Source organism: Pseudomonas sp. PDNC002 (genome assembly GCF_016919445.1).
Taxonomy (GTDB): Bacteria; Pseudomonadota; Gammaproteobacteria; order Pseudomonadales; family Pseudomonadaceae; genus Pseudomonas.
This window is the reverse complement of the sequence record NZ_CP070356.1, coordinates 3,982,129-4,212,814: the sequence shown is the minus strand read 5'-3', so window position 1 is coordinate 4,212,814 and position 230,686 is coordinate 3,982,129. Positions and strand designations below refer to the sequence as shown.

Here is a 230,686-nt window from a genome sequence, read left to right as displayed (position 1 = left end):
CGCCCCATGGCGTGCAGGTAGTTGACGAAGCTGTAAGGGCTGGTGGGATTGCGCAGGGTCACCAGGTCCTTGAGGAAGGAAATCTGCAGTTCGCTCTGGGCGACCAGGGTATTGCCGTGCCAGCGATAGTCCGCCTGCTTATCGAGGAACAGTGCGTGGTAATGGCGGCCCTCGCGTCGCGCCTGCTCCTGCAGGGCGATCGCCAGCGCCAGGTTGGAGGGGCCGAAACCGATGCCGAGCACGTCGTAGGTCGGGGTGATCATCTGAGTCATGGTGCCAATGTCCTGTGTCGCGATGGCCGTGGGGCATGACGACGCGGGGGCCGGCGGCATACTGCGCCGCACTGCTGCCCTGGCACCCCGCCTGCGTGGCGGTGGGCACCCTTTCCTGCGTGTCGCCCGTGAGTTGCGCTATCTGAGCGCGTTCTCTGGAGAGACGAGACAGGCCTGGGGAAATTTAGAATGATTCTCACTAAGTCATGAAAATTTCAGAATGACGAGCAGGCAATCACGTGCAGGAAATCACGCGCGGGCCGCGGGGGACTAAATCCCCGGTGACCTGGCGCGTCTGTCTATGTAAATCAGGGCGCGATGCATCAGCGTAGGGGCAACTGTCTTCTTCAACGCGATGCATCCCCCTCACCCCAGCCCTCTCCCTCAGGGAGAGGGGGTAGTCCGAGCCAACTGACGCGATGGTTTCATCCTGCACTGGACGGTCTCCTCTCCCCCTGGGAGAGGGTTAGGGTGAGGGTCGCCCCAAGCACTGAGGCATTTCTTAGGAACGGACTCTGTCCGCAATGTGTTGGCCCTGCTCCCTGGTCGATCGGAGCGAAGGTAATTCCGCTCCCACGGGGGGCGTCTGCGGAATAGCGCCTAGCCCTGCCCGCCCCAAGCCTTGAGACGCAGCCGGCAATGCTTCATCGCATTGACGATGTGTTTTTCCACCATGTCGCGGGAAATCCCCATTCGTTCGGCGATCTCGACATGGCTGCAGCCGTCGACCTTGCGCAGCACGAACGCGCGGCGACAGGCGTCGGGCAGCTCCGCGAGGGCGCGCTGGAGCATCTGCAACTGTTGTTGCTGGCTGGCTTCTTCCTGGGGGCAGCGCTCGTCCAGCACGCCTTCACGGTCGAGGCTTTCCAGCTCTTCGGTGCGGCGCACGCGTCCGCGCCGGTGCAGGTCGATACTGAGGTTCACCGCCGTGCGGTAGAGAAACGCGCGCGGTTGTTCGATATGCTCGTCGCCCTTGCGGTCGAGCAGGCGCAGGAAAGCCTCCTGGGTGACATCGGCAGCCGCCTGGCGGTCGCCAAGGCTACGATTCAGGTACAGGACCAGTTCCTTGTAATAACGGATGAACGCGCTTTCCACCCCGTCGGGCATCCTATGAAAAACAGTCGAGGCTGTAGGCGCCTGCTGACAGTCCGAGTCAGGCTTATTTATAATCACTCGCATCAACGCGAAAAGAAAGTGTGATATTGGCCGCAACCGGGCCTAACCGAGATCCCTGATGACAACCTCCCCCGCTCCGCTCGACGATGACCGCATCTGCGCCGAAGCCGCGCACTGGTGCGCGCGTCTGCACGATGCCGAATGCAGCGACGCCGAGCGCGCCGCTTTCGCACAGTGGCGCGCAGCCGACCCGCGGCACGAGGAGGAGTACCAGGCGATGCTGGAGATCTGGCAACTCTCGGAACTCCTGCCGCCCACGCCGCACATCGAGCCTGGACTGATCATCGACCCCGTACCGATCCGCGGGCGACACCAGCGCCGTCCCCGCAGCATCAAGCGCCTCGCCGCCGTGGCCGCCGGAGTCCTGATGGCACTGGGCGCCGTGTGGTCGGCGGGCTGGTCCGCAGGCTTGCTGCCGTCGCGGGTCGGCTATTACGCCGCGCAGCCGACTCCGCGCGAAGTGCAACTGGCCGACGGCTCGAAGGTGGAGCTCAACAGCAACTCGCAGCTCGTCTTCGCCAACTTCCGCGAGCGCCGCAGCGCCTGGTTGAAAACCGGCGGCGAGGCCTACTTCCAGGTCGCCCACGACACACTGCAACCTTTCTCGGTCTTCACCGACAACGGCAGCGTGCGGGTGACCGGCACACGCTTCAACGTCTGGACCGACGCCAACCAGATGCTCGTCACCCTGCTCGAGGGCTCGGTGGTGGTCAGCCCGCCGGACAGCATCGACGGCAACAGCGCGCAGCTCACCCCCGGCATGCAGGCGCGCTACATCAAGGGCAGCGAACGCATCGAACTGGCTCAGGTCGCGCCGGCCGGCGCTATCGCCTGGACCGAAGGCAAGCTGGTGATCGACGACCTGACCCTGCAGGCCGCCATCCCGCTGATCAACCGATACCTCAAGCAACCGGTGTTCCTCGACGACGCCACCGCGGCCGCCATGCGCATCGGTGGCATCTACCGCACCGACGACCTGCAGGCCCTGGTGGATTCGCTACCCAAGGTGCTGCCGGTGGAGCTGCGCAAGGACAACCAGGGCCGTACGGTTCTTGCCAGCCGCTACGTTCAGCTCTAATTCTGCGCACGGGTCGACCCTCACCCTCTCCCAGGGGAGAGGGGACCGTTTGGTGCAGGATGAAACCTTGGCGTCAGACGGCTCGAACTGCCCCTCTCCCCTGGGAGAGGGTTGGGGTGAGGGAGATGCATCAGCACGAATTTCCAGAAGACAGTTGCCCCTACAGAAACCTCAGCATCTGTGCCGACTCATTTGCGATAAATTCGCAAATTCTCTTCAGTTTTCTCCTGGCTCATTCGTCTTGATAGGAACGATTCGGATTTGCCGATGATCTCCTGATTCGCGCGCCGTCTCGTCCCGTTGTGCGGCCTGCTCTCTGGTAGGCCGGGGCCAGGAAAAGACGATGCCAACTCCCGCTCCAAGCGCCTTGCGCGAAATGCTCAAACTGCTGCGGCCGCACTGGCTGCCGCTGACTGCGGCCACCCTGCTGGGGATTCTGGGCGGCTCGGCCATCACCGCACTGCTCGCCACCATCAACTACAGCCTGCACTCGCAGGGCGGCATGCCCGCCGGCCTGCTGTTGGGTTTCGCCGGGCTGTGCGTACTGGCGCTGCTGGGCTCGATCATTTCCGACATGGGCACCAACTACGTTGGCCAGCACGTGATCGCACGTCTGCGCAAGGACCTGGGCAGCAAGATCATTTCCGCTCCCATCGAGCAGATCGAGCGCTACCGCAGCCACCGGCTGATTCCGGTGCTGACCCACGACATCGACACCATCAGCGACTTCGCCTTCGCTTTCGCGCCGCTGGCCGTCGCCCTGACCACCACCCTCGGCTGCCTGGGCTACCTGGCCTGGCTGTCGCCGCCGATGTTCCTCGCCACCGCTATCGCCATCGTCGTCGGCAGCGCCGTGCAGTACGTCGCGCGGGCAAAGGGAATCAAGGGTTTCTTCGAGGCCAGGGACAAGGAAGACGAGCTGCAGAAGCACTACCGCGCCATCGCCGAGGGCGCCAAGGAGCTGCGCATCAGCCGACCGCGCCGCTTCCAGCACTACAGCGAGCGCCTGCAGGGCACCGCGGACGAAATCTGTGACATCCAGCTGCGCTCGATCAACCTGTTCAACGTCGCCAAGGGCTTTGGTTCCACGCTGTTCTTCATCGTCATCGGCGTGGCGCTGGCCTACCAGTCGCTGTGGCCGAGCACCGACCAGGCGACGCTGTCCGGCTTCATCCTCGTCCTGCTGTACATGAAGGGCCCACTGGAAGGACTGATCGGCCAGTTGCCGGTGGTGACCCGCGCCCAGGTCGCGTTCCGCCGGATCGCCGAGCTGTCGGTGCGCTTCTCCTCGCCAGAGCCGAACCTGCTACTGGCCGATGACGGTCGGAGGCCGCTGGACTTCCAGTCCATCGAATTGCGCGAGCTGGCCTACCACTACCCCACCGACGACGGCACCCGCGGCTTTGCCGTCGGCCCACTGAACCTGACGGTGAGTCGCGGGGAAATCCTCTTCATTGCCGGTGAGAACGGCTGCGGCAAGACGACCATGATCAAGCTGCTGCTCGGGCTCTACGCCCCGCGCGGCGGCGAGCTGCTGCTCAACGGCGAGCCGGTGACCGACCTCAATCGCGACGACTACCGCCAGCTGTTCACCACCATTTTCGCCGACTACTTCCTCTTCGAAGACCTGCTCAAGGGCAGCCAGGACATCCCCGCGGAAGCCGCGCGCTACCTGGAACGCCTGGAGATCGCCCACAAGGTCAGCCTGCAGGGCCAGGAGTTCTCGACCACCGACCTCTCCACCGGCCAGCGCAAGCGCCTGGCGCTGGTGCAGGCCTGGCTGGAGAAACGCCCGGTGCTGGTGTTCGACGAATGGGCAGCGGATCAGGACCCGGAATTCCGCCGCATCTTCTACACCGAACTGCTGCCCGAGCTGCGGGCACAGGGCAAGACGCTGATCGTGATTTCCCACGACGACCGCTATTTCGACGTCGCCGACCGCCTACTGCGCATGCGCGCCGGGCAGATCGTGGAGATCGAAGACCACCGCGCGAGGCAAGCCAAGGGCAGTCCCGGCGTGGCGATGCATTGACAGCGGCACGGCCACGGAGAGCCCGCCCGCCTCGCACCGAAAAGCACTCAGCAAAAAATAATCGAAAGAAGTTTTCCGGTTTTTTCCAACCGGTGCGTCACATAAAGCTGAATCATTCTTATTAGAAACTGCATTTAGAAAATCCCACTTACAAGATCATAGGAGTCGTCACGTGAGTCGCACCCGTTCTGCGCTGCAATCCCAGCACCCGGTGAAGCCCCTCGCCCGCCTGGTCCGCGCCACCGCCCTGGGGATGGTCCTGGCCGCCTCCGCCGTCGAGGCAGCTCCGGTCCGCATCGACATTCCGGCCCAGTCGCTGGCCTCCGCCCTGACCAGCCTCGGCACCCAGTCGAACCTGCAGATCGTCTTCAACCAGACCCAGGTGCAGAACCTGCGCGCGCCGACCGTACGCGGCCAGATGGAGCCCACCCAGGCGCTGGAACGCCTGCTGCAGGGCACCGGCATCAAGTACCAGGTCGAAGGCAGCCGCGTGACCCTGCTGGGCGCCGACGCCGCCAGCGGCGACACCCTGAACATGTCCGCCCAGGTCATCACCGGCGCCATCGAAGGTGAAGACAGCTACGTGCCGCGCACCTCCAACAGCGGCAGCAAGACCGACACCCCGCTGCTGGAAATCCCGCAGTCGATCTCCGTGATCACCCGCAAGCAGATGGACGCCCAGGGCGCCCAGACCGTGACCGAGGCGCTGCGCTATGTGCCCGGCGTGAAAGTGGAAGCCTACGGCCTCGACCCCAAGGGCTTCGACTGGCTGTACATCCGCGGCTTCAACGCCCAGGCCACCAGCGACTACCTCAACGGCCTGCGTCAGCAGAACAATAACTACGCCTTCTTTCGCAGCGAGCCCTATGCCTTCGAGCGCATCGACGTGGTCCGTGGCCCGTCTTCCAGCCTGTTCGGCATGGGCGACGCCGGCGGCATCGTCAACCGCGTGAGCAAGAAGCCCACCGCCAACCACATCAACGAAGTGGAACTGACCGGCGGCAACCATGACCGCAAGCAGGGCCAGTTCGACCTGGGCGGCGCGCTGGACGATCAGAACCAGTTCCTCTACCGCGTCGTCGGCCTCGCCCGCGACGCCAACACCCAGGCCGAATACGACGACGGCCACGAGGTCGAGGACGACCGCCTCTACATCGCCCCGTCCTTCACCTGGGCGCCGGACGACGACACCAGCCTGACCGTGCTCACCGACTTCCTGCGTGACCGCAACTCCGGCTCGATCTTCGACTACAGCGTCAACGGCCACACCACCGGCACTCTGCTGGGCGACCACAGCTACAACCACTTCAGCCAGGACCAGTACACCCTGGGCTACGAGTTCCGCCATCGCTTCGACGACGTCTGGGAATTTCGCCAGAACGCGCGCTACGGCCAGGTCGACCTGATCTTCAACAACCTGCTGCCGCAGGCCAAGGTCGGGCGCAACATCATCCGCACCGCGGACCGCTTCGACCAGCACCTGAATACCTTCAACCTGGACAACCAACTGCAGGCCAACTTCGACACCGGCCCGCTCAAGCACACCCTGCTGATGGGCGCCGACTATAGCTGGCAGGACGCCGACGTCGCCCGCTGGCGCACCCTCGGCCCGTCGCTGAACCTGGACAACCCGCAGTACGGCCAGAGCGTCCAGCGCCCGACCAAGGACACCACCCTCCCCGGCCAGGCGATCAACTACGACCAGACCATCCAGCAGGTGGGCGGCTACATCCAGGACCAGGTCAAGTTCGACGACCACTGGATCCTCACCGCCGGCGGCCGCTACGACTACGTGCGCAACGACCTCGACAGCCATACCTCCGCGCACACCATGCAGAAGGACAACGCCTTCACCGGTCGCGTCGGCCTGACCTATCTGACCGACTTCGGCCTGGCCCCCTACATCAGCTACTCCGAGTCCTTCGTGCCCAACTCGGGAATCGGCCCGGACGGCGGCGCCTTCAAGGCCAGCGAAGCCCACCAGTACGAAGCGGGCGTGAAGTTCCAGCCGGACGAAACCCTGCTGATCACCCTGGCCGCCTACGAGCTGACCAAAGAGAACATCCTGACCCCGCAGCTGAACGCCAACGGCGTTCCCACCGGCTTCAACGAGCCGACCGGCGAGCAGCGTTCCCGCGGCATCGAGGCCGAGTTGAAAGCCAAGCTGGACCAGAACTGGGACCTGCTGGCCTCCTACACCTACACCAAGGCCAAGATCACCGACAGCAACGACGGCAACCAGGGCAACCGCCCGGCCAACGTGCCCGAGCACATGGCCAACGGCTGGCTGAACTACACCTTCCACGAAGGCGCGGCCGACGGCCTCTCCATCGGCGGCGGCGTGCGCTACACCGGCTCGCTGTACGGCAACAACGCCAATACCTACCACGTCGACAACTACACCCTGTTCGACGCCGGCGTGAGCTACCCGCTGAACAAGAACGTGACCCTCTCGGTGAACGCGCAGAACCTGCTGGACGAGGAATACGCAGCCACCTGCGACAGCCCCATCTCCTGCTACCCGGGCCTGCGCCGCACCGTCATGACCAGTGTGAAGTACAGCTGGTAACCCCCGCGCTGGGGGTGGCTTCGGCCACTTCCAGCCGCTCCATCGGGCTCCCTGTTCGCAGGGAGCCCGTTGTCGTTTCAATGCAAGCGGAGAAGTTCGATGTCCCTCACCCGCCGTCATCTGCTGCACAGTCTCGCCATCGGTGGACTGGCCTGCGCCGCCGGGCTACCGGCCCGAGTCGTCCTCGCTGGAGAAGCCCTGACGCGCATCGTTGCCCTCAACTGGGTCGCCGCCGAGACGCTGCTGACCCTGGGCGTCGCGCCCCTGGCGATCTCCGACGACCGCTATTACCGGGTGCGCATGCCCACGATGGCGCTGCCGGACAGCGTGCGTGACGTGGGCCCGTATTGGGAACCGAACCTCGAACTGATCCAGCAGCTGCAACCGCAACTGATCCTCAGCGACCCGATGACGCCGACCTTGCAGCGTCGGCTCAACGGCATTGCGCCGACCGAAAAGGTGGCCATCTACCCGGCTCCCGAGGGCGCCTGGAAGGCCACTACCGACTTCATGAGCGACCTGGCCCGCCGCCTGGGCGTCGAGCAGGTCGCCGCCGACTACATTGGCGCCGGTGAGCAGCGCCTGGCCGAACTGCGCGCGAAGCTGGCGAGACGCCCGCAGCCACCGGTGTGCGTCGCGGTGCTCAACCAGGACGGCCGCCACGCGGCGGTCTACGGCAAGAACAGCATGGTGCAGGACGTGCTCGATCGCCTCGGCCTGGTGAATGCCTGGCAAGGCCCGGTCGGACCGGTCGGGCTGGCGATGGTCAGCATCGAACGCCTGGCCGAGCGCCCGGATGCGCACCTGGTCTACGTCGACATTCCCACCACCTCGGCGCGCCTGCAGAGCCTGCGGCAGCCCAACGACCTCTGGGCCAACCTGCCCGCCGTGCGCCAGGGCCACACACTGACCCTGCAGCGCTTCTATCCCTACGCCGGCGCCGCCTCGGTGCTGGACCTGGCCGAACGCATCGCCGCCTATCTGGACAGCGCCACGGAGGCCGCCCATGTCTGAATCGACCCTCGGATTCAGCGCGCCTCGCGGCGGCCTGCCGGTCGGCCCGGCGCTCTGCACGCTGGTTCTGGCGATCCTCGCGGCACTGCTGGTATTCCACGGCCTGCAAGACGCCCTGCCCCGCGAACTCTGGTGGCAAGCCTTGTGGTCGCCGGACCTGGACGATGTGCGTCAGGTCCTCATGCACTTCAGCTTCTTCCCGCGCCTGGCGGTGAGCTTGATGGCCGGTGCCGCGCTGGCCCTGGCCGGCACGCTGTTCCAGCAGATCCTGCGCAACCCGCTGGCGGAGCCGGTGACGCTGGGTGTATCCGCCGGTGCCAACCTGGCACTCTCGGCCGCCACCATCTTCGCCCCGACCTTGCTGGTCCACGGCCTGGAAGCCGTCACATTGACCGGCGCAGCGATCGCTACCGGCCTGCTGTTCGCCTTTGCCTGGGGCCGCACGCTGTCGCCGCTGCGCTTCATCCTCGCCGGCATGGTCATCAGCCTCTACTGCGTGTCGCTCAATGCGCTGCTGGTGCTGTTCAACCATGACTACCTGATCGACCTGCTGCTCTGGCAGGCCGGCTCACTCAACCAGAGTGGCTGGGACGGCGTGCTCTATCTCGCGCCGCGCCTGGCGGTGGCCATGGTCCTCGCGCTGTTGATGGTGCGGCCGCTGGCTGCCCTGGGGCTGGAAGACGAAGGCGCGGCGGCGGTGGGTGTCAACCTGCGCCGCACCCGCGTGCTCGGCCTCGCGGTGGCCGTGGCGCTCAGCGCCTTCGTCACCAGCGCGGTGGGCATGCTCGCCTTCGTCGGCCTCGCCGCGCCGGCCATTGCCCGGCTGTGCGGGGCCCGCACGCTGAAGCAGCGGTTGATCTGGGCACCCCTGCTGGGCGCCGCGCTGCTGTGCGTGGTGGACCAGATAGCCCGCGAACTGTCGCGCTTCGCCGGCGAAATCCCGGCCGGCATCCTCACCGGCATCTTCAGCGTGCCGCTGCTGCTGTGGCTGCTCAGCCGCCAGCGCAGTGGCGGGATCATTCCCCGACCGGCGCCCGCCAAACCGCAACGCGAACACCCGTGGCGACTGATCATCGCAATCGCCATCCTGCTGGCCTTGCTGACGCTGCCGGCCATTTACTTCGCGGTGGACGCCAACGGCTGGCACTGGGGCGACGCCGGCCTTGCCGATGCCATCGCGCAGTGGCGCCTGCCACGCGTGCTCGGCTCGCTGGCAGCCGGCGCGATGTTGGCCGTGGCCGGCCTGCTGGTGCAGCGCCTGACCGGCAACCCCATGGCCAGCCCGGAAGTCCTTGGCGCCACGTCCGGCGCGGCCATCGCCGTACTGGTGCTGTTCCTGGTGATGCCGCAGCCGCAGGCCTACATGGTCCCGGCAGCCAGCATCGGCGCCCTGCTGACGCTCGGCCTGCTGCTGTGGTTTGCCTGGCGCAAGACCTTCAACGCCGAGCGCCTGCTGCTCACCGGCGTCTGCCTGACGACCCTGCTGCATTCGTTCAGCACCTTGCTGCTGGCCAGCGGCGACCCGCGCATGACCGCGATGATGAGCTGGATGACCGGATCGACCTATCAGGTGGATATGACGTCCGCGAGCACCGGCCTGGTCGTCGGAGCGCTGATGATCGGCGTCAGCCTGCTGCTGGCTCGCCCGCTGGACCTGCTGACGCTGGGCAACGGCACCGCCACCGCGCTGGGCTTGCGATTGCGGGGGAGTCACCTGGCAATCCTGCTGACCGCTGCGGTGTTGACTGCCACCGCCACTATCATCGTCGGCCCACTGAGCTTCGTCGGCCTGATCGGTCCGCATATCGCCCGCCACCTGGGCGTGCGCCGCGCCGCTCCGCAATTGCTGCTGAGCGCCCTGGCCGGCGCCCTGATCATGGTGGTGGCGGACTGGCTGGGCCGAAATATCGCCTACCCGTGGCCGGTGTCCGCGGGGCTGCTGGCGGCGTTCATCGGTTGCCCGTACTTCCTCTGGCTGATGCACCGCGAGCGCCAAGGCTGATCCAAATAGCGAGGTAACCTACGCTCTCGTAGGAGCGGAGCTTCTCCGCGACCATCGCGACAGCGATGCAGTTCTTCCGCTGACGGCCTGCCGGCCGGATCGCGGATAAGATCCGCTCCTACAGGTTTGCCACGCCCGCGTGAGCATGTTCACGGCGACTAGCGCACCGCGAATGCCAAGGCTAATCCGCAGCCCGAGGGACCCTACGCTCTCGTAGGAGCGGAGCTTCTCCGCGACCATCGCGACAGCGATGCAGTTCTTCTACTGACGGCCTGCCGGCCGGATCGCGGATAAGATCCGCTCCTACAGGTTTGCCACGCCCGCGGGAGCATGTTCACGGCGACTAGCGCACTGCGAGCGACAAGGCCGATCCGCAGCGCGAAGGAGCCTACGCTTTCGTAGGAGCGGAGCTTCTCCGCGATCATCGCGACAGCGATGCAATTCTTCCGCTGACGGCCTGCCGGCCGGGTCGCGGATAAGATCCGCTCCTACGGGTTTGCCACGCCCGCGGGAGCATGTTCACGGCTACTAGCGCGCCGCGAACGCCGAGGCTAATCCGCAGCCCGAGGGAACCTACGCTTTTGTAGGAGCGGAGCTTCTCCGCGACCATCGCGGCAGCGATGCAATTCTTCCGCTGACGGCCTGCCGGCCGGATCGCGGATAAGATCCGCTCCTACAGGGCTGCAACGCCCGCAGGGGCATGTTCACGGCTACTAGCGCGCCGCGAACGCCGAGGCCGATCCGCAGCGCGAAGGAGCCTACGCTTTCGTAGGAGCGGAGCTTCTCCGCGATCATCGCGACAGCGATGCAATTCTTCCGCTGTCGGCCTGCCGGCCGGATCGCGGATAAGATCCGCTCCTACAGGATTGCCACGCCCGTTGGAGCATGAACTTGGCTACCACCGAGCCGCGAGGAACTCCGCTACCCGCCGGTAGTACCCTTCGACTTCCGGCACCAGGTTGCCCATGCGCAGAAAGTCGTGGGTCATGCCGCAGCAGCGTTCAGCCTCGACTTCCACACCCTGTTCCACCAGCGCCTTCGCGTAGCCCAGGCCCTCGTCCAGCAGCGGATCGAACTCCGCCGCGAACAGCAGTGCCGGGGCGCTGCCCTGCAGAGCCACACCCGCCCGGACCGGTGAGCAACGCCAATCGCTGCGCTGTGCAACCTCGGGCAGGTACTGGTCGTAGAACCAGTCCAGACTGGCCGTTTCCAGCAGATAGCCCTCGGCGAACAGCTCCTGGGATTCGCTGCGCCGACTGGCATCCGCCGCCGGGTAGAACAGCAGTTGGGCGCAGGGTTGCTCGGCGCCCTCGCCGGCCAGTTCGGCGCACAGCACCGTGGCCAGGGTAGCGCCGGCGCTATCGCCGCCCACTGCCAGACGGCGAGTGTTCAGGCCGAGGCTGGCAGCCGAGTTCAGCAGCCAGCTCCAGGCATCGCGCGCATCGAAGGTCGCGGCCGGAAACGGCGCTTGCGGAGCCAACCGGTAACCCACCGAAATCACCGCGCAATCGCAGTGCTTCGCCAGCAATCGGCACAGGCCGTCATGGGAATCCAGGCTGCCAACCGTGTATCCGCCGCCGTGGAAATACAGAATCGCCCCCTCGCCGGCTCCTGCCGGCCGGTACAGACGAACCGGCAGCTGCCGGCCCTCCCGCGCGGGAATGAGCAACTCCTCCACCGGCATCGACGGCGCTCCGGCCCTGAGCGATTCCGAGGCAGACTCGAAATCCAGCCGCGCCTGCTCCACTGGCAGTTCGTGCAACGCCGGCCGGCCACCGCGGCGGCCCTCGTCGACCATATCGAGAAACGCGGAAATCTCCGGGTGCAGCATGCCGACCTCTTTCAGAAATGCATTCATACCGTGGCCTGCTCCGAACGTGCGCCGGCTTCCACCTGGGAACAGCAATGGCCGATCACGCCATCCAGTTCTTCACGCAGCAGCGCCATCAGCGCCTCGATGCGTGACGGGCGGAACACCCGACGGCTGAACATGCAGCGCAGGGTCAGCTCGCCGTCGTAGACCTGGCCAACGATCTCCAGCCAGTTGTTCATCGGCGTACTGGCGGCGTAGGTGTCGCCGGGCTTCTCCTGCAAGGGCACGAACAGCGCCTTCTCATCGAAGCTCTGGTCGAACTGGCCGAGATAGTTGAAGGTGACGCGCGGATCGGCGCGGGCGGCCAGTTGGCGGCGCAGCGCGCTGTCACCCAGGTAGCGCAAGGCGCCGTAGCCAATGCCCTTGTCCGGCACCGCGCGCAGTTGCTGGCGGATCGCCGGGATGGCCTGGGCGTAACTGCCCTGCCCCGGCGTCAGGCGCAGCGGGAACAGGCTGGTGAACCAGCCGAGCGTGCGGCTGTGGTCGACGCTGTCGAGGATGTCTTCGCGGCCGTGACCTTCCAGGCCGATCAGCACCGACTCGCTGTCGCACCACTGGCACAGCGTGCGGCCCAGGGCGGTCAGCAGCAGGTCGTTGATCTGCGTGCGGTAGGCCTCGGGCGCGACCTTCAGCAGGCGCTGGGTCTGTTCGCGGTCCAGGCGCAGGAACGACTGTTCCAGGTGCGCCATGCGCTCGGCACCGCGCGGATTGTCGCGCTGCGGCTCGCCCAGGCCGGCGGTGTCGGTCTGCTCCAGCCAGTACGGTAGGTCGCCTTGCGCCAACTGGCTGTCGGCATACTCGCGCAGGCCTTCTGCCCAGGCGCGGTAGGCGCTGGTTCGCTCGAAGCGTGGCGCCGGCTCGCCGCTGACCTGCGTGGCGTAACGCTGTTGCAGTTCCTCCAGCAGGATGCGCCAGGACACGCCGTCCACGCCCAGGTGGTGGATCACCAGCAACAGGCGCTGGGTGCCGTCGGCCATGTCGGTCAGCACCCCGCGCAGCAGGCGACCTTCGGCAAGATCGAGACTGCGCTGCGCCTGGTTGGCGATCAGCAGCGCCTCCTCGGCGTTGGCCGCCTGGCGCTGCCAGAGCAGCGCGCCGGTGATCTCGCTGGCGTCGCGATAACGCTGACGCCACACGCCATCCGCGCCCCGGGCGAAGGACAGGCGCAGGCTGCCATGCTCGGCCAGCAAGCCTTGCAACGCCGCCTCCAGCGCATCGGCATCCAGACGCTGGCGGCACTCCAGCAACACCGCCTGGTTGAAGTGGTTCGGCTCCTCCAGCTGCTGCTCGAACATCCATTGCTGGATCGGCACCAGGCCGAAGGATTCGCCATCATCGGCAATTTCCACGGCCGTTATCGGCGCGGCCTCTGCCACGCTCTCGGCCCGCTCCAGCAGGCCGGCGATGGTCTGGTACTGCAGCAGGTCGCGCAGACGAATCTCCACGCCCTCGCCCAACGCCTGGCGGGCGCGGGAAACGATCTGCAGGCTGAGGATGGAGTCGCCGCCCAGATCGAAGAAGTTGTCGCGGATGCCGACGCGCTCCACTTGCAGCACGTCCTGCCAGATGTCGGCCAGGGCCTGCTCGCGCTCGTTGCGCGGCGCCTCGTAGGCCTCGCCCTGCCAGGTCGGCTCGGGCAGTGCCTTGCGGTCGATCTTGCCGTTGGGCGACAGCGGGAAGCGCGCAAGCTTGAGAATCTGCGCCGGTACCATGTAGTCCGGTACCTGCTCGCGGAGGAAGCTGCGCAGTGTGTCGCCGTCGACTTCACCGACCACGTAACCGACCAGTTGCTTGCCGCTGATACCGTCGCGAGCGACCACCAGCGCTTCGCTGACCTGCGGGTGATCCTGCAGCCGCGCCTCGATCTCGCCCAGTTCGATACGGAAGCCGCGAATCTTCACCTGGTGGTCAATCCGACCCACGTAGTCGATCACGCCATCGGCGCGGCCACGCACGAGGTCACCGGAGCGATACAGGCGGCCGCCCTTCATATCGAACGGATCGGCAACAAAACGCTCGGCAGTCAATCCGGCGCGCTCGTGGTAGCCGCGCGCCAGGCCGTCGCCGCCGATGTACAGCTCGCCCGCCACGCCCAGCGGAACCTGGCGCAGTTGTTCGTCGAGGATGTACAGCTTACGCGCGCCGACACCCTTACCGATGGGCGCGTAGGCGGCATCACAGGCAGTCGCGCGGTCGGCCTTCCACAGCAGCGGCGTGACCACGGTTTCCGTAGGGCCGTAGCCATTGATCAGGTGTTCGGCACGCAGAGCGCGCTTGGCCAGTTCGAAGCTGGCGTTGGGCACCGCGTCGCCGCCGAAGCAGTAGATGCGCACCGGCGGCGGGTTGCCGTCACGCAGGGCGTGCTCGGCCAACTGCTGCAGGTAGACCGGCGGGAAGGCCGCCACGCTCACCTGTTTGTCGTCCAGCACGCGATAGGTCTGTTCCGGCGTCCACAGCTCATCGCCGCGCAGCACCAGGCTGCCGCCGTGGAACAGGGTGGTCAGCCAGCGCTCGTGGGCGCCGTCGAAGGCGAACGACATGAAGTGCAGCTCGCGGGTCGCCGCGCCCATCTGGTACAGCTCGCCAATGGCCGCGCAGTGCATGGCCAGCGGGCCGTGGCTGACCGCCACGCCCTTGGGCTTGCCGGTGGAGCCGGAGGTGTAGATCAGGTAGGCGAGGTTTTCCGGCTCCAGCGCCACCACCGGCAGGTCGCTGTCTTCGCCAGAAAGATCGAGGCCGTCCAGCTCCAGGCACTTCACCCCTGCCGGCAGCGGCAGGCGCTCGCGCAGTCGGCTGTCGGTGATCAGCAGAGCAATGCCGGCATCGGCCATCTGGAATTCCAGGCGCTCGCGCGGGTACTCGGCGTCCAGCGGCACGTAGGCGCCACCAGCCTTGAGCACCGCCAGCAGCGCCAAGGGAATGCGCACGCTGCGCGGCAACGCCACGCCGACGCGAACTTCCGGGCCGACACCCAGCGCCATCAGCCGATGGGCCAGGCGGTTGGAGTCGCGCTCCAGCGCCGCGTAGTCGATCTCCTCGTCGCCACAGATCAGCGCCACGTCATCGCCGCGCAGAGCCGCCTGACGCGCGATGGCCAGATGCACCGGCTCGGCGTGCGGCAAGGACTGGTGCGGGCCACGGCAGGCTTCCAGCGCCGCGCGGTCATTGGCCGACAGGCATTGCAGCTCGCTCACGCGCTTGCCAGCGCCGTGCAGCAGGCTGTCCAGCACCTGCTCCAGGTTGCCGCGCAGGCGCGCCACGGCCGGTGCGCTGAAGTGCGCGCGCAGGTACTGGTATTCGATCTCCAGCCTGTCGCCGACCCGCACCGCCAGGTCCATCGGGATGCTGGTCTCGTCCTTGGATTTCAGCTCGCCGAAACGCGGGCCCTGGGCGCTGCGCAGCACCTCGTCCACCGGGTAGTTCTCGAACACGATGATGCTGTCGAACAGCGCCTGCCCGGCCTGGCCGGCCCAGCGCTGGATATCGTACAGCGGCGTGTGCTCGAACTCGCGCACGTCCAGGTTGTAGGCCTGCAGTTCGCGCAGCCAGTCGCCCAGATCGGCGTGTTCGGCCGGCGCCTGGACGATGGGCAGCGTGTTGATGAACAGGCCCAGCAGGCTGTCGGCGCCGGCCAGTTGCGCCGGGCGCCCTGCCACGGTGGCGCCAAAGGCCACGCGTTGCTGGCCGGTGTAGCGTTGCAGCAGGAGAATCCACGCCGCCTGCACCAGGGTATTGAGCGTCACCCGCTGGCTACGGGCGAAGGCCTTCAGGCGCTCGGTGGCCGCCGCGTCGTAGCGGCTGTATTCCAGGCCGTGGCCGCTGCCCTCGGCCGGGCGCGCCAGGCTGTCAGCCAGCACGGTGGGCTGGGCGAAGCCTTGCAGGCGCGCGCTCCAGAAGTCCTGCGCCTGCTGCTGATCCTGGGCTTGCAGCCAGTGGATGTAGTCGCGATAGCGGCCCTGCTCGGCGATGCTTTCGCCGTTGTAGCGGCGCAGGGCTTCGGCGAACAGTTGGGCGTTGCTCCAGCCGTCGAGCAGGATGTGATGGTGGGTGTAGACCAGTTGGTGGCTGTCCTCGCTGCTGCGCACGAGCACCAGACGCAGTAGCGGTGGACGCTCCAGGTCGAAGCTGCGGCCGCGTTCGGCGGCAGCCAGCTCGTCCAGTGCCGCATCCATGTCCTCGCGGCCACGCCAGTCCAGAACTTCCAGCGGCAGCTCGACACGTTTGTGCACGGCCTGAAGCGGTTTATCGAGGCCTTGCCAATGCACGCCTGCGCGCAGGTTGTCATGGGCATCCAGCGCTGCCTGCCAGGCGGCGCGAAAGCGCTCGACGTCCAACCCCTGCACTGCCACGCGCAGCTGGTTGACGTAGACACCGCCTTCGCTGCCATCCACGCCGTGGAACAGCATGCCCTGCTGCATGGGCGACAGCAGGTAGAGGTCTTCGATCTCGTCGGGGCTCAGACCGAGCGCGGCCAGTTGGGCATGATCTTGCGCTTCGATGGCAGCGTTGCTTGCCGGCGCTTCGACCACTACGAAATCACCTGCCACGCGGGCCAGCGCTTGCAGCGTCTGGTGCTGGAACAGGTCCTTCGGGCTCAGCTGCAGTCCCGCGGCGCGGGCGCGGCTGACCACCTGGATGGAAACGATGGAGTCACCGCCCAGCTCGAAGAAATTGTCGTCCAGGCCGACCCGTTCCAGGCCCAGCACGGCGCACCAGATGGCCGCGAGTGTCTGCTCACGCTCGCTCTCCGGCGCGCGGTAGCTTTTCTGCAACAGACTGAAGTCCGGCTCCGGCAGGGCCTTGCGGTCCAGCTTGCCGTTGGGCGTGAGCGGCATGCGCTCCAGCAGGACAATCTGCGCAGGCACCATGTAGTCCGGCAGCTCTTCCAGCAGCGCGGTGCGCAGGTCGGTATCGATCTGACCGGTCACGTAGCCCACCAGTTGCTTCACCTGCCCCGCATCGCGGGCGATCACCACTGCCTCGCGCACGCCGGGTTGGCCGAGCAGGCGTGACTCGATCTCGCCCAGTTCGATACGGAAGCCGCGAATCTTCACCTGGTGGTCGATGCGGCCGAGGTATTCCAGCACACCATCTGCCCGCCAGCGCGCAAGGTCGCCGGTGCGGTACATGCGTGCATTGGAATCCCTGCTGTAGGGATCGGCGACGAAGCGCTCGGCGGTCAGCTCGGGGCGTCCGTGGTAGCCACGCGCCAGGCCGTCGCCGGCGATGTACAGCTCGCCGGCCACGCCGATGGGCGCCGGTTGCAGCTCGCCATCGAGAATGTACAGCTGGGTGTTCGCGATGGGCTTGCCGAGCAGTGCGCGGGCGCCCTTGTCGATCTTCCAGGCCGCCGACCAGATGGTGGTTTCGGTGGGGCCGTAGAGGTTCCACAGGGCCTCGGTCTGCGTGGTGAGCTTGTCCGCCAGCTCGGCGGACAACGCCTCGCCGCCGCAGAAGAAGCGGCAGCCGGTCAGGCGCCGGAAGTCCTCGTGGCCACTGAGTAAGGTCCAGGTACTCGGCGTCGCCTGGATCACCGTCACGCCCTGCTCCAATGCCACGCCCAGCAGGCGCGTCGGGTCGCGGGCGACGTCGCGGTCCACCAGCACCACGCGGCCGCCGACCAGCAGCGGCAGGTATAGCTCCAACGCGGAAATATCGAAGGACAGCGAGGTCAGCGCGAGCACGCGGTCCCGCGCTTCCAGCCCCGGCTCACGGGCCATGCTGAGCATGAAGTTGATCACCCCGCCGTGGCGCACCGCGACACCCTTGGGCTTGCCGGTGGAGCCGGAGGTGTAGATGACGTAGGCGAGATCGTCCGGGCGCGCGAGGTTTTGCAGGTCGCTGTCGGCGTAGCCTTCCAGTTGTTCCCAGTCACGGTCCAGGCAGAACGCGCGGGCGCCTGTCTGCGGTAGTTCGCCGAGCAGGTGCTGCTGGGTCAGCAGCAGGCGCACGCCACCGTCTTCGAGCATGTGCGCCAGGCGTTCGCCGGGGAATTCCGGGTCCAGCGGCACGTAGGCGCCGCCGGCCTTGAGCACGGCGAGCAAAGCCACCGGCAGTTCGACGGAGCGTTCCAGCGCCACGCCGACGCGGCTGTCCGGGCCGACGCCCTGCTCGCGCAGCCAGTGCGCGAGGCGGTTGGCGCGGCTGTTCAGCTCGGTGTAGCTGAAGCTGCGCTGGCCATCGGTCAGCGCGATATCGTTCGGCGTGCGCGCCGCCTGCTGCTCGATCAACTGATGCAGGCAAGCGTCGCGCGGGTAATCGATGTCGGTGGCGTTCCAGCCGTAGAGCAATTGCTCGCGCTCGCGGCCATCGAGCAACGGCAGGCGCGCGACCGGGCATTGCGGATCGGCGACGATGCCGCGCAACAGGTTGAGGAAATGCCCGCAGAGGCGTGAGAGGGTCGCCGCGTCGAACTGGTCGGTGGCGTACATGAACTGCCCGCGCACCTGGCCGTCGCGGCTTTCCTCGGTGTTCAGGGTCAGGTCGAACTTGGCGATGCCGCTGTCCAGTTCCAGGCCTTCCAGCTGCAGGCCGCCGGGCAGCTCGCGCAGGGCATCGCGACGGCTCGGCTGGTGGTTGCAGGCCACCTGGAACAGCGGGTTGTAGCTCAGGCTGCGCTCGGGTTGCAGCGCATCCACCAGTTGTTCGAACGGCAGGTCCGGGTTGGCCTGGGCGCCGAGCACCGCTTCACGGGTGCGGGCCAGGAAGGCGTTGAAGGATTCGTCGCCATCGATACGCGCGGACAGCACCTGGGTGTTGACGAAGAAGCCGATCAGCCGCTCGCTCTCGGCACGGCCTCGGCCGGCGATGGGCACGCCGACGCGCAGCTCGCGCTGGCCGCTGTAGCGCGACAGCAGCAGTTGGTACGCAGCGAGGATCAGCATGAACAGCGTGGCGCCCTGCCCCCGCGCCAGTTCGCGCAGGGAGTCGCTCAGCCCGCGCGGCATCTCGAAGGCCAGGGTGGCGCCGCGGTAGCTCTGCACCAGCGGGCGCGGCCGGTCGCCCGGCAGGGTCAGCAGCAGCGATTCGTCGCCCAGTTGCTCCTGCCAGTAGGCCAGTTGCCGCTCGCCCTCGCCGGCCGCCAGCCACAGGCGCTGCCAGCGGGCGATGTCGCTGTACTGGATCGGCAAGGTCTCCAGCTCGGCCTGGGTGCCGTTTACTTCGGCTTTGTATAACTCCGAGAAGTCATCGATCAGCACACCGATGGACCAGCCGTCGGCGATGATGTGATGCAGGTTCACCAGCAGCAGCGCTTCACCTGGCAGCCGCGCCAGGTGCAGGCGCAGCAGCGGGCCTTCGGCGAGATCGAAAGAGCGCTGGGCGCATTCGTTGAGCCATTGCCGCGCCTCGGCTTCGCTACCGAAATCCTTCGCCTCCAGATGCGCCGGCCCAGGCGGCAGGATGCACTGCATGACTTCGTCATCGGGCACCTGTAGGGCGCATAACGCGCCAGCGTTATCCGCCGTCGCATCCTGCCCAGGTTTCGGCGGATGACGCTGCGCGTCATTCGCCCTACCAGAGCGATCCTCTACGTTGCGGAAGACTGTGCGCAGGCTTTCATGGCGTGCGATCAGGGCGGTGAAGGCACGTTCCAGTGCACCCTCGTCCAGCGTGCCGCGCAGGCGCACGGCGGCCGGGATGTTGTAGGCGGCGCTGTGCGGCTCCATCTGCCAGAGGAACCACAGGCGCGCCTGGGCCGCCGACAGCGGCGCGTATTCGCGCCCCTCACGGAGAATCGGCAGGCGCGACAGGCTCACGCCTTTCTCGCGGAGCTGGCGCAGGAAGATGATCTGCTTGTCCTCGGACAGTGCGCCAAGGCGCTCCGCGACCTGCTTCAGCTGGGCGTCCATCGGGTGGTTCATTACAGGTTCTCCAGCTCGCCGAGCAGTTCATCCATCAGGTCCAGTTCCTCTTCCGCGCTGGCGGAGCTTGCCCGCTGGCTTTCGATCCAGGCGGCCAGTGATGAGAGGTTGCTCAGCTCGAACAGGCGGTGCAGCGGCAACTCCAGCCCCAGGCGCTGACGCAGGGTCAAGCCGACCTGGGTGAGCAGCAGCGAGTGGCCGCCCAGCTCGAAGAAGTCGTCGTGCAGGCCGACGCGATCCACCTGCAATACGTGCTGCCAGATACCGGCCAACTCCACTTCCAGGTCGCTGCGCGGTGCCACGTACTCACGCTGGCTATCGCCCAGTTGCGGGTCCGGCAGGGCCTTGCGGTCCAGCTTGCCGTTGGGCGACAGCGGCATGGCATCAAGGACGATGATCCGCGACGGCACCATGTAGTCCGGCAGCTCACTTTGCAGTGCCTGGCGCAGCGCCTCGGGCTCGGCGCTGGCGACCACGTAGGCCAGCAGTACGCCGTCCTTCGCCACCACCACGGCCTCGCTGACTTCCGGCTGCGCTTGCAGGCGCGCCTCGATCTCGCCCAGTTCGATGCGCAGGCCACGGATCTTCACCTGGTGATCGAGGCGGCCCAGGTACTCGATGGCGCCGTCCTCGCGCTGGCGAGCCAGGTCGCCGGTGCGATAGAGACGTTCAGCGCTGCCGAAGGGATCGGCGACGAAGCGCTCCGCGGTCAGGCCGGGACGCGCGTGGTAGCCGCGCGCCAGGCCGACGCCGCCGATGTACAGCTCGCCAGCCACACCTTGCGGCACCGGCTCCAGGCGCTCGTCCAGCAGCACCAGGCGCAGGTTGTCGATGGGCCGGCCGATGGGCACGACCTGCCGCGCACTGTCCTCGTCGCAGGTCCAGAAACTGACGTCGATCGCCGCCTCGGTGGGGCCGTAGAGGTTGTGCAGCTTCGCGCTGCTGCGCTGGCGGAACTGCTGTTGCAGCTCGTAGGGCAGCGCCTCGCCGGAGCACATCACCTGCAGCAGCGACGTGCAGCGCTCCAGTTCGCCGGAAGCGACAAAGGCCTGCAGCATCGACGGCACGAAGTGCAGCGTGGTGACCTGCCCCGCCTCGATCACCTGACGCAATGCCGCCGGGTCGCGGTGCGCACCGGGCGCGGCGACCACCAGGGCAGCGCCGGTCATGAGCGGCCAGAAGAACTCCCACACCGACACGTCGAAGCTGAACGGAGTCTTCTGCAGCACGCGGTCGGAGGCATCCAGCGCATAGGCCTTCTGCATCCAGTGCAGGCGGTTGACCAGCGCGCGGTGGCTGTTGCCGGCGCCCTTGGGCTTGCCCGTGGAGCCGGAGGTATAGATCAGGTACGCGAGGTTCTGCGGGCTTCCCTCGATGGCCGGGTTCTGCTCGGAAGCCGTGGCGATTTCGCTCCACTGGCTGTCCAGGCACAGCGTTTTCGCAGCCGTCTGCGGCAGGCGTTCCAACAGGTGTTGCTGGGTCAGCAGCAGATTGACGCCGCTGTCGCCCAGCATGTGTTGCAGGCGATCCTGCGGGTAGTCCGGGTCCATCGGCACATAGGCGCCGCCGGCCTTGACGATACCCAGCAGGGCCACCACCAGCTCCACCGAACGCTCGGCAGCCACACCGACCAGCACATCCGGGCCGACACCCTGGCCGCGCAGCCAGTGCGCGAGCTGGTTGGCGCGGGCGTTGAGCTGGGCGTAGCTCAGGCGCTGCTCGCCGAATTGCAGGGCCAGCGCGGCCGGGGTCGCCGCAACCTGGCGCTCGATCAGACTTTGCAGTTGTACGTCTGCCGGGAAAGCGGCATCGGTGTCGTTGAAGCGTTGTAGCAGTGCATGGCGCTCGTCACCGCCCAGTTGGCTGACGCGGCCCAGCGGACGCTCGGCGTCTTCCACCAGAGCCAGCAGCAAGCGCTCGAAGTGGCCACGCAGCTGTTCGATCTGGCTCGCGCTGAAGCGGTCGGCACGGTAGGTGTAGCGCACGTCCAACTGCTCGCCGGCACTGGCCACCAGCGCCAGGGCGTAGTTGGTGCCGTCCACGGGACGATGGCCGAGGATGCGCAGCTCATCGTTCGCGGACGACGACAGCGCCGCATCCATGGGGAAGTTCTCGAACACGATGAGGCTGTCGAACATCGCCTGGCCGCCACGGCCGGCCCAGCGCTGGATGTCGTACAGCGGCGTGTGCTCGAACTCGCGCACGTCGAGATTGAAGGCCTGCAGCTCACGCAGCCAGTCGCCAACGCGCTGGGCGTCGTCCGGGGTCTGCAGGATCGGCAGCGTGTTGATGAACAGGCCGAGGCTCTCCTCTGCCCCCGGCAGGGTCGCCGGGCGACCGGCAACGGTGGCGCCGAAGGTCACGCTGCGCTGGCCGCAGTAGCGTTGCAGCAGCAGCGCCCAGGCGCCCTGCACCAGGGTGTTGAGGGTGATGCGCTGGGCCTGAGCGAAGCGTTGCAGCGGCGCCGTGTCGAGACGGCTGTGCAACTCGCGCAACGGTTCCTCGCGGAAGCTCGCGCTGCAGGCGGTGGCCAGCAGGGTCGGCTCGTCGAAGCCTTTCAGGCGCTCGCGCCAGAAGGTTTCACCGACGGTGCCGTCCTGGGCACGCAGCCAGCCGATGTAGTCGCCGTACTGCGCGATGGGCGCCGGCAGCGTCTCACCACGGTAGAGAACGAGCACTTCGCCGATCAGCCGCGCGCTGCTCCAGCCATCCAGCAGCAGGTGGTGGCAGGTCCAGATCAGGTGGTAGCGGCGCTCATCGAGGCGCACCAGCGCCAGGCGTTGCAGCGGCGGCTGGGCCAGGTCGAAGCCGAGGTTGCGCTGGGCGTCGGCGACGCTTTCCAGCTGCTGCTCGCTCACCTGCTGGTCGCGCCAGTCGAAGGACTGCACCGGCAACTGCACCTCACGCAGGACGAATTGCAACGGCGCCGAATCCGCACTGGCGAGGAAGCCGGTGCGCAGGTTGGCGTGGCGGGCAATGACCGCATGCCAGGCGTCGAGGAAGCGGGCTTCATCGAGGCCGTCCAGATCGACGCGCAGTTGGTTGACGTAGAGCGACGAGCCCGGCACGTCGAGGGCATGGAACAGCATGCCCTGCTGCATCGGCGACAGCGGATAGAGGTCATCGACTCCAGCCGGCAACGGCAGCGCATCGAGCTGGGCCTGATCCAGATCGACCAGCGGCAGCTCAGCGGCCTCCAGCTTGCGCGGCGTCGCCAAGCAGTACGCCACCAGCGCCTGCAATTCGGCGCGCAGCAGCGCTTGCAGCTCATCGACGTCGGCAGCGTCGAACATCGCGCTGCTGTAGGTGACTTCCAGGCTCAGCTCACCGCCCAGCACACGGCCGGCGTAGACCAGCGCATTGCCCAGCGCGGCATTCAGCGGCTGGCTGCGGCCGACGCCTTCGAAGGCCGGCAGGAAGTCGGCGTCGGCAAAAGCCTGGTCGAGCTGGCCAAGGTAGTTGAAGGTCACCTGCGGCGCCGGCAGGTCACGCAGGCTGGCCGCGTGCTCGCTGAGGTAACGCAGTTGGCCGTAACCCATGCCGGAGCGCGGCAGGTTTCGCAGGTGTTCGCGGGTGGCGCGCAGGTCCGCGCCCGGCTCGCCGCCGGCTTGCAGACGCAGCGGATACAGCGCAGTGAACCAGCCCACGGAACGGCTCAGGTCCAGCGCCGCTTCGCCATCGAAGGCATCCCGGCCATGGCCTTCCATTTCCACCAGTGCGGAGGACTCGCCGGTCCAGGCGCACAGCGCTCGGGCCAGTGCGGTCAGCAGAAGGTCGTTGATCTGCACGCGCTGCGCTTTCAGCGCAGGGCCGAGCAGTTGGCGGGTGGTTTCAGCGTCGAGGCTGAAGCGCGCATTGGCGGCTTCTTTCCAGGTGGCCGGAGCGTCGCTGCGGGCACGGTTGAGCGACGGAGCACCGCGCAGTTCGCCTTGCCAGTAAGCCAGCTCCGCAGCGACTTCGGCGCTGTTGGCGGCTGCCTGCTGGCGGGCGCTCCACGCCTGGTAGCTGTCGCTGCGTGGCAGCGCGGCGGGCGTGCGGCCGGCGCGCAGCTCGCGGTAGGCGTATTGCAGGTCCTCCAGCAGGATGCGCCAGGACACGCCGTCCACCGCAAGGTGGTGGATGACCAGCAGCAGGCGTTCGCCGCCGCTTTCCAGCGTGACGTGCATGGCGCGCAGCAGCGGGCCGTTGGCGATATCCAGGCTGGCCTGGGCGTCGTCGCACAGGCGCTCCAGGGTGCGTGCGTCGGCGGCGCGGCGACGCCACAACAGGGTCATATCGAGCGGGCCTTGTTCGGCATAACGCTGGCGGCTGCCGTCGAAACGCAGGCGCAGCGCGTCATGCTGGCCGACCAGCCAGTGCAGCGCGCGGGCCAGGATATCGCTGTCCAACGCTTCGCGCGGTTGCAGCAGCAGTGCCTGGTTCCAGTGATGGCGCTGGGCGCTCGGCACGCGTTCGAAGAAACGCGCCTGCACCGGCGACAAGGCGACTTCGCCGCTGACGGCGGCCACCGGAGCCGGTGCCGCAGCGGCAGCCGGCGCGCGGCTTTCCAGCCATTGCGCGAGTTGGCGGACGCTCTGGCGCTCGAACAGCTGTTTCGGGCTGAGCTTGTAACCCAGCTTTCGAATGCGCGCGATGATCTGCAGGCTGAGGATGGAGTCGCCGCCCAGCTCGAAGAAGTTGTCTTCGGCGCCGACGCGCTCGACTTTCAGCACGGCCTGCCAGATATCGGCGATGCGCTGTTCCAGTTCGCTCAGCGGCGTGCTGTCCACTGCCTTGGCGACCGACTCGGCACGCGGCAGGGCCTTGCGATCCACCTTGCCGTTGGCGTTCAGCGGCAGGCGTTCCAGCAGGATCAGCTGGGCCGGCAGCAGGTATTCCGGGACTTCGGCGGCCAGGGCTTCGCGCAGCGCTTCCACGCTCTGCCCCTCGGCAACGGCCCAGGCGAGAAGCTTCATCGGACCGTCGCCTTCGCGCTCGGCCAGCGCCACGGCATCGCGCACACCCGGCAGGCGCTTCAGCGCCTGCGCCAGTTCGCCCGGTTCGACGCGGTAGCCGCGGATTTTCACCTGGTCGTCGACGCGGCCGAGGAACTCCACGTCGCCGCGACGGTTCAGGCGCACACGGTCGCCACTGCGGTACAGGCGCTCCCCCTCGATCTCTACGAAGCGTTCGGCCGTCATTTCCGGCTGGCCGAGGTAATCCAGCGCCAAGCCCGCGCCACCGATGTACAACTCGCCCGGCACGCCGGGCAGCAGATCGCGACCGTTCTCGTCGAGAACGCGGACGGCGGTATTGACCAGCGGCGTACCGATGGGCAGGCTGCCCGCCGGCAGGTCGTCCAGCAGCGACCACTCGTGGGTCAGCACGCCCACGGTGGATTCGCTGGGGCCGTAGTGGTTGACGATGCGCAGCTTGGGTGCAAGCTCGCGCAGCGGTTGCAGCATCGCGCGGTCGCAGGCTTCACCGCCCACCACCAGCAGGCGGCGCGACAGCACGGCGGCAGCATTCGGCGCCGCCGCCAGCAAACCGGCAAGATGGCTGGGGACGATCTTCAGCACGTCCACCTCCTGCATGAACGCGGCGAAGCGCTCGGCATCGGCCACAGCCTGGGCATCCGCCAAGTGCAGGCGACCACCGCCGCACAGCGCGCCGAACAGCGTGGTGTGGCCAAGGTCGGCGGCCACCGAGGAGACCATGGCCATGCCCAGACCGTGGGCGCGGCCCTGGTCCAGTTGCAGGCGTTCCAGCACGGCCTGCACGTAGTTGGCCAGCGCCCCGTGGCTGACGCGCACGCCCTTGGGCTGGCCGGTGGAGCCGGAGGTGAAGATGACGTAGGCGGCTTGCTGCGGGTCGATGTTCCGCGCGGGCGCGGCATCAATGCCCTGCTCTGGGCCACCGGCCGGGATCAGCATGGCGGCTTCGCCGAAGGTCTCCACCAGCACCGCATCGCTGACCAGCACGCGACCGATGGCGTTGTCCTTGAGCAGTTGGCGCAGGCGCTCGGCGGGCTGCGCCGGGTCCAGCGGTACATAGGTGGCACCGGCCTTAAGCACGCCCAGCAGCAGGAGAACCCACTGCGCGCTGCGCTCCTGGCAGATTGCGACGCACTCGCCCTGCTCCACGCCGCTGTCGATCAGCGTGTTGGCCAGGCGATTGCTGCGCGCATCCAGTTCGGCATAGCTGTAGTGCACACCCTCATCCTGCACCGCAATGGCATCCGGTTGCGCGGCGGCTTGCGCGGCGAACAGAGCGAGCACGTCCTGCTGCGGCCACTGGCGCGCCTCGCCACGACGACGTGAAGCGACCGGGCGCGGCAGCTCGCCGAGAGCACGCTGCGGTTCGGCGCACAGCTGGCGAAGCAGCGCCTCGAACTGGCCGGCGATAGCGGCGACGCTGTCCTCGTCGAACAGGTCGCGGGCATAAACGAAGCTGCCGCGCAGTTCATCGCCCGGCGCGCCGCTGGCGTCCAGTGCCTCGGCCATGTCCAGGGCGAGGTCGAAGCGCGCGCCGTACTGTTCCTCGCTGAACAGCTCCAGCTTCAGCGCGCCGGCATCGGGCAGGCGGCTGACGTCGAAGCCGAAGTTGAACTTCACCTGCACCAGCGGGTTGTAGGCCAGGCTGCGCTCGGGTTGCAGCGCTTCCACCAGTTGTTCGAACGGCAGGTCCTGATTGGCTTGTGCCCCCAGTGCCAGCGGCTTGAGACGAGCGAGCAGCGCAGCGAAGGATTCGTCGTCAGCCAGTGCGCACGGCATGACCTGGGTGTTGACGAAGAAGCCGATCAGGCCTTCGGTTTCCAGTTGCTGTCGGTTGGCGATGGGCACGGCCACGCGCAGGTCGCGCTGGCCGCTGTAGCGCTGCATCAGCACCGCGTAGGCGCCGAGCAGCAGCATGAACAGGGTGACGTCCTGCTCGCGGGCCAGTTGCTTGAGACGACTACCCAGCCCAGCGTCCAGGCTGAAGCCGAGACTGCCGCCGCGGTAACTCTGCACAGCAGGACGCGGACGGTCGGCGGCCAGTTCCAGGACAGGTGTGTCCTGGCTGAGTTGTCCAGTCCACCAGTTCAGCTGACGCTGTCCCTCCTCGCCCGCCAGCAGCTCGCGCTGCCACTGGGCGTAGTCGGCGTACTGCACCGGCAGCGCCGGCAATTGCAGTTCCTCGCCAACGGCGAAGGCGCCGTAGAGGCGGCTGAACTCGTCCACCAGCACACGGATCGACCAGCCATCGGAGACGATGTGGTGCATCGTCAGCAGCAGCACGTGGTCGGCGTCGGCCACTTCTTTTGGAGACAATCGCATGAGGGTCAGGCGCAGCAGCGGGCCGTTGCGCAGGTCGAACGGACGCAGCGCCTCCTCCTCGGCCAGTCGGCGCGCGGCGCTTTCAGCGTCGACTTCGGCGGATAGATCGACACGCGCCAGGTCCAGCGGCTGCGCCGGCTGGATGCGCTGGAAGGCCTGGCCATCCACCTCGTCGAAGGTGGTGCGCAGGGTTTCGTGGCGCGCCACCAGGGCGTCGAAGGCACGGCGCAGGGCGTTTTCGTCCAGCTCACCGCGCAGGCGCAGCGCACCGGGAACGTTGTAGGCGGCGCTGGCCGGCTCCATCTGCCAGAAGAACCACAGGCGGCTCTGCGCGGCGGACAGCGGCAGGTCGCCGTCGCGGGCCATGGCACGCAACTGCGGGCGGGCGCTCGGACTCAGCGCACTGAGCCGGCCCGCAAACTCGTCCAGGCGGCTGGCCTCGAACACATCGCGTAGCGGGACTTCGCAGCCTAGGTCGCGGCGCAGGCGAGAGATCACCTGGGTTGCCAGCAGTGAGTGGCCGCCCAGCTCGAAGAAATCATCCTCGCGGCCGATAGCCGGCACGCCGAGCACTTCGGCCCAGACGGCGGCGACGCGGCTTTCCAGGCCGTCGCGCGGGGCTTCGGTAGCGCTCGCAGCGTCCTGTGGCTCAGGCAATGCCTTGCGGTCGATCTTGCCGTTGGCGTTGAGCGGCATTTCGCCAAGCACGAGGATGCGCGAAGGCACCATGTAGTCCGGCAGTTGCGCACGCAGTGCGGCTTTCAGGATGTCTTCGGCGACACTTTCACCCGTCACGTAGCCCAGCAGGCGCTTGCCGCGCTCGCTGTCGCGGGCGATCACCGCCGCTTCGCGCACTCCGGGCAACGCACGCAGGCGGGCTTCGATCTCGCCCGGCTCGATGCGGAAGCCGCGGATCTTCACCTGCTGGTCGACACGTCCGAGATAATCCAGCGCATCGTCTTCACGCCAGCGCACGCGGTCGCCGCTGCGGTAAAGGCGCAAGCCGTCCGCGTAGGGGTCGGCCACGAAACGTTCGGCGGTCATGCCGGCGCGCTGGTGGTAACCACGCGCCAGGCCGTAGCCGCCGATGTACAGCTCGCCGGCCACGCCGCGCGGCAGCGGTTGCAGGCGGTCGTCGAGGATATACAGGCTGCGTCCGCCGACGACTTCGCCGATGGGCGCATAAGCCGCACCGCACGTGGTGCGCGCGTCGGCCTTCCAGAGCATCGGGGTGACCACGGTTTCGGTGGGGCCGTAGCCATTGATCAGGTGTTCGGGCTTCAGTGCCTGGTGCGCCAACTGGTAGGCCGCTTCCGGTACCGCGTCACCGCCAAAGCAGTAGATGCGCATACTCGGCGCGTGACCGTGGATCATTGCCTGTTCAGCCAACTGTTGCAGATAGGCCGGCGGGAAGGCTGCCACCGTGACTTCGTGGCGGCGCAGTTGTTCCAGGGTCTGCTCGGCGGTCCACAGGGCGTCGTTGCGGATCAGCAGGCTGCCGCCGTGGGACAGCGCGGTGAGCCAGCGCTCATGGGCGCCGTCGAAGGCGAAAGACATGAAGATCAGCTCGCGGTCGGCGTCGCTCATGGCGTAGCGCTGGCCGATGGCGCGGCAGTGCGCGGCGATCTCGCCGTGGGCGACGGCAACGCCTTTGGGCTGGCCGGTGGAGCCGGAGGTGTAGATCAGGTAGGCGAGGTTCTGCGCCTGGATGCGCAGCAGCGGGCGCACGGCCAGGGCGTTGGCGAGGTCGGCTTCTTCCAGCACCAGGCGCTCGACGCCCTCGGGCAGCGGCAGGCGCTCGGCCAGCGCGGCATTGGTCAGCAGCAGGTCCACACCGGCGTCCTGCATCAGCCAGGCGAGGCGCTCCTCGGGGTAGTCGACGTCCAGCGGCAGGTAGGCGCCGCCGGCCTTCATGACGGCCAGCAGGGCCAGCGGGATATCCACGCCACGCGGCAGCGCCACGGCAACCCGGCGCTCCGGGCCGATGCCGCGCTGGATCAGGCGCTGCGCCAGGCGGTTGGAGCGGTCTTCCAGTTCCGCAAAGTTCATCTCGCGTTGATCGTCGATCAGCGCGATCTTTGCCGGATGGCGGCGAGCCTGGGCGGCGATGGTTTCGCTCAGCGCCTCGAAGGCCGGTGCCTCGCCGGCCACGGCGATGCTCCAGTCGCCGGCGGGCAGCCAGTCGCGGGCGTCGAGGACGGCATCGGCATTCATTTGCGGCAGTGCGCGCAACAGGTCGAGGAAGTGCCCGACGAGGCGCTGCATGCCAGCGGCGGCGTAACGCTCGCGGGCATAGCAGAAGCTCAGGCGCAGGGTCTGTTCGCCCTCGCGGACGCGCAGCACCAGGTCGAAGGGGGTTTCCAGGTCGAGCTGTTCCAGGGCTTCCACGGTCAGGCCCGGCAGGCCGTTGCCGGCGCGCGGTTGCCACTGGTGGTCGAAAGCGACCTGGCACAGCGGATGGCGGCCGTGGCCGCGCTCGGGTTGCAGCGCCTCCACCAGTTGCTCGAACGGCAGGCCCTGGTGTGCCTGGGCTTGCAGCAGGTCGTCGCGCAGTTGGCGGAGCACGCCGCGCAGGCTGGCACCTTCGGGCAGTTCGCTGCGCAGCACCAGCAGGTTGACGAAGAAGCCGACCAGTCGCTCGCTGTCGAGCAGTTCGCGGCCAGCCTGGGTCAGGCCGATGCGCAGGTCGTGCTGGCCGCTGTAGCGCTGCAGCAGCAGGTTGTAGGCGCTGAGCAGCAGCATCGGCAGGGTTGCGCCGTGAGCCTGGGCCAGCTGACGCAGTTTGCGAGTCAGCTCAGCGTCGACTTCTCGTTCGATCAGCTCGGCGCTCTGGCCTTTTTCACCGGTGGCGAACGGCAATTCCAGCGGCGAGTGCTGGTCGCCCAGGCGCTCGCTCCACCAGTCCAGCAGACGAGCGCCCTCGCCTGCTTCCAGCTTGCTCTGCTGGGCGGCGGCAAGGTCGAGGTACTGGCGCGACAGCGTCGGCAGCACCGGCTCGCGCTGCTCGACGATGGCGCGGTAGCACTCGGCGAATTCGTCCAGCAGCAGGTTCAGCGACCAGCCATCGGCGATGATGTGGTGCACGCAGAGCAGCAGCGCCTGGCGGCCGCCGCCGAGGTTCTGCAGGCGCAGACGCAGCAGCGGGCCGGCGGCCAGGTCGAAGGGTTCGGCAGCGAAGGCTTCCGCATCTTCGCGGGCGGCGATGTCGCGGCGGGCGTTGCCCAGGGAGCTGAAGTCGCTCTCGGTCAATTCCACTTGCGTGTCGTTGGAGAGACTCAGCAACACTTCGCCGTCCGACTGTTCGATAAAGCGGCTGCGCAAGGTTTCGTGGCGGCCCAGCAGCACGGCGAACGCTTGCTCCACAGCCGGCCGGCGCAGTTCGCCGCGCAGGTTCATACGCCCGGCGATATGGTAGACGGCGCTTTCCGCCTCCAGCTTCCAGAGGAACCACAGGCGGCGCTGGGCCGGCGACAGCGGCAGCAGGCCGTCACGCGGGACCTGCGGTACAGCCTCGACCTGAGTGGTCGGCAACGCGGCCAGCGCGACGGCGAAGGCGCCCAGCTCCGGGGCTTCGAACAGCAGGCGCAGCTCGACCGCGCGACCGAGACGCTCGCGCAGGCGCGCCATCAGTTGGGTGGCCTTGATCGAGTTGCCGCCCAGGGCGAAGAAGTTGTCGTCGCGGCGAATCGCCGGCAGCTCCAGCACTTCGCTCCACAGTGCGGCGATGGCTTGCTCCTCGGCGGTCAGTGCAGCAACCGGCTTGGCACTGGCGCCATCGCTGATCGGCTCGCCGGCACGCTGGATGGCGTAGGCCTGCAGGCTGCCATCGAGCAGCTGCGCGCGGCACGCCGAGCGCTGCAGCTTGCCGCTGGAGGTCTTGGGCAGTGCGCCCGGCTCCAGCAGCGCCACCACCAGCGGCGCCTCCTGGAAGGTTTCCGCCACGGCGGCGGAGATGGCCTTGGCCAGCGCCTCGGCGGAGATCAGTTTGCGCACGCTACGGCCGACTTCGGCGGCGATGCCGATGCCGTCGCGGCCCTGGTGTTCGATGGCGAAGGCGGAGACGCGGCCCTTGCGCACCAGGTCTACCTCTTCTTCCACGCAGCGTTCCAGGTCCTGCGGGTAGAGGTTCTGCCCGCGAACAATGAGCATGTCCTTGAGGCGGCCGGTGACGAAGAGTTCGCCGTTGTGCAGGAAGCCCAGGTCGCCTGTACGCAGCCAGGTGCGGCCGTCCTTCTCGACGAAGGTGCGCGCGCTGGCCTCCGGGTTGCGCCAGTAGCCCAGCGCCACGCTGGGGCCGCTGCTCCAGATTTCACCGACGCGGTCCGGGCCGAGGGTTTCGCCGCTCACCGGATCGACCAGTTGCACGTCGTGGTCCGGCTGGGTGCGGCCGCAGTTGATCAGCGAAGTGCCGCGGCCCGGGCGGGCGACGTTTTCGCCCAGGGCGTTGAGGTCCACTTCCAGCTGGCCGATGCCCTCGCCGCGCACGCCGCCGGTGACGAACAGAGTCGCTTCGGCGAGACCGTAGCAGGCGTAGAAGGACGAGGCGTCGAACTGCGCCGGGGCGAACCAGGCGGCGAAGCGTTCCAGGGTGTCCGGGCGGATCGGCTCGGAGCCGGAGAAGGCCACGCGCCATTTGCTCAGGTCCAGGCCTTCCAGCGCGGCCTCGTTGACCCGCTCGCAGCACAGCCGGTAGGCGAAGTCCGGCCCGCCGCTGACGGTGCCGCCGAAACGGGCGATGGCTTCCAGCCAGCGGCGCGGGCGTTCGAGGAAGTAGCGCGGCGACATCAGCACGCACTCGATGCCACTGTAGATCGGTTGCAGCAGCCCACCGATCAACCCCATGTCGTGGAACAGCGGCAGCCAGCTGACGATCACATCGTCGTCACCGATGCCGAAACCGTGACGGATCAGCCGCTCGTTGGCGACCAGGTTGCCATGGCTGACCTGCACGCCCTTGGGCGTCGAGGTGGAGCCGGAGGTGTACTGCAGGAAGGCGATGTCGTCATCGGCCAGCTCGGGCATTTGCCATTCGACGGCCAGCGCGGGGTCGGCCTGGTCCACCGCCAGCAGCAGCGGGCTCTCGCCGTTCTCGCGGGCGCAGGCCGGGCGCAGGGCTTCGATCAGTGTGGAGTCGGTGAGCACCAGGCTGGGCTCGGCGTCATCGAGGATCGAGCGCAGGCGCGCCAGGTGCTGCGGGCGCACCGACTCCGGCGGATAGGCCGGCACGGCGATGATGCCCGAGTAGAGGCAGGCGAAGAACGCCGTGACGTAGTCCGGGCCGCTGGGCAGCAGCAGTACGGCGCGGTCGCCGTGCCGGCCGTGGCGCAGCATCCAGGCGGCCATGGCGCGGGCGCGCTCGTCCAGCTCGCGGAAGCTGATGGGCTGTTCGACGTTCTCGGCGATGAATCGCAGGGCAGTCTTGCGCGGCATTTCGCAGGCGCGTTGCAGCAGGGCCTCGACCAGGTTTCCTGCGGCTTCGTAACGGTCGTTCATGACATCACCTGTGCTGTCGGCGGGCGGTGGGTGCTCGCCGGAGGGAATTCGTTGGGTTCAGCTGGTTGTTCGGAGTGCCGTGACCAATCACTCGCTCCGATCAGTCCCCTCTCCCCCTGGGAGAGGGTTAGGGTGAGGGGATTACCGGCGACTTCGGTGCCCGGCCATTTCCCTCACCCCCGCCCTCTCCCAGAGGGAGAGGGAGTAGTTCGTGCCATCCGAAAACTCAGGCATCCGCGCCATGCCCTTCCGCCATCGCCACCACTACCTTGCGCGGCCCGCTGAACGGCGAGCGCGCATGCGCCGCCAGCATGTTGTCGAGCATCAGCACGTCGCCGCTGTACCAGGGGAAACTCACCTTGGCCTCCTCCAGCACGCCGCGCACTTCGTCGAGTACCGAGGGCTCGATGGGGCTGCCATCGCCGTAGTAGACGTTGCGCGGCAGGTCTTCCTCGTCGACGATTTCCAGCAGGCTCTCGCGTACTTCCGGCGGCAGGTTGGAGACGTGGAACAGGTGTGCCTGGTTGAACCAGACCCAGTCGCGGGTGACCGGGTGTTGCGCGACGGCCTGGCAGACCTGGCGGGTGCGCAGCTCGCCGTCTTCCTTCCACTCCCAGCCGATCTTGTGGGTCTTGCAGTAGGCCTCGACCACGGCCGGGTCGTCGCTGTTGAACACCTGCTCCCAGGCCACGTCCAGGCCGTTGCCGAAGTTGCGCGTGTACATCAGCCCGCGTTCGGTAAAACGGCGGCGGATGCCTTCGTCCACCCGGCGGTAAATTTCACGGCTGTCGGCGATGGGGGTCTCGCCGCCGCTCTGCGCGGCCTGCACGCAGTAGAACCAGATCTTCATCGGCCACTCGCGGGTGTAGGCCTGCTCGTTGTGCAGCGGGATGTGCTGGTGCGGCGGGTATTCGGTGGAGGTGTACACGCCGCTGGTGACGTTGCTGCGCGGGGTGGAACCGAACTCGTAGTTGAGCAGCGGATGGCCGAAGCCGGCGGCGAACTCGCGGAAGCGTTCCGCCGCGCCGGCCTGGAAACCACGGAAGAGGATGCCGGCGCACACCGGCAGACGCTCTTCAACCAGCGGGCGCAGTTCGGCCAGGGCATCGAGCAGGTCGATACCCTCGCCGCGCGCCTGCACCAGCAACGGCAGGCCGCCACGCGCTTCAGCCAGGGGAGCGATATCGAACAGAGTGGACGTGGGCATCTGGATTCTCCGCGTGGGGCGCTCAGGCCAGCGCTGCGCTGGACGGCTGCCCCGGTTGCTGCAGGCGGCCGAGCATCAGCTCGAGCAGGCGCGCCTCGTCGGTGTTGATGAAGAAGTGGCCGCCTTCGAGCATCTCCAGGGAGAAGCCGGCGCAGGTTTCGTCCTGCCAGGTCGACAGCGACTCGACGGACAGCCGGTCACCCTTGCCGCCGAACACATGGATCGGGCACGATAACTGCGGACGGCGGCGATAGTCGTAGAGGCCGCAGAGCAGGAAGTCGGCACGCATCACCGGGAGGGTCAGGGCGAGCATCTCGGCATCGGCGAAGACGGCCGCGGAGGTGCCACCCAGGCGCTGCATGCGCTCGATCAGTTGCGCGTCGCTCTGCTCTTCCGCCAGCTCGCGGTGGCTGTCGCGGCGCGACGGCGCGGAGGCCGCCGAGGCGAACAGCGCCTTGGGCATGGGCAGGCCACGTTCGCGCAGGGCATGGGCCAGCTCGAAGATCAGCAGGCCGCCAAGGCTGTGGCCGAACAGCGCGTAGGGCTGATCCAGGCGTCCGGCGATCTCGTCGGCCAACTGGCCGGCCAAGGCCCGCAGGTCGGTCTGCAGGCTTTCAGCGAAACGCCGGCCACGGCCGGGCAACTCCACCGGGCAGACCTCGATCCATTCCGGCAATTGGCGCTTCCAGCGCGCATAGATCATGGCGCTGGCTCCGGAGTACGGCAGGCAGAACAGACGCAGCATGGGTCAGTGCCCCGCCGCCTGGCCGTCCATCTTCTGCCGCAGGCTCAGCGGGCGCATGTCGGTCCAGTTGGCCTCGACGAAAGCCAGGCATTCGGCCTTGCTCCCGCGTTGACCGGCTTCGCGCCAGCCGGCCGGGACTTCCTTGTAGTCAGGCCACAGCGAGTACTGCTCTTCGCCGTTGACCAGCACCTTGTAAACCGCGTCTTCGCGATCGAAAGCCATTGCTCTTCTCCTCTCTCCAAATGGCGATGCCGGCGCTGGGCCATTACCCAGTTTTTCCAGCTCTGCCATGAAGACGAGGGAGGCAATGAAATAGTTAGTGTTCTCGGATGCGATTAATTCTCATAAGATATGTGCCGGCGAAATTTCGTGGCTTGTCCTTCACCTGTAAGTCGAGAGTTCTGACGAATGGATGCGAATGAAAAAACTTCACACTTGTGTGGGAACCCTGTTCCAGAGCGATAGTCGGAGTCTTCCGAATAAATTGATAATAATTATCATTTGATCTAGATTGACCGCCTCAACCCATGTGGACGTCCCCGCCTCCGCCGCCGCATAGGAACACCTTGCATGTCCAAGCTAATGCCCGCCGAGTCGCGCCCTGCTCTCCACGAGCTGTTCGCCACCCACCGGCAGACCTTCATCAATGCGGCCGCACGCATCCTCGGCTGCCGCAGCCATGCCGAAGACGTGGTGCACGATGCGTACATCAAGCTCAATGCGAGCGACCTCACCCCCGGCATCCAGTCGCAGAGCGGCTACCTGATGCGCGTGGTGCGCAACCTGGCCATCGATCTCTATCGCCGCCAGGCGCTGGAGAAGCGCTACTCCGGTAGCGAGGAAGAAGGCATGCACGTCGCGACGGCGTCCGCGTCACCGGAAATGGAGCACGAGGACCGGCAGACCCTGGAGGCCATCTCCAGCGCCCTGCAGACGCTGCCCGAGCGCACCCGTTATGCCTTCGAGATGTACCGCCTGCACGGCCGCACGCAGAAGGAGATCGCCGAGGAACTGGGCGTCTCCCCGACGCTGGTGAACTTCATGGTGCGCGACGCGCTGATCCACTGCCGCAAGACCCTCAAGGGCCTGGAAGAAGGCCGCCGCTGAGCAGTTTCCTGGAAAGCCGCCTCAACCTTCCGCCGCCAGGGCGCGGAAGGTCGAGCGATACTGCTCCGGCGTAGTACCTGACAGCCGCCGGAACATCGCGATGAACGCCGAAGGGCTGCTGTAGCCCAGGTTAAAGGCGATCTGCTGTACCCCTTCCCCCGATGCCAGTGCCTCGATGGCGGCAAGAAACCGCAGGCGCTGGCGCCACTCGCCGAATGACATTCCCAACTCCCGCTGGCAGGCCCGCGCCAGGGTGCGCTCGGTGCTATGCACGCGTTCGGCCCATTGCGCGAGCGTGCGGTTGTCGCCGGGCTCGGCCTGCAGCGTGGCCAGCACTTCACCCAGCGCGCCGCCTCTGGCGTAAGGCAGGTAATCGTCGTGGGGCTGCGCGGCCTGCAACTGGTCCATCACCACTTCGGCCAGGCGCTGATCCGCCGCGCTCTGCGGGATGTTCACCTCTCGTGCGGCGAAGTCGGAAAGGATCGCCTTGAGGATGTCGCTGATCGCCAGGGTGCAGGGGTTCTGCGGCAGCTTGCGCGCCAGTTCGGCGGACACGTACAGCGAGCGGTAGACGATGGCCTGGCGGTTATAGCAACTGTGCTCGCGCCCCGGCGGCACCCACACGGCGTACTGCGGCGGCGAGAGGAAGCGCTGGCCGTCCACCTCCAGCTCCATCACACCGTGGGACGCATAGTTGAGCTGGCCCCAGGCGTGGCGATGGCTGGGCGAATGGGTGCCAGCGTCGAATTCGTCGTAGCGGAAGTAGAGGTCGGCGGGCAGCCGGTCAGTGTCGGGAAGCGGGAGCGGCAGTACGCGGGTCATGTCCGAAAGCCGGGGTGGATTGTCCGTTTTTCATTATACGTCTGGATTCGGACGAGGCGAAAATGGGTGCCATCTGTGGAGCACCCTCTCCCCAGCCCTGGCTACGCGCCCCGCTCCAAAGGAAGTCCCGAGTGGTCGAGTGGCTATATACCCAGCCAGCTGGCTCCGCAAAATAGCTGAGCGCCGAACGGCTCCCTCTCCCTTCAGGGAGAGGGCTGGGGAGAGGGGCAAAGCAACCACTCCGACGTCACTTTGAGACCCGCAAGAATCCCATGAATTACCTGTTCCCCCTGCTGGCCGTGGTCATCTGGTCCGGCAACACCGTCGTCAACAAGCTCGCCGTAGGGCAGATCGCCCCGGCGGAGATCGGCTTCTACCGCTGGCTGCTGGCCGGTGCGTTGCTGACTCCTTTCCTGCTGCGCGCCACCCTCGCCCATTGGCCGGTGATCCGCGCCAACCTGGGCAAGATCGTCACCCTCGGCCTGCTCGGCATGGCCGTCTATCAATGCCTGGCTTACTACGCCGCCGCGCTGACCTCGGCGACCAACATGGGCATCATCCTGTCGCTGATGCCGCTGATGTCCCTCGCGCTGGCGTCGGTACTGCTGCGCCACAAGCTGAGCCTCGCTGCGCTGCTGGGGGCGCTGGTCTCACTGGGCGGTGTGCTGCTGGTGATCACCCAGGGCAATCCGCAGCAACTGATCAGCCACGGTGTGAACCTGGGCGACGGCATGATGATCGTCGCCACGCTGGCCTACGGCGTGTATGGCGTACTGCTGAAGAAGTGGAACCTGCCACTGCCGCCGCTGCTGATGCTCTACCTGCAAGTGCTGGTGGCCATCCTCGCGCTGGCGCCGCTCTATATCGCCTCGCCGCATTACGGCCTGAGCGCTGCCAACCTGCCGCTGGTGCTCTACGCCGGGCTGCTGGCGTCCATCGTCGGCGCGCTGGCCTGGATGCAGGGCGTGGCGCGCATGGGCCCGAGCCGCATGGCACTGTTCTTCAACCTGCTGCCGGTGATCACCGCCGCCATCGCCGCCGTGGTGCTGGGCGAGCAGTTGACCAGCTACCACCTGATCGGCGGCGCGCTGATCCTGGGCGGCGTGCTGCTCGCCGAGCTGTGGCGTCCGCGGGAGAAGCCCGCCACCGCCATCAGTGCCCGTTGAGGCCGGTGCTCTTGTAGGGTGCGTAACGCGCCAGCGTTATCCACCGCGAGTTGGCCAACAGACGGGCGATTCACAAGAGAGATTCGCGGACAAGGTCCGCCTCTACGAGATAGCCCTGCGCTCGGCCTGCCCTCACCCTAGCCCTCTCCCAGGGGAGAGGGGACCGTTAGGCGCAGGATGAAACCTTGGCGTCAGTAGGCTAGGACTGCCCCCTCTCCCTTCGGGAGAGGGTTGGGGTGAGGGCATGGGTTGGTACGGCCTTCCGAGAAGGCAGTTGCTCCTACAGGTCTGCGCCGGTGCGGAACTCGGCCATGAGGGTCGCCACCAGCTCCGCCGCCGGCATCTCCCGCGACAACGGCGCGCCCTGCCCGGCCCATTGCACGGCGAAGTCCGTGTTGCCCTTGGCGGTCGCTGCCGCAGTCAGCGCTTTCGCCGCGTCATAGGTGATCGGATAGTCCGGCAGCGCCGGCGCATCGGCACTGCCGACATCGCTGAACAGCCGATTCACCATCCCGCGAGCCGCGCGGCCGGAAATCGCCGCCGTCACCTCGGTACGCTCTCCTCGCTCACCGCGCAGCGCCGCCTTGAATGCGGCGTTGGCCGAGGATTCGTCGGCAGAGATGAACGCCGTGCCCATCTGCACGGCTTGCGCGCCCAGTTCGAACACCGCACGCATGCCCTGCCCATCCATGACTCCGCCGGCCGCAATCACCGGCAGGCCGGTGCCTTTCACCAGCGTGCGGACCAGCGCGAAGGTGCCGATACGCGCGTCCTTCTCCGGCTCGAACACGCCCCGGTGACCACCGGCTTCATAGCCCTGAGCGACGATCGCGTCGATGCCCGCCGCCTCGATGGCACGGCCTTCCTCCAGGCAGGTGGCGGTGGCCAGCAGACGGATGCCGGCGGCTTTCAGGCGGTCGATCCAGCTCTGCGGCGGCAAGCCGAAGTGGAAGCTGACCACAGCTGGGCGCGCCTCGATGAGGAACTCCAGCATGTCCGGATCGGCCAGGAAGCTGCGGTAGATCTCGGTGATCTGCTGTGGCGGCTGCGCATCGAACTCGGCGAACAGTGGGCGCAGGTGCTCCAACCAGGCGGCTTCGCGCGCTGGATCGGCGATGGCCGGGCGGTGGCAGAACAGGTTGAGGTTGAGCGGCTTGTCGGTCAGTGCGCGGGTCTGCTCCAGCAGCGCCCTGGCCTGTGTCACGTTACTTGCGCCCAGGCCAATGGACCCCAGGCCACCGGCATTGGACACCGCCGCGGCCAGCGCCGGGGTGGACACGCCAACCATAGGCGCCTGGATGATGGGGTGCTGGATGCCGAGCAGTTCGGTGATGCGCATGACGGGGTCCTCGTCGTCTGGGCCGGCGAAATCGCCGCTTGGCCGCTATTGCTTGACTTAAAATCTCATAAAGAGAATATTCATCGCAACATATTCTCTCTTGAAGATACTTTATGGACCTCTCCAGCCTGGAAATCTTCCGCTGCGTGGCCGAGGAACAAAGCGTCACCCGTGCCGCCGCCCGTCTGCAACGCGTGCAATCCAACGTCACTACACGCATCCGCCAGCTCGAAGACGATCTTGGCGCGGCGCTTTTCCTGCGCGACGGCAAGCGCATGACGCTGACTGACCAGGGCCGGGAATTCCTCCGCTACGCCGAGCAATTGCTGGCCCTGGCCGGCGAGGCACGGCAGTCGCTGCACCCGGACAGCGCCACCGGCAGCCTGCGCCTGGGCAGCATGGAAGCCAGCGCCGCCAGCCGCCTGCCCGAACCGCTGGCGCGCTTCCACCGCGCCTACCCGGAGGTGGAACTGCATGTGAGCACCGGACACAGCCAGAGGCTGCTGGGCGAAGTGCTGAACCGCCAGTTGGACTGCGCGCTGATCGCCCATCCGGACATCCTCCACACCGAGCCCGGCTTCGAATCCAGGCTGGAACGCGGCCTGCGCGCCGAACCGGTATTCCGAGAAGAACTGCTGCTGGTGCTGCCGGGCAATCACGCGCCGGTGAACAAGCCTGAGGAGGTGACGATCCGCACCCTGGCCTGCTTCAGCCGTGGCTGTACCTACCGCCAGTTGGCCGAAAACTGGTTGAAAGGCGCCCCGCTGGCAGTGCAGGAAGTGGGCTCCTACCACGGCATCCTCGCGTGCGTGAACGCCGGATCGTGCATCGGCGTGCTGCCGCGCTCGGTGCTGGAACTGCAGCGGGAAATGCCGGACCTGCAAGTGGTGCCGCTGGTGGAAGTGGATACCCTGCTGATCTGGCGCGAAGGCTACGCCACCGGCGCCTTCCAGCGCTGGCGGGAAACCCTGGAGGCCCGCCCATGAACCACACGCGCCGTCTGCCTGCCGCCTTCTCGGCGGCCCTTATCCTGGCGGTAGGCATGGGCTTCGGCCGCTTCGCCTTCACCGGGCTCTATCCGCTGATGGTGCGCGATGGCGTGCTCAGCATTGCAGGCGGCTCCCTGGCTGCATCGGCGAACTACGCCGGCTACCTGCTCGGCGCCCTGCTATTGGCCCGCAGTCATGAGCGACATGCCGCGCGCATCTGCATAGTGGCGCTCGTCGGAACGCTGGTCACCTTGGCCGCCATGGCGATTCCGGCACCCGCCGGGTTCGCCATCGGCGTGCGCCTGCTCGCCGGCGTCCTCAGCGCCATGGCCCTGGTCGGCGCCGCACAATGGCTGTTGCAGAGCATGGGGGAAACCCACGGTGCGCCGATGATGTTCGCCGGCGTTGGCGTGGGCATCCTGCTCTCCGCCGAGCTGATCGCCGCCGGCAACACGTTCGGCCTGGGCAGCGCCGCGATCTGGTGCGTGCTGGCGCTGGCCGGACTGGTGCTGTCGCTGCTGGCCGCTCCGGCATTGCGCCGGCCGGAAGGCAAAACCACACCCTCGACGGAGCACAATCCAGCACAGGCACCGGCGCTGTCCGCGCAGATCATCCTGCTGGTCTACGGTCTGGCCGGGTTCGGCTACATCATCACCGCCACCTACCTGCCGCTGCTGATGAAGAGCGGCCTGGGCGCCATCGATCCGCTCCAGGTCTGGGCCGCGTTCGGTCTGGGCGCGGCGCCCTCGTGCTTCCTCTGGCACCGACTGCACCTGCGCCTGGGCAGCCGCGTGGCGCTGGCCCTCAACCTCTTCGTCCAGGCGGTGGGCGTGATGCTGCCGGCGCTGGGCGACTCCGCTTTCCTCTATCTGGGCAGCGCGGTGCTCGTCGGCGGCAGCTTCATGGGCACGGTGACTATCGCCATGCCCGCCGCTCGCGCAGTGGCCAGTCAGGTCCGTTTCAACATCCTCGCGGCCATGACGGCGCTCTACGGTGTCGGGCAGATCGTCGGCCCTCTGGCCGCCAGTGCCCTGCGCGGCATGACCGGCAGCTTCATACCTGCCCTCGCCGCCGCAGCCAGCGCGCTGCTGATGGGCGCACTGTTCTGCCTGCCACTACGTCGTGGTTCCTGTAGGAGCGAGCTTGCTCGCGAACAGCATCAACATAGTGGCTGCCGGTAAATCCGTTCGCGAGCAAGCTCGCTCCTACAAAAGATGACCGAACCAGTTACGCCGGCGGCTGCTGGCGGAAGGAAACGCCCAAACGGTTCCAGACATTGATCGCGCCAATGGCGACGGTCAGGTCCACCAGCTCGCGCTCGCTGAACTGCTCGCGGGCGAACTGGAAGACGTTCAGCGGCACCTTGGACTCGGACAACAGCGTCACCGCCTCGCACCAGGCCAGCGCCGCGCGCTCACGCTCGCTGAAGAATGGCGACTCGCGCCACACACTGACGGCGAACAACCGCCGCTCGGTCTCGCCATTGCGGCGCGCCTCCATCGCATGCATGTCCGCGCAGAAGGCGCAGTGGTTCACCTGGGAAACACGCAAGCGCACCAGTTCCAGCAGCGGCTTCTCGATGGACAGTTCGAAGATGGCGGCTTCCAGCGCCAACACCGCTTTCAGCGCTTCCGGCGAGGCGGTGTAGTAATCCAGGCGAGGCTCCATGGCGACGCTCCTGCAAAGGCTTCGCGCCATTGTGCGCGCCGGGATTGCGCCGCCGGGTGACCAATTCGGAATTTTTCCACCACGCAGCTTCACCGTCCCTTCGCCCTGGCGCTACGCTTGCCCATCAGTCCCGAGCCGCCGGAGCCTTTCCTTGGAGCTGCACCTGATCATCCATGGCCAGAAGGACCTGGCCGGTCAACTCTATCGCCAGTTGCGCGAAGCCATCGACACCGGTCGGCTCGCCCCCGGCACGCGCCTGCCGCCCAGCCGACTGCTGGCCGAGCAACTGGGCATCTCGCGCAAGACCATTTCCGACACCTACGCGCAGCTCACCTATGAAGGCGTGCTGGTCGGCAAGATCGGCAGCGGCACCTTCGTCAACACCCGCGCCGCGCGCCCGGACCGTCGCCGCGAGGGCGTACGGTTCGCCAGCCAGGACAACATCGAGCGCTGGGCCAACCTCAATACCCGCCTGAGCCATCCCGGCAACGAGGGCACGGCCCGCGCCGACTTCATTGGCGGTGCCTCCACCCAGCTGCAATTTCCCCAGGAGGAATGGCGCCGCTGCGTGAACCACGCGATGCGTCAGATGAGCGGCCACCGCGGGCATTACAGCCGCCCCGAAGGCATCACGCCGCTGCGCGATGGCATCGCCCGGCATATCGCCTACGCGCGTGGGGTCAACTGCACGCTGGACGACGTACTCGTCTGCAATGGCGCGCAACAGGCGCTCGACCTGCTCGCCCGGGTGATGCTCCGCCCCGGCGACCGGGTGGCCATGGAGGACCCCGGCTATACCCCCGCGCGCCTGCTGTTCCAGACCTTGGGCGCGGAAGTGGCCAGCGTGCCGGTGGACGCCGAGGGCATCCGCGTCGACCTGATTCCCGACGGTACGCGGATGATCTACACCACGCCCTCGCACCAGTTCCCGCTGGGCATGCCGATGAGTGCGGCACGCCGCGAGGCGCTGCTGGCGCGAGCGCTGGAGCTGGGAGCGCTGGTGATCGAGGACGACTACGACAGCGAGTTCCGCTACGAAGGCCGGCCCACCGATGCCCTGCAGAGCCTGGACCGCCACGGCGTGGTGGCCTACATCGGCACCTTCTCCAAGGTGCTGCTGCCGGAGCTGCGCCTGGGTTATCTGATCCCTCCACCGAACCTGCTCCCGGCGCTGGTACGCGCCAGGCAGATTTCCGACTGGCACAGCTCGACTCTGCCGCAATGGGCGCTTTCCAAGTTCATCGCCGAAGGCTACCTGCTCAAGCATATCCGCCGCTGCCACGGCATCTATGCCGGGCGCCGCGAACGAATCCTGGCGCGCCTGGAGGGCGATCTCGCGCCCTGGCTGGAGACCGTGCCCTCGGTGGCCGGGTTTCACCTCACCGCGCTGTGCCGCACGCCGGTCAGGGTGCCGCTGCTCGCGGAGCTGGCGCGCAAGGTCGACGTCGGCCTCTACGGGCTTGCCTCCTTCTATGACCACGTGCCGCCGCGCGAAGGCCTGATCCTGGGCTTCGGCGCCATCGACACGCTGGACATCGACCCGGCGCTGGACAAGGTGCGCGACCTGCTGCAGCAGTTGGGCTGAGCACCGCTGCGCAGCACCAGGGGGCGTAGGAGCAACCGTCTTTCTCGGGAAGCCCGTGCCGATGCTTTCCCCTCACCCCAGCCCTCTCCCCAGGGAGAGGGAGCTGATCGTGCCGGTTGACGCTGGAGTGTCATCCTGCACCGTACGGTCCCCTCTCTCTCTGAGCGGGGCGCGCAGCCAGGGTTAGGGGGAGGGCTGACCCAAGCACGGACCGATCAGGCAGGAGTGGGTAGGAATTGGCCAGCGAGTTTTCCCCGGAATTGGCGGTTCAAGCGCAGGCGGTGCGCCCTTAACCTTTCAGCATCGGTTTTGAAAGCTGGTTCCGGCCTTTACCGGATTGCACCGTCAGCGCCCAATGGCCCCTCATCCGGCCAGCAGAAAGGAGCCTCGCCATGTCCCCGTCCGCCATTGCCATCGTCCGCGTCCAGGCATTCCCCGGCCAGGCTACCGCGCTGGGTTCCTATCTGGGTGAGCTGCTGGAACAGGTACGTCGGCAGCCCGGCTGCCAGTCCGGCGAGCTGCGGGCGCTGGCCGCCGACCGCTGGCAGGTATCGACCCGCTGGGCCAGCGAGGCCGAGCTGGAGGCGCATCTATCCGGCGCCAAGGCACAACAGTGGCTGAGCCAGCTCGGATGTGGGGAGCTGGCGCTGGGGCTGGAGTTCGAGAGCCGCAGCGCCGACTGAATCAGAACGGCGAGCGCACCACGCCGCCGTCCACCCGCAGCGCCGCGCCATTGGTGGCGGAGGACGCTTCGGAACAGACGTAGACCACCAGGTTGGCCACCTCCTCCGGGCGCGCGAAGCGCTGCAGCAGTGAACTGGGCCGTGCGCTGCGGAAGAACTCCGCCTCGAACTCCTCGAACGGCTGGCCGCCGGACAGCTTGTCGACGAACTCACTGACGCCTTCGGACGCGGTCGGCCCCGGCAGTACCGCGTTCACCGTCACCCCGGTGCCGACGCAGGTTTCCGCCAGCCCGCGGGACAGGCTGAGCTGGGCCGTCTTGGTGACGCCGTAATGGATCATTTCCACGGGGATCACCAAGCCGCTTTCGCTGCTGATGAACACGACGCGCCCCCAGTTCTTCTGCTTCATGCCCGGCAGGTAGGCGCGGGACAGGCGTACTCCGGAAAGCAGGTTGACGTCGAGGAAACGCACCCAGTCTTCATCTGGGATGTCCTCGAAGGGCTTGGGATCGAAGATGCCCAGGTTGTTCACCAGCACGTCCACCGCCGGGAAACGCTGTACCAGCGCGGCGATCTGCTGCGGGTCCGACAGGTCACCGGCGAAGCCTTCCACCTTGGCGTCCGCCTGTCCCGCGCGCAGCCGGTTCAGTGCTTCGTCCACCGAGCCCTGGCTGCGGCCATTGATGATGACGTTTGCCCCTTCGCGGGCCAGGCCTTGGGCGATGGCGAAACCGATGCCCTTGGTCGAACCGCTGACCAGGGCGAGCTTGTCGGAAAGATGCAGGTTCATGCGTGTCTCCAGGGAAATGGCGAAGGGCGCGCGCGACGGGGTGCCGCAGCGGAAGTCGACGAATGAGGATAGGCCCGCCTGCCCCGACCGTGCCAGTCGACCCGCGATTCACCGTCGCCGGGGGCCGCACCGATCCCTGCTTGTCCCGCAGGCGATCCGGCCCCCGGCATGACGCATCCTGCCAGCAGGGGTGCCAAGCGTCTGAGCCGAGGCAGAAAGCCGGCCTGCCCAGCGATCTCAGCGCTCGCCGAGGAACCAGCGGTAGTAGGGATTTTCACCGTCTTCGCGGGCCACTTCGCGGGCGTTGCGCGCCCAGGCGTCGCGGTCGCCACGGTAGGCCGACAGGCTCAGTTCGTAGAAGCGGCGCAGGTGCAGCCACTCATCGTGTACCGCGCCACGCATCGACGCTTCCGCGTTCACCAGCGGGGGCTCGCTGCGCAGTGCCAGCAGCGTGGGCAATACGCGAATGATTTCCTTGCTGCGCACCCAGGGCGCGTATTCGATGCGTGGCTGATCATCGGTCACTGGCGCGACGTCACCGGCGAAACGCTCCAGGCCCTGCCGGTCGGTGACCCAGGTGGCCAGCAGCGCTTGTGTCGAGTCGATGCCCACTTCCGCCAGCGCCGCGCCGACCTGCGGCTGCGCCAGGCGCTCACGGATGCGCGGCACGTCCAGCTGGATCGGTTGCAACGATCCCACCAGCAGCATTTCGTGGAACTCGGTCGTCCACAGCGAGGCATGCGGGAATACGTCGATGAAGCTGCGCACCAGGGCCCGGCTGTCCTCCTCGTTCTGCGTCGGCAGCGGCAGCCATTGCGCGACGATGCCGCGGTCTTCCAGCCGGCTCGCGGCCAATTGGTAGAACTCGCGGGAGTAGAGGTTGACCACGCCGGCCGCGGACGGGGGCGGCGGCTCCAGGGTGATCATGTCGTAGCGCGCATCGCTGCGCAGCAGCTCGCGGCGGCCATCGCGCAGGCGGATATCCAGGCGCGGATCATGGATCGCGTCGAAGGTGCCCTTGAAGCGCGGCGCGGCGGCCAGCACTTCGGGCAACAGTTCGGCGACCACGGGGCGCTCCAGTGCGCCAACGCGCAGCATGGCTCCGGCGGTGATACCGGTGCCGAAGCCGATCACCAGCGCCGAACGCGGCTCGCCATTGTGGATCAGCAGCGGCAACAGTGCCTGCAAACGCATGTAGCGCAGCGAAGGCATCGCGTCTCCGGTGTTGGAGACGCCCTGGATATAGAGGCGGCTGAAGCGGTTCTGTCCCCTGCCCTGTTCCACGACCGCCACGGTGCCGCCACGCCCTTCCTGGTAGAAGGTGATCTCGCCATTGCGCGCCCCCGGCATCAGTTGGGCCAGGTGCCGCGGCGAGGTCAGCGCACCGCAGGTGATCGTCAGGCCGGCAATGGCCAGTATGCCCAGGCGCATCCCCTTGCCGACCCGCTCGCCGCGCCACGCGGCCAGAACACCGATGAAAGCGGCAAGCGCGGCAAGTACCGCCAGGGTGCGCACCAGACCGAGCATGGGGACCAGTACGAAACCGGTCAGCATCACGCCAACGATGCCGCCCAGGGTATTGAGCGCCACGACGACGCCAACGTCGCGCCCCACGTGGCGGCTATCCACGGCCAGCCGCAGCGCGAGCGGGAATGCCGCGCCCAGCAGCGTCGTGGGCAGGAACACCACGCACAGCGCGGCGATCAGGAAGCGTGCGCACATGCCGGCCAGCTCGCCGCCGCCCCAGCCCAGTACCAGCCATTCGGCACGCGATTGCAGGCCGACCAGCCAGGGGCCGATGCCGGCGATCTGCAGGATGGCCAGCAGGCCGGCAGCGGCGATCAGCAGGCCGAACAATCCCCAGGGATCACGGATCCGGTCCGCCCGCCGGGCATGAAGCGCGCTGCCCAGGACCAATCCGCACAGGTAGGTTGCCAGGACCACGGCGAAGGCGAAGGTGCGGGTGCTCATGAACTGCACGATCGACTGCGTCCAGACCACTTCGTATCCCAGCGCCACGCCGCCCGCGAGGCAGTACAAGGCAATCGCCAGGCGGCTGGCGGGGCTTCGCGGCGCGGCGTCCGGCGCTACCGCCGCCGTCCGCGGTGCAAGTTCGCGCCGTACCGCCAGCGCTCCCAGGGCAGCCAGCAGGTTCAGTCCGGCGGCCACCCAGGCGCTGCCCTGGACGCCGAAGGCCGGCAACAGGACGAACGCCGCGAGCAAGGTCCCGCAGATCGCCCCGCCAGTGTTCGCCGCGTACAGGCCACCGCCGGCGCGGGCCGTTTCGCCCTCTGTCGGCCCCAGTGCGCGGACCAGCACCGGCAATGTGCCGCCCATGAAGAATGCCGGCAGCCCGACCAGCACGAATGGCAGCGCCCAGGCGAGCCAGCCGAGGCTGTCTTCCAGGCGCGCAAAGGGGCCGGCGGCATGTGCCAGCAGGAAGGTGGCGGCGACGCTCAGCACGCCCACCAATACCTCCAGCCCGGCGTACAGACGGACGGGGCGCGCCAGACGGTCTGCCCAGCGGCCAAACGCCAGCCCGCCCAGGGCCAGGCCGGCGAAGAAGGCGCTGATGGCGGTGGTGACGGCATAGACCTCGACGCCGACCACCAGGGAAAGCTGCTTGACCCAGAGGACCTGGAACACCAGCGCCGCGCCGCCAGAGGCGAACAGCAGCAAAGCGGGTATCAGCATCGAGAGTCGGGTGTGGGGGGAAACCGATTCGGCTAGCGCCTGGCGACGGCTCATACGCGAAGTCGTGACAGCTGGTGGCATCGGGACAGCCTTGTCTTGCCAAGGAAAGCCTGCGGCGGCAGCACCACCGCAGGCTCGGAAGTGGACGCCAGAGAGCTGGCGTCCGGTGTGACAACCACTATTTGGCGCCCTGCTTCATCTTCGCTTCGATCTTCGCGTCCACATCCTTGCGGATCTGATCGATGCTGAAGCTCGCCGGACGTTGGCTCGGCGGGTAGTCGACGAAGGTCTGGAGGAACTTCGCCGCCTTCTGCGTCCCCTGGAACAGCAGGTAGTCGTTCTTGGTCAGCCAGTCGTAGTACTGGTCGGAGACCACGTCCGCCCGCTCGTAGGGGTCCATGCGCAAGTTGAACAGCTTGGGCACCCGCAGGCAGGTGAACGGTTCGCTCCAGACCTGGAGGCCACCTGGCGCGCGCTGTTCGCACCAGACGATCTTCCAGTCATTGAAGCGCATGCCCACCAGCTCCGCGTCGTCGTTGAAGTAGTAGAACTCGCTGCGCGCCCCCTTGTCGGTCTTGCCGGTCAGGTAATCCAGCTGGTTGAAGCCGTCCAGGTGCACCTTGAAGTTCTTCCCGCCGACGTCGGCGCCCTTGAGCAGACGCTCCTTGATGTCGGTGTCGCCGATGGCGGCCAGCAGGGTCGGGAACCAGTCCAGCCCGGAGAACATCTGGGTGGAGACGCTGCCCGGCTTGATGTGGTTCGGCCAGCGGATCATCGCAGGCACCCGGTAGGCACCCTCCCAGTTGGAGTTCTTCTCGTTACGGAACGGAGTCGTCGCCGCATCCGGCCAGGACCACTGGTTCGGCCCGTTGTCGGTGGTGTAGATGACGATGGTGTTGTCGGCGATCTTCAGGTCATCCACGGCCTTGAGCAGCTTGCCGACGTCGCCATCGTGCTCGAGCATGCCGTCGGCGTACTCGTTGCCTGGCATGCCGCTCTGCCCCTGCATGGATTCGCGCACGTGGGTGAAGGCGTGCATGCGCGTGGTGTTCATCCAGACGAAGAACGGCTTGTCCGCCTTGACCTGCTTGTCGATGAAGTTGATGGCGGCCTGGGTGGTGTCGTCATCGATGGTTTCCATGCGCTTGCTGTTCAGCGCGCCGGTATCCTCGATCTTGCCGTCGGCGGTGGCCTTCAGCACGCCACGGGGCGAAGCGGCCTTGGTGAAGGCCTCGTCGTCTTTCGGCCAGTACGGGCGCTCCGGCTCTTCCTCGGCATTGAGGTGGTAGAGGTTGCCGAAGAACTCGTCGAAACCATGCTTGGTGGGCAGGTATTCATCCCGGTCGCCCAGGTGGTTCTTGCCGAACTGGCCGGTGGCGTAGCCGTGCGATTTCAGCGCCTGCGCGATGGTAACGTCGCGGTCCTGCAGGCCGACTGGCACGCCGGGCATCCCCACCTTGGAGAGGCCGGTGCGCAGAATCGTCTGGCCGGTGATGAAGGTGGATCGACCCGCGGTACAGCTGTTCTCCGCATAGTAGTCGGTGAACATCATGCCTTCCTTGGCGATGCGATCGATGTTCGGCGTCTGGTAACCCACCACGCCGAAGGCATAGGCGCTGATATTGGTCTGCCCGATATCGTCGCCGAAGATCACCAGGATGTTCGGCTTGTCAGCGGCGCTGGCAACCGAACACCCCACTATCGCGGTCGCCGCCAGGGCGAACCGCGATAACCATCTTCCCGTACGCTTCATTGGTATTTCTCCATTCCAGTTACTCGTCGTAATGCCACGACTACGTTCACTGGAGATGCCGACTGCACGGCTGGAAATCCCCTGTGCTCCTGCGGTGTTCAGTTGCTCTTGCCTGCCTGATCGAACGGATAGATCCGCTTCCATTCCCTGGCCATGTCCACCAGCACCCACCCCTGGGCCTTGGCGGCATCGAGGGCCTTGTCCAGCCTGCCGACGTCGCTCTGGCGGTCATAGGCCCATTCGCGCTCGGCGTCGGTGTGGTGCACCAGTCCGGCGAAGCGCTTGCCGTTGCCGGCCATGGTCCATTGCAGCATCTGCAGGTCGCCGTCGGAGTTGCCGAAGGCGAGGATGGGCCGGCGGCCGATGTACTGGTCGATGCTCTCCGGCTTGCCGGGACCATCATCGTTGTGGGCCAACGTGGGCAGGCGCTGGATCGACAGCTTGCCGCCGTTGTCCTCGAAGCGGCTGCCGAAGGTGGTGCCGATCACCTGCTCCGGCGGGATGCCGTAGACCTCCTCGGCGAACACGCGCATGAAGGCGACTTCGCCACCGGACACGATGTAGGTCTTGAAGCCGTTGTCGCGCAGGTAGGCGAGCAACTCCAGCATCGGCTGGAACACCATCTCGGTGTAGGGCCTGTGGCTGCGCGGGTGCGTGGCCGTCGCGAGCCAGCGCTGGGCGTTGTCGTGGAAGGTTTCGCTGCTCATGTTGGTGTGAGTGGCGATGATGATTTCCATCAGCCCCTTGAGCCCGCTGGCCGCCAGGGTCTTGCGGTCGCCTTCGAGCACGGCCTTGAAGGGTTGCCGCTCCTTCCACTCCGGGTGCTGCGGCGCCTGTCGCTTGACCTCGTCCAGGGCGAACAGGACCTGGAAGTACATCGGCTGCTCGCTCCACAGGGTGCCGTCGTTGTCGAACACGGCAATGCGCTCGGCGGGCGGCACGAAATCCTTGCCGCCCTGCTCGGTCACCGCCTCGACGAAGCTGATGATCGCTTGCCGCGACGCCCCGTCGTTCCAGGACGGCAGGACCTCCGCCGCCTGGGCCAGCAGCGGCAGGCTGACGAGCAAGGCCAAGGTCCAGCGTGTGAGCGATCGAGCAAGGTGTGGATGCATGTGACGTCCCTGGTTCACGGATTCAATGGCCTGAGGCTGTGCCCATCGGTGGAGCTTCGCCGGGCGCCGCGCAGATTCCGCCGCAACGCCGGCAGTGCCGCGACGAGCTCTGCGGGCGCACTGTCCTTTCCGGCTTGCCCACGCCCGTAGCGAGTCCTGAGAAAAACTAGCAAAGGTTCCTGCAGGTCGACGGATGTTTGTTCCAGACCTGTACGCATTTCACGATGGCCGGTCGACCGGCGAAGCCACAGATACAGGGCACCCAGCTGCGCCGGCCGGCCACGGAGCTGCGGGCCGACCTGGCGCCAGGCGTATTCGGGCGATGCCAGCCAGGCGCTGCGGCGCCGCTCGCGCCAACGCGCCAATGCCATGCGCACGGGAGCCCCCCACAGGCGAACCGCAACGGCGACGCCCGCCAGGACCAGCAGCGCCGCGCCAAGCAGCAGCCAGTGGCCGGCGACGCGAACCTGTGCCCGGCGGCCCAGTTCGCGCAAATCCTCGCTGATGGAAAATGGCGCCTGATACGTCGCGACGCCGCTGGCACTGACCTCCAGCGCGGGCAGCGTTGCCTTGTGCGCCGCGCCCGTGCCGGCTTCCCACCACGACAACTCGATGGCTGGCAACTGGAAGTCGCCCTCGCGGGTAACGACGTAGGTCACGGCGTCGTCCCGCATGCCGCCCGTCACGCCGCCCCGGCCATCGCTGACCGGTTTCACCGTGGGCGATTGCACGTAGCGCTTGAGCCCGTCCACGTCGGCGAAGGCAGGCGGAGGAATCAGCATCGCTTGCGCGCCGTCCGCCTGTACATGCAGGCGGCGGGTGACGCTGTCGCCCACGCGCAAAGGTTCGTGCGATGCCTGCAATGCCTGGGTGAAGGTGACCGAGGTGGCCACCAGGCGTTGGTCATCGGCGGTGGCGCCTGCCGGCGGTCGGGCGACAAAACGCAGGGGCGGACTCTGCACGATCAGCGGCCCACTGGCTTGCCCCGGCTGCAAGCGGATGTCCAGCGCCGGTATCGCGAAGTCCTGCGCCCGTTGCGGGGTTATCTGGTAAGCGAAGCGCAGGCCGAAGAACGCCTTGCCATCGATCTTCTCGTTTAGATGGCTGGCCTCGCCGCTGGGTGCGAAAACCACCGCGCCGTCCAGCGTCAGCCTGGGCAATTCCGGCGGCTGGCTGAACCAGGTATCCACCAGCAGGTCGATCTGCAACGTCAGGGTACCGCCCACCAGCACGGAGTCCGCCGGGAGCAGCCGGCTGCGGACCTTCACCTCGGGCTCGGCGGCGATGGCCAGGAGCGGCACCAGCAGCAGAATCAGGGCCAGCCGTTTCATGGCGCCTCCTTTGGTGCGGCGTCCTGGAGCAGGAACTTGCGCCTGAGGAACTGGGTCGGCGAGGTGCTCAGGTTGTCCAGCCATTGCTCGTCGGAAGCGGCCTTGCCGGCGGCCAGCTTGACCGTCTTGCCCTGGTCGGCGGTGTTGTCGAAGACCTCCTGGTCCGGCTTTTCCGCCGGCGGCCCTGCCTCCTGCTGCGCCTCGCGGTCTTTCTTCAAGGCCTCGGCCAGGACCAGGTTCGCCTTCGCCTCCGGGAAGTCCGGCTGGCGCGTGAGGGCCTGCCGGTAGGCATCGATGGCCTGTTCGAACTTCGTCAGCCTCACATACGCATTGCCCAGGTAGAAGTACGCGGGTGCGGTATCCAGGCGGGCAAAGCTGGCCAGTGCGACGTCGTACTCCGCCGCCTGGTAAGCGGCCAGGCCCTTCCAGAATGGATCGTGGAAATGCGCCGCGGCCTGGGGATAGTGGCCGTGCTCGTAGGCCCAGCGTCCCTGCTGGTCCGGCGTGAAGAAGGCATCGGCGAGGGTCCCGGCATGGGCGGGCTGTCCCGGCCAACCCATGCCGACCGCCAGTAACCAGGCACCCAGCCAATGGACTTTCCAGCCCTTGCGGATGCTCACCAGCACCAGGGCCAGCAGCGGCCAGCACAGCCAGTAGCCGGCATCCTTCCAGTTCAGTTGCTGCTCGTCCTCCTGGGCGGTCTGGAAGTGCTGCTGTGCATGCAGCTCGATCCAGTCCAGGTCATCGTCGTTCAGCGTCAGGCTGCCCAACGGCGCATCGGCGGCATCGGCGAGCCTGCGGATCGCCTGCGCATCGAAGCCGGCCAGCAGCGGCCGACCCTCGGCGTCGCGCTGGCCGCCGCGCAACAAACCACCGTCCTGGCTCCCCACCGCCAGGACCAGCACCTGCAGATCGCTACCCGACAGCGCCTTGTCGATGCCCTCGAACTGCCCCGCATCGGCGCCATCGGTCAGCAGTACCAGGGTGCCAGGCGAATGCTCGGCCGCCAGCAGGCGCCTGGCGACGCCGATGGCGCCCAGCGCATCCTTGCCCTCGCGCTGGATCAGGCCCGGCGTCAACGCCTGCAGGAAGCTGTCCAGCAGCGCCGGGTCCTGGGTCGCCGGCAGCACCAGGTGGGCGCTGCCGGCATAGGCGACCAGCGCAACGGGACTGCCCGCGCGCCGCGCTATCAGGTCGTGGACCTTGTGCTTGGCCGCTTCCAGGCGCGACGGCGGGACATCGTCGGCGGCCATCGAGGGCGACAGGTCCAGGGCGAGGATCAGCGGCGCACGGTTCTCCAGGAAATCCGGACGGTCCTGCTGCCAGGTCGGCCCGGCCGCGGCTACGCCGCCGACCACCAACGACGCGCAGAGCAGATGCACGGGGCGGACACGCTGGCCGTCCTGGGGCGTGACCACCAGGTGCTCCAGCAGGTGCGGCGCGATGATCCCGTCCAGCCGCCGCGCCAGGTCGTGCCGTCGCCCCCAGAGCCAGGCCAGCAGCACGGCTGGCGGCACCAGCAGAAGCCATAGCGGCCGCAGGAAGTGGAAGGCGGACAGGTCGATATCCATCAGCCCTTCGCCTCCCCCGGCTCGCGCCGCTCGGCGGGCACGGCGAAGCGCCCGGCCAGGGCCGCCAGGCCATGGGCAAGCAGCAAGGCCAGCAGCGCCGCACCCAGCGGCAGCCAGAACAGATCCTTCTTGGGTTGATGGCTGAGTGTCTTCACCTTGTGCGGAGTGATCCTGTCCAGGGTTGCGTAGACCGCCTGCAATGCGCCGCTGTCGCCCGCCGTGAAGTAGCGGCCGCCGGTGGTCCGGGCGATGCCCTGGAGGGTTTCGAGATCCACCTTGGCTTCGCCGCTGGCCTGCGGATCGCCGATGCCGATGGTGTGCACGACGATGCCCCGGTCGTGGGCCATGGCGGCGGCGTGCTGGGGAGTGATGGCGCTGCCGGTGTCGTTGCCGTCGGTGAGCAGGATCAAGACCTTCTCCTGCTCGGGCGTGTCCTTGAGCAACTTGATGGTCAGGCCGATGGCGTCGCCCAGGGCGGTGTTCGGCCCGGCCATGCCGATGCCCACCTCGTCGAGCAGGGTCAGCAGGCTGGCGTGATCACGGGTTGGCGGTGACTGCGCGAAGGCGCCGGTGCCGAAGACGATCAGGCCGATGCGATCATCCTTGCGCTGGGCGATGAAGTCGCGGACCACGCCCTTCACTGCGCTCAGGCGGTCGACCCGGCCGCCACCCGGCGCGTTGTAGTCGCGGGTTTCCATGGACTGGGAGATGTCGATGGCGAGCATCAGGTCGCGCACCGGCTGCTGGAGCTCGATGGGCTTCTCGACCAGTACCGGTCGCGCGCAGGCGACCAGCAACAGCAACCAGACCACCAGGTTCAGCGCCACTTGCCAGCGGCCGCCCGCGGCATTGCCGTCTCCGGGAACCTGGCCGACCGCCCGGCTCATGGCGGCAAAGAACGGCACGCGCAACGCGCTGCGCGACTCGCGATAGGCCGGCAGGTAGCGCCAGGCCAGCCATGGCAGTGGCAGCAGGCCCAGCACCCAGGGGTAATCAAGCTGCCACACGGTGCACCTCGACCCACTTCCGGCAAGCGGCCAGCCATGCGCGCGCCTCGCTCTGCTCCAGTTTCTCGATGCGTTCATCCGGCGCATAGGCCAGCAGTGCGAGGTGGCGACCGAGCCCCGCCGGCAAGGCTGCAGCGCTGTGGCGTTGCAGGTAGGCCTGCCAGTCATCGCCAGCGAGCGGTGCCGCGCCCTCGCCCGCCTGCATCGACAAGGCCACCCGTTTCATCAGCGCAGGCAACTGGCGCAGGGCGGGCAGGCGCTGGCGAGGGTCATCCAGCGACCGGCTCAGCTCGTCCAGCTGCGCCAGGGCTTCGCGCCGATAGCGATCGCGCCGCCAGCGCCGGTACCGCCAGAACGCCCAGGCACAGAGCGCCACCACCAGCAACACGGCCAGTACCAGCCAGCCCCAGGTCTGCGGCCAGTAGCTCACCAGCGGCGGCGGTGGTTGCAGCTCCTTGAGCTGGTCGATGCCCGGCACGCTCATCGCGGCGCCACCGCCAGCCGGCCCAACTCGCCGCGCAGTTGCTCCAGGCTGTCCCGTCCGCTGCTGAACATCATCAATGGCACCTGGCTGCGGCGCAGCAGCAGCGCCACCTCCTGCAGGCGCCCCGAGAGGAACTCGCCCAAAGGCCGGTGCACCTGTTTCCGTCCGACTTCCAGCTCCACCTGCAGCTCGCCCTGGCTGACGGTGACCCGACCACGGTCGGGCAGCTTCACCGCGATGGGATCGAATACCAGCGAGGCCAGCACGTCGTTATGCGCGCTCAACTGGCGCAACAGCTGCAGCGTCTGCGGCGTCACCCCGGCGAAGTCGCTGATGATCACCACCAGGCTGTCGTGCCCAGCGACGCCCAGACACTCCCGCAGCGCGCGGTCGAGCTGCCCCGGCGAGTCCTCTTCGGTGGCTGTCGCATGCAGCGCGTGGTTCTGCCGGACGACGGCGGCGCACAGCGCTTCCACCCGCGCACGGCTGCGCAACGGACGGATGTATTCGAGGTGCCTGTCACCAAAGACGATGCCGCCGACGCGGTCGCCCGCCTGCAAGGCCATCCAGGCGCCAAGCGCGGCGAGTTCGGCGGCGATCACCGACTTGAAGCTGCGTTTCGAGCCGAAGTACATGCTCATGCGCTGGTCCACCAGCAGCAGCGTCGGTCGATCGCGCTCCTCCGTATAGCTGCGCACGAACGGTTTGCCGTAGCGCAGCGACGCGCGCCAGTCGAGGTGGCGCAGGTCATCGCCAGGGTTGTACTGGCGCAACTCGTCGAAGCTCAGGCCGCGGCCGCGCAGTCGTGCGGCATGGCTGCCGGACAGCACACTGGAGAGCGGCTGGCGGGACAGGAAGCTCAGGCCGCGCACGCGGTGTTCCAGCAGCATCAACCGATCCAGCGAGGCGTAGACGAAACCGTCGGCAACCGGCGGTGGCGCTTGCATGAGCCTTCTCCTCGGTTCGCGCCTCAGGCGGGAATGGCGACCTTGTCGAGCAGCCGGTCGATCACCTGGTCCGTCCCCACGCCGTCGGCCACCGCGTCGTAGGACAGCAGCAGGCGGTGGCGCAGAACCGGATGCAACACCGCGCGGACGTCGTCCGGCGTCACGTAGTCGTTGCCCGCCATCCATGCATGGGCGCGGGACACGCGGTCCAGACTGATTCCGCCGCGCGGGCTGGCGCCAACCTTGAGCCAGCGCGTCAGGTCCGGGTCGTACGCCTGCGGGTGGCGGCTGGCGTTGATCAGGTCGATCAGGTAGCGGTCGATGGCCTCGGATACATGCACCTCGCCCACTTCCCGGCGCGCGGCGAAGATCGCCTCCTGTGCCAGTGGTTCCGGCGCCTCCACCGCTGCGCCGGATTGCAGGTTGCGCTCTTCGGAGCGGACCAGTTGCAGCACGCGGGATTCATCCTCGACCTTGGGGTAGTCGATCAACAGCTTCATGAGAAAGCGGTCCATCTGCGCCTCGGGCAGCGGGTAGGTGCCTTCCTGCTCGATGGGGTTCTGGGTCGCCAGCACCATGAACAGTCCCGGCATCCGGTGTGTCTGCCCGGCCACAGTGATCTGCCGCTCCTCCATGGCTTCGAGCAGCGCCGCCTGGACCTTGGCGGGGGCGCGATTGATCTCGTCGGCGAGGATGACGTTGCCGAACAGCGGCCCAGGCTGGAACTTGAGCTGGTTGCCCTGTTCGGTCTGCTGGAGGATCTCGGCCCCGGTGATGTCCGACGGCAACAGGTCGGGGGTGAACTGGATGCGGCTCATGCGCGCGTCGAGGTTCGTCGACAGGGCCTTGACCGTGCGCGTCTTGGCCAGGCCGGGAAGGCTCTCCAGCAAGACATGACCGTTGGCGAGAAGACCCAGCATGATGTGCCGGACGGTTTCTTCCTGGCCTAGCACCTGGGCGGACACGGCCGCTTCCAGGCCGGCAATCTGTTCACGAATGGACACAGGCTGTTTCCTTGATCCGTCGGATTCGTTTCCTGCCGAAGACGTACCGGAGACACGCTCCCTGCACACTGCCCTGCCACGGCCTGCCGGGTAACTGTAGCTTGCCTGCAACAGATGACCAGACGCAGCGGCAACCCGCGCCCGGGACATCGTCGGCCCGGTCGAGCAACCGTCAGGCGGCCCGGCGATAGCTCAGTCCCGGTCCTCCGGCTTGGCGGGCGCCGCGTGCCATTGCTCCCTGGGCACCCATTTGGGCTGCTCCGGGTCGCCCAGATAATGCGGCGACATGATCTGCACGCCGTACTCGTTGAACACGTCCTGGATGTTGGCGTGCAGCAGGCTGAGCAGTTCCGCGCGGGGACGCGGTTCGCTGGGCACCGCCTGGGCGACCAGGCGATATTCCGGGTAGAAGTCCGAGAGCGCGGTCTGGAATACCTGCGGCCGGGGCTTCTCGAGGATGCCCTCGGTGCGGCGGGCCGCCTCCACCAGCATCGCCTCGACCTGGCGCCATGGCGTGTCGTAGCCGATGGTGACGACGGTATCCACCACGTAGCCGGTTCCCTGCACGGTGCGCGAGTAGTTCTTGGTGACCGAGCCCGTGATCATCGAGTTGGGCAGCGTCAGCACCTCGCCCAGGCCCGTGCGGATGGTGGTGTTGAACACGCCGACCTCGGTGACCGTGCCTTCATGATCGCCAACCCGCACGAATTCGCCGACCCGCAGGGTGCGCGAATAGGTCAGGATCAGTCCGGCGGCGGCCTGGCCCACGACACTGGAAGCGCCGAGGGAAATCATCAGGCCCAGCAGCACGGAGAGCCCCTTGAACGCCTCGGTGCCCGAGCCCGGCAGGTAGGGATAGGCCATCACCAGCGCGAACAGCCAGATCGCCAGCGAGGTCAGGCGGGTGGTCGGCTGCAGGGTTTCCTCGGTGAGCCAGCGCAGGTTGCCGGGGCGCGCCATGCGTTGCAGTACATGCCGGGCGAATCCACTGATGGCGCGGGCGATCAGCAGGATGCACAAGGCGACGACCAGTCCCGGCATCGCATCGAGCATGCCGTTGAGCAGGTAGCGAACCAGGTTCACCAGGTGGACGTTGAGGCTTTCGCCCCAGGGCCGCGTATAGGGAAACTGCGAGAGAACGAAGCTCAGCCACTGGTAGCTGAACAGGAACGCCAGCAGCCAGTAGACCAGCCAGATCAGCCGGCCAAGCAGGTAGTACAGGTAGTTCCTGCCCAGCAACGAGGTTTGTCCGACGCGCAGCTTGCCGGTGTGCCGGCTCATCAACGCCGGCAACTGGCCGAGTAGTTTGCTCCGCACGTAGCGGATGACGCGCAACAGGAACAGGTACACGACCGTGGCCAGCGCGGCGAAGCCCAGGGCGGTGAGCAGGTAGCGCGCGCTGCGCGCCTCGGCGCTCTCGGCGACGACCTGGCGGAGGTTCGCGGCCGCCTGCTCGGCGGCGGCGCGCACGGAGCTGCCGGGCGGATCGACATCCTGCGGCGAAAGGATGAAGGCGCGGCTATAGCCGAGCAGCACCATGTAGCTGCTCTGGATGGGATCGATATTGACCTTCAGGTCGCCCGCGCTCTGCAGCGCGTCCTCGATCGATGCCTTGGCGCGGCGGGCACGGACTTCCGGCGTCTCGCCCAGCAGGGTGCCGCGGAGCACAACGATGCTTCGATTCTCGATCTTCAGCTCCGCCGGCTCGGAGCTCGCCTGTGAGACGATTTCCGGCGCTTCCGCCGCCAGCCCGGTCGCCGCCCAGAATGCGGCCAGCAGAGCAAAATGCCACCATCGCGCAACGAGCCCCATCCTCTCCCCCTTTCCTGTCCCTGTCCGCGAAACACCGCGCGCGCCGGACACCCTGCCCCGCGCCGCTTGCTCAAGCGTAGCCAATGCCGGCGATGCGGCAGCCTTCCGGCATACCTCCGGCAATACACCGCCCAGGGCTGGAAACCGCGTCGGACCCAGAACCCTGTCGTTTTTATGTAGGAAATTCGTTACGAATATCAGGTAAATGTCGCTGCTATTTGTCGCATATGTCGCTGTTCTACTTGCGATAATTCACATTGGTACTAGCGTCAATTGCGTAAGCAGATATGCGTAGGACTGCTTTTCTCTAGGGGATGTAATCAGTCGGAATCAGGGAAAATGCAGGCCAAGTACCGCTCTAAGATTTTTCAGCCAATGTCCCATGCCCTGGCGCTGGAACAACGCATTCTGTTCGACGGCGCAGCCGCTGCCGCCGTCGACCAGCAACACCACGACACGACTGCCAGCGCCGAGGCCAAGGACACGGCCAAGCCGGCCACCGCGGTCGAAGCGCGAGCGCAGGCTGCCGCCCCACCCCAGGCGACGCCACGCAACCTGGTGGTGATCGATGCCCGCCTGGAAAACCGCGACCAGCTGGCTGCCAACCTGCCGGTGGGCACCACCGCCCTGGTAGTCGATGCCGGCCAGGACGCCATCGCGGCGATCAGCAATGCGCTGGCGCAACTGGGCAAGGTCGACTCGGTACAGATCTTCTCCCACGGCGCCACCGGCCAGTTCACCCTCGGCAACCAGACCTTCACCAGCCAGACCGTCGACCAGTTGGGCGAACGGCTGAGCGCCTGGCGCAGCGAGCTCAACGCGGGTGCCGACATCCAGCTCTATGGCTGCGACGTCGGCGCGGGGAGTTCCGGGCAGGCACTGGTCAATGAACTGGCGCGCTGGACCGGCGCCGATGTCGGCGCCTCCAGCAACGCCACGGGTTCCACCAGCGCCGGTGGCGACTGGAACCTCGAAGTACGCTCGGGCGACGTCGACAAGGCCATCGCCCTCAGTGCCACGACCCTGGTGGACTTCCGGGGCCTGCTGGCTGACGCCAGCCCCACCGTCAGCATGGGCAGTGGTGGTTCGGCCGTGCGCCTGGGCGACGATGTCACCTTCACCGTGAGCTTCAGAAACGTCTCCACGCAAGTGGGCTACGCCCCCTACATCGATGTCTTCCTGCCGGCCACCGGCCGCGACGGCAACGACGGCGCGAGCTTCGTCAGTGCGACCTACCTTGGCCGTGCGGTGAATGCCACGGTGATCACCTTCGACGCCAACGGCAACGCCACCCACCCGCTGGCCAAGGACGCCAATGGAAATCCGCTGGTCATCAATGCCGCCACCGTCGGCATGAAGCCGGGCGACCAGATGGTGGTACTGCAACTACCCTACGCCAGCGTGATCAACGGTCAGCCGAGCATCGACATCCAGGTCACCGCGCACCTGAGCAACCTGGCCGACACCACCTATTCCGACGGCGCGCCCAACCTCACTATCAATGCCCGCGGCGGCTTCGAGTACGGCAACGATTCGCTGAACAACCCCGTGCAAGACCCGAGCGTGGTGGAAAACGCGCTGCATGCGTTCGTCATCACCCCGACGCTGCTCAGCGTGACCCAGACCGTGGACATGCCCGAGGGCGAGACGGTCACCGGCCCGAACTTCACGCGGACCGAGACCGTCACCGTCACCCCCGCCACCGGCCAGACGCTGACCAACGTCACCGTTACCCAGACGGTTCCCGACCAGGTCCATGTCAGCTCGATCACCCCTGGCGCTGGCGGCACGCTGACCTCGGTGACCCTGCATGACGGCACCGTCCTGACCGATCCGGCGCAGATCGCTGCCGCCCTGGCCAACCCCAACGCCTTCATCAGCAGTTACTCCGTCCATTACGACACGCTGAGCGGCCCCAGCACGACCCAGGTCAGCTTCTATGTGCCGGAAATCGACGCCAATGGCCGGCCCGTGATCGATCCGTCCACCGGCAACCCGGTGACCATCACCTTCGGCACCGCCACCGTCAACGGCAACTGGAACCCGCTGGACCCGCGCGACCGCCCCACCGACCCGAACGGCTACCCGTTCACCGAGACCGGCAACGGCGCAGGCGTCACCTTCGTCGCCAAGTCCATCACCCTGCTCAAGGAAGTCAACCTGCAGAACGATGTCGGCCAACCCGGCCTGACCCCGGGCGACACCTTGCGCTACAACATGGAAATCGCGATCTCGGACTTCTTCGCCTTTGGCGAGAACATCTTCCAGCAAGGCCGTTTCACCGTCACCGACCTGTTGAGCGACGGCCAGACGTTCGACCCGAGCAACCCACCTACCATCGTCCTCCAGCAGCACGGCGGCACGCAGGTCATCCCGGTGATCTACACCGTCACGACCAACGCCGACGGCAGCACCACGCTGGTCTTCGATATCGGCGCCTCCATCGCCGCGGCCGTCCAGGGGCCTGGCTTGTATGCCTTGTTCGGTGACCTCTGGCACGACAGCCTGCAGGAAGGCGCGACGCGCATGACCATCGTCTATGACGCGGTCGTCGACACCACCTATACCAGCGACCATCCGCCCCACGACCAGCTCAACGAGGGCGACAGCGTCGGCAACAATGCGACCGTGGCCGCCACCGTGTTGCGTGACTCGGTCAACCTCGGCGGAGAACAGACCGACGGTTCCACCACCACCAGCACCATCCAGACGTCCAATGTCGACATCGAGCTGAGTACGGTCAACGGCGGCGCACCGCCGGGGAACGGCGAATTGCGTCCCGGCGATGTGGTGACCTTTACCATCACCTACGACCTGCTGGTCGCCGACTACGAGAACTTCACCCTCACCGCCTACCTGCCCCTGCCGCTGCTGAACGCCAATGGCATCAACTGGAGCCAGGGCGCGGGTGTTGGCCAATGGACCTTTGGCATCGGCAACAACATCAGCGACGTGCCCGACAGCGTCACCACCGGGCCGGGCAACTCGATCATCTTCAACTTCGGCAACTTCGCCTCGGGCGGCCTGAATGGCGGCCGCGTACAAGTGCAGTTCACCATGGTCGTTGGCGACCAGCCCTACGCCGACCAGCGTTCGCTGGACGTCCTGGCGCAATCCAGCCAGACCACCACCATCGACAAGACAGTGCTGGTTTCCTCGGATGTCGCCGAGATCGCCTCGGTGGCCGAACCGGTGCTGGACATCAAGCACGGCGTGGTGTCCAGCAGCAACGGCACGGTCACCGGCACCACCGGTAGCTGGACCGCGCCGGGCTCCAGCGGCGTGCCCTTCGGCGGCAACGTCACCGCCATCGCGGCGGTGGATGGCAACGTCAGCGGCATCGACGGCGCCGACACCCTGCGCCTGGCCACCGCGATCAAGAACAGCGGTGGCGGCGGCGCCTACGACGTCAGCACCAGCGTCACCCTGCCCCCGGGCCTGGCGTTCGTCGGCGGCGGCCTGGCCGGCGCCAACCTGCAGATCTACCGGGGCGATGGCACGCCGTTGACGCTCGGCGTCGACTACAGCGTCAGCGGCAACACCATCACCTTCCTCGACGCCAACGGCCAGGCCACGCTGCTGGCCGGCCGCGCCGGCACGGCCAACGACACCAGCGGCGCCAACGTCGTGGTGATCACCTACGACGTCACCGTGGACAACGCCATCCTCGCCGCGCGCACGCTGCAATCCAGCGCCGCGCTGACCAACTATGCCAGCGTCAACGGCGGCCAGGACTTTACCCCGGTGGACCTGGTGGAAGTGGCAAACCAGCAGGTGGCCGCGCCGGTCATCACCAAGACCTACCAGAACGGCAGCCTGACCCCCGACGATTCCAGCGCCTCGCACACCACCGGCAGCAATCTGGTGATCGGCGAGAGCATGACCTACGACATCGTGGTCACCCTCCCCGAGGGCTCCACCGCCAACCTGCGCATCGACGACCTGATTCCGCCCGGCCTGCGCCTGGACCCGCGCTTCAACGGCAACCTCGGCTACCTGATCATTACCACCACGGCCGGCAGCACGGCGCTGGCCCAGGACTTCGGCGGCACGCTCAACGTGTCCAGCTTCAGCGCCGACGGCAGCGATGGCGGCGACATGCGCCTGGTGTTCAGCAGCGCCGGTTCCACCGCGGACAACAACACCGGCAACAACGCCTTCGTCATCCGCCTGGTGCTGGTCGCCAGCAACGTCCCCGGCAACCAGCAGGGCGTGACCCTCAACAATGGCGCGCAACTGGTCTATAGCGACCCGGATGGCGACACGCCCAACGGTGCCACGGCCATCGACCGCACCGTAACCAGTGCGCAGCAACCCAGCGTGACCATCGTCGAACCCACGCTGACGGTCACCCAGCAGATCACCACCACCCCGGAATTCGGCGGCTTCGACCAGGGCGACGTCGTCAACTTCGACATCACCATTGCCAACAATTCCGGCACCACTGCCTTCGATATCAGCCTGCAGGATCTGCTGCCAACGCAGATCGACAACATGACGTTCAACGGCACCATCACCTACAACGGCGGCGCCACCAACAACGGCACACTGGACTTCGTCATCCAGAACGGCCAACTGATCACCGCCAATGGCGCCAACATCGACATCGCCAACGGCGGCAGCATCGTTATCCACCTGACCGGCGTGGTGAACGCCAGCGCCGCCGGCCTGGCGGTGATTCCCAACAACGTCGAGGTGCGCTGGACCAGCCTGGACGGCACCAGTAGTGCCACCGACACGGCCAATGGCGAGCGCAGCGGCGATGACGGCCTGCTCAACTCCGGCGCGCTGAACGACTACCGGGTGCGCAACGCCCTGCTCATTCCGATTACCAACGGCATCCTGGTCTCGCGGATCGGTGGCGTCGACGCCACCCCGCCTGCCACCAACTCCTCCGGCGCCACCGATACCACCGGCCTGCAGGAAACCGTAGTGGTCGGCGAGATCATTCGCTACCGCGTCACGGTACTGGTACCGACCGGCGACAACCCCAACTACCAGATCCGCATCGAGTTGGCCGCCGGCCTGGAGTTCATCCCCGCCGACCTCAACAACATCCTCATCGCCCTGGGTTCCAGCGCAATCGGCGGCCTGACCACCGATGCCACCAACCTGATCAGCAGCGGCACCCTCGGCATGATCGGCAACCAGGCCAGCGACGTGGCGCAGCCGATCCATCCGGACCTGTCCGGCGACCACCCCACCGGCGTCTTCAACATCAACAGCGGCCGCCTGAGCATCGTTACCGACCCCGTCAGCGGCCGCCAGACCGTCACCTTCAACCTCGGCAACCTGACCAACTCCGAAGTGAACGACGGCGATCTGGAAGGCGTGATCCTGGAATTCAACGTGCGGGTCACCAACGTCGCCAGCAACCAGGCGGGGGCACGCCTGGGCATGAACGTCTTCGAGCATGTCGGCGACGGCAACGGGGTCGACCGCGGCAAGAGCGACACGATCTTCGAGCAGGTGGTCGAGCCGAGCTTCACCGGGCTCGATAAGCATGTCACCGACATCGTTGCCGGCGCGAACAGCACGACCGCAACCGTCTCCGTAGGCTTCACCCAGAACGGTGGCGTGCCGGCCTACAACGTCGAGCTGCGCGACCAGTTCCCCAACGGCAGCAACTACCAGTTGCAGAGCCTGGTCATCAATGGCGTCACCTACCTGCCCGGCGCGTTGCCGGCGGGCGTCACCGCCACCGTGGTCACCGATGCCAACGGCCAGCACCTGGTCATCGACTTCGATCAGCTGAACGTCAATGACAGCGTCCAGGTGGTCTACAAGGTCGACCTGCCCAACACCGTCATCGCCGACGACGCCAACAGCGCCGCCGTGCTGACCTGGACCAGCCTGCCCACCGATTTCGAAACCAACGGCTGGGGCGGCTCCAAGCCGCTGACCGCCGGCGGAGCCGACGGCGAACGCACCGGTCAGGACGGCACCGCCGGGTTGAACAACTACATCCTCAGCGAAGGTGCGGGGATGGGTGTGATCCAGGGCACGCTGTGGGACGACACCAAGTCCGCCACCAACAGCACGACCCCCGATGGGACCGGGCTGGACGGCGTGGCCGTACAACTCACCTGGGCCGGTGCCGATGGCATCTTCGGCAACGCTGACGATCGCGTGTTCAACACGATCACGGCCAATGGCGGCCAGTACCAGTTCGCCATCCTGCCGGCCGGCAACTACCTGGTCGCCGTGCCGCTGGATTACCAGTTGGCGGCCAACAACCGCTTCCACGTGCGCATCGACACGGATACCGGTACCGCCGCCGGCGGGCTTGGCTCGGTGAATGTCGGCCTTGGCGAAGGTGCCATCGGCACCGCCGATACCGGTTACGTGCACCTCAACGAGGCGCCGATCAACACCGTGACCGACCAGCACGGCGTCGAGGACACGGTGCTGCATATCGTCGGCCTGGCTACCAGCGACGTCGACGTGAACGCGGGCAATGCCAACGGCATCATGACCGTCACCCTGACGGTGGTGCATGGCACGCTCTGGCAGAGCGCCACGACACCCGGCCCGACCGATGCCCCACCCGCCGGTGCCGGACGCACCCTGGTGCTGACGGGCACCCTGCAGCAGATCAACGTGCTGCTCGGCCAGATCTATTACAAGGGCGACCAGGACTTCAACACCTTCCATACCGCCGAGACCCTGACCATGGTCACCAACGACCAGGGCAACTTCGGCGATAAGGATGGCGACGGCATTCCCGGTGAAAACCCCGACGACGCGCTGACCGACACCGATGTGATGAACATCGTCATCGACCCGGTCAACGACGCGCCCATTGCCCAAAACGACATCGCCATCGCCGTGGAAGCGGGCGGCCTGCTCAATGCCGATCCGGGTGTGAACCCCACCGGCAACGTGCTCGACAACGACACCGACGTCGATATCGCCACCAACAACGATGTCCTCACGGTCACCCATGTCGCCAGTTCGGTCACGCCGGCGGGCGTGGATATCCCGGCAGGCGGCCTGAACATCATCCAGGGCAAGTACGGCACCCTGCTGATCACCGCCACCGGTGGGTTCCAGTACATCGTCGACAACAACAATGCCGCGGTGCAGGCACTGCGCACCGCCGGCAACTTCATCATCGACGTATTCCAGTACACCATCGTCGATAGCGGCGGGCTGAGTAGCCAGGCCCTTCTGTCGGTGGACATCCACGGCGCCAACGACACCCCGATCGCCAATCCCGACACCGGCACCGCCATCGAGGCCGGCGGTACCAACAACGGCAGCGGCGGCCAGGACGCTACCGGCAACGTGCTCACCGGCGCCCCAATCACCGGTGTCGGCGCCGACACCGATGTCGACTCTGTGGCGCTGGGCGAAACCAAGGCCGTCAGTCTCGTACGCTACGATGGACCTGGCGGTGGTCGCATCTTCCCGGTCACCAGCGGCCAGGCCACCAGCCTGCAGGCCGCTTTCGGCAGCCTGACCATCAATGCCGACGGCAGCTACCGCTATGTGATCGACAACAGCAACGCCGCCGTGCAGGCCCTCTCCCCCGGCCAGACACTGACCGAGGTCTTCACCTACCAGATGACCGACGCCGGTGGCCTGAGCTCCATCACCACCCTGACCATCACCATCCAGGGCGCCAATGACGCGCCGGTGGCGGTGGACGACCACAACACCGCCACCGCCGCTGCCAGCGACGGCACACCGGGCCCGGTCAACGCCAATGGCAACGTGATCACCGGGGACACCAATGGCGTCGGTGCCGACACCGATGTCGACAGCGTCGACCAGCCCAACGCCACCCAGCTCAAGGTCGACGGCGTGCGCTCGGGTCTGGAAACCGCTGGTGGCGCGCTCACCCCGGTCACCACCGGCACACCCGCCGACATCTTCGGCACCGTGGCAAGACTGGCCAACGGCAGCCTCATCAGCGGCAGCTTCGGCGAACTGACGCTCAACGAGGACGGGACCTACAGCTTCATCGTCAACAGCGCCGATCCGGCCATCCGCGCACTCACCGCCGGGCAGAGCCTGGATGTGATCTTCACCTACCGCATCCACGACGTCGGCGGGCTGACCGACCAGGCGCAACTGGTGATCACCGTGACCGGCGTGAACGACCCGCCGGTGGTCAACCCGGTCAGGGTCGACGCCATCGAGGCCGGCGGCCTGAACAACAATATTCCGGGCGTGGACCCGAGCGGCAGCATCCGCTCGTCCTATACCGATCCTGACGGCGACACCCTGACCATCACCGGCATCATCAGCCCCACCGGCAACACCGGCACCGTGGGCCAGAGCCTGGCCGGCAACTATGGCAGCCTGGTGCTCGACGCCCAGGGCAACTACCGCTACGTGGTCGACAACACCAATGCCGCCGTGCAAGCGCTGCGCACCGACGCCAACCAGCTGACCGAGGTGTTCCAGTACAGCGTCAGCGATGGCAACGGCAAGACCATCACCGCCACCTTCACCGTCGTCATCCACGGTCGCAACGACACGCCCATCGCGGTGGACGACACCACCACCGCCATCGAGGCCGGCGGCACCAATAACGGCACGCCCGGCCAGAACGGCACCGGCAACGCCCTCACTGGCGTACCTGGCAGCGGAGCCGGCGCCGATACCGACGTCGATGCGGGCGACAGCAAGACCGTCGATGGCATCGGCTTCGGCGTACTCAACGCCGGCGGCAGCTTCACCCAGGTGGCGGCGGGGTCCACCGCCGTCGCGGGCGCCTATGGCAGCCTGAGCATCGATGCCAATGGCAACTTCGTCTACGCCGTCAACAACGACCTGGCGGCGGTGCAGGCACTGAAGCTCGGCGACTCCCTGGTCGAGACCTTCACCTACCGCATGCACGACACGGACGGCGCCAGCTCCCTGGCACGGATTACCATCACCATCCAGGGCCGTTATGACGCCCCGGTGGCCAACGACGACATCAACTATGCCGTCGCCGACCTCGACGGCAGCGGCGGGCGCAACCCCACCGGCAACGTGATCACCGGCCTGACCGGGATCTTCGACGGTGTCGGCAAGGACACCGATGTCGATGCCGGTGACCACATGCGCGTCACCACCATCGCCAAGGGCCCCGAGGGCGCGCAGGTGAACACCGTCGCGGTGGTGCCGGGCAGTCCGCAGACCATCCTGGGCGCCTTCGGCACCCTGGTGATCAACGCCGACGGCAGCTACCAGTATTTCGTCGACAACAACAACGCGACCATCCGGGCGCTCGGTCCGCTGGCCTTCGCCATCGAGGAATTCACCTACCAGGTCACCGATGACGGCAACCTCAGCGACCAGGCCACCCTGGTCATCCTGATTCGTGGCCAGAACGACCCGCCGATCACCTCGCCGGACTTCGGCACCGCCGTGGAGGACGGCGGCCTGCACAACAACGTGCCGGGCAGCAATCCCTCGGGCAACGTGCTGGCCAACGACACCGACCCCGACACCATCACCACCATCCCGCAGGACGTGATGCACGTCGTCTCGTTCTGGACCGGCGACCGCCCGCTACCGGCCGACGCCAGCGTGCCCGGCCAGTCGCTGCGCGGCCAGTACGGCACGCTGACGATCAACCAGGACGGCAGCTGGAACTACGTGCTGGACAACTCCCTGCCGGAAGTCGAAGCCCTGCGCCAGAGCGGCCAGACCCTGACCGAGACCTTCACCTACCTGGGCGCGGACATCTGGGGCGGCGCCACCCCCGGCCTGCTCACCATCACCATCGATGGACGCAACGACACGCCCATCGCCAGTGACGATACCGCCACCGCCGTCGAAGCCGGCGGCGTGAACAATGGCACCCCCGGCGTCGATCCGCGCGGCAACGTGCTGGACAACGATACCGACGTGGATGGCGTGCAGTACGGCGAAACCAAGACCGTCGTCCACTACACCAGCGAGAATGGCAACACCGTCAGCGCCGGCCAGGTACTTCAAGGGCTGTACGGCAAGCTGACGATCAACGCCGACGGCAGTTATCAGTACGTCGTGGACAACGCCAACCCGACGGTGCAAGCCCTGCGCACCGCCGGCGAAACCCTGCGCGAGGTCTTCACCTACCGCATGCGCGATACCGCCGGCGCCACCTCCGACGCGCGCCTGACGTTGACTATCCAGGGCGCCGACGACAACCCGGTGGCGCGCGACGACAGCAATGTCGCCAGCGACGAAACCCCGGCGCCGCAGGCCACCGGCAATGTCCTGCCCAACGACAGCGATGTCGACGGCGGCGACCGCCTCACCGTGACCGGCATCCGCACTGGCGAAGAAACCGGCAGCGGCACGTCGGGCACCGTCGGCCAGCCCATCGTCGGCCGCTACGGCACCCTCGTGCTCAACGCCGACGGCAGCTACACCTACACCATCGACATGAGCAACCGTGAAGTCCTGGCGGCCGCCGGCCTGGGCCAGATCCTCAAGGACTACTTCACCTACACCATCAGCGACCTGGCCGGACTCACCGACCAGGCCCAACTGACCATCACCCTGAACATCGCCACGCCCTACATCCCGCCGGGCCCGCACTTCGACCGCTTCGGCGACGACGGCTACCCGCGCGACCGGCTCCCCGACGTCGACCCGGCGATCTTCGTGCAGCCGGTGGTCGAGCGCATCGATGATCGACTGTCGCTGTCGGCCTGGGGTGCTGACGGCAGCAACATCGACATCTTCGCCACGCCGGAGATCGAAAGCCCGTCGCTGGGCGCGCAACTGGGCCAGGTCAAAGGTCAGTTCGTCGCTCGCGCCGTGGCCGAAAGCCGCCGCGCCGCCAACCTGGACACGCGCTGGGTCGACGGCCGCCATGGCGTCATCAGCCTCAGTGCCGACGGGCTGTTACCCGATCCCTCGCTGTGGGCACCCTTCCCCGGCGACATGGTGGCCAAGGCCGAGAAGACCGCGCAGCAGACCGCGCCGGGCTTCCGCGCGCAACTGCGCGACGCCGCCCAGCGCCGGGGCGGCAGCCAATGAAACAGCCGCACTTTTTACGGATGGACCAAGGACAGAACATGCCCGTATTTGCCCTGAAGACCCTGACCGCAGCCGTCGCCGCCAGCCTGTTCCTGACAGCCTGTTCGGCGTTCCAGCCCAAGCCGTACACCGAGGACGAGATGCGTCAGCGGGTGATCGAGGACCAGGCGCGGATGTACAAGGAACAGGAGCCGGTGAACGGCCCGATCACCTTCTACGAGGCTTCGGCACGCGCCCTCAAATACAACCTCGACTACCGCCTTAAGCTGCTGGAAAGCGCGCTGGCCTCCGACCTGCGCGACGTCAGCAGCCACGAAATGCTGCCGCGGGTGGTGGCCTCCGCCGGCTATGCCGGGCGCAACAATGACTCCGGTGGCACCTCCATCGGCATCGAGGATCGCCAGGTCAGCTTGCGCCCGTCGACCTCGGAAGAGCGCTACCGGCAGCTGTACAGCCTCGGCCTGTCGTGGAGCCTGCTGGACTTCGGCGTCGCCTACTTCCGCACGCAGCAGAAGAACGACCAGATCCTGATGGCCGAGGAGCGCCGCGAGAAAGTCGCGCAGAACGTCCTGCAGGACGTGCGCAACGCCTATTGGCGCGCGCTGGGCGCGCAACGCCTGCTGCCGGAGGTCGACGGCCTGCTGCTGCGCACCCACCGCGCCCTCACCTCCGCCCGCGAAGCCGAGGGCAAGGGCCTGCTACCGCGCCAGGACATCCTCGCCTACCAGCGCGCCCTGCTGGACTCGGTGTACATGCTCACCGTGCGCCGCCAGGACCTGGAATTCGCCCGCGCCGAGCTGGCCGCGCTGATGTCGCTGCCGCCCAACACCAAGATGGTGCTCGCCGACGTCAACGAGCAGCCGCTGCCGCTGGTGACCAACAACGTCGAGCAGCTCGAACGCCTGTCCCTGGAGCGCCGTCCGGAAATCATGGAGGAGTGGTACAGGAAACGCGTCGACATGAACGACCTGAAGATCGCCAAGGCCCAGCTGTGGCCCAACGTGAGCTTCAACTACGGCTACGAGTACGACTCCAACAAGTACCTCTACAACAACGACTGGAACCAGACCGGCATCAACGTCTCGATGAACCTGCTGCGCCTGTTGCAGTACCCGGACATCAAGGCCGCCGAGGCCAGCCAGGAAAAGACCGACGACATGCGCCGCACCGCGCTGTCCATGGCCATCCTCACCCAGGTCCGGGTCGGCCTGCTGCGCTATCAGTTGGCCCGCCAGGAAGTCGAGTTCGCCGACGAGAGCCTGCGCGTCGACCAGAGCCTGCTCAGCTACGCGCAATCCGCCCACGGCGCCGCGCTGGGCAGCGAGCTGGAGCTGATCCGCGCCGAAGGCCGCTTCCTGCTTTCGCGCTACCAGCGCGAGGCCGCCTATTCCGACGCCCAAGCCGCGTGGGGCCGCCTGTACAACTCGGTAGGCTTCGAGGTGATGCCCAAGGAAATCCAGAACCACGACGTGAAGACGCTGGCCCGCGAGATCCAGCGCACCCTCGAGCAACAGACCAGCACCAACCTGCTCGCCAGCAATGGTTCCAGCAGCAATCTCTCCAGCAGCAGTCTCTCCAGTAACAATCTTTCCAGTACCAACGTAGCCAGCAGTACAGAAGGAAGTGCCAATGCCGCACCCGCGCAGTAAGTCGTCGTACCTGTTCCTTCCGCTCTGCCTGATGATCGTTTCCACCACCTGGGCCGCCGACCCCGCGGCCCCGCTTCCGCCACCGGGCGAAGGCGACGATCCGGGTGCCATCCGCGTGCTGCTGGTGTCCGACCTGGAAACCACCCTCTCCGCCCAGATGAACGGCACCCTCGGTGCACTCAAGGCCAGCCTCGGCGAGAAGGTCGCCAAGGACGCGCCACTCGCCCAGCTTAACTGCGTGGAGGTGAACGCCCGGGCCAAGGTCGCGGCCGCCGAGCTGAACATGGCCCGCGCGAACCTGGCGGCCAAGCAGAACCTGCGCAAGCTCGACGCGGTCGGTGACCTCGAAGTGGCCATGGCCAACACCGAAGTGCAGAAGGCCGACGGCGCCCTCACCCTGTCCCGCGCCCAGGCGGGCTACTGCCTGGTGGACGCGCCCTTCGCCGGCCGCATCGCCAAGGTCTACGTCAAGCCTTACCAGACCGTTTCCGCCGGTACGCCGCTGTTCGACCTGGTCAGCGATGGCGCACTGAAAGTCCGTCTCAACGTACCCTCCTCCCTGCTGCCACGCCTGCAACCGGGCATGCCGCTGCAGGTGGATATCCACGAGACCGGCAAGCACTACCCGGCCAGGATCAGCGCGATCAATGCGCGGGTCGATGCGGTGGCGCAGACCGTCGAGCTGGAGGCGAAGCTGGACGCCAGCTACCCCGAACTGATCGCCGGCATGAGCGGGGTTGCGCGCTTCCCCGATGCCCATGAGTGAGCTGCTGCCGCCACCCCAGCTGCTGCTGAGCCTGGCCAACGTACGCGACAAGGCCCTGGCGGCCGACTCGCTCAATGGCCTGGCATTCAGCATCGCCAACGACCTGTTCCCGCTGCTGCGCTTCCACCAGGCCCTGGTGTTCGCCTGCCATGACGCGCGCAACGAGCTGCTGGCCGTTTCCGGATTGGCCAAGCCCACGGAAGACTCGCCCTACCTGGTCTGGCTGGAACGTGCGAGCCGCTGGATCGCCGCGCAGGTGCCCGATGCCACGCCCAGCTGGATAGCCCGCGACGCCATCGAACCGCCCGCGGATATCGCCGAGGGCTGGAGCGAATGGTGGCCGGCCGGCGTCTGGTGCGTGCCGTTGCACGACCGTGCCGGCAGGCGCCTGGGCCTGGTGTTGTTCCTCCTCGACGAAGCGCCGGCGCGCAACCTGCAACCGCTGCTGCAAGGCATCTGGCAGACCTGGGCGCACGCCTGGGCATCCTTCGGGCCGCGCACCCGCCTGCGCTTCTGGCGTCCGAGCAAACGCCAGGTGCTGGTCGGGGTGATCGCGCTCGCCGCGCTGCTGCTGATCCCGGTGCGGCAGACCGCCCTGGCGCCGGCCGAAGTGGTATCGCGCAACGCCCAGGTCATCAGTTCGCCCATCGACGGGGTCATCGCGAAAATACTGGTGCGGCCCAACCAGGCGGTGGAGGTTGGCACGCCGCTGTTCGAGCTCGACGAAACCACCCTGCGCAGCCGCGCCGACGTGCTGGCCAAGGAAGTCGCGGTAGCCGACGCCGAACTCATGGCTGCCAGCCAGCGTGCCTTCGACAACCCGCAAAGCAAGGGCGAGCTCTCGGTGCTCGACGGTCGCGCCCGCCAGCGCCGCGCCGAGCTCGCCGCGGTGCAGGTGCAACTGGCGCGCACCCGCGTGCTCTCCCCGCGCGCCGGCGTCGCCGTGTACAGCGACCCGAACGACTGGCTGGGCAAACCGGTGGTGACCGGCGAGCGCATCCTGCAGATCGCCGATCCCAAGGCGCCGGGCATGCGCATCCAGCTGCCGGTGGCCGACGCCATCGCCCTGGAACCGGGCGCGAAAGTGGCGCTGTTCCTCACCGCCTACCCGCTCGACCCGCTGCACGGGGAAATCCTCGACACCAGCTACCAGGCCAAGCCCAGCGACGAGGGCGTCGCCTCCTACCGCCTGCTGGCCAGCGTGGACAACACCCCGCCCCACGCCCGCCTCGGCCTGCATGGCACCGCCAAGCTCTACGGCGAGCGCGTCGTGCTTGGCTACTACCTGTTGCGCCGCCCGCTGGCCTCGTTGCGTGCCTGGACAGGCTGGTAACCATGGACGTCACCGCCGAAGACCTGCCCACCCCGCCGCTGCGCGATGACCTGCGTCTGGACGAAGCCGCGCCCGGCCCCAACGGCGAGCCGGTCTGGGTGATCCACGACAGCGTGCTCAACCGCTTCTACCGCATCGGTTGGCTGGAGTTCGAATGCCTGCTGCGCTGGGAACAGACGCCCCGGCAGATCAGCGAACAGATCGCCGAGCAGACTGCGCTAAAACCCGACGCCGAACAGGTACTGGGCTTCCGCCAGTTCCTCGAACACCACCAACTGCTGCGCCCCGGCGCCGACGCGCTGGCACGCCTGCAGGCCCGCAGCGACGGCGCGCAGTGGATGACCTGGAACTGGTGGCTGCACCACTACCTGTTCTTCCGCATCCCGCTGCTCCGTCCGCAACGCTTCCTGCGCGCCATCGCCGGCAGCCTGGACTGGCTGTTCAACCGCTACCTGGCGATGCTGGTGATACTCCTGAGCCTGGCCGGCATCGTGCTGGTGGCACACCAGTGGGACACCTTCACCCACGACGTGGTGGAATCCTTCTCCTTCGAAGGCTTGCTCAGCTTCGCCGCCGCCCTGGTGGTGGCCAAGACGCTCCATGAGCTGGGCCACGCGCTGGTGGCGACGCGGCTGGGGCTGAAGGTCGCGCACATGGGCATCGCCTTCGTGGTGATGTGGCCGATGCTCTACACCGACACCGGCGAGAGCTGGAAGCTGCGCAGCAACCGCCAGCGCCTGGCGATCGCCAGCGCCGGGATCATCACCGAACTGGGCTTGGCCGGGCTCTCCACGCTGGGCTGGGCGCTGGCCGATCCCGGCCCGCTGCGCAACGCCCTGCTGTACCTGGCGACAACCAGTTGGGCGCTGTCCCTGGCACTCAATGCCAGCCCGTTCATGCGCTTCGACGGCTACTTCATCTTCTCCGACCTGCTGGACTTCCCCAACCTGCACGAGCGCGCCGGCGCCCTGGCGCGCACCACGCTGCGGCGCAAGCTGCTGGGGCTGGACGAACCCTGGCCGGAGCACTTTCCCATCGGCAAGCGCCGGGCGCTGGTGGCCTTCGCCTTCGGTACCTGGGTCTACCGCCTGCTGCTGTTCCTCGGCATCGCGGTGGCGGTCTACTACTTCTTCTTCAAGCTGCTTGGGATATTCCTGTTCGCCGTGGAAATCAGCTGGTTCATCGTTCAGCCCGTGTGGCGCGAACTCAAGGTCTGGTGGGGGCGCCGCGCGGAAGTGAAACCGCGGCGCAAACTGGTGTTCATCGCGCTGCTCGGCGCCGTGCTGCTCCTGCTCGCCGTGCCGTGGCGCACCCAGGTTCACGCCATGGGCGTGGCTCGCGCCGCGCAGCAGTTGCACGTCTATGCGCCATTCCCCGCCCTGCTGCGCGACCTGCGCTCCGGCGGGGAAGTCGGCAAGGGCGAGACGCTGGCGGTCATGGAGGAGCCGGACATCGCCGCCAAGGTGCGCGGCAGCGAGGCCGGCATCCGCGGCTACCAGGGGCGCCTGGCGGGCATGCTCGCCGATCCATCCGGCCTCAGCGAGGAAGCCGTCACCCGCCAGCGCCTGGGCGTCGAGTACCAGCAGGCCCGCGCCGCGCGCAACGAAATGGCCCGCCTGACCCTGCAAGCGCCCTTCGCCGGCCGCTGGATGGATGTCAACCCGGACTGGAAGGCCGGCCAGTGGATCAACACCCGCGAGCCGATCGGCGTGCTGGTGGACCCGCAGCACTGGCTGGTGGACGCCTATGTCAAGCAGGACGAAGTACAGCGCCTCACCGATGGCGGCCCCGTGCGCTTCTACCCCGAAGGAGTGCCGACGCCCATCAGCGGGCAGGTCGTGCTGATCGGCACTACCCGCATCAGCCAGCTGGAACAACCCATGCTCGCTTCGCGCTATGGCGGCCCGCTGAACGTCAATACCCAGGGCGAGGCGCTGGTACCCAATCCGGCGCTGTTCCATGTGCTGGTGCAACTCGACGCGCCGCCGCCGAGCCTGCGCGAAACCCGTGGACACCTGCAGATCGAAGGGGCGCGGCGCAGCTGGTTGGGCGAAGGCGTCACCCGCCTGCTGGCCGTGGCGCTGCGCGAAAGCGGGTTCTAGATCGGCTCGGCGCGGGCTTCATCGCGGTTGACGCCCGCGCCGCAGGATCACTCCGCGTCCTGCGGCTCCGGTCGTGCCTTGAGCCACAGGCCGAAGGTCTTCACCACCTCCACCACCGGCCGCAGCCGTTCGCCATCGTCGCTCAGGCGGTACTCCACGCGCGGCGGCACCTCGGGGTAGACGGTCCGGACGATCAGCCCGGCCTCCTCCAGTGCCCGCAATTCCAGGGTCAGCACGCGCTGGGAAATGTCCGGCATGTCCCGCCGCAACTCGTTGAAGCGCTTGCTGCCGTCGAGCAGGTAGGACACCAGCAGCAAGCGCCAGCGCCCGCCGATCACGCGCATGGCTTCCTCGACCGAACAGCCCGACACGTTCTTCTTCATCAATGCCTTCCCGGTAACCTTTTTGTGCCCCGCGCACAAAAAAGTGCGTTCTTTTGCGCCTGGCCTGGTTGCGGAATACTGGCCGCCCATTCCGAACAGGGCCAGACCCGATGAAACTCTACTTCGCCCCCAACGCCTGCTCCCTCGCTCCCCACATCGTCCTGCGCGAACTGGAACTGCCGTTCACCCCGGTCCGGGTGAACAACCAGACCAAGCGCACGGCCGATGGACGCGACTTCCTCGAGATCAACCCGAAAGGCTACGTGGCGGCGCTGGAACTGGAGGACGGCAACGTGCTCACCGAGGGCGCGGCGATTCTACAGTACCTCGCCGACCTGCGGCCCGAAGCGGGCCTGGCGCCCGCCAATGGCACCCTGCAACGCACGCAGTTGCAGGCGCAGCTGAACTTCATCGGCAGCGAACTGCACGCCGGCATGAGCCCGTTGTTCAGCGAGGCGATTGCAGAACCGGTGAAAGCGCTGCTGCGCGAGAAGCTGGCGAAACGCCTGGGCTTCATGGAGCGCACGCTGAGCGACAGCGGCCATGCATTCGGCGAAGGCTTCAGCATCGCCGACGCCTACCTGTTCACCGTGATGGGCTGGTCGGAGCACTTGCGGGTGGACCTCAGCGCTTTCCCTGCCATTCGCCGGCACCGCGAGACCATCGGCGCGCGCCGCTCGGTGATCGAGGCCCTGCGCGCCGAGGCACAAGCCCCGGCCGTTTGAACGGGGCTGCGCGCCCCTAACCCTCCGGCCGCAGGATAAGGCAGCCCAGCGGCGGCAGGTCCAGCGCCACGGACTGAATCTGTCCATGGGACTCGTGCGGCTCGCTTTCCAGCGAACCGCGGCTACCGGCGCCGGAGCCGCCGAACGTGTCGGCGTCGCTGTTGAGCAGCACCTGCCAGTGCCCGGCGACCGGGACACCGACGCGGTAGTGCGGGCGCGGGATCGGCGTGAAGTTGTGCACCACCAGCAGCGGCGCGCCATCGCCGGCCAGGCGCAACCAGGCGAAGACGCTGTTGCGCTGGTCGTCGCCGATCAACCAGTGGAAGCCCTCCGCGCGGTCGTCCAGGGCGTGCAGCGATGGTTCCTCGTGCAGCAGCCGGTTCAGTTCGCGGATCAGCGCCTGAGTGCCGAAGTGTTCGGCGTAGCGCAGCAGGTACCAGTCCAGTTGCCCGTCGTGATCCCACTCGCGCCACTGGCCGAATTCACACCCCATGAACAGCAGCTTCTTGCCCGGATGGGTCCACATCGTGGCGAGGTACAGGCGCAGGTTGGCGAACTGCTGCCAGCGGTCGCCGGGCATCTTGCCCAGCAGCGAGCCCTTGCCGTGCACTACCTCGTCGTGGGAGATCGGCAGGATGAAGTGTTCGGAGAAGGCATAGAGCAGCCCGAAGGTCAGCTTGTGATGATGGAAGCCACGGTTGATCGGGTCCTCGCGGATATACGCGAGGCTGTCGTGCATCCAGCCCATGTTCCACTTGTAGGCGAACCCCAGCCCGCCTTCCTCGGTGGGCCGGCTCACACCGGGCCAGGCGGTGGATTCCTCGGCGATGACCAGCGCCCCCGGCACTTCGCTGCGCACCACGGCATTGAGATGGCTGAGGAACTCGATGGCCTCCAGGTTTTCCCGGCCGCCGTGGCGGTTGGGAATCCACTCGCCGTCCTTGCGCGAATAGTCGCGGTAGAGCATCGAGGCCACCGCATCCACCCGCAGGCCGTCGACATGGTATTCGCGCAGCCAGTGCAGCGCCGAAGCGAGCATGAAGCCATGCACTTCCGTGCGGCCCAGGTTGTAGATGTAGGTATCCCAGTCCTGGTGGAAGCCCTCGAAGGGGTGCGCGTATTCGTACAGCGCGGTGCCGTCGAAATGCGCCAGGCCGTGGGCATCGGTGGGGAAATGCGCGGGCACCCAATCGAGGATCACGCCGATCCCGGCGCCGTGGCAGCGGTCGACGAAGCGGGCGAAATCCCGTGGACTGCCATAGCGCGCGGTCGGTGCGAACATCGACAGCGGCTGGTAACCCCAGGAGCCACCAAAGGGATACTCCATGATCGGCATCAGCTCGATATGGCTGAATCCCAGGTCACTGACGTAAGGGATCAGCCGGTCGGCCAGTTCGTCCCAGCTCGGCGGCCGATTCTCCACCCACTGCCAGGAGCCGGCGTGCAGCTCGTAGATCGACAGTGGCCGGTCGCTGCGCTGGCGCTCGGGGCGCCGCTGCATCCACTCATGGTCCTGCCATTCGAAGGGCGCAGGGTCGGGCACGCGCGAGCCGGTGGCCGGCGGCATCTCGGTGGCCAGGGCCAGCGGGTCGGCCTTGAGCGGCAGGACGCCGTCGGCGCCGAGCAGCTCGTACTTGTACACTTCGCCCGGTTGCAGGCGGGGGACGAACAGTTCCCAGACCCCGGCCGGGTAGCGCAGGCGCATGACGTGCCGGCGCCCATCCCAGCCGTTGAAATCGCCCACCACCGAAACACGCCGGGCATTCGGTGCCCATACGGCGAAGCGCACGCCGGGCACGCCGTCGATCGTCATCGGCTGCGCGCCCAGGCATTTGCCGAGCTGGCGGTGATTGCCCTCGGCGAACAGGTAGAGGTCGAGTTCGCTGATCGACGGGCCGAAGGCGTACGGGTCCTCGCTGACCTGTTCGTGCTCCGGCCAGTGGATGCGCAACCGGTACGCTGCGCCACTGTCCAGGCGCGCGACGAACAGCCCGCTGGCGTCCACCGGCTGCATGGCGCCGAGGACCTCGTCCTGCGCCGAGAGCAGCTCCACCGCCAGCGCGCCGGGCAGCCAGACGCGCACCAGGCCACCCTCGGCGTCGCGATGCGGCCCGAGGAAGGCAAAGGGGTCGGCGTGATCGGCACGCTGCAGGTGGTCCAGATCGCTGCGCAGGGTCATGTGCGTCCTCCGAGTAGATGTCGGGCCAGTTCGAACAGTCCCTGCAGTGGCACTTCCAGCCAGTCGGGACGATGGCCGGCTTCGTAGAGCACTTCGTAGGCGGCCTTCTCCAGGCTGAACAAGGCGAGTGCCGCGCCCTCGCCTTCGCGTCCATGCCATTCGTGGGGAAGATCGGCCGCCGCCGCGCGATAGGCTTGGAGGAAGGCATCGCGGGATTCGTGACGGTAACGCAAGGCCAGCTCCCCACGGGCCGCCTGCACCTCGGCCGGCGCCTCGGTGCCCTGGGCGCTGCGCAGGGCCATGGCGGCGGCATAGTCGAAGGAGCGCAACACGCCGGTGACGTCCTTCAGCGGACTGTGGCGCTGCCGGCGCTCGGCCAGCGGACGGTTGGGCTCGCCCTCGAAGTCGATCAGGTAGGCGTCGCCCTGCACCACCAGTACCTGCCCCAGGTGCAGGTCGCCGTGAACGCGGATCATCACCCCGCCTTCGGCCAGGCGCGCCAGGTTGCCCACGGTCTGCAGCAGCTCGTCGCGTTGCTCCAGCAGCCAATCGACCATCGCCCGGCCGCGCTCGTCGAAGCTGCCTCGGGTTTCCGCCAGCGCTTGCAGCGCCTGTTCGATCTGCGCGCCGATGCTGCGCGACCAGTTCTCGCTGTCGCTGGCGGCGCTGCGCCGCACGCCGAAGTCCGGCTCGTCGGTGGCCTGTGCCAGCAAGTGATGCATCTCGCCCAGGCGCTGGCCGAGGCGGCCGGCAAACAGGCGCAGCTCTTCCACGACGTCGAACTGCGGATCGGGAGATTCCGCGTTAGGCAGCACGCCATCGCGCATGGCGCGCTCCAACTGGTTCAGCGTCCAGCTCCAGGCATCGCCCTGGTTGCTCAGGTAGCCCTGCAACAGCATCAGCGTGTGCGGCTGGCCGTGTGCGTCGATGCGGCGGACCTCGCCCAGCAGCGGTGCGATGTTGGCGAAGCCGCGCCGACTCAGGTAGCCGCCCATTTCCGCCTCCGGGTGGACGCCGGGGAACACGCGGCGCAACAGCTTGAGCAGCAGGCGATTGCCGATGAGCGCGGAGCTGTTGGACTGGTCGACGCCGAGCACGCGGATATCCGCTTCGTCGTCGATCTCGCTGTAGTGCGTGATGCCCGGCAGCGGCAGGAATTGCAGTTCGCCGGCCGGCCCGTGCAGCGTCGAGGTCTCGCGCAACAGGCGCAGGATCAGGCGGCTGAAGCGCGGCAGGCTGAAGCCGTCGGTGAGCAAGCCGACCCGGCGACCGCGGCGCAAGCGCGCCAGCGCCAGTTGCTGGGGCAGGTCGTGGCCGGCGCTGCCTTTTTCCGGCACGGCGGCCAGGGGCAACTGGTAGTGCTCGGCGCCGTCGGCGCCACTGACCGCGACTTCCGCCAGCATCGGCGCGGCATCGCCGTCTTCCAGCGGCATCGCGTAGAGCAATCGGGCGCTACCGGCATCCAGCGAGCCGCCACCGAACCAGCGGCGCTTGGGCAGATAGCGCGGCAGCGAGTCGCTCTCCAGCAGCTCTCGCGGCGTGCCGTGCATGACCTCCTCCAGGCGCTGGGCGAGGACCAGGGTCGGCAACTCGGGCATGCGCTGCACCGGCTTCACGTGCCAGCTGGGCATCTGCTGGCTGTCGGCCAGATAGAACCAGTAGAAGCCGTAGGGCGGCAGGGTCAGCAGATAGGTCATGCGGCCGATGGGCGGGAACGACGAGCCGCCGAGCATTTCCACCGGCACGCGGCCATCGAAGGCCGAGAGATCCAGTTCCACCGCCTGGGCGGCGCCGGAGAGATTGGCGACGCAGAGAATGCTGTCCTCCTGCGGGCCCTCCTCGCCGTTCCCGCTGCCATTTCCGTTCCCGTTACCGGCGTCCGCCCGGTACTGCCGCAGGTAGGCGAGGATGCGCCGGTTGAGCGGCGACAGCATGGTGATGCTGCCGCGCCCGAAGGCTTTCTGCTGCTTGCGCACGCCGAGCATGCGGCGCATCCAGTTGAGCAACGAATGTGGATCGCGTGCCTGGGCCTCGACATTGACGCTCTGGTAGCCGTACAGCGAATCGAGGATCGGCGGCAGCACCAGGCTGGCCGGGTCGGCGCGGGAGAACCCGCCGTTGCGGTCCATCGACCACTGCATGGGCGTGCGCACGCCATCGCGGTCGCCGAGGTAGATGTTGTCGCCCATGCCAATCTCGTCGCCGTAGTACAGGGTCGGCGTGCCGGGCATGGACAGCAGCAGGCTGTTGAGCAGCTCGATGCGCCGCCGGTCGCGTTCCACCAGCGGTGCCAGGCGTCGGCGGATGCCCAGGTTGATGCGCGCGCGCCGGTCGGCGGCGTAGTAGTTCCAGAGGTAGTCGCGCTCGTCGTCGGTGACCATTTCCAGGGTCAGCTCATCGTGGTTGCGCAGGAAGATCGCCCATTGGCAGTTGTCCGGGATCGACGGCGTCTGGCGCAGGATGTCGGTGATCGGGAAGCGGTCTTCCTGGGCGATGGCCATGTACATGCGCGGCATCAGCGGGAAGTGGAAGGCCATGTGGCATTCGTCCCCCGGCCCGCCTTCCGGCCCGGTGGCGCCGAAATAGGGCCGGGTGTCCTCCGGCCACTGGTTGGCCTCGGCCAGCAGCATGCGGTCCGGATAGTGCGCATCCAGCTCGGCGCGGATGCGCTTGAGCACCACGTGGGTCTCGGGAAGGTTCTCGTTGTTGGTGCCGTCGCGCTCGATCAGGTAGGGAATGGCATCCAGGCGCAGGCCGTCGACACCCATGTCCAGCCAGTAGCGCATCACCCCGAGCACGGCGCGCAGCACTTGCGGGTTGTCGAAATTGAGGTCCGGCTGGTGCGAATAGAAACGGTGCCAGAAGTATTGCCCGGCCACCGGGTCCCAGGTCCAGTTGGACTGCTCGCTGTCGATGAAGATGATCCGCGTCTGGTCGTACTTGCTGTCATCGTCGGACCAGACATACCAGTTGCGTGCCTGCGAGCCCTTCTTCGCCCGCCGCGCACGCTGGAACCACGGATGCTGGTCGGAGGTGTGGTTGATCACCAGCTCGGTGATTACCCGCAGGCCGCGCTGGTGCGCCGCGTCGATGAAGCGCCGGGCATCGGCCAGGGTGCCGTAGTCGGGGTGCACGCCCTTGTACATGGCGATGTCGTAGCCGTCGTCGCGCCGTGGCGAGGGGTAGAACGGCAGCAGCCAGAGGGTGTTCACACCCAGCTCGGCGATGTAGTCCAGCTTCTCCATCAGCCCGCGAAAATCGCCGATGCCATCGTTGTTGGCATCGAAGAAGGACTTCACGTGCAGTTGGTAGATGACCGCATCCTTGTACCAGAGCGGGTCATCGAGAAAGGGGCGGGTCTTGCGCTTGGCCATGGTCGCGCTCCTGGAAGTCATTGCTCGGGATGCAGGCGCCAGATGCCAAATGGCAGGTGCCAAGGCTCGATGCGCATCCACTGGCGCTTGCCGTGCCAGGTCCAGCGGTGCCCATTCATCAGGTCTTCGCCGCCCATGGCCGCGTCATCGGGCAGGCCGAATTCCCACAGCGGCAGCTCGAAGTCCGCCTCCTGGGCGTGCTCCGGGTCGAGGCTGACCGCCACCAGGATGAAATTGGCCAGGTCGGCGGTGCGCTTGCCGAACAACAGGATGTTGTCGTTGAACACGGGGTAGGCCTGGAAGCCCAGGTGGCTGTGCAACGCCGGATTTTCCCGGCGGATACGGTTGAGCCGGGTGATCTCGCCGACGATATTGCCGGGCGCGTGGTAGTCGCGCTGGCGCAGCTGGTACTTCTCGGAGTCGAAGTACTCTTCCTTGCCCGGCACCGGCTCCGCCTCGCACAGCTCGAACCCCGAATACATGCCCCACAGCCCGGACCCCATGGTGGCCAGCGCCGCACGGATGAGGAAACCGGCGCGCCCGGAGCGCTGCAGGAAGTACGGATTGATGTCCGGCGTGTTGACGAAGAAGTTCGGCCGATAACAGTCGCGCAGCGGCGGCTCGTTCAGCTCGGTGAGGTACTCCTCCAGCTCCGCCTTGGTGTTGCGCCAGGTGAAGTAGGTGTAGCTCTGGCTGAAGCCGACCTTGCCCAGCCGCGCCATCATCGCCGGGCGAGTGAAGGCCTCGGCGAGGAAGATCACCTGCGGGTGTTCACGGCGCACCTCGGCGATCAGCCACTCCCAGAACGGCAACGGCTTGGTGTGCGGGTTGTCGACGCGGAACAGGTTGACGCCCTGCTCCACCCAGCCCAGCACCACCCGCAGCAACCCCAGCCAGAGGTCGGGGATGGCGTCGGGCGCATAGAAGTCGACGTTGACGATGTCCTCGTATTTCTTCGGCGGGTTTTCCGCGTGGCGAATGCTGCCGTCGGCGCGCCAGCTGAACCAGCCGGGATGCTCGCGCAGCCAGGGATGGTCGGGGGAGCACTGGATGGCGAAGTCGAGTGCGATCTCCAGCCCGTGCTCGCGGGCAGCGTCCACCAGTTCGCGGAAGTCCTCCAGGGTGCCCAATTGCGGGTGCACCGCCTCGTGCCCGCCCTCCTCGCCGCCGATGGCATAGGGGCTGCCGGGATCGTCCGGGCCCGCCTGCAGGCTGTTGTTGCGGCCCTTGCGGTGGGTGCGGCCGATGGGGTGGATGGGAGGAAAATAGAGGACGTCGAAGCCCATGGCGGCGATGTCCGGCAGGCGCCGGTGCACGTCGGCAAAGGTGCCGTGCCGACCCTCGACGGGGCTTTCCGAACGGGGAAACAGTTCGTACCAGCTGGCGAACTCGGCCAGCTCGCGTTCCACGTCCAGCTCGAAGGTCAGGCTGCGGGTGAGGTGCGGCCGGTGCTCGGCGCGCTGCATGACATCCAGGGTGCGCGGCGCCATGAACAGCGCGAAGCGCGCCGCGCGCTCCTCCTGCTGCTGCAGGTCGCGGACGATCTGCGCCAGCTCCGCTTCACAGTCCACCGGCGCGTTCAGCAGGACGTCGCGCAGCAACTCGATGCCTTCGCGGAACTCCAGGTCGACCACCTGCCCGGCGGCGTACTTCTTCTCCAGGTCGTGGCGGAAGCTGGCATAGCTGTCGATCCACGCCAGCACGACAAATTCGCTGCGGCCGACGCGGGTGGGCGCAATGTGCGCTTCCCAGTGATCGTTGCCCAGCGGCTGCATCGGCACTTTCTGCCAGGGGCTGCCCTTGCCTTCGCGCCAGGCCACTTCGGCCGCCAGGCGGTCATGGCCATCACTGAAGATGCGCGCGTGAATGCGCGAGGGGCGATTGCGCAGCGCCTTGGCGGCAAAACGCCCACTTTCCAGACGCGGTTCCACGTCTTCGATCACGACCCGCGCCTCATTGGCGGCGGCTTCGGCCCTGTCTGCCGGATTCTCCCGTTCCATCGCGGCGCCCTCCTCGCTGCGGTGGGCACGCACTGGGCGTGCCGCTCGAATGGATTGCTCGCTACAGGGATTGGGAACGACGACGCTGGCGCAAGTTCAGGCTAATTGCGCCAGCGGTCTGCAGACGATGCTCAGGACGTCTTGCGCTTGGGCGCGGGCTTGTCCGTACCGGCACCTTTGGCCGGAGCGCCTTTCTTGCCGTCGCCCTTGAGGCTGCGCTTGAGCAGCTCGGTGAGGTCGATGATGTCGGCGCCCTCGCCGCTGCCCTTGGCCTCCACCTGCGGTACTTCGGCCAGCTTGCCCTTGGCCGCCTTCTGCTCGACCAGGCGATGGATTTCCTCGCTGAAGCTGTCCTCGTAGTCCTCCGGCTGCCAGCTGCCGCTCATGTCCTTGACCAAGCGTTCGGCCATCTCCGCCTCGCGCTTGTCCAGCTTGACCTTGCCCAGGGCCAGCGGCAGCTCGTCGACGTCGCGTACGTCCGCCGGCCAGCGCAGGGTCATCAGCAGGATCGCGTCACCCTCCTCGCGCAGCATCGCCAGGTGCTGGCGGCTGTGCATCACCAATTGGCAGACAGCGGCCTTGGCGGTTTTCTTCAAGGTGTCGCGCAGCAGCACGTAGACCTTCTCGCCGCGCTTTTCCGGCGTCAGGTAATAGGGCGAGTCGTAGAACGCCACGGGAATCTCGCTGCGTTCGATGAACTGCAGGATGTCGATGGTCTGGGTCGCCTCCGGGCGCGCCGTGCGGATTTCCTCTTCGCTGAGCACCACGTAGCGGCCCTTTTCCAGCTCCACGCCCTTGACGATATGTTCCTTGGGCACCTCCTTGCCGGTCACCTTGTTCACCCGCTTGTAGCCGACCGGCTCCATGCTGCGGTCGTCCAGCCAGTCGAAATCGGTGCCGCTGCTGCGCGATGCGCTGTTGAGCGCCACCGGGATGTGCACCAGGCCGAAGCTGATGGCGCCTTTCCAGATCACACGGGCCATGGGCAGTCCTCCTGCAGTGTCACGCCATCGTCGAAATGCACGCGGCCTTCGCTATCGATATCGCACACCCGTTCGAGCATGCGCTGGGCCTGCGCTTCCGCCTCAGCGGCCGAGCGGCTGCCCGGCGAGTAGACCCACAGCACCTCGACCGGCGCACCCTCGCGGGTGACCTGGTACTCGATCAGGCCGGTGTAGCAACCCGCCTCGGCCATGGCATCGGTCCAGGCGCAGGCGTGGGGAAATTCACGGAACATCGCGGTCCTCCCGCTGTTCGTTGGGGCGGCCTTGCAGCTGGTTGCGTTCCAGTTTGTTGTCTTCCAGTTCGTTGCGTTCCGGCTGGTTGCGTTCGAGCCAGCGCGGCAGCATGTGCAGGACCAGCAGCGCGAGCAGCGTGCCGAGCACCGCCGTGGCGGAATGCCCGAGACCGACGCTGATGCCGATGGCCGTGCTCAGCCAAAGCCCGGCGGCGGTGGTCAGGCCCTTGACCTCCGAGACCCGGCCGCCCTTGAGGATGGTGCCGGCGCAGAGAAAGCCGATGCCGGCGGCGATCCCCTGGATCACCCGGCTGACCGCATCGTGCTGCGCGCCGCCTTCGCCGATCGCCATCACGAACAACGCCGCGCCCAGCGTCACCAGCATGTGCGTGCGCAGTCCGGCGGCCTTGCCCTGGCTTTCCCGCTCGTAACCCAGCACGCCGCCCAGCGCCACGGCCAGGGACAGGCGCAGCGACGCGCGGGTGATCTGCTCCACGTCGTTCAGATCGGAAAACTCGGCCACCAGCGTGGCCCAGATGCGTTCCAGCGTATCCATGGCGGGCTCCACAATCCCTCTTAAGGGTGCAGACCCGCCGGCCAGCGAATTGGTTTGCTGTATTTCCGCGTCGAGTCAACCGCTCGGCGGAAAATCCCCGGAAACGTCGCGCAACTCGCGCCGGCCGTGGTCCATCACTCAACCCCCGGCTGTCCGCGCGCCGGGTACCGTTTCACCCGCACAGGAGACCACGGATGAGCGTCGATCCCGAGAGTTTCGCCAACGAGTACCAGAGCGCCCTGTTGGAGGTGGCCCTGCCAGCCTTCGCACGGGCCAGCGAATTCGCCCGCGAACACGGCCTGGAGTGCAGCGTGGAGCTCCTGGAAGGCCGCCGGGACCTGCCGGAGCTGACCCTCAAGGTCCGCCATTCCTGCCACGCAGCGGAGTGCGTCTGCCGCATCAGCGCCGACCCGCGCACCCAGCGCCTGTGCCACGAGAACCGCTGCGGCGACAGTGATGGCGATGTGCAGCAGGTGATCGGCTCGCTCGCCTCGCTCAACGAAATGGTGCTCGATACGCGCCTGCTGGCGTTCTTCCAGAGCTCGTTCGCCCTGCACCTGGACTACGCCTCCAGCCGCCACGCCGGAGGCTTCTGGTAGCGCCGTCAGTCGTTGCCCGGCGGCACCTTCCAGATGTCATTCGCGTACTCGCGGATGGTGCGGTCCGATGAGAACCAGCCGACCCGTGCGGTATTGAGCATAGAGGCTTTCCACCAGCGGGCCGGCTTGCGCCAGAGCTGCTCGACCTTCTCCTGGGCGTCCCAGTAGGCATCGAAGTCGGCGCAGACGAGGAAGCGGTCGTCGTGACGCAGGCCGTCCACCAGAGCGGTGTAGCGCTGCGGATCGTCCGGCGAGAAGACCCCGGAACTGATCGCCAGCAGCGCCTCTTGCAGGCGCGGCGAGGCGGCGATCTCGTGGTGCATCGCGAGGTCGCCGGCACGCTTGCGCGCCTCCACCTGCTTGGCCTTGAGGCCGAAGATGAACATGTTCTCCGCGCCGATGCGTTCGCACATCTCCACGTTGGCGCCATCCAGGGTGCCGATGGTCAGCGCGCCATTGAGCGCGAACTTCATGTTGCTGGTGCCGGAGGCCTCCAGGCCAGCGGTGGAAATCTGCTCCGAGAGGTCGGCGGCCGGGATGATCGATTCCGCCAGGCTGACGTTGTAGTTGGGGATGAACACCACCTTCAGCCGCCCGCGCACCGTCGGATCGCCATTGACCATGCGACTGATGTCGTTGGCCAGCTTGATGATCAACTTGGCCACGGTGTAGCTCGGTGCGGCCTTGCCGGCGAAGATCTTCACCCGTGGCACGCGATCGGTGGTCGGGTCATTGCGGATGTCCTGGTACAGCGCCACGGTGTGCAGCAGGTTGAGCAACTGCCGCTTGTACTCGTGGATGCGCTTGACGTGCACATCGAACAGCGCATCCGGATCGACCCGCACGCCCAGACGTTCCTCGATGAGTGCCGCCAGGCGTTCCTTGGCGTTGCGCCGTTGCTGGGCGAAGCGCTGTCGCACCGAGGATTTCTCCGCGAGGCTGGCCAGTTCGGGCAGGCACTTCTCGGGAGCGTCCAGCACTTCGTCACCAAGGTTCTCCACCAGCAGGCGGGTCAGCTCGGGGTTGGTCTGGAACAGCCAGCGGCGGAAGGTCACGCCATTGGTCTTGTTGCTGATGCGCTCCGGGTAGAGCCGGTGCAGGTCGCGGAACACGGTCTCGCGCATCAGGTCGGTGTGCAGCGCCGAGACGCCGTTGACGCTGTGCGAGCCGAGGAATGCCAGGTTGCCCATGCGCACCCGGCGGCCATGGTCTTCTTCGATCAGCGACACCGAGCGCAACAGGGCGAAGTCATGGATGTCCTTGGCCCGCAGCGCATCGATGTGGAAGGCGTTGATCAGGTAGATGATCTGCATGTGCCGTGGCAGCAGGCGCTCCATCAGGCCCACCGGCCAGGATTCCAGCGCCTCGGGCAGCAGCGTGTGGTTGGTGTAGGACAGGGTCGCCACGGTCAGCGTCCAGGCGTCTTCCCAATCCAGGCTGCGTTCGTCCAGCAGCAGGCGCATCAGCTCGGCGACGGCGATGGCCGGGTGGGTATCGTTGAGCTGGATGGCGACCCGCTCGGGCAGGCCGAATACGTCCTCGCCCTTGCCCAGGTGGCGCTGCATCAGGTCCTGCAGCGAGGCGCTGACGAAGAAGTATTCCTGGCGCAGGCGCAGTTCCTGGCCGGCTTCGGTGCTGTCCGCCGGATACAGCACCCGCGAGATGCTCTCCGCGCGCACGGTGTCGGCGACGGCGCCCAGGTGATCGCCGGCATTGAAGCGGTCCAGGCGCAGGGTTTCCTCGGCGCGGGCGCGCCACAGCCGTAGGGTATTCACGCTGGCCGCGCGCCAGCCCACTACCGGCATGTCATAGGCCACCGAGCGCACGCGCTCCGCTGGTTCCCAGCGTTGCCGCTCCACGCCGTGGGCGTCGGGCTCGCTGTACACGCTGCCGCCGAAGCCGACGCTGAAGCTGCACTCGGGCCGCTCGAACTCCCAGGGGTTGCCGAAATCCAGCCAGGTCTCGGTGTGTTCCTGCTGCCAGCCATCGCCGATCACCTGCTTGAACAGGCCGTGTTCGTAGCGGATGCCGTAGCCGTGGGCGGGAATGTCGAGGGTCGCCATGCTCTCCATGAAGCACGCCGCGAGCCGTCCGAGGCCGCCGTTGCCCAGGGCCGCGTCGGGCTCCAGCAGGCGGATGCGCTCCAGGTCCACGCCAAGTTCCGACAGCGCCTGGCGCGCCACCTCCAGCAACCCGAGGTTGCTCAGGTTGTCGATCAGCAAACGCCCGATGAGGAACTCCAGCGACAGGTAGTAGACGTGCTTGCGATCGCTGCGGTCGATGGCGCGGGTGGTCTCTTCCCAGTTGTCCACCTGGTACTTGCGCGCGGCCAGGGCCACGGCTTCGAACCAGTCGTGGTCGTAGGCTTCGGCGGGGTCCTTGCCCACGGCGTAGCGCAGGCGGGTGAGCACGGCGTGCTTGAAGGTTTCGACTTCCGACTGATCGGGAACGCTGTCCAGGGCCATTGCCGTCTCCTGTGATGGTCGCGAAAACCTGGGGATTGCCGGGCACGCCCCGACCAGTTGACCCGGCCGCGACATGCCCCAGTGCATCTGTCCTCAGCGAAAACGATGAGTTCAGACCTTTTCCCCTGGCGGCAGGGCCCGTTCATCAGAATCGCTGAACGCTCAGCGACGAGCGGTTTCTCCCGAATAGAACCTGCCCGGCGGAGTGGTTGCGCATGCGCGTCGCCATGCCGGGCGGAGAACGACCAGCAGCCACAGGAGAACCGCCATGCCACGGGGTAGCAAAGACAAGTACACCGACAAGCAGAAGCGCAAGGCCGAGCACATCGAGGAAAGCTACGAGGAACGCGGCGTTTCCAAGGGCGAAGCGGAGGCCCGTGCCTGGGCCACGGTGAACAAGCAATCCGGCGGCGGCGAACGCACCGGCGGCTCCGGCCAGAAGAAAAGCGCGACCGCCAAGAGCGCGGCGCGCAAAGCCTCGGCGCGCCGCGCGGTGGCCACCAAGCAGGGCGTGCCGCGCCCCGACCCGTCGCTGGAGTCGATGACCAAGGCGGAACTGCTCAACCGCGCCCGCACCCGCCACATCGCCGGACGCTCGGGCATGCGCAAGCAGCAGCTGATCGATGCGCTGCGCACGGCGTCCTGAAACCCCACACGCATTCACCCAACCACAAGGAGACACCCATGGGCAGCTACCGATGGTTCCCCACCTCCCGCAACAGCGGCATAGAAGAACTGCAATCCCTGGTGAACGACCTGGAAAGCCTGCTGGCCAGCGGCCGCGATATGGCCGCCGAGGACCTGCCGGCGTTCAAGGCGAAACTGCGGGATCTCGTGGATGAAAGCCGCGAGACCAGCCAGCATCTCGTCCAGCGCGGTCGTCGCGCGGTTCGGGCCAGCGGCGAATACGTCGGCGAGCATCCCTGGCAGACCGCCGCGATCCTGGCCGCTGCCGCCGGCGTGCTCGCCGCGGCCTGTGCGTTGAGCCGCTACCAGCGCTGATCCCGGCGCGGTGGGCGGCGGTCAGGGCCGCCGCCCACCGTCATCGCTACTTCCCGAGCTGCTCGCGCATCGTGCGGGTCAGACGCTGCCGGGTCTTGGCCCAGTCCGCCCAGGGATCGGTGGCAGCCAGGCGTTCGTCGACAGTGGCGATGGTCCACTGGTTGGCGCCCTTGAGTCCGGGCAGTTCGTCACGACTGATCGGCACCGACACCGGCAAGCCCTCCCGCGCACGCACCGACCACACGCAGACGGTGCTGGCACCACGGCTGTTGCGCAGGTAGTCGATGAAGATCCTGCCCACCCGATTCTTCGGCCCGGATACGGCGCTGAAGCGATCCGGCATCAACTGCGCCATGTGTTTGCCGATCGCGTGGGCGAAGTCCTTCACCTCGTCCCAGTCATGCCGGCGCTGCAGCGGCACCAGGATGTGCATGCCCTTGCCGCCGCTGGTCTTGAGGAAGGCCGCCAGCCCCAGTTCATCGAGCAACGTCAGGGCCAGCTGGGTGGCCTCGATCATCCGTTGCCAGGGCAGCGCCGGGTCCGGGTCCAGGTCGAGGACAAAACGGTCGGGTTTCTCCAGGTCATCGATGGCGGCATTCCAGGTGTGCAATTCCAACGCCCCCATCTGCGCCGCACCCACCAGCCCCTTGGCCGAAGCGATGCGCAGCAGCGGCGCGTGGCCGGGGTCGAGTACCGGGTCGAGCTGCTCCGCGCCGGGGATTTCGGTCCGTGAGGCGTGGCGCTGGAAGAACTGCTCGCCGACGACGCCGTCCGGGGCGCGGACCAGCGACACCGGCCGGTCGGCCAGCCATGGCAGCATGCGTTCGGCGGCTTTGGCGTAGTAGCGCGCGGCGTCGATCTTGCGCAGCCCGCTGGCCGGATCGATCACCCGCTCGGGATGGGTAATGGTCACACCTTCCAGGGTATTGCCGAGCGCGGTCGCAGCGCCGGACTTGACGGTCTTCCCCGTGGCGGCGGCCTTCTTCGGCTTCTCCTCGACGATGGCTTCGGCCGGCTTGTCGCTGCGCAGGCCATGGAACACCGCCTGGCGCACCAGGCCTTCGCGGGTCATCTCGGCGAACGCCACTTCGCACACCAGCTCCGGGCGCAACCAGGTCACGCCCCTGGCGTCGGCGCCCGTTGGCGGTTGCGCCAGCGGGCAGGTCTTGCGCCGCAGCGGTTCGAGCTGCTGGTGGATGGCCTTCAGGCTCGCCGCGCTGAAACCGGTGCCGACCTTCCCGGCGTAGCGCAGGTCTCCGTCGGCGCCGTGCAGCCCGAGCAGCAACGCGCCGAAATGCGAGCGCGAACCCTTGGGCTCGCTGTAGCCGACGATGACGAACTCCTGGCGGCGCTTGCACTTGAGCTTGATCCAGTCGCTGGAACGTTTCTCCACGTAGACACTGCCGGCGCGCTTGCCGATCAGCCCTTCCAGGCCCAGGCGACAAGCGCTGTCGAGAATGCTGCGTGGATCGTCGCTGAAGTCTTCGGAGTAGCGCAGACGTTCGTTGTGGTTGCCGCGCAATGCCTTCTGCAAGGCGCCGCGCCGCTCTTCCAACGGCGTGTTCCGGTAGTCCACGCCATCGAGCCAGAGCAGGTCGAACAGGGTGTAGTGGATGTCGCTGGAGAGCTGGGCATCGAAGGCATTCTGCAAGCGCTGGAAGTCCGGTCGGCCCTCCTCGTCCATCACCAGTATCTCGCCATCCAGCCAGGCGGACTCGAGCGGCAGCCCGGCCAGTGCCTCGCACAGCTCCGGCAGTTTCTTCGACCAGTCGTGGCCATTGCGCGTCAGCAGCTTGACCTTGCCGGCGTCGATGCGCGCGAGAAGGCGATAGCCGTCGATCTTGATCTCATAGCGCCAGTCGCCGGGCGGCGGCGCGTCCACCAGGGTGGCGAGTTGCGGGGACAGCGCAGCGGGCAGCCTGGCCTTGCCCGCCTTGTTCGCTGTAGCTGACTTCGCCTTCGCGGTTTTCTTCACCGTCCCAGCCGATGCTGCCGGCGTGCCGGCCTTGGCTTCGCTGGGCAGCGGCTGCCCGCTGACCACGCTCAGCGGTGCCTCGTTGAGGATGTCGAAGCGTGGGTAATCCCGCGCCTCGGCATCACGCCCCTTGATCAGGAACCACTGCGGCTGGCGGCCGGCCATACGGGTGCGGACCAGGTTCCAGCTGCCGGCCAGCTTGCTGCCGTCGAGACGGAACTTCAGGTGCCCGCTCTTCAGTCCCTGGTGCGGATCACCGATGGGTGTCCAGCGCCCCTCGTCCCAGACGATGACGTCCCCGGCGCCATAGTGCCCTTCGGGGATATGCCCTTCGAAGCGCGCATAGTCCAGCGGGTGATCTTCCACTTCGATGGCCAGGCGCTTCACGCTCGGGTCCAGGCACGGGCCCTTTGGCACCGCCCAGCTCTTGAGCACGCCATCCAGCTCCAGGCGGAAGTCATAGTGCAGGTGGCTGGCGTCGTGCTTCTGCACCACGAAGGCATGCTCCCCGGCGTGGCTAGCCGGCGCGGCGCCACTGGGTTCCGGCGTGCCGCTGAAGTCGCGCTTGCGGGCGTACTCGCCCAACAGGCTGGCGCTCGCGGCCTGCGCGCGAGCCATGGGTCACTGCTCCTCGTCGGGGTCGGATTCGTCCCAGGGCTTGCCGTCCAGCGGATGCACACGCCCCTCCTCCGCCTCGTCGAGGCCGCCGCCCGCGCCGATCTCGCTGCCACGGACAATGCGCAGGTCGCGATCCGCCGGCCGGGCGTCGGCCGGATCGAGCGGGGATTCGGTGCCGTCCTCGTCGATCAGCGTCTCCGGCGCCAGGTCATCCATGCTCACGCCATCCTCCACGGCGCTGTCGCCCAGCGTCTCGCCGCCGGTAAGGCCCATTTCGCGACGCCGCTTCGCGGGAAACTCGCGCTCCACGTCCTCCGGCGAGCGCTCGTCGCCGATACGGCCTTCGGGTTCTTTCTCGAAGTCCAGTTCGCGCACGCTGCCCATGCGGTCTTCGGTGTCGTCGATTTCGATGTGCTGCTGGCGAGGTTCGGTCATGGCGACGTTCTCCTGTGCAATGGTTTACCGGTGCAATGGTTCACCGATGCAATGGTTCACCGGTGCATTCAGCCGGTTGAGCCAAAGCACGGCGCAGGAGTTCAGGTTTTTCGCCGATGGGTCGTGGCATCGCGCCACGCCGCGGGAGACTACTGGTCGATGAAGCTGTTGATCAGCTCCATGCCGAGGCTACGTACACGGATCGCGGTGGACAGCTCGTTGCCGTGGATGCCGACCACCGTGGTGCGCGGCATCGCCGCCAACTGGCTGCCCAGGCTGATGGAGTAGCGGCCGCCGGCTTCCCGGCAGCAAGAAAAGCTGAACAGCGGATAGGCTTCGTGCAGTACGGCCTCCACGTCCAGGCGTCGGAATTGCGTCATGGCCACCTCCCTTCCCAGCCTCCACCCTAGCCCGCGTGCACAGGAGCGAAATGGTGGCCATTCGCCCGGCGGCCACGCCCAGCGCCGGTGATCGTGCCAATAGCCAGTCACCGTACGGCGCGCTGTCGGGCGTGGCTCCACACCATCGCCGGGGATTTCGGACGGAAGGTCGCCCATCCACCGCCGCCCCCGCGCCCGTGCAATATCCAGCCCGTTTGCCGCGCAACCTTGCAGATTGCTCATGTCCATGGGCCAGCACGTTTCGCGGAATGCCAGCAATTACAACCTGTTAAGCCGATGAGACAGTTTCTCCCGACCTGGAACGGCTGATGCAACGTTCCCTGCTCCAGCCGCCCTTGGCTTCAACCACCCCTGGGAGGGAATTCCATGTCCAGCTGCCGCGACACTGCCATCGAACATCTGAGCAACCTGTTCACCGACTATCGCCCGCAATTCGTCGGCCGCCCCGACGGCACCCTGCTGATCAATCTGCGCAACGCATCCGGCAAGCGTCTGATGTCCCGCGTCATCCAGCAGGAGGAACAGCGCAATGGCGTGCTGCTGAACAACTTGGTCGAACGTATTCGCCGCGACCTGATGACCATCGAGGGCCCGCTGGAGGAAGACAACGTCGACTGGTTCCTCAAACGCATCGAGTTGCAGACCTTCGTCCCGGTGAACCCGACGCATCGGCCACGCAAGGTGGTGGTGGCCGGCTCGCGCCTGCGGGCGATGGCTGGAAAGTGAGGGCATCTCCATGAAGACCCCACACGACACCCCCGATCCGGACCCGAAAGTGACCCGCGAAGAGGCCCTGGAGGAGCTGGTCGACATCGAACCGGAGGACAGCCGGCAGGAGCCACACCTGTCCGCCGCCCACCAGGACGGCCTGAACGACGGGTCGCAATAAGAGAGAAAACGTACCCCCGGCGGCCGCCGTCAGTCCGAGTAGTCGGGTGGCCGCCGGTTCTCCACCATCAGGTGCCGCGCCACCGCGCGCAGGGCGTCACGCTCCGAACCACCCCTCCGGCATACCTGCCGATAGACCGCCCGCTGGCGCTCGGCACTGTTGCCCTCCTCGATGATCTTCGCTGCCCAGTCGAATACCCGTTCGCCCTCCGCGTCGAGAAACGCCGAGCAGGCCCTGCGCGCCATCGCCAGCCACCCCGACGCGGTCACCAGGTGGTCGTCCTCCACCAGGAAGCGCGCCGCGCATCCGTGTCGTCTCGCCTGCCAGAAGTTCTCCGCGAGCAGCGCCCGTTGCCAATGGCAATCATCTGGATCCTTCGCCTCGCCGGCCTGTGCCACCAACAGGCGAAACAGGCCCGCGATGCACAGCACATCGTCGATGCGTGGGCAGGCATCGGTGATCCGTAACTCCAGCGTCGGATAGCGCGCCGACGGGCGCAGAAACCACCACGCATGCCCGGGCTCGCCCATCAGGCCGTATTGCAGCAGCAGGCCGACATAACGCTGCCAGGCCGCCTCCCCGGTGAAGTACGGCGGCACGCCCATGCGCGGCCACTCGCCGCACAGTGACTGGCGATAGCTGGCCAACCCGGTATCGCGTCCGCCCCAGAAAGGCGACGAACCGCTCAGCGCCAGCAGCAACGGCAACCAGGGCAGCACGCGGTTCATCAGTTTCACGCGATCCACGCCCTTCGCCTCGGCATGCACGTGCAACCCGCTGAGCAGGCTTTGCCGCGCCACCTGGCCTTCCTCGACGAACAGCTGGCGGTAGCGAGGCCGGTAGGCCGGCGCCTGGCGATGCAGGCGCGTGAACGGATGGGCGGCAACGCAGAGCGTTTCCAGACCATGGCTGCGGGCGATCACGCGCAGGCGCTGGCGGCGGTCGGCGAGGAAGGCGGCGGCCGAGTGCAGGTTCCGCAGCACCGGGCTCACCAGTTCGTACTGGCACTCGAAGAGTTCCTCCGCCACCTCGTCGCCGAGCACACCACGGCAGGCATGGGAAAACCCCAGGGGGACGGCTCGGCTGAGGTCCAGGCTGTCGGCATCGATCAGGAAGAACTCTTCCTCTATGCCGAAGCGGGGAAGCGTGGCGCGGGCAGGCATGGCGGACCTCGCTCGGTGGATAGCCGTAGGACGCGGCGCAGCCGGACACCGTTCAGTCTTTCGCAGCATGAGAGGCGCAGACAGGCGCCTCGTCACTTGGTTGAAACCTTTGCCTGGAGGCTCACTCGCAAGAGAAAGAGCGCGACTCTTTTCCCGAGAGCGATCTCTTTTCCCGAGAGCGATTCCCCCGAGAGGGTCCGTGAGATCGTTTTCCCACGAGCCATCGGCCAACACGAGGATCACCGCATGACACTGCCAGCATCCCGCAATGCAGCGACCTCGTACCGCGAGCACTGCGCCACCCGCGATCTCTATAACGCCCTGCTGCGTTCACCGGAACGTCATCTGGAGGCAGCGGCCGAGTTTCTCGAAGGCCACCTGCAGGCCCGGGATAACGGCGAGGACGACCTGCCCGCCGATCCCCAGCGCTGGCCGGACTGGCTCGCCAACCGTGCCGAACGAAGCGCTTCGGCCTACGCCGACTACCTGCGCGAACGTCGCGAAGGTGCGCCGCGCCGGCACTTCCATAGTCGTGCCCACGCCCTTCATTTTCTCCAGGCGGTGGCGCCCACCAAGCGGGTCGACGGCGCCTGGCTCCACGGCATCCTGCATCACTGGAGCGACCCGCGCCTGCTGCCGCTGGTGCACACCTGCCTGGAAGAACTGGGCCATGGCATTCCCGCGCGCAACCACGTGCTGATCTACCAGCGTTTGCTCGACAGCCTGGGCTGCGATGCGCCGCTCGAACTGAGCGATGCGCATTATCTGCAAGGCGCCCTGCAGTTGGCGCTGGGCTATCTGGCGGACGATTACCTACCCGAAGTGCTCGGCTACAACCTTGGCTACGAAGTACCGCCGCTGCACCTGATGATCACCAGCTACGAGCTGCGCGAGCTGGGCATCGACCCCGAGTATTTCCGCCTGCACGTGACCATCGACAACGCCGCCAGCGGCCATGGACGCAAGGCTCTGCAAGCGCTGACCGCCTTCCTGCCCCAGGTAGCCGACGTGGAGCACTTCCTGCACCGCGCCCACCGGGGCTATCGGCTGAACGACGCGGGGCTCTCCAACCGGCAGATTCTCGACGGCTTCGACCTGCACGGCGAGGTTATCGCCATGCTCGAACGCAAGCGCCCCTTCGCCCAGCAGATGCATGACGACCGCGCCCGTATCGGCGGGCAGACCGTCAACCAGTGGCTTGCCGTACCGGGGCGGATGGGCGAGTTCCTCGCCGCACTGGAACGCCAGGGCTGGATCAAGCGCCATCAGGCTCCCGTTCACAGCCGCCTGTGGAACCTGGTGGCAGGCGACAAGGCGGCGATGTTCGGTGTGTTCACCCCCTACGAGCGGCAGTTGCTGCATGACTGGATCGCCGGCGACTGGAGCGAACCTGCCGCGCGCAACCCCTGGCGCGGCAACGACAAGGGCGCCGCCGATGCTGCGCCGGCGCGCTCGGAGTTCGCCGCCGAGGAACGCGCCCTGCTCAACGAGCTGTCCACCCTTGCGCCACGCAGCCGCCTGCACCGCCTGGTCGCCCTGATGGCGCCCCACAGCCACTGGACGCCCGCCGGGCTGCTGGCGACCCGCATCTACACCGACAAACTGGGAATCGAACCATGACCACCTTTTTCGACACGCGCTTGCAGGCCCTGGTCTCCCTGGGCCAGGAACTGCGGGCGCAGGACTATCGCTTCACCACCGTCACCCCGGCGACCCACGCGCGGGTCAATGCGCGTCCGGGCAACCACGTCGCCGGCGACCTGCAGGGCGTGTTCGGCTGGAGCCGCAACTTTCCAGACACCGTGATCAGCGAGCGCATGCTCGCCCTGCTGGAAGCCGGCGGCCTGCTGCAACGCCAGGACAGCCAGTGGCGCAGCGCGGTGCGCTGGTCGAGTCTGGACGGCGAGCTATTCGCTCACTCCGCCTATCCCACCGTGGAAACCGACTCGGTGTTCTTCGGCCCCGACACGTACCGCTTTGCCCATGCGCTGCACCAGCATTTCCAGATTGAGGAAAGCGGTCCGGTGCGCCGCGCGGTGGATATCGGCTGCGGCGCCGGACCCGGCGCCATCCTCATCGCCCAAGCCTATCCGCAGGCGGAAGTCATCGCCGTGGACATCAATCCGCGCGCCCTGGACTTCACCCGCGCCAATGCACGACTGGCTGGCGTGGAGGACTTGCAGATCCGCCAGAGCAACCTGCTCGACGGCGTTAGCGGCCAGTTCGACCTGATCGTCGCCAATCCGCCCTATCTGCTCGATCCCGATGAGCGAACCTATCGCCACGGCGGTGGCGAGTTCGGCGACGGCCTGTCGTTGCGCATCGTCGAAACGGCCCTGGCACGCCTGAACGTGGGCGGTCACCTGCTGCTCTACACCGGCGCCGCGGTGATCGACGGCGAAGCGCCGCTACGCCGCCGCGTGGCTGCGCTGCTGGCAGGCCGGGCGGTGAGCTGGCGGTATGAAGAAATGGACCCGGACGTGTTCGGCGAGGAGCTGGAGAGTTCGGCGTACCAGCAGGCGGAGCGGATTGCGGCGGTGACGCTGACGGTGAAGAGGCTCGGCTGAGGCGCTGGGGCGGAACTGCGCAGCGGGCCTGCGGCTGGCCTCCTCCAGGTTATGCGGCCAACAGTCCGCCGGACGCAAGACGTATCGGCGCCAGGTCTTCCCCCTCACCCCAGCCCTCTCCCTCAGGAGAGGGGGCCGTTCGGTGCGCGGGGAGGGTTTGGTGTCAGCAGGCGAGCGCAGGACGTTCGGCGAACTCGGCACGGTTCTCTCTTCCGCGTGCGGGTGCGGCGGTGACGGTGAAGTGGCTCGGCTGAGGCGCTGACGCGGAACTGCGCAGCGGGCCTGCGGCTGGCCTGCTCCACGTTATGCACCTCACAGTCCGCCGGACGCAGGATGTATCGGCGACAGGTCTTCCCCTCACCCCAGCCCTCTCCCTCAGAAGAGGGAGCCGTTCGGTGCGCGTGGAGGGTTTGCTGTCAGCCGGCGAGCACAGGAGGTTCAGCGAACTCGGCACGGTTCCCTCTCCTGCGTGCGGGTGCGGCGGTGACGGTGACGGTGACGGTGACGGTGAAGAGGCTCGGCTGAGGCGCTGGGGCGGAACTGCGCGGCGGGCCTGCAGCGGGTCTGTTTCAGGTTATGCACTCCACAGTTCGCCGGCCGCAGGATGTATCGGCGTCAGGCCTTCCCCTCACCCCAGCCCTCTCCCCCAGGAGAGGGAGCCGTTCGGTGCGCGTGGAGGGTTTGCTGTCAGCCGGCGAGCACTGGAGGTTCAGCGAACTCGGCACGGTCCCCTCTCCTACTTGCGGGAGCGGCGGTGACGGTGAAGACGCTCGGCTGAGGCGTTGGGGCGGAACTGCGCAGCGGGCCTGCTCCAGGTTATGCGGCCCACAGTCCGCCGGACGCAGGATGTATCGGCACCAGGCCTTCCCCTCACCCCAGCCCTCTCCCCCAGGAGAGGGAGCCGTTCGGTGCGCTTGGAGGGTTTGGAGTCAGCCGGCGAGCGCAGGACGTTCGGCAAACTCGGAACGGTCCCCTCTCCCGCTTGCGGGAGAGGGTTAGGGTGAGGGGCTCCGCTCTTCGCTGCTCAACGCACGATCACGCCGGAATCTTCCCTGCATGCGCCTCGCGCGCCCAGATGCGATGTTGCTGCAGCGCCTTCTGCAACCCACCGAACACATCATTGGCCGAACCGCCCTCGATCACGCCCTCATCCACCTGCAAACCCAGCTGACCGGGCAGCGCCTTGGCATTGCCGGCGAACGCCAGCGGTTTCAGGTGTTTGTAGGCCTCCAGCAGGTAATGCAACGCGCGGCCATCGCTACCGATGGTTTGCGCGGCCTTGGCGCCACCGGGCACGAACACCGCATCGAAGGCCACCGACGGCAGGCCGTCCCAGCTGGCATCGGGAACCAGGGCGGCTCCGCCCTCGGCCTTCACCGGCGAGGCACTGGGGCCGATCAGCTTGGCACTGGCGCCCGCCTTCTTCAGGGCATTGCGAAGGTCGTTGACGTCCCCCTCATTCACCCCGTCGGCAATCAGGATCGCCACCTTGCGCGAGCGGATGTCGCCGGACAGCAGGTTCGCCTGGCTCAACGCCGGCGACGGCGTCGGCTGCGGCACCTTGGCCTTCCTGTTGGTGACCTTCACGCCAATCTTGCTGGCCACCCGCTCGGCGAGCTGCGGGCAGATGTTGGCCAGGATCTCGTTGACCTCGCGTTCGCGGATCGGCATCCGCTCGACCTTCGACAATTCGAACGCATAGGCCGCGGCCACATGGCCTTGTTCCGCCTCGCTGAGGCTGTGGTAGAACAGCGCCGCCTGGGTGAAGTGGTCGGCGAAGGAGTCCGCCCGCACGCGTATCTTGGTGCCCGTCATCGGCTCGTGGTAGCTGGCGAAGCCACCCTGGCGCGCCGCCGGCGGGGTTTCCTTCGGCCAGCCGTTGTCGATGGAGTTCGGCTCGTAGGAGGCGCGCCCCTTGTTGATCATGTGCTGGTGCAGGCCATCGCGCTGGTTGTTGTGGAAAGGGCACAGCGGCTGGTTGATCGGGATCTGGTTGAAATTCGGCCCACCCAGGCGCGACAGCTGAGTATCGGTGTAGGAGAACAAGCGGCCCTGCAACAGCGGGTCGTTGCTGAAATCGATTCCCGGCACGATATGGCCGGGGTGGAACGCGGCCTGCTCGGTCTCGGCGAAGAAGTTGTCCGGATTGCGGTCCAGCACCATACGGCCCAGCAGCTTCACCGGCACCAGTTCCTCGGGCACCAGCTTGGTCGGATCGAGCAGATCGAAGTCGAAGCTGTCCTGATCCTTCTCGGCGATCACCTGCACGCCCAGCTCCCATTCGGGATAGTCGCCGCTTTCGATGTCATCCCAGAGCGCCCGGCGGTGGAAATCCGCATCCTTGCCGGCGAGCTTCTGGGCTTCGTCCCAGACCAGCGAGCAGACGCCGGATTTCGGCCGCCAGTGGAACTTCACCAGCGAGCTGTCGCCGGCCGCATTGATCAGCCGGAAGGTATGCACGCCGAAGCCCTGGATGTGCCGCAACGAGATCGGGATGGCGCGGTCGGACATCGCCCACATGACCATGTGCGCGGACTCCGGGGTCAGCGAGACGAAGTCCCAGAAGGTGTCATGGGCCGAGCCGCCGGTGGGAATCTCGTTGTGCGGCTCGGGTTTCACCGCATGGACGAAGTCAGGGAACTTGATGGCATCCTGGATGAAGAACACCGGCATGTTGTTGCCGACCAGATCGTAGTTGCCTTCGTCGGTGTAGAACTTCACCGCGAAGCCACGCACGTCGCGCACCGTGTCCGCCGAGCCGCGTGGCCCCTGCACGGTGGAAAAGCGCACGAACACCGGCGTGCGCTTGCGCGCGGCGCCGAGGAAGCTCGCCTTGGTCAAGGCGCTCCAGTCCTCGTAGGACTCGAAGTAGCCATGGGCCGCCGCGCCGCGCGCATGAACGATGCGCTCGGGAATGCGCTCGTGGTCGAAGTGGGTGATCTTCTCCCGCAGGATGAAGTCTTCCAGCAACGAAGGGCCGCGCTCGCCCGCGCGCAGGCTGTTCTGGTTGTCGGCGATGCGCACATTGGTGTTGGTGGTCAGTGCCTCGCCGGTGGCGTCCTCACGGTAGCGCTCCAGTTGCTCGATCTTCTCGCTGCGATTACGTCGGTCGGTGGTGTCGGTGCCGGCCAGCTCGCTCGGCTGACCAGGAGTTCCGTTCTGCTTGCCAGGGGTCTTGGACATGGGTGCGCTCTCCTCATCACAGATAAGGACCGCCGCGCGCCAGGTTGCCCGGCGCGGACCGTCTCGGGTGTATCTCTATCTGTTGGGGCGGCAACGACCTGCAGAGTTCAGGCTTTTTCGCCGGCGGTAGGCACATCGACCCGGCCCGCGATGAATGGAGAGGAAACGCACGAGGCCCCGACGGCATGTGCTCCGGGGCCTCGTCCTGCGGCAGCGGATCAGCGCGCCAGGAACGGCGGCGGCGCGTCGATCACGCCGGTCTCGTTGACATACTGCTTGTAGTGTTCGATCAGCGCGTTCAGGCGTTCCGGCTGGGCCTTGGCCAGGTCCTGGGTTTCACCGGGGTCGCTGGCCAGGTCGTAGAGCTGCCAGGTGGCCGGGCCGACCGGCGCCGGCAGGTACACCGCCTTCCAGTCGCCCTGGCGGATGGCACGCATGCCGAACAGCTCCCAGCCGGTGACGGTCTTCTCGTCGTGGGCCTGCTCCGTCTCGCCGGACAGCCAGCCCAGCCACGACTTGCCGCGTACCTCGGCAACTTCGCGACCGCGCCATTGCTTGCCCGGATGGCGCACGCCGGCCAGGTCGAGGATGGTCGGGGTGATGTCCATTACCGTCGAGAACGCGTGGCTGATCTCGCCCTGGCGCTGCAGCGCCGGGTAGCGCACCAGCGCCGGCACGCGGATGCCGCCTTCAGTGGTGAAAGCCTTGTACAGGCGCGACGGCGCAGTGGCCGCCTGGGCCCAGCGCGGGCCGTACCAGATATAGGAGTTGGCGCGGCCGATGTTCTCCAGGCTGTTGTCGTAGTGCTGGTCGAGGAAGCTCAGCAGGTCCGGCCCGAAGCGCGGGAAGGCCTCCAGCAGCGCGCCCTCGGCGCCGTTGTCGGACATGAACAGGACGAAGGTGTTATCCAGCTCGCCCTGCTGGCGCAGGTACTCGACGACCCGGCCGACGTTCCAGTCCAGGCGCTCGACCATCGCCGCGTAGACCTCCATGGGCCGCGCCGATTTGGCCTTTTCTTCGTCAGTCAGACGCGCCCATTCCTTGCTGATCGCCAACACGGGGTGCGCCTTCACGTCGGCATCGATCAGGCCCAGCTGCTTGAGCCGTTCCAGACGCTCCAGGCGCAGCGCCTCGGGGCCTGCGTCGTAGCGACCCTTGTATTTGTCCACCACCTCTTTCGGCGCCTGCAACGGCCAGTGCGGCGCGGAGAACGGCAGGTAGGCGAAGAACGGCCGGCTCTGGTCGCGCTCCTTGAGGTACTGGATCAGCTTGTCGCCGAAGGCGTCGGAGGAATAGAAGTCCGCCGGCAGCTGGTCGATGAATTGATCGTCCTCGACATATAGCGCCGGCGTGCCCTTGAGGATGCGTGGCGTGGTGTCGTCGTAGGGCGGCTCGAAGCCATAGTGGTTGGCCGCGCCGGGCAGCAGCGAGAAGGAGCGCTCGAAGCCGCGCGCATGAGGCGCCTGCTCCAGCTTCAGGCCCAGGTGCCACTTGCCTGACAGCAGGGTTTCATAGCCGGCCTCGCGGAGCAGTTCGGGCAACGCCACCACGCGGTCGTTCAGGTAGCCCTCGTAGCCGGGCTTGCCCTCCAGCTCCGGCGTCAGGGCCTCGGCCATGGTACCGATGCCGGCGATGTGGTGGTCGGTGCCGGTGAGCAGCATGGAGCGCGTCGGCGAGCAGGTCGGCGCGGTGTGGAAATCGGTCAGGCGCAGGCCGTCAAGGGCCAGGGCGTCCAGGTGCGGCGTGGCGATCTCGCCGCCGAAGGCGCCGAGGTCGGAGAAGCCGAGGTCGTCGGCGACGATGACGAGGAAGTTGGGGCGTTTGCTCATGGAAGCCTCAGGAAATGGAAATATCAGTGCACAGGTATCCCCTCACCCCAGCCCTCTCCCGGAGGGAGAGGGAGCAGTCCGAGCCGACTGAAAGTGTGGTTTCAACCTGCGCCGAACGGTCCCCTCTCCCTCTGGGAGAGGGTTAGGGTGAGGGGCTCTTGTCTTCAGCAGGCAATGAACTCGAACGGCAGGTCTTCCACCCGCTTGAGCTGCGGCGCGACGTAGTCGCCCTCGCCCGTCAGCTCGTGCAGCAGCGCCTCGCGCTGGCGCAGGAAATCGAAGCCACCGCGCTCGCGGGGATGCTCCAGCGGCACCTCGACGATGCGCTTGATCCGCCCCGGCCGCGGCGCCATCACCACCACGCGGTCGGCGAGGAACAGCGCCTCTTCCACGTCGTGGGTCACCAGCACCGTGGTGATGCGCTCGCGCTGGCGGATGCGCAGCAGTTCTTCCTGCAACTGCTGGCGGGTCAGCGCATCCAGCGCGCCGAAGGGTTCGTCCAGCAGCAGGATGCGTGGGCTGGCCACCAGGCCGCGGGCGATGGCCACGCGCTGCGCCATGCCGCCGGAGAGCTGGTGCGGATAGGCGCGAGCGAAGGCGCTCAAGCCCACCAGTTGCAGGTAATCGGCGATCTTCGCGGCCTTGCCGGTCTCGCTCAGCGGTTCATTGACCAGACCGAGAGCGACGTTCTGCTCCACCGTCAGCCAGGGGAACAGGCGGTGTTCCTGGAACACGATGCCGCGTTCGCCGCCGATGCCGTCGATGGGCTTGCCGTCGATGCGGATCTCGCCCTGGAACTCACGGTCCAGCCCCACCAGCAGGCGCAGCAGCGTGGACTTGCCACAGCCGCTGGCGCCGACGATGGCGATGAACTCGCCGTCGGCGACCTCCAGGTCGAAGCGTTCGATGGCCTGCAGCTCGCGGCCGTCCACGGGGAAACTCTTGGCCACCTGGCGAAAGCTCACCAGGGCCGGGGAAGCGAAAGCGTTCATGCGTGTCTCCAGCGCGTCACGCGCGCCTCGATGCGCTGGCCGAGGGCGGCCAGCAGGGCTCCGGTGAGGCCCACCAGCAACATGCCGGCGCCCACCAGGTCCATGCGGAAAAGTTGTTGCGCGCCGATCATCAGGCTGCCGATACCGCCGTCCGACGGCATGAAGTATTCGGCGCCGATGGTGCCCAGCCAGGCGTAGATCAGCGCGAGGCGCACCCCGGCGAATATCGAGGGCGCGGCCCCCGGCAGCACCAGCCGGCGCAGCCTTTGCAGCGGCGACAGGCGCAGCGCGATGGCCGCTTCGCTCAGTTGCGCCGGCAGGCTGGCAATGCCGCGCTGGGTGGCCAGCAACAGCGGGAAGAACGCCGCCAGACCGACGAACACCACCTTGGCCAGCTCGCCCAGACCAAACCACGCCGTCAGCAGCGGCACCCAGGCGAAGATCGCCACTTGCCGCAACGCCGCGAAGGATGGTCCGAGCAGCCGTTCCGCCGGGTTCCACAGGCCGAGGCCCAGGCCGAGCAGGAAGCCCAGCGAACCGCCGAGCAACAGCCCGGCGAGCGTGCGCTGCAAACTGGCCAGCAGCGCGCCGGTCAGGCTGTTGTCGAGCAGGCCATCCCGAAGCGCGATGGCAACCGAGGCGGGGCTCGCGAGGATCGCCGGATCGACCCATTCCAGCGCGCTCGCCGCCTGCCAGATCGTCAGCAGAGCCAATGGCAGCAGCCAGGGTTGCAGACGCTCCCAGCCCTGCCCCACGCCGCTGCGACGGAGCTCTCTGCGGCGGAGCTCCCCGGCCGCCTGCTGCGGCCAGTGCACCAGGCGCCGGTCCAGGGCCTGGATGCCACGATCCATCGCCGCGCCGACCAGGCCGATGACCAGGATGCAGACGAACACGATGTCGAGCATGAACAGCTGGCGCGCCTGCACCATCAAGTAGCCGATGCCTTCGCTTGAGGCCAGCAGCTCCACGGCCAGCAAGGAGGTCCAGCCCTGCGCAAGCGCCAGGCGCACACCGGTCAGGAAGGCGGGCAACGCCGCCGGCAGGATCAGCCGCCACAGCAGCAGCCGACGCGGCAGGCGCAGTACGGCGGCGGCCTCGCGCAGGCGCGGCTGGGCATCGCGGACGCCCACCAGCGTATGCAGCGTCACCGGGACGATGATGGCCTTGATCAGCACCACCAGCTTGAGCAACTCGCCGATGCCGAAGAACAGCATGAACAGCGGAATCCAGGCCAGGGTGGGAACCTGTGCCAGGGCGCTGAACGTGGGCAGCACGATGCGCTCGGCGCGCCGGCTGAAGCCCAGCCAGGCGCCTAGCGCCAGGCCGCTGGCGATACCGGCGAGCAACCCCCAGAACAGGCGCTTCAGGCTGACGCCCAGTTGTTGCCAGAGTTCGCCGGCAAGCAGTTCCTTGCCTGCCTGCAACACGAGTTCGGGAGTCGGAAGAATCTGCGCGGACATCCAGTGGCGGTGGCTGGCCGTCCACCAGAGAATGGCCAGGAACAGCGGCACCAACCATGGCAAGAGCGTCTCCAGCCGGCGCGCACCGGGCAGTGATGGCCGCAGTCGGGGCGCTGGAAGAGCAAGGCTGTACGGCTTCAATATATTCTTCATTGGAATATTAATAGTCACATCAATGCATTTATGAGCTAACACAGCCCATTTAAGGGAAGGGCCTGGAGCCCATCCAATGCATTCGGCGAATATTTTTTATGCCGTGCGGGCATCTGCCCGGCGAGCGCCGCTATTCCTGGCTTAGGTCGAATAATTACTAAAAAATGAATTTTTATTATTTTGTTGATGAAAAACGCCGTGCCTTTAGTGCGGGCGCCGGAGCCGATTGCGCTCCCTCTACTGCAGGAGGCAGGCGCCATGAAGGCCCTCACCCATCAATTGCTGTCCCTTTTCGCCGCGCCGGTGCTGGCCGGCCTGCTCGGTGCCTACCCGCTGGTGACCCAGGCCGCGCCGGTCAAGGAAATCCGCATCGCCGTGCCGGACGTCAGCGCCGGCCAGAGTCACTCCGGCGGCGGCGTGGTGGACATCCTCTACACCCGCCAGTTGCTGGAAAAGGAGTTCGCGGCGGACGGCATCGAGATCAAATGGAGCTTCTTCAAGGGCGCGGGCCCGGTGGTCAACGAAGCCTTCGCCAATGGCCAGGTGGACTTCGCCTACCTGGGCGACCTGGCAGCGATCATCGGCAAGTCCAGCGGGCTGGATAGCCGAGTACTGGCCGCCACCGCGCGCGGCGTGAATCACTACCTCGGCGTGCAGCCGGGCTCGGGCATCAAGTCCCTGGCCGACCTCAAGGGCAAGCGCGTCGGCATCTTCCGCGGCACCGCCAGCCAGCTGTCCTTCGATAACGCCCTGGCCAGCGCGGGCCTCACCGAGAAGGACCTGAAAGTCATCAACCTGGACTTCAGCGCCGCCCTGGCCGCCCTGGCGGCCAAGCAGATCGACGCCACCTGGGGCCTGGCCGGCCTGTTCGCCCTGCGTGACAAGGGCCTGGCGGAAATCCCGGTAAGCACCCACGACCTCGGCGGCGCCGGCACCCTGCAGGCCTTGCTGGTGGGCAATGGCGAATTCGTCGATGCCCATCCGGACATCACCGAACGCCTGCTCAAGGTGCAGCTGCAGGCCGTGCAATGGGCCAGCGCGGAAGCCAACCGCGATGCCTATATCGACCTCGTGTCGAAGCAGGCCAACTACCCGGCGGTGATCTTCAAGAGCGAGTTCCAGAATCGCTCGCTGACCGACGTTCTATCGCCGAAACTCGACGCCGACTTCCTGGGTCGCCTCGACGCCTCGATCCAGGCGGCGAAGACCTACGGCCTGATCCGCCGCGACTTCAAGGCCGTCGACTGGGCCAATCCGGCCCTGCTGGACGCCGCCAGCCGCCAAGCGAGCGCGCAACCGGTGGCCGCGGTTCAATAACCGCTAAGTGCCATGCAAAAAAGCCCGGCCACCGCGAGGTGTCCGGGCTTTTTTGTCAGTGGCTGCCAGTCAGGCTACGGCTGGACCGGCGGCAGGTATTGCAGGGTCGTACCCAGCGCCCAGAGCAGGAACAGTACCAGCGGGATGTGCACCAGCAACTGGACGAAGCTGAAGCCGATCAGGTCGCGGGCTTTCAGGCCCAGCACACCCAGCAGCGGCAGCATGTAGAACGGGTTGATCAGGTTCGGCAGCGCCTCGGCGGCGTTGTAGATCTGCACCGCCCAGCCCAGGTGGTATTGCAGCTCATTGGCCACCTGCATCACGTACGGCGCCTCGATGATCCACTTGCCGCCGCCGGACGGGATGAAGAAGCCCAGCACCGCCGAGTACACGCCCATCAGCAGCGCGTAGGTGTCGTGGGAAGCGATCTGCACGAAGAAGGTGGAGATGTGGTGGGCGATGGTCGAGCCGTCGCCGCCCTTCACCGTGGTCATGATCGCGGCGATCGAGCCGTACAGCGGGAACTGGATCAGTACGCCAGTGGTGGTCGGCACGGCGCGCGCCACGGCGTCGAGGAAGTTGCGCGGGCGCCAGTGCAGCAGCGCGCCGGCCATGATGAACAACAGGTTGTAGGTGTTCAGCCCGGAGATCGCGGTGATTGCCGGCTTCGTGCTGAACTCGTGGACCAGCCAGCCACCGGCCAGGGCCACCAGCATCAGGATCAGCAGCGGGCTGTGCTCCAGCCATTCGCCCGGGCGGGTGGCCTTCGGCGCGCTGGGCGGGGTGAAGCTGACGTCCACGCCGCAGGCCTTGGCGTCGCGGGCGCTGCCGGCGCCGGGCGCGGTCATGTAGGCGATCACCAGCGACACCAGCACCAGGGCCAGCAGCATCACGCCGGATTGCCAGAGGAAGATGGTCTCGGTGAACGGGATGACGCCGGTGATCGCCAGGATCGACGGCGGCAGGCTGGCGGGGTTGGCCTGCAGCTGCGCGGCGGACGACGACAGGCCCAGCGCCCACACGGCGCCCAGGCCCAGGTAGGCGGCTGCGCCGGCGGCGCGGTAGTCCATCTTCAGGTCTTCGCGGCGAGCCAGTGCGCGCACCAGCAGGCCGCCGAACACCAGGGACAGGCCCCAGTTGAGCAGCGAGGCGACCATGGAGATCAGCGCGACCCAGGCCACGGCAGAGCGGCCGTTCTTCGGTACGCGGGCGAACAGGTCGATGAGCCTGGACGCCGGGCCGGAGCTGGCAACGACGTAACCGCCGATGACCACGAAGGCCATCTGCATGGTGAAGGGAATCAGGCTCCAGAAACCGTCACCAAAGGCCTTGGCGGTTTCGGTAGCCGGCGCGCCGATGGCCAGGGCGGCGACGGTGACGATCAACACCGCGAGCGCGGCGAAGACCCAGGAGTCGGGGAACCAGCGCTCGGCCCAGTTCGAACAGGCCATGGCGAAGCGCGCGGATCGGCTGTCCTGCAAGGCGGTGCCGGGTGTTTGCACGTGGGAAGTCATAACGGTCTACCTCATTGTTCTTGTAATGGCTCATTTGTGATGAGCTCGTCTGTATCGGCAAAACAGAAAAACCGCCCGGCCTGCGTGGGGCCGGACGGTGACGCAAGGTTTGTCGACGCCGGGGGACGTCGGAAACCGCGGCGGATGTCGTCTGTCGGTGTGCCCACCTCCCATCCGCCTGCCGGTCCGGCATTGCTACATGCCGGCCGGCGCTCGCCAATTGGTCGTTGGTCGCGTGGTCCTCAGTCTCTGACAAGAGCCATGGCGACACCCTGGCCGCCACCGATGCACAGAGTGGCCAGACCCTTCTTCGCATCGCGGCGGAGCATTTCGTGGAGCAGCGTCACCAGCACGCGGGCGCCCGAAGCGCCGATCGGGTGGCCAAGGGCGACGGCGCCGCCGTTGACGTTGACCTTCTCCGCGTTCCAGCCCAGTTCCTTGCCCACCGACAGGGCCTGCGCGGCGAACGCTTCGTTGGCCTCGATCAGCTCGACGTCGTCCAGGCTCCAGCCGGCCTTCTCCAGGCAACGGCGGGTAGCGGTCACCGGGGCGATGCCCATGATCGACGGGTCGACGCCGCTGCTGGCATAGGCTTGGATGCGCGCCAGAACCGGCAGGTTCAGACTGCGTGCGCGCTCGGCGCTCATCAGCAGCACGGCGGCAGCGCCATCGTTGAGGGTGGAGGCGTTGCCGGCGGTGACGGTGCCGTCCTTCTTGAACGCCGGCTTGAGCTTGGCCAGGGATTCGGCAGTGGTGCCGGCGCGCGGCTGCTCGTCGGTGTCGAAGGACAGCGGGTCGCCCTTGCGCTGGGGAATCAGCACCGGGGTGATCTCGTCCTTGAAGCGCCCCGCTTCGATAGCCGAGGCGGCCTTGAGCTGGGACTGCGCGGCAAAGGCGTCCTGGGCTTCACGGCTGATGCCGAACTTCTCCGCCAGGTTCTCGGCGGTGATGCCCATGTGGTAGTCGTTGAAGGCGTCGATCAGGCCGTCGCGCAGCAAGGTGTCCTGCAGTTCGGCGTGGCCCATGCGCAGTCCGGTACGAGCCTTGGGCAGTACATAGGGCGCGAGGCTCATGCTTTCCTGGCCGCCGGCGATCACCACGTCGGCGTCGCCGCAGCGGATCGCCTGGACGCCGAGGAACAGCGATTTCAGGCCCGAGCCGCAGAGCTTGTTGATGGTCATCGCCGGTACTTCGACCGGCAGACCAGCGCCGATGGACGCCTGGCGCGCGGGGTTCTGCCCGGCGCCGGCGGTGAGTACCTGGCCGAGGATGACTTCGTCGATCTGGTCCGGCTTCACGCCGCTGCGTTCGAGCAGCGAGCGGATGACCAGGCTGCCCAGTTCATGGGCGGGAACGTTCGCCAGGCTGCCCTGGAAGGCGCCGATGGCGGTGCGGGTGGCGGCGACTATCACTACGTCTTGCATGAATCTTTCTCCGGAAGGCTTGGGCTGCCCTCTCCCCCCGCCCTCTCCCTGAAGGGAGAGGGAGCTGTCTGTGCTTCTACTGATCGAGTCATCGGGTTGGATACCGGTTTCGATCTCGCTCCGGACCAGTCCCCTCTCCCTTCGGAGCGGGGCGCGTAGCCAGGGTTAGGGAGAGGGTGCTCTCATGTGCGAATTTGCTTAGAAGGTCATTTCCTTCACATCGTCGGGCACGATCAGGCGGCCGGCGGTCTTCTCGGCGATCTCGGCAACGCTCACGCCCGGCGCCGTCTCGCGCAGAATGAAAGCGCCGTCCTCGATCTCCAGGTAGGCCAGATCGGTAAGCACCTTGCGGATGCAGCCGGCGCCGGTCAGCGGCAGCGAGCACTTGTCCAGCAGCTTGGATTCACCGTCCTTCGAAGCGTGGGTCATGGTGACGATGATGTTATCCGCGCCGGCCACCAGGTCCATGGCGCCGCCCATGCCTTTCACCAGCTTGCCAGGGATCATCCAGGAGGCGATGTTGCCCTGGACGTCCACCTCGAAGGCACCGAGTACGGTGAGGTCGACGTGGCCGCCACGGATCATCGCGAAGGATTGCGCGGAGTCGAAGATCGACGCGCCCTTCACGGCGGTCACGGTCTGCTTGCCGGCGTTGATCATGTCGGCGTCGACGCTGTCTTCCGTGGGAAACGCGCCCATGCCGAGCAGGCCGTTCTCCGATTGCAGCATCACTTCCATGCCTTCGGGCACGTAGTTGGCAACCAGGGTCGGGATGCCGATGCCCAGGTTCACGTAGAAGCCATCCTGCAGCTCGCGCGCCACGCGCTGAGCCATTTGTTCGCGGGTAAGTGCCATGGCTGAATCTCTTCTCTTGTTCAATGCGGTTGAAGATCGAGCGAGCTAGCGACTGGCTAGGCGGATTTGAAACGAGGACGCGGAGTTTAGATGCCCTAAATGAGCAGGCCTCGTTTCAAATCCAACGCCGCCAGGCCGACGCGCAGCCGATCCTTAGCGAGTCGTGCGCTTTTCGATGCGCTTCTCGAAGGAGCCCTGAATGATGCGGTCGACGTAGATGCCGGGGGTGTGGATCTGGGTGGGGTCCAGCTCGCCCGGTTCGACGATCTCTTCCACTTCGACGACGGTGATGCGGCCCGCGGTGGCGACGATGGGATTGAAGTTCTGCGCGGTGTGGCGATAGATGACGTTGCCGTAGTGGTCGGCCTTCCAGCCCTTGACGATGGCGAAGTCACCGGTGATGGCGCGCTCCATCACGTAGTGGCGGCCGTCGAACTCGCGCACTTCCTTGCCATCGGCGACCGGGGTGCCGTAGCCGGTGGCGGTGAAGAAGGCCGGGATGCCGGCGCCGCCAGCGCGGAGTTTTTCCGCCAGGGTGCCTTGCGGGGTCAGTTCGACCTCCAGCTCACCGGACAGCAGCTGCTGCTCGAACAGCGCGTTCTCGCCAACGTAGGAGGCGATCATCTTGCGGATCTGCCGGTCCTCCAGCAGCACGCCGAGACCGAAGCCATCGATGCCGCAGTTGTTGGAAACCACGGTCAGGCCCTTCACGCACAGCTTGCGAATCTGCGCGATGAGGTTTTCCGGGATGCCGCAGATGCCGAATCCGCCCGCCAGCACCGTCATGTCATCGGTGAGCCCGGCGAGGGCTTCCTCGTAACTGCCTACACGCTTGTCGAGTCCTGCCATGTTGCTGCTGCCTCTTGTATTTGGAATGTCCGACTCAGTAGTCAGAGAGCGAATGCAGCTTCACCGGCAAGGACTGATTTGTTAAGTTTGTTTTTCCAATCGATTGATTTGGTATTTTTATTAATGACCGTGAAGCAACTGCGCGCCTTCCTGGCTGTGGCCCAGAGCCTGAGCTTCGCCCAGGCCTGCGAGCGCCTGCACCTGTCGCAACCGGCGCTGAGCCTGGCGATCAAGAGCCTGGAGGAATCCCTGGGCGGGCAATTGCTGGTGCGCACCACGCGCAATGTGGCGCTGACGCCGGAGGGCGAAACGCTGCTTCCGGTGGCCCGGCGCCTGCTGGCGGACTGGGACAACGCTGAAGAACTGATGCACCAGCACTTCACCTTGCAGCTGGGCAAGGTTTCCATCGCTGCCATGCCCTCCTTCGCCGGCAACCTGCTGCCTGCCGTGCTGCGCACCTTCCGCGATCGCCACCCGAAGGTGAACGTGGCGGTGCACGACGTGATCAACGAGCAGGTGCTGGAGATGGTCCGCAACCGCCGTGTGGAATTGGGCATCGCACTGGAGCCGGACAGCCTCGACGGGCTGACCTTCACGCCCTTCTATACCGACCGTTTCGTCGCCGTGCTGCCGACCGATTCGCCGCTGGCGGGTGAGTCGACCATCACCTGGGACCAGCTTCTGGAAGATCACTTCATCACCCTGCAACGCCCGTCCGCCGTGCGTTTGCTGCTGGAAGACCAGTTGGCATCGCGCCATGGGCGGCTGCCGGTGGCGTTCGAAAGCCATCAGTTGGTGACGGTGGGCCGCATGGTCGCCGAAGGGCTGGGCGTCAGTGCGGTGCCGCGTCTGTGCCGGCAGCAGATGGAGGAGTTGGGCGCGCGCTGCGTGGCGCTCGAAGAACCCTGCATCGAGCGGCGCGTCGGGTTGTTCTGTCTGGCGGAGCACAAGCTCTCCAGCGCGGCGCAGGCGCTGAGCGATGTGCTGGTGAAGGGGACGGATTGGGCGGGGATGGAGCGGGAGTGATCGCGCCACTGGCTCAAGAGCCCCTCACCCCAGCCCTCTCCCAAAGGGAGAGGGAGCACTTCGAAACCGCCGGCTGACTCGGTATTTCCCCTCACTCCGAACGGTCCCCTCTCCCTTTGGGAGAGGGTTAGGGTGAGGGAAATCCCTGGCTGTGGAATCTCAGACCTCTCCCCCCATCCGCTGGCTGAGCTCCCGCGCCGTTTCCAGCAAGGTCCGCGCCGCCTCGCCGTGAGCTTCGGCAGCAAAGCTCGCCTGCGACCCAACCACCGTCATCACCCCCGCCAGTTCCCGGCCAGTCTTGAACAACGGCACCGACAGCGCGTTCACCCCCGGCATCAACAGTCCGTGGACCGCACAAAGCCCCTCGGCACGGATGCCATCCAGCGCGTTCGTATCCGCACCCTCCTCCAATCCCGCCTTGAACGCCGCAAACACCAGCCCGGTGGACGACCCATGCAGCGGCAGCACCGAACCAATCTGCGTCACCAGCGTGACCATCCCCTGCGCCGGCTCCACCTGCACCACCGTCGGCCCGTGGCTACCCCAGATGGCGAGGAAGCAGGTCTGCCCCAGCGCATCGCGCAGGTCGGCCAGCACCGGGCTGGCCACCTTCACCACGTCCAGCCGACGGATCGCCGCGAGGCCGACATAGAGCGCCTCGCGCCCCAGGCCGTAATGGTTGGTCACCGGGTCCTGCTCGGCGAAGCCGCTGGCGATCAGCGCCTGCAGGTAGCGATGAACCTTAGCCGCCGGCATATCCAGGTACTCACCCAGGGCCTTGAGCGATGTGCTGGGCGCGAGGTCCGCCAGGGCCTTGAGAATCTCGGTGCCGATCTCGGCGGACTGCACCTTCTTGCCCTTCGTCGGGGCGGACTCTTCGGCTTCGTTCATGGTCTTCAACTTAAAGGAACTCCCTCGCGGGCTTGACGGCCCGACGGCATGAAATTACGTTTATCGTAATTCAATTACGATAAAAAGAGTGAAACCACCATGACCGCCTCCCCTGCCTACCAATCCGGGTTCGGCAACGAATTCGCCAGCGAGGCCCTGCCGGGCGCCCTGCCCGTGGGCAGGAACTCGCCGCAGCAGGTGCCATTCGGCCTCTACGCCGAGCAGTTCTCCGGCACCGCCTTCACCGTCCCGCGCAACGAAGCCCGGCGCTCCTGGCTGTATCGCATCCGCCCGTCCGCCGCGCACCCACGCTTCGAGTGCCTCGAGCGGCAGATCACCGGCACGGCGCTTGGCCCGGTCACACCCAATCGCCTGCGCTGGAACAGCTTTGAAATCCCGCAGGAGCCTACCGACTTCATCGACGGCCTGCTATGCATGGCCGCCAACGCCGAAGCGGAAGCCTGCAGCGGCGTTAGCCTGTACGCCTACCGTGCCAACATTTCGATGCGCCGGGTGTTCTTCAACGCCGATGGCGAGCTGCTGATCGTGCCCCAGGCCGGCCGCCTGCGCCTGGTCACCGAGCTGGGCGTGCTCGAAGTCGAGCCGCTGGAAATCGCCGTGATCCCGCGCGGCATGCGCTTGCGCGTCGAACTGCTCGACACTGAGGCCGCCGGCTATATCGCCGAGAACCACGGCGCCGCCCTGCGCCTGCCCGACCTGGGGCCCATTGGCAGCAATGGCCTGGCCAACGCCCGCGACTTCCTCGCCCCGGTAGCGCATTACGAAGACGTGGAAGGCCCGGTGCAATTGGTGCAGAAGTTCCTCGGCGAACTCTGGGCTGCCCAGCTCGACCACTCACCGCTCGACGTAGTCGCCTGGCACGGCAACAACGTGCCCTACAAGTACGACCTGCGCCGCTTCAACACCATCGGCACGGTGAGCTACGACCACCCGGACCCGTCCATCTTCACCGTACTGACCTCGCCCAGCGATACGCACGGCATGGCCAACATGGACTTCGTGATCTTCCCACCGCGCTGGATGGTGGCCGAGAGCACCTTCCGTCCGCCGTGGTTCCACCGCAACCTGATGAACGAATTCATGGGCCTGATCCAGGGCGTGTACGACGCCAAGGCCGACGGCTTCGTCCCCGGCGGCGCCTCGCTGCACAACTGCATGAGCGCCCACGGCCCGGACAACGCCACCACCCGGCAGGCCATCGCCGCCGACCTCAAACCCCACAAGATCGACCAGACCATGGCCTTCATGTTCGAGACCGGCCGCGTGCTGCGCCCCAGCCGCTTCGCCCTCGACTGCCCGCAGCTGCAGCGTGACTACGACAGCTGCTGGAGCGGTATGCAGAAGACCTTCGACCCTTCCCAGGAGCAGTAACATGAGCGTCTCCCACAGCGCGCAAAGCTGGATCGAATCGGCCAACGGCCACCCGGACTTCCCCCTGCAGAACCTGCCGCTGGGCGTGTTCAGCCCGCCGGGTGACTCGCCCCGTGGCGGCGTGGCCATTGGCGACTACATCTTCGACCTGAAGACCGCCTGCGAAACCGGCCTCTTCCACGGCGCCGCGCACCAGGCCGCGCTGGTGGCCAGCGGTGACAGCCTGAACGCCTTCTTCGCCCTCGGCGGTACCGCCCGCCGCACCCTGCGCGAGGCGCTGATCCACCTGCTCAGCGAAAGCAGCGGCGAACAGAAACGCATGGAGCACCTGGGCGCTGCGCTGCTCAAGCCACAGGCCGCGTGCCGCATGCACCTGCCGGCGAAAGTCGGCGACTACACCGACTTCTACGTCGGCATCCACCACGCGAAGAACGTCGGCAAGCTGTTCCGCCCGGACAACCCGCTGCTGCCTAACTACAAGTACGTGCCCATCGGCTACCACGGCCGCGCCTCCACCGTGGTGCCCTCCGGCACCGAAGTGCGCCGCCCCAACGGCCAGACCCTGCCCGCCGGCGTGGATGTGCCGGTGTTCGGTCCCTGCGCGCGCATGGACCTGGAGCTGGAGCTGGGCATCTGGATCGGCCAGGGCAACGACCAGGGCAAGGCCATTCCGATCAACGCCGCCTCCGGCCATATCGCCGGCTTCTGCCTGCTCAACGATTGGTCCGCCCGCGACGTGCAGGCCTGGGAATACCAGCCGCTGGGGCCATTCCTGTCGAAGAGCTTCGCCACCACCGTATCACCCTGGGTGGTCACCGCCGAGGCGCTGGAGCCCTTCCGTGTCGCCCAGCCGGCCCGCCCGGAAGGCGACCCACAGCCGCTGCCGTACCTGTACGACGAAGGCGACCAGCAGCGCGGCGCGCTGGACATCGAACTGGAAGTCCTGCTGCACACCGCGCGCATGCGTCGCGAGCACCAGGCGCCCGAGCGCATTGCCCTGAGCAGCACGCTGAACATGTACTGGACCGTCGCACAGATGGTCGCGCACCACAGCGTCAACGGCTGCCGCCTGCAACCGGGCGATCTGTTCGGCTCCGGCACCCTCTCCGGCGAGACCCCGGACAGCTTCGGCAGCCTGCTGGAGCTTACCGGCGGCGGCAAACAGCCGGTGGTGCTGGCCAACGGCGAGGAGCGCCGCTTCCTCGAAGATGGCGACGAGATCATCCTGCGCGCCCGCTGCCGCCGTGATGGCCACGCTTCCATCGGCTTCGGCGAATGCCGTGGGCGGATTCTGCCGGCGCTTTAACCCACACTGCACGCTCTTCGTAGGAGCGGATCTTATCCGCGATGCTCCGTCCCAGCGCCGCGGGGATTCGCGGACAAGGTCCGCTCCTACAAGGCTTCCGCCGCCAATGCTGCAAAAAAAAACGGGCCCGAAGGCCCGCTGCTAAACTCGGCTTCGGCGAATGCCGTGGGCGGATTCTGCCGGCGCTTTAACCCACACTGCACGCACTTCGTAGGAGCGGATCTTATCCGCGATGCTCCGTCCCAGCGCCACGGGGATTCGCGGACAAGGTCCGCTCCTACAAGGCTTCCGCCGCCAATACTGCAAAAAAACGGGCCCGAAGGCCCGCTGCTGAACTCGGCTTCGGCGAATGCCGTGGGCGGATTCTGCCGGCGCTTTAACCCCCACTGCACGCACTTCGTAGGAGCGGATCTTATCCGCGATGCTCTGTCCGAGCGCCGCGGGGATTCGCGGACAAGGTCCGCTCCTACAGGGCTTTTCCCGCCAATACTGCAAAAAAAAACGGGCCCGAAGGCCCGCTGCTAAACGAGGGTGTTGCTCGAACGATCAATCAGTGCGCGATGCACACCGACTTGATCTCGGTATAGGCCTCGACCACCGCGCGGCCGAACTCGCGGCCCATGCCCGACTGCTTGACGCCGCCGAAGGGCATGCTCGGGTCGAGCAGCACGTGGGCGTTGACCCACACGGTGCCGGACTCGATGCGCGGAACCAGGTTCATTGCCTTGGACAGGTCGTTGGTCCACAGGCTCGCACCCAGGCCGTATTCGCTGTCGTTGGCCATTTCGATGGCCTGGTCTTCATCGTCGAACGGCAGGACCGCCAGAACAGGACCGAACACTTCGTCACGGGCCACAGCCATCTGCATGGTCACGTCCGCCAGCACGGTGGGCTGCACGTAGAAGCCGCTGCCGCCGACCTGCTCGCCACCGCAAACGATGCGCGCACCCTGCTCGCCGGCGCGGGCAATGTGGTCCAGCACGCTGCGCTGCTGCTTGGCCGACACCAGCGGGTTGATCTGCGCGGACGGGTCCATGCCCTCGCCCAGGCTCATGCCCGCGACAGCGGCCGCCAGCTTCTCGACGAATTCGTCGTAGCGCGAACGGTGCACGTAGAAACGCGAGGCCGCGGCGCAGACTTGGCCATTGTTCAGCAAGCCGCCCAGCAGCGCGCCCTGCACGGCGTTGTCGATATTGGCGTCGGCCAGCACGATCATCGGGTTCTTGCCACCCAGTTCCAGGGCAAAGCGGGTCATGTTCTGCACGGCCGCCAGGCCGACGCTGCGACCTACGGCGGTGGAACCGGTGAAGGACACCTTGTTGACCAGCTTGTGGCTGGCCAGCCCGCCGCCAATGCGCGGACCATCACCGGTCACCAGGTTGAACACGCCAGCCGGCACGCCGGCTTCGAAGGCCAGTTCAGCCAGACGCAAGGCGGTCAGCGGAGTTTCCGAAGCGGGCTTGATCACCACGCTGTTACCGGTAGCCAGTGCTGGAATCAGCTTCCACACGGCGATCATCAGCGGGAAGTTCCACGGCACGATGCCGGCGACCACGCCTACCGGCTCGCGGCGGGTGTAGGCGGTGAACTTGGCGCCCGGCGGCAGCGGAATGGAGACGTTCAGCGACTGGCCTTCGATCTTGGTCGCCCAGCCGGCCATGTAGCGCATGAACTCGACGGTGGCGCCCACGTCCAGCATGCGCGCGATGTTGATCGACTTGCCCTGGCTGAGGGTTTCCAGCTGGGCCAGTTCTTCGCCGTTGGCTTCCACCAGGTCAGCGAAGCGCAGCAGGATGCGCTCGCGGTCGGCCGGGCGCAGGTCGGCCCAGACACGGGATTTGTAGGAGGCGTGAGCGGATTTCACCGCGCGGTCGAGCAGGTCGGTATCGATGTCGGCGACGCTGGAAATCGCCTGGCCGGTGGCCGGGTTGAGCACGTCGGTACGCGCGCCCTCGGGCACCACCCAGGCGCCGTCGATGAAGCAGCCATGCTTGCGCTGCAGGAAGGCCGCGACCTTGGGCAGAGTCTGTGTGACGTTCATGGTCTCTCCTGGAATATCAGTGCTGCTGACTCAGCCAGCAGGTGAGCGCCCGCCGCTCGGCCGCGTCGGCCAGGCCTGCGAAGGGCATGTAGGTTCCCGGCACGGCGGCCTGGGGCTGGCTGACGAAAGCGTCGAGGTTGTCGCGCGACCAGGCCGCGCCCTTGCCTTTCATCGCCTGGGAATAGCTGAAGCCGGCGAGCGAGCCGGCCATCCGACCGACCACGCCATGCAGGTTCGGGCCCATCATTCCGGGGCCGTCGGCCTTGGCGGTGTGGCAGATCGAGCAGTCGCGGGCGAAAACGGTCTCGCCCTGCTGCGCATCGTTTGCCGGGCAGTCCCCGGCGAACGCCAGGACCGGTTGCAGCAGCGCGCCGGCCAGCAGCAGGCCGAGGGCGCCGAATCGGAGCTTGTTGCGGGACATCGGGAAATCACCTTCGAGTACAGCTTGCGGCCGAATGGCGCGCGTCATCGAAGGTGATTGTTGCCAGCGGCGCTCGGGAGGGTCTTTTCCTCTGTGCCAGTCGTGTTGGCGGGAGTGCCAGGATGGCGGAAAGGTGCGCGCGCTTTCGTAGGAGCGGATCCTATCCGCGACCCGGCCAGCAGGCCGGAAGTCGAAGATTGCACCGCTTTCGCGGTGATCGCGGAGAAGCTCCGCTCCTACAAGCGCAGTGTTGAGCGATAACGGTCGTCAGTCGCTGACCTGCGCGGCTCAGTTCACGTAGCGCTTGCGATACTCGCCCGGCGACACGCCAAAGCGGCCCTTGAACGCCGTGGAAAAGTAGCTCGAATCGGAGAAGCCCCAGGCATAGCCCAGGGCCGACAGCTTCTGCTCGAACTGGGCGTTGCGTAGGGTTTCGGCGCAGAAGTCCAGGCGGCGGTTCTTGATGTACTGTGCCACCACCAGGCCCTTCTTGGCGAACATGCGGTACAGGCCGCGCACCGAGATGCCCACTTCACGGGCGATCAGCTCGGGGCAGAGCTCTTCGGCGCCGATATGCTGGTCGATGAAGGCGGTGGCCTTGCGGAACATGCGCTCGTGGTTGTCCTGCTCGGCGTCGTGGCTGGCCAGCGCCGGGCGCAGCAGCGTCACCAGGGCGTCCAGGGTCGCTTCGCTTTCCAGCATGCCGAGGCTTTCCTGCTGGCTGGTCTCGACGATCAGTCGATTGGCGAGCACGGCAATGGGCGAGCTGGCGGGGATCTTCGAGGCGCAGGTCACTTCGGACATGCGCAGGCCGCGCTCGATCACCTGGCGCGGGAGGATCAGCGAGAGCTGCCGGGACTCCTCCAGGTAAGTCATGTCGCTGGGGCGGCTGGCGTCGATCAGGCTGATGTCGCCACGCGACAGCTCCACACGGTTGTCGCCCTGCTCCAGGCGCGAACGCCCTTCGAGCTGGAACACCGCGTAGTAGTGGCCGCCGGCGCTGGAGCCGACCTCCTTGCTGGTCCGGTACAGGTGCACCTGGGCCATGTCGACCACGGAAAGCTTGATCGCACCGCCCTGGTACTCGCGCAACCGTCCATGGAACTGGGGGCCGAGGGTGCGCGCATCGAAACGACCGCACGCCCGGTTGACCTGTCCCAGCCACGCCTCGAAAGCGTCATCCCTCAATGTCGATGAAGAATTCATGACCTGCAAAGCCTCACACGCATTGTTTGTTGTTATTCAGCGACGGCCTCATGGGCCTGTCGTCATCGTCCGCCGCGAGCCTTCTCAGGAAGGATTCGCGTCGGTGTCCCCGCTCTGCAACCGCAGCGTTGCAGAGCGGGAGGCATTTTTCACGCCAACTCCTGTCAGTTCAATCCGCCGAAACGCTTATAGAAGCTTTCCCCGACATCCGGCAGCGGGCCGTCGGCGGTCTCCAGGTTGCGGTTCAGCCAGTCCTCGGCCTTGGCGTGGATCAGTCGGTAGATGTTGCGGCACAGCTGTCGCGCGGCGCGACCTTCCCAATCGCCCGGGAGCAGTTCGTCGGGCAGTTGTGGGTCGCGCAGTAGCAGCCGGCGGTATTCGTGGATCAAAAGGGTGCGCGCCAGGAAGCAGTCTTCCGGGCGCAGCTGGTCCTGCTCGCGCAGTGCCTGCCAGAGCGGGCGGAACAGCTGGATGAATTCGCTGTAGTGCTCGCCGAGCTCGTCGATCTTCCAGCTCTCGCGCACCTGCATGCGCATGGCGCGGGAAGCCAGCACGTCCTGGGCGCGGGTTTCGAAGACGATGCAATCGTCGGCGACTTCGAGGTCCTGCAAGGTTGCCATCACGTCGCTGCGATCGGCGCGCGGGCAGGCCATGACGGTCGGCGAAATCGCGCCGAAGCCCTGCCATTCCAGTTCCTCGCGGACCTGCTTGCGCTTGTCGGCGGCGATCTGCGAGAGCATTACCAGGGTCCAGGAGCCGTCCCAGGCCGGCAGGCTGGAGCTGTAGACGCGCTTGAAAGCCTTTTCGAACCGCCGCCGGCCGGTGCCGGTCAGGCTGTAGTAACTGCGCCGGCCGACCTTCTCGGCGGTCAGCCAGTCTTCCTTGGTCAGGCGGAAGATCGAGGTACGGATAAGCCGCTCGTTGATGCCGAAGGGTTCCAGCAGATTGATCAGGCTACCCAGCCAGACGGTGCCGCCATGGGGTTCGATGGCATCGCCGTAAAGGGTGATGATCAGCGAACTGGCGCGGATCGGCGTCTGTTCCTGGAAGCGATTGATCAGCTGATTCAGCGGTGCTAGAGCGGTCATGGCACGGTGCGCAGTCGGAGGAGCGGCGACTATACCTGCCCGCCGCACCGCCTGGCCATTGGAGCGAACCCCAGTACTCATGCGCCCTTCCCTACCTTGGGCCGAAAACCGGAATCCCCCAGACGCGGGCGCTCTTCTTCTATTTCCGCCAGCGGCTGGCATTCCACCAGGCTGGTGATGCAGCGTTTGGCCAGCGCCTGGTATTCCTCGGTGCCACGGCGCTTCCAGGCAATCTCCTCGTCGCTGAGGCTGCGCTTGACGCTGGCCGGCGCGCCCATCACCAGACTCTGCGGAGCGCACTCGAACTTGGCCTTGACGAAGGCGGCGGCTGAAACGATGGAGCGAGCACCGATCTGCGCGTAATCCATCACCACGGCATTCATGCCTACCAGCGCGTCCTCGCCGATCCGGCAGCCGTGAAGCACGGCACCATGGCCAATGTGGCCGTTGCGTTCGACGACGGTGTCGCTGTCCGGAAACCCGTGCATGACGCAGGTGTCCTGAAGGTTCGCACCTTCTTCGAGGACGATCCGTCCGAAATCACCGCGCAGTGCCGCCAACGGGCCGACGTAACAGCCGGGGCCGACAATGACATCACCGATCAGCACGGCGGTGGGATGGACATAGGCGGTCGGGTGTACGACGGGGCGCACGCCTTCAAGGCTGTAGCAGGGCATCGGGTTCTCCGGCTTTGCGGCATCTCTGCGCAAAGCGATTTGTTCTTTTGCAAATCTTGTATCACATCAAATCAAAACCAACCAATCTAAATCTGCCGTATCGCTTTCAAGGAATGTCTTACCCTCCTCAAAAACCCTTACAAAACCAGTAAATACGCCACAAAAGCTCTCACAAAAGACAGGTGGCTTGATCGACTCACTGGCAACGGCAGAAACACTTTAGACACGTGATTCAACTTTCGTAGTTGTTTTCTTGTATCACTTTAGGCCTATACTGCGGAAAGGCCGGAGACGGGCAACGCCTGCCTCCCATAATTCCAATACCAGCCGGCCACGAAGCCGTGCGTGCAGCCTGAGGACGATGTCATGCCTCGCACCCTTGCCGTTCAGATGCCTGAAGCGGGCATTCGCCTGATCACCCTGCAGCGCCCCGAGGCGCTGAATGCCCTGAACACCGAACTGCTCGGCGAACTGGCCGCCGAACTCGACGCCGCCGAGCAGGACAGCGAAACCCGCGCCGTGGTGCTGACCGGCAGCCGCAAGGCCTTTGCCGCCGGCGCCGACATCAAGGAGATGGCCGAACGCGACCTGGTCGGCATCCTCAACGACCCCCGCGTCGGCTACTGGCAGCGCATCGCCGCCTTCTCCAAACCGCTGATCGCTGCCGTCAACGGCTTCGCCCTGGGCGGCGGCTGCGAGCTGGCCATGCACGCCGACATCCTGATTGCTGGCGAAGACGCCCGCTTCGGCCAGCCGGAAATCAACCTCGGCATCATGCCCGGCGCCGGCGGCACCCAGCGCCTGCTGCGCGCCGTGGGCAAACCGCTGGCCATGCAGATGGTGCTCACCGGTGAAGCCATCGACGCGCGCCACGCCCAGCGCGCCGGCCTGATCAGCGAAGTCACCCAACCCGAATTCACCGTCGAACGTGCCCTGCAGATCGCCAAGCTCATCGCTGCCAAGGCGCCGCTCGCCGTGCGCCTGGCCAAGGAAGCGCTGCTCAAGGCGCAAGACACCGATCTTGCGACCGGCCTGCGCTTCGAACGCCACGCCTTCACCCTGCTGGCCGGCACCGCCGACCGCGACGAAGGCATCCGCGCCTTCCAGGAAAAGCGCAAGCCAGCCTTCCTTGGCCAATAGAGCCAGGGCCGCTGAGCGAATCCCCCTTTTTTCCGGCAAAAGCCTGCCTATTGATGGAGCGAGCCCGCCCATGAACTTCGAGCACATCCTGTTTTCCATCGAGGACGGCGTCGCCCTCCTCAGCCTGAATCGCCCGGAGCAGCTGAACAGCTTCAACGCCGCCATGCACGGCGAAGTGCGCGAGGCGCTCAAGCAGGTCCGGCAGAACCCGGAAGCCCGCGTCCTGCTGCTGACCGGCGAAGGCCGCGGCTTCTGCGCAGGCCAGGACCTGTCCGATCGCAACGTCGCACCCGGCGCGGAAGCGCCTGACCTCGGGCAGTCCATCGAGCAGTTCTACAACCCGCTGATCCGCACCCTGCGCGACCTGCCGCTGCCGGTGATCTGCGCCGTGAACGGCGTGGCCGCCGGCGCCGGCGCGAACATCCCGCTGGCCTGCGACCTGGTGCTGGCGGCGCGTTCGGCCAGCTTTATCCAGGCCTTCTGCAAGATCGGCCTGATCCCCGATTCCGGCGGCACCTGGACGCTGCCGCGCCTGGTCGGCATGGCCCGCGCCAAGGCGCTCGCGCTGCTGGGCAATCGCCTCACCGCTGAACAAGCCGAACAATGGGGCCTGATCTTCCAGGTGGTGGATGACGCCAACCTGCGCGAGGAAGCGCTCAAGCTCGCTCGCCATCTGGCCACCCAGCCGACCTACGGCCTGGCGCTGATCAAGCGCAGCCTCAATGCCAGCCTGAACAACAGCTTCGACGAGCAGTTGGAGCTGGAGCGCGACCTGCAGCGCCTGGCCGGCCGCAGCGAGGACTACCGCGAGGGCGTGTCCGCCTTCATGGAAAAACGCACCCCCAGCTTCAAGGGCCGCTGATCGATGAGCGCACTTCAGCAAGACGCGAAAGTCGCGGTCATCGGCGCAGGCGCCATGGGTGCGGGTATCGCCCAGGTCGCCGCCCAGGCCGGCCATCCGGTGAAGCTCTACGACAACCGCCCCGGCGCCGCCGCCCAGGCCATCGACGGCATCGACCGCCAGCTCGGTCGCCTGGTGGAGAAAGGCAAGCTCGGCGCCGAGGAACGCAGTGCCATCGTCGCGCGCCTGCAACCGGTGGAAGCCATCGAGGCACTGGCCGACTCGAAGCTGGTGATCGAGGCCATCGTCGAGAACCTGGAGGTCAAGCGTGGCCTGTTCCAGCAGTTGGAAGCGCTGTGCGCAGAAGACTGCATCCTCGCCAGCAACACCTCCTCGCTGTCCATCACCAGCCTCGCCGCCGGGCTGAGATTTCCTGGACGCGCAATTGGTATGCACTTCTTCAACCCGGCGCCGCTGATGGCGCTGGTGGAAGTCGTCTCCGGCCTCGCCACCGATCCTGCACTGGCCGACAGCCTGTATGCCACCTCGCTGGCCTGGGGCAAGAAACCGGTGCACACCAGGTCGACCCCCGGCTTCATCGTCAACCGCGTGGCGCGCCCCTTCTACGCCGAAAGCCTGCGCCTGCTGCAGGAAGGCGCCGCCGACTGCGCGACGCTGGATGCGCTGATGCGCGATGCCGGCGGCTTCCGCATGGGCGCCTTCGAGCTGACCGACCTGATCGGCCACGACGTCAACTACGCCGTCACCTGCTCGGTATTCGCCGCCTACTACGGCGACTTCCGCTTCCAGCCCTCGCTGATTCAGAAGGAACTGGTGGACGCCGGCCGCCTCGGCCGCAAGAGCGGTCGCGGCTTCTATGATTACGCCGAAGGTGCCGAGCGACCGCAGCCGGCCAGCCTGAGCAGCGCCTCGCCTGTCAGCGCCTGCGTACTGGAAGGCGATCTGGGCGTCGCCCAGCCGCTGGCGCAGCGCCTGAAAGACGCGGGCATCGAGATCGTCCAGCGCGCCGGCAATGGCCTGCTGCGTGTCGGTGATGCGGTGATCGCCCTGTCCGACGGCCGCCTCGCCAGCCAGCGCGCCAAGCAAGACGGCCTGCGCAACCTCGTGCTGATCGACCTCGCGCTGGACTACACCAAGGCTTCGCGCCTGGGCATTGCCTGCTCGGCGGACACCACACCCGAAGCACTGGACCAGGCCGTCGCCCTGCTGGCCAAGGCCGGCATTACCGCTAGTCGCCTGAGCGACACACCCGGCCTCGCCGTGCTGCGCACCGTGGCGATGCTCGCCAACGAAGGCGCAGACGCCGTGCTGCAAGGCGTGGGCAGCGCCGGTGACATCGACCTCGCCATGCGCGCCGGCGTGAACTACCCGCAGGGCCCGCTGGCCTGGGCCGGGCAGATCGGCATCGGCAACGTGCTGCGCGTGCTCGACAACCTGCAAACCGCCTACGGCGAGGACCGCTATCGCCCATCCCTGCTGTTGCGCCGCCTGCATGCCGAGGGGAGAGCCTTCCATGACTGACGCAACCCAGCTCGCCCGCGCCTGCGCGGAGTCCATGTACGAGCGCGACCAGGCCACCCGCCGCATGGGCATCCAGCTGCTGGATGCCGGCCCGGGCAGCGCCAAGCTGTCGATGCGCGTGCGCGAGGACATGATCCAGGGCCACGGCACCTGCCATGGCGGCTACCTGTTCGCCCTGGCCGACTCGGCCTTCGCCTTCGCCTGCAACAGCTACAACGACGCCACCGTCGCCATCGGCTGCAGCATCGATTACGTGGCGCCGGCCCGCGAAGGCGACGAGCTGGTCGCCAGCGCCTTCGAACAGAGCCGCAGCGGCCGCACCGGCAATTACGACGTGCGCATCGAGAATTCCCAGGGCCAGCTGATCGCCCTGTTCCACGGCAAATCCTACAAAGTGCGCGGCACCGTGCTGGCGCAGGAGACCTCCGAATGACAGACCTTACTGACGCCCTGATCATCGACGCCGTGCGTACGCCGATTGGCCGTTACGCCGGCGCCCTGTCCGGCGTGCGCGCCGACGACCTGGCGGCGATCCCGATGAAGGCCCTGATGCAACGCCACCCGGAGCTGGACTGGAGCGCCATCGACGACGTGATCTTCGGCTGCGCCAACCAGGCCGGCGAGGACAACCGCAACGTCGCGCACATGGCCTCGCTGCTGGCCGGCCTACCGGTCACCGTGCCCGGCACCACGCTCAACCGCCTGTGCGGCTCCGGCCTTGACGCCGTGGGCAGCGCCGCCCGCGCCCTGCGCTGCGGCGAGGCCGGGCTGATGCTGGCCGGCGGAGTGGAATCCATGTCCCGCGCGCCGTTCGTGATGGGCAAGTCCGAACAGGCCTTCGGCCGCAGCGCGGAGATCTTCGACACCACCATCGGCTGGCGCTTCGTCAACAAACTGATGAAAAAGCAGTTCGGCATCGATTCCATGCCGGAAACCGCCGAGAACGTCGCCGAGCAGTTCAACATCAGCCGCGAAGACCAAGATGCCTTCGCCCTGCGCAGCCAGCACAAGGCCGCCGCCGCCCAGGCCAATGGCCGCCTGGCGAAGGAAATCGTCCCCGTGGAGATTCCCCAGCGCAAAGGCCCGGCCAAGGTAGTCGAGCAAGATGAACACCCGCGCGGCGACACCACCCTGGAGCAACTGGCCAAGCTCGGCACGCCGTTCCGCGAAGGCGGCAGCGTCACCGCCGGCAATGCCTCGGGCGTCAACGACGGCGCCTGTGCGCTACTGATGGCCTCCCCGGCCGCCGCCGCGCGTCACGGCCTGAAGGCCCGCGGCCGCGTGGTCGCCATGGCCACCGCCGGCGTCGAGCCGCGGATCATGGGCATCGGCCCGGTGCCGGCGACCCGCAAGGTGCTGGAGCTGGCCGGCCTGTCGCTGAACGACATGGACGTGATCGAACTCAACGAAGCCTTCGCCGCCCAGGGCCTTGCCGTGCTGCGCGAGCTGGGCCTGAAGGATGACGATGCACGGGTGAACCCCAACGGTGGCGCCATCGCCCTCGGCCACCCACTGGGCATGAGCGGTGCGCGCCTGGTCACCACCGCCCTGCACGAACTGGAAGAACGCGATGGCCGCTACGCCCTGTGCACCATGTGCATCGGCGTCGGCCAGGGCATCGCCCTGATCATCGAGCGAATCTGATCCAAAGGAAGGTTCGGACCCCGCACCGCCAGTCGCCAAGTGCACCGGCTGGCAGACAGAGCAACGTCTCTGGCAGGGGTTCGAATCCTTCCGCGAACGGGGGCGTTATGCTGCTCCCATGACACTCGCAGCCCTCACCGGCTGGCGTACAAGAACAAATCGAGTGAACCCATGAACATGTACCATGATGCCGAACGTGCCCTGCTTGACCCGATGGAGACCGCCAGTGTCGACGAGCTGCGCCAGCACCAGCTGGAGCGCCTGCGCTGGAGCCTCAAGCACGCCCACGACAACGTCCCGCTGTACCAGAAGCGCTTTGCCGAGGCTGGCGTACACCCGGACGACCTGACCTCCCTGGACGATCTCGCCAAGTTCCCCTTCACCGGCAAGAACGACCTGCGCGACAACTACCCCTACGGCATGTTCGCCGTGCCGCAGAACGAGATCGTGCGCCTGCACGCCTCCAGCGGCACCACCGGCAAACCCACCGTGGTCGGCTACACGCAGAACGATATCGACACCTGGGCCAACGTGGTCGCGCGCTCCATCCGCGCCGCCGGCGGCCGCAAGGGTGACAAGGTGCACGTGTCCTACGGCTACGGCCTGTTCACCGGCGGGCTCGGCGCGCACTACGGCGCCGAGCGCCTGGGCTGCACCGTGATCCCGATGTCCGGCGGCCAGACCGAGAAGCAGGTCCAGCTGATTCGCGACTTCCAGCCGGACATCATCATGGTCACCCCGTCCTACATGCTCAACATCGCCGACGAGATCGAGCGCCAGGGCGTCGATCCGCACAGCCTCAAGCTGCGCCTGGGCATCTTCGGCGCCGAGCCGTGGACCGCCGAACTGCGCCGCGCCGTGGAAGAACGCATGGGCATCACCGCCCTGGACATCTACGGCCTCTCCGAAATCATGGGCCCGGGCGTGGCGATGGAATGCGCCGAGACCAAGGACGGCCCGACCGTCTGGGAAGACCACTTCTACCCCGAGATCATCGACCCGGCTACCGGCGCGGTATTGCCGGACGGCCAGTACGGCGAGCTGGTGTTCACCTCGCTGTCGAAAGAAGCGCTGCCGATGATCCGCTACCGCACCCGCGACCTGACCCGCCTGCTGCCGGGCACCGCGCGACCGATGCGGCGCATCGACAAGATCACCGGGCGCAGCGACGACATGCTGATCATTCGCGGCGTCAACGTCTTCCCGACCCAGGTCGAGGAGCAGGTGCTGAAGATCAAGCAACTCGCCGAGTGCTACGAGATCCACCTGCACCGCAATGGCAACCTCGACTGCATCGACGTCCACGTCGAACTGCGCCACGACCAGCAGGGCCTGTCGGCGGATGAGCAGAAGGCCATCGGCAGCGAACTGGGCAAGCAGATCAAGACCCACATTGGCGTCAGCGCCCGCGTGCTGGTGCAGCCGTCCCACAGCCTCAAGCGCTCGGAAGGCAAGGCCTGCCACGTGTATGACAATCGGCCCAAGGGCTGATTCGCCGGCGTGACTGAAAGCCCCGCTTCGGCGGGGCTTTTTATCTTCAGAAGGAGTGATTTAGAACCTCGGCGCGCGCAATCACCCCTCACCCCAGCCCTCTCCCAAGGGGAGAGGGAGCAGTTCGCAGCTGCCGGTTGGCTCGGCATTCCTCTTCACGCCGAACGGTCCCCTCTCCCTCTGGGAGAGGGTTAGGGTGAGGGAACGCCCAGCGCCCATCGCTCCAGCAACACGACAACCATCCGTCGCCTCCCCCACCTTCCCTGTCGATCTATCCGTCCCTCCTTCGACTATTCCTCAAAGGCAGGCGGCATCCGGCCGCCGGCCCACTCGCAGGAGATGAACGATGACCTATGTCGATGGCTTCCTCGTACCGGTGCCCACCGCCAGCCGCGAGCGCTACATAGAGGTGGCGCGCAAGGCTGCGGCGCTGTTCAAGGAGCATGGCGCACTGAGCGTCGTCGAGTGCTGGGGCGATGACGTGCCCGAGGGCAAGGTGACCTCCTTCCCCATGGCGGTGAAGCGCAAGGAGGACGAAACCGTGGTGTTCTCCTGGATCACCTGGCCGAGCAAGGCCGCGCGGGACGAAGGCATGAAGAAGTTCATGGAAGACGCCCGGATGAAGACCGACTTCAACGACATGCCCTTCGACGGGCAGCGCATGATCTTCGGCGGCTTCCAGGTGATCGTCCAGGCCTGACGCCCGCCCTGCTCTTCGTAGGAGCGGACCTTGTCCGCGAAGTCATCCATCCCGGCTGCGCCGGGATTCGCGGACAAGGTCCGCTCCTACAAGAGCAGCTTCACCGCAACACAACGGCGAATAGAATTTTACTTTGCGTATCACTTCATCGAATTTCCCGCCGCTCCGCTGGTTTTCGACCTCCGTCTTTCCGCACCTGAAATCCTGACAAATTCCTGCGCATTTTCCGCGCAATCGATACATATCAAGAAAATTACGTACCATTTCTGGCCGGAAAGCTCTGGCTCGCCTCGATCAAAGCGATACAAAACTCATTTACGACACATCATTTAATATTAGACATTCATTTCTGTATCATTTAAAACTACAGCCATGGCCAAGGCCGCCCCACGAACAAGACAAAGGCTGGAGACACAGCATGTACGCACAACTGGTTGAGACCGGCGTGAAGCGCATCAAGGCGCTGGACGAGATGTCCCCCGAGGAACGCGCCTTCCAGGAAAAGATCGATGCCGAGGTGAAGATCGAGGCGAAGAACTGGATGCCCGACGCCTACCGCCAGACGCTGATCCGGCAGATTTCCCAGCACGCCCACTCCGAGATCGTCGGCATGCTGCCCGAGGGCAACTGGGTGACCCGCGCACCGACCTTGAAGCGCAAGCTGCAGCTGATGGCGAAGATCCAGGACGAAGCCGGCCACGGCCTCTACCTTTACAGCGCCATGGAAACCCTGGGTGCCGACCGTGACGCCGAGATCGCCAAGCTGCACAGCGGCAAGGCCAAGTACTCGAGCATCTTCAACTACCCGACGCTGAACTGGGCCGACATGGGCGCGGTGGGCTGGCTGGTGGATGGCGCGGCGATCGTCAACCAGGTGGTGCTGCAGCGCACCTCCTACGGTCCCTATTCCCGCGCGATGATCCGCATCTGCAAGGAAGAGAGCTTCCACCAGCGCCAGGGCTACGAAATCCTCCTGACCATGATGCGCCACGGCAACCAGGCGCAGAAGGACATGGTCCAGGACGCCATCAACCGCCTCTGGTGGCCGGCCCTGATGATGTTCGGCCCCAGCGACGCCGATTCCCCCAACAGCGCCCAGTCCATGGCCTGGAAGATCAAGCGGCAGAGCAACGACGAGCTGCGCCAGCGCTTCGTCGACCAGACCGTGCCGCAGCTTGAGCTGCTCGGCTGCACCGCCCCGGACCCGGACCTGAAGTGGAACGAGGAACGCGGCCACTACGACTTCGGCGACATCCAGTGGGAAGAATTCTACGAAGTGCTCAAGGGCAACGGCCCGTGCAACACCGAGCGCGTCGCCACCCGCCGCAAGGCCATCGAAGACGGCGCCTGGGTCCGCGAAGCCGCGGTGGCCTACGCCCGCAAACAACAACAGAAGAAAGACGCAGCCTAATTCCGCCTCTGAGCTAGCGAGCTAGAGCAGAACTAGGCGGAAACAGGCGCGGGCGCGGAGTTTACGGTTGTAAATGAGCAAGCCCGGGCCTGTTTCCAACGACGTTATGCCGACGCGCAGCAGCTCATGCCTGATGAGCAGGAGAACACCATGAGTGAGTGGACCCTTTTTGAAGTTTTCGTCCGTAGCAAGCACGGCCTGAACCACAAGCATGTCGGCAGCGTCCATGCCGCCGACGCCGCCATGGCCATCGAGAACGCCCGCGAGCTGTACACCCGCCGCAACGAAGGCGTGAGCCTGTGGGTCGTGCCCTCCGCGCTGATCACCGCCTCCTCCCCCGACGAGAAGGACCCGCTGTTCGACCCGGCGCAGGACAAGGTCTACCGCCATGCCAGCTTCTACGAGCTGCCGCCCGAAGTCGGCCACATGTGAGATCGCGTGCGATGAACCCGAATTCTGACAAGATCGAATACCTGCTGCGCCTCGCCGACAGCGCCCTGATCCAGGGCCAGCGCCTGTGCGAGTGGTGCGGCCACGCCCCGGCCCTGGAAGAAGAGCTGGCGCTGATGAACGTCGGCCTCGACCTCGTGGGCCAGGCGCGCAACTGGTACGAGTACGCCGTGGAACTGCTGGACGACGGCCGTGACGCCGATCACCTGGCCTTCCGCCGCGACGAGCGCGCCTTCCGCAACCTGCTGCTGGTGGAACAGCCCAACGGCGACTTCGCCGTGACCATCGCCAAGCAGTTCCTCTACGACGCCTGGCACTTCCACGTGCTGCACGCCCTGAGCAGTTCCAGCGACGAGCGCATCGCCGCCATCGCCGCCAAGGGCCTGAAGGAAGTCACCTACCACCTGCGCCGCTCCTCCGAGTGGGTGCAACGCCTGGGTGACGGCACCGAGGAAAGCCATGCGCGCATGCTCGCAGCGATCCCGCAGGTGTGGCGCTTCACCGTCGAGCTGTGCAACGCGGATGAAGTCGAGCAGCGCCTGTTCGCCGAAGGCGTCGCGCCGAACCCGGAAGAGCTGGCCGCCGCGTGGAAAGCCAAGGTCGCCGACATCTTCGCCGCCGCGACCCTGCCGCTGCCGGAGCCTGCGGTGAACTTCTACCTCAGCGGCCGCCGCGGCCTGCACACCGAGCACCTGGGCATTCTCCTGGCCGAGATGCAGTTCCTCCAGCGGGCCTACCCCGATGCAACCTGGTGAGCTGATTACCAGCGACCGCGGCGCGCGCGCCGGCACGGCTGATGACCTCAGCCGCGCCTGGAACGTGCTCGGCGCGGTGATGGACCCGGAAGTGCCGGTGGTCAGCGTGGTCGAGCTGGGCATCGTGCGCGGGCTCGACTGGCAGGACGGGCACCTGCACGTGGTGGTCACCCCGACCTACTCCGGCTGCCCGGCCACCGAAGTCATCGAGCAGGACATCCAGCACGCTCTGGAGCACGCCGGCTTCGCCGCGCCGCAACTGGAGCGCCGTCTGAGCCCGGCCTGGACCACCGACTGGATCAGCGACGAGGGGCGCAAGGCACTGCGCGACTACGGCATCGCCCCGCCGGCCGGCAGCACCAGCAAGCGCAGCCTGCTCGGCGAGACCCCGGAAGTGCGCTGCCCGCAGTGCGGCAGCCTGCACACCGAGCAGCTCAGCCAGTTCGGCTCTACTGCCTGCAAGGCGCTGTACCGCTGCATCGACTGCCGCGAACCCTTCGATTACTTCAAGTGCATCTAGGAGGACGAAGACAAACTGCTGCGCTCGGCCATGCGTCATTGGAAACGACTTCGAAATGCTCATTCACAGATGTGAACTCCGCTTCCGAAGCCGCTTCCGCCTCGCCTGACCTTCGCTCGCGACGTTTGTATTCGCCCTCCGTGCGGTAGAACCGCAGGAGAACAACAATGAGCAAGTTCCACAGTTTGAAGATCAAGGAAGTGCGCGCCGAAACCCGCGACGCCGTGTCCATCGCCTTCGACGTCCCGGCGGACCTGGCCGACAGCTTCCGCTTCCAGCATGGCCAGCACCTGGTCATGCGCACCCAGCTCGATGGCGAGGAAGTGCGCCGCTCCTACTCCATCTGCAGCGGCGTCAACGACGGCGAGCTGCGCGTGGCGATCAAGCGCGTGCCTGGCGGGCGTTTCTCCGCCTACGCCAACGAGACGCTGAAGGTCGGCGCCAGCCTAGAAGTCATGCCGCCAGCCGGCCACTTCAATGTCGAACTGGACCCGGCGCGCCACGGTAACTACCTGGCAGTCGCCGCCGGCAGCGGCATCACGCCGATTCTCTCGATCGTCAAGACCACCCTGGAAACCGAGCCGCACAGCCGCGTCACCCTGCTCTACGGCAACCGCTCCAGCAACGCCGCGATGTTCCGCGAACAGCTCGAAGACCTGAAGAACCGCTACCTGCAGCGCCTCAACCTGATCTTCGTATTCAGCCGCGAACAGCAGGACGTCGACCTCTACAACGGCCGCATCGACGCCGACAAATGCGGCCAGCTGTTCAGCCGCTGGCTCGACGTGAAGAGCCTGGACGCCGCCTTCATCTGCGGCCCGCAGGCGATGACCGAGACCGTACGCGACCAGCTCAAGGGCAACGGCATGCCGGCCGAGCGCATCCATTTCGAGCTGTTTGCCGCCGCCGGCAGCGAGAGCAAGCGCGAAGCCCGCCAGGCAGCCGCCGCCGTCGACAGCGCGAAGAGCCAGATCACCGTGATCAGCGACGGTCGCGAACTGTCCTTCGAGCTGGCCCGCAACAGCGTCAGCGTGCTCGACGCCGGCAACGCCCAGGGTGCCGAACTGCCGTACTCCTGCAAGGCCGGCGTGTGTTCGACCTGCAAGTGCAAGGTGGTTTCGGGCGAAGTGGAAATGGACAGCAACTTCGCGCTGGAGGACTACGAAGTGGCGGCGGGCTACGTGCTGAGCTGCCAGGCGTATCCGATCAGCGACAAGGTGGTCCTCGACTTCGACCAGCTCTGATTTTGCTCCTCGTAGGAGCGAGCTTGCTCGCGAACCGCACTCTGCCGCTTCGGCGAGTACACGGGGGTTCGCGGACAAGGTCCGCTCCTACAAGAGCCGTGCCTCCCTGTAGGAGCGGACCTTGTCCGCGAAACGCCGGCAAGGCCGGCGCAAACAGATTCGCGAGCGAGAACCAGGCATCCCCCTCGCTCCAACAGGACACCAACCCGTTCCACCGCCCACGGCCCACAAGGCCCCTGGCGGACCTAATCCGGCGGCCTAGCACCGCCAATTGGCTCTTCATTATGAAGAATGCGCCGCCGACGCCCACCCGGCGCGGCGGTCACCGGCAGCAGCCGGCCCCCTTTGCGTAGCGATCCGGAGGACAACAACCATGGCCCAAGAGCCTATCCTGCAAAGTTTCATCGGCGGCCGCTGGGTCGGCCAGCATGGCGCCCAAGCGCTGCGTAGCGCGCTCAATGGCCAGGCCGTGGCGCGCACCCACGAAGAGGCGCTGGACTTCGCCGAAGCCGTCGCCCATGCCCGCGAGCAGGGCCTCAAGGAACTGATGTCCATGGACTTCCAGCAGCGCGCCCAGCGCCTGAAAGCCCTGGCGCTGTACCTGACCGAGCGCAAGGAACAGCTCTACGAGATTTCCCGCCACAGCGGCGCCACCCGCGCCGACAGCTGGATCGACATCGAAGGCGGCGCCGGCACTCTGTTCGCCTACGCCGGCGTTGGCGGCCGCGAGCTGCCCTCGGGCAACGTGGTCCACGAAGGTCCGGCGATGCCGCTGGGCAAGACCGGCAAGTTCGCCGGCAGCCACATCCTGGTGCCGCGCGGCGGCATCGCCGTGCACATCAACGCCTTCAACTTCCCGATCTGGGGGATGCTGGAGAAGTTTGCACCGAGCTTCCTCGCCGGCATGCCGTGCATCGTCAAACCGGCTACCGCCACCAGCTACATCACCGAAGCCGCCGTGCGCGTGATGCATGAATCCGGCCTGTTGCCGTCCGGCAGCCTGCAGCTGATCATCGGCGGCACCGGGGACCTGCTGGACCGCCTGCAGGGCCAGGACATCGTGACCTTCACCGGCTCGGCGGACACCGCCGCCAAGCTGCGCGTCAATCCGAACCTGATCCGCAACTCGGTGCCGTTCAACGCCGAGGCCGACTCGCTGAACTGCGCCATCCTCGCGCCGGACGTCACCCCGGACGACGAAGAATTCGACCTCTTCGTCAAGGAAGTGGCCCGCGAGATGACCGTCAAGGCCGGGCAGAAATGCACCGCCATCCGCCGCGCCATCGTGCCCGCCAAGCACATCGACGCCGTGGCCGAACGTCTGCGTGACCGCCTGGCCAAGGTCGTGGTCGGCGACCCGTCGGTGGAAGGCGTGAAGATGGGCGCCCTCGCCTCCCACGCCCAGCAGGCCGACGTCGCTGAGCGCGTGGAAGCCCTGCTGAAATCCAGCGAACTGGTCTTCGGCGCGAAGGACGGCTTCGCCCCGCGCGGCGACGGCGTGGCCGAAGGCGCGTTCTTCGCCCCGACCCTGCTGCGCAGCCGTGATCCGCACGCCGAAGGCGGCGCCCACGACATCGAGGCATTCGGCCCGGTGACCACCCTGATGGCCTACGACGACATCGACGAAGCCGTCGCCCTCGCCGCCCGCGGCAAAGGCAGCCTGGTGGCGAGCCTGATCACCCGTGATCCGCAGGTCGCCGCGAAAGTCGTCCCGGTGATGGGCGCCCTGCACGGCCGCCTGCACATCCTCGACCGCGAGTCCGCCGCCGAATCCACCGGTCACGGTTCGCCGCTGCCGGTGCTCAAACACGGCGGCCCGGGTCGCGCAGGCGGTGGTGAAGAACTGGGCGGCGTACGCGCGGTGAAGCACTACCTGCAGCGCACCGCCGTACAGGGCTCGCCGACCATGCTGATGGCCGTCACTGGCGAGTACGTGCGCGGCGCCAAGGTCTACGAGACCGAGGTGCACCCGTTCCGCCGCTTCTTCGACGACCTGAAGATCGGCGAATCGCTGCTGACCCACCGCCGCACCGTCACCGAGGCTGACCTGGTCAACTTCGGCTGCCTGTCGGGCGACCACTTCTACATGCACTTCGACGAGCTGGCGGCCAAGGACTCGCAGTTCGGCAAGCGCATCGCCCACGGCTACTTCGTGCTCTCGGCGGCGGCCGGCCTGTTCGTCTCGCCCGGCGTCGGCCCGGTGCTGGCCAACTACGGCCTGGACACCCTGCGCTTCATCAACCCGGTGGGCATCGGCGACACCATCCAGGCGCGCCTGACCTGCAAGCGCAAGATCGACCAGGGCAAGAAGAGCCCCAAGGGCGAGCCGCAGGGCGTGGTCGCCTGGGACGTGGAAGTCACCAACCAGCTCGGCGAACTGGTGGCCAGCTACGACATCCTCACCCTGGTGCTCAAGCGCGCCTGATGCGCTGAGCCCAGCGACGCCAGTGTCACCCCTCGACCGGCCTTCGGGCCGGTTTTTTTATGCGCCCAGTAGGAGCGCGCTTGCCCGCACCCTGCCGATATGCAGGTGCAAGCGGATGCCAATCGCGGACAAGGTCCGCGAAATCCCACCGCACAATCCGCACCCACCCGAAAACACCACTGCATAGCCCCCGCAGGAATGGCCTCCCCCCGCGACCTGTGCCCGACCATGATCCGAAAAATCGCCAGCGTGCAACGCCTCCGCTAGCCCTCCCTGCCAATGCCCCAAGCGTCTTTGCGCATTTCTGATATCGCCCCACCCCGCGCCCTTCGTACCTTTCCACCTGCCCGCCGCATCTGACGGCTGGCGCGTGCAACCCCATAAAACAACAAGAAGGGCCCGCTCCATGACTCCACGCATCCCACCGTCGGCGCTCGCCGGCGACCTCCCTTGCCCGCTGCGCTCCGGCGCTCGCGGCTGACTGCCGTTCACCACTTCGATCAATCACAGGCAAGGGACATTCACCATGCTCAAACAAGGCGTACTCCGTTGGCCCCAGATCGCCGGGCTCGGCATTTCACTGGTCATCGCCGGGCAGTTCTCCGGCTGGAACTACGGCCTGGCCAGCAGCGGCTGGGCCAACATGCTCGTCGCCACCCTGCTGATGGCCGTGCTCTGCGGCGGCCTGGCGCTGTGCGTGTGCGAACTCTCCACGGCGCGACCCCACGCCGGCGGCGTGTTCGCCTACGCGCAACTGGCCTTCGGGCCCTTCGTCGGCTACCTGGTGGGCGCCGCCTGCGCGCTGGCGCTGACCATCGGCACGGGAGCTGCCGCCAACTTCCTCGCCGCCTACATGGAATCGGTATTCGGCTTCGGCGGCTGGCCGGTGCGCATCGGCCTGTTCGCGGTGATCATCGGCATCCACATCATCGGCGTTGGCGAGGCCCTGGGCCTCACGCTGCTGGCCGGCGCCGTGGCAGCCATCGCCCTGCTGGCTTTCGGCGGCGCCATGCTGCCCCACGTACACTGGGAAAACCTGCTACCGACCGCTGGCAGCACCTTGCCGGGCGTAAGCGTCGCCGGCGTGTTCGCCTGCGTGCCCTTCGCCATCTGGATGTTCATCTGCCTGGAACAGGTCGCCTCCGCCGCCGAGGAAGCCGCCGAGCCGGGCCGCAGCATGCCGCGCGGGATCATTGCCGCCGTCGGCACGCTGCTGCTGACCGCGCTGACCGTGGTCATCAGCGCGCCGGGCGCGGCCGGTGTGGAAGTGGTCGGCAACGCTGGCGACCCGCTGTATGCCGCCATGACCCACGGCGGGCTGTACGGCGAGCGTGACTGGCTGCCGCTGCTGGTCGGTTCCGGAGCCGTCTGCGGACTGCTGGCGACCTTCTTCTCGGTAGTGTTCTCTGCCTCTCGCCAGCTGTTTGCCCTGTCCCGCGACGGTTTCTTCCCCGGCGCGCTGGCTCGTACCAACCGCCGAGGCGCGCCCTACGTCGCCCTGCTGGTGCTGACGGTGATCGGCCTGCCGCTGACCCTGGTGCCGCCGGAAAAACTCCTGCTGTGCATCGTCCTGCTGCTGGGCAGCTGCCACCTCGTGCTGTTCGCCGCCTACCTGCGCCTGCACCGCAGCCAGCCTGGCCTGGCCCGTCCGTTCCGCCTGCGCGGCGGCCCGGTGATCGCCAGCATCGGCATGTTGCTGACGCTGGTGGTGATCGCCGCCTGCTTCCAGCTGGAAGTCGCCATGCTTAGCGCTCTGGCCCTGGTGGTTGCACTGCTGATCCTCAATTACCTGCTGCGCGCCACCCGCGCCGGCAAGCCCCTGGAGAATGCCGAGAATGTCTGAACCAACCCTGCTGCAACGCCGCCACCAGGTCATGGGTGACGCCTCGCCGCTGTTCTACGACGAGCCGCTGGAGCTGGTGAAAGGCGAAGGCGTCTGGCTGGTCGACAGCGCCGGCAAGCGCTACCTCGACTGCTACAACAACGTGCCGTGCGTCGGCCATTGCCACCCGAAAGTGGTCGCGGCCATGGCGGAACAGGCGGCGACGCTGAACATTCACACCCGTTATCTGAACGAGCGCGTGGTGCGTTACGCCGAGAACCTCACCGCGACCTTCGCCGAGCCGCTCGACAGCCTGATGTTCACCTGCACCGGCAGCGAGGCCAACGAGCTGGCCCTGCGCATGGCGCGCTTCGCCACCGGCAACAAGGGCGTGATCGTCAGCGACTACAACTACCACGGCAACACCACCACGCTGGCGGCGGTGACTACCGCACTGCCCAGCTCCGAGCCGTTCTCGACGCACGCCCGCGCCGTGCCGGTCCCGTGCCTGTACCACGCGGACGGCACCCCCGAGCAGGTCGCCGACCGCTACGTGGCGAAAGTGGCCGAGGCCATCGCCGAACTGCAGGCGGCCGGCGTCGGCCTGGCCGCCATGCTGATCGACACCCTGTTCGCCAATGAAGGCATCCCGCGCCTGCCGGCCGGTTACCTGGAGCGCGTGGCGAAGCTGGTGCGCGATGCCGGCGGGCTGCTGATCACCGACGAAGTGCAATCGGGCTTCGCCCGCACCGGCGACCATATGTGGGGCCACCAGTCGCACCCCCTGGTGCCGGATATCGTCACCCTCGGCAAACCCATGGGTAACGGCTTCCCCCTGGCGGGCGTGGTCACCAACCGCGAGCGGGTGGAAACCTTCGGCCGCAGCAATATGTACTTCAACACCTTCGGCGGCTCGCCGGTGGCCGCGGCCGTCGGCCAGGCGGTGCTGGACGTGATCGCCGAGCAGGACCTGCAAGGCAACGCCCGGCGCCAGGGCGCGAAGCTCAGCGCCGAGCTGCACCGTCTCGCCGAGCGTCACTCGATCATTGGCGATGTGCGCGGCCAGGGCCTGTTCTTCGCCGTGGAGCTGGTGCGCGACCGTGCCGGCCGCGAGCCGGCCGGCCTCGAAGCGCGGCGCATCGTCAACGCCATGCGCCAGCGCGGCGTGCTGATCAGCAAGATCGGCGGCGACGACAACATCCTCAAGATCCGCCCGCCGCTGGTGTTCGAAGCCGAGCATGGCGATCTGTTCATCGACACCCTGGACCAGGTCCTGGGCGAACTCTGAGGCAGTACCGATGGAAAGAATGCCCATGACTGACTTCTCGACGCTGGATCATGACCAGCAGATCGCCTGCCTGCGCGAGCTGGCGCTGGACGCCCTGCGCCACTGGGACGGCGACTTCATCGGCCTGGAACTGCTCAAGTACCGCGAGAACGCGGTGTTCTGCGCCACCCGCAGCGACGGCACGCGCAGCGCCCTGCGCGTTCACCGTGGCGGCTACCACAGCGAAGCGGCGCTGCGCTCCGAGCTGACCTGGATGGAGCAACTGGCCGCCAGCGGCATCGGTGTGCCGAGCATCATCCGCACGCGCAATGGTGAACATCTGGCCGAAGTGCGCAGCGCCGCACTGGAAGAGTCGCGCTTCGTCGACATGCTCGGCTGGCTCGGCGGCAGTACCCTGGGCTCTGCCGAACAGGGCCTGAGCGCCGATGGCGACATCGAGGCGCTGTTCCACCAGGCCGGCGCCGTGGCCGCGCGCATCCACCTGAATTCGGCCCAATGGCGCCAGCCCAACGAGTTCACCCGCCACGCCTGGGACGAAGAAGGCCTGGTGGGCGCCAGCCCGTTCTGGGGGCGTTTCTGGGAACTGGACCTGCTCAGCGACGAACAGCGCGAGCTGCTCCAGCGCGCCCGCCAGGAAGCGCGCCTGGACCTGCGTCGCTACGGCCGAACCTTGGGTAACTTCGGCATGATCCACGCCGACCTGGTACCGGAGAACCTGCTGCTCGAGGGCAATGAACTGCAGCTGATCGACTTCGACGATGCCGGCTTCGGCTGGCATATGTTCGAGCTCGCTACGGCGTTGTATTTCTGCCTGGACGACCCGCGCCTGGCACGGATACAGGCGGCGCTGCTGGCTGGCTACGACTCGGTCAAGCCGCTCTCCGCCGCCGACCACGCGGCCCTGCCGATGTTCCTCGCCCTGCGCGGCACCACCTACCTGGGCTGGGTGCACACCCGGCGCAACAGCGAAACGGCTCGGGAACTGGCGCCCATGCTGATCGACCGCGCCTGTACACTGGCCGCTGCCTACCTCGCCGGTCGCTGAATCTGGCAGAGCGCCGCAAGCCCCTGGCGCGCAGGCACAAGCCTGCGCGCCAGCACTGACCGATACTCGGCGCACAACCGAGGTGAACCGCGATGACCGGCATAGCCCGCCACCAGGCAACCGACTCCGATGAACTGGCCTGCGCCCTCGCCGGCTGGAGCCAGGACTACACCCAGCTCGGCCACGGCCGCCTGCAGGCGGAGCTGCTGCATGTTCAGTTGCCCGGCGCCTCGCTGATCTACGAACACTCCAACCTGCACCTGCACGAGAACATGGCGCCGCCCGCCGGACACCTGGTGATAGGTATTCCGCTGCGCGCCAGCGCCGATTCGCGCTTCAACGGCCAGGCCCTGCACGACGACACCCTGCTGGTGCTCGAAGGCGGCCGCGAGCTGGAAATCTGCGCCGCCGGGGAAATCCACATGCTCGGCCTGACCTTCAGCCAGCCGCAGCTGGAACGCCTGCTCGGCGCCGAAGAGCGCGAACTGTTCGAGCGCGCGCTGTCCGAGCGTCGTCTGCAACTTTCGCCGACCGGTGCGGGGGAGCTACGGCGCAGCCTGTGCGACGCCCTCGCCGCCTTCGAGGGTGAGCCGTGGCGGGTGGACGACCCACAACAGGCGGGCCATGCCGTCGCTCTCGTGCTGAGCCACGTGCTACAGGCACTGGAGGAAATCCTCCCCGGCAATGACCGTGGGGGCGCGCCGCGCTCGCTGCAGCAGCATCGCCGACTGGTGCTGGCGGCCATCGAGCGCATGCAGGCCGATCTCTCCGAGCCGCTCTCGCTGCTGGAGCTGAGCCAGAGCCTGAATACCAGCCAGCGCACTTTGCAGTACTGCTTCCGGCAGATCTGCCAGAGCACGCCGCAGCAGTTCTTCCTCAGCCTGCGCCTGGCAGAAGCGCGGCGCCGACTCAAGCAGGAGCCGCGGCAGAGCATCACGAACCTGGCACTGGACCTGGGCTTTGCCAGTTCCAGTCATTTTTCGACCTTGTACAAGCGGTTGTATGCGGAGCAGCCGTCAGTGATTTCAAGAGCACGCTGAGCGTTCTGGAAGACACTCTTGCTCCCTCTCCCTAACCCTGGCTACGCGCCCCGCTCCGAAGGGAGAGGGGACTGTCCGGAGCAGGATGATGCGGTGGTTCCAGCTGGCACGGGCGGCCCCCTCTCCCTTCAGGGAGAGGGCTGGGGAGAGGGGCCTTCAGCACGCTCGAGGATCACCGGCATCCAGCCAACCCATCTGGCAACCACACCCAATCACTTGGCAGACACACGCAACGGCACAGGGCCAGCCCTTACTTAGCATCGGCAGAAGTCACATCCCCCCAATCGACAATAACGAAACGGATGCCTTCACCATGACCCACGCCGCCGTGCTGCGCCCCACCCTGCTCGCCCTGCTCATCGCCGGCGCCAGTAGCTCCGCCAGCGCCTACCAGCTGTACGCCACCGACGACACGCACCTGAACGCCGACCTCTCGGCGACCTTCGGGCTGTTCCACAGCCAGGAGCGCTACAACATGACCGGCACGCTGGATGAAGGCTCGTCCTCCTGGCAGGAGGGCTTCATCAAGTACGGCCTGAGCGGCGACCAGAAACTCGGCGGCGCGGGCACCGTCTACGGCGCGTTCAACCTGCTCAGCTCCGGCACCTGGGGCGACGGTGACGCCGCTGGCTTCAGCGATGGTTCCGAGCGCACCACCAAGATCGAGGACGCCTATGCCGGCTGGCGCTCTGGCGGCCTATTCCCGGTACTGGGCGATGACGGCATTGACCTCTCCTTCGGCCGCCAGAACATCGTGGTCGGCGACGGTTTCCTGATCGACGGTGACGCCCTGAACATGGGCAAGGGCCTGGCCGATGGTGAATACAACCGTGGCGGTGGCTACTACCTGGCGGCACGTCGCGACTTCGACGAGACCGCCGTGCTGCGCATCGGCGGCAAGGAAGGCTGGCGTGGCGACCTGATGCGTCTGAAATCCGATAACCGCGCGCAAGCCAACTCCGAGCTGTACGTCGCCACCCTCGAGCACGTCGCCCCGGAAGCCACTTTCGGCCTGACCTACATCGACGTCACCGACGTCGACGAGCGCTACGCCTCGCCCATCCAGCTCGACCGCAAGGACATGAAGACCTACAGCCTGCGCGGCACCGGCAATGCCGGCGTGGAAAACCTGTTCCTCTCCGGCGAATACGCCTGGCAGGACAAGCGCGACGCCCAGTACAGCGACGACACCGCCAATGCCTGGTACCTGGAAGCCGGCTGGACCTTCTCCGACGTCAGCTGGAAGCCCTACATCAGCTACCGCTTCAGCCGCTTCTCGGAAGGCTACGACACGCTCTTCTACGGCTTCAGCCGCGGCTTCGGCACCTGGTTCCAGGGCGAGGTGGCAGGTAACTACTCCGGGCCGTTCAACAACAACACCCGCGTGCACAACGTCGGCGCCAAGGTCACCCCGCTGGAGAACCTCTCCATCGGCGCGCAGTTCTTCGACTTCCACACCCTGGATACCGACCTGGGCAACACCGACGGCCGCGAGCTGGACCTCTACGCCGAGTGGGCGATCAACGAGCACCTGGTGATCATCCCGCTGGTGGGCCTGTACCAGCCGAAGAAAAGCGCGGCCGAAGGCGGCACCCAGATCGGCAACGACAACAGCAACCTGTACAGCCAGCTGTTGTTCTCCACCACCTTCTGATCCGACAAAAGCGAGCCCGCCATGCCCAGCCTCCTGACCTCGATCCAGGGCCGCATCACCTGGCTGGCGGGCCTCTGCCTGATCCTTGTCGCCAGCGTCCTGATCGGCCTCTCGCTGTACCAGGCGCGCCAGGACAGCCGCACCATCCAGCACGACAGCGGCGAACTCTTCGCCGTTGCCGCGCGGCACCACCTGGAAATCCAGGGCCAGGTACAGGCCCTGCTGATCCGCGAGCGCCTGCAGAACAACCTGCTGCTCGGCGAAGGCCTGCTGCGCACCGTGCAGACCCTGCGCGAGCAGCAGCGCCGGGGCGTCCTCGATCCCGCCGCGCTGCGTACGGCGCTCAATCATTCGATGGCCGACACGCTTGGCGCGCACCCGGAACTGCTCGGCCTGTTCCTGGTGTTCCAGCCCGATGCGCTGGACGCCGCCGACAGCCAGTTCGCCGCCCGCGAAGACCTGGGCAGCAACGAGACCGGCCGCTTCGCCCTCTACCTGCTGCAGAGCGGCAAGGAGACCCAGCGGGTGATCGGCACCGAGCAAGTCCTCGGCGACACCACGCCCGGCCCCAGTGGCCAGCCTTACAACGCCTTCTTCACCTGCTCCACCGGGCACGCCCGCCCCTGCGTGCTCGACCCCTATTTCGACGAAGCCTCCGGCCAGCGCCGGCTGGTCACCAGCGTCACCCTGCCGCTGCTGGAAAACGGCAAGGCGATTGCCGCGGTGGGTTTCGACATCGACCTGGCGGCCCTGCAACAAAGCAGCGCAGATGGCAGCCGCAGCCTGTTCGACGGCCAGGGCCGCATCCGCATCCTCAGCCCCAACGGGCTGGTCGCCAGCGACAGCGGCGATGCCTCGAAGCTGGGGCAGAAATTCGACGACCAGGCCGTCCTCGCCGAGATTGCCGCCGGGCGCTCGCAATCCAGCGACGACGGCGAATCCATCAGCGTGCTGCACAGCCTGGCACCGGTGCCGGACGCCGCACCCTGGGGCATCCTGCTCAGCGTGCCGCGCACGGTGATGCTCGCCCCGGCGGAGCGCCTGAAGAGCACGCTGGACGATCTGCGCTGGAAAAGCACGGCCCTGGAAACCGGCGTCGGCATCGCTGCCGGGCTGCTCGGCATGCTGCTGGTAGCGCTGACCGCGCTCGGCATCAGCCGGCCGATCCTGCGCCTGGCGCGCATGCTCGAAGACATCGCCGACGGCGAAGGCGACCTCACCCGTCGGCTCGATTACCCTCGCAGAGATGAACTGGGCCGCCTGGCCACCGCCTTCAATCGCTTCCTCGACAAGCTGCAACCGAGCATCGCCGCCGTGCAGTCAGCAACCCGCGAGGCGCACTCCACCGCCGACCGCTCCGCGCAGATCGCCCGGCAGACCAGCGACGGCATGCAGCAGCAATTCCGCGAGATCGATATGGTCGCCACTGCCTTGCAGGAAATGTCCGCCACCGCCCAGGATTCGGCCCGCAGCGCCGCTCGCGCCGCCGAAGCCGCGCGCACCGCGGAACAGGCCTGTGATGATGGATTCCGCACGCTCGACGCCACCAACAGCGGCATCGACCTGCTGGCCGCCGGCATGCACCAGGCCATGGCCGAGCTACAGCAACTGGCGGCGAGCAACGAACAGATCGGCTCGATCCTCGAAGTCATCTGCGGCATCGCCGCGCAGACCAACCTGCTCGCCCTCAACGCCGCCATCGAAGCGGCGCGCGCGGGCGATGCCGGGCGCGGCTTCGCGGTGGTCGCGGACGAAGTGCGCGGGCTGGCCCGGCGCACCCAGGAGTCGGTCGAGGAAATCCGCAACGTGATCGAGAACCTGCAGGCGCGCGGCCATTCGGTCACCCAGGCGATGCAGGGCAGCTTCAGTCAGGCCCAGGGCAACGTCGATCAGGCGCGCCAGGCCATCGACGCGCTACGCCGCATCGGCGAGGCGGTGAACCTGATCAGCGAAATGAACCTGCAGATCGCCAGCGCGGCGGAGGAACAGAGCAGCGTCGCCGAGGAGATCAACCGCAACATCGCCGGCATCCGCGACGTCACCCAGACCATTTCCGATCACGCACAGCAGGCCGCCGGCGCGAGTCGTTCATTGAACGAACTGGCCAGCCGGCAGCAGGGATTGGTGGAACAGTTCCGCGCCTGACTCAGATGTCGCTGCAGCGCGGGGTCTGGCGCAGGTACTTGACGGTGTGCTGCTGGCCCTGGGAATCCAGGTAGACCATGGTGGCCTGGCTGACTTCGCAGCGCTCGTTGGGTTGGGAAATGCTCAGCACCTTGGCCACGTCCAGCGGCATGCCGTAGTGGTAGACGGCGGCATCGTCAGCGAAGGCGGTGAAGGACAGCAGCAAGGCGGGGATGGCGAACAGCGCGCAAAGGGTGGATTTCATGGCAGGAACCTCAGGGATCACGCGGGTCGCGTCGATCGTGGCCCACAGCCATAAATTTAGCCGATGGGCTCTTTTGCACACAGAGCGACTTCGACAATGCATTTCTGCTGATCGCGCAACAATGGTGTCTCGTGACTGCGCCTGGCGAGCGATTGTGACGCCCGCTGTGGGCTGATTGGCAGTATTCGCACCCTCCATGCATTTGCGGCCACGCGCGTCCCCCGCAAGAATGAACGCCATCGATCGGATCGGGAGGCGCCATGAAGCGCGTGGCCATGCTGCTGTTCCCCGGCGTGCAGGCGCTGGACGTTTCCGGCCCGCTGGATGTGTTCGCCGAGGCCAATGCCTTCGTACCCGCAGGCCAGGGTTACCAGGTGATTACCCTCGCCGCGGCGGCACTGCCGTTGCGCGCCTCCAACGGGCAACTGCTCGGCGCGGACTTCAACCTCGCTCAAGGCCACGGCGGCGCCGATATCCTGCTGGTGCCGGGCGGGCCGAAGCTGCCCGAACAATCGCCCACCAGCGAGTTGCTCGACTGGCTGCGCACGGCCTGCGCCCAGGCACCGCGCTTCGGCTCGATCTGCACCGGTGCCTTCCTCCTTGGCCACGCCGGATTGCTGGACGGCAAGCGCGTGACGACGCACTGGAGCGATGCCCGGCGACTGGCGGAATTGTTCCCGCTGGCACAGGTCGAGCCGGACCGCATCCATGTCCGCGATGGCGCGTTGGTGACCTCGGCGGGCGTGACCGCCGGCATCGACCTGGCGCTCGCTTTGGTCGCCGAAGATCACGGCGCCGGCGTGGCGCTGTCCGTCGCCAAGCGCCTGCTGGTGGTCGCCCAGCGCCAGGGCGGGCAATCGCAATTCAGTCCCTTCCTCCAGGCGCCGGCCGATGAGGCTTCGCCAGTGGCGCGTATCCAGCGCTATGTGCAGGAGCACCTGGATCAGCCACTGGGCGTGCCGCAACTGGCCGCCGAAGTAGCCATGAGCCCGCGCAGCTTCGCCCGCACCTTCGTGCGCGAAGCGGGCGTGACACCGGCCGAGTTCGTCCAGCGCGCACGCATCGACGCCGCGCGGGGACTGCTCGAAGGTGGTGATCTCGCGCTGAAGGTGATCGCCTGGCGCTGCGGTTTCGGTAGCCCGGCACGCATGCGCCTGGTGTTCGTGCAACGCCTCGGGGTGACGCCCAGCGAGTACCGCGAGCGCTTCCGCCGCGCCTGATCGTCCCACCTCCTGCGCCCAGCCTCATCCCGGTCTGCTCGCCGCTGAATCATACAAATGATTCACTTGACTCGTTAATGATTCAAGTGTTTCATCTAGCACGCAACGTCACCACCTGATCGCCGTACCGCCCGGTACGTGAGGACAATAACAATGAGCGACTTCAAGCTGACCTATTCGACCATGTACTCCCCACCCGCCGAGCTGCACGAACGCTTCGAGCGGGCGCTGGCGGAAGTGAAGGCCGACCTGGGTCGCGACCATGGCCTGTTCATCGATGGCCAGGACGTTTTCGCCGCGGCGCCGCTGCAGAAGCACAGCCCGATCGACCAGCACTGGCTACTCGGGCGCTTCCACGTCGCCGACCACAGCCAGGTCGACGCCGCCCTTGCCGCTGCCCGCCGTGCCTTCCCCGCCTGGCGCGCGACGCCCTGGCAGCAGCGCGTCGCGCTGATGCGCCGGGTAGCCCGGCTGATCGAGGAACGTGTTTACCGCATCGCCGCCGCGGTCTGCCTGGAAACCGGCAAGAACCGCATGGAAGCCCTGGGCGAGGTACAGGAAACCGCGGTGTTCTTCGATCACTACAGCGACCTGCTGGAGCAGAACCAGGGCTTCGACTTCACCCTGCCCAATGACCCGGTCAGCGGCTACACCAGCCGTAACCGCAGCATCCTCAAACCCTACGGCGCCTGGGTGGTGATCGCGCCTTACAACTTCCCCTTCGCCCTGGCCGGCGGCCCCACCAGCGCCGCGCTGGTCACCGGCAATTGCGTGGTGCTCAAGGGCGCCAGCGAAACCCCGTGGTCCGGCCGCCTGCTCGCCGAGTGCCTGCGCGACGCGGGTATTCCCGATGGCGTGTTCAACTACCTGTGCGGCAGCGGCCGGGTCACCGGGCAAGCGTTGGTGGATCACCACGACACCGCCGGGATCACCTTCACCGGCTCCTACGAAACCGGCATGAACATCGCCCGTGCGCAGTTGGCGCGGCCGTATCCGCGCCCCTGCATCGCCGAGATGGGCGGCAAGAATGCGGTGATCGTCAGTCGCCACGCCGACTTGAGCCGCGCCGCCGTCGGCATCGTCCGCTCGGCCTTTGGCTTGCAGGGGCAGAAGTGTTCGGCGCTGTCGCGCATCTACGTCGAGGACGCGGTTGCCGATGCGCTGATCGAGCGGCTGGTCGCCGAGATCACCAACATCCGCATCGGCGATCCGGCGGACCGCGCCAACTGGATGGGCCCGGTGACCACACCAGCGGCCTACGAGGACTACAGCCAGTACAGCGCCGAGTTGCAGCAGCACGGCGCGCGCCTGCTGGCCGGTGGCGAGCAGTTGCGCGGCGAAGGTTTCGCCAACGGCCTGTATTGCGCACCGACCCTGGCCGAGGCACCGCTGGATCATCCGCTATGGCAGGTCGAGATGTTCCTGCCCATCGCCATGCTCGGCCGCGTTGCCGACCTCGACCAGGCGATGCGCGAAGCCAACGACAGCCCCTACGGCCTGACCGCCGGCTTCTATGGCAGCGAGGAAGAAACCGACTGGTTCTTCGAGCACATCGAAGCCGGCGTCACCTACGCCAACCGCCCACAGGGCGCCACCACCGGCGCCTGGCCGGGCTACCAGCCCTTCGGCGGCTGGAAGGGCTCGGGAAATACCGGCAAGGCCATCGCCTCGTTCTACTACCTGCCGCAGTACCTGCGCGAACAATCCCAGACCCGCGTCGACTGATGCTGCCCGGCGCCCGCCGTGGCGCCGCACTATCCCCACCGATTTCAGGAGTGTTCCATGTCCAGCCCGCACCTCGTCACCGCCCTGCCCGGCCCCAAGGCCCAGGCCATGATCGACCGCGACAGCGCCGTCGTCTCGCCGTCCTACCCGCGCGACTACCCCTTCGTCATGAGCCACGGCCGTGGCGCGGAAGTATGGGACGTCGACGGCAACCGCTTCCTCGACTTCGCCGCCGGCATCGCCGTGTGCTCCACCGGCCATAGCCATCCGCAGGTGGTCGAGGCGGTGAAGAACGCCGCCGACAAGTTCCTGCACATTTCCTCGGACTACTGGCACGAGGAGCAGATCCGCCTGGCCGAAACCATCAACCGCCTGGCGCCCTTCGGCGAGCCGGCGATGACCTTCTTCTGCAACTCCGGCACCGAGGCCGTGGAAGGCGCGTTGAAGCTGGCACGCTACGTTACCGGCCGGCAGCGCTTCATCGGCTTCATCGGTGGCTTCCACGGTCGCACCATGGGGTCGCTGTCGTTCACCGCGAGCAAATACACTCAGCAGGCCGGCTTCTTCCCCGGCATGCCCGGCGTCACCCACATCCCCTACCCGAACAACCTGCGGCCGCTGCTGGCCGGCGTGGACCAGGGCGAGGCCGTGCTGAATTACCTGGAGAACGTGCTGTTTCAGAGCAACGTGCCGGCCCACGAAGTCGCCGCGATCCTGCTCGAACCGATCCAGGGCGAAGGCGGCTACCTGCTGCCGCCGGAAGGCTTCCTCTCCGGCCTGCGCGCGCTGTGCGACCGCCACGGCATCCTGCTGATCGCCGACGAGGTGCAATCCGGCGCGGGGCGCACCGGCAAGATGTTCGCCTGCGAACATTGGGGCCTGAGGCCCGACATCGTGACCATGGCCAAGGGCCTGGGCTCCGGCCTGCCGATCGGCCTGGTGGCGGCGAAGAAAACCCTCATGCAGCAATGGAAGCGCGGCGCCCACGGCAACACCTACGGCGGCAACCCGCTGTGCTGCGCAGCGGCCTCGGCGACCCTGGAGCTGATCGAGAACGGCTATATGCAGAACGCCGCCGAGATGGGCGAGTACCTGCTGCAAGGCCTGCGCGAACTGCAGCGACGCTACCCGGAGCTGATCGCCGACGTGCGCGGCAAGGGCCTGATGATCGGCGTCGAGCTGGTCACCGACAGCCACAGCCGCAAGCCGGCCCGCGAATTCGCCGACCGTCTGCTGCACAACGCCTGGCGCCAGGGCCTGCTGCTGCTCACCTGCGGCGTCAGCACCCTGCGCCTGATGCCACCGCTGATGATCGACCGCGCCACCTGCGACGAAGCCCTGGCGCTGCTCGACGCCGCCATCGAACAAACCCTGGGCGCCTGAGCGCGCCCGTTTTGCCTACCGAGGAAGCAACGATGAAAAGATTGCACGGATTCATGGCACTCGCACTGAGCCTGGGACTGCTGAGCGGCACGGCCCAGGCCAAGCAATGGACGGAAATCCGCATGGCCACCGAGGGCGCCTACGCGCCCTTCAACGAGATGGGCCCGGACGGCAAGCCCAAGGGCTTCGACGTGGACGTCGGCAACGCGCTCTGCGCGCAGCTCAAGGCCCAGTGCGTGTGGAGCATCCAGGACTGGGACGGGATGATCCCGGCGCTGCTGGCCGGCAAGTTCGACGCCATCGTCGCCTCGATGACCATCACCCCGGAGCGCGAACAGAAGATCGCCTTCACCGACAAGTACTACAGCAGCAACGTGCAGATCATCGCCAAGGCTGGCACACCCTACGACGCCGCCAAGCCGGAAACGCTGAAAGGCGTGCGCCTGGGCGTGCAGCGCGAAACCACCCACGAGCGTTACGCCAAGGACGTGCTGGCCAAGGCCGGCGCGGAGGTCGTCAGCTACCCGTCGCTGGAAGAGGCCTACATGGACCTGGGCAATGGCCGTCTCGACGCCACCCTGCAGGACACCATCCCCGGCCTCGAGGGCTTCATCAAGAAACCCCAGGGCCAGGGCTTCGCGCTGGTCGGCGAGCAGGTCAGCGACCCCGCCTACTTCGGCGCCGGCCAGGGCATCGGCCTGCGCAAGGAAGACCAGGACCTGCGCAAGGCGCTCGACCAGGCGCTGGCGGAAATCATCCGCAATGGCACTTACGAAAAACTGCGCAAGCAGTACTTCGACGTGCCAATCCTCTAACAGGAGCGCACGTAGGGCGAATAACCGCTCGCGGTTATCCGCCGTGCTCTTGCAGCGGTGACGGCGGCGGATAACGCGTGCCGCGCTATCCGCCCTACGGCCTGAGCCCAAACGACAACAACAAGAAAGATCGGCCCGCTCGCCGGGCCGCAGGAGACTCGCGTGTCCCGTGATCCCCGTTACGACATTCTTTTCGAGCCGCAGCGCATCGGCCCGGTCATCGCGAAGAACCGCTTCTTCCAGGTGCCGCACTGCAATGGCATGGGCTGGACCCAGCCGCGCGGACTCGCCGAGCTGCGCCGGGTCAAGGCCGAAGGCGGTTGGGGCGTGATCTGCACCGAAGAGGTGGAGATCCACCCCACCAGCGATTGCTCGCCGTACCACGAGGGTCGGCTGTGGAGCGACCTCGACATCCCCGCGCTGGCCCTGATGGCCGACGCGGTGCACGAGTACGGCGCGCTGGCCGGCATCGAGATCATGCACCACGGCCCGTCCTGCGCGAACTACGACAGCCGCGAAGTGCCCATCGGCCCGTCGCACCGGCCGATCACCTACTACTCGCCGGTGCAGGCGCGGGCGATGAGCAAGAGCGACATCCGCGAACTGCGCCAGTGGCATCGCCAGGCGGCGCTGCGCGCCAAGCGCGCGGAGTTCGACCTGGTCTACGTCTACGCCTCCCACGACCTCGGCCTGCCGATGCACTTCCTGCAACGGCGCAAGAACGACCGCAGCGACGAATACGGCGGCAGCCTGGAAAACCGCGTGCGCCTGCTGCGCGAACTGATCGAGGACACCAAGGAAGCGGTCGGCGACCGCTGCGCCGTGGCCGTGCGCCTGGGCGTGGAGGAACTGCTCGGCCCGGACGGCATCGTCAGCGCCGAGGAAGGCCGCGACATCATCGCCATGCTCGCCGAGCTGCCCGACCTGTGGGACGTCAACGTCAGCGCCTGGAGCAATGACAGCGTCACCTCGCGCTTCAAGAAAGAGGGCTACCAGGAAGAACACACCGCCTTCGTCAAATCCCTGACCAGCAAGCCGGTGGTGGGTGTCGGTCGTTTCACCTCGCCGGACACCATGGTCAGCCAGATCCGCCGGGGCGTGATGGACTTCATCGGAGCGGCGCGGCCGTCGATTGCCGACCCGTTCCTGCCGAACAAGATCGAGCGCGGCGACATCGACGACATCCGCGAATGCATCGGCTGCAACATCTGCGTCTCCAGCGACTACAGCAGCAGCAACCTGCGCTGCACGCAGAACCCGACCATGGGCGAGGAATGGCGCCGTGGCTGGCACCCGGAGAAGATCCCCGCGCGCGGCTCGGACAATACTGTGCTGGTGGTCGGCGCCGGCCCGGCCGGGCTGGAAGCGGCCCTGGCCGCCGCGCGCCGTGGCTATGAGGTGCATCTGGCGGAAGCCACCGCCGAACTCGGCGGCCGCGTGACCCGCGAAGCCGCCCTGCCCGGCCTGCGCGAATGGGCGCGGGTGCGTGACTGGCGCGTTGGCCAGCTGCAACCGATGGTCAACGTCAGCCTCTACCTGGACAGCCCGCTGACCGCCGCGGACATCCGCGACTTCGGCGCCGGCCACGTGGCCATCGCCACCGGCTCGCGCTGGCGTCATGACGGCGTCGGCCGCGCCAACGGCTGGGCGGTGCCGGGCTTCGAGGCTGGGCGCGTGTTCAGCCCCGACGACCTGATGGCCGGGCAGCGCCCGCAGGGACCGGTGGTGATCTTCGACGACGACCACTACTACATGGCCAACGTGCTCGCCGAGCGCTGCGTCGAATGGGGCCTGCCGGTGACCCTGGTGACGCCCGCCGTGCAGGTCGCCAGCTGGAGCAGCAACACCCTGGAGTCCACCGCCATCCTGCGCCGGCTGCTGGAGCTGGGCGTGACCATCGTGCGCCATCACAACGTCGCTGGGTTCGACGGGGAAAGCGTCGAGCTGGTCTGCGAGATCACCGGCCAGCGCCAGCGTATGGCCTGTCGCGGGCTGGTCAGCGTGACTGCGCGGCTGCCGCAGGACGCGCTGTTCCTCGAACTGCAGGGCGAGCCCGACGCCCTGCGCGAGGCGGGCATCCAGACCTTGCGCCTGATCGGCGACGGCCTGGCGCCGGCGACCATCGCGGCGGCGGTCTACCAGGGCCACAAGTACGCGCGCTACCTGGACAGCGACGAGTCGCCCTACGACTACCGCCGCGAACTGCCGCTGATCGCACGGAGCGCAAGCCATGCCGACTGAATCGAGCGAGCTGCTGTACGGCTACGCCGACAGCATCCTGCACGGCACGCTGATCACCCTGCAGGTCGGCCTCGGCTCCCTGGCGGTGGCCGTGGTGCTTGGCCTGCTGGTGGCCGCCGGGCGGCTGTCCCGCGGGCGGCCACTGGCCTGGACGGCGACCGCCTTCACCACGCTGATGCGCAGCGGCCCGGACTTCGTCTGGCTGCTGTTCCTCTACTACGGCGGACAGACCGCGCTGAACCTGATCACCCAGCACTACGGCATGCCACAGGTGGAGATCAACTCCTTCGTCGCCAGTGTCATCGTGCTCGGGGTGATCTATTCGGCGTACCTCGCGGAGACCTTCCGCGGCGCCTTCCTGGCCGTCGACAAAGGCCAGGCGGAGTCCGCCCAGGCCTATGGTTTCAGTCGCCTGCAGACGTTCTTCCACATCGTCTTCCCGCAGATGATGCGGTTCGCCCTGCCGGGTATCGGCAACAACTGGCTGGTGATGCTCAAGGCCACGGCGATCACCTCGATGGTCAGCCTCAACGAGCTGATCTTCCTCTCCCGCGCCGCCGGCAAGGCCACCGGCCACAGCCTGGAGCTGCTGCTGGTGGCCGCGCTCATCTACCTGCTGCTGAGCACCGTGTCGGTCCTCGTGCTGCGTCTGCTGGCCGCGCGCTATGCCGCCGGCAGCAAGGAGATCACCCTGTGAACTGGCAACTCGTGCTGGATAACCTGCAACTCTTCCTGTTCAGCGACGGCAGCCGCACAACCGGCCTGCTGCTGACCGTGCAGCTGTTCGTCGTCGCCCTGGCGTTCGGCCTGGCGCTGGCGATTCCGTTGTCGCTGCTGCGTGCCTCCAGCAATCCCTGGCTGCGGACGCCGGTCTGGCTGTTCACCTACGTGATGCGTGGCACGCCGCTGCTGGTGCAGATCTACATCGTCTACTTCGGCCTCGCCGAGATCGGCTGGATTCGCCACAGCTGGGCCTGGCAGTACCTGCGCGAAGCCTACATCTGCGCCTGGCTGGCGCTGGGCCTGAACACCGCCGCCTATACCATCGAGATCCTCGCCGGCTGCATCCTCAAGACCTTCCACGGGGAGATCGAGGCGGCGCGGGCGATGGGCATGACGCGCTGGGCGCAGATGATCCACATCGTGCTGCCGGGCGCCATGCGCCGGGCGATTCCGGCCTACAGCAACGAGGTGATCCTGACCCTGCACTCCACCGCGCTGGCCTCCAGCATCACCCTGCTCGACCTGGCCGGCGTCAGCCGTTCGATCAGCATGCGCTACGCCTCGCCCTACGAGGCCTACATCGCCGCGCTGATCCTCTACGCGCTGTTCACCAGCCTGATCTTCCTGATCTTCCGTTTCGCCGAACGCCGCTGGCTCGCCTACCTGCGCCCGCGCGCCGCCTGACACTTCCGGAGCCCCGACATGCCAACCCTGCAGGTCAACGACATCCACAAACGCTACGGCGACCACGAAGTGCTCAAGGGCGTTTCGCTGGTGGCCAACCCCGGTGACGTGATCACCCTGATCGGCTCCAGCGGATCGGGCAAGAGCACCTTCCTGCGCTGCCTGAACCTGCTGGAGCGCCCCAACGCCGGCGAGATCATCTGGGACGGCCAGCCACTGGCGATGAAGCGCCAGCGCGACGGCAGCCTGCACGCCAGCGACAGTCGCCAACTGCAACGCCTGCGCACGCAGTTGGCGATGGTGTTCCAGAACTTCAACCTGTGGGCCCACCTGAGTGTGCTGGACAACGTCATCGCCGCGCCGATGCGCGTCCAGGGCCTGTCCCGTGCCCAGGCCACCGAGAAGGCGCTGAGCTGCCTGCGCAAGGTGCACATGGATCCGGAGCGTTTCGCCCGCAGCTACCCCGCACAGCTTTCCGGTGGCCAGCAGCAGCGCGTCGCCATCGCGCGCGCCTTGGCGGTGGACCCGGAAATGATCCTGCTCGACGAGCCCACCTCGGCGCTGGACCCGGAGCTGGTCGGCGAAGTGCTCGGAGTCATCAAGGGCCTGGCCAGCGAAGGCCGCACGATGATCATGGTCACCCACGAAATGGGCTTCGCCCGCGATGTCTCCAGCGAAGTGATCTACCTGCACCAGGGCCGCATCGAGGAACAGGGACCGCCTTCGCGACTGTTCCAGGCGCCGCGCAGCGAGCGGCTGAAAACCTTCCTCAGCGGCGCCCTGCAACGCGGCAGCAGCAGCTTGGCTTGCGCCTGAAAATGAAACACTTGATTCATATGAAACACTCTTGAATCAAGCGCGAATCCTGCACGGACAAGGACATTACGCATGACGCACATCTTCCATCGCACCCCCGCACAGCCCTTGCAGGTCGCCCTGCGCGGCGAAGGCTGCTACCTGTTCGACGCCCACGGCCGGCGCTACTTCGACGGCTCCGGCGGCGCCGCCGTGTCCTGCCTGGGCCACGGCCACCCGGCGGTGATCGCCGCGATCCGCGAGCAGATGGACAAGCTCGAATACGCCCACACCAGCTTCTTCACCAGCGAACCCGCCGAGCGCCTGGCGAGCCTGCTGGCCAGCCAGAGCCCGGCCGAGCTGGGCAACGTCTACTTCCTCTCCGGTGGTTCCGAGGCCATGGAAGCGGCGCTGAAGATGGCCCGCCAGTTCCACGTCGAGAACGGCGAACCGCAGCGGGTACATTTCGTGTCGCGGCGACAGAGCTACCACGGCAACACCCTCGGCGCGCTCGCCATCGGCGGCAACCTGCCCCGGCGCAAGCTCTACGAGCCGATGCTGATGCCAACCACCCAGGTCTCGCCGTGCTATCCGTACCGCTACCGCCAGGCCGGGGAAAGTGACGCGGACTACGTCTCCCGCCTGGTCGCCGAGCTGGAACAGCACCTGCTGGAACTCGGCCCCGAAACGGTCGCCGCCTTCGTCGCCGAAACCGTGGTGGGCGCCACGTCCGGCGCGCTGGAGCCGCTGCCCGGCTACCTCAAGGGCATGCGCGAAGTGTGCGACCGCCATGGCGTACTGCTGATCCTCGACGAAGTCATGTGCGGCATCGGTCGCACCGGCCATTACCACGCGTTCAGCGTCGAGGGCGTAGTGCCCGACCTGCTCACCCTGGCCAAGGGCCTGGGCGGCGGCTACCAACCGATCGGCGCGGTCCTGGCCAGCGACCGCGTGGTCGGCACCATCACCCGTGGCAGCGGCAGTTTCCAGCACGGCCACACCTACATCGGCCATCCGCTGGCCTGCGCCGCGGCGCTGGCGGTACAGCGGGAAATCATCGAACAGAACCTCTGCGCCCAGGTGCGCCAGCGCGGCGAATTCCTCCGTGGGCAGTTGCAGGAGCGCTTCGCCCACCACCCGCACGTCGGCGAGATCCGCGGTCGCGGGCTGTTCCAGGCCATCGAACTGGTGCGCGATCGCGACAGCGCCGAGCCCTTCCCCGCCAGCCAGCGCCTGCATGCGCGGATCAAGCAGGCGGCGCAATCGCGCGGGCTGATCTGCTACCCGTCCGGCGGCACCATCGACGGCGTCAATGGCGACCATGTTCTGCTCGCGCCGCCCTTCATCAGCAGCGAGGAACAGTTGCACGACGCCGTGGCCGTGCTCGCCGGCGCGCTCGACGAAAGCCTTTCCAGCCTCACCTGACCCACAACAACAAGACGAGGACAATCATGAAAGCTGTCATCACTCCCCTCGCGGTACTCGCCGCCGGCGTGCTGCTGAGCCTGGGTGCCCAGGCCGACGCTCCGCGCGCCCGCGACCTTGGCGTGCCGTTCGAGGGCACGCCGGGCAAGCTCAACGCCATCACCGATATCGCCGGCGTGGAAGTCGGCCAGGTCACCCTGATCAGTGGCGAAGGCGCGCTGAAGGTCGGCAAGGGGCCGGTGCGCACCGGTGTCACCATGGTCCTGCCGCGCGGCCGTGACTCGGTGAAGCCGGTCAATGCCGGCTTCTTCAACCTCAACGGCAACGGCGAGATGACCGGCCAGTCCTACCTGCAGGACTTCGGCTTGTCCTACGGGCCCATCGGCATCTCCAACACCAACGCCATCGGCCCGCTCTATGCGGGCATCACCCAGTGGTCCGCGCAGCAGAACGGCAGCGCGATCTGGCCGGTGGTGGCGGAAACCTGGGACGGCAATCTGAATGACCTGGAGGGTTTGCACGTCACCCCGCAGCACGCCGTGAAGGCCATCGAGGCGGCGCGTTCGGGCGCGGTCGCCGAAGGCAATGTCGGTGGCGGCACCGGGATGATCTGCTTCGGCTTCAAGGGCGGCATCGGCACCGCCTCGCGGGTCGTCACGGTTGATGGGAAGGACTACACCGTGGGTGTGCTGGTGCAGTGCAACACCGGCCTGCGCGAGACCCTGCGGGTGGCCGGTACACCGGTGGGACATGAGCTGGCGCAGAAATGGCTGGGCTGCTATCGCCCCGACCTCGCCGCCAAGGACAAGACGCCGCGCTGCCAGACCTCCGGCGAAGGCGGCAAGCCAAGCAAGGACCAGGGCTCGATCATCATCGTGGTCGGCACCGACGCGCCACTCTCACCGACACAGCTCAACCGCGTGGCGCGCCGCGCCTCCATGGGGCTGGCGCGCCTGGGCTCGTTCGCCGGCAACCAGTCGGGGGACATCATCGTCTCGTTCTCCACCACCGGAGCGGCCAACGACCCCGAGGAAGAAAAGCCGGCGAACACCGTGCTGTTCCCCAACGGCCTGATCGACCCGCTGTTCCAGGCCACGGTCGACGCTACCGAGGAGTCCATCACCAACGCGCTGGTCGCCGCCCGGGACATGACCGGTATCGATGGCTATCAGGTCTATGCTTTGCCGCATGACGCGCTGAAGTCGATCCTCGGCAAGTACAACCGTCTCGCCAAGTAACCCTTCCGCCAGCGCCCTCGTGGCGCTGGCCTCCCCTCACGCCTTGTCGATGTAGACCTGAAAGCTCTTGAGCTGCGCCTCGCTGTTGGCGATCTCGCGCAGGCTGTCTTCGTTGCTGTTGGCCACCAGCAGTCCGGCCAGGGTCTGCGACACCGCCAGCGCCGGCACCACCGAAGGAAACAGCGACGGTGTCGAGTTGCGCACCACGATCAGCACGTCGGACGGCGCGGCGATAGGCGACACCGGGCTGTCGGTGATCGCCACCACCTGCGCACCGCGTTCGCGGGAGAACTGCACCGCGCGCAACGCATCCTGGGCATAGGGGTGGTAGCTGAAGGCGACCAACGCGTCGTCCGGGCCGATGCGCCGCAGTTCATCGGCAAACGATCCGCCAATACCGCTGAGCAGCGTGGTGTTGTTGAGGAACATGCCGCACACGTAGCTGAAGTAATACGCCGCCGGGAACAGGCTGCGCAGGCCGACCACGTAGATGTGCTTGGCATGGGTAAGCAAGGCATGGGCGGCGAGTATCTGCTCGTGGCGCTCGGCGCTGAAGGTTTCCTCCAGGTTGCCCAGTTCGGTGTGCAACATCTCGGCGATCAGGCCGGTGTTCTGGTCATCGTGGGAACGCTTGCGCAGCGCGTCGGCACGCCGCGAAAACGGCGAGTCACGCTCGGTCAGCCAGCCACGATAGATCTGCCGGAAATCCTCGTAGCTGTCGAAGCCCAGCTGCCGCGCCAGGCGCAGCATCGAGGCCGGCTGCAGCTTGGCCTTGGCGGCGACGGTGCGCATCGACTCCAGCGCGATCTCGTTGGGGTGATCGAGGACGAAGCGCGCGGCGCGTTGCAGGGTGGGTGAAAGGCTCGGAAAACTGCTCTCGATATGCTTGTCGATCTGGGGCTTGTCCATCGAACCTTCCGTCTGTTCCCAAGGGGACAACTTTAGCATGGGCAACGCCCGGATCGATGAGGCCAAGGAGGACAAATGCTCGACGTTCAAGGGAGCGGACCGCGGAAGTGGATTTGGGAAAAGCGGGCATGGCCAGCTCTCCAGTGCCCCCTGCAGAATCGCTGCAAGGCCCTTCGCGGATAAGATCCGCTCCTACGGCCAGCCGGAGAGCTCGGAGGTTAGGGCGAAAGGCTCTTGATCTTGTAGGAGCGGAGCTTCTCCGCGAACAGCGGGCATGGCCCGCTCTCTAGCACTCCGCGTGGAATCGGCGCGAGGCCCTTCGCGGATAAGATCCGCTCCTACAGCCAACCAGAAAGCTCCGAGGCTGGGGCGAAAGGCTCTTGATCCTGTAGGAGCGGAGCTTCTCCGCGAACAGCGGGCATAGCCCGCTCTCTAGTGCCACGCGTGGGATCGGCGCAAGGCCCTTCGCGGATAAGATCCGCTCCTACGGCCAGCCGGAGAGCTCGGAGGTTGGGGTGAAAGGCTCTTGATCTTGTAGGAGCGGAGTTTCTCCGCGAAGAGCGGGCATAGCCCGCTCCCTAGCGCCCCGCGTGGAACCGGTGCAAGGCCCTTCGCGGATAAGATCCGCTCCTACAGTCAGCCGGAGAGTTCGGAGGTTGGGGTGAGAGGCTCTTGATCCTGTAGGAGCGGAGCTTCTCCGCGAACAGCGGGCATAGCCCGCTCCCTAGCGCCCCGCGTGGGATCGGTGCAAGGCCCTTCGCGGATAGGATCCGCTCCTACGAGTCAGCCGGAGAGTTCGGAGGTTGGGGTGAGAGGCTCTTGATCCTGTGGGAGCGAGCAAGCTCGCTCCCACAGGATCAAGGTCAGGCTTGCTGCAGCGCGCGGGGGCGGTTGCTGCGGTCTTCGGCGCCAGCACTCACAGCCTGCTGCAGCTGGAAATCGAACTCGATCTCGGCGAAGCGCCCTTCCACACCTCGCGCCTTGGCCGCTGCGGCGTCTTCGACGAAACGCACCTCGCCGATCAGCCCGTCACGGGTGGCGTAGGCGAAGTCGTCCCACAGGTACTGGTCGCCGGCCAGGTTGATCTGCGTGGTCAGGTGGCGATGCCCCGGCGCGGAGATGAAGAAGTGGATATGCGCCGGACGCTGGCCGTGGCGGCCGAGCTGATTCAGCAGCTCCTGGGTCGGGCCGTCCGGCGGGCAGCCGTAGCCGCTGGGCACGATGCTGCGGGCTTGGTAGCGACCTTCGGCGTCGGTGACGATGCGCCGGCGCAGGTTGTACTCGGACTGGGTGCTGTCGAAGTACGAATAGGTACCGTTGGTGTTGGCGTGCCAGAGGTCGACCACCGCGCCGGCCAGCGGCTTGCCGTCGAGGTCGAACACGCGGCCGGAAAGGAACATCACGGTGCCCGCATCCTGGCCGTCATCCATCCGCGCTTCACCTTCGGACAGCGGCGCACCCGCCACGTACAGCGGGCCTTCGATGGTGCGCGGGGTACCGCCTTCGATGCCGACCGCTGCGTCCTGTGCATCCAGCAGCAGGTCGAGGTAGTGCTCGATGCCCAGGCCGGCGACCACCAGGCCCGCTTCCTGGCGGGCGCCCAGGCGGTTGAGGTAGTCCACGGCTTTCCAGAACTCGTCGGGGGTGACGTTCATGTCTTCGATGAGCTTCGCGGTGTCCTGCAGGATTCGCAGGACGAGGTTCTTCACCCGCGGGTTGCCAGCGTCGTTCAGGGCGCCACTGGCTTCTTTGAAGAAGGTCTGGATATCGGCAGTCCGGGAAATCTTCAGGGTCACGGTGAATCACCTCGTTCTTGTTATTGATCTCGAAAACGGCAGGGGGAATCAGCTCGCGCAGCGCACGGCTTCGCGGTCGACGCGGTGGAACACGCGATTGAAGTACACCAGGCTGTCCTGGCGCTCGCGCACGGCGACCTTTTCCAGCTCGACGAACATCACGGTGTGCGAGCCGACTTCCTTGCAGTCGCTGATCCGCCCTTCCAGGCTGACCAGCGCCTGGCGCAGCACCGGCAGGCCGGCGTAGCCGTCGTCCCAGAGGTCCCAGGTGAAGCGCTCTTCCATGGACACCTTGGTCATCCCGGCGAAGTGCTTGGCCAGCTCTTCCTGCTCGCCACAGAGCACGTTGACACACAGGTGCCCGTTGCTGCGGAACACGTCGTGGGTGGCGCTGCCGCGGTTGACGCAGACCAGCACGGTGGGTGGCGAATCGGTGACCGAGCAGACCGCGCTGGCGGTGATGCCGCAGCGGCCTTCCGGGCCGTTGGTGGTGATGATGTTCACCGCCGCCGGCAGTTGCGCCATGGCGTTGCGGAAATCGATCTGGGTCTGGCTGAGGGTGTTGGCCATTTTCTCGCCCCTTGTGCTGGAGTGGCCGGCACGCCCGGCCTTTCTTGTATGGGGCCAGCGTAGGGCAGCACGGGGGCGCGCCATATTCAGACGATCACCACGCTTGGGGGTGGTCGCCGCTAGTCATCTAGGTGGTTTCTTTATCGTCAGCCCAGGCGACTATGGGTATGCTCCGGGTCATGCCATTGCGGCGACCGGGCTCGAGCCCGGCGTACGCGGCCTACGTGCAGCTCTACAACGATAAAAAATACAGTGGCAACGCCTGATGGAAGCTCGAAAACCCGTGGTCTACATCGTCGACGACGATAAGGACCTGCGCACCTCCCTCGCCTGGCTGCTCGAATCGGTCAGCATCGAATCGCTGTGTTTCGGCGGTGCCGAGGAGTTCCTGCGCGAATACGACCCCAAACTCCCCGCCTGCCTGGTGCTCGACGTGCGCATGCCCGAGACCAGCGGGTTCCAGTTGCAGGAAATGCTCAACGACAAGGGCATCGCCCTGCCGACCATCTTCGTCACCGCCCACGGCGACATTCCCATGTCGGTGAAGGCGATGAAGAACGGCGCGCTGGATTTCGTCGAGAAGCCCTACAACCCGCAGCAGATGCTGGATCGCATCCAGGCCGCGCTGAAAAGCGCTGTGCAGGTGCACGCCGGGCAGGAGCAGAAGCAGGTTCTGCAGCACAAGCTCGACCTGCTGACCGGGCGGGAACGGGAAATCCTGATGATGGTGGTGGACGGCAAGGCCAGCAAGGTCATCGCCCGCGAGCTGAACATCAGCGTCAAGACCGTCGATGTGCACCGCACCAAGATCAAGGAAAAGATGGGCGTGAGCAGCATCGCCATGCTGGTGCGCGAAGTGCTCAACGTGCCGCTGGAAGAATCGCGCCCCTGACCGGGGCGCTTTCCCTTATTTCGTTTCGACGCGTTCGCCGCACAGATCGAGGGCGAACAGACGCTCCGTCTCGGCCGGCGCCAGACCGCTGCCGATCAGGCTGAACAGCTTGCCCAGCGCGGCTTCGCGGGTCATGCCACCGCCGGAAAGCAGGCCCGCATCGCGCAGGCGGCTGCCCGCGGCATAGACGTCGAACGCCACGTGCCCCTGCGGGCATTGGCTGATCGCAGCCAGCACCACGCCGCGAGCGTGAGCCTCACGCAATACTGCCAGCAGTTCCTCGTTATCCGACGGACCAGTACCGCTGCCGTAGCACTCCAGCAGCAACGCCTGTACCCCACTGCCGAGCAGCGCACGCAGGTGCTCGGCGCGCAGGCCGGGGAACAGCGGCAGCACCGCGAGGTTCACTGGTTGGCGCGGCTGGCGGTAATCCAGTTCGGAGGGAAGCGACTGCACACGCTCACCTTTGCGCTCACGCGGCAACACGGCAAAGGCATCGAAGGCCTCGCTGCGCAGCTTGGTGACGCGGGCGCCGTGCATCATCGCACCGTTGAAATACAACCAGACACCTGGCTCGACACCGGCTTCCAGTGCCTTCAGCGCGCCCAGCAGGTTCGCCGGCGCATCGCTGCCCGGCGCACCCATCGGCTGCATGGAGCCAGTGAGTACCACGGGCACGTCCAGCCCCAGGAGCAGGAACGACAGCGCGGCCGCGCTATAAGCCAGGGTGTCGGTGCCGTGCAGCACCAGCACGCCGTCGTGGCCGCCCTGCTCCACCGCGCCGACGATGGCGTCACGCATGGCCAGCCAGTTGGCCTGGGTCATGTTGGCGCTGTCGAGCAGCGGTTGCAGTTCGCTGAAGGACCAGTCGAGGTGAATCTCGCCGTGGCCATGCAGCTGTTCGCGCATGCGAGCTTCGAAGCCGCCAGCCGGCGCCAGGCCTTCGGCGGTCTGCAGCATGCCGATGGTGCCGCCGGTATAGAGGACGAAGAGGTTCTTCACTCGACGCATGCCAGTGCTCTTGAAGGAAAGTCCACAGGATAAACCGCGAGGCCGGGAGAAGTCCCGGCCTCGCGTGTCAGACCTTGGTCCGAGGATGGATCAGCCTTGGGCAGGCAGGCTGCCGTGGGCCGGAGCGGTCGAATTGATCTTGTGCGCGTCACGCCAGGCATCGTGGTCGATGTCCAGGTCGGCAAACTTGCTGGCGTCGAACACCGGGCGCTCGATACCGGCGCGGCGCTGCTCGTCGTAGTCGCGCATCACGCGCAGGCCAGTCTTGATCAGCATCGCCAGGGCCACCAGGTTGACGAAGGCCAGGCAAGTCATGGTGATATCGGCGAAGGCGAACACGGTGCCCAGGTTCTGCATCGAGCCCCAGAGAATCAGGCCCAGCACCAGCACGCGGAAGGCGATCAGCGCGGAGCGGCTGCGGCCGACGATGAACTGCAGGGCGTTCTCGCCGAGGTAGTAGTTGTAGGTGATGCAGGTGAACACGAACAGCGACAGCGCGACGCTGACGAAGATACGGCCCCAGTCACCGACCACGGCGGCCAGCGAGTTCTGGGTCAGGGTGATGCCGTCGCCCTCGAAGCCGGGGGTGTAGAAGCCCGAGAGCAGGATCAGCAGCGCGGTGCAGGTGCAGATGACGAAGGTATCGAGGAACACGCTGAACGCCTGGACCACGCCCTGCGACGCCGGGTGGCGCACGGCGGCGACCGCGGCCACGTTCGGCGCACTGCCCAGGCCGGCTTCGTTGGCGAACACGCCGCGTTTCACGCCCATCACGATAGCCGCGCCCAACAGGCCGGCGAAGGCCGGCTCAAGGCCGAAGGCGCTCTTGACGATGGTGGTCAGCATGCCCGGCACCAGTTCGATCTGGGTGACGATTACGTACAGGGTCACGGCGATGTAGGCCAGGGTCTTGACCGGCACCAGCAGGTCGGAGACGGCGGCGATGCGCTGGATGCCGCCGAAGAACACGATGGCCAGCAGCACGGCCAGGGCGATGCCCGAGTACAGGACCGGGATGTCGAAGGCGTTCTGCAGCGAGTGGGTCACGGTGAAGGCTTGCAGGCCGTTGAAGGCGAAGCCGTATGTGACCAGCAGCAGGACCGCGAAGGTCAGCGCCATCCAGCGCAGCTTCAGGCCGTGCTGGATGTAGTAGGCCGGGCCGCCACGGTACAGGCCGTCGCCGTCGCTGCGCTTGTAGACCTGGGCCAGGGTGCACTCGAAGAAGCTGCTGGACATGCCCACCAGCGCGGTGACCCACATCCAGAACACGGCGCCCGGGCCGCCGAGGGTAACGGCAATGCCGACACCGGCGATGTTACCGGCGCCCACACGGCCGGCGAGGCTCAGCATCAGGGCCTGGAACGAGCTCAGCTGACCGGATTGGCCGCGGATCGATTCCTTGAACACGCCGAACATGTGGCCGAAGTGACGGAACTGGACGAAACGGGAGCGGATGGTGAAATACGCACCGAGTCCGACGATGAGAACGATGAGGACTTTCCCGGACAGGAAATCGTTGATCGCGTCGAGCATGTGTTGGGACCTCGATTGTTATTGTGGGAGCACGGACCGGGGGCTGGTCCGCTCACTGGGGGCGCATGGTTGCGTCCGAAGCCTCCTGAAACAATTTCGCGGCTTGCTCCGACTTGATGCGAGTTGACGCTATAATTGCGCCAGTCGCATCACCCGGATCTGGCACGCATGTCCGAAAACCTCGGCCCAAACCTCAAGCTGCTGTGCAGCCACTATCGCTCTATCTCGGAGGTTTGCCGCAAGCTTTCGATCAATCGGGCGCAGTTCAACAAGTACCTTGGCGGGCAGAGCCAGCCCACGGCGTACAACCTCAAACGAATTGGAGATTTCTTCGGCGTCGAGGACTACGAGCTGCAACTGCCGCCCGAGCAGTTCGCCCGGCTGATCGGTGCGCGTGGCACCTCCCCGGCCGACGTCCAGCGCGACGATCCGCTGCTGGAAATGCTCCGTCCGTTGCGCGACCACGCGGGCAACCTGTCGCGCTATTGCGGCTACTACTTCGAATACTCCAACTGCATGTCGGTGCCCGGCTCGATCCTGCTCTCGCTGGTGCACCTGCACGAGGACAACGGCAACTTCCTCTTCGAGCGCCAGGAGCGCCAGGAACGCTCCAGCAGCACCGACGTGCAGGCCGAGGACTGGGTGCGTTGCCGCTACCTGGGCGCGGCCTTCCAGCTGCAGGACCGGCTGTTCCTGATGGACTACGAGTCGCTGACGGTCAACGAGATGAGCCAGACCATCCTCATTCCCAGCTTCAAGAGCCGCATCACCCGCCTGAACGGGCTGAAGACCGGCGTCTCCAGCGGCGACCGGCGCACGCCGGCCTGCACCCGTGTGGTGTGGGAATACCTGGGGCCGGAGATCAACCGCATCAGCGCCTACCGCCAGGTGAAGCTGTACCAGCCAGACGATCCGCGCATCGACGATGACGTGCGCCAACGCCTGACGGTGGGGCCGATCCGGCATGGGCTGTTCGAGATCGAGTAACGACAGCTCGCGCCTGACTTGAATTAGCGTGCTCGGGCTGCCCCTCTCCCCCCGCCCTCTCCCTGAAGGGCGAGGGAGCCGTTCGGCGTGCACGGATGGAAGGGTGTCAGTCGGTTACCCCCCTGGGGGGAGCATTTGCCTTCTCGGTGACTCCGAACAGTCCCCTCTCTCTTCAGGGAGAGGGAGACTCTCGGCGCAGAGCCTCCGAAGAAGTCCGCAACTCCTGCGATGATTGCGCCCGCGCTACCTTTTGCGGCTCTGCAGCCAGGCCGCCGCCAGCCCGCTGCCGCAGATCACCGCGATCCCCAGCAGCGCCGACGGCTCCGGCGTATGGCCGAAGATCACCAAGCCCAGCAACCCGGCGAAGACGATCTGGCAATAGCTGAACGGCGCCAGCAGCGCCGGCGCGGCATGCTTGAACGCCTGGGTCAGGAACAGGTGCGCGGTCATCCCGCAGGTGCCCAGGGCCAGCATCATCAGACCGTGCAGCAGCCCCGGCCATTGCCAGAAGAACGGCACCAGCGCGCTGACGATCAGGGTGTTGCACAACCCGGCGAAGAAGTTGCTGGTAGTCGGGCTGTCCACCTGGCTGAGCTTGCGGGTCAGCAACTGGTAGAAGCTGAAGCACAGCGCCGAACCGAACGGCAGCAGCACCGCCGGGGTAAACAGATCGCCGCCGGGGTGGACGATGACCAGCACGCCGGCGAATCCCACCAGCACCGCCGCCCACTGCCCGGCACTGACCCGCTCGCCCAGCAACGGCACAGACAGCGCCGTCACCAGTAGCGGCGCGAGGAAGTTGACCGAGGTCGCCTCGGCCAGCGGGATGTACTGCAGACCCGTGGTGAACAGGAAGCTGGTGCCCAGCAGGCAGAGCGCGCGTAGCGTCTGAAGGAACGGGTGGCGGGTGCGCAGCACGGCGAATCCCGCCTTGGGCAGGAAGATGCCGGCCATCAGCAACGTGTGCACCACGTAACGCGCCCACACCACCATGACGATGGGATAGATGCTCGCCAGGTACTTGGACAGCGCGTCGTGGCTGGAGAACAGGAAAGTCGCCAGGACGATGAGCAGGATGCCCTTGAAGGGCTGGTTGGCGCCGGACAACGGCGATTGGCTGGTACTCATCGGCTCACGGATCGAATAAACGGAAACAGCTGCCACACGGGGCCTGACAGCCTATCAAGTTGCGCCGGGGAAAGAACCCGCCCGGAACGGGCGCATGCCCTTCGCGGGCACGCTGCGAGCCAATCGACTTGCGCACGCTGGCAGCCGTTCGACTTCAGCGACGGCATGAAGCGCAATACGAAGTGGGCAATGTCCTAATCAGTTAATCCCCGTTCGAACAGCGAACGCTTATGCCCCGAGCGAATCACGGCGACAGCTCCGCCACGACTACGACTTCGCCGCGTTCGGCATTCCCGGCCTCACCCTGATGAATCGCTACATCCACGGCGACAGCGTGCACAACGCCAGCACCGACGACGGCAGCGAGTGGGGTCGGGAGAGCGAGCTGGCGTATACGGTGCAGAGCGGCGCCTTCAAGACGCTGAACATCAAGTGGCGCAACTCCACCCAGCGTCGGGATTGGAGCAACACCAACAGCTTCGACCAGAACCGGCTGATCGTCAGCTATCCGCTGTCATTGCTCTGATGCGCGCCTGGCGCCGAACTCACCGACGTGCGAAGGAGCGGACTCTGTCCGCGATGGCTTGGCCCAGCTTCATGGTCGACCGGCGTTGCGACGAGTCGATCGCGGACAGAGTCCGCTCCTGCGTACAGCTCGAACCCAGGAGTGGAGAATTGACGTCACGCGAGCCAGCCCGCTCCTACAGGTGAATCCTTCCAATGAAAAAGCCCCGGCATGCCGGGGCTTTATTTTCGTTCGACTGGCGGCTTACTGCCCGGCCGGTTTCTCCGCGTCTTCCGCCTCGATCTCTTCCAGTGCCAGTTCCAACCCCCAGCTGGAAGCCTCGACCGGCTGGGTCGCTGCCACAGGTGCCGCGGGCACGGGTGCCGGCGCGGCAGGCTTGGCGGCCGCGGGAGTGGCAGTGCTACCGACGCTGCCGGGGTTGTCCTTGTACAGCTTGAGCTTCAACCGCAGGTTGTTCGCCGAGTCGGCGTTCTTCACCGCCTCTTCCTCGGTGATCGCCCCCTCGACCGCCAGGTCGAACAGCGCCTGGTCGAAGGTCTGCATGCCGAGGGCGCGGGACTTGTCCATGATTTCCTTGATGGAGCTGAAGTCGCCGCGCTTGATGATGTCGCTGATGGTCGCCGTGCCCAGCAGCACTTCCACCGCCGCGCGGCGCTTGCCGTCCTGGGTGCGCACCAGGCGCTGGGAGACGAACGCCTTGAGGTTGTTGCCCAGGTCGTTGAGCAACTGCGGCCGGCGCTCCTCGGGGAAGAAGTTGATGATGCGGTCCAGCGCCTGGTTGGCGTTGTTGGCGTGCAGGGTGGAGATCGCCAGGTGGCCGGTGTCGGCGAAGGCCAGGGCGTGCTCCATGGTCTCGCGGTCGCGGATCTCGCCGATCAGGATCACGTCCGGCGCCTGGCGCAGGGTGTTCTTCAGCGCGGCATGGAAGCTGCGGGTGTCCACGCCCACTTCGCGCTGGTTGATGATCGACTTGCGGTGCCGGTGCACGTACTCGATGGGGTCTTCGATGGTGATGATGTGCCCGCCGCTGTTGCGGTTGCGATGATCGATCAGCGCCGCCAGGGAGGTGGACTTGCCCGAGCCGGTACCGCCGACGAAAAGAACCAGGCCGCGCTTCTCCATGACCACCTTGAGCAGCACTTCGGGCAGCTTCAGGTCGTCGAACAGCGGGATATCCAGCTTGATGTTGCGCGCCACGATGGACACTTCGTTGCGCTGCTTGAACAGGTTGATCCGGAAGCGGCCTACGCCGGGCACGGAAATCGCGAGGTTCATCTCCAGCTCACGGTCGAACTCGGCACGCTGCTCCTCGTCCATCAGCCCATAACCGATGCGGGCGACATCGCCGGCCTTCATCGGCTCGTTGGACAGGGGCTTGAGCACCCCGTTGAACTTGGCGCAAGGCGGCGCGCCGGTGGAGAGGTAAAGATCCGAACCATCCTGGGTGGCCAGGATCTTGAGCATCGCTTGGATATCCATTGAACTGCATCCGTACGCAAGGTGGCGGCGGACGCCGTCTGTAAGCGGCGCCCTATAAATAGGAATTTGCTTATTGACTCTATGGAGCGCCCCAAGACCAGACAATGCAACCCATCACGAAATGCGACCTGCATCACTGCTGCCGTACAATCGCGCCCAGACGCTTTCATTTAAGGACACGAAACAATGCCCGTCGCCATGGCCCGCCACATCCTGGTCAAGACCGCCGCCGAAGCCGAGCAGATCAAGCAACGCCTGGCCAAGGGCGAGGATTTCGCCGCCCTGGCGCGCAAGCATTCGACCTGTGCTTCCGGCAAGCGCGGTGGCGACCTGGGCGAGGTACGCCCGGGCCAGATGGTGAAATCCATCGACCAGGTGATCTTCAAGAAGCCGGTCGGCGTGGTGCACGGCCCGGTGAAAAGCCAGTTCGGCTACCATCTGGTCGAGGTCTATTTCCGCGACTGATCGACGACGCGACTGAAGGAACCCACGCCCCATGACACCGCAACAGATCGCCCGCTTCTGCCTGGAACTGCCCGGCGCCCGCGAAGACATCAAGTGGGGCAGCAACCGCGTGTTTTCCGTGGCTGGCAACAAGATGTTCGCCATCCTCGACTTCCTCGACAGCGGCAACGGCGGCCTGGCCTTCAAGGTCGGCCCCGAACTGTTCCTGGGCTACGTCGATCGCCCCGGCATTCGTCCCGCTCCCTATCTGGCGCGGGCCTTCTGGATTTCCATGCAACGCCCCTACCCCATGGGCGACGCCGAGCTGCGCGAGGCGCTGACCCGCTCGCACCAGTTGGTGGTCGCCCGCCTGCCCAAGCGCCAACGCCTGGGCCTGGTACTGGAGACGTCGTGATGCGCACGCTGAACTGGGAAGGCATCTGGCACGCGCCGACGGCGAGCTGGGAGTCGCTGCAATTGAGTGACGACCGCGCGGAAAGCCAACTGCGCGCCATCGATGAGGCGGGCGGCCCGTCCTACCAGCTCGAGTACCAGCTGAACTGGGATGCCGGTTGGCGACTGCGGGAGGCGCGATTCAGCGTGGAAAGCGCTCGCGGCACGCATCAACTGCATCTACTGGCCGATGGCGAGGGACACTGGCAAACCGCCGACGGCGCCGCGCTGGCGGAGCTGGACGGTTGCCTGGACATCGATATCTGGCCGACACCCTTCACCAATACCTTCCCGATTCGCCGCCTGCAGCTGGCCGATGGCGAACGCCGCGAGCTGACGGTGGTGTATCTAGAGGCCCCGAAGCTCAAGCCGGTGCGGATGCGCCAGGGCTATACGCGGGTCGACGCCCGCCACTACCACTACGAGAACCTGGAGGGCACGAATTTCCAGGCGCTGCTGACAGTGGATGACGAAGGTCTGGTGATCGACTATCCCACGCTCTTCAGACGCGTGTGAATCGAGCAAGCCCGCGCATGGCGCCGAAGTAGCTCTTGTAGGAGCGGATCTTATCCGCGAAGCTCCGAAGCTATCGCGGATAAGATCCGCTCCTACAAGAGCATAAAGCCGCCACTTGGCGGTTGAGCTGACACAGGTAGTTCGTTAGCTAGCTTTCCTACATGCCGTACGCGGTCCATCATGTAAGACCACTCGCCGTACCGAACCGCTGCACATGTCCGCCGATACCCGCTCCCCTTCGTCCACCACGCTGCAAGTGGTGTCCGTCGTCCTGTTCACCTTCATTGCCTACCTGACCATCGGCATTCCGCTGGCCGTGTTGCCGGGCTATGTGCACACCGACCTCGGCTTCGGCTCGGTGATGGCCGGCCTGGTGATCAGCATCCAGTACCTCGCCACCCTGCTCACCCGCCCCTACGCCGGCAAGGTAATCGATACCCTCGGGCCCAAGCGCGCAGTGCTTTACGGAATGGTTGGCTGCGCCGGCAGCGGTGCGCTGATGCTGGGTTCCTGGGCGATGCAGGCATTCCCCTGGGCCAGCCTTGGCCTGTTGATGATCGCCCGGCTGGTGCTGGGGACATCGGAAAGCCTGGTGGGCAGCGCCTCCATCGCCTGGGGCATCGACCGCGTCGGTGCGGCGAATACCGCCAAGGTGATTTCCTGGAATGGCATCGCCAGCTATGGCGCGCTCGCCATCGGCGCGCCCCTCGGCGTGCTGATGGTCAGTCATCTTGGGCTGGCCAGCCTGGGTGGCAGCGTGGTGCTCCTGGCCGTCCTGGGGTTCGCCCTCGCGTGGCCCAAGCGCGCCGCAGCGCTGGTGCACGGCGAGCGCATGCCCTTCCATCACGTGCTGGGCCGCGTATTCCCCCACGGCATGGGGCTTGCGCTGGGCGGTATCGGTTTCGGCACCATCGCCACCTTCATCACCCTGTATTACGCCAGCCTTGGCTGGAAGGACGCGGTCTACTGCCTGACAGCCTTTGGCGGCTGTTTCATCGGCGCGCGACTGCTGTTCGCCAATGCCATCAACCGCCACGGCGGCTTCCGCGTGGCCATTGCCTGCCTGTCAGTCGAAAGCCTGGGCCTGCTCCTGCTTTGGAGCGCGCCGACACCCTGGCTGGCCCTGGCCGGCGCGGCACTGACCGGCTTCGGATTCTCGCTGGTCTTCCCTGCGCTGGGCGTGGAAGCCGTGGGCCTGGTACCCGCCTCCAATCGCGGCGCCGCGCTGGGCGCCTACTCGCTGTTCATCGATGTCTCGCTGGGCATCACCGGCCCATTGATGGGCGCCGTCGCCAACGGTTTCGGCTTCGGTTCGATCTTCCTCTGCGCCTCCCTCGCCGCCGCCTGCGGCCTTGCCCTCAGCCTCTGGCTCTACCAGCGCTCCTTCCGCCGGTGAGCGGCGGCACGCGGCATCGAGCCGCAACGCCGCCCAATGCCGTCGCGCTGCCGCGATCCGGCCGCCATCGCCGTTGATCAGGCCATCATGACAACGGCGTGACAGAGGCTGGACGAAAAAGTTCGATCCTCTGTTATTATCCCGCCGCGCCGGGGCGACCACGCCCCGAATACAACCAAAAGAACATGCCAGCACAGGACTCCACCTACCCCGATCACGCACTTCGGGGCGGAGAGCTTTTTTCTTCCTGCTCGCGGGCGCAGCACCATTAGAAGGAAATCAACATGCTGAACCACCGGATCAGTCTGCTTGCACTGGGGATCCTCGCGTCGACCGCCGCCATGGCCGAAGACCAGTCCACCGCCAAGGGCTTCGTCGAAGACAGCCACCTGGACCTGTTCTTCCGCAACGCCTACATGAACCGTGACTACAAGCACGGCCGCGACGACAAGGCCGAGTGGGGCCAGGCTGCCACCGCGACCTTCGCTTCCGGCTTCACCCAGGGCACCGTGGGCTTCGGCGTTGATGCATTCGGCATGTACGCCGTGCGTCTGGATGGCGGCAAAGGCAAGAGCGGTGCCGCCGGCATCGACTTCTTCAAGCAGGGCGACAGCGGTGAAGCCGCCAGCGACCTGGCCCGCGCCGGTGGTGCGGTGAAGGCACGCTTCTCCAACACCGTGATCAAGTACGGTGACCAGATGCCGGCCCTGCCGGTGCTGAGCTACGACAACTCCCGCCTGCTGCCGGAGAGCTTCACCGGCACCCTGATCACCTCCAAGGAGATCGAAGGCCTGGAGCTGAACGTCGGCCGCTTCACCTCGGAAACCCGCAAGAGCGCCGAAGTGCGTGACAGCGGCGGCCTGAAGCGCATCGACGTGTTCGGCGGCAGCTACAAGTTCACCGACAACTTCAGCGGCTCGCTGTACGGCTACGAGAGCGAAGACGTCGCTCGCAAGCAGTACATGAACCTGAACTACGTCATCCCGATGGCCGACAAGCAGTCCCTGACCCTGGACTTCAACGGCTACCGCACCCGCGTGAACGAAGACTTCGCTGCCGAGAACGACATCAACGGCACCAAGAACACCATCTGGAGCCTGTCGGCCGCCTACAACATCGGCGCCCACACCTTCATGGTCGCGCACCAGCGCAACAACGGTGATTCCGGCTACAACTACGGCTGGTACCAGAACCAGGGCGGCCTGGGTGACGGCGGCACCACCATCTGGCTGGCCAACTCCTACTGGTCGGACTTCAACGGCGAGGACGAGCGTTCCTGGCAGGGCAGCTACAGCCTGGACTTCTCCGAGTACGGCGTTCCGGGTCTGAGCTACACCGTTGCCTACGTCTACGGCGACAACATCAAGACCGACGAGACCAGCAACGGCAAAGAGCGCGAAATCTTCAACCAGCTGAAGTACGTCGTACCGAGTGGCCCGGCCAAGGACCTGTCGGTCAAGCTGCGCGGCTCCTGGCTGCGCGTGTCCAACGACGCCCGCTCCTACAACGACGACGGCAACGAAGTGCGCGTCTTCGTCGAGTACCCGGTCAACATCTTCTGATGACCTGATCGAGCTCGAAGGAAAACGCCCCGTGGCAGCAATGCCACGGGGCGTTTTTCATTCCAGGGTCCGGCGCCGCGACAGCCAGGGCAATGGCGGCAAGGCCATGCGCAGGATATGCAGGCAAAGCAGCAGGATCGCGGTAGCGGCAACGAACGAGCCGATGCGCTGCTCCAGCGCCAGGGTCTCGTTGAAGGTGTTGAGATACAGCATCGCGCAGCCGCCGAGCATGCAGCCGAGCAGGAACACGGAAAGGATGTAGATCTTCAGCGTCAACAGCCGCCAATGCCAGCGCATGCGGCGGCGGACAGGGGTGTGATCGTGGGGTGCGTGCGGCATGATCCATTGCCTCCTGACAGACTTCTGACGGGCTCACGCAACTGCGCAATGCGACGTCGAGATAATGGCAGGATGCTAGCCACCCCCGAGGGAAAAGCCAAGGCGCTCAGCCTGCGACCATCCGGTCAGCCTGCTGCGCGCCGATGAACGGAAGAAACCTCAGCGCACCACGCTGTTGATGTCGTGACGGTTGAGCGAGGTACGCATCTCCTCGTACCAATCCGGAATCACGTCCTTCAGGCGTTCTTTCGCATCTTCCAGCTTGAACGGCTGGGTATAGCGCTTCTTGCGGTAGGAATAGATGAAGTAGGTGCCGTCGCGATAGAGGATACGGTCGAAGGTGTAGAAGCCGATGTGCGTGCCGTTGCAACGCGCGGTCAGCACCATGTCGCCCTCTTCGTAGGGCAGCACACCCTCGGCGCATTCGTAGGTGAAGAACTCGCGCACGTCATCCCAGTCCACGCCGTCGCTGCTGGCGTGCAGGAAGGCTTCAGCCTGCTCCTCGGACTCGTCGGAGTGGTCGCTGTACCAGATGAACAGCGGGATGCTCTGGTTGGTCTCGTCACCCAGCCAGCTCTCGCCATCCAGGTACTGAGCGCTGCGCGCCAGGCTCGCCTGCACGCGGCGGTGGCTCTGGCGATACTCTTCCAGCCGCTCGTCGAAAGCCGGGGCGTCTTCGCCCAGCACCACACCTTCCATACCCTTGATCTCGGCCACCCGCGCCAGGTAATCGGCATAGAGCGCCGCGTCCTGGATAACCGTGCAGGTGTCGCGGGTCAGGCTCAGGCCGATCTCGGTGAAGTTGGCGCTGCCGAGGATCACCACGTCCGGTTCGATGAGGATCAGCTTCCAGTGCACGCTGTTCTGCGCGCGGAAATCGACGTGCAGGGTCACGTCCTTGCCCGCATCGCGCACGCAGAAATCAATGAAGTCCGGCGAGGTGAAGGAGTTGATGGTACCCACCAGCAGATCCAGGCGATTGCCCTTCTCCACCAGGGTTTCGATCAGTGACTCGGTTTCACTGGCGGAGGCCGAGACCACGGTGATCAGCTTGCCGCTGACCTGCTCCAGGTACTGCTTGAGCGTTTTTTGAGCGTTAAGGATTTTCATACAGCCCCCACCAGAATTCTGAACACCGAATTCTGATGCAGGACCGAGGGGGCTTTCAACTGTCGGCTTGACCGCCCTGCGCGCAAACCGGGCACTTCGGCGCCCGAACATGCATCTTGATGCCCTTGTGTGGCATAATTAGCGGCTTTGCCAGGCGCACCTAGCTTCGTTCGACAATCGCGCCTTCCCTGCCCGCCCGCGCCGTCTGCGCCCGGCGCGCATCATGTCCAGCCAAGGGTCAGTCAGTTGATTTCCACCGCCAATATCACCATGCAGTTTGGCGCCAAGCCGCTGTTCGAAAACGTTTCCGTCAAATTCGGCAACGGCAACCGCTACGGCCTGATCGGCGCCAACGGTTGCGGCAAGTCCACCTTCATGAAGATCCTCGGCGGCGAGCTGGAGCCTTCGGGCGGCCAGGTGATGCTGGAGAACGGCGTACGCCTGGGCAAGCTGCGCCAGGACCAGTTCGCCTACGAAGACTTCAGCGTGATCGACACCGTGATCATGGGTCACGAAGAGCTGTGGAAGGTCAAGGCCGAGCGCGACCGCATCTACTCCCTGCCGGAGATGAGCGAGGAAGACGGCATGGCCGTGGCCGAGCTGGAAGTCCAGTTCGCCGAGTTCGACGGTTACACCGCCGAATCCCGCGCGGGCGAGCTGCTACTGGGCCTGGGCATTCCGCTGGACCAGCACTTCGGCCCGATGAGCGCCGTCGCTCCGGGCTGGAAACTGCGCGTGCTGCTGGCCCAGGCGCTGTTCTCCGACCCGGACCTGCTGCTGCTCGACGAGCCGACCAACCACCTGGACATCAACACCATCCGCTGGCTGGAAAACATCATCACGGCGCGTAACAGCACCATGATCATCATTTCCCACGATCGTCACTTCCTGAACAGCGTCTGCACCCACATGGCGGACCTGGACTACGGCGAGCTGCGTCTGTTCCCGGGCAACTACGACGAGTACATGACCGCGGCCGAACAGGCTCGCGAGCGCCTGCTGTCGGACAACGCCAAGAAGAAAGCGCAGATCGCCGAGCTGCAGACCTTCGTCAGCCGCTTCTCGGCCAACGCCTCCAAGGCCAAGCAGGCCACCAGCCGCGCGCGCCAGATCGACAAGATCCAGCTGGAAGAGGTCAAGCCGTCCAGCCGCGTCAGCCCGTTCATCCGCTTCGAGCAACACAAGAAGCTGCACCGCCAGGCGGTGACCCTGGAGAAAGTCAGCCAGGGCTTCGACGGCGTTGCGCTGTTCAAGAACCTGAGCATGCAGGTGGAAGCCGGCGAGCGCATCGCCATCATCGGCCCCAACGGTATCGGCAAGACCACCCTGCTGCGCACCCTGGTCGGCGAAATGGCACCCACCGGCGGCGAAGTGAAGTGGACCGACAGCGCGGACGTGGGCTACTTCGCCCAGGACCACGCCGAGGACTTCGAGGACGACTACAACCTGTTCGACTGGATGGCCCAGTGGACCCAGGGCGGCGAGCAACTGGTGCGCGGCACCCTCGGCCGCATGCTGTTCTCCAACGACGAAATCAAGAAGTCGGTGAAAGTCATCTCCGGTGGTGAACAAGGCCGCATGCTGTTCGGCAAGCTGATCCTCAAGCGCCCCAACGTGCTGGTGATGGACGAGCCGACCAACCACCTGGACATGGAATCCATCGAGGCGCTCAACCTCGCGCTGGAGAACTATCCGGGCACGCTGATCTTCGTCAGCCATGACCGCGAGTTCGTCTCCTCGCTGGCCACCCGCATCATCGAGCTGTCGGAAAACGGCGTGACCGACTTCAGCGGCACCTACGATGATTATCTGCGCAGCCAAGGCGTGATCGTCTGATCCGCCGCCTGCGATGAAAAAGCCCCGCCAATGCGGGGCTTTTTCTTGCCTGCGAGAAAGGTCTCTCGCCTCAGATCGGTGGCGCCGAGCGCAGCATCACCGACTTCAGCGCGAATGCCGACTTGATCCCCGCAACGCCAGGAATCTGCGTCAGGGTATTGGTCAGGAACAGCTGGTACGCCGACAGGTCCTTCACCACCACGCGCAGCATGTAGTCGGCGTCGCCGGTCATCTGGAAGCAGCTCATCACCTGCGGCGCCTGGACGATGCGTTCTTCGAACCGGGCGAGGTAGTCGCCGGTCTGTTTTTCCAGGGACACCGAGACGAACACGCTCATGCCGCCGGACAGGCGCTCCTCGTCGAGCCGGGCGAAATAGCCCTGGATGTAGTGCTCCTCCTCCAGGCGGCGCACCCGGCGCAGGGTCGGGGTCAGCGACAGGCCGATGTTCTGCGCCAGATCGCGCCAGGACAGGCGGCCATCGTCGGCCAGGGCGCGGAGGATTTTCAGGTCGGTGCGGTCGAGATCAGCCATTTTTGGTCGTACTACTCAGTGCTGTTTTTATAGTGCAAACACACTAATCCGTAAGCTCTGACCTAGTCAATTTGGAGCAAAAAACCAATCGGTCACACCTATACTGAAACCACAACTACAACAACCGAGGACCTCACCATGAGTGATGTCACCACCCGCTGCGCAACCCTGCGCGGCACCCGCGCCACCGCCCAACCAGGCCCGGTGCACCCGCCAGGCATGGCCGCTTCCGTCTGCTGATCCACACCCAACGATCACAACAGGAGTCATGCCATGACCGACTACGCCCCACTTCGCCTGCACGTCCCCGAACCCACCGGACGCCCGGGCTGCAAGACCGACTTCTCCTACCTGCATCTCTCGCCCGCCGGCGAAGTGCGCAAGCCTGCCATCGACGTCGAACCGGCGCAGACCACCGACCTTGCGTTCAGCCTGGTACGCGTGCTCGATGAGGACGGCAACGCCGTCGGCCCCTGGGCTCCGGAACTGAGCCACGAACAGCTGCTGCGCGGCATGCGCCTGATGCTCAAGACGCGCATCTTCGACGCGCGCATGCTCACCGCCCAGCGCCAGAAGAAAATGTCCTTCTACATGCAGTGCCTGGGCGAAGAGGCTATCGCCACCGCCCACACCATGGCGTTGCGCGACGGCGACATGACCTTCCCGACCTACCGTCAGCAAGGCATCCTGATCACCCGCGATTACCCACTCAAGGACATGATCTGCCAACTGCTCTCCAACGAGCAGGACCCGCTCAAGGGCCGCCAGCTGCCGATCATGTACTCCAGCCGCGAGAAGGGCTTCTTCTCGATTTCCGGCAACCTCGCCACCCAGTTCATCCAGGCCGTCGGCTGGGGCATGGCCTCGGCGATCAAGGGCGACACCAAGATATCGTCCGCCTGGATCGGCGACGGCGCCACCGCCGAGTCCGACTTCCACACCGCCCTCACCTTCGCCCACGTCTACCGCGCGCCGGTGATCCTCAACGTGGTCAACAACCAGTGGGCGATTTCCACCTTCCAAGCCATCGCCGGCGGTGAAGGCACCACCTTCGCCAACCGTGGCGTGGGCTGCGGGATCGCCTCGCTGCGGGTGGACGGCAACGACTTCCTCGCGGTCTACGCCGCCTCGCAGTGGGCCGCCGAGCGCGCCCGCCGCGGCCATGGCCCGAGCCTGATCGAATGGGTCACTTATCGCGCCGGCCCGCACTCCACCTCGGACGATCCGTCCAAGTACCGCCCCGCAGACGACTGGACCAACTTCCCCCTGGGCGACCCCATCGCCCGCCTGAAGCAGCACCTGATCGGCCTCGGCATCTGGTCCGATGACCAGCACGAAGCGCTGAAGAAGGAACTGGAAGCCGAAGTGATCGCCGCGCAGAAAGAGGCCGAACGCCACGGCTCCCTGGTCGACGGCCACGTGTTCAGCGCCGCCAACCTGTTCGACGACGTCTACAAGGACCTGCCGGAACACCTGCGCCGGCAGCGCCAGGAGCTTGGGGTATGAATGCCATGAACCCGCAACACGAGAACGCCCAGGCCGTCACCAGCATGACCATGATCCAGGCGCTGCGCTCGGCGATGGACGTGATGCTCGAACGCGACGATAACGTCGTGGTGTTCGGCCAGGACGTTGGCTACTTCGGCGGTGTGTTCCGCTGCACCGAAGGCCTGCAGAAGAAGTACGGCACTTCGCGCGTGTTCGACGCACCGATCTCCGAGAGCGGCATCATCGGCGCCGCCGTCGGCATGGGTGCCTATGGCCTGCGCCCGGTGGTGGAAATCCAGTTCGCCGACTACGTCTACCCGGCCACCGACCAGCTCGTATCGGAAGCCGCGCGCATTCGCTATCGCTCGGTGAACGACTTCACCGTGCCCATGGTGGTGCGCATGCCCTGCGGCGGCGGTATCTACGGCGGGCAGACCCACAGCCAGAGCCCGGAGGCCATGTTCACCCAGGTCTGCGGCCTGCGTACCGTCATGCCCTCCAACCCGTACGACGCCAAGGGCCTGCTGATCGCCTGCATCGAGAACGATGACCCGGTGATCTTCCTCGAACCCAAGCGCCTGTATAACGGCCCGTTCGACGGCCACCACGACCGCCCGGTGACACCCTGGTCCAAGCACCCGGCCAGCCAGGTGCCCGAGGGCTACTACAGCGTCCCGCTGGACAAGGCCGCCATCGCCCGCCCCGGCTCCGAGCTGACCGTGCTGACCTACGGCACCACCGTCTACGTGGCCCAGACCGCCGCCGAGGAAACCGGCATCGACGCCGAGATCATCGACCTGCGCAGCCTCTGGCCGCTGGACCTGGACACCATCGTCGAGTCGGTGAAGAAGACCGGCCGCTGCGTCATCGTCCACGAAGCCACGCGCACCTGCGGCTACGGCGCCGAGCTGATGTCGCTGGTGCAGGAGAACTGCTTCCACCACCTCGAAGCCCCGATTGCCCGCGTCACCGGTTGGGACACGCCCTACCCGCACGCCCAGGAATGGGACTACTTCCCCGGCCCCGCCCGCGTCGGCGCGGCCTTCAAGCGCGCCATGGAGGTCTGAATGGGCACTCACGTCATCAAGATGCCGGACATCGGCGAAGGCATCGCCGAGGTCGAGCTGGTGGAGTGGCATGTCCAGGTCGGCGACGAGGTCCACGAGGACCAGTTGCTGGCGGAAGTCATGACCGACAAGGCCACCGTGGAAATCCCCTCGCCGGTGGCCGGCAAGATCCTCGCCCTGGGCGGCGTACCCGGCCAGGTGATGGCCGTGGGCGGCGAGCTGATCCGCCTGGAAGTGGAAGGCCACGGCAACCACAAGGAAGCTGCGCAGCCCAAGCCGCACGAAGAAACACCGGCCCAGCCGGCGGCCAAGCCTGCACCGGTAGCCGAGGCGCCCAGGCCGGCGCCCCGCGCAGAGAGCAAACCCGTCGCCCCGGCCGCGCGCCCTGCTCCCTCTCCGGCTCCGCGCCGCGCGCCGGGCGAGAAGCCGCTCGCTTCGCCGGCTGTGCGCCAGCGCGCCCGCGACCTGGGCGTGGAATTGCAATTCGTCCAGGGCAGCGGCCCGGCTGGGCGCATCCTCCGGGAAGACCTCGAACACTTCCTCGAACATGGCGGCGCGACCATTGCCTCCGGCTACGCTGCGCGCCACGACGAGCACCAGATCCCGGTGATCGGCCTGCGCCGCAAGATCGCGCAGAAGATGGCCGAGGCCAAGCGGCGCATCCCGCACTTCAGCTACGTCGAGGAAATCGACGTCACCGACCTGGAAGCCCTGCGCGTCCATCTCAACGCCAAACACAGCGCGGCGCGCGGCAAGCTGACCCTGCTGCCCTTCATCGCCCGCGCCATGGTCGTCGCCCTGCGCGACTTCCCCCAGCTCAATGCACGCTATGACGACGATGCCGACGTGATCACCCGCTACGGCGCGGTGCACCTGGGCGTCGCCACCCAGAGCGACAACGGCCTGATGGTGCCGGTGCTGCGCAACGCCGAATCCCGCGACCTGTGGGGCAACTCCGCGGAAGTCGCGCGCCTCGCCGAAGCCGCGCGCCACGGCAAGGCCAGCCGCGAGGAACTGTCCGGCTCGACCATCACCCTGAGCAGCCTCGGCGCGCTCGGCGGGATCGTCAGCACACCGGTGATCAACTACCCGGAAGTGGCCATCGTCGGGGTCAACCGCATGGTTGAGCGGCCGATGGTGATCAACGGGCAGATCATCGTGCGCAAGATGATGAACCTGTCCTCGTCCTTCGATCACCGGGTGGTCGACGGCATGGACGCGGCGGCCTTCATCCAGGCCGTGCGCGCCCTGCTCGAACATCCCGCCACCCTGTTCATCGACTGATGAGTGGAGCCAGAGACGTGAAACAGAACCAGACTCTCGAAACCACCCTGCTGGTGATCGGTGGCGGCCCCGGCGGCTATGTCGCGGCGATCCGCGCTGGCCAGCTAGGCATCCGCACCGTGCTGGTGGAAGGCGCTTCGCTCGGTGGCACCTGCCTGAACATCGGCTGCATCCCCTCCAAGGCGCTGATCCACGCCGCCGAGGAGTACCTCAAGGCCCGCGAATTCGCCGGCAAGTCGCCGCTGGGCATCAGCGTGCAGGCGCCGAGCATCGACATCCAGCGCACCGTGGAATGGAAGGACGACATCGTCGACCGCCTGACCACCGGCGTCGCCGCGCTGCTGAAGAAACATGGCGTCACCGTCGTCAACGGCTGGGCCAGGATCGTCGACGGCAAGACCGTGGAAGTCGATCTCAGCGAAGGCGGTGTGCAGCACATCCACACCGAACACCTGCTGCTGGCGGCGGGTTCGAAATCCGTCGAACTGCCCTTCCTGCCGGTGGGCGGCAACGTGATTTCCTCCACCGAAGCCCTGGCGCCCAAGGCCCTGCCCAAACGCCTGGCGGTGGTGGGCGGCGGCTATATCGGCCTGGAACTGGGCACCGCCTACCGCAAGCTCGGCGTCGAGGTCACGGTGGTGGAAGCACAGCCGCGCATTCTGCCGACCTACGACGAGGAATTGACCAAGCCGGTTGCCAACGCCCTGCGCAAGCTCGGCATCGAGCTGTACCTGGGCCACAGCGTCATGGGCCTGGAACCGGACGGCAAAGGCCTGCGCGTGCAGGATGGCGCCGGCTCGCAACGGGTGATAGAGACTGACCAGGTGCTGGTCGCCGTCGGTCGTCATCCCAACACCGCCGGCTGGAACCTCGACACCCTGCGCCTGGACATGAACGGCCGCGCCGTGCGCATCGACGAGCAATGCCGGACCTCCATGCGCGACGTCTGGGCCATCGGCGACATCGCCGGCGAGCCCATGCTGGCCCACCGCGCCATGGCCCAGGGCGAGATGGTCGCCGAGATCATCGCTGGCAAGCGCCGCGCCTTTACCCCCACGGCGATCCCGGCGGTGTGCTTCACCGATCCGGAAGTGGTGGTGGTCGGCCTGTCGCCCGAGCAGGCACAAGCCGCTGGCTACGAGGTGCTGACGGCGAACTTCCCGTTCGCTGCCAATGGCCGCGCCATGACCCTGGAATCCGCCGACGGCTTCGTCCGCGTGGTGGCGCGCAAGGACAACCACCTGATCCTCGGCTGGCAGGCCGTGGGCAAGGCGGTCTCGGAGCTGTCCACGGCCTTCGTGCAGTCCCTGGAAATGGGCGCCTGCCTGGAAGACATCGCTGGCACCATCCACGCCCACCCCACCCTTGGCGAAGCGGTGCAGGAAGCTGCGCTGCGCGCGCTGGGGCATGCCTTGCACGTCTGAAGCCGCGCTCTCCAGGCTTCCCCCTCTGACCCGCCGACTGGCGGGTCTTTTTTGGCCGGCACTACGCCAACATTTGGCAGCGCGCGGAGGTCGACCGTGGCGGACACCACCGCAACCGCTCACCCCGTACCGAGCCTGCTCGCGAACGGACCAAAGCCAGCCGTTCTATGACTGCACGTAGCGCAGCACCGCTTCGATGATCATTTGCTTGTGCCGCGCCTTGACCTCCGGATCTTCCAGCTCGATCTGGAACAGCGAGCCGACGGTGTAGCGGTTGGAAACGCGATAGAAGCAGAACCCACTGATCAGCATGTGCACATCGATGGCCGGCAGGCCGTCGCGGAAGACACCGCTGGCGACGCCGCGCTGGAGGATGTCCTCGATGGTGCGCAGGATGTTGTTGTTCATCGAGCGGATCGTCTCGGAGCCTGAGGCGAACTGCCCGTAATGGATGTTTTCGATGCAGACGATGCGCACGAAACCGACGTTGCGGTCATGGTGGTCGAAGGTGAAATCCACCAACCGGCGCATGGCTTCCAGCGGTTCCAGTTCGGCCAGATGCAGCGTCTGTTCGGTACCGCGGATATCGCCGTAGAGCTTTTCCAGCACCGCCTGGTAGAGCAGTTCCTTGCTGCCGAAGTAGTAGTAGATCATCCGCTTCGAGGTGTTCATGCGCTCCGCGATGGCATCCACCCGCGCGCCGGACAGGCCCTGCTGGACGAACTCGGCGATGGCCGCCTGGAGAATGTCCTCGCGGGTCTTTTCCGGGTTGTTCTTGCGGCCCCGGCGGGAAGTTTCCGCGGGGATCGGCTGGGGGGCGCTGTCGGTCATTGCTCGGGATCGTCTGGCAGGCGCCCATGGCGCGGTCTGCGCGAATTATGCGCGCCCGCGCGCCCTTCAGGCAAAGCGCAGCGGACTCGGAGCTTTGGCTGCCGCCGGGTTCCGTTGCACGCTCGATTACCTGGTGAGCACGCTGTTCGCAGGGGCGTCCCATCGGTGGGATGTTGAAGACCCATGATCGTCGGCTTCACCCCACCGTCACCTGCAACAACCAGCCGATCCGCCTCGCCTCCACTTCCCGGTCCTGGCCTGGATGTTCCTCATGGCCCCGCGCCGAGTGCCCCGGCGCAGCAGGATGACCTTGAGGCGGTAATGCAGAACCCCGCCGATTGGCGGGGTTCTGCTTGGCGCTGATCACTTCTTCAGTGGCGTCAGCACCGGCGCACCTTCGTCCAGCAGCATCCACACCAGCAGCTTGGCCGGCTTCTTGTCACTGGCATTGCGCGAGACCAGGTGCGGCGTGTTGGGCGCTTCGTACCAGGACTGGCCGGCCTGGTAGGTCACCGGCTTCTGCCCTTCGAGCTGCGAGATCACGGCGCCTTCGAGCACGTAGGCGAACACCGAGCCGCTGTGCACGTGGGCACCGGACGCCTGGCCCGGCTCGTAGGAGACGGTGATCATCAGGCCTTTCTTGCCGGGCGCGTCGGGCAGCTTCAGGTCCTGCTGGACCTCGATCTTTTCCGGGTTGGCGCCGTCGCCATGGGCGAACGTTGGCGGGCTCAGCGCCAGGCCGAGGCCAGCGAACAGCAGTTTCAGGGACGTGGAGGCGGGCATGGTGGATACCTCGGGCAGTGGGAAGATGAGTCCACGCTACGCCCGCCTGGGGTGAGGGCCAACAGCCAATTTCCGGGAAGATCAGGGTGCCATTGCGGCGGGTGGTCGATGCCGTGGGGTTCGCGAGCAGGCTCGCTCCTACCTTCAGACATATCGATGGGGCGGGTGTTGTTTATGTAGTTCCGGTCAGGATTTCGCGGACAAGGTCCGCTCCTACGAAGAGCCGACAAACCCAGCGTTCGGGCTTCCCTGTAGGAGCGGATCTTATCCGCGAAATGAGCGCCAAGCGCTCACAAAAAGCCCCGCCAGGGCGGGGCTTCCAGGGGCAACAGCGGATCAGCCGAGCAGCGCGCTCAAATCCAGCAGCCCATCCTTGCGCGGCGGGCACCAGTAGTAACCACCGGTCAGCGGCCGGCTGAAGCGGTACAGCGCGTCGGTAATGCCATCCTCCAACCCACTCATGCGGCGCAGCTGCACTTCGAAGGCGTCCAGGGTGCAACCGAAGGCGAGGAACATCAGGCCAGCGTCCTGGCCCTGGGTCCAGGGCATGGAGCGGCGCACGATGAAGGCTTCCGGATCGAAGCTCTCCTGGGCGGTACGCTTGACGTGGGCGGACTCCGGCGCATCGTCCAGCTCCTCGTTGCCGCTCAGGCGACGGCCCATGATGTCGTCGCGCTCGTGCTGCGGCAGCGCGGCGAAGTCCTGCAGTTGGTGGCGCCACTGCTGGATCGCGGCAAAACTGCCGCCAGCGAGGCCCGGGCCGCCTTCGACAATGGCAGCGGCGATGGCGTCGTCGTCCTGCGGATTCTCGGTGCCGTCCTCGTAGCCGGTCAGGTCGTGGCCGCTGCCATGGCGGAAGGCTTCGGTCAGGCCAGTCAGTTCCAGCGCCGGCGCCAGCAGGGCCTGCAGTTCCTGGGTGCGCAGCAGCAGGCTGCCGCGCTCTTCGCCACGCAGCCAGACCCACAGCGCATGCGGGGTGGACGGGTTGTCGACGCCTACGCCGGCGATCGCCGGGAACTCACGCAGCCCCTCGACACGGCGGCCCAGCGCGCGCACCAGCGATTCGCCGAAGCCGACCACCGCGCGCTCGCCATCGGCGAACTGCATCAGGCGATCCAGCGCGGCGGGCAGGTCCTGCAGCGACTTCAGATCGAAGAACAGGTGGCGGGCGTGGGCGGGAACCGGGGTGGCGAGAATGCCGGGCTGGTAAAGGCTCATGACAGCGTCCTTGAACGAAAGAGCGGCGATTCTAATCGCGCCACGCGCGAATCCAAACCGCTCTGTATCAAGGACTTGGCGATCAGTGCGGTGCGGCGCCGGTCAAGCGCTTACGGCGATGCCGCCAGTAGCGCCAGAGTGCCAGGGCGGCGAACAGCATCAGGACGACGATGAACACCGGCAGGCGGTAGGGCCGCAGGTTGCCCAGCCACTGTTCCAGCAGCTGGCCGGCCCAGTAGCCGGCGCTGGCGAACAGCAGCGCCCAGCAGAAGGCGCCAAGCAGGTTGATCAGCAAAAAGCGCAACGGCCCTACCCGGCTCGCGCCGATCAGCAGCGGCCCGGCCAGGCGCATGCCGTAGAGAAAGCGCACCGCGAAGATCGACAGGTGCGGATAGCGCTCGATCAACCCGGTAACCCGCTCGATGGCCAGCCCGCGCCGTTGCAGCCAGGGCACGGCGCGATCACCGGCGCGCCGGCCGCTCCAGAAGAGCAACTGGTCACCCAGGGTTCCGGCCAGCGTGGCCCAGAACACCACCGGGATGAAGCCAAGCAACCCCTGGTGCGCCGCGATCCCCGCCAGCAGCAGGATCGATTCGCCCTCCAGCAGGCAGCCGATGAACAGCACCGGATAGCCATAGCTGGAAAGCAATTGGGCGAGGTGGAGATGCTCGAACATGAAAGTCCCTGAAAGCGTGCCGTGCCATGAGCCTAGCGGCTTGGCGGATGTTCTGCTTATCGAACATGGCATGTAAAAAATAAACGACTAAACAGTCACGCTAGATCGTTAGCAACCAATCAAATCAACCTCTTACCTACACCATTCGTCTTGAGATGTAATTTTTTTCACTCATGAGCAATTCAAGTGTTTGACATATTTGACGGATTTGGCAGACTGCGGCCCGTTGTCGCAACTGGTTACGTTTTTCCGGCTTCCTGCCTGGTGCACCGGATGACCTCGGCCGCGCAACCCAACAAAAACAACTTTGTCAGTCGTGGCCCACCTGCCCGAGTTTCGTCTCGGCGGTACGGTTCCCGGCGAGCCAACGGAACGAACAAATGCTGATCTGGTTTGTAGCGGTGTATCTGGTGATCACCGTAGCTGTCGGTTTCTACGCCACCACCCGCGTGCACAACTCCTCGGACTATGCCGCCGCTGGCCGGAGCATGTCCTTCCCCCTCGTCGTGACCATGGTGTTCGCCACCTGGTTCGGCTCCGAAGCCGTGCTGGGCATTCCGGCCACCTTCCTCGAAGAAGGCTTCGCCGGGATCATCGAAGACCCCTTCGGCTCCTTCGGTTGCCTGATGCTGGTCGGCGTGGTCTTCGCCCGCCCGTTGTACCGCCTGAACCTGCTCACCATCGGTGACTTCTTCCGCAAGCGCTTCGGCCAGCACGTGGAAATCTTCACCAGCCTGGTGATCATCATTTCCTACATGGGCTGGGTCGCCGCGCAGATCACCGCGCTGGGCGTGGTCTTCAGCGTGCTCTCCGACGGCGGCCTGACCACCACCCAGGGCATGATCATCGGCACCATCATCGTCCTGCTGCATACCCTGTTCGGCGGCATGTGGTCGGTGGCGCTGACCGACTTCCTGCAGATGATCATCATCGTCTGCGGCCTGTTCTACCTCGTCTGGCTGATCGGCGACATGGCCGGCGGCCCGGTCAACGTGATCAGCCATGCCGCCAGCGAAGGCAAGTTCACCTTCCTGCACGGCACCTCGGCGAAGGACATCGTCGCCTTCCTGGGTGCGGCGGTGACGATGATGTTCGGCTCCATCCCGCAGCAGGACGTGTATGCCCGCGTGATGTCGGCCAAGACCGAGAAGATCGCCCAGCGCGCCACCATGACCGGTGCCTGCTGCTACCTGGTCTTCTGCATGCTGCCGATCTTCCTGATCTACGCCGCCTCGATGATCGAGCCGGAGATGGTCAAGCACTGGCTGGCCGAAGATTCCCAGCAGATCCTGCCGCACCTGATCCTGGAACGTACCCCGCTGTTCGCCCAGATCATGTTCTTCGGCGCCCTGCTCTCGGCCATCATGTCCTCCGCCTCGGGCGCCCTGCTGGCCCCGTCGGTGACCCTGACCGAGAACATCGTCAAGCACTTCCTGCCCAACATGAACGACCGTCAGGCCCTGCTGGCCATGCGTTGCAGCGTACTGGCGATGACCGTCGCCACCTGCCTGTTCGCCCTGCTGTCCAACGCCAGCATCTACGAGATGGTCGGCAACGCCTACAAGGTGACCCTGGTCGCCGCGGTGGTGCCGCTGTTCTTCGGCCTGTTCTGGAAGCGCGCCACCACCCAGGGCGCCCTGACCGCCATTGCCTGCGGCCTGATCGGCTGGGTGTCGCTGGAGCTGGGCCATCAGGAAGGCGACTTCTGGCCGCCGCAGCTGGTCGGCCTGATCTGCAGCGCCATCGGCATGATCGCCGGCTCGCTGGCTCCGCAGTTCAGCCAGCATCGTGGCGAGAGCGTGTCGGACATGGCCGCCTCGGCCGCCGCCGCCAACTGATCGCTCGGTAGATAAAGAAGAAGCCCCGCCTCGTGCGGGGCTTTTTTGTGGGTAAAGCCTTGCGTGCTTCCAAAGGCGCGGGCCATGCCCGCGGTCGCGGACAAGGTCCGCTCCTACAGGAAACCCGAGCGCCCTGCGTATTCGTAGGAGCGGACCCACTCTTACAAGAAAACCCGAGCTGCTTGTGCCTTCGTAGGAGCGGACCTTGTCCGCGAAATCCCTCCCGGATAAACCCACTCCTACAGGAAAACCCGCGCTGCTTGTGCCCTCGTAGGAGCGGACCTTGTCCGCGAAATCCACCCGGGATAAATCCACTCCTAAGAGTTGGGACCAGCCACCGTGCTCATACTCTTGCCATCCACCCGCCGCAGCGGAATCGATTCAGGGTCGATCCCATCGATACAGCATGCGTTCACGCTGAGCACCGCCGGATTGCTGCGCCGCTGGTGATAGACGTAGATCCCGCACGTCCCGCAGAAATAGTGCAGTGCCACCCCACTGTTCCAGCGGTACAGGCGCAGCGCCTCCTCGCCACGGGTCAGGCGAAAACTGTCCTTGGGCACCGTCGCCATCAGCGCATTGCGCTTGCCGCACAGCGAGCAGTCGCAGCGCACCAGTTCGTCGAGTTCCGCGTCGAAGGCGAAAGCCACCGCGCCGCAGTGGCAGGTGCCGGTGTAGTGCATGGCTGAGTCCTCGTCATGGGTGCCCTTGATCACTGCCTGCAAGCGTAGACGCTCGCCCTATTCGTGATTCAGGATCAACTATCCTTTGCCCTTCACCGCGTTTTTCTCAAAGCCTGACTTCCGGACAATGCCATCCATCGCATCCCATTCGTCCGGAGTCCCACAGCATGCCTCTCGCCCTCCTGGCGCTGACCCTGAGCGCCTTCGCCATCGGCACGACGGAGTTCGTCATCGTCGGCCTGATCCCCACCATCGCCGCAGACCTGGGCGTCACCCTGCCCTCCGCCGGCCTGCTGGTCAGCCTCTACGCCCTCAGCGTCGCCATCGGCGCGCCGCTCCTGACCGCCATGACCGGCCGCATCCCGCGCAAGGCATTGCTGGTCGGGTTGATGGCGCTGTTCACCGTCGGCAACCTGGTGGCCTGGCAGGCGCCCAGCTACGAATCGCTGATCATCGCGCGCATCCTCACCGGGCTCGCCCACGGCGTGTTCTTCTCGGTCGGCTCGATCATCGCCACCAACCTGGTGAGCAAGGACAAGGCCGCCAGCGCCATCGCCACCATGTTCAGCGGCATGACAGTCGCCTTCGTCACCGGCATTCCGCTGGGCACCTTCATCGGCCAGCACCTGGGCTGGCGCGTGACCTTCCTGGTGGTCGCCGCCTTCGGCGTGATCGCCCTGCTCGGCAGCCTGCTGTTCGTCCCGAAGAACATCCAGCACACCCCGCCCGCGCCGCTGCTGCGCCAGGCTCGCGTGCTGCTGCAGCCGCGCCTGCTGCTGGTCTACGCGATGACGGCCGTGGGCTACGGCGGCTCGCTGATCGCCTTCACCTTCCTCGCGCCGATCCTCCAGGACCTGGCCGGATTCAGCCCGAACATGGTCGGCGCCGTGCTCCTGGCCTACGGTGTCTCGGTGGCCATCGGCAATATCTGGGGCGGCCGCCTGGCCGACAAGCGCGGCCCGGTGAGCGCGCTGAAGATCATCTTCGGCCTGCTGGCTTCGGTACTGCTGGTGCTCACCTTCACCGCCGGCAATCCGTGGCTGGTGGTCCTGACGGTGCTGGCCTGGGGCGCAGTCGCCTTCGGCAACGTGCCCGGCCTGCAGGTCTACGTCGTGCAGCAGGCCGAGCGCGTGGCGCCGGACGCCGTGGATGTCGCCGCCGGCTTCAACATCGCCGCGTTCAACCTCGGTGTGGCCGGCGGTTCCTGGGCGGGCGGTCTTGTCGTCAGCCACCTGGGCCTGGGCCATACGCCCTGGATCGCCGCCATCGTCACCTTTGCCGCGTTCGGCCTGACCGCCCTGAGCGGTCGTCTGGACCGGCGCAATTCCACGGAACCGAGCCCCGTCGGCGCGGTTCCCACTCACTGATCGACCACAAGGAGTTCTTCCATGAGCGTTCCCGCCTTCGGCCTCGGCACCTTCCGCCTCAAGGGCCAGACCGTCATCGACTCGATTCGCACCGCGCTGGACCTGGGTTACCGCGCCATCGACACCGCGCAGATCTACGGCAACGAAGCCGACGTCGGCGAAGCCATCGCCGGCAGCAAGGTGAAGCGCGACGAGCTGTACCTGACCACCAAGATCTGGACCGAGAACTACGCCGCCGACAAGCTGATCCCCAGCCTCAAGGACAGCCTGCACAAGCTGCGCACCGACCGCGTCGAGCTGACCCTGATCCACTGGCCGTCGCCCAAGGGCCAGGTACCGGTCGCCGAATTCATGGGCGCCCTGGCCGAAGCCAAGGCCCAGGGCCTGACCGGCGAGATCGGCGTGTCCAACTTCACCATCGCCCTGATGCAGGAGGCCATCGCCGCTGTCGGCGCCGGCCAGATCGCCACCAACCAGGTGGAACTGCACCCCTACCTGCAGAACCGCAAGGTAGTGGACTTCGCCCAGAGCCAGGGCATCCACATCACCTCCTACATGACCCTGGGCTACGGCAAGGTGCTCAGCGACGAGGTGATCATCGGCATCGCCAAGCGCCACGGCGTCACCCCGGCGCAGGTCACCCTGGCCTGGGCGATGCAACTGGGCTACTCGGTGATCCCGTCGTCCACCAAGCGCGAGAACCTCGAAGGCAACCTGCGCGCCGTCGACCTGCGCCTGACCGACGCCGACATGGCCGCCATCGCCGCGCTGGAGCGCAACGAGCGCATCACCAGCCCGGAAAGCCTGGCCCCGGCCTGGGACTGAACCGCCGCTGATCGACAGCCGCCCCTCGGGGCGGCTTTGCCGTTTCCAAGGAGTCTTCATGAGTGCAAACGACCACTCCCCTGCAAACCATGCAGCCTGGACCTGGACGCCCGGCGCCGGCATCGACGGCCTGAACCTCTCCCGTCTGCCGGTACCCACGCCCGGGCCGGACGAGGTACTGGTTGCCAACACCGCCATCGCCCTGAACCCCGTGGACTGGAAGATGATCGACTGGGGCCGGGACGACTGGCAGCAGGGCCAGGTGCCCGGCGTGGATGGTGTCGGCATCGTCATTGCCGTGGGCGCCGACGTGAACCTGCGCGCCGGCACCCGCGTCGCCTACCACCAGGCGCTGACTCGCGGCGGTAGCTTTGCCGAGTACAGCCTGCTGCGTGCCCGCGCGGTCTACCCGGTGCCCGATTCGCTGGACGACGCCACCGCCGCCAGCCTGCCCTGCCCCGGCCTCACCGCCTGGCAGGCGCTGGACAAGCTGCCGGCCTGCAGCAATCGCGACGTGCTGGTGACCGGTGCCGGCGGTGCGGTGGGCTATCTGCTGGCACAACTCGCCCTGCAACGCGGCCTGCGCGTGTGGGTGACGGCCTCGGCGAAGCACCGCGAGCACCTGCTGCAACTGGGCATCGCCGGGGTCTTCGACTACCGCGACGGGCAGTGGTCCGCGCAGTTGCGCGACGTCCTCGGCCCTCGTCGTCTGCATGGGATCATCGATACCGTCAGCGGCGAGCACGCGGCCAGCCTTGCGCCATTGCTGGGCTACAACGGCCACCTGGTGTGCATTCAGGACCGCCAGGAAAACGCGCCGCTGCCAGCCTTCAGCACCGCGATTTCACTGCACGAAGTGGCGCTCAACAGCATCCACGCCCACGGCGAGGCGCTGGACTGGCAGGAGCTGCACCATGCGGCAGCGAGCCTGATGCAGGGCGTCGCCGACGGTCAGCTGCAGGCGCCGGCGAAGCAGTTCTTCGACTTTGCCGAGCTGCCCGAAGCGCTGCGCCGCTTGAAGTCCGGCCACGGCAGCGGTAAATGGATCAGTCTATTACCCGCGCCGGCGGTCGTTGCCTGAGTCGGCTCATTACGCGTGATGAAGGTCATGCGCAGGAGCGGACTCTGTCCGCGATCATTTCATCGCCACTCCGGGCAGCCATGGAGCGCACCCAGCCTATCGCGGACAGGGTCCGCTCCTACCGATGCCGGACGCTCCGGCGACTCGCAATCAACAGGAGAACAACATGGATCTGGGCATCAAGGGCCGCTGGGCGGTGGTCTGCGCCGCCAGCAAAGGGCTGGGCAAGGGCTGCGCGGCAGCGCTGGCCCGCGAAGGCGTGAACCTGGCGATCAACGCCCGTGACGTCGACACCCTCGCCGCCACCGCCGCCGAGCTGCGCCAGCTGGGCGTGGAAGTGCGCGAAGTGGCCGGCGACATCAGCCAGCCGGACGTGCGCGCCGCGCTGCTCGCCGCCTGCCCGCAGGTGGACATTCTGGTAAACAATGCCGGCGGCCCGCCGCCCGGCGACTTCCGAGACTGGGAACGTGAAGACTGGCTGCGCGCCCTGGAGCTGAACATGCTCACGCCCATCGAGCTGATCAAGGCCACCGTCGACGGCATGGCCGAGCGCGGTTTCGGGCGCATCATCAACATCACCTCCGGCGCGGTGAAAGCGCCCATCGCCACCCTGGGCCTGTCCAACGGCGCACGCAGCGGCCTGACCGGTTTCGTCGCCGGGCTGGCGCGCCAACCGCAGGTGGCAGGCAACAACGTGACCATCAACGGCCTGCTGCCCGGCTCCTTCGATACCGACCGCCTGCGCAGTGGATTCCAACGCGCGGCCCAACTCAGCGGGCGCAATGAAGGCGAGCTGATCGACGCCGGGCGCCAGGAAATCCCCGCCGGACGCTTCGGCACTGCCGAGGAACTCGGCGCGTTCTGCGCCTTCCTGTGCAGCGCGCAGGCGGGCTACCTGACCGGGCAGAACCTGTTGCTCGATGGTGGGGCTTATCCGGGAACGTACTGATAGTGCGGGCTGCTCAGTTAAGAGCCCCTCTCCCTCACCCTAACCCTCTCCCGAAGGGAGAGGGTTAGGGTGCAGGTTGAAACCAGCGCGTCAGCCGGCACGAAAGGCCCCCTCTCCCCGTGGGAGAGGGTTGGGGTGAGGGCAGGCCTGAGCGAACATATCTCCCGCAGGAGCGAAAGCCCAAAAACCTCAAAGTCGAACAAAGTCCGCGCCATCAGCGACAGCAACGCTTCAAGACAACGCCCCGCTGCCCCTCCTACAATCCACCCCGCCGCTCCCGAACAGGCCCGCCAATGAAAGCCCATTCCGACGAACTCAAGACCTTCGCCACGGTGATCGACTGCGGCTCCATCACCGCCGCCGCCGAGCAACTGGGCCTGACGCCTTCGGCCGTCAGCCGGGCGCTGTCCAAGCTCGAGGAAAAGCTCGGCACCACCCTGCTCAACCGCACCACGCGGCGGATGAAGCTGACCGAGGAAGGCGAGTTCTTTCTGGAGAACGCCCGGCACATCCTCGAACAGATGGATGCCCTGGAAGAGCGTCTCGCCCTGCGCCAGCAATCCCCCGCTGGGCGCCTGCGGATCAACGCCGCCTCGCCCTTCATGCTGCACGCCGTGGTGCCGCATATCGGCGCCTTTCGCGAGCGCTATCCGGACATCGAGCTGCAGCTCAATACCAACGACCTCAACATCGACCTGCTGGAGCAGAGCACCGACATCGCCATCCGCATCGGCCAGCTCGCCGACTCCAGCCTGCACGCCCGCCCACTGGGCAGCAGCCGGCTGAACCTGCTGGCGGCGCCGGAGTACCTGGAGCGCCACGGCACCCCGGCCAACCTCGAGGAATTGCTCGGCCATTCCCTGCTCGGCTTCACCCAGCCCGAAGCGCTGAACGTCTGGCCGATCCGTCATGCCGGCGGCGACACCCTTACGGTCAATCCCTCGCTCTCCGCCTCCAGCGGCGAGACCCTGCGCCAGCTGGCCATCGGCGCCCAGGGCATCGCCTGCCTGGCCAGCTTCATGACCTGCGACGACATTCGCGCCGGGCGGCTGGTGCGCGTCCTGCCGGAGCTGACCAGCGAGCGCCGCCAGCCGATCCACGCGGTGTACTACCGCAACTCCCAGCTGGCGCTGCGCATCCAGTGCTTCCTCGACTTCATCCAGGAGCGCCTGGCGCAGTCGCTGCACGCCACCGGCTGAACGAAGAATTTTCCGCAAGCCCGCCGATCCTCGACCACACTGGATAGGGTTCGCCGACGCCGCGCTGCAACGCGGCGTCCACCCGCCGAGATCGAGGGGCCCGGCATGTCACCACTGCTGCTGTACCTGCGTGCCGTCATCCATCCGGGCCGCGATACCCTGCTCTTCGCCCTGCGCACTGTGCTCGCCGGCCTGCTGACGCTGTACCTGGCATTCCTGCTGGATCTCGAACAGCCCAAGTGGGCGACCATGACGGTGGTGATCATCAGCACCCCACTGGCCGGCATGACCCTGCAGAAGAGCTTCGCCCAGGTGATCGGCACCACCATCGGCGCCGTGGTCGCGGTGGCGATCATGGCGCTGTTTCCCCAGGCGCCGCTGCCCTTCATCGTCACCCTGGCGCTATGGCTGGCGATCTGCACCGCTGGCGGCACGCTGATGCGCTTCACCCATTCCCACGCCTTCGTGCTCAGCGGCTTCACCGCGGTCATCGTCGCCCTGCTGGCCCAGCCCGAACCGGAATCCACCTACACCCTGGCCATCACCCGGGTGACCGAGACGCTGCTCGGCGTGGCCTGCGTGACCCTGGTCAGCCTGTTCTTCGCCCGTCCGCAAAGCGTGGCGCGGGGCTACTTCGCCAAGGTCGACCAGTTGATCCGGCTGATCGCGGTGCACGCGGCAGCGGTGATCCGCGGCGAAGAAAGCGAGGAAGATTTCCAGCAACGACAGAAGCAGTTGCTGAACGAGATCGCCGCACTGGAAATGCTGCGCCGCCACCTGTACTTCGACGCACCGCGTCTGCGGGGCGCCAACGAACTGGTGCAGCAACTGGCCAACCAGCTGGTGCTGATGACCTCGCGGCTGGCCATCCTGCGGCGCCAGCGCAAACTGATCGAGGCGCGCCTGACCGGTCCGCTGCCCGAATCGGTTCGCCAACTGCGCGAGGACGAACTCGCCAGCCTGGAGGAGCTCGCCGAGTATGGCCGCGCCCTGCCCTCATCCTCCCGCAAGCGCATCACCCGCCTGCGCCAGCGCTTCGACGCCGCCGCGCGGCAGGCGGAGGAACTGGCCGATGGCCTGCCCACCTCACTGCGCTCCCTCGCCTGGGCACTGCGTTTCGAGCAGGCCCGGCTGATGCAGCAACTGGACGAGATGATCGAACTGAGCGAGGCGATCCAGGAGGGACGCCCCGGCAGCAGTTCCTATCCGCAGAGCCAGGCCCATGCCCTGCACCTGGACTTCCACCTCGCCGCCATGAACGGTAGCCGCGCGTTCATCGCCCTCTGCTGCGCGGGCTGGATCTGGGTGGAAACCGCCTGGGATGGCGCCCGTGCCGGGATGATCCTGATCGGCATTCTCTGCTCGCTGCTCGCTACCTTCCCGCGCCCGCTGCTGGCCAGCCTGGCCTACATGCGCGGCCTGGCCCTGGCGCTGGTGGTGGCGGCGCTGCTGCAATTCCTGCTGCTGCCCAGCGTCGGCGACTTCGAGATGCTCGCGCTGTTCCTCACGCCGCTGCTCTATGTGATCGCGGTGGGCCTGGCCAATCCGCAGACCGCCGGGATCGGCATCGGCCTGGGGCTGTCCACCTTCCTGCTGGTCGGCCCGCAGAACCAGGGCGCCTGGACCAACAGCGCGCTGCAATGGTTCGAATTCGCCGGCGGCTACGTGTGCGCTGGCGTACTGGCACTGCTGGTGTACGCCTGGATCTTCCCTTTCGATGCCGACGCGCGCCTGCGCCGCCAATCGCGCCGCACCCGCGCCGAAGTGCGTTCGGTACTGCTGTCCAAACCCAGCGAGGCGCGCCGGTTCCTGTTCGAAAGCCGCATGGTGGATCGCCTGGCGATCATGCTCGGGCTGCTGCCGGCAGCGCGTGATCCCCACTCCGGCGAACGCTTCCAGTGCAGCCTGGCGAGCATGACCCTGGGCGTAGTGCTGCATCAACTGCGCCGTGAAAGCCTGAATGCCCACGGCCTGCCCGAGACGTTGCGGGCGCGCCTGTCGCTGGTGCTCGACGAACTCGCCGCCTGCCTCGACCAGCCGCCGGCCGCGCCACTGCACCGTGTGCTGGCAGCGATGCGCGAGCTGGGCACCGAGCTGGACGAACTGCAGAACCACGACCACTACCCCAGCGGCGACGCGATGCGTCCGGTGTTCGTCAGCGGCGTCGCGCTGCTGGTGGCCGCCGACCTGCTGGAGCGCTTCCGCGACCTGTACAGCGAAGCCGTCGACTTCCACGACGACCACGGGGAACAACCGCTGCATGCCCGTTGATATCGAACTGGGCGGGATCTACCTGCCGCCCCTGGCGCAGGCCCTGTTGCTGGCGCTGCCGATCTTCCTGCTGCTGGACTGGAGCCTTCGCCGCCTCGGCGTACTGCGTCTGGTCTGGCACGAAGCGCTGTTCGAGGGCGCCCTGTACGCCTGCATCTGCTCCGCGCTGATCCTGCTCATGGGAGCCCTGCACTGAATGGCCAGTCTGCGCAAAGCCCTGCCGCCGTTGATCACCCTGGCGTTGGTCGCGCTCGCCCTGGTCCTCACGTTCTATGCCTGGACCTACTACACCCGTGCGCCCTGGACCCGCGATGCGCGGGTACGCGCCGACGTGGTGACGGTCTCGGCGGACGTCACCGGGCGCATCGTCGAACTGCGGGTGAAGGACAACCAGCACGTCAGCAAGGGCGAGGTGTTGTTGACCATCGACCCGGCGCGCTACGAACTGGCGGTCTTGCACGCTGATCGCGCGGTGGAAGTCGCCCGCGCCGCGCTCGGCCAGTCCCAGGCCGCCATCGCCGCCAACCAGGCGCTGCTGCGCCAGCGCCAGAGTGAGGAAATCCGCCGCAAGGAGCTGAAGGCGCGCTCGGCGATCTCCAACGAAGAATGGGAGAAGGCCCATACCGATGTCACCGTCGCCGAGGCGCAGCTATTGCGCGAACAGGCCAACCTGGGCCTGGCACAGGCCAATGTGGCACTCGCCGAAGCCGCGCAGAAGCAGGCTCGCCTGGACCTGGAGCGCACCCAGGTGGTAGCGCCGGTGAACGGCTACGTAACCAACCTGCAGACCCGCGCCGGCGACTACGCCACGGCCGGAGGCGCCCTGGTGGCGCTGGTGGACAGCGACTCCTTCCACGTCAGCGGCTACTTCGAGGAGACCAAGCTGCCGCGCATCCACGAGGGCGACAGCGTGAGCGTTCAACTGATGAGCGGCGAGCGTTTCGACGGGCGCGTAGAAAGCATCGCGTTTGCCATCACCGATCGCGAGAACCTTCCGGGCAATCGCCTGCTCGCCAACATCAACCCGAGCTACACCTGGGTGAAGCTGGCCCAGCGCATTCCGGTGCGCATCGCCATCGATCCGCACTACGCAGGCCGCGACCGCCTGCGTGCCGGCACCACGGCCACCGTCAGCGTGGTAGAGTCCGCCCGCGACTGAGCAACTGCCGGGCGGTAGGGAACTTTCATCACCGCTTCGTCATCAATCCATCGTGTGATTGTCACCTCGCCGGGTACAGCATGCGCCCAGCGCCACGCATATCGCTTGGACGCACCCGCACGAGGATCGATCTTGCCCCGCTTTCCGTTACTGGCCGCTACCCTTCTGACCTGCACCGCACTGGCCCTGGTCGCCTGGCGCTCATTGCCGTCGCCACTGGACGACGTCCCCAGCCAGAGCGCGTTCAGCCAGAGCTGGGCGCGGGGTGGCGTGGTCCTGCTGGTCCGCCACATGGAACGCTGCGACCGCTCCAGCGCACCGTGCCTGGGCGCCGCCGACGGCATCACCGCCCGCGCCGGAGCCATCGCCCAACGGCTGGGCGACACCCTTACCGGCCTCGGCCTCGGGGCCACCGACATCTACAGCAGCCCGCTGACCCGCACCGCGCAGACCGCCGACCTGATGTTCGACCACACCGTGGCTCGCCAGGACTGGCTTTACTCCTGCAAGGACGACGACATGCTGGCCCACATCCGCCAGCACAAGGCCGCCCACCGCAACCTGGTGCTGGTCACCCACAGCGAATGCTTCGACCGCCTGCGGGAAAACCTGAACGTGCGGGAAACCGACACCCCCGAATACGGCAGCGCCCTCGTGCTGTTCGACGACAGCCATCCGCCGCTGCGCATCGCCGGCGAGGTCGAGACGGACGAGTGGCGCACGCTGGTGAAACACCCCAACGCCAGCTAAGGGCGCTGCCAGAAAGCGCTTTCTGTGCCATCTTCTTGCGATCGTTCCAAGGAGAGGCTCGATGCCGGCCCTGCTCACCACCCACCCACTGTTTGCCGCCCCTGTCCTGCTGCTGGTCGACCTGCTGCTCTGGCGCTCGATCGGCGCACCCCACCCGCACTGGCGCCTGGCCGCGCGTATCCTCTGCTTCCTGCTGTTCAGCCTGCTGCTGTTCAACGCCGGGATGAACCCGCTGCGCGCGGCGCCCTGGCCGGAAGATCTGCCCAGCCACCTGGTCGCCACCGCCATCCAGATCATCTGGTGGCTGTTCGCCGCGCGCTGCCTGACCGTCGTATTGGGTTTCCTGCTGGTACAGCGCATCGGCCACGGCGGGCGGCTGCTGCAGGACGTGGTCGGCGCACTGATCTTCCTGATCGCCATCATCGCCGCCGCCGGCTACGTGCTGGAGCTGCCGGTGAAGGGCCTGCTCGCTACCTCCGGGGTGGTCGCCATCGTCCTCGGCTTGGCGCTGCAGAGCACGCTGAGCGACGTGTTCTCCGGCATCGTGCTGAACACCACCAAGCCGTACCAGCTCGACGACTGGATCTCCATCGACGGCATCGAGGGCAAGGTCACCGAAATCGACTGGCGCTCCACCTACCTGCAAACCTCGCAAGGCACCCTGGCAGTGGTGCCGAACTCCCTCGCCGCCAAGGCCAAGGTGCTCAACCTGAGCCGCCCGGCCAACCTCTATGGCGTCAGCGTCAGCCTGACGGTCAGCCCGCACATCCGCCCGGGCAAGGTGATCGACGCCCTGGAACACGCCCTCGGTGGCTGTCGCGCGCTACTGTCCATGCCTGCGCCGACAGTGAGCGTGCGCAAGTCCGCACCCGACGGCGTGGAGTACGAAATGAGCGGGTTCGTCGCCGCCATGGGTGAGAAACGCGAAGTCCGCAACCAGTTGTTCGACCTCGCCTACCGGCACCTGCAGGCGGCGGGCATCAACCTGCTCGCCGAAGCCGACGCGCCGATGCGCGAGAGCACCTCGCGGGCGCGAGCGCTGCTGGTGCGCTCCGGGCTGTTCGATGCGTTGCGTGACGAAGAACGCGACGAGCTGGCCAGCAAGATGCAGCGCCGGCCATTCAAGCGTGGCGACGTGTTGTTGGCGCAGGGAGATGTCAGCGAGCAACTGCTGATCATCGATTCCGGCGTGGTCAGCGTCACCCTGCCCAACGAAGGCCAGAGCATCGAGGCCGGGCGCATGGGGCCGGGAGAGGTCTTCGGCGAGGCCGGCGTGCTCACCGGCTCGGCCTGGCAGGCGCAGTTCACCGCGATCAGCGATGGCGCCGCCTATTACCTGGACAAGGCCACCCTGGCGCCATGCCTCGACGCACGCCAGGAAATCGCCGACGCCATGGGCCGCCTGCTCGACTTCCGCCAGAAGGCCAGCGCCGCGCTGCTGGTGGAACAACCCGTCGCCGTCCCGCAACGCGGGCTGATGGCCTGGCTGAAACAGCACGCCGGACGCCGCTACAAGAGCTGAACCGGACTGGCCTCGACCGGGCGGGACGTGCAAGATGAACGCCTCCCACCGCGCCGAGGCCTGCCATGTCCACCGAGAAGAGCCCGCCCCAGCCCACCGATACGCGCTCGTTGTTCACCGCCCAGTCCGACGCCTATCGCGCCAACCGCCCGACCTACGATCCAGCCTTCTTCGCCTGGCTGGCGCAAACGGCGCCGGGCAGCGCGCGCGCCTGGGACTGCGGTTGCGGCTCCGGCCAGGCCACCGTGGACCTGGCGAAGCAGTTCGCCGAGGTGATCGCCACCGACATCAATGCCGCGCAGCTGGACAAGGCGCCACGCCTGGCGAACGTCGACTACCGCTGCGAGCCTGCGGAGCGGACCTCGCTGGCGCCCGCCAGCGTCGACCTCACCCTGGTCGCCCAGGCGCTGCACTGGTTCGACGTGCCGCGCTTCTACGAGGAAGTGCGCCGCGTCTCCCGGCCCGATGCACTGCTGGCGGTGGTGTCCTACAACCTGCTGAACATTACCCCCGAGCTGGATGCCCTGGTGCGCCACCTCTACCACGACGTGGTCGGCCCCTACTGGGCGCCCGAACGCAAGCACGTCGAGACCGGCTACGAGACCATTCCCTTCCCCTTCGAGCGCGTGCCGACGCCGGCCTTCGCCCTGGAAGCGACCTGGGACCTGCCGCGCCTGCTGGGATACTTCGACAGCTGGTCCGCCATTGCCAGCTACCGCGCAGCCACCGGCCTGGACCCGGTCGAGCCGCTGCGCGCGCAGTTCACCGCGGCCTGGGGCGATGTCACCGAGCGCGCGGTCAGCTGGCCGTTGACCATCAAGCTTGGCCGGGTGTCCTGAGCACCTGCCCTGGCTTCACTGTCGGGATGACGGCGGATAAGCCTGAACGGTTGCCCTGCGCTTGTTAGCTCAGGCCCCGACTTCCTGCAGGCACTCCAGCGGCACCCAGCCCGCCTCGCCACCGCCGCGCACGCACCACAGCCAGCCGCCCAGCTCACGCCCGCCTTCCACCCGCTCGCCGATCTCCACGTCGAGCTCGCGGGCGGTGTAATCCTCCATCGCCACGCCGGCCCCCGGCGCCGTCATGGAGAACACCTGCGCGGGCACCCAGCCCTGGCGCTGGCCCGGCGTCGAGCAGAAGTACCAGTCCTCCCATCCCTCCGCCCCCTCGTAGCGCTCGCCAACGGCCAGCGGCGCACCCTTGGCGAAGGTAATGGGCACGGGATACTCGCTGCGGTGGCGTTGAATGACTTCGTAGTGCATGGCGATCTCCCGTGACCCTTGGTCGATCCATGCTACTCCTCACAGCGCATCGTGGAAGATCACCCCGAGAGTGAAGCGCTCGCCGGCACGCAGGCGGCTGACGCCATGGCGCAGGTTGACCCGATGGTCGCCACGCATGCCCCGCACCGGGCGCTGCGCCACGGCGAACACCACCGCGTCGCCCTGCCCCAGCGGCACCACGTCCACCCGCGACTGCATGCGCGGTCGCTGCTCGGTGAGGACGAACTCGCCACCGTCGAACTCCTGGCCCGGTTGCGACAGGAGGACCGCCACCTGCAGCGGGAAGGCAAGCTCGCCGTAGAGATCCTGGTGCAGGCAGTTGTAGTCACCCGCGCCATAACGCAGCAGCAAAGGCGTCGGCCGGGCCTGTCCGGCGCGCCGGCACTGTTCGAGAAACTCCGCGTGGTGCTGCGGATAGCGAATGCCGGTGCCCATGCGCTCGTGCCAGCTGTTGGCGATGCTCCGCAACGACGGATAGAGCGCCTCGCGCAACCCTTGCACCAGCTCCGGCAAGGGATAGGCGAAGTAGCGGTATTCGCCCAGGCCGAAATGGTGCCGGGCCATGACCACGCGGCTACGGAAAGGCTCGTCCTCGATGTAGGACGCCCGCAGCTGCTCACACTGGCTGCGATCGAGCAGATTGGGAATGACGGCGTGACCGCTGGCATCCAGCTGGTCAGCCAAACCTGGCCAATCCAGGCTGGCAATGCGCTGGGCAAGAGTGGACATGGGACGCTCCGTTGAGGCTTTCGGCCAGTCTAGGCAGGCCCCTGCTCGTCCGTTCGCAGCCGCTGACTTTCAAACCGGCGGCGCAGCGGCGGTAAGATGGGAGTCCGAATCCGCCTACGCGATCTGCCATGAGCACCGAAGACCCGAACCTGCGCGCCATCACCCAAGTGACCCTGCAGCATTACCAGGAGCGCGCCGAAGCCTTCCGCGACGGCACCTGGGACCATGACGTGACACAGAACATCGCTGCCCTGCTGCGGCACATCCAGGGCGACGCGCCGTTCGCCCTGCTCGACTTCGGCTGCGGTCCGGGGCGCGACCTGTGCGTATTCCGCGACATGGGACATGCCCCGGTCGGCCTGGACGGTTGCGCAAGCTTCGTCGCCATGGCTCGCGAAGCCAGCGGCTGCGAGGTCTGGCAGCAGGACTTCCTGGCCCTCGACCTGCCCTCCGCGCGCTTCGACGGCATCTACGCCAATGCCAGCCTGTTCCACGTCCCGCGCGCAGAGCTGCCACGCGTGCTGCGCCAACTGCATGGCGCACTGAAACCGGGTGGCGTGCTGTTCAGCTCCAACCCGCGCGGCGACAACCAGGAAGGCTGGAACGCGGGGCGTTATGGCTCGTACCACGACCTGGAAAACTGGACGCGCCTGCTGGAAGACGCAGGATTCCGCGAACTGGAACACTACTACCGACCCGCCGGGCTGCCGCGCGAGCAGCAGCCGTGGCTGGCGAGTGTGTGGCGCAAGGTTTGACGGCTACAGCGGCAGGAAGTGATTCGCGAGCAAGCTCGCTCCTACGGGCAAAAGTCGGTGCGACCTTGTAGGAGCGAGCGTGCTCGCGAACCTGCCTGACGTCAGGCCGAAGACCTGACGTTCCCCCTCGGCGGCGCGGGGGGTATTACCCGCGCCGCTCCGGTCAGCCCTTCGCCGCCCACACGTTGAAGCGTTGCTCCAGGTCCTCGCCGTGGTCTACCCAGAACTCGAAGTTCACCGGTACGGCCTGTTCCAGGTTTGCCGGCGCGGTGTTCAGGCGCTCCACCAGCTTCGGATCGATCAGCTTCGTGGTGCCCAGGTTCACCGAGCCGTAGCCCAGCTTCACGGTGTGGATCTTCTGCTGCTCGGGCTTGAGCGAGAAGGCGATGAAGTCCTCGGCGGCCTTCTTGTTCGGGCTGCCCTTGGGGATCGCCCAGGAGTCGATGGCATAGAGGCTGCCATTCCACACGACCTTCATCGGCGCGCCCTCTTCCTGGGCGGCGAAGGCACGGCCGTTGTAGGCAGTACTCATGGCCACATCACCGCTGGCGATGAACTGCATCGGCTGCGCGCCGGACTCCCACCACTGGATCGACGGCTTGATCTCATCGAGCTTCTTGAAGGCGCGGTCCACGCCCTCTTTCGTCGCCAGCACCTTGTACAGGTCTTCCTTCTTCACGCCATCGGCCAGCAGGGCAATCTCCAGGGTGTACTTGGCGCCCTTGCGCAGCGAGCGCTTGCCGGGGAATTTCTTCGTATCCCAGAAATCCGTCCAGCCGGTCGGGCCGTTGGCGAAGCGCTTGCCGTCGTAGACCATGGCCATCGACCAGACCAGCAGGCCGGCGCCGCAGTCGGAGATGGTGCCCGGCACATAGTCCTCGGACTTGCCCAGGATCGAAGGATCGAGCTGCTCGAACAGCCCCTCTTCGCAGCCACGCAGCAGTTCCGGGCCTTCGACCTGGACCACGTCCCAGTTGACGCTGCCGGTATCGACCATGGCCTTGATCTTGCCCATTTCGCCGTTGTATTCACCGGCGATCACCTTCATCCCTTCCACTTTCTCGAAGGGTTTGTAGAAGGCTTCGGTCTGCACGTCCTTGCTGGTGCCTCCGAAGGAGATCACGGTCAGGTCCGCGGCCATGGCGCCGGACGCCACGCCCATGAGCAGGGCTCCCAGAATCGGGTTCTTCATTTCCACCTCTTGGCTTTGTTGTTGGCAGATCGTTAAGCACGCAGGCGCCCGGTCTCTGCGGACCGGGGCACGATAACAGGATCAGGTGCGGTAGACCGCCTCACCGTCCTCGATCAGGCGCAGCGCCGACTCCCAGGCCAGCAGGTGCAGGCCGTCGACCAGCGCCTCCTCTTCCTGCACAGCAACGCGTTCGCATACCGCGGGCGCCGGGTAGCGCAACTGGCGACCGCCAGCCAGGGCCTGGACCTGCGCCTGGCAGGCGCGTTCGAGGAAGTAGATCTGGTTGAAGGCTTCGGCGATGCAGCGCCCGGTGGCCAGCAGGCCGTGGTTGCGCAGGATCATCACCATGTGGCTGCCCAGGTCGTTGACCAGGCGCGAGCGCTCGTCCGGGTCCAGGGCGATGCCTTCGTAGTCGTGGTAGCCCAGGCGGTTATAGAACTTCAGCGCGTGCTGGCTGATCGGCAGCAGGCCGTCTTCCTGGGCGGATACCGCGATGCCGGCGGCGGTGTGGGTGTGGATCACGCAGGCCACGTCTTCACGGGCGGCGTGCACCGCGGAATGGATGTTGAAGCCGGCACGATTGACGCTTTTCGGGCCGAAACGCGGGTCGATGACATCTCCTGCATGGTCGACCTTCACCAGGTCGGAGGCGCGCATTTCGTGGAACAGCACGCCATAGCGGTTGATCAGGTAGTGGCCCGGCTCGCCCGGCACCCGCGCGGAGATGTGGGTGTCGATGTGGTCGGTCCAGCGGAAGTGCGCGATCAGGCGATACAGCGCGGCGAGGTCGCAGCGGGCCTGCCACTCTTCGGCGGAAATACTCGACGGATCGATGTTGTAAGCTGTGTCACGCATGACGGGTGGTCCTTGTTGTTCTGTCAGGCTGTGCGGCGTATTGCCGCCGTCTGGGACCGAGTGTGCTGGGCGCGCCCTGCCCGCACCATGCACAGGCACCCTGCAGAATCTGCAGTGCTGTTATGGTCCACCGACCTGTACAGATCCTTCCCCACAAGAATCGGACCTTCGGATGCTGTTGCTCGACCCCACCTCGGACATTCCCCTGGTCACCCAGATCGTCGACGGCATCGCCCAGGCCATCGACGAGCAGCGCCTGCGCGCAGGCGCCAAGCTGCCCTCGATCCGCAAGTTCGCCCAGGCCAATGGCGTCAGCCACTTCACCGTGGTCGAGGCCTACGACCGGCTGGTGGCGCGCGGCTGCCTGAACGCCGTGCCCAATGCCGGCTTCTACGTGCGCGGCCCGGCGCTCGAGGACAGCGCCAGCGCCGAGGCGCCGACGGAATTCGACTTCGACGCTCACCTGCTGCTGCACAAGGTCTTCCAGCCACTGGGCATGGAGATCCGCCCCGGCGTCGGCCTGCTGCCGGAACACTGGCTCGATGGCGAAGGCCTGCAGCGCGGTTTGCGCAGCCTGGCGCGGGAAGAGCCGACCCAGTTCGGCAACTACGGCCACAGCAAGGGCAACCTGAAGCTGCGCGGCAAGCTCGCCGACCGTCTGGGCGATGCCGGCGTGAATGCCAGCCCCGAGCAGATCCTGCTGACCGCCGGCGCCAGCCAGGCGCTGGACCTCACCGTGCGCTACCTGGTGCAGCGCGGCGACCCGGTTCTGGTGGACGAACCCGGCTACCACAACCTGTTCCTCAACCTGCGCCTGCAAGGCGCCCAGCTGCTGGGCGTGCCACGCAGCGCCGACGGCCTGGACCTGGACCGCCTGGAGCAACTCGCCCGCGAGCACCGCCCCAAGGTCTACTTCACCCAGGCGCGCCTGCAGAGCCCCACCGGCGGCAGCCTGTCCCTGGCCGCCGCGCACCGCCTGCTGCAACTGGCGGAAAAGTACGATTTCCTGATCGTCGAGAACGATATCTACGCCGACCTCGACCCGGCCGGGCAGATGCTGCTGGCCAACCTCGACCAGCTGGCGCGGGTGATCTACATCGGCAGCCTGTCGAAAGTCATCGCGCCGGCGCTGCGCACCGGCTTCATTGCCGCCCACCCGGAGCTGATCGAAGAGCTGGTGCCACTGAAGATGGTCAGCGGCCTGACCAGCTCGGAACTCACCGAAACCCTGGCCCTGGACATCCTCCTGCAAGGCCGCCACCGCAAGCACGTGCGCCAGTTGCGCGACCAGCTTGGCGAAGCCCACGACAGCGTGGCGCGGCGTCTGGAAGCGGCCGGCCTGGAAATCTTCCACGAGCCCCGCGCCGGGTTGTTCCTCTGGGCCCGGCACCGCGCGGTGGACGACGCCACCCTGCTCGCCAGCCGCGCCAAGGAGGCGAAGATCCTGCTGTTCCCTGGCCAACTGTTCATGCCCGATGGCCGCAGTGTGCCGTGGATGCGCTTCAACGTGGCACATTCCCTGGATGAGCGGCTGTACGCTTTTCTTTCCCAGCAGGGCTGAGGGCGGTCACAAAACTTGCGGACGCCGAGTCCAAGGAAGAAGAGCCGGAATTTCCCCGGCCACGTCAGGAGGACACCGTGAAATTCCCAGCCATCGAACCCGAGCAACTGCAACGTGCCCAGCAGGGCGAACCCGCTGCCCTCGACGCACTGTTGCTGGCCTTGCAGGCGCCGGTCTACAACCTCGCCCTGCGCATGCTCGGCCGCCGCGAAGACGCCCAGGACGCCAGCCAGGAAATCCTCCTGCGCATCACCACCCACCTCGCCAGCTTCCGTGGCGACAGCCAGTTCTCCACCTGGGCCTTCCGCATTGCCAGCAATGCGCTGCTGACGGCGCGCACCAAGGTCCGCGAAGCGCCAACCGTGTCCCTCGAAGCCCTGGCGGACAAGCTTGATCTGGGCCTGCGCCTGGCCGAGGCCAACGACCGACCGCTGGAACCGGCGGACAAGCTGGCCGCCGAACGCATCGCGCTGGCCTGCACCCAGGGCATGCTGATGTGCCTGGAGCGTGAACAGCGACTGGCCTACGTGCTCGACATCGCCTTCGGCCTGGATTCGGAAACCGCCGCCGCGGTGCTGGAGGTCGAACCGGCGACCTACCGCAAGCGCCTGTCGCGGGCGCGCCAGCGACTGGATGAGTTCATGCACCGGCATTGCGGGCTGGTGAATCCCCAGGCGCCCTGCTCCTGCGAGCGTCAGGCGCTGGCCCTGCCGGCCGGCGTGAACGATACCCGCAAAGCCGAAAGCGAACTGCTTGCCCTGACCCGCCTGGCCGACGCGGCGGCAGTGTTCCGCGCGCACCCGGACTACCAGGTGCCGCAACGGGTGATCGAAACCGTGCGCGCCGTGCTGCAGCAGCACACCGGAGGCTGGCAATGAACGCTTTCGCCGATCTGGGCTATCCCGAGGGTTTCCAGCCGCTGCAACGGCGCAACCCACTGCTGGACCTGCTCGGTCCCTTCCTGGTGCGTGGCGAAGGCGATTCGCTGGAGCTGGGCCTGTTGCTGGACGAACGCCACACCAACAGCCGTGGCGGCGTCCACGGCGGCATCCTCGCCACCCTGGCGGACATCGGCATGGGTTACGCCATGGCGTTCTCCAGCCAGCCGCCGCAGCCGCTGGTCACCGCCAGCCTGACCCTGGACTACGTCTCCAGCGCCCAGGTCGGCGACTGGCTGAGCATCCGCCTGCTGCACAGCCGGCGCGGCAGGCAGATGGCTTTCGCCAATGCGCTGCTGTCGGTGGGCGACAAAGTGGTGGCCCAGGCCAGCGCGGTGTTCGCGGTACCGGCGGAGCGCTGATCCGCCGGATATCGCCGCAAATATCGCCAGAGCCCGCGCGAGGCCTTAGACTTGCCGCCCATCAGCAACCGCCAGCAAGAGATCACTATGGGCGCCCAGTGGAAAGCCAAACATAAAGAAGCCGCAGCCAACGCCAAGGGCCGCGTGTTCGGCAAACTGTCGAAGGAAATCATGATCGCCGCGCGCAACGGCGCCGACCCGGACATGAACCCGAAGCTGCGCCTGGTCGTCGAGCAGGCGAAGAAGGCCTCCATGCCCCGCGACACCCTGGAGCGCGCGATCAAGAAAGGCGCCGGCCTGCTGGATGGCGGCGCCACCTTCGAGCGCGTGGTCTACGAAGGCTTCGCCCCGCACCGCGTGCCGGTGATCGTCGAGTGCCTGACTGACAACGTGAACCGCACCGTCGCGGAAATCCGCGTGCTGTTCCGCAAGGGCCAGCTCGGCGCTTCCGGCTCGGTAGCCTGGGACTTCGATTACCTGGGCCTGGTCGAGGCCACCCCGGCCAGCGCTGACGCCGACCCGGAACTGGCCGCCATTGAAGCCGGCGCCCAGGACTTCGAGCCGGGCGAGGAAGACGGCGACACCCTGTTCCTCACCGACTCCACCGACCTGGACACCGTCTGCCGCGCCCTGCCCGAGCACGGTTTCACCGTTGCCTCGGCCAAGCTCGGCTACAAGGCGAAGAACCCGGTAAGCCTGTCCGGCGCGGAGCTGGAGGAAGTCGAAGCCTTCCTCGATGCCCTGGACGGCAACGACGACGTGCAGAACCTTTACGTCGGTCTGGCCTGACGCAATATCGCCCTGTAGTAGCGAGCAAGCTCGCTCCTACAGGCAAGACGAAACGGGCGGCCCATGGGCCGCCCGTTTTCCTTGTAGGTCAGACATTCTGCTGGGTGCAGGAGCCAAAGCGTTCCGGCGTAGGCTCATGACCAAATCATCACGGCGGGTTCGGTAGAACGCGCGGTTCTGGAAGGCGTGGGGGATTTCGCGGATAAGATCCGCTCCTACAGGGAAAGGCCCGTAGGAGCGGAGCTTCTCCGCGAATGGCGTGCAACGCACGCCTGATGCCCCCACGCTACCCTGCCCGCCCCATCAATACTTCCTGACTCCCCTCCGCCTTCTCCCGCAGGAAATCCCAGGTGGTGCGCATCCGCGCGATGTCCTTGAGCTCCGTGGGCATCAGCATCCAGAACGTCCGCACGAACTCGATCTCGTCCGCCAGCACCGGCTGCAGCGACGGGTCCTCGCTCGCCGCGAACGCCGGGAGGATCGCCAGCCCGGCGCCCTCCGATACCGCCCGCTGCTGGGCCAGGATGCTGGTGCAGCGCAATGCCATGTGCAGCGGCCGGCCGATCTCGTCGAGGTATTGCAGCTCCTTGCTGTACAGCAGGTCGTCGACGTAGCCCACCAGCGCGTGCTCGCGCAGGTCGTCGCGCGTGCGGATCGGCCCGCGTTCGGCCAGGTAGTCCTTCGAGGCGTAAAGACGCAGTACGTAATCGGTCAGCCGGGTAATGATGTAGGGCCCGCGGCCGGGGCGCTCCAGGGTGATAACGATGTCCGCCTCATGGCGCGACAGCTGCAGCGCACGCGGCACCGCCAGCAGGTCGACGCCCAGGTGCGGGTGGCGCTGGTTCAGCTCCACCAGCTGTGACGTCAGCAGCGTCGAGCCGTAGCCCTCGGTGGCGCCGATGCGCACCTTGCCGGAGAGATTGTCCTCGGCGCCGGCCAGGCGTTTCTCGATCACCTTGCAGGCACTTTCCATCGCCTCCGCCTGGGGCAACAGGCCGTGGCCGGCTTCGGTCAGCCGATAGCCGGCGGGTTCGCGTACCAGCAGCTGTGCGCCGATGCTCTTCTCCAGCGCCTGCAGGCGGCGGGCCACCGTGGTGTGGTCCACACCCAGACGCCGCGCGGCGACGGTGAGCTTGCCAGCGCGGGAAAGCTCGAGGAAGAAACGCAGGTTGTCCCAGTCCATACGCGCCTCAATGTGCGCTCTCTATCTGCAAAAATGCAGACCATACTTGCACATCACCGCATTGAGCACATCAAAAATGCACTGTTAGGATCGGACCACACAAGAACAAAGCCTACAGGCTGGGAGAACCCCGATGACCGCACCTGCCGTCCCGACCGTCAAACTCTTCCTCGACGGCAAGCCCGTCGAGTCCACCACCTCCGAATGGCGCGACGTGATCAACCCCGCCACCCAGGAAGTCCTCGCCCGCGTGCCCTTCGCCACGCCCGAGGAAGTCGATCGCGCGGTGGCCAGCGCCAAGGCCGCATTCAAGACCTGGAAGAAGACGCCCATCGGCGCCCGCGCACGGATCTTCCTCAAGTACCAGCAACTGATTCGCGAAAACATGAAGGAGCTGGCGGCCATCCTCACCGCCGAACAGGGCAAGACCCTGCCCGACGCCGAAGGCGACGTGTTCCGCGGCCTGGAAGTGGTCGAGCACGCCTCCGCCATCGGCAACCTGCAACTGGGCGAACTGGCCAACAACGTGGCTGGCGGCGTGGATACCTTCACGATCCTGCAGCCCATCGGCGTGTGCGCCGGCATCACCCCCTTCAACTTCCCGGCGATGATCCCGCTGTGGATGTTCCCGATGGCCATCGCCACCGGCAACACCTTCGTCCTCAAGCCCTCCGAACAGGACCCGATGGTGACCATGCACCTGGTCGAACTGGCCCATGAAGCCGGCGTGCCGCCGGGCGTGCTCAACGTCATCCATGGCGGCCCGGACGTGGTCAACGCCATCTGCGATCACCCGGACATCAAGGCCGTTTCCTTCGTCGGTTCGACCCGTGTCGGCACCCACGTCTACAACCGAGCCTCGCTGGCCGGCAAGCGCGTGCAGTGCATGATGGGCGCGAAGAACCACGCCGTGGTCCTGCCCGACGCGAACAAGGAGCAGACCCTCAACGCCATCGCCGGCGCGTCCTTCGGTGCCGCCGGGCAGCGCTGCATGGCGGTGTCGGTGGCGATCCTGGTGGGCGAGGCCAATGAGTGGATTCCCGACCTGGTGGCCAAGGCCAAGACCCTGAAAGTGAGCGGTGGCACCGAGGCCAACACCGACGTCGGTCCGCTGGTTTCCTGCGCGGCGCTGGATCGCGTCAGCGGCCTGATCGAGCGCGGCACCCAGGAAGGCGCCAAGCTGGAACTGGACGGCCGCAATCCGCAGGTGAGCGGCTACGCCAAGGGCAACTTCGTCGGCCCGACCGTGTTCTCCGGCGTCACCCCGCAGATGACCATCTACCGCGAGGAAATCTTCGGCCCGGTGCTCTGCGTGGTGTCGGTGAAGACCTTCGACGAGGCCATCGAACTGATCAACGCCAACCCCAACGGTAACGGCACCGCGCTGTTCACCCGTTCGGGCGCCGCTGCGCGGCATTTCAAGGAAGAGATCGACGTCGGCCAGGTGGGCATCAACGTGCCGATCCCGGTACCGGTGCCGCTGTTCTCCTTCACTGGTTCGCGCGGCTCCAAGCTGGGCGACCTCGGCCCGTACGGCAAGCAGGTGGTGCAGTTCTACACCCAGACCAAGACCGTCACCGAACGCTGGTTCGACGAGAACGAAGTCGGCGGTGCGGTGAACACCACCATCAATCTCCGTTAGTCATGTAAGCAGCCCTGCCCGCCCGCCTGCCCCGAGCCGCCCCGGACTTCAGCAAGGATGCTGGTCCGGACCAGGCACCACGCGGGCGGGCACCCTTTCCGCGCCTCGCTCGCCAGGGCGCTCCCGTACAAGAAGAAGAGGAAATCCCCATGCGCATCGGTTTCATCGGACTCGGCAACATGGGCGGCCCCATGGCCGCCAACCTGCTCAAGGCTGGCTTCGACCTGAGCGTCTTCGATCTTTCCGCCAAGGCCGTAGAAGCGGCCGTCGCGCTGGGCGCCCGCGCGCTGGCCTCGCCCGCTGAAGTGGCGCGCGACGATGTCGAAGTGATCATCACCATGCTGCCCGCCGCGGCCCACGTGAAACAGGTATTCCTCGGCGACGATGGCCTGCTGGCCAACGTGCAGCCCGGCGTGCTGCTGATCGACTCCTCCACCATCGACCCACTGAACGCCCGCGAGGTCTCCGCTGCCGCCCTCACCCACGGCAACCCCATGCTGGATGCGCCAGTCTCCGGTGGTACCGCTGGCGCTGCGGCCGGTACCCTGACCTTCATGGTGGGCGGCGAGCAGGCCGATTTCGAACGCGCGCGCCCGGTGCTGGCCGCCATGGGCAAGAACATCGTGCACTGCGGTGGCGCCGGCAACGGCCAGGTGGCCAAGGTGGCGAACAACCTGCTGCTGGGTATCTCCATGATCGGCGTGGCGGAAGCCATGTCCCTGGGCGTGAAGCTGGGCATGGACGCCGAAGTGCTGGCCGGCATCATCAACACCTCCAGCGGCCGCTGCTGGGCGTCGGAGATCAACAACCCGCTTACCGGCGCGCCGGCGGCGCGCGGCTACAGCGGCGGCTTCGGCACCGACCTGATGCTCAAGGACCTGGGCCTGGCCAGCGAGGCCGCGCGGCAGATCCGCCAACCGGTGCTGCTCGGTGCGTTGGCCCAGCAGCTGTTCCAGACCTTCAGCAACCAGGGCAACGGCCAGCTGGACTTCTCGGCCATCGTCAAGCTGTACCAACAAGGCTGATCCGACTTTCGTAGGAGCGGACCTTGTCCGCGATGAACCGCGCAGCGGTTCCTGTTGTTATCCTTGACGCACGTAGCCAAGGGTAACCACGGATCGCGGATAAGATCAGCTCCTACGACAGCGCTTATCCAAACAGCCATCGCGTCGTTGCAAACCGCCTATCTCGGCTATCATGCGCGCTCCGCCCCACCGGATGCCGCCGCATGATCCTTCGCCCGCAAACCCCGACACTCTGGGTCCTGCTGTTCTCCCTCAAGGGATCGATCATCCCGGCGATCTGGCGCAAGGTGCTCTACACGGTGTTGCTCAGCTCCCTGGTAGTAGCGACCCACGGCACGCTCTACCACTACAAAGTGATCATCACCTCTACGCCCTTCACCCTCTGGGGCCTGACGCTGGCGATCTTCCTGGGCTTTCGCAACAACGTCGCCTACCAGCGCTTCTGGGAGGCGCGCACACTCTGGGGCGAGCTGCTGATCGTGACACGCAACCTGGCGCGGCAGACACGCTCGCTCCTGCCGAACCTCAACGCAGACGGCCGCCGCCAGCTGTGCAATCCGCTGATCGCCTTCGGCTATACCCTGCGTGACCAACTGCGCGGCGACCCGCAAAGCGACGACGTGAAACGCCTGCTGGGCAACGAAGCTGCCGCACTGGTTGCCAGCCGCAACCCGAGCAACGTCCTGCTCGCGCACCTTGGACAAGCATTTGCCGACCGCGGCCGTGCCGCCGGCGCCAGCGACGTCAACCTGACCGCCATCGACCAGCAGATGACTCGCCTGTCCTACGTGCTGGGCGGCTGCGAACGGATCAGCAACACGCCGATTCCCTACCCCTACATCCTGATGCTGCACCGCATCGTGCACGTCTACTGCTTCCTGCTGCCCTTCTGCCTGGTGGACAGCATCGGCTGGTTCACCCCGCTGGCGGTGTGCGTGCTGGCCTACACCTTCTTCGGCCTGGACGCCCTGGGCGACCAGATCGCCGACCCGTTCGACACCCAACCCAACGACCTGCCGCTGGACGCCATGAGCCGCAACCTGGAAATCGCCGTGCTGGAAATCCTTGGCGAGACTGAGCTGCCCGAGCCGCTCAAACCGGTGGATGGCCTGCTGCTCTGATCCGGCCCTGAGGAATCTTCGATGAACCACCTGAAAGACGTGCCGCTGAACAAGGCCTACCTGCTGCTCAACCACGGCCCGAGCACCATCGTCACCAGCGAGCACGACGGCGTCGCCAACGTGATGGCTGCCGCCTGGGTCATGCCGCTGGACTTCGATCCCCCCAAGCTGATGCTGGTGCTTGACCGCAATACCTGGTCGCGCCATCTGGTGGAGGGCTCCGGCGCCTTCGTCATTCAATTGCCGACGCGCCAGCAGGCCGAGCTGACCCTGGCGGTAGGTTCGAGCAATGGCGGCGAGGGCAACAAGTTCGAAAGCCTGGATATCCGCACCGCGCGGGCACGGCAGATCGACGCGCCGGTCGTCGAAGGCTGCGTGGCCTACCTGGAATGCAAGGTGATCAGCGAACCGCACAACCAGCAGAAGTACGACCTGTTCATCGCCGAGGTCGTCGCGGCCTACGCCGACGAGCGCGCGTTCTCCAATGGCCGCTGGCACTTCCCCAGCGACGACCTGCGCACTATCCACTACCAGGCCGGCGGCGCTTTCTTCGCCACCGGCGAAGCGTTCCAGGTCAATCGCGGCTGATCGGCTGCCACTGCGCCGGCGCCGAGCCCAGCTCGGCTGCCGGCAGCTCCCAGTAAAGCGGCGAGCCAGCCACCTGCAGCGGTGGGCGCAGGCGTCGCGCAAGGCCCCACGGGGTCGACTCGATACCGGCGGCCAGGTCAGCAATGGTTTCCGCCGCCAACTCCGCCGCGCCCAATGGTTGCGGACCAGCCTCCAACAAGCACTGCGCAGTCCTTGCCAACGACAGGCGCCAGCGACTGCCGCGCCCGCTGCGGCGCCGTTCAGCCAACCCGCGCAGCGCAGCGGCGGCAATCAGATAGCCAGTGGCATGATCCAGCGCCTGCACGGGCAGCGGCACGGGCTTCTCGTCCCCCGCCCAGACGCTACCCGCAGCGGCGATTCCGCCACTCATCTGCACCAGGCTGTCGAAACCACGCCGCTCGCTCCAGGGGCCGGACCACCCGTATGCATTCAGGCTGACATCCACCAGCCCCGGCGCGATGGCTCGGCGCACGTCCGCACCGAAGCCCAGGCGCTCCAGCGCATCGGCCCGGTAGCCATGGACGAGGACGTCGGCGCCGGCCAATAGCGACCGGAAGCGTTCCCGGTCGTCAGGTAGATGCAAGTCGAGCCGCGCGCAGCGTTTACCCAGCGAGACTTCCGGAATCACGCCGGGCTCATCCCAGTCCGGCGGATCGATGCGCAGCACTTCCGCGCCGAAGCCGGCAAGAAAGCGTGTGGCGATAGGACCGGCGAGCACACGGGTCAAATCCAGCACCCGCAGACCCGCCAAAGGACGCTCACGATCGACGCGCAGATCCAGCGAGGGCGCCGAGGTGAGTTGCAGATCGCGCAACACGAGTGACTCACGGGCCACGGCAATGCCTTGCGGATGTTGCTTCCATGCGTCCCACGAACGCATCTGAGCCGCGCAGCCGCCCTCCTGCACCACCGCCAGCTCCAGGTCTCCAGCCGACCAGCCGGAGACGGCATCGGTGACCTGGCCACGATCATTGCCCACACCCAGGACCCTGAGCGCGGCGGCACGATGGTGAGGCGCATTGGTGTGCAGGCGAATCCAACCGTCGCGCGTGCGGTAGTTGCCGGCGATGGCGTCCCACAGGTCCGGAGGAGTCCAGCCCTGGGCACGCAGAGAGGAAGAGAACCAGAACGAAGCCAGGCGGCGATCTATCACCATCGAGGAGGCGACGCCGACCTCGGGCTCCAACCATTCGCTCAGCGCCAGTCCCGCACACGCGATACTGGCTGCGGCGAGATCGGTGACGCAAAACGCCGAAGGCAAGGCGCCTTCACCCCGGAAGGCAAGATAGCTCAGACGATCGGCGTGGCCCGCCAATGCCGTCCATAGTTGTTCCGCAAGAACACGCTGCATGTCTATCTCCGCCATCTCCAAGGCACTGACCTTAGCCGGCAAGCGCCACGCAGGCGAGCCGACCTTTGTCGACAGGCAATAAAAAGCCCGCGATCAAGCGGGCTTTCGATGGGGAGCTAATCCCTTAGCTGGTTTTGATCCTCCGCCCCGGGACGTGAAAAAAACGTGAAAGCTGGGCCGATGGACACAATTTGTTCGAGTTTGCCTCAGCTGGAGTAATCCAGCGTCGTCCAGGCGCGGCTCAAGCCGCCGCTGATGCGGCACGCCGACAGATCCGGCGCTTCGCCCTGGGAAGTCAGGCGCACAGTGGCGTCGCCCTCGCTTTCTGTCAGCCATTGCAGGCGGCCGCAGTTCGGCGTGTCGATGACATAGCTGGCAGCGATTGCCGAGCGATCCTTCGGCAGGCGGATGGCGTCGCGCACGGTGCCGCGCTCTTCGGTGCGCTTGCCGTCGGCCACCAGCACCGCCCAGGCCTCCTTGCCCTCGATGATGAGGTAGGCGCCATTGGCACGCGGTACATCCGTCGGCGGCTCGGCGCACCCCACCAGCATCGCCAGACCTGCGCACAGCATCAGTTTCTGCAGCATCGCCAATCGCTCCTCTTCTTCGAAGGATGCCCGCCACCGCTAGTGTTTCGGGCACTTCCGGGTTTCTGTCAGCCAGCGAGAAAGATACTAGCGACAAAATACTGTTCATGCATACAGTATTTTGCGAAAATTTTCTAAACCTCGACGAATGGCCGCAGTCCATTGGCTTAGTCGATCACCTCGCAACAAGGGCATGGGCCCGCCGCCCATTGAGGAGCAAGCGATGGTCAGCATCCATCAGCTGAAGTACACCGTGAACCACATGGCCATCGAGGAAGTGCGCGAAGCCGTGGAGGAATTGACCCTGGAGGGCCTGGTTACCGAAGGCAAGACGCCGTTCAGCCGTACCCACTTCAACGTGTGCTTCGCGGAAATCGAAGCCCTCCTTCAGCGGGCCGGCTATCACCGCCCCCTGGACGTGGTCGGCTACCAGGGTCAAGCCTATGCGATGTTCGACCCCAGCCGCTGGGACGCGGTCGAGGTACTGCGCTGGTTGAAGGAGTATGTCGAAGAGTCCCGGGCGCTCAGCACCGCCTGACACGGGAGTTTTCGCAGGATGGTGGTGCGGGAGCAGCGACTTGCGAAGGGCTCTGGCTCGCACTACTGTCCATGCACTTTTTCCTTTCCGCTTGCCGAATCAAGGACGATTCCATGCGCGACGCATCTTCCGATGACAACTGGCTCTGGGCCTACCGCAAACTCCGCAGTTGGGATGTGGGCCGGGTCAGCTCCGCCTTCCTGGCAACACTCTTCCATTGGCGCGGCGATACCGGGTTGTTCTATAGCCACGGCGGCCTGCGCAAATCCCGACTGACCCGCGACGATCCGCTGGACTGAATCCGCTCACTGCTGCTGGTAATAGCCGTTACCGCGTGGGTACACCGCGCCGTTGGGATACTCGATGCTCTGCCGGACGCCGCCACTGCCCTGATCGATGATCACCGTGCCGGAGCGCGTCTCACCGTACCCGCGCGGCACCTGCACGCCACCATAACCGTCATAGCGTTGCCAACTGGATGAGCTTTCGACGCTCCCATTCGCGCCCGGGCTGACATAAATCCGCTGCACCGGCGGTGGCGACTGCCACTGAGGCTGGGTCTGATAGCGCGGTTGGTACTGCGGCTGAACCTCCTGCCCGGAAAATTTCTGCGCCAGCGTCGGCGCGCTCAGGGCACAGCAGATGATCACCGCGAGGCTCTTGAGACCGTTCATGGCCGATCTCCTTCGTGGGATGGGAAGCTACAGCTTACCAAGCTACTCCTTCGCCTGGCAGAACTATCGACACCTCCAGCTGAAAAAATAAAATCCTTTAAAATCTTATAGTTGAGAACACATCATGAGAATCTGAACGAAGAAAACTCCGTGATCCCCCGTGGGGGGCGATGGTGTCGCAATCCGGCAGCCCGGAACCCAGCTAAAACGCCCGCCAGACCCTCCCTTCCATGTCAGAAAATAGAATATAAATACTTTTAAATCATATAGTTACAATGAATATGTAATTCTTTACATAAGAAAATAACGACCAACACCGCTGCCAACCCGAGCTACCGCCCAGCGAATGCGAAACCCGGTGATTTGCACGGTTGCCATTCCATTGCCACGATTGGCATTTCTTTCTCAATCAGTAAGATGCAGCGACTTTCGTAAGGAACGCCTCATGTTCGGACGCTGCCTGACCCTGCTGCTGATCCTCACCATTCCGGCCGCGGCCTCCGCCGCCGCGCCTCGCACCTTCGAGGAAGCCAAGAAGGTCGGCCGCAAGCTCTATGCCCGCCAATCCGTGGAGTTCTACTGCGGCTGCCGTTACAACGGCACCAAGGTCGACCTGAAGAGTTGCGGCTACACCCCGCGCAAGAATGCCAACCGCGCCTCGCGTATCGAATGGGAGCATATCGTTCCGGCCTGGGTCATAGGCCATCAGCGCCAGTGCTGGCAAAGCGGCGGCCGCAAGAACTGCACGCGCAATGACCGCGTTTACCAGAAAGCGGAAGCCGACCTGCACAACCTGGTGCCTAGCATCGGCGAAGTGAACGGTGATCGTGCCAACTACAGCTTCGGCTGGCTGCAGCAGAAACCATCGCAATACGGCGCCTGCCCCATGGTGATCGACTTCAAGGCCCGCAAGGCAATGCCCCGTCCACAGATCCGCGGCATGATCGCCCGCACCTACTTCTATATGAGTGACCGCTACGGCCTGAAATTGTCGAAGCAGGACCGCCAACTCTTCACCGCCTGGAACAAGCAATACCCGGTGGAAGGCTGGGAACGTCAGCGTAATCAGATGGTTGGCTGCGTGATGGGCTGGGGAAACCCCTACGTGGGCCAGATCGACACCGCGCGCTGCCCCCCACCCAAGTTGGCAAATCGCTGACGGCTCGCGACAGCGGTCCCTGCCGGCAGTAGACTCCGACGGCCGTCCCGCGTGACGCGCACCCTATTGTCCTGTCTGGAGTACGCAGCATGTCCCTCTCGATCTACCAGGCCTCCGTTCCCGTCTTCATCCGTATGCTCGGCAACCTCTCGGCGATCCTCGCCAAGGCCGCCGCGCATGCCGAGGCCAAGTCCATCGATCCTTCCGTCCTGATCAATGCCCGCCTCGCCCCGGACATGTTCGCCCTGGCGCGCCAGGTGCAGATCGCCAGCGACTCCGCCAAGGGCGCCGGCGCTCGCCTGGCAGGAGTCGAGGTGCCCAGCTTCGCCGACGACGAAACCACCTTCGACGAACTGCAGGCGCGCATCACCAAGACCGTCGACTTCCTCAAGGGCCTCAAGCCGGAGCAGTTCGAGGGCGCCGAGAAACGTACCATCGAGTTGAAGCTGCGCACCCGCGAAGTCAGCTTCAGCGGCGCGGATTTCCTGCTCGGTTTCGTCAACCCGAACTTCTACTTCCACATCACGACGGCCTACGACATTCTCCGCCACAACGGCGTGGAAGTCGGCAAGATGGATTACCTCGGCGGCGTGTGATCGCTGCGGGCGCCGGCCTTCCGGCGCCCTTCATCCCCGTGGCAGCGGCAGGCTGGTGGTGGACTTGATCTCCGACAGCGCCACGATCGAGTTGATCTCCTGGACCCCAGGCACCTGGGACAACCGCTCGAAGAAGAAGCGCTCGTAAGCCTCAACATCCTCGGTGACGATGCGCAGCATGAAATCCACCGCCCCCATCAGCACATGGCATTCCAGCACCTCGGGAAACTCGTCCATGGCGCGGGCGAAATCCGTCAGGTGATTGCGTCCGTGGGCGTTGAGCTTCACCTGCGCAAAGATCTGGGTGTTGAGGCCGATCTTCTTGCGGTCCAGCAGGGTGACCTGCTTGCGGATCACTCCCTCCTCCTTCAACCGCTGAATCCGCCGCCAGCACGGCGACTGGGAAAGGCCGATGCGTTCGGCGATCTCGGCCGTAGAGAGCGTTGCCTCCTCCTGCAACAGGGCGAGAATCTTGCGATCATGGGCGTCCAGCGAAACAGGCATTAATAAGTCTCCAGACATCTATTACCCGACTTATTAATGCACACATCGCTGAACCAATGCAGAATTCAGGCAAATAAATCCCCCGGCCCGGTCGCACAATGCTCCCCACCTCTACCGCATCGGCCGACCGTCATGACTCTTCCCGCGCGCAACCTTCTCCAATTCCCCATGGAGCGTCCCGTTCCCACTGAAGCAGCAGCCGACGTGCGCTACCTGATCCGCGCCGAGATCGATGCCGACATCCTCTGCCGGCTGCTGAACCAGTTCGCGCTCCAGGGCCACGTGCCGGCCGAGGTCGAATCCTCCCGCCGCGAGGATTGGCTGGATATCGCCCTGCGAGTGACCACGTTGCCGCGCCATCGCGCCGAAGTCATTGCGCAGCGCATGCGGGGAATGGTCAGCGTCTACTGGGTCGATCTGCACATCAACGGCGCCGAATCTGTCCTTTCAGCGACATAAGCTGACTTTCTGGCGTTAGCCGGCACATCCTCCCGGGCTTAGAGTGCGAACCTGACCTTAGTGGTCGTTCACACACAACAACGATGAGAGATGTGCCCATGGCTCGCCCACGCCTGCTCCCCGACAACTTCACCCTGGCGCTGATCGCCACTGTGACCGTTGCCAGCCTGCTGCCCTGCGAAGGCACCACTGCCGTGGTCTTCGGCTGGATCACCAACCTGGGCATCGCGCTGCTGTTCTTCCTGCACGGTGCCAAGCTGTCGCGCCAGGCCATCATCGCCGGCGCCACCCACTGGCGCCTGCACCTGCTGGTGTTCGCCTGCACCTTCATCCTCTTCCCGATCCTCGGCATGGCGCTCAAGCCCGTGCTGTCACCGCTGGTCACGCCGGACCTGTACCTGGGCATGCTCTACCTGTGCGCCCTGCCCGCCACGGTCCAGTCGTCCATCGCCTTCACCTCGCTGGCGCGCGGCAACGTGCCCGCCGCGATCTGCAGCGCCTCCGCTTCCAGCCTGATGGGTGTATTCCTGACTCCCCTGCTGGTGCAGCTGCTGATCGGCGCCCATGGCGACACCGGCATCTCCACACTGGATGCGATCGGCAAGATCACCTTGCAACTGCTGGTGCCCTTCCTCGCCGGCCAACTGCTGCGCCCCTGGATCGGCGCCTGGGTCGAGCGCAACAAGCCGGTGCTGAAGTACGTCGACCAGGGCTCGATCCTGCTGGTGGTCTATACCGCCTTCAGCGCCGCAGTGATCCAGGGCCTCTGGCACCAGATTCCGCTGCCCGCCCTCGCCGGCCTGGTAGTCGCCTGCTGCGTGCTGCTGGCCCTGGCGCTCATCGCCACCAACCTACTGGGACGCTACCTGGGTTTCTCCCTGGAAGACCGCATCACCATCGTCTTCTGTGGCTCGAAGAAGAGCCTGGCCACCGGCGTGCCCATGGCGTCGGTGCTCTTCGCCAGTAGCACGGTGGGCGTGATCCTGCTGCCGCTGATGCTGTTCCACCAGATCCAGCTGATGGTCTGCGCCGTGCTCGCGCAACGTTATGCGCAGCGCCAGGACAGTGCCCACAATCAGTTGGAACGCGCCAACTGAAGCTGCTCCGGGTCGGAGCTTCGCCTACGAAAAAGCCGGTGCATTGCACCGGCTTTTTCGTTTCTGCGGCCCGGTCAGGCGCCCACAGGCGTACGTAGCGTAACGAACTCCTCGGCCGCCGTCGGGTGGATGCCGATGGTCTCGTCAAAGACACGCTTGGTGGCACCTGCCTTCAAGGCAATGGCGATACCCTGGAGAATCTCGCCCGCCTCCGGGCCGACCATGTGGCATCCCAGCACCTTGTCGCTGTCGGCATCGACGACCAGCTTCATCAAGGTCTTTTCCTGGCACTCGGTTAGGGTCAGCTTCATGGGGCGGAAACGGCTTTCGAAAATCTTTACCTTGTGGCCGGCGGTACGCGCCTCGTCTTCCGTCAGCCCGACCGTGCCAATGTTTGGCAAGCTGAACACGGCTGTCGGAATCAGCTTGTAATCCACCGGACGGTACTCCTCCGGGCGGAAGAGGTGCCGCGCAAGCGCCATGCCTTCCGCCAGTGCCACCGGGGTCAACTGCACCTTGCCGATCACGTCGCCAATGGCGTGGATCGATGGCTGACTGCTGCGATAGGCCTCATCGACCTTGATATAGCCTCGGTCATCCAGTTCGACCGAGACGTTTTCCAGCCCCAGGTTATCCAGTTGAGGACGGCGGCCGGTGGCGTAGAACACGCAATCCGCCTCCAGTACGCGGCCATCCTTCAATGTGGCGGCCAGCGTGCCATCGGCCTGCTTGTCGATACGCGCGATGTCGCTGTTGAACTGCAGGTCCAGCCCCTTCTTGGTCAACTCGTCGCGCAGGTGCTCGCGCACGCTGCGGTCGAAGCCGCGCAGGAACAGATCGCGGCGATACAACAGCGAGGTCTGCGCCCCCAGGCCATGGAAGATGCCGGCGAACTCGACCGCGATGTAACCACCACCGACCACCAGCACGCGCCGCGGCAGCGATGGGAGGAAGAAGGCTTCATTGGAGGTAATCGCATGCTCCTTGCCGGGAATGTCCGGAACCTGCGGCCAGCCGCCGGTGGCGATCAGGATATGCCTGGCGCTGAAACGCTGGCCATCGACCTCGACGGTGTGGGCGTCCTGCAACTTGGCATGCCCCTCCAGGAGGGTGACGCCGCTGCTCACCAGCAGATTGCGGTAGATGCCGTTCAGCCGATGGATTTCGCGGTTCTTGTTGGCGATCAGGGTCGACCAATCGAAGCTCGCCTCGCCCAGCGTCCAGCCGAATCCGGCGGCCTGCTCGAAGTCCTCGTGGTAATGCGCGCCATACACCAGCAGCTTCTTCGGGACGCAGCCGACGTTGACGCAGGTGCCGCCCAGGTAACGGCTTTCCGCCACCGCCACCTTCGCGCCATAGCCAGCTGCGAAGCGCGCGGCACGCACGCCGCCGGAACCCGCACCGATGACGAACAGGTCAAAATCGAAAGACATCATGGATCTCCCATTGGATATGCCAGGCAGCATACCTCATGGCGCCTGACCTATCCTGCCAGAAGCCGAAGCAGGAGATTACCGCCATGCGATCCACCCTGACCCACCTGGCCCTGCACGTTCCCGACCTCGACGCCTGCATCGCGTTCTACGAACGCTTCTGCGGCATGCGCGTCATCCACCAGCGCGAAGGCAAGGGCTCGCGCATCGTGTGGATGGCGGAGCCAGGCAAGGAGCACAGCTTCATCTTCGTCATCATGCCGGGCGGCGAAGAACGCCATCTCGCCGACGACGACTACAGCCACTTCGGCTTTGCAGTCGATTGCCACGAGGAAGTCGATCGAATCGCCGAAGAAGCCAAGGCCGCCGGCTGCCTGATCTGGGCGCCGCGGGAGGAGCCCTATCCGGTCGGTTACTACTGTGGCCTGCGAGACCCGGCGGGAAACTACGTCGAATTCAGCTACGGCCAGCCACTGGGACCCGGGTCCGAGGCAATGCCCGTTCCGCGCTCGATGTAAGCCGCCAATGAATCAAGGATGCCACGCAACGAAAAAGCCACCCGAAGGTGGCTTTTTCGCAGAACCGGAAGTCGACTGGAATTACCAGGCCTTGCCGGTCTTGTAGAGGTGCTCGTAGCAGAAGTTGGTCGCCTCGATGTAACCCTCGGCGCTACCGCAGTCGAAACGCTGGCCTTTGAATTTATAGGCCAGTACGCAACCGTCCTGGGCCTGCTTCATCAGCGCGTCGGTGATCTGGATTTCCCCGCCCTTGCCCGGCTCGGTCTGCTCGATCAGGTCGAAGATATCCGGAGTCAGGATGTAGCGACCGATGATCGCCAGGTTCGACGGTGCTTCTTCCGGCTTCGGCTTCTCCACCATGTTGTTCACACGGTAGATGTCGTCGCGGATCATCTCGCCGGCGATCACGCCGTACTTGTTGGTCTCTTCCGGCGGTACTTCCTGGATCGCCACGATGGAGCAGCGGAACTGGTTGTACAGCTTGACCATCTGCTTGAGAACGCTGTCGCCTTCGAGGTTCAGGCACAGGTCGTCCGCCAGCACGACGGCGAAAGGCTCATCACCAATCAGGGGGCGACCGGTCAGGATCGCATGGCCCAGACCTTTCATCTCGATCTGGCGGGTGTAGGAGAAGGTGCATTCGTCGATCAGGCGACGAATACCGACCAGGTATTTCTCCTTGTCGGTGTTGCGAATCTGGTGCTCCAGCTCATAGCTGATGTCGAAGTGGTCTTCGAGGGAGCGCTTGCCGCGGCCGGTGACGATACCGATTTCGCCGAGGCCGGCTTCCAGCGCCTCTTCAACGGCGTACTGGATCAGCGGCTTGTTCACCACCGGCAGCATTTCCTTGGGCATGGCCTTGGTGGCCGGGAGGAAGCGGGTACCGTAGCCGGCGGCCGGGAACAGACATTTCTTGATCATGGTAGTCCTTCGAGAGGGACAGGGGTGCGAGTTGCGCGCAGTCTAATCAGGCTGCGGCCGCCTTACAATGCCCCGGCTGGCAAGCCATGCAACTGCCTTGAACAGTTGCGGAACCGGTGGCACGACGGATACGACTCCGTGACAGCCATTTAGTTCGATGACTACTGGCAAATGGTCAGCATCGACACCCGGCCCACCCTTGGGCGCGCGACCTCAGGCGTGAAGTGCCGCCGCCCGCTCAACCTCGTCGCTTCCCACGCGCCGGCGCACCACACCCCAGATAGAGAGTTCATCCCCCTCTTCTACCCGCAAGACCGGAATGCCTTCATTTGCGGCAAGCAAGGCGAAAGAGCCATCGACAATGGCCAACTGGCGGATCATCGCTTCGCCGTTGAGTGCGGCCACCACGATCTCCCCCGGTACCGCCAACTCCATTCGATCCACCAGCAGCAGGTCGCTGTCGCGTATGCCCGCCGCCGTCATTTCCTCGCCACATGCTCGGACTATGTAGGTATGGAGCAGAGGCGCTGCGAGGGATTTACCAGCCCTCGGCACATCACGGGTTTCCAGAATGGCTTGAAGCATGACGATGCCCTCTACACTGTATATCCATACAGATACCAGATAAGGCGACACCCTTCAAGCCATTGATTGGAACCTCTTGGAGCATTGCCGCTCAACCGAAAGGACAGCACGCCAAAGGCGGTGGACTACCCTTAGGGAGGGGTGAGGATATCGATATGAATCCAGGCACGTTCGTGACTCTCATGATCATTGGCTGGCTGCTGCTGGCTGTGGTCACGCTTTGGGCGATTCTGCGCGTCCCGATGCGCCGGGCGCGGCTACAAAAGCCGAAGAGCAAGCCAGACGCTTCACGGCATCAGCCAATTCCGCACTGAATCTCCATTCGTGCAAAATGCCATGCGTTTTTTCGAGCCTCATGCAGAGTGCATGGGAAGCGCAGCGGCGCAAAAATATAACCTATTGATTTTTAATACATTTTTATAAATTAGAAGTTGGTATGCACTCTGCAATGAATGGGAAAGACCACCCCAATCATTGCCGAGGACGACACCATGCTGATCGAACGTCTGCCTGCCGCCCAGTATCTCTGCCAACAGTTCGCCGATTTCGAAGTGGGCTTCTCCGCCCGCCCGGACGGAAACCTGATCATGACGCTGAGCAAGGATGCTGGTGAGCGTATCGCCTGCCGCGTGGTGCGCCTAGAAGAGCAACGCAATCAGGAGCTGCTAACCAGCCTCGTGAGCCGCATCCGTCGCGACCTCGCCACCGAATATGGCCCCCTGCAGGAACAGGATGCCGATCACTTCAAGGAGGAGGTACCGCTGCAGAACTTCTACGAAACCGCTGCCCCGCTGCGTCAGCGCCGCATCGTGAAAGCAGGCGCCAAGCTGCGTGCCATGGCCAACGCGGGTGCATGATTTCCGGGCGTGATCGATTTACAAAAACCCGGCGGCAGCCGGGTTTTTAATATGTGACGAATGCACGAACGCGACCGTGCGAATCGCAAGGTGGCCAGAAGCATGATGCAGCGGAGCGGCGGACGCCGCGGGGAATGATTACCAGGGGAAAGAAATGGTGCCCGGAGCCGGACTCGAACCGGCACGCCCAAAGGGCGAGAGATTTTAAGTCTCCTGCGTCTACCGATTTCGCCATCCGGGCGGCAGCGCGTTGCAGCGTTGTCAGGGGCTCACGAGAACCCGCGAGGGGCTGGACTATATACAGCCCCCAGCCCTCGGTGCAAGTTGCGATCACTGGCATCCTGACTGAGGCAAGGTAAAGAAAAAGCCCTGTAAATCTTGGATTTACAGGGCTTTTCTATTGGAGGCTGAGGTCGGATTCGAACCGGCGTTCACGGATTTGCAATCCGACCACAAAAACCAAATTAATCAATGCATTAGGCCACGATCATTTCCGAAACGCAAGTGCAAGTGCCGCTCTGCTGCCCTAGAGCCCCGCAGGGGTAAATTTGGTAATGGAAATGATTTTTAGGTGCCTGACACCCTTGCGCCGCCATCCAGCTGGAGATCGCGCAGCGCGTCGCCCAGGCATAGCCGGCTCGATCCTGGCTCAATATACTGTATGCATAGACAGCATATTGAGCCCATGCCGTGCATCCAGAGCTGACCGAGTGGCACGCGCTGCTGAACAAACGCCGCGACCTGATGATCGGACCCGACAGCCACCGCCGCATCCTCTCCGAGGGGGCGCGGGGATGTTGACGCGCGGGGTGATCGACGTCGACGAGTGGTTCGAACTGGCCGAGCTGATTACGGCCGCGTATTCGTTCGCGATCGAGGAGCTGGCCGGCGAGCGGTTTCATCAGGCGTCGCAATACATCGTGCTCGACCAGGCCCTGCAGCGGGCTGGCAGTTGCACGCGAGGCACACTGGCGTTCGACGCTGATCCGCGTGCAGTGCTATCGATCACCCACGGCGAGGATGGAAAGATGTGTGGTTTGTCGTACAGGCTGCGGCGCTCCTGCAGCGCCGCGAACTCGTCGAACAGTCGCCGCAGGTGTGGCTCAAGATCACGCGCCATCTGGGCCGGAGCTTTCACGTCCCCCTGCACCGTCAGCGATACCTGCGGAGAGAACGAGAACTGCTGGTCAACCTGCGGCGGCGGTGGCTCGACGGGGTTGACCAGCAACGGGGCCGGGCTGGGGGGCGCCAGTGCCTCCAGGGAGCGTGCGACCTGGCCCAATGGAGCAGCAGGGCTGCTGATAGCAGGGACAACGAGCGAGCCGAGCAGCGTGCCGATGCCCGGGAGCAGCGCGCCGACGGCCAGGGAGTCAATGCGAGCGGTACCGCGGGCGCCGAGGCGACGCAGCGCGTTATGGATGGCTAGGCCGTCGAACAGGTCGCCGCCGATGGTGTTGAAGGCGACGACGATCTGGCTGGTACCGTCATCGGCTGCCACCAGGTCGCGGATGAAGTCGTTGGCGGTGATGCCCCAGACGCCAATCTCGCCATAGACATAGACCTCGATGGGGTCGGTGCTGCCTTCAGCGCGGGCCTGGATGCTGTACCAGTGTTGGGCGTTCTCGGTTGGGGCGCCGGGGACCTTGTTGTAGATCCGCAGCCGTTGCGTGGTAGTCATGGGGTTTCCTTCTCCTCCGGCTCGGGGGCCAGGCTGGTGAGGGTCTTGTAGTTGAGGCCCAGCGACTGGGCGCGCTTGGCGTCTTCGGCGTTTTCCTTGTCGATGGTTTCGGCGTCGTACCCAGTGCGCAGGGCCATTTCGCTGCGAGAGGCAAAACCGGCGTTGACTTCCAGCAGCTTGGATTGCACGTCCTGGACGGGGTGAATGTAGGCCCAGCCCTGGGGAACCCAACGGGTGCGCAGGTATTCACGGCGGCGGGTGGCGTAGTCGGCCAGTTTCACGGCGCCGCAGAGGACGGCCATATCCAGCCAGGCGGCACGGACGGGCCGGCACAGCTGGTGGACGTAGACGCCAAACTGGAGTTGCTCCAAGCGGCGGCGGAACTCGGTCAGCACCACGCGCAAGCCGCGATCGTTGACGTCGCGCAGGTCGCCGGAGAACAGCTCGTAGGACATCTCCAGGCCGTTTGCGGCGGCCATCAGTTGCTGCCGCATGAAAGCCGGGTAGTTGTTGCCGGCGTCCGGAGGGTCGGAGAACTCGACGTTCTCACCGGGTAAAAGCTCCTGCATGGTACCGGGCTCCAGGCCGGCCATAGGGACACCGTCGTGTGTTGTCTCTATCGGTTTGCCGCTGACCGGATCGAAAGTCGGCGGGCCGCCATCGGGAGCGTCGCGCCGGATGAATCCGGTAAACAGGTTGGCGACCTCCTGCCGGAACAGCACGGCGTCGTCGTAGTTGTCCAGGCTGCGCAGCCGCTTGAGCACCGGGGCAAGGCGCGGCACGCCGCGCAGCTGGCCGGGCTCCAGGGGCTCGTATATGTGCAGCATCTGTTCGGCGGGCACCCGCAGCACCTGGTTGTAGCCGCCGATTGAGGCGGTTGGGTCTCTCGGGTGTGTGCGATAGCAGTAATACGCGACTCGCTGGCCCTGTGGGTTGAACTCGATACCGGCTCGGATGATGTTCCCGCTCGGGGTCAGTTCGTTCTTGTCGCTGGGTACGAACTCGGGTGCCAGCAACTGGAGCTGCAGGGGCACGGCGTAGCCGTCCTCGAGCCGCCGTGGGCGGAATCGGATGAAACACTCTCCCGCCCCTTCTACGGTGCGCGCTACCAGCGCCTGCAGGCCGTAATCGGTGCGGTCATCTGAGTCGGCTTCATCTGTCCAGTCATCCCAGAGCTCCTGCAGTTGTTCGCGGAGGACGCTATCGGTTGTTCTCGGCCGTGGTGTGATGCCAGTGCCGATCAGATTACTGACGCGGCGGGTGATGGCGCCGCCGGCGTATGGGTCGTTGCGGATGGCGGCGCGAGAGCGTCTGCGGAGGTTGTTCAGCGCTGGCATGAGCAAGGCGTTCATGCCAAGGTCAGAGGCGTCCCAGCCTTGCGAGCGCCGCCCCTCCGCCGCACCTTCGTAGCTGTTCTGGATTCGCGTGAGTTTGGCCAGCCTGGCGGGGTCGGGGCGGTAACGGCTCATTGCGCTACAACCCCTTGCCGCCGTGGTAGAGGCGGACGATGCGACGCGGTGGACTTTCCGCCAGTTCGGCCTTGATCAGGTCGCGGGCGGCCTTCAGTTCGGTGATGGAGCGGAACTCAACGGTGCGGTCGCCAGTGGGTGAGCTGAAGCGGACGGATCGCTCGCCTGTAGCGATCGCGCGATCGATCGCGTCCAGGTCGCTTTGGGTGTAGGCCATGGGTTAACGCCTTTTCAGGTAGCCACTGTGCGAGCTGCGCCGTTGGGGCAACGCTTGGCGCACCGGCGGCTGTGGTGGTGTGGTTGGCGGCTCGGGGGCCGGGCTTGGGGGTACCGGTTGCGGCTCATCATCGGCGGGCGGTAACGCCTGTTGCTGGACGGGCTGCTCGAACAGGTTGCTCTGCCGGAAGGCGTTGGCTACCTGCTCCCACTGGTGTTGCTGGTAGCGGTGGATGTTCAGGTAGTGGGCTATGGCGAGGTTGTAGACGAGCAGGTCCAGCGCTTCGTTACGCTCGGCCTTGCCCTTCACCCACTCGATCCGCTTGTGTCCCTTGATGTAGCGGGCGACTTTGCGCTCGGCCACGCACTGGTCGAAGAAGTCGTCGGGTAGGGCCCGCGCGAAGTGCAAGGCGCCGGGGCCCTCGGTCAGGTTGTAGCGGTTATAGATCCAGTCCTTGGCGGTGTCGGTGCCGACGATCCAGAGTTCAGCGCCATTGCGTTCGACCTGGCCGAGCCAGGTGACGTCGACGCGCGAGGGGCGCTGGGCAATCACCGGGCGGCCCGGCTTGCTCGCCCCCTTGATGGCGAAGACGTTGCGCCACCGGCGCACGCGGCAGAACTGGTAAACCTCGTCGGTGTGATGGCCGCCAGAGTCCACGGCGGTAGCGAGGATCGGCAGGGTCGGCCCGGCCGGGTGCTGGTAGCGGGCCTGCAAGCGCGCATCAAGGGCAGCCCAGGTGTGGGTCTCCGCAGGGTCGCCCATGATCACCTGGTGATCTACGACCCAGCGCTCCATCCCAACGCCCCAGGCCAGAACCATCATTTCCAACCGGTTGCCCTGCACGTCAACCGCGCAAGTGAGCATGAGGGCGCCGACTGGCAGGGTGCCGAGGACGTAGGTCTCTGCTCTCGCCCGAGCCATCAGGACGCCGGCCTTGGTTTGTTCCTGGGCGCTGTCCCAGACCTCGGCCAGTCGGGTGTTGTAGAACACCTGCATGGGTTCGAGGTCACCCCTGCTCTGGGCGAGCACAGCCTTGTCGTACTGTTTGGCCAGGGCCGTCCAACTGACCCAACCCAAGGGGGCATACAGCGCGTTGAGGTGAAATCCGACCGTCTCGCCGTCACCGGCTGCGTGGGCGCGCCACTCGCCGGCGGCTAGCATGGCCGCCTTGTGGTGCTCCTCGATCAGGCATTCGCAGTCAGGGTTGGCGCAGCGGTACTGGACCATCTGCTACCCGCCGTCCCAGTGCAGGCGCGACCACTCCAGGACCTGCATGAAGCCGCAGTGCGAACAGGGCATGTAGTAATTGCGCTGGTCGCTGGTGTCGAACAGATCCTGGATCCGGCTCGCCCCTTTGATGGTGGGCGAGCTGGAGAAATAGAACTTGGCGTTGCGGCCAAACGTGGAGCCACGGGTTTCGGCCAGCTCGATGGGATCGCCTTCGTTGTCGACGTCGACGTCCCAACGGTCTATCTCGTCGCCGTAGATGAAGCGCGCGGCCAGCTCGGCGAGGTTAGCGGCGGAGCCGGCGGTGGTGGCGAACAGCGCGCCGCCCTCGAACTCTTTGGTGTCCATTGTGTTGCGCGAGTCGCGGGAACGCGGCGAGGCCACCCTCTCCCGCAGGACCGGCGTGGCTTTGATGGTTTTGTCCAGGCGGGCGGAGACGCGCTTCGCCAGGTTGAGGCTGGGCAGCAGCATCAGGATATTGGCCGGCGCCATGTGGATGCAGCCGCCGATCCAGTTGAGTGCGATCTGCGTCTTCATCAGCTGCGAGGCGACCTTGGTCACCACCCGGCGGCAAGGGCGCGCTGGCGAGAGGCATTGCATGGGCTCGCGGGCATAGGGTGTGCGGTCAGTGCGGTATGGGCCGGGCTCGGCGGCGCCGGTATCGCGCGGAATGCGCATGTATTCGTCGGCCCACTGATCGATCCAGAGCGCGGGATCGGGCTCGAGGCCCCGCGCAAATGCCGCACGATGCGCGGCGGCACCGTCGGCGTAGTGCTGCATGTGTTCAACTCGTGTCGGTGAAGGTAATACCGCCGTCGGGGGCGAGCTCTGGGGCGAGCTGCTTGGGCAGACCCAGGACCAGTTCGCTGGTGGTTCGGGCGGCGTTGAATGCGCCGGCGTCGACGGCTCCACCAGCTCGCCGCGCTGCTTGCGGAATTCGTCCTCGGCCAGTTGGCCCAGGTAGTACTCGCGGTGGGCGCGGGCTTTCTGGAGGTCGTGGACGCCGGGAGTTGTCGGCTCGAGTGCTGGCAGCGGCGGCGCGTCGGGGGTCAGGTGGGCGGTGACGCCGCTCTCCAGGCGGGCCGCTTCGTGGCGTGCGGCGACGCCGGCCTTGCTGGGATCTGCGGTCGCCTCCAGCAGCGCGCCGGTGGCTGCGGCGTCGACGTGTTTGCCGTCGGCAGTGAGCACCAGGCGGTTCTCGCGGGCGAGCTTGGAAACGTAGGAGCGTGACCAGCCGCGGCTGTCCGCGTACTCGGACTTGAGCATCAGTGTCATTGAGGGCACCTGTTAACCGGAAATGAACTGGTCGAGTGAACCGGTGAACCGCAGTTCACTAAGTCTCAACCCCAGCCACTAACGCGAAATCGCGGGTCTGAACGCCCGTGTCTGGCGGGTGCCACAGGGTCCCCGACGGCAGAGATGGTCAACTTGGTCCGAGGCTTGAGGGACCATCCCAAGCAGATCTTTTAAGTAACTTCCCCACATTCCCCTGGACCGCCACCAGGGCAGCGAACAGCATGCAGTTGATCCCCGTATTTGCGACGTAAGCCAAACGGCTGGCGCCCTCCCAACCTGCGAGCACAGCAACATCGAAAAGGCAGGTAAGCCCAGAAGACAACGCAAGCAGAAACGCCAGCCATGTGATCCAGCGCCTAATAACCGGACCTCGATAGTGCAAGGCAACTAAGTAGAAAATTCCGCCGCTCGCAGCCATATCGACCACTGTCGCCAGCAATGGCAGCCCTGGCAGCGGATGCAGCCATTGGAGCAGCCAGTGCATCGACTCCATCAGAGCATCCATTAGCGTTTTCTCCAGCGTTGCGCATCAGAGAATATCTTCTGCAGTGGCCTGCTGATCAGGTACTGCAGAAGCCGCACAATAATCGCGCTGGTCAGCAACGCACCGACCCCATCCGGGATAGCCGCCGCACTACCCATCATCACTAATCCGATGGCATCAGCAGCGAAGCCCGCGGTGAGGACACCAGCCAACCAAGCGACGATGAAATACAGAGTCTTGGCAATGACGGGGTCCGCCTGGAGACTCAGCATGTAAACCACAGCTCCACAGAACGCCCCAGCAACTACGCCCAAGAAACCGTCGGCCTGGACACCCAGAATTGCAGCTGCGGCCGTAGCCAACGTCGCTAGACCAGGACCGGTAAGTGGTCCGCCTTCCATGAAGGCCTCCTCAAT

179 protein-coding genes, 1 tRNA gene and 2 pseudogenes (1 of these 182 cut by a window edge) are annotated in these 230,686 nt (G+C 66.2%); 99 read left to right on the top strand and 83 right to left on the bottom strand.

Features of this window, described 5'->3' with window-relative positions:
* Together JVX91_RS19145 and JVX91_RS19140 are read right to left on the bottom strand one after the other, a co-directional pair.
* Positions 1 to 272, bottom strand: the start of a protein-coding gene (locus JVX91_RS19145; RefSeq protein WP_205335749.1) for a SidA/IucD/PvdA family monooxygenase. It extends 1,069 nt beyond the left edge of the window; 272 of the gene's 1,341 nt are visible here — the first part of the coding sequence; its start codon is at positions 270 to 272; its stop codon lies beyond the left edge, outside the window.
* A 600-nt stretch (positions 273 to 872) separates the two neighbouring features.
* A complete protein-coding gene (locus tag JVX91_RS19140) occupies positions 873 to 1,367 on the bottom strand; it encodes a sigma-70 family RNA polymerase sigma factor (RefSeq protein ID WP_240201623.1) in 495 nt (164 codons plus the stop codon).
* Between the two features lie 139 nt (positions 1,368 to 1,506).
* Here JVX91_RS19140 and JVX91_RS19135 point away from each other — a divergent pair, with 139 nt between their 5' ends.
* From JVX91_RS19135 to fhuB, 5 genes are all read left to right on the top strand, one after another.
* Positions 1,507 to 2,526 carry a FecR family protein gene (locus JVX91_RS19135; protein WP_205335747.1) on the top strand — a complete coding sequence of 340 codons (1,020 nt, stop codon included), beginning with the start codon at positions 1,507 to 1,509 and terminating at the stop codon, positions 2,524 to 2,526.
* Positions 2,527 to 2,869: 343 nt separating this feature from the next.
* Positions 2,870 to 4,558, top strand: a complete 1,689-nt coding sequence (locus tag JVX91_RS19130; RefSeq protein ID WP_205335746.1) for a cyclic peptide export ABC transporter — start codon at positions 2,870 to 2,872, stop codon at positions 4,556 to 4,558.
* Positions 4,559 to 4,730: 172 nt separating this feature from the next.
* Positions 4,731 to 7,127 (top strand): TonB-dependent siderophore receptor, encoded by a 2,397-nt coding sequence (locus JVX91_RS19125; RefSeq protein ID WP_205335745.1) that lies wholly within the window; start codon positions 4,731 to 4,733, stop codon positions 7,125 to 7,127.
* A gap of 99 nt (positions 7,128 to 7,226) precedes the next feature.
* Positions 7,227 to 8,141, top strand: a complete 915-nt coding sequence (locus JVX91_RS19120) for an ABC transporter substrate-binding protein (RefSeq protein ID WP_205335744.1) — start codon at positions 7,227 to 7,229, stop codon at positions 8,139 to 8,141.
* The gene (gene fhuB / locus JVX91_RS19115) at positions 8,134 to 10,143 is read left to right on the top strand and encodes a Fe(3+)-hydroxamate ABC transporter permease FhuB (protein WP_205335743.1); all 2,010 of its coding nucleotides are present in this window, start codon (positions 8,134 to 8,136) and stop codon (positions 10,141 to 10,143) included. Before JVX91_RS19120 ends, fhuB begins: the two co-directional genes overlap by 8 nt.
* Positions 10,144 to 11,038: 895 nt before the next feature.
* Here fhuB and JVX91_RS19110 read toward each other — a convergent pair.
* The 6 genes from JVX91_RS19110 to JVX91_RS19085 all read right to left on the bottom strand — a co-directional run bounded on the left by JVX91_RS19110 (position 11,039) and on the right by JVX91_RS19085 (position 34,840).
* Positions 11,039 to 12,001 (bottom strand): alpha/beta hydrolase, encoded by a 963-nt coding sequence (locus JVX91_RS19110; RefSeq protein ID WP_205335742.1) that lies wholly within the window; start codon positions 11,999 to 12,001, stop codon positions 11,039 to 11,041.
* Positions 11,998 to 19,878, bottom strand: a complete 7,881-nt coding sequence (locus JVX91_RS19105) for a non-ribosomal peptide synthetase (protein ID WP_205335741.1) — start codon at positions 19,876 to 19,878, stop codon at positions 11,998 to 12,000. Before JVX91_RS19105 ends, JVX91_RS19110 begins: the two co-directional genes overlap by 4 nt.
* A complete protein-coding gene (locus tag JVX91_RS19100) occupies positions 19,878 to 32,666 on the bottom strand; it encodes a non-ribosomal peptide synthase/polyketide synthase (RefSeq protein ID WP_205335740.1) in 12,789 nt (4,262 codons plus the stop codon). Before JVX91_RS19100 ends, JVX91_RS19105 begins: the two co-directional genes overlap by 1 nt.
* Positions 32,667 to 32,892: 226 nt before the next feature.
* Positions 32,893 to 33,873 (bottom strand): TauD/TfdA family dioxygenase, encoded by a 981-nt coding sequence (locus JVX91_RS19095; protein ID WP_205335739.1) that lies wholly within the window; start codon positions 33,871 to 33,873, stop codon positions 32,893 to 32,895.
* 22 nt (positions 33,874 to 33,895) lie between these two features.
* The gene (locus JVX91_RS19090; RefSeq protein WP_205335738.1) at positions 33,896 to 34,618 is read right to left on the bottom strand and encodes an alpha/beta fold hydrolase; all 723 of its coding nucleotides are present in this window, start codon (positions 34,616 to 34,618) and stop codon (positions 33,896 to 33,898) included.
* Positions 34,619 to 34,621: 3 nt separating this feature from the next.
* Complete coding sequence (locus JVX91_RS19085; RefSeq protein ID WP_205335737.1) at positions 34,622 to 34,840, bottom strand: MbtH family protein; 219 nt, start codon at positions 34,838 to 34,840, stop codon at positions 34,622 to 34,624.
* 348 nt (positions 34,841 to 35,188) lie between these two features.
* Here JVX91_RS19085 and JVX91_RS19080 point away from each other — a divergent pair, with 348 nt between their 5' ends.
* The gene (locus tag JVX91_RS19080; protein ID WP_205335736.1) at positions 35,189 to 35,725 is read left to right on the top strand and encodes an RNA polymerase factor sigma-70; all 537 of its coding nucleotides are present in this window, start codon (positions 35,189 to 35,191) and stop codon (positions 35,723 to 35,725) included.
* A 21-nt stretch (positions 35,726 to 35,746) separates the two neighbouring features.
* Here the strand turns inward: JVX91_RS19080 and JVX91_RS19075 are convergent, their stop codons facing one another.
* Complete coding sequence (locus JVX91_RS19075) at positions 35,747 to 36,547, bottom strand: helix-turn-helix transcriptional regulator (protein ID WP_205335735.1); 801 nt, start codon at positions 36,545 to 36,547, stop codon at positions 35,747 to 35,749.
* 272 nt (positions 36,548 to 36,819) lie between these two features.
* Here JVX91_RS19075 and JVX91_RS19070 point away from each other — a divergent pair, with 272 nt between their 5' ends.
* Positions 36,820 to 37,713 (top strand): DMT family transporter, encoded by an 894-nt coding sequence (locus JVX91_RS19070; protein ID WP_205335734.1) that lies wholly within the window; start codon positions 36,820 to 36,822, stop codon positions 37,711 to 37,713.
* A 280-nt stretch (positions 37,714 to 37,993) separates the two neighbouring features.
* Here JVX91_RS19070 and JVX91_RS19065 read toward each other — a convergent pair whose 3' ends face one another.
* The gene (locus JVX91_RS19065) at positions 37,994 to 39,052 is read right to left on the bottom strand and encodes a nitronate monooxygenase (RefSeq protein WP_205335733.1); all 1,059 of its coding nucleotides are present in this window, start codon (positions 39,050 to 39,052) and stop codon (positions 37,994 to 37,996) included.
* A gap of 113 nt (positions 39,053 to 39,165) precedes the next feature.
* Between JVX91_RS19065 and JVX91_RS19060 the strand changes: the two genes are divergently transcribed.
* Together JVX91_RS19060 and JVX91_RS19055 are read left to right on the top strand one after the other, a co-directional pair.
* Positions 39,166 to 40,038, top strand: coding sequence for a LysR substrate-binding domain-containing protein (locus JVX91_RS19060; protein WP_205335732.1), 873 nt, complete (start codon positions 39,166 to 39,168; stop codon positions 40,036 to 40,038).
* Positions 40,035 to 41,222, top strand: a complete 1,188-nt coding sequence (locus JVX91_RS19055) for a YbfB/YjiJ family MFS transporter (protein WP_205335731.1) — start codon at positions 40,035 to 40,037, stop codon at positions 41,220 to 41,222. The genes JVX91_RS19060 and JVX91_RS19055 overlap by 4 nt, the downstream gene beginning before the upstream one ends.
* 46 nt (positions 41,223 to 41,268) lie before the next feature.
* Here the strand turns inward: JVX91_RS19055 and JVX91_RS19050 are convergent, their stop codons facing one another.
* Positions 41,269 to 41,709 (bottom strand): carboxymuconolactone decarboxylase family protein, encoded by a 441-nt coding sequence (locus JVX91_RS19050; protein WP_205335730.1) that lies wholly within the window; start codon positions 41,707 to 41,709, stop codon positions 41,269 to 41,271.
* Positions 41,710 to 41,860: 151 nt separating this feature from the next.
* Here JVX91_RS19050 and JVX91_RS19045 point away from each other — a divergent pair, with 151 nt between their 5' ends.
* On the top strand, positions 41,861 to 43,294 hold the full coding sequence (locus JVX91_RS19045) for a PLP-dependent aminotransferase family protein (protein WP_205335729.1): 1,434 nt from the start codon (positions 41,861 to 41,863) through the stop codon (positions 43,292 to 43,294).
* A 392-nt stretch (positions 43,295 to 43,686) separates the two neighbouring features.
* Positions 43,687 to 43,977, top strand: a complete 291-nt coding sequence (locus tag JVX91_RS19040) for an antibiotic biosynthesis monooxygenase family protein (RefSeq protein WP_205335728.1) — start codon at positions 43,687 to 43,689, stop codon at positions 43,975 to 43,977.
* A 1-nt stretch (position 43,978) separates the two neighbouring features.
* On the opposite strand, the gene JVX91_RS19035 is transcribed toward JVX91_RS19040, so the two are convergent.
* From JVX91_RS19035 to JVX91_RS18985, 11 genes are all read right to left on the bottom strand, one after another.
* Entirely contained in the window at positions 43,979 to 44,767 is a 789-nt protein-coding gene (locus JVX91_RS19035; protein WP_205335727.1) for an SDR family oxidoreductase, read from the bottom strand.
* 237 nt (positions 44,768 to 45,004) lie between these two features.
* Positions 45,005 to 47,515, bottom strand: a complete 2,511-nt coding sequence (locus tag JVX91_RS19030) for a fused MFS/spermidine synthase (protein ID WP_240201622.1) — start codon at positions 47,513 to 47,515, stop codon at positions 45,005 to 45,007.
* A 124-nt stretch (positions 47,516 to 47,639) separates the two neighbouring features.
* The gene (locus JVX91_RS19025) at positions 47,640 to 49,214 is read right to left on the bottom strand and encodes an arylsulfatase (protein ID WP_205335726.1); all 1,575 of its coding nucleotides are present in this window, start codon (positions 49,212 to 49,214) and stop codon (positions 47,640 to 47,642) included.
* Between the two features lie 98 nt (positions 49,215 to 49,312).
* The gene (locus JVX91_RS19020) at positions 49,313 to 50,326 is read right to left on the bottom strand and encodes an HAD family hydrolase (protein ID WP_205335725.1); all 1,014 of its coding nucleotides are present in this window, start codon (positions 50,324 to 50,326) and stop codon (positions 49,313 to 49,315) included.
* A gap of 14 nt (positions 50,327 to 50,340) precedes the next feature.
* A complete protein-coding gene (locus tag JVX91_RS19015) occupies positions 50,341 to 51,657 on the bottom strand; it encodes a BatD family protein (RefSeq protein ID WP_205335724.1) in 1,317 nt (438 codons plus the stop codon).
* Positions 51,654 to 53,228, bottom strand: coding sequence for a VWA domain-containing protein (locus JVX91_RS19010; protein WP_205335723.1), 1,575 nt, complete (start codon positions 53,226 to 53,228; stop codon positions 51,654 to 51,656). Before JVX91_RS19010 ends, JVX91_RS19015 begins: the two co-directional genes overlap by 4 nt.
* Entirely contained in the window at positions 53,228 to 54,235 is a 1,008-nt protein-coding gene (locus JVX91_RS19005; RefSeq protein ID WP_205335722.1) for a VWA domain-containing protein, read from the bottom strand. Before JVX91_RS19005 ends, JVX91_RS19010 begins: the two co-directional genes overlap by 1 nt.
* Positions 54,222 to 54,719 carry a DUF4381 domain-containing protein gene (locus JVX91_RS19000; RefSeq protein ID WP_205335721.1) on the bottom strand — a complete coding sequence of 166 codons (498 nt, stop codon included), beginning with the start codon at positions 54,717 to 54,719 and terminating at the stop codon, positions 54,222 to 54,224. Before JVX91_RS19000 ends, JVX91_RS19005 begins: the two co-directional genes overlap by 14 nt.
* The gene (locus tag JVX91_RS18995; protein WP_205335720.1) at positions 54,716 to 55,666 is read right to left on the bottom strand and encodes a DUF58 domain-containing protein; all 951 of its coding nucleotides are present in this window, start codon (positions 55,664 to 55,666) and stop codon (positions 54,716 to 54,718) included. Before JVX91_RS18995 ends, JVX91_RS19000 begins: the two co-directional genes overlap by 4 nt.
* 23 nt (positions 55,667 to 55,689) lie before the next feature.
* On the bottom strand, positions 55,690 to 56,670 hold the full coding sequence (locus JVX91_RS18990) for a MoxR family ATPase (RefSeq protein ID WP_240201621.1): 981 nt from the start codon (positions 56,668 to 56,670) through the stop codon (positions 55,690 to 55,692).
* A gap of 192 nt (positions 56,671 to 56,862) precedes the next feature.
* Positions 56,863 to 58,482, bottom strand: a complete 1,620-nt coding sequence (locus JVX91_RS18985; protein WP_205335718.1) for a mechanosensitive ion channel family protein — start codon at positions 58,480 to 58,482, stop codon at positions 56,863 to 56,865.
* Positions 58,483 to 58,857: 375 nt separating this feature from the next.
* Here JVX91_RS18985 and JVX91_RS18980 point away from each other — a divergent pair, with 375 nt between their 5' ends.
* Genes JVX91_RS18980 through JVX91_RS18960 form a run of 5 tightly spaced genes read left to right on the top strand, consistent with a single transcriptional unit; the run spans position 58,858 to position 75,300 of the window.
* Positions 58,858 to 69,450 carry a VCBS domain-containing protein gene (locus JVX91_RS18980; RefSeq protein ID WP_240201620.1) on the top strand — a complete coding sequence of 3,531 codons (10,593 nt, stop codon included), beginning with the start codon at positions 58,858 to 58,860 and terminating at the stop codon, positions 69,448 to 69,450.
* Between the two features lie 38 nt (positions 69,451 to 69,488).
* Entirely contained in the window at positions 69,489 to 71,099 is a 1,611-nt protein-coding gene (locus JVX91_RS18975) for a TolC family protein (protein ID WP_205335716.1), read from the top strand.
* On the top strand, positions 71,080 to 71,865 hold the full coding sequence (locus JVX91_RS18970; protein WP_205335715.1) for an efflux RND transporter periplasmic adaptor subunit: 786 nt from the start codon (positions 71,080 to 71,082) through the stop codon (positions 71,863 to 71,865). The genes JVX91_RS18975 and JVX91_RS18970 overlap by 20 nt, the downstream gene beginning before the upstream one ends.
* The gene (locus tag JVX91_RS18965; RefSeq protein WP_205340045.1) at positions 71,852 to 73,198 is read left to right on the top strand and encodes an HlyD family efflux transporter periplasmic adaptor subunit; all 1,347 of its coding nucleotides are present in this window, start codon (positions 71,852 to 71,854) and stop codon (positions 73,196 to 73,198) included. The genes JVX91_RS18970 and JVX91_RS18965 overlap by 14 nt, the downstream gene beginning before the upstream one ends.
* A 2-nt stretch (positions 73,199 to 73,200) precedes the next feature.
* Positions 73,201 to 75,300, top strand: coding sequence for an HlyD family efflux transporter periplasmic adaptor subunit (locus JVX91_RS18960; RefSeq protein WP_205335714.1), 2,100 nt, complete (start codon positions 73,201 to 73,203; stop codon positions 75,298 to 75,300).
* Between the two features lie 47 nt (positions 75,301 to 75,347).
* On the opposite strand, the gene JVX91_RS18955 is transcribed toward JVX91_RS18960, so the two are convergent.
* On the bottom strand, positions 75,348 to 75,683 hold the full coding sequence (locus tag JVX91_RS18955) for a helix-turn-helix domain-containing protein (protein ID WP_205335713.1): 336 nt from the start codon (positions 75,681 to 75,683) through the stop codon (positions 75,348 to 75,350).
* Between the two features lie 110 nt (positions 75,684 to 75,793).
* Here JVX91_RS18955 and gstA point away from each other — a divergent pair, with 110 nt between their 5' ends.
* Entirely contained in the window at positions 75,794 to 76,408 is a 615-nt protein-coding gene (gene gstA, locus JVX91_RS18950; RefSeq protein WP_205335712.1) for a glutathione transferase GstA, read from the top strand.
* Between the two features lie 16 nt (positions 76,409 to 76,424).
* On the opposite strand, the gene glgB is transcribed toward gstA, so the two are convergent.
* The 6 genes from glgB to JVX91_RS18920 form a co-directional block, all read right to left on the bottom strand.
* Complete coding sequence (gene glgB, locus JVX91_RS18945; RefSeq protein WP_205335711.1) at positions 76,425 to 78,587, bottom strand: 1,4-alpha-glucan branching protein GlgB; 2,163 nt, start codon at positions 78,585 to 78,587, stop codon at positions 76,425 to 76,427.
* Positions 78,584 to 81,961 carry a maltose alpha-D-glucosyltransferase gene (treS, locus tag JVX91_RS18940; protein ID WP_205335710.1) on the bottom strand — a complete coding sequence of 1,126 codons (3,378 nt, stop codon included), beginning with the start codon at positions 81,959 to 81,961 and terminating at the stop codon, positions 78,584 to 78,586. The genes glgB and treS overlap by 4 nt, the downstream gene beginning before the upstream one ends.
* A 17-nt stretch (positions 81,962 to 81,978) precedes the next feature.
* Entirely contained in the window at positions 81,979 to 83,961 is a 1,983-nt protein-coding gene (locus JVX91_RS18935; protein ID WP_205335709.1) for an alpha-1,4-glucan--maltose-1-phosphate maltosyltransferase, read from the bottom strand.
* 131 nt (positions 83,962 to 84,092) lie between these two features.
* A complete protein-coding gene (locus JVX91_RS18930) occupies positions 84,093 to 84,944 on the bottom strand; it encodes a Ku protein (RefSeq protein WP_205335708.1) in 852 nt (283 codons plus the stop codon).
* Complete coding sequence (locus JVX91_RS18925) at positions 84,932 to 85,198, bottom strand: hypothetical protein (RefSeq protein WP_205335707.1); 267 nt, start codon at positions 85,196 to 85,198, stop codon at positions 84,932 to 84,934. The genes JVX91_RS18930 and JVX91_RS18925 overlap by 13 nt, the downstream gene beginning before the upstream one ends.
* Positions 85,188 to 85,754 (bottom strand): MgtC/SapB family protein, encoded by a 567-nt coding sequence (locus JVX91_RS18920; RefSeq protein WP_240201619.1) that lies wholly within the window; start codon positions 85,752 to 85,754, stop codon positions 85,188 to 85,190. Before JVX91_RS18920 ends, JVX91_RS18925 begins: the two co-directional genes overlap by 11 nt.
* Positions 85,755 to 85,948: 194 nt before the next feature.
* Here JVX91_RS18920 and JVX91_RS18915 point away from each other — a divergent pair, with 194 nt between their 5' ends.
* The gene (locus JVX91_RS18915; RefSeq protein WP_205335706.1) at positions 85,949 to 86,353 is read left to right on the top strand and encodes a hypothetical protein; all 405 of its coding nucleotides are present in this window, start codon (positions 85,949 to 85,951) and stop codon (positions 86,351 to 86,353) included.
* 5 nt (positions 86,354 to 86,358) lie between these two features.
* On the opposite strand, the gene JVX91_RS18910 is transcribed toward JVX91_RS18915, so the two are convergent.
* Positions 86,359 to 88,818, bottom strand: a complete 2,460-nt coding sequence (locus JVX91_RS18910) for a glycogen/starch/alpha-glucan phosphorylase (protein WP_205335705.1) — start codon at positions 88,816 to 88,818, stop codon at positions 86,359 to 86,361.
* A 268-nt stretch (positions 88,819 to 89,086) separates the two neighbouring features.
* On the opposite strand from JVX91_RS18910, the gene JVX91_RS18905 reads away from it, so the two are divergent.
* The gene (locus tag JVX91_RS18905) at positions 89,087 to 89,464 is read left to right on the top strand and encodes a Rho termination factor N-terminal domain-containing protein (protein ID WP_205335704.1); all 378 of its coding nucleotides are present in this window, start codon (positions 89,087 to 89,089) and stop codon (positions 89,462 to 89,464) included.
* Positions 89,465 to 89,502: 38 nt separating this feature from the next.
* Positions 89,503 to 89,820, top strand: a complete 318-nt coding sequence (locus JVX91_RS18900) for a DUF883 family protein (RefSeq protein ID WP_205335703.1) — start codon at positions 89,503 to 89,505, stop codon at positions 89,818 to 89,820.
* A gap of 46 nt (positions 89,821 to 89,866) precedes the next feature.
* Here the strand turns inward: JVX91_RS18900 and ligD are convergent, their stop codons facing one another.
* The 3 genes from ligD to JVX91_RS18885 form a co-directional block, all read right to left on the bottom strand.
* Positions 89,867 to 92,413, bottom strand: coding sequence for a DNA ligase D (gene ligD, locus JVX91_RS18895; RefSeq protein WP_205335702.1), 2,547 nt, complete (start codon positions 92,411 to 92,413; stop codon positions 89,867 to 89,869).
* A 3-nt stretch (positions 92,414 to 92,416) separates the two neighbouring features.
* On the bottom strand, positions 92,417 to 92,848 hold the full coding sequence (locus JVX91_RS18890) for a phosphotransferase system, HPr-related protein (RefSeq protein WP_205335701.1): 432 nt from the start codon (positions 92,846 to 92,848) through the stop codon (positions 92,417 to 92,419).
* Positions 92,849 to 92,997: 149 nt separating this feature from the next.
* Positions 92,998 to 93,228, bottom strand: a complete 231-nt coding sequence (locus JVX91_RS18885) for a hypothetical protein (RefSeq protein ID WP_205335700.1) — start codon at positions 93,226 to 93,228, stop codon at positions 92,998 to 93,000.
* A 387-nt stretch (positions 93,229 to 93,615) separates the two neighbouring features.
* Here JVX91_RS18885 and JVX91_RS18880 point away from each other — a divergent pair, with 387 nt between their 5' ends.
* Positions 93,616 to 93,975, top strand: a complete 360-nt coding sequence (locus JVX91_RS18880) for a DUF3509 domain-containing protein (RefSeq protein ID WP_205335699.1) — start codon at positions 93,616 to 93,618, stop codon at positions 93,973 to 93,975.
* Positions 93,976 to 93,985: 10 nt separating this feature from the next.
* Complete coding sequence (locus JVX91_RS18875) at positions 93,986 to 94,138, top strand: hypothetical protein (protein ID WP_205335698.1); 153 nt, start codon at positions 93,986 to 93,988, stop codon at positions 94,136 to 94,138.
* A gap of 29 nt (positions 94,139 to 94,167) precedes the next feature.
* Here the strand turns inward: JVX91_RS18875 and JVX91_RS18870 are convergent, their stop codons facing one another.
* Positions 94,168 to 95,301, bottom strand: coding sequence for a carboxylate-amine ligase (locus JVX91_RS18870; RefSeq protein WP_205335697.1), 1,134 nt, complete (start codon positions 95,299 to 95,301; stop codon positions 94,168 to 94,170).
* Positions 95,302 to 95,547: 246 nt separating this feature from the next.
* Between JVX91_RS18870 and JVX91_RS18865 the strand changes: the two genes are divergently transcribed.
* Positions 95,548 to 96,921, top strand: coding sequence for an iron-containing redox enzyme family protein (locus tag JVX91_RS18865; RefSeq protein ID WP_205335696.1), 1,374 nt, complete (start codon positions 95,548 to 95,550; stop codon positions 96,919 to 96,921).
* On the top strand, positions 96,918 to 97,868 hold the full coding sequence (locus JVX91_RS18860; RefSeq protein ID WP_205335695.1) for a class I SAM-dependent methyltransferase: 951 nt from the start codon (positions 96,918 to 96,920) through the stop codon (positions 97,866 to 97,868). Before JVX91_RS18865 ends, JVX91_RS18860 begins: the two co-directional genes overlap by 4 nt.
* A gap of 1,035 nt (positions 97,869 to 98,903) precedes the next feature.
* Here JVX91_RS18860 and katE read toward each other — a convergent pair.
* From katE to JVX91_RS18840, 4 genes are all read right to left on the bottom strand, one after another.
* A complete protein-coding gene (gene katE, locus JVX91_RS18855) occupies positions 98,904 to 101,051 on the bottom strand; it encodes a catalase HPII (RefSeq protein ID WP_205335694.1) in 2,148 nt (715 codons plus the stop codon).
* 218 nt (positions 101,052 to 101,269) lie between these two features.
* Positions 101,270 to 102,880, bottom strand: coding sequence for an arylsulfatase (locus tag JVX91_RS18850; RefSeq protein ID WP_205335693.1), 1,611 nt, complete (start codon positions 102,878 to 102,880; stop codon positions 101,270 to 101,272).
* Between the two features lie 164 nt (positions 102,881 to 103,044).
* Positions 103,045 to 103,872, bottom strand: a complete 828-nt coding sequence (locus tag JVX91_RS18845; RefSeq protein ID WP_205335692.1) for an ABC transporter ATP-binding protein — start codon at positions 103,870 to 103,872, stop codon at positions 103,045 to 103,047.
* A complete protein-coding gene (locus JVX91_RS18840; RefSeq protein ID WP_205335691.1) occupies positions 103,869 to 105,485 on the bottom strand; it encodes an ABC transporter permease in 1,617 nt (538 codons plus the stop codon). Before JVX91_RS18840 ends, JVX91_RS18845 begins: the two co-directional genes overlap by 4 nt.
* Before the next feature lie 258 nt (positions 105,486 to 105,743).
* Between JVX91_RS18840 and JVX91_RS18835 the strand changes: the two genes are divergently transcribed.
* Entirely contained in the window at positions 105,744 to 106,802 is a 1,059-nt protein-coding gene (locus tag JVX91_RS18835) for an ABC transporter substrate-binding protein (protein ID WP_205335690.1), read from the top strand.
* Between the two features lie 74 nt (positions 106,803 to 106,876).
* Here JVX91_RS18835 and JVX91_RS18830 read toward each other — a convergent pair whose 3' ends face one another.
* The 4 genes from JVX91_RS18830 to JVX91_RS18815 form a co-directional block, all read right to left on the bottom strand.
* Entirely contained in the window at positions 106,877 to 108,316 is a 1,440-nt protein-coding gene (locus tag JVX91_RS18830) for a TIGR00366 family protein (protein ID WP_205335689.1), read from the bottom strand.
* 242 nt (positions 108,317 to 108,558) lie between these two features.
* Complete coding sequence (locus JVX91_RS18825; protein WP_205335688.1) at positions 108,559 to 109,740, bottom strand: acetyl-CoA C-acetyltransferase; 1,182 nt, start codon at positions 109,738 to 109,740, stop codon at positions 108,559 to 108,561.
* Between the two features lie 198 nt (positions 109,741 to 109,938).
* On the bottom strand, positions 109,939 to 110,595 hold the full coding sequence (locus JVX91_RS18820) for a CoA transferase subunit B (protein WP_205335687.1): 657 nt from the start codon (positions 110,593 to 110,595) through the stop codon (positions 109,939 to 109,941).
* A 153-nt stretch (positions 110,596 to 110,748) separates the two neighbouring features.
* Positions 110,749 to 111,444 (bottom strand): CoA transferase subunit A, encoded by a 696-nt coding sequence (locus JVX91_RS18815; protein ID WP_205335686.1) that lies wholly within the window; start codon positions 111,442 to 111,444, stop codon positions 110,749 to 110,751.
* A 123-nt stretch (positions 111,445 to 111,567) separates the two neighbouring features.
* On the opposite strand from JVX91_RS18815, the gene JVX91_RS18810 reads away from it, so the two are divergent.
* Positions 111,568 to 112,470, top strand: coding sequence for a LysR family transcriptional regulator (locus tag JVX91_RS18810; protein WP_205335685.1), 903 nt, complete (start codon positions 111,568 to 111,570; stop codon positions 112,468 to 112,470).
* 159 nt (positions 112,471 to 112,629) lie between these two features.
* Here the strand turns inward: JVX91_RS18810 and JVX91_RS18805 are convergent, their stop codons facing one another.
* Positions 112,630 to 113,361 (bottom strand): IclR family transcriptional regulator, encoded by a 732-nt coding sequence (locus JVX91_RS18805; RefSeq protein WP_205340044.1) that lies wholly within the window; start codon positions 113,359 to 113,361, stop codon positions 112,630 to 112,632.
* 99 nt (positions 113,362 to 113,460) lie between these two features.
* Between JVX91_RS18805 and hmgA the strand changes: the two genes are divergently transcribed.
* Together hmgA and fahA are read left to right on the top strand one after the other, a co-directional pair.
* Positions 113,461 to 114,753, top strand: a complete 1,293-nt coding sequence (gene hmgA / locus JVX91_RS18800; RefSeq protein ID WP_205335684.1) for a homogentisate 1,2-dioxygenase — start codon at positions 113,461 to 113,463, stop codon at positions 114,751 to 114,753.
* Position 114,754: 1 nt separating this feature from the next.
* Complete coding sequence (gene fahA, locus JVX91_RS18795) at positions 114,755 to 116,059, top strand: fumarylacetoacetase (protein ID WP_205335683.1); 1,305 nt, start codon at positions 114,755 to 114,757, stop codon at positions 116,057 to 116,059.
* A 550-nt stretch (positions 116,060 to 116,609) separates the two neighbouring features.
* Here the strand turns inward: fahA and JVX91_RS18790 are convergent.
* The 5 genes from JVX91_RS18790 to paaY all read right to left on the bottom strand — a co-directional run bounded on the left by JVX91_RS18790 (position 116,610) and on the right by paaY (position 121,492).
* Complete coding sequence (locus JVX91_RS18790) at positions 116,610 to 118,100, bottom strand: aldehyde dehydrogenase family protein (RefSeq protein WP_205335682.1); 1,491 nt, start codon at positions 118,098 to 118,100, stop codon at positions 116,610 to 116,612.
* A 16-nt stretch (positions 118,101 to 118,116) separates the two neighbouring features.
* Positions 118,117 to 118,521, bottom strand: a complete 405-nt coding sequence (locus JVX91_RS18785; RefSeq protein ID WP_205335681.1) for a c-type cytochrome — start codon at positions 118,519 to 118,521, stop codon at positions 118,117 to 118,119.
* A 288-nt stretch (positions 118,522 to 118,809) separates the two neighbouring features.
* Positions 118,810 to 119,727: a transcriptional regulator FeaR gene (gene feaR / locus JVX91_RS18780; RefSeq protein ID WP_205335680.1), complete on the bottom strand. Its 918-nt coding sequence runs from the start codon at positions 119,725 to 119,727 to the stop codon at positions 118,810 to 118,812.
* Positions 119,728 to 119,891: 164 nt separating this feature from the next.
* Positions 119,892 to 120,815, bottom strand: coding sequence for a phenylacetic acid degradation operon negative regulatory protein PaaX (paaX, locus tag JVX91_RS18775; RefSeq protein WP_054907013.1), 924 nt, complete (start codon positions 120,813 to 120,815; stop codon positions 119,892 to 119,894).
* 77 nt (positions 120,816 to 120,892) lie between these two features.
* Positions 120,893 to 121,492: a phenylacetic acid degradation protein PaaY gene (paaY, locus tag JVX91_RS18770; protein ID WP_205335679.1), complete on the bottom strand. Its 600-nt coding sequence runs from the start codon at positions 121,490 to 121,492 to the stop codon at positions 120,893 to 120,895.
* A gap of 366 nt (positions 121,493 to 121,858) precedes the next feature.
* Here paaY and paaF point away from each other — a divergent pair, with 366 nt between their 5' ends.
* The 19 genes from paaF to JVX91_RS18675 all read left to right on the top strand — a co-directional run bounded on the left by paaF (position 121,859) and on the right by JVX91_RS18675 (position 144,649).
* Entirely contained in the window at positions 121,859 to 122,632 is a 774-nt protein-coding gene (paaF, locus tag JVX91_RS18765) for a 2,3-dehydroadipyl-CoA hydratase PaaF (protein WP_205335678.1), read from the top strand.
* A gap of 70 nt (positions 122,633 to 122,702) precedes the next feature.
* On the top strand, positions 122,703 to 123,494 hold the full coding sequence (paaG, locus tag JVX91_RS18760; protein ID WP_205335677.1) for a 2-(1,2-epoxy-1,2-dihydrophenyl)acetyl-CoA isomerase PaaG: 792 nt from the start codon (positions 122,703 to 122,705) through the stop codon (positions 123,492 to 123,494).
* A 3-nt stretch (positions 123,495 to 123,497) separates the two neighbouring features.
* Positions 123,498 to 125,015, top strand: coding sequence for a 3-hydroxyacyl-CoA dehydrogenase PaaH (paaH, locus tag JVX91_RS18755; RefSeq protein ID WP_205335676.1), 1,518 nt, complete (start codon positions 123,498 to 123,500; stop codon positions 125,013 to 125,015).
* Positions 125,008 to 125,448 carry a hydroxyphenylacetyl-CoA thioesterase PaaI gene (gene paaI / locus JVX91_RS18750; RefSeq protein WP_205335675.1) on the top strand — a complete coding sequence of 147 codons (441 nt, stop codon included), beginning with the start codon at positions 125,008 to 125,010 and terminating at the stop codon, positions 125,446 to 125,448. Before paaH ends, paaI begins: the two co-directional genes overlap by 8 nt.
* Entirely contained in the window at positions 125,445 to 126,659 is a 1,215-nt protein-coding gene (pcaF, locus tag JVX91_RS18745) for a 3-oxoadipyl-CoA thiolase (protein ID WP_205335674.1), read from the top strand. The genes paaI and pcaF overlap by 4 nt, the downstream gene beginning before the upstream one ends.
* 171 nt (positions 126,660 to 126,830) lie before the next feature.
* Entirely contained in the window at positions 126,831 to 128,150 is a 1,320-nt protein-coding gene (paaK, locus tag JVX91_RS18740; RefSeq protein WP_205335673.1) for a phenylacetate--CoA ligase PaaK, read from the top strand.
* Between the two features lie 346 nt (positions 128,151 to 128,496).
* Positions 128,497 to 128,850 (top strand): DUF1428 domain-containing protein, encoded by a 354-nt coding sequence (locus JVX91_RS18735; RefSeq protein ID WP_054907020.1) that lies wholly within the window; start codon positions 128,497 to 128,499, stop codon positions 128,848 to 128,850.
* Positions 128,851 to 129,268: 418 nt separating this feature from the next.
* Complete coding sequence (paaA, locus tag JVX91_RS18730) at positions 129,269 to 130,261, top strand: 1,2-phenylacetyl-CoA epoxidase subunit PaaA (RefSeq protein ID WP_205335672.1); 993 nt, start codon at positions 129,269 to 129,271, stop codon at positions 130,259 to 130,261.
* 150 nt (positions 130,262 to 130,411) lie between these two features.
* Positions 130,412 to 130,693 (top strand): 1,2-phenylacetyl-CoA epoxidase subunit PaaB, encoded by a 282-nt coding sequence (gene paaB / locus JVX91_RS18725; RefSeq protein WP_024764426.1) that lies wholly within the window; start codon positions 130,412 to 130,414, stop codon positions 130,691 to 130,693.
* An 11-nt stretch (positions 130,694 to 130,704) separates the two neighbouring features.
* Positions 130,705 to 131,466, top strand: a complete 762-nt coding sequence (paaC, locus tag JVX91_RS18720; protein ID WP_205335671.1) for a 1,2-phenylacetyl-CoA epoxidase subunit PaaC — start codon at positions 130,705 to 130,707, stop codon at positions 131,464 to 131,466.
* Positions 131,453 to 131,986 carry a 1,2-phenylacetyl-CoA epoxidase subunit PaaD gene (gene paaD / locus JVX91_RS18715; protein ID WP_205335670.1) on the top strand — a complete coding sequence of 178 codons (534 nt, stop codon included), beginning with the start codon at positions 131,453 to 131,455 and terminating at the stop codon, positions 131,984 to 131,986. The genes paaC and paaD overlap by 14 nt, the downstream gene beginning before the upstream one ends.
* Before the next feature lie 167 nt (positions 131,987 to 132,153).
* On the top strand, positions 132,154 to 133,230 hold the full coding sequence (paaE, locus tag JVX91_RS18710; RefSeq protein ID WP_205335669.1) for a 1,2-phenylacetyl-CoA epoxidase subunit PaaE: 1,077 nt from the start codon (positions 132,154 to 132,156) through the stop codon (positions 133,228 to 133,230).
* Between the two features lie 373 nt (positions 133,231 to 133,603).
* Positions 133,604 to 135,655 (top strand): phenylacetic acid degradation bifunctional protein PaaZ, encoded by a 2,052-nt coding sequence (gene paaZ, locus JVX91_RS18705; protein ID WP_205335668.1) that lies wholly within the window; start codon positions 133,604 to 133,606, stop codon positions 135,653 to 135,655.
* 526 nt (positions 135,656 to 136,181) lie between these two features.
* On the top strand, positions 136,182 to 137,498 hold the full coding sequence (locus JVX91_RS18700; RefSeq protein ID WP_205335667.1) for an amino acid permease: 1,317 nt from the start codon (positions 136,182 to 136,184) through the stop codon (positions 137,496 to 137,498).
* Complete coding sequence (locus JVX91_RS18695; protein ID WP_205335666.1) at positions 137,491 to 138,765, top strand: aminotransferase class III-fold pyridoxal phosphate-dependent enzyme; 1,275 nt, start codon at positions 137,491 to 137,493, stop codon at positions 138,763 to 138,765. The genes JVX91_RS18700 and JVX91_RS18695 overlap by 8 nt, the downstream gene beginning before the upstream one ends.
* A 25-nt stretch (positions 138,766 to 138,790) precedes the next feature.
* On the top strand, positions 138,791 to 139,810 hold the full coding sequence (locus JVX91_RS18690) for a phosphotransferase (protein ID WP_205335665.1): 1,020 nt from the start codon (positions 138,791 to 138,793) through the stop codon (positions 139,808 to 139,810).
* Positions 139,811 to 139,902: 92 nt separating this feature from the next.
* A complete protein-coding gene (locus JVX91_RS18685; protein ID WP_205335664.1) occupies positions 139,903 to 140,850 on the top strand; it encodes a helix-turn-helix domain-containing protein in 948 nt (315 codons plus the stop codon).
* A 313-nt stretch (positions 140,851 to 141,163) separates the two neighbouring features.
* Positions 141,164 to 142,504, top strand: coding sequence for a hypothetical protein (locus tag JVX91_RS18680; RefSeq protein ID WP_205335663.1), 1,341 nt, complete (start codon positions 141,164 to 141,166; stop codon positions 142,502 to 142,504).
* Between the two features lie 21 nt (positions 142,505 to 142,525).
* Positions 142,526 to 144,649, top strand: a complete 2,124-nt coding sequence (locus tag JVX91_RS18675; protein ID WP_205335662.1) for a methyl-accepting chemotaxis protein — start codon at positions 142,526 to 142,528, stop codon at positions 144,647 to 144,649.
* A gap of 1 nt (position 144,650) precedes the next feature.
* On the opposite strand, the gene JVX91_RS18670 is transcribed toward JVX91_RS18675, so the two are convergent.
* Positions 144,651 to 144,893: a DUF2790 domain-containing protein gene (locus tag JVX91_RS18670; RefSeq protein ID WP_205335661.1), complete on the bottom strand. Its 243-nt coding sequence runs from the start codon at positions 144,891 to 144,893 to the stop codon at positions 144,651 to 144,653.
* Between the two features lie 260 nt (positions 144,894 to 145,153).
* Here JVX91_RS18670 and JVX91_RS18665 point away from each other — a divergent pair, with 260 nt between their 5' ends.
* The 10 genes from JVX91_RS18665 to JVX91_RS18620 all read left to right on the top strand — a co-directional run bounded on the left by JVX91_RS18665 (position 145,154) and on the right by JVX91_RS18620 (position 157,142).
* Complete coding sequence (locus JVX91_RS18665) at positions 145,154 to 146,113, top strand: GlxA family transcriptional regulator (protein WP_205335660.1); 960 nt, start codon at positions 145,154 to 145,156, stop codon at positions 146,111 to 146,113.
* Positions 146,114 to 146,266: 153 nt separating this feature from the next.
* Positions 146,267 to 147,838 carry an aldehyde dehydrogenase family protein gene (locus JVX91_RS18660; protein WP_205335659.1) on the top strand — a complete coding sequence of 524 codons (1,572 nt, stop codon included), beginning with the start codon at positions 146,267 to 146,269 and terminating at the stop codon, positions 147,836 to 147,838.
* Positions 147,839 to 147,895: 57 nt separating this feature from the next.
* Positions 147,896 to 149,221: an acetyl ornithine aminotransferase family protein gene (locus JVX91_RS18655; protein WP_205335658.1), complete on the top strand. Its 1,326-nt coding sequence runs from the start codon at positions 147,896 to 147,898 to the stop codon at positions 149,219 to 149,221.
* A gap of 32 nt (positions 149,222 to 149,253) precedes the next feature.
* Positions 149,254 to 150,036, top strand: a complete 783-nt coding sequence (locus tag JVX91_RS18650; RefSeq protein ID WP_205335657.1) for an ABC transporter substrate-binding protein — start codon at positions 149,254 to 149,256, stop codon at positions 150,034 to 150,036.
* 162 nt (positions 150,037 to 150,198) lie between these two features.
* Positions 150,199 to 152,277 carry an FAD-dependent oxidoreductase gene (locus JVX91_RS18645; RefSeq protein ID WP_205335656.1) on the top strand — a complete coding sequence of 693 codons (2,079 nt, stop codon included), beginning with the start codon at positions 150,199 to 150,201 and terminating at the stop codon, positions 152,275 to 152,277.
* A complete protein-coding gene (locus JVX91_RS18640; protein ID WP_205335655.1) occupies positions 152,267 to 152,974 on the top strand; it encodes an ABC transporter permease subunit in 708 nt (235 codons plus the stop codon). The genes JVX91_RS18645 and JVX91_RS18640 overlap by 11 nt, the downstream gene beginning before the upstream one ends.
* Positions 152,975 to 152,988: 14 nt before the next feature.
* Positions 152,989 to 153,684 carry an ABC transporter permease subunit gene (locus JVX91_RS18635; protein ID WP_240201780.1) on the top strand — a complete coding sequence of 232 codons (696 nt, stop codon included), beginning with the start codon at positions 152,989 to 152,991 and terminating at the stop codon, positions 153,682 to 153,684.
* A gap of 18 nt (positions 153,685 to 153,702) precedes the next feature.
* Entirely contained in the window at positions 153,703 to 154,500 is a 798-nt protein-coding gene (locus JVX91_RS18630; RefSeq protein ID WP_205335653.1) for an ATP-binding cassette domain-containing protein, read from the top strand.
* Positions 154,501 to 154,572: 72 nt separating this feature from the next.
* Positions 154,573 to 155,904, top strand: coding sequence for an aspartate aminotransferase family protein (locus JVX91_RS18625; protein ID WP_205335652.1), 1,332 nt, complete (start codon positions 154,573 to 154,575; stop codon positions 155,902 to 155,904).
* 26 nt (positions 155,905 to 155,930) lie between these two features.
* Positions 155,931 to 157,142, top strand: coding sequence for a P1 family peptidase (locus tag JVX91_RS18620; RefSeq protein ID WP_205335651.1), 1,212 nt, complete (start codon positions 155,931 to 155,933; stop codon positions 157,140 to 157,142).
* Positions 157,143 to 157,178: 36 nt separating this feature from the next.
* Here JVX91_RS18620 and JVX91_RS18615 read toward each other — a convergent pair whose 3' ends face one another.
* The 3 genes from JVX91_RS18615 to hpaC form a co-directional block, all read right to left on the bottom strand.
* Positions 157,179 to 158,051, bottom strand: coding sequence for a MurR/RpiR family transcriptional regulator (locus JVX91_RS18615; RefSeq protein ID WP_205335650.1), 873 nt, complete (start codon positions 158,049 to 158,051; stop codon positions 157,179 to 157,181).
* An 863-nt stretch (positions 158,052 to 158,914) separates the two neighbouring features.
* A complete protein-coding gene (catA, locus tag JVX91_RS18610; protein ID WP_205335649.1) occupies positions 158,915 to 159,847 on the bottom strand; it encodes a catechol 1,2-dioxygenase in 933 nt (310 codons plus the stop codon).
* A gap of 48 nt (positions 159,848 to 159,895) precedes the next feature.
* On the bottom strand, positions 159,896 to 160,417 hold the full coding sequence (gene hpaC, locus JVX91_RS18605; RefSeq protein ID WP_081519852.1) for a 4-hydroxyphenylacetate 3-monooxygenase, reductase component: 522 nt from the start codon (positions 160,415 to 160,417) through the stop codon (positions 159,896 to 159,898).
* Positions 160,418 to 160,682: 265 nt separating this feature from the next.
* On the opposite strand from hpaC, the gene JVX91_RS18600 reads away from it, so the two are divergent.
* Positions 160,683 to 161,309 (top strand): response regulator, encoded by a 627-nt coding sequence (locus tag JVX91_RS18600; protein ID WP_205335648.1) that lies wholly within the window; start codon positions 160,683 to 160,685, stop codon positions 161,307 to 161,309.
* Between the two features lie 15 nt (positions 161,310 to 161,324).
* Here JVX91_RS18600 and JVX91_RS18595 read toward each other — a convergent pair whose 3' ends face one another.
* Entirely contained in the window at positions 161,325 to 162,320 is a 996-nt protein-coding gene (locus JVX91_RS18595) for an asparaginase (RefSeq protein WP_205335647.1), read from the bottom strand.
* Between the two features lie 90 nt (positions 162,321 to 162,410).
* Positions 162,411 to 163,853 carry an alanine/glycine:cation symporter family protein gene (locus JVX91_RS18590; protein WP_205335646.1) on the bottom strand — a complete coding sequence of 481 codons (1,443 nt, stop codon included), beginning with the start codon at positions 163,851 to 163,853 and terminating at the stop codon, positions 162,411 to 162,413.
* A gap of 168 nt (positions 163,854 to 164,021) precedes the next feature.
* Between JVX91_RS18590 and JVX91_RS18585 the strand changes: the two genes are divergently transcribed.
* Positions 164,022 to 164,840, top strand: a complete 819-nt coding sequence (locus tag JVX91_RS18585; protein WP_205335645.1) for a helix-turn-helix transcriptional regulator — start codon at positions 164,022 to 164,024, stop codon at positions 164,838 to 164,840.
* A gap of 243 nt (positions 164,841 to 165,083) precedes the next feature.
* Here JVX91_RS18585 and JVX91_RS18580 read toward each other — a convergent pair whose 3' ends face one another.
* The gene (locus JVX91_RS18580) at positions 165,084 to 165,968 is read right to left on the bottom strand and encodes a DMT family transporter (RefSeq protein ID WP_205335644.1); all 885 of its coding nucleotides are present in this window, start codon (positions 165,966 to 165,968) and stop codon (positions 165,084 to 165,086) included.
* A 175-nt stretch (positions 165,969 to 166,143) separates the two neighbouring features.
* Between JVX91_RS18580 and JVX91_RS18575 the strand changes: the two genes are divergently transcribed.
* Complete coding sequence (locus JVX91_RS18575) at positions 166,144 to 166,494, top strand: OprD family outer membrane porin (RefSeq protein WP_275892390.1); 351 nt, start codon at positions 166,144 to 166,146, stop codon at positions 166,492 to 166,494.
* 243 nt (positions 166,495 to 166,737) lie between these two features.
* Here the strand turns inward: JVX91_RS18575 and JVX91_RS18570 are convergent, their stop codons facing one another.
* Positions 166,738 to 167,973: a PilT/PilU family type 4a pilus ATPase gene (locus tag JVX91_RS18570; RefSeq protein ID WP_205335643.1), complete on the bottom strand. Its 1,236-nt coding sequence runs from the start codon at positions 167,971 to 167,973 to the stop codon at positions 166,738 to 166,740.
* Between the two features lie 186 nt (positions 167,974 to 168,159).
* On the opposite strand from JVX91_RS18570, the gene JVX91_RS18565 reads away from it, so the two are divergent.
* The 5 genes from JVX91_RS18565 to JVX91_RS18545 all read left to right on the top strand — a co-directional run bounded on the left by JVX91_RS18565 (position 168,160) and on the right by JVX91_RS18545 (position 172,344).
* A complete protein-coding gene (locus JVX91_RS18565; RefSeq protein ID WP_024767268.1) occupies positions 168,160 to 168,438 on the top strand; it encodes a peptidylprolyl isomerase in 279 nt (92 codons plus the stop codon).
* A 31-nt stretch (positions 168,439 to 168,469) separates the two neighbouring features.
* Positions 168,470 to 168,832 (top strand): MmcQ/YjbR family DNA-binding protein, encoded by a 363-nt coding sequence (locus tag JVX91_RS18560; RefSeq protein WP_205335642.1) that lies wholly within the window; start codon positions 168,470 to 168,472, stop codon positions 168,830 to 168,832.
* On the top strand, positions 168,832 to 169,386 hold the full coding sequence (locus JVX91_RS18555; RefSeq protein ID WP_205335641.1) for a putative glycolipid-binding domain-containing protein: 555 nt from the start codon (positions 168,832 to 168,834) through the stop codon (positions 169,384 to 169,386). Before JVX91_RS18560 ends, JVX91_RS18555 begins: the two co-directional genes overlap by 1 nt.
* 214 nt (positions 169,387 to 169,600) lie before the next feature.
* Complete coding sequence (locus tag JVX91_RS18550) at positions 169,601 to 170,782, top strand: MFS transporter (protein ID WP_205335640.1); 1,182 nt, start codon at positions 169,601 to 169,603, stop codon at positions 170,780 to 170,782.
* Positions 170,783 to 171,066: 284 nt separating this feature from the next.
* Complete coding sequence (locus JVX91_RS18545; protein ID WP_205335639.1) at positions 171,067 to 172,344, top strand: OprD family porin; 1,278 nt, start codon at positions 171,067 to 171,069, stop codon at positions 172,342 to 172,344.
* 57 nt (positions 172,345 to 172,401) lie between these two features.
* On the opposite strand, the gene JVX91_RS18540 is transcribed toward JVX91_RS18545, so the two are convergent.
* Together JVX91_RS18540 and JVX91_RS18535 are read right to left on the bottom strand one after the other, a co-directional pair.
* Positions 172,402 to 172,683, bottom strand: a complete 282-nt coding sequence (locus JVX91_RS18540; protein WP_205335638.1) for a hypothetical protein — start codon at positions 172,681 to 172,683, stop codon at positions 172,402 to 172,404.
* A 159-nt stretch (positions 172,684 to 172,842) separates the two neighbouring features.
* Complete coding sequence (locus JVX91_RS18535) at positions 172,843 to 173,793, bottom strand: phospholipase D family protein (protein WP_205335637.1); 951 nt, start codon at positions 173,791 to 173,793, stop codon at positions 172,843 to 172,845.
* 246 nt (positions 173,794 to 174,039) lie between these two features.
* Here JVX91_RS18535 and JVX91_RS18530 point away from each other — a divergent pair, with 246 nt between their 5' ends.
* The gene (locus JVX91_RS18530; protein ID WP_205335636.1) at positions 174,040 to 175,629 is read left to right on the top strand and encodes an ABC-F family ATPase; all 1,590 of its coding nucleotides are present in this window, start codon (positions 174,040 to 174,042) and stop codon (positions 175,627 to 175,629) included.
* Positions 175,630 to 175,699: 70 nt separating this feature from the next.
* On the opposite strand, the gene JVX91_RS18525 is transcribed toward JVX91_RS18530, so the two are convergent.
* Complete coding sequence (locus JVX91_RS18525) at positions 175,700 to 176,161, bottom strand: Lrp/AsnC family transcriptional regulator (RefSeq protein ID WP_024762520.1); 462 nt, start codon at positions 176,159 to 176,161, stop codon at positions 175,700 to 175,702.
* A 273-nt stretch (positions 176,162 to 176,434) separates the two neighbouring features.
* Here JVX91_RS18525 and JVX91_RS18520 point away from each other — a divergent pair, with 273 nt between their 5' ends.
* From JVX91_RS18520 to lpdA, 4 genes are read left to right on the top strand one after another with little or no spacing between them, the layout of a single operon-like run.
* A complete protein-coding gene (locus JVX91_RS18520) occupies positions 176,435 to 177,667 on the top strand; it encodes a 3-methyl-2-oxobutanoate dehydrogenase (2-methylpropanoyl-transferring) subunit alpha (RefSeq protein WP_205335635.1) in 1,233 nt (410 codons plus the stop codon).
* Entirely contained in the window at positions 177,664 to 178,716 is a 1,053-nt protein-coding gene (locus JVX91_RS18515) for an alpha-ketoacid dehydrogenase subunit beta (RefSeq protein ID WP_017518320.1), read from the top strand. The genes JVX91_RS18520 and JVX91_RS18515 overlap by 4 nt, the downstream gene beginning before the upstream one ends.
* Complete coding sequence (locus tag JVX91_RS18510; protein WP_205335634.1) at positions 178,717 to 180,000, top strand: dihydrolipoamide acetyltransferase family protein; 1,284 nt, start codon at positions 178,717 to 178,719, stop codon at positions 179,998 to 180,000. It abuts the gene before it with no gap.
* A 17-nt stretch (positions 180,001 to 180,017) separates the two neighbouring features.
* Positions 180,018 to 181,424, top strand: coding sequence for a dihydrolipoyl dehydrogenase (gene lpdA, locus JVX91_RS18505; protein WP_240201618.1), 1,407 nt, complete (start codon positions 180,018 to 180,020; stop codon positions 181,422 to 181,424).
* A gap of 165 nt (positions 181,425 to 181,589) precedes the next feature.
* Here lpdA and JVX91_RS18500 read toward each other — a convergent pair whose 3' ends face one another.
* From JVX91_RS18500 to JVX91_RS18485, 4 genes are all read right to left on the bottom strand, one after another.
* A complete protein-coding gene (locus tag JVX91_RS18500; protein WP_205335632.1) occupies positions 181,590 to 182,255 on the bottom strand; it encodes a TetR/AcrR family transcriptional regulator in 666 nt (221 codons plus the stop codon).
* 363 nt (positions 182,256 to 182,618) lie between these two features.
* Entirely contained in the window at positions 182,619 to 183,038 is a 420-nt protein-coding gene (locus JVX91_RS18495; RefSeq protein ID WP_205335631.1) for a cupin domain-containing protein, read from the bottom strand.
* Positions 183,039 to 183,374: 336 nt separating this feature from the next.
* Positions 183,375 to 184,256 (bottom strand): Dyp-type peroxidase, encoded by an 882-nt coding sequence (locus JVX91_RS18490; protein WP_205335630.1) that lies wholly within the window; start codon positions 184,254 to 184,256, stop codon positions 183,375 to 183,377.
* 82 nt (positions 184,257 to 184,338) lie between these two features.
* A complete protein-coding gene (locus tag JVX91_RS18485; protein WP_205335629.1) occupies positions 184,339 to 184,932 on the bottom strand; it encodes a DedA family protein in 594 nt (197 codons plus the stop codon).
* Between the two features lie 380 nt (positions 184,933 to 185,312).
* On the opposite strand from JVX91_RS18485, the gene JVX91_RS18480 reads away from it, so the two are divergent.
* Positions 185,313 to 186,770, top strand: a complete 1,458-nt coding sequence (locus JVX91_RS18480) for a sodium:solute symporter family protein (RefSeq protein WP_205335628.1) — start codon at positions 185,313 to 185,315, stop codon at positions 186,768 to 186,770.
* A 317-nt stretch (positions 186,771 to 187,087) separates the two neighbouring features.
* On the opposite strand, the gene JVX91_RS18475 is transcribed toward JVX91_RS18480, so the two are convergent.
* Positions 187,088 to 187,453: a GFA family protein gene (locus tag JVX91_RS18475; protein ID WP_205335627.1), complete on the bottom strand. Its 366-nt coding sequence runs from the start codon at positions 187,451 to 187,453 to the stop codon at positions 187,088 to 187,090.
* Between the two features lie 167 nt (positions 187,454 to 187,620).
* On the opposite strand from JVX91_RS18475, the gene JVX91_RS18470 reads away from it, so the two are divergent.
* The 11 genes from JVX91_RS18470 to JVX91_RS18420 all read left to right on the top strand — a co-directional run bounded on the left by JVX91_RS18470 (position 187,621) and on the right by JVX91_RS18420 (position 199,415).
* Positions 187,621 to 188,820 carry an MFS transporter gene (locus JVX91_RS18470; RefSeq protein ID WP_205335626.1) on the top strand — a complete coding sequence of 400 codons (1,200 nt, stop codon included), beginning with the start codon at positions 187,621 to 187,623 and terminating at the stop codon, positions 188,818 to 188,820.
* A 21-nt stretch (positions 188,821 to 188,841) separates the two neighbouring features.
* Complete coding sequence (gene dkgB, locus JVX91_RS18465; RefSeq protein ID WP_205335625.1) at positions 188,842 to 189,645, top strand: 2,5-didehydrogluconate reductase DkgB; 804 nt, start codon at positions 188,842 to 188,844, stop codon at positions 189,643 to 189,645.
* Between the two features lie 58 nt (positions 189,646 to 189,703).
* Positions 189,704 to 190,726, top strand: coding sequence for a zinc-binding dehydrogenase (locus JVX91_RS18460; protein WP_205335624.1), 1,023 nt, complete (start codon positions 189,704 to 189,706; stop codon positions 190,724 to 190,726).
* Between the two features lie 166 nt (positions 190,727 to 190,892).
* Positions 190,893 to 191,675: an SDR family oxidoreductase gene (locus tag JVX91_RS18455; protein WP_205335623.1), complete on the top strand. Its 783-nt coding sequence runs from the start codon at positions 190,893 to 190,895 to the stop codon at positions 191,673 to 191,675.
* 293 nt (positions 191,676 to 191,968) lie between these two features.
* Entirely contained in the window at positions 191,969 to 192,874 is a 906-nt protein-coding gene (locus JVX91_RS18450) for a LysR family transcriptional regulator (protein ID WP_205335622.1), read from the top strand.
* 105 nt (positions 192,875 to 192,979) lie between these two features.
* Positions 192,980 to 195,145 (top strand): FUSC family protein, encoded by a 2,166-nt coding sequence (locus JVX91_RS18445; RefSeq protein ID WP_205335621.1) that lies wholly within the window; start codon positions 192,980 to 192,982, stop codon positions 195,143 to 195,145.
* Positions 195,135 to 195,341 carry a DUF1656 domain-containing protein gene (locus JVX91_RS18440; RefSeq protein WP_205335620.1) on the top strand — a complete coding sequence of 69 codons (207 nt, stop codon included), beginning with the start codon at positions 195,135 to 195,137 and terminating at the stop codon, positions 195,339 to 195,341. Before JVX91_RS18445 ends, JVX91_RS18440 begins: the two co-directional genes overlap by 11 nt.
* Positions 195,342 to 195,350: 9 nt before the next feature.
* A complete protein-coding gene (locus JVX91_RS18435) occupies positions 195,351 to 196,304 on the top strand; it encodes an HlyD family secretion protein (protein ID WP_205340043.1) in 954 nt (317 codons plus the stop codon).
* Positions 196,305 to 196,436: 132 nt separating this feature from the next.
* Entirely contained in the window at positions 196,437 to 197,054 is a 618-nt protein-coding gene (locus tag JVX91_RS18430; protein ID WP_205335619.1) for a histidine phosphatase family protein, read from the top strand.
* A gap of 61 nt (positions 197,055 to 197,115) precedes the next feature.
* Positions 197,116 to 198,576 carry a mechanosensitive ion channel family protein gene (locus JVX91_RS18425; RefSeq protein ID WP_205335618.1) on the top strand — a complete coding sequence of 487 codons (1,461 nt, stop codon included), beginning with the start codon at positions 197,116 to 197,118 and terminating at the stop codon, positions 198,574 to 198,576.
* A gap of 65 nt (positions 198,577 to 198,641) precedes the next feature.
* Positions 198,642 to 199,415 (top strand): class I SAM-dependent methyltransferase, encoded by a 774-nt coding sequence (locus JVX91_RS18420; RefSeq protein ID WP_205335617.1) that lies wholly within the window; start codon positions 198,642 to 198,644, stop codon positions 199,413 to 199,415.
* Between the two features lie 69 nt (positions 199,416 to 199,484).
* Here the strand turns inward: JVX91_RS18420 and JVX91_RS18415 are convergent, their stop codons facing one another.
* Complete coding sequence (locus tag JVX91_RS18415; RefSeq protein ID WP_205335616.1) at positions 199,485 to 199,838, bottom strand: SH3 domain-containing protein; 354 nt, start codon at positions 199,836 to 199,838, stop codon at positions 199,485 to 199,487.
* A gap of 39 nt (positions 199,839 to 199,877) precedes the next feature.
* Positions 199,878 to 200,588, bottom strand: a complete 711-nt coding sequence (locus JVX91_RS18410; RefSeq protein WP_205335615.1) for a 2OG-Fe(II) oxygenase — start codon at positions 200,586 to 200,588, stop codon at positions 199,878 to 199,880.
* Between the two features lie 128 nt (positions 200,589 to 200,716).
* Here JVX91_RS18410 and JVX91_RS18405 point away from each other — a divergent pair, with 128 nt between their 5' ends.
* Positions 200,717 to 201,343, top strand: coding sequence for a class I SAM-dependent methyltransferase (locus JVX91_RS18405; protein ID WP_205335614.1), 627 nt, complete (start codon positions 200,717 to 200,719; stop codon positions 201,341 to 201,343).
* Positions 201,344 to 201,506: 163 nt separating this feature from the next.
* Here JVX91_RS18405 and JVX91_RS18400 read toward each other — a convergent pair whose 3' ends face one another.
* Both JVX91_RS18400 and JVX91_RS18395 read right to left on the bottom strand, forming a co-directional pair.
* The gene (locus JVX91_RS18400) at positions 201,507 to 202,535 is read right to left on the bottom strand and encodes an ABC transporter substrate-binding protein (protein ID WP_205335613.1); all 1,029 of its coding nucleotides are present in this window, start codon (positions 202,533 to 202,535) and stop codon (positions 201,507 to 201,509) included.
* 81 nt (positions 202,536 to 202,616) lie between these two features.
* Positions 202,617 to 203,390, bottom strand: coding sequence for a class II aldolase/adducin family protein (locus tag JVX91_RS18395; protein ID WP_024764407.1), 774 nt, complete (start codon positions 203,388 to 203,390; stop codon positions 202,617 to 202,619).
* A 172-nt stretch (positions 203,391 to 203,562) separates the two neighbouring features.
* On the opposite strand from JVX91_RS18395, the gene JVX91_RS18390 reads away from it, so the two are divergent.
* From JVX91_RS18390 to JVX91_RS18375, 4 genes are all read left to right on the top strand, one after another.
* Positions 203,563 to 204,951, top strand: a complete 1,389-nt coding sequence (locus tag JVX91_RS18390) for a PLP-dependent aminotransferase family protein (RefSeq protein ID WP_205335612.1) — start codon at positions 203,563 to 203,565, stop codon at positions 204,949 to 204,951.
* 77 nt (positions 204,952 to 205,028) lie between these two features.
* Positions 205,029 to 205,829, top strand: a complete 801-nt coding sequence (locus JVX91_RS18385; protein WP_205335611.1) for an RNA polymerase sigma factor — start codon at positions 205,029 to 205,031, stop codon at positions 205,827 to 205,829.
* A complete protein-coding gene (locus JVX91_RS18380) occupies positions 205,826 to 206,251 on the top strand; it encodes a PaaI family thioesterase (protein ID WP_205335610.1) in 426 nt (141 codons plus the stop codon). Before JVX91_RS18385 ends, JVX91_RS18380 begins: the two co-directional genes overlap by 4 nt.
* Before the next feature lie 87 nt (positions 206,252 to 206,338).
* Positions 206,339 to 207,040 carry a YebC/PmpR family DNA-binding transcriptional regulator gene (locus JVX91_RS18375; protein WP_205335609.1) on the top strand — a complete coding sequence of 234 codons (702 nt, stop codon included), beginning with the start codon at positions 206,339 to 206,341 and terminating at the stop codon, positions 207,038 to 207,040.
* Between the two features lie 286 nt (positions 207,041 to 207,326).
* On the opposite strand, the gene JVX91_RS18370 is transcribed toward JVX91_RS18375, so the two are convergent.
* Positions 207,327 to 208,223 (bottom strand): LysR family transcriptional regulator, encoded by an 897-nt coding sequence (locus JVX91_RS18370; RefSeq protein WP_205335608.1) that lies wholly within the window; start codon positions 208,221 to 208,223, stop codon positions 207,327 to 207,329.
* Positions 208,224 to 208,356: 133 nt separating this feature from the next.
* On the opposite strand from JVX91_RS18370, the gene JVX91_RS18365 reads away from it, so the two are divergent.
* The 4 genes from JVX91_RS18365 (at position 208,357) to JVX91_RS18350 (ending at position 212,599) form a co-directional block, all read left to right on the top strand.
* The gene (locus tag JVX91_RS18365) at positions 208,357 to 209,865 is read left to right on the top strand and encodes a CoA-acylating methylmalonate-semialdehyde dehydrogenase (RefSeq protein ID WP_205335607.1); all 1,509 of its coding nucleotides are present in this window, start codon (positions 208,357 to 208,359) and stop codon (positions 209,863 to 209,865) included.
* A 149-nt stretch (positions 209,866 to 210,014) separates the two neighbouring features.
* The gene (gene mmsB / locus JVX91_RS18360; protein WP_205335606.1) at positions 210,015 to 210,890 is read left to right on the top strand and encodes a 3-hydroxyisobutyrate dehydrogenase; all 876 of its coding nucleotides are present in this window, start codon (positions 210,015 to 210,017) and stop codon (positions 210,888 to 210,890) included.
* 203 nt (positions 210,891 to 211,093) lie between these two features.
* Positions 211,094 to 212,011: a bestrophin family protein gene (locus JVX91_RS18355; RefSeq protein WP_205335605.1), complete on the top strand. Its 918-nt coding sequence runs from the start codon at positions 211,094 to 211,096 to the stop codon at positions 212,009 to 212,011.
* Between the two features lie 21 nt (positions 212,012 to 212,032).
* A complete protein-coding gene (locus JVX91_RS18350) occupies positions 212,033 to 212,599 on the top strand; it encodes a flavin reductase family protein (protein WP_205335604.1) in 567 nt (188 codons plus the stop codon).
* On the opposite strand, the gene JVX91_RS18345 is transcribed toward JVX91_RS18350, so the two are convergent.
* Together JVX91_RS18345 and JVX91_RS18340 are read right to left on the bottom strand one after the other, a co-directional pair.
* On the bottom strand, positions 212,586 to 213,971 hold the full coding sequence (locus tag JVX91_RS18345; RefSeq protein WP_205335603.1) for a CoA transferase: 1,386 nt from the start codon (positions 213,969 to 213,971) through the stop codon (positions 212,586 to 212,588). The genes JVX91_RS18350 and JVX91_RS18345 overlap by 14 nt on opposite strands.
* Positions 213,972 to 214,177: 206 nt before the next feature.
* Positions 214,178 to 214,558: a hypothetical protein gene (locus JVX91_RS18340; RefSeq protein ID WP_205335602.1), complete on the bottom strand. Its 381-nt coding sequence runs from the start codon at positions 214,556 to 214,558 to the stop codon at positions 214,178 to 214,180.
* A 223-nt stretch (positions 214,559 to 214,781) separates the two neighbouring features.
* On the opposite strand from JVX91_RS18340, the gene JVX91_RS18335 reads away from it, so the two are divergent.
* Positions 214,782 to 215,096: a transcriptional regulator gene (locus JVX91_RS18335; protein WP_205335601.1), complete on the top strand. Its 315-nt coding sequence runs from the start codon at positions 214,782 to 214,784 to the stop codon at positions 215,094 to 215,096.
* 113 nt (positions 215,097 to 215,209) lie between these two features.
* The gene (locus tag JVX91_RS18330; protein WP_205335600.1) at positions 215,210 to 215,395 is read left to right on the top strand and encodes a hypothetical protein; all 186 of its coding nucleotides are present in this window, start codon (positions 215,210 to 215,212) and stop codon (positions 215,393 to 215,395) included.
* Positions 215,396 to 215,401: 6 nt separating this feature from the next.
* Here the strand turns inward: JVX91_RS18330 and JVX91_RS18325 are convergent, their stop codons facing one another.
* On the bottom strand, positions 215,402 to 215,770 hold the full coding sequence (locus JVX91_RS18325) for a hypothetical protein (RefSeq protein WP_205335599.1): 369 nt from the start codon (positions 215,768 to 215,770) through the stop codon (positions 215,402 to 215,404).
* Positions 215,771 to 216,215: 445 nt separating this feature from the next.
* On the opposite strand from JVX91_RS18325, the gene JVX91_RS18320 reads away from it, so the two are divergent.
* Positions 216,216 to 216,929: an endonuclease I family protein gene (locus JVX91_RS18320; protein ID WP_205335598.1), complete on the top strand. Its 714-nt coding sequence runs from the start codon at positions 216,216 to 216,218 to the stop codon at positions 216,927 to 216,929.
* Between the two features lie 89 nt (positions 216,930 to 217,018).
* On the top strand, positions 217,019 to 217,525 hold the full coding sequence (locus JVX91_RS18315; protein ID WP_205335597.1) for a DUF1993 family protein: 507 nt from the start codon (positions 217,019 to 217,021) through the stop codon (positions 217,523 to 217,525).
* Positions 217,526 to 217,555: 30 nt separating this feature from the next.
* Here the strand turns inward: JVX91_RS18315 and JVX91_RS18310 are convergent, their stop codons facing one another.
* Entirely contained in the window at positions 217,556 to 218,029 is a 474-nt protein-coding gene (locus JVX91_RS18310) for an Lrp/AsnC family transcriptional regulator (protein WP_205335596.1), read from the bottom strand.
* A 204-nt stretch (positions 218,030 to 218,233) separates the two neighbouring features.
* Here JVX91_RS18310 and JVX91_RS18305 point away from each other — a divergent pair, with 204 nt between their 5' ends.
* On the top strand, positions 218,234 to 218,488 hold the full coding sequence (locus JVX91_RS18305; RefSeq protein ID WP_205335595.1) for a hypothetical protein: 255 nt from the start codon (positions 218,234 to 218,236) through the stop codon (positions 218,486 to 218,488).
* A 98-nt stretch (positions 218,489 to 218,586) separates the two neighbouring features.
* On the top strand, positions 218,587 to 219,585 hold the full coding sequence (locus tag JVX91_RS18300; protein WP_205335594.1) for a bile acid:sodium symporter family protein: 999 nt from the start codon (positions 218,587 to 218,589) through the stop codon (positions 219,583 to 219,585).
* 74 nt (positions 219,586 to 219,659) lie between these two features.
* Here JVX91_RS18300 and gorA read toward each other — a convergent pair whose 3' ends face one another.
* Complete coding sequence (gene gorA / locus JVX91_RS18295) at positions 219,660 to 221,018, bottom strand: glutathione-disulfide reductase (protein ID WP_205335593.1); 1,359 nt, start codon at positions 221,016 to 221,018, stop codon at positions 219,660 to 219,662.
* Between the two features lie 86 nt (positions 221,019 to 221,104).
* Between gorA and JVX91_RS18290 the strand changes: the two genes are divergently transcribed.
* Positions 221,105 to 221,536 carry a VOC family protein gene (locus tag JVX91_RS18290; RefSeq protein WP_205335592.1) on the top strand — a complete coding sequence of 144 codons (432 nt, stop codon included), beginning with the start codon at positions 221,105 to 221,107 and terminating at the stop codon, positions 221,534 to 221,536.
* An 81-nt stretch (positions 221,537 to 221,617) separates the two neighbouring features.
* On the opposite strand, the gene galU is transcribed toward JVX91_RS18290, so the two are convergent.
* Both galU and JVX91_RS18280 read right to left on the bottom strand, forming a co-directional pair.
* On the bottom strand, positions 221,618 to 222,457 hold the full coding sequence (galU, locus tag JVX91_RS18285; RefSeq protein ID WP_205335591.1) for a UTP--glucose-1-phosphate uridylyltransferase GalU: 840 nt from the start codon (positions 222,455 to 222,457) through the stop codon (positions 221,618 to 221,620).
* A 213-nt stretch (positions 222,458 to 222,670) separates the two neighbouring features.
* Entirely contained in the window at positions 222,671 to 223,042 is a 372-nt protein-coding gene (locus JVX91_RS18280) for a S24 family peptidase (RefSeq protein ID WP_205335590.1), read from the bottom strand.
* A 491-nt stretch (positions 223,043 to 223,533) separates the two neighbouring features.
* On the opposite strand from JVX91_RS18280, the gene JVX91_RS18275 reads away from it, so the two are divergent.
* Positions 223,534 to 223,899, top strand: a complete 366-nt coding sequence (locus JVX91_RS18275; RefSeq protein WP_205335589.1) for a DUF3509 domain-containing protein — start codon at positions 223,534 to 223,536, stop codon at positions 223,897 to 223,899.
* A gap of 155 nt (positions 223,900 to 224,054) precedes the next feature.
* On the opposite strand, the gene JVX91_RS18270 is transcribed toward JVX91_RS18275, so the two are convergent.
* The 7 genes and pseudogenes from JVX91_RS18270 to JVX91_RS18240 all read right to left on the bottom strand — a co-directional run bounded on the left by JVX91_RS18270 (position 224,055) and on the right by JVX91_RS18240 (position 230,671).
* A tRNA-Leu gene (locus tag JVX91_RS18270) sits at positions 224,055 to 224,140 on the bottom strand.
* 1,119 nt (positions 224,141 to 225,259) lie between these two features.
* Positions 225,260 to 225,577, bottom strand: a pseudogene (locus JVX91_RS18265) (Clp protease ClpP); the annotation flags it as partial.
* Positions 225,574 to 227,046: a phage portal protein gene (locus JVX91_RS18260; RefSeq protein ID WP_205335588.1), complete on the bottom strand. Its 1,473-nt coding sequence runs from the start codon at positions 227,044 to 227,046 to the stop codon at positions 225,574 to 225,576. The gene JVX91_RS18260 and the pseudogene JVX91_RS18265, both read right to left, overlap by 4 nt.
* Before the next feature lie 4 nt (positions 227,047 to 227,050).
* A complete protein-coding gene (locus JVX91_RS18255) occupies positions 227,051 to 227,263 on the bottom strand; it encodes a hypothetical protein (protein WP_205335587.1) in 213 nt (70 codons plus the stop codon).
* A gap of 3 nt (positions 227,264 to 227,266) precedes the next feature.
* A pseudogene (locus JVX91_RS18250) lies at positions 227,267 to 229,270 on the bottom strand (phage terminase large subunit family protein).
* Positions 229,271 to 229,913: 643 nt separating this feature from the next.
* Positions 229,914 to 230,291 carry a phage holin family protein gene (locus tag JVX91_RS18245; protein WP_205335586.1) on the bottom strand — a complete coding sequence of 126 codons (378 nt, stop codon included), beginning with the start codon at positions 230,289 to 230,291 and terminating at the stop codon, positions 229,914 to 229,916.
* Positions 230,291 to 230,671 carry a putative holin gene (locus JVX91_RS18240; RefSeq protein WP_205335585.1) on the bottom strand — a complete coding sequence of 127 codons (381 nt, stop codon included), beginning with the start codon at positions 230,669 to 230,671 and terminating at the stop codon, positions 230,291 to 230,293. The genes JVX91_RS18245 and JVX91_RS18240 overlap by 1 nt, the downstream gene beginning before the upstream one ends.
* Positions 230,672 to 230,686 lie beyond the last annotated feature (15 nt).

Bases quoted from the DNA above. Each gene is read 5' to 3' on its own strand.
- JVX91_RS19135 (WP_205335747.1), top strand. From the start codon at position 1,507: ATGACAACCTCCCCCGCTCCGCTCGACGATGACCGCATCTGCGCCGAA.
- JVX91_RS19130 (WP_205335746.1), top strand. From the start codon at position 2,870: ATGCCAACTCCCGCTCCAAGCGCCTTGCGCGAAATGCTCAAACTGCTG.
- JVX91_RS19120 (WP_205335744.1), top strand. From the start codon at position 7,227: ATGTCCCTCACCCGCCGTCATCTGCTGCACAGTCTCGCCATCGGTGGA.
- fhuB (WP_205335743.1), top strand. From the start codon at position 8,134: ATGTCTGAATCGACCCTCGGATTCAGCGCGCCTCGCGGCGGCCTGCCG.
- JVX91_RS19110 (WP_205335742.1), bottom strand. From the start codon at position 12,001: ATGAATGCATTTCTGAAAGAGGTCGGCATGCTGCACCCGGAGATTTCC.
- JVX91_RS19105 (WP_205335741.1), bottom strand. From the start codon at position 19,878: ATGAACCACCCGATGGACGCCCAGCTGAAGCAGGTCGCGGAGCGCCTT.
- JVX91_RS19100 (WP_205335740.1), bottom strand. From the start codon at position 32,666: ATGAACGACCGTTACGAAGCCGCAGGAAACCTGGTCGAGGCCCTGCTG.
- JVX91_RS19095 (WP_205335739.1), bottom strand. From the start codon at position 33,873: ATGCCCACGTCCACTCTGTTCGATATCGCTCCCCTGGCTGAAGCGCGT.
- JVX91_RS19090 (WP_205335738.1), bottom strand. From the start codon at position 34,618: ATGCTGCGTCTGTTCTGCCTGCCGTACTCCGGAGCCAGCGCCATGATC.
- JVX91_RS19085 (WP_205335737.1), bottom strand. From the start codon at position 34,840: ATGGCTTTCGATCGCGAAGACGCGGTTTACAAGGTGCTGGTCAACGGC.
- JVX91_RS19080 (WP_205335736.1), top strand. From the start codon at position 35,189: ATGTCCAAGCTAATGCCCGCCGAGTCGCGCCCTGCTCTCCACGAGCTG.
- JVX91_RS19075 (WP_205335735.1), bottom strand. From the start codon at position 36,547: ATGACCCGCGTACTGCCGCTCCCGCTTCCCGACACTGACCGGCTGCCC.
- JVX91_RS19070 (WP_205335734.1), top strand. From the start codon at position 36,820: ATGAATTACCTGTTCCCCCTGCTGGCCGTGGTCATCTGGTCCGGCAAC.
- JVX91_RS19065 (WP_205335733.1), bottom strand. From the start codon at position 39,052: ATGCGCATCACCGAACTGCTCGGCATCCAGCACCCCATCATCCAGGCG.
- JVX91_RS19060 (WP_205335732.1), top strand. From the start codon at position 39,166: ATGGACCTCTCCAGCCTGGAAATCTTCCGCTGCGTGGCCGAGGAACAA.
- JVX91_RS19055 (WP_205335731.1), top strand. From the start codon at position 40,035: ATGAACCACACGCGCCGTCTGCCTGCCGCCTTCTCGGCGGCCCTTATC.
- JVX91_RS19050 (WP_205335730.1), bottom strand. From the start codon at position 41,709: ATGGAGCCTCGCCTGGATTACTACACCGCCTCGCCGGAAGCGCTGAAA.
- JVX91_RS19040 (WP_205335728.1), top strand. From the start codon at position 43,687: ATGTCCCCGTCCGCCATTGCCATCGTCCGCGTCCAGGCATTCCCCGGC.
- JVX91_RS19035 (WP_205335727.1), bottom strand. From the start codon at position 44,767: ATGAACCTGCATCTTTCCGACAAGCTCGCCCTGGTCAGCGGTTCGACC.
- JVX91_RS19030 (WP_240201622.1), bottom strand. From the start codon at position 47,515: ATGAGCCGTCGCCAGGCGCTAGCCGAATCGGTTTCCCCCCACACCCGA.
- JVX91_RS19025 (WP_205335726.1), bottom strand. From the start codon at position 49,214: ATGAAGCGTACGGGAAGATGGTTATCGCGGTTCGCCCTGGCGGCGACC.
- JVX91_RS19020 (WP_205335725.1), bottom strand. From the start codon at position 50,326: ATGCATCCACACCTTGCTCGATCGCTCACACGCTGGACCTTGGCCTTG.
- JVX91_RS19015 (WP_205335724.1), bottom strand. From the start codon at position 51,657: ATGAAACGGCTGGCCCTGATTCTGCTGCTGGTGCCGCTCCTGGCCATC.
- JVX91_RS19010 (WP_205335723.1), bottom strand. From the start codon at position 53,228: ATGGATATCGACCTGTCCGCCTTCCACTTCCTGCGGCCGCTATGGCTT.
- JVX91_RS19000 (WP_205335721.1), bottom strand. From the start codon at position 54,719: ATGAGCGTGCCGGGCATCGACCAGCTCAAGGAGCTGCAACCACCGCCG.
- JVX91_RS18995 (WP_205335720.1), bottom strand. From the start codon at position 55,666: ATGCAAGCGCCACCGCCGGTTGCCGACGGTTTCGTCTACGCCTCGCTG.
- JVX91_RS18985 (WP_205335718.1), bottom strand. From the start codon at position 58,482: ATGGGGCTCGTTGCGCGATGGTGGCATTTTGCTCTGCTGGCCGCATTC.
- JVX91_RS18980 (WP_240201620.1), top strand. From the start codon at position 58,858: ATGTCCCATGCCCTGGCGCTGGAACAACGCATTCTGTTCGACGGCGCA.
- JVX91_RS18975 (WP_205335716.1), top strand. From the start codon at position 69,489: ATGCCCGTATTTGCCCTGAAGACCCTGACCGCAGCCGTCGCCGCCAGC.
- JVX91_RS18970 (WP_205335715.1), top strand. From the start codon at position 71,080: ATGCCGCACCCGCGCAGTAAGTCGTCGTACCTGTTCCTTCCGCTCTGC.
- JVX91_RS18965 (WP_205340045.1), top strand. From the start codon at position 71,852: ATGCCCATGAGTGAGCTGCTGCCGCCACCCCAGCTGCTGCTGAGCCTG.
- JVX91_RS18960 (WP_205335714.1), top strand. From the start codon at position 73,201: ATGGACGTCACCGCCGAAGACCTGCCCACCCCGCCGCTGCGCGATGAC.
- JVX91_RS18955 (WP_205335713.1), bottom strand. From the start codon at position 75,683: ATGAAGAAGAACGTGTCGGGCTGTTCGGTCGAGGAAGCCATGCGCGTG.
- gstA (WP_205335712.1), top strand. From the start codon at position 75,794: ATGAAACTCTACTTCGCCCCCAACGCCTGCTCCCTCGCTCCCCACATC.
- glgB (WP_205335711.1), bottom strand. From the start codon at position 78,587: ATGACCCTGCGCAGCGATCTGGACCACCTGCAGCGTGCCGATCACGCC.
- treS (WP_205335710.1), bottom strand. From the start codon at position 81,961: ATGGCCAAGCGCAAGACCCGCCCCTTTCTCGATGACCCGCTCTGGTAC.
- JVX91_RS18935 (WP_205335709.1), bottom strand. From the start codon at position 83,961: ATGGAACGGGAGAATCCGGCAGACAGGGCCGAAGCCGCCGCCAATGAG.
- JVX91_RS18930 (WP_205335708.1), bottom strand. From the start codon at position 84,944: ATGGCCCGTGTGATCTGGAAAGGCGCCATCAGCTTCGGCCTGGTGCAC.
- JVX91_RS18925 (WP_205335707.1), bottom strand. From the start codon at position 85,198: ATGTTCCGTGAATTTCCCCACGCCTGCGCCTGGACCGATGCCATGGCC.
- JVX91_RS18920 (WP_240201619.1), bottom strand. From the start codon at position 85,754: ATGGATACGCTGGAACGCATCTGGGCCACGCTGGTGGCCGAGTTTTCC.
- JVX91_RS18915 (WP_205335706.1), top strand. From the start codon at position 85,949: ATGAGCGTCGATCCCGAGAGTTTCGCCAACGAGTACCAGAGCGCCCTG.
- JVX91_RS18910 (WP_205335705.1), bottom strand. From the start codon at position 88,818: ATGGCCCTGGACAGCGTTCCCGATCAGTCGGAAGTCGAAACCTTCAAG.
- JVX91_RS18905 (WP_205335704.1), top strand. From the start codon at position 89,087: ATGCCACGGGGTAGCAAAGACAAGTACACCGACAAGCAGAAGCGCAAG.
- JVX91_RS18900 (WP_205335703.1), top strand. From the start codon at position 89,503: ATGGGCAGCTACCGATGGTTCCCCACCTCCCGCAACAGCGGCATAGAA.
- ligD (WP_205335702.1), bottom strand. From the start codon at position 92,413: ATGGCTCGCGCGCAGGCCGCGAGCGCCAGCCTGTTGGGCGAGTACGCC.
- JVX91_RS18890 (WP_205335701.1), bottom strand. From the start codon at position 92,848: ATGACCGAACCTCGCCAGCAGCACATCGAAATCGACGACACCGAAGAC.
- JVX91_RS18885 (WP_205335700.1), bottom strand. From the start codon at position 93,228: ATGACGCAATTCCGACGCCTGGACGTGGAGGCCGTACTGCACGAAGCC.
- JVX91_RS18880 (WP_205335699.1), top strand. From the start codon at position 93,616: ATGTCCAGCTGCCGCGACACTGCCATCGAACATCTGAGCAACCTGTTC.
- JVX91_RS18875 (WP_205335698.1), top strand. From the start codon at position 93,986: ATGAAGACCCCACACGACACCCCCGATCCGGACCCGAAAGTGACCCGC.
- JVX91_RS18870 (WP_205335697.1), bottom strand. From the start codon at position 95,301: ATGCCTGCCCGCGCCACGCTTCCCCGCTTCGGCATAGAGGAAGAGTTC.
- JVX91_RS18865 (WP_205335696.1), top strand. From the start codon at position 95,548: ATGACACTGCCAGCATCCCGCAATGCAGCGACCTCGTACCGCGAGCAC.
- JVX91_RS18860 (WP_205335695.1), top strand. From the start codon at position 96,918: ATGACCACCTTTTTCGACACGCGCTTGCAGGCCCTGGTCTCCCTGGGC.
- katE (WP_205335694.1), bottom strand. From the start codon at position 101,051: ATGTCCAAGACCCCTGGCAAGCAGAACGGAACTCCTGGTCAGCCGAGC.
- JVX91_RS18850 (WP_205335693.1), bottom strand. From the start codon at position 102,880: ATGAGCAAACGCCCCAACTTCCTCGTCATCGTCGCCGACGACCTCGGC.
- JVX91_RS18845 (WP_205335692.1), bottom strand. From the start codon at position 103,872: ATGAACGCTTTCGCTTCCCCGGCCCTGGTGAGCTTTCGCCAGGTGGCC.
- JVX91_RS18840 (WP_205335691.1), bottom strand. From the start codon at position 105,485: ATGAAGAATATATTGAAGCCGTACAGCCTTGCTCTTCCAGCGCCCCGA.
- JVX91_RS18835 (WP_205335690.1), top strand. From the start codon at position 105,744: ATGAAGGCCCTCACCCATCAATTGCTGTCCCTTTTCGCCGCGCCGGTG.
- JVX91_RS18830 (WP_205335689.1), bottom strand. From the start codon at position 108,316: ATGACTTCCCACGTGCAAACACCCGGCACCGCCTTGCAGGACAGCCGA.
- JVX91_RS18825 (WP_205335688.1), bottom strand. From the start codon at position 109,740: ATGCAAGACGTAGTGATAGTCGCCGCCACCCGCACCGCCATCGGCGCC.
- JVX91_RS18820 (WP_205335687.1), bottom strand. From the start codon at position 110,595: ATGGCACTTACCCGCGAACAAATGGCTCAGCGCGTGGCGCGCGAGCTG.
- JVX91_RS18815 (WP_205335686.1), bottom strand. From the start codon at position 111,444: ATGGCAGGACTCGACAAGCGTGTAGGCAGTTACGAGGAAGCCCTCGCC.
- JVX91_RS18810 (WP_205335685.1), top strand. From the start codon at position 111,568: ATGACCGTGAAGCAACTGCGCGCCTTCCTGGCTGTGGCCCAGAGCCTG.
- JVX91_RS18805 (WP_205340044.1), bottom strand. From the start codon at position 113,361: ATGAACGAAGCCGAAGAGTCCGCCCCGACGAAGGGCAAGAAGGTGCAG.
- hmgA (WP_205335684.1), top strand. From the start codon at position 113,461: ATGACCGCCTCCCCTGCCTACCAATCCGGGTTCGGCAACGAATTCGCC.
- fahA (WP_205335683.1), top strand. From the start codon at position 114,755: ATGAGCGTCTCCCACAGCGCGCAAAGCTGGATCGAATCGGCCAACGGC.
- JVX91_RS18790 (WP_205335682.1), bottom strand. From the start codon at position 118,100: ATGAACGTCACACAGACTCTGCCCAAGGTCGCGGCCTTCCTGCAGCGC.
- JVX91_RS18785 (WP_205335681.1), bottom strand. From the start codon at position 118,521: ATGTCCCGCAACAAGCTCCGATTCGGCGCCCTCGGCCTGCTGCTGGCC.
- feaR (WP_205335680.1), bottom strand. From the start codon at position 119,727: ATGAATTCTTCATCGACATTGAGGGATGACGCTTTCGAGGCGTGGCTG.
- paaX (WP_054907013.1), bottom strand. From the start codon at position 120,815: ATGACCGCTCTAGCACCGCTGAATCAGCTGATCAATCGCTTCCAGGAA.
- paaY (WP_205335679.1), bottom strand. From the start codon at position 121,492: ATGCCCTGCTACAGCCTTGAAGGCGTGCGCCCCGTCGTACACCCGACC.
- paaF (WP_205335678.1), top strand. From the start codon at position 121,859: ATGCCTCGCACCCTTGCCGTTCAGATGCCTGAAGCGGGCATTCGCCTG.
- paaG (WP_205335677.1), top strand. From the start codon at position 122,703: ATGAACTTCGAGCACATCCTGTTTTCCATCGAGGACGGCGTCGCCCTC.
- paaH (WP_205335676.1), top strand. From the start codon at position 123,498: ATGAGCGCACTTCAGCAAGACGCGAAAGTCGCGGTCATCGGCGCAGGC.
- paaI (WP_205335675.1), top strand. From the start codon at position 125,008: ATGACTGACGCAACCCAGCTCGCCCGCGCCTGCGCGGAGTCCATGTAC.
- pcaF (WP_205335674.1), top strand. From the start codon at position 125,445: ATGACAGACCTTACTGACGCCCTGATCATCGACGCCGTGCGTACGCCG.
- paaK (WP_205335673.1), top strand. From the start codon at position 126,831: ATGAACATGTACCATGATGCCGAACGTGCCCTGCTTGACCCGATGGAG.
- JVX91_RS18735 (WP_054907020.1), top strand. From the start codon at position 128,497: ATGACCTATGTCGATGGCTTCCTCGTACCGGTGCCCACCGCCAGCCGC.
- paaA (WP_205335672.1), top strand. From the start codon at position 129,269: ATGTACGCACAACTGGTTGAGACCGGCGTGAAGCGCATCAAGGCGCTG.
- paaB (WP_024764426.1), top strand. From the start codon at position 130,412: ATGAGTGAGTGGACCCTTTTTGAAGTTTTCGTCCGTAGCAAGCACGGC.
- paaC (WP_205335671.1), top strand. From the start codon at position 130,705: ATGAACCCGAATTCTGACAAGATCGAATACCTGCTGCGCCTCGCCGAC.
- paaD (WP_205335670.1), top strand. From the start codon at position 131,453: ATGCAACCTGGTGAGCTGATTACCAGCGACCGCGGCGCGCGCGCCGGC.
- paaE (WP_205335669.1), top strand. From the start codon at position 132,154: ATGAGCAAGTTCCACAGTTTGAAGATCAAGGAAGTGCGCGCCGAAACC.
- paaZ (WP_205335668.1), top strand. From the start codon at position 133,604: ATGGCCCAAGAGCCTATCCTGCAAAGTTTCATCGGCGGCCGCTGGGTC.
- JVX91_RS18700 (WP_205335667.1), top strand. From the start codon at position 136,182: ATGCTCAAACAAGGCGTACTCCGTTGGCCCCAGATCGCCGGGCTCGGC.
- JVX91_RS18695 (WP_205335666.1), top strand. From the start codon at position 137,491: ATGTCTGAACCAACCCTGCTGCAACGCCGCCACCAGGTCATGGGTGAC.
- JVX91_RS18690 (WP_205335665.1), top strand. From the start codon at position 138,791: ATGACTGACTTCTCGACGCTGGATCATGACCAGCAGATCGCCTGCCTG.
- JVX91_RS18685 (WP_205335664.1), top strand. From the start codon at position 139,903: ATGACCGGCATAGCCCGCCACCAGGCAACCGACTCCGATGAACTGGCC.
- JVX91_RS18680 (WP_205335663.1), top strand. From the start codon at position 141,164: ATGACCCACGCCGCCGTGCTGCGCCCCACCCTGCTCGCCCTGCTCATC.
- JVX91_RS18675 (WP_205335662.1), top strand. From the start codon at position 142,526: ATGCCCAGCCTCCTGACCTCGATCCAGGGCCGCATCACCTGGCTGGCG.
- JVX91_RS18670 (WP_205335661.1), bottom strand. From the start codon at position 144,893: ATGAAATCCACCCTTTGCGCGCTGTTCGCCATCCCCGCCTTGCTGCTG.
- JVX91_RS18665 (WP_205335660.1), top strand. From the start codon at position 145,154: ATGAAGCGCGTGGCCATGCTGCTGTTCCCCGGCGTGCAGGCGCTGGAC.
- JVX91_RS18660 (WP_205335659.1), top strand. From the start codon at position 146,267: ATGAGCGACTTCAAGCTGACCTATTCGACCATGTACTCCCCACCCGCC.
- JVX91_RS18655 (WP_205335658.1), top strand. From the start codon at position 147,896: ATGTCCAGCCCGCACCTCGTCACCGCCCTGCCCGGCCCCAAGGCCCAG.
- JVX91_RS18650 (WP_205335657.1), top strand. From the start codon at position 149,254: ATGAAAAGATTGCACGGATTCATGGCACTCGCACTGAGCCTGGGACTG.
- JVX91_RS18640 (WP_205335655.1), top strand. From the start codon at position 152,267: ATGCCGACTGAATCGAGCGAGCTGCTGTACGGCTACGCCGACAGCATC.
- JVX91_RS18630 (WP_205335653.1), top strand. From the start codon at position 153,703: ATGCCAACCCTGCAGGTCAACGACATCCACAAACGCTACGGCGACCAC.
- JVX91_RS18625 (WP_205335652.1), top strand. From the start codon at position 154,573: ATGACGCACATCTTCCATCGCACCCCCGCACAGCCCTTGCAGGTCGCC.
- JVX91_RS18620 (WP_205335651.1), top strand. From the start codon at position 155,931: ATGAAAGCTGTCATCACTCCCCTCGCGGTACTCGCCGCCGGCGTGCTG.
- JVX91_RS18615 (WP_205335650.1), bottom strand. From the start codon at position 158,051: ATGGACAAGCCCCAGATCGACAAGCATATCGAGAGCAGTTTTCCGAGC.
- hpaC (WP_081519852.1), bottom strand. From the start codon at position 160,417: ATGGCCAACACCCTCAGCCAGACCCAGATCGATTTCCGCAACGCCATG.
- JVX91_RS18600 (WP_205335648.1), top strand. From the start codon at position 160,683: ATGGAAGCTCGAAAACCCGTGGTCTACATCGTCGACGACGATAAGGAC.
- JVX91_RS18595 (WP_205335647.1), bottom strand. From the start codon at position 162,320: ATGCGTCGAGTGAAGAACCTCTTCGTCCTCTATACCGGCGGCACCATC.
- JVX91_RS18590 (WP_205335646.1), bottom strand. From the start codon at position 163,853: ATGCTCGACGCGATCAACGATTTCCTGTCCGGGAAAGTCCTCATCGTT.
- JVX91_RS18585 (WP_205335645.1), top strand. From the start codon at position 164,022: ATGTCCGAAAACCTCGGCCCAAACCTCAAGCTGCTGTGCAGCCACTAT.
- JVX91_RS18580 (WP_205335644.1), bottom strand. From the start codon at position 165,968: ATGAGTACCAGCCAATCGCCGTTGTCCGGCGCCAACCAGCCCTTCAAG.
- JVX91_RS18570 (WP_205335643.1), bottom strand. From the start codon at position 167,973: ATGGATATCCAAGCGATGCTCAAGATCCTGGCCACCCAGGATGGTTCG.
- JVX91_RS18565 (WP_024767268.1), top strand. From the start codon at position 168,160: ATGCCCGTCGCCATGGCCCGCCACATCCTGGTCAAGACCGCCGCCGAA.
- JVX91_RS18560 (WP_205335642.1), top strand. From the start codon at position 168,470: ATGACACCGCAACAGATCGCCCGCTTCTGCCTGGAACTGCCCGGCGCC.
- JVX91_RS18555 (WP_205335641.1), top strand. From the start codon at position 168,832: ATGCGCACGCTGAACTGGGAAGGCATCTGGCACGCGCCGACGGCGAGC.
- JVX91_RS18550 (WP_205335640.1), top strand. From the start codon at position 169,601: ATGTCCGCCGATACCCGCTCCCCTTCGTCCACCACGCTGCAAGTGGTG.
- JVX91_RS18545 (WP_205335639.1), top strand. From the start codon at position 171,067: ATGCTGAACCACCGGATCAGTCTGCTTGCACTGGGGATCCTCGCGTCG.
- JVX91_RS18540 (WP_205335638.1), bottom strand. From the start codon at position 172,683: ATGCCGCACGCACCCCACGATCACACCCCTGTCCGCCGCCGCATGCGC.
- JVX91_RS18535 (WP_205335637.1), bottom strand. From the start codon at position 173,793: ATGAAAATCCTTAACGCTCAAAAAACGCTCAAGCAGTACCTGGAGCAG.
- JVX91_RS18525 (WP_024762520.1), bottom strand. From the start codon at position 176,161: ATGGCTGATCTCGACCGCACCGACCTGAAAATCCTCCGCGCCCTGGCC.
- JVX91_RS18520 (WP_205335635.1), top strand. From the start codon at position 176,435: ATGACCGACTACGCCCCACTTCGCCTGCACGTCCCCGAACCCACCGGA.
- JVX91_RS18515 (WP_017518320.1), top strand. From the start codon at position 177,664: ATGAATGCCATGAACCCGCAACACGAGAACGCCCAGGCCGTCACCAGC.
- JVX91_RS18510 (WP_205335634.1), top strand. From the start codon at position 178,717: ATGGGCACTCACGTCATCAAGATGCCGGACATCGGCGAAGGCATCGCC.
- JVX91_RS18500 (WP_205335632.1), bottom strand. From the start codon at position 182,255: ATGACCGACAGCGCCCCCCAGCCGATCCCCGCGGAAACTTCCCGCCGG.
- JVX91_RS18495 (WP_205335631.1), bottom strand. From the start codon at position 183,038: ATGCCCGCCTCCACGTCCCTGAAACTGCTGTTCGCTGGCCTCGGCCTG.
- JVX91_RS18490 (WP_205335630.1), bottom strand. From the start codon at position 184,256: ATGAGCCTTTACCAGCCCGGCATTCTCGCCACCCCGGTTCCCGCCCAC.
- JVX91_RS18485 (WP_205335629.1), bottom strand. From the start codon at position 184,932: ATGTTCGAGCATCTCCACCTCGCCCAATTGCTTTCCAGCTATGGCTAT.
- JVX91_RS18480 (WP_205335628.1), top strand. From the start codon at position 185,313: ATGCTGATCTGGTTTGTAGCGGTGTATCTGGTGATCACCGTAGCTGTC.
- JVX91_RS18475 (WP_205335627.1), bottom strand. From the start codon at position 187,453: ATGCACTACACCGGCACCTGCCACTGCGGCGCGGTGGCTTTCGCCTTC.
- JVX91_RS18470 (WP_205335626.1), top strand. From the start codon at position 187,621: ATGCCTCTCGCCCTCCTGGCGCTGACCCTGAGCGCCTTCGCCATCGGC.
- dkgB (WP_205335625.1), top strand. From the start codon at position 188,842: ATGAGCGTTCCCGCCTTCGGCCTCGGCACCTTCCGCCTCAAGGGCCAG.
- JVX91_RS18460 (WP_205335624.1), top strand. From the start codon at position 189,704: ATGAGTGCAAACGACCACTCCCCTGCAAACCATGCAGCCTGGACCTGG.
- JVX91_RS18455 (WP_205335623.1), top strand. From the start codon at position 190,893: ATGGATCTGGGCATCAAGGGCCGCTGGGCGGTGGTCTGCGCCGCCAGC.
- JVX91_RS18450 (WP_205335622.1), top strand. From the start codon at position 191,969: ATGAAAGCCCATTCCGACGAACTCAAGACCTTCGCCACGGTGATCGAC.
- JVX91_RS18445 (WP_205335621.1), top strand. From the start codon at position 192,980: ATGTCACCACTGCTGCTGTACCTGCGTGCCGTCATCCATCCGGGCCGC.
- JVX91_RS18440 (WP_205335620.1), top strand. From the start codon at position 195,135: ATGCCCGTTGATATCGAACTGGGCGGGATCTACCTGCCGCCCCTGGCG.
- JVX91_RS18425 (WP_205335618.1), top strand. From the start codon at position 197,116: ATGCCGGCCCTGCTCACCACCCACCCACTGTTTGCCGCCCCTGTCCTG.
- JVX91_RS18420 (WP_205335617.1), top strand. From the start codon at position 198,642: ATGTCCACCGAGAAGAGCCCGCCCCAGCCCACCGATACGCGCTCGTTG.
- JVX91_RS18415 (WP_205335616.1), bottom strand. From the start codon at position 199,838: ATGCACTACGAAGTCATTCAACGCCACCGCAGCGAGTATCCCGTGCCC.
- JVX91_RS18410 (WP_205335615.1), bottom strand. From the start codon at position 200,588: ATGTCCACTCTTGCCCAGCGCATTGCCAGCCTGGATTGGCCAGGTTTG.
- JVX91_RS18405 (WP_205335614.1), top strand. From the start codon at position 200,717: ATGAGCACCGAAGACCCGAACCTGCGCGCCATCACCCAAGTGACCCTG.
- JVX91_RS18400 (WP_205335613.1), bottom strand. From the start codon at position 202,535: ATGAAGAACCCGATTCTGGGAGCCCTGCTCATGGGCGTGGCGTCCGGC.
- JVX91_RS18395 (WP_024764407.1), bottom strand. From the start codon at position 203,390: ATGCGTGACACAGCTTACAACATCGATCCGTCGAGTATTTCCGCCGAA.
- JVX91_RS18390 (WP_205335612.1), top strand. From the start codon at position 203,563: ATGCTGTTGCTCGACCCCACCTCGGACATTCCCCTGGTCACCCAGATC.
- JVX91_RS18380 (WP_205335610.1), top strand. From the start codon at position 205,826: ATGAACGCTTTCGCCGATCTGGGCTATCCCGAGGGTTTCCAGCCGCTG.
- JVX91_RS18375 (WP_205335609.1), top strand. From the start codon at position 206,339: ATGGGCGCCCAGTGGAAAGCCAAACATAAAGAAGCCGCAGCCAACGCC.
- JVX91_RS18370 (WP_205335608.1), bottom strand. From the start codon at position 208,223: ATGGACTGGGACAACCTGCGTTTCTTCCTCGAGCTTTCCCGCGCTGGC.
- JVX91_RS18365 (WP_205335607.1), top strand. From the start codon at position 208,357: ATGACCGCACCTGCCGTCCCGACCGTCAAACTCTTCCTCGACGGCAAG.
- mmsB (WP_205335606.1), top strand. From the start codon at position 210,015: ATGCGCATCGGTTTCATCGGACTCGGCAACATGGGCGGCCCCATGGCC.
- JVX91_RS18355 (WP_205335605.1), top strand. From the start codon at position 211,094: ATGATCCTTCGCCCGCAAACCCCGACACTCTGGGTCCTGCTGTTCTCC.
- JVX91_RS18350 (WP_205335604.1), top strand. From the start codon at position 212,033: ATGAACCACCTGAAAGACGTGCCGCTGAACAAGGCCTACCTGCTGCTC.
- JVX91_RS18345 (WP_205335603.1), bottom strand. From the start codon at position 213,971: ATGCAGCGTGTTCTTGCGGAACAACTATGGACGGCATTGGCGGGCCAC.
- JVX91_RS18340 (WP_205335602.1), bottom strand. From the start codon at position 214,558: ATGCTGCAGAAACTGATGCTGTGCGCAGGTCTGGCGATGCTGGTGGGG.
- JVX91_RS18335 (WP_205335601.1), top strand. From the start codon at position 214,782: ATGGTCAGCATCCATCAGCTGAAGTACACCGTGAACCACATGGCCATC.
- JVX91_RS18330 (WP_205335600.1), top strand. From the start codon at position 215,210: ATGCGCGACGCATCTTCCGATGACAACTGGCTCTGGGCCTACCGCAAA.
- JVX91_RS18325 (WP_205335599.1), bottom strand. From the start codon at position 215,770: ATGAACGGTCTCAAGAGCCTCGCGGTGATCATCTGCTGTGCCCTGAGC.
- JVX91_RS18320 (WP_205335598.1), top strand. From the start codon at position 216,216: ATGTTCGGACGCTGCCTGACCCTGCTGCTGATCCTCACCATTCCGGCC.
- JVX91_RS18315 (WP_205335597.1), top strand. From the start codon at position 217,019: ATGTCCCTCTCGATCTACCAGGCCTCCGTTCCCGTCTTCATCCGTATG.
- JVX91_RS18310 (WP_205335596.1), bottom strand. From the start codon at position 218,029: ATGCCTGTTTCGCTGGACGCCCATGATCGCAAGATTCTCGCCCTGTTG.
- JVX91_RS18300 (WP_205335594.1), top strand. From the start codon at position 218,587: ATGGCTCGCCCACGCCTGCTCCCCGACAACTTCACCCTGGCGCTGATC.
- gorA (WP_205335593.1), bottom strand. From the start codon at position 221,018: ATGTCTTTCGATTTTGACCTGTTCGTCATCGGTGCGGGTTCCGGCGGC.
- JVX91_RS18290 (WP_205335592.1), top strand. From the start codon at position 221,105: ATGCGATCCACCCTGACCCACCTGGCCCTGCACGTTCCCGACCTCGAC.
- galU (WP_205335591.1), bottom strand. From the start codon at position 222,457: ATGATCAAGAAATGTCTGTTCCCGGCCGCCGGCTACGGTACCCGCTTC.
- JVX91_RS18280 (WP_205335590.1), bottom strand. From the start codon at position 223,042: ATGCTTCAAGCCATTCTGGAAACCCGTGATGTGCCGAGGGCTGGTAAA.
- JVX91_RS18275 (WP_205335589.1), top strand. From the start codon at position 223,534: ATGCTGATCGAACGTCTGCCTGCCGCCCAGTATCTCTGCCAACAGTTC.
- JVX91_RS18260 (WP_205335588.1), bottom strand. From the start codon at position 227,046: ATGAGCCGTTACCGCCCCGACCCCGCCAGGCTGGCCAAACTCACGCGA.
- JVX91_RS18255 (WP_205335587.1), bottom strand. From the start codon at position 227,263: ATGGCCTACACCCAAAGCGACCTGGACGCGATCGATCGCGCGATCGCT.
- JVX91_RS18245 (WP_205335586.1), bottom strand. From the start codon at position 230,291: ATGGATGCTCTGATGGAGTCGATGCACTGGCTGCTCCAATGGCTGCAT.
- JVX91_RS18240 (WP_205335585.1), bottom strand. From the start codon at position 230,671: ATGGAAGGCGGACCACTTACCGGTCCTGGTCTAGCGACGTTGGCTACG.